Origin of the sequence: Streptomyces hamibioticus (genome assembly GCF_047946815.1) — a bacterium.
Classification (GTDB): Bacteria; Actinomycetota; Actinomycetes; order Streptomycetales; family Streptomycetaceae; genus Streptomyces.
In genome coordinates, this window is record NZ_JBKKQY010000001.1 from 2,332,092 (window position 1) to 2,558,245 (window position 226,154).

Annotated in this window: 204 protein-coding genes, 3 tRNA genes, 3 pseudogenes and 1 riboswitch (2 of these 211 cut by a window edge); of the genes and pseudogenes, 89 read left to right on the forward strand and 121 right to left on the reverse strand. The window is 71.9% G+C overall.

Annotation, left to right across the window (positions count from 1 at the left end; all coding sequences use genetic code 11):
* Window positions 1-103: the 5' portion of a hypothetical protein gene (locus tag ACLGIH_RS10275; RefSeq protein WP_416524928.1), read on the reverse strand. 503 nt of this gene lie to the left of the window's left edge; 103 of the gene's 606 nt are visible here — the first part of the coding sequence; the start codon lies at window positions 101-103; the stop codon falls past the left edge of the window.
* Between the two features lie 152 nt (window positions 104-255).
* Between ACLGIH_RS10275 and ACLGIH_RS10280 the strand changes: the two genes are divergently transcribed.
* The 3 genes from ACLGIH_RS10280 (at window position 256) to ACLGIH_RS10290 (ending at window position 4,058) form a co-directional block, all read left to right on the forward strand.
* On the forward strand, window positions 256-1,446 hold the full coding sequence (locus ACLGIH_RS10280) for a sensor histidine kinase (protein WP_416524929.1): 1,191 nt from the start codon (window positions 256-258) through the stop codon (window positions 1,444-1,446).
* Between the two features lie 3 nt (window positions 1,447-1,449).
* Entirely contained in the window at window positions 1,450-2,094 is a 645-nt protein-coding gene (locus ACLGIH_RS10285; RefSeq protein ID WP_416524930.1) for a response regulator, read from the forward strand.
* Between the two features lie 134 nt (window positions 2,095-2,228).
* Entirely contained in the window at window positions 2,229-4,058 is a 1,830-nt protein-coding gene (locus ACLGIH_RS10290; RefSeq protein ID WP_416524931.1) for a glycosyl hydrolase family 18 protein, read from the forward strand.
* A 63-nt stretch (window positions 4,059-4,121) separates the two neighbouring features.
* Here ACLGIH_RS10290 and ACLGIH_RS10295 read toward each other — a convergent pair whose 3' ends face one another.
* The 25 genes from ACLGIH_RS10295 to ACLGIH_RS10415 form a co-directional block, all read right to left on the reverse strand.
* The gene (locus ACLGIH_RS10295) at window positions 4,122-4,568 is read right to left on the reverse strand and encodes a DUF2550 domain-containing protein (RefSeq protein ID WP_416524932.1); all 447 of its coding nucleotides are present in this window, start codon (window positions 4,566-4,568) and stop codon (window positions 4,122-4,124) included.
* A 161-nt stretch (window positions 4,569-4,729) separates the two neighbouring features.
* Window positions 4,730-5,104, reverse strand: a complete 375-nt coding sequence (locus tag ACLGIH_RS10300; protein WP_266433771.1) for a F0F1 ATP synthase subunit epsilon — start codon at window positions 5,102-5,104, stop codon at window positions 4,730-4,732.
* Window positions 5,105-5,215: 111 nt separating this feature from the next.
* Window positions 5,216-6,664: a F0F1 ATP synthase subunit beta gene (gene atpD, locus ACLGIH_RS10305; RefSeq protein WP_416524933.1), complete on the reverse strand. Its 1,449-nt coding sequence runs from the start codon at window positions 6,662-6,664 to the stop codon at window positions 5,216-5,218.
* Complete coding sequence (locus tag ACLGIH_RS10310; protein ID WP_416524934.1) at window positions 6,664-7,581, reverse strand: F0F1 ATP synthase subunit gamma; 918 nt, start codon at window positions 7,579-7,581, stop codon at window positions 6,664-6,666. Before ACLGIH_RS10310 ends, atpD begins: the two co-directional genes overlap by 1 nt.
* 20 nt (window positions 7,582-7,601) lie before the next feature.
* Window positions 7,602-9,194: a F0F1 ATP synthase subunit alpha gene (gene atpA / locus ACLGIH_RS10315; RefSeq protein WP_416524935.1), complete on the reverse strand. Its 1,593-nt coding sequence runs from the start codon at window positions 9,192-9,194 to the stop codon at window positions 7,602-7,604.
* A 147-nt stretch (window positions 9,195-9,341) separates the two neighbouring features.
* Complete coding sequence (locus ACLGIH_RS10320; RefSeq protein WP_416524936.1) at window positions 9,342-10,157, reverse strand: F0F1 ATP synthase subunit delta; 816 nt, start codon at window positions 10,155-10,157, stop codon at window positions 9,342-9,344.
* A gap of 5 nt (window positions 10,158-10,162) precedes the next feature.
* Complete coding sequence (locus ACLGIH_RS10325) at window positions 10,163-10,714, reverse strand: F0F1 ATP synthase subunit B (RefSeq protein WP_416524937.1); 552 nt, start codon at window positions 10,712-10,714, stop codon at window positions 10,163-10,165.
* A gap of 41 nt (window positions 10,715-10,755) precedes the next feature.
* The gene (gene atpE, locus ACLGIH_RS10330; RefSeq protein WP_009321656.1) at window positions 10,756-10,986 is read right to left on the reverse strand and encodes an ATP synthase F0 subunit C; all 231 of its coding nucleotides are present in this window, start codon (window positions 10,984-10,986) and stop codon (window positions 10,756-10,758) included.
* Between the two features lie 79 nt (window positions 10,987-11,065).
* A complete protein-coding gene (atpB, locus tag ACLGIH_RS10335) occupies window positions 11,066-11,908 on the reverse strand; it encodes a F0F1 ATP synthase subunit A (RefSeq protein WP_416524938.1) in 843 nt (280 codons plus the stop codon).
* Window positions 11,909-12,118: 210 nt separating this feature from the next.
* Complete coding sequence (locus ACLGIH_RS10340; RefSeq protein ID WP_416524939.1) at window positions 12,119-12,553, reverse strand: Cg1360 family ATP-synthase-associated protein; 435 nt, start codon at window positions 12,551-12,553, stop codon at window positions 12,119-12,121.
* A gap of 310 nt (window positions 12,554-12,863) precedes the next feature.
* Complete coding sequence (locus tag ACLGIH_RS10345; RefSeq protein ID WP_416524940.1) at window positions 12,864-14,228, reverse strand: MraY family glycosyltransferase; 1,365 nt, start codon at window positions 14,226-14,228, stop codon at window positions 12,864-12,866.
* A 129-nt stretch (window positions 14,229-14,357) separates the two neighbouring features.
* On the reverse strand, window positions 14,358-15,602 hold the full coding sequence (locus tag ACLGIH_RS10350) for a serine hydroxymethyltransferase (protein ID WP_416524941.1): 1,245 nt from the start codon (window positions 15,600-15,602) through the stop codon (window positions 14,358-14,360).
* A 121-nt stretch (window positions 15,603-15,723) separates the two neighbouring features.
* Window positions 15,724-16,401: an arsenate reductase/protein-tyrosine-phosphatase family protein gene (locus ACLGIH_RS10355; RefSeq protein ID WP_416524942.1), complete on the reverse strand. Its 678-nt coding sequence runs from the start codon at window positions 16,399-16,401 to the stop codon at window positions 15,724-15,726.
* Complete coding sequence (locus ACLGIH_RS10360) at window positions 16,398-17,045, reverse strand: L-threonylcarbamoyladenylate synthase (RefSeq protein WP_416524943.1); 648 nt, start codon at window positions 17,043-17,045, stop codon at window positions 16,398-16,400. The genes ACLGIH_RS10355 and ACLGIH_RS10360 overlap by 4 nt, the downstream gene beginning before the upstream one ends.
* 52 nt (window positions 17,046-17,097) lie before the next feature.
* Window positions 17,098-17,943, reverse strand: a complete 846-nt coding sequence (gene prmC, locus ACLGIH_RS10365; RefSeq protein WP_416524944.1) for a peptide chain release factor N(5)-glutamine methyltransferase — start codon at window positions 17,941-17,943, stop codon at window positions 17,098-17,100.
* A 30-nt stretch (window positions 17,944-17,973) separates the two neighbouring features.
* Window positions 17,974-19,050 carry a peptide chain release factor 1 gene (gene prfA, locus ACLGIH_RS10370; RefSeq protein ID WP_416524945.1) on the reverse strand — a complete coding sequence of 359 codons (1,077 nt, stop codon included), beginning with the start codon at window positions 19,048-19,050 and terminating at the stop codon, window positions 17,974-17,976.
* Between the two features lie 109 nt (window positions 19,051-19,159).
* Window positions 19,160-19,381: a 50S ribosomal protein L31 gene (gene rpmE / locus ACLGIH_RS10375; protein ID WP_007499053.1), complete on the reverse strand. Its 222-nt coding sequence runs from the start codon at window positions 19,379-19,381 to the stop codon at window positions 19,160-19,162.
* 137 nt (window positions 19,382-19,518) lie between these two features.
* Window positions 19,519-20,658 carry an LCP family protein gene (locus ACLGIH_RS10380; protein ID WP_416524946.1) on the reverse strand — a complete coding sequence of 380 codons (1,140 nt, stop codon included), beginning with the start codon at window positions 20,656-20,658 and terminating at the stop codon, window positions 19,519-19,521.
* A gap of 387 nt (window positions 20,659-21,045) precedes the next feature.
* Window positions 21,046-23,127: a transcription termination factor Rho gene (gene rho / locus ACLGIH_RS10385; RefSeq protein WP_416524947.1), complete on the reverse strand. Its 2,082-nt coding sequence runs from the start codon at window positions 23,125-23,127 to the stop codon at window positions 21,046-21,048.
* Between the two features lie 424 nt (window positions 23,128-23,551).
* Window positions 23,552-24,469, reverse strand: coding sequence for a homoserine kinase (gene thrB / locus ACLGIH_RS10390; RefSeq protein WP_416524948.1), 918 nt, complete (start codon window positions 24,467-24,469; stop codon window positions 23,552-23,554).
* A gap of 352 nt (window positions 24,470-24,821) precedes the next feature.
* Complete coding sequence (gene thrC, locus ACLGIH_RS10395; protein ID WP_416524949.1) at window positions 24,822-25,880, reverse strand: threonine synthase; 1,059 nt, start codon at window positions 25,878-25,880, stop codon at window positions 24,822-24,824.
* Window positions 25,877-27,175 (reverse strand): homoserine dehydrogenase, encoded by a 1,299-nt coding sequence (locus ACLGIH_RS10400; RefSeq protein ID WP_416529334.1) that lies wholly within the window; start codon window positions 27,173-27,175, stop codon window positions 25,877-25,879. Before ACLGIH_RS10400 ends, thrC begins: the two co-directional genes overlap by 4 nt.
* Window positions 27,176-27,327: 152 nt before the next feature.
* Complete coding sequence (lysA, locus tag ACLGIH_RS10405; protein WP_416524950.1) at window positions 27,328-28,719, reverse strand: diaminopimelate decarboxylase; 1,392 nt, start codon at window positions 28,717-28,719, stop codon at window positions 27,328-27,330.
* A 17-nt stretch (window positions 28,720-28,736) separates the two neighbouring features.
* A complete protein-coding gene (gene nrtL / locus ACLGIH_RS10410) occupies window positions 28,737-29,969 on the reverse strand; it encodes an ArgS-related anticodon-binding protein NrtL (RefSeq protein WP_416524951.1) in 1,233 nt (410 codons plus the stop codon).
* A 178-nt stretch (window positions 29,970-30,147) separates the two neighbouring features.
* Window positions 30,148-30,633, reverse strand: coding sequence for a response regulator (locus tag ACLGIH_RS10415; RefSeq protein ID WP_416524952.1), 486 nt, complete (start codon window positions 30,631-30,633; stop codon window positions 30,148-30,150).
* Window positions 30,634-30,806: 173 nt separating this feature from the next.
* On the opposite strand from ACLGIH_RS10415, the gene ACLGIH_RS10420 reads away from it, so the two are divergent.
* Both ACLGIH_RS10420 and ACLGIH_RS10425 read left to right on the forward strand, forming a co-directional pair.
* A tRNA-Arg gene (locus ACLGIH_RS10420) sits at window positions 30,807-30,878 on the forward strand.
* Window positions 30,879-31,472: 594 nt separating this feature from the next.
* Window positions 31,473-31,757: a hypothetical protein gene (locus tag ACLGIH_RS10425; RefSeq protein ID WP_416524953.1), complete on the forward strand. Its 285-nt coding sequence runs from the start codon at window positions 31,473-31,475 to the stop codon at window positions 31,755-31,757.
* A gap of 195 nt (window positions 31,758-31,952) precedes the next feature.
* Here the strand turns inward: ACLGIH_RS10425 and ACLGIH_RS10430 are convergent, their stop codons facing one another.
* The gene (locus tag ACLGIH_RS10430; protein WP_416524954.1) at window positions 31,953-35,249 is read right to left on the reverse strand and encodes an AAA domain-containing protein; all 3,297 of its coding nucleotides are present in this window, start codon (window positions 35,247-35,249) and stop codon (window positions 31,953-31,955) included.
* A gap of 139 nt (window positions 35,250-35,388) precedes the next feature.
* On the opposite strand from ACLGIH_RS10430, the gene ACLGIH_RS10435 reads away from it, so the two are divergent.
* Both ACLGIH_RS10435 and ACLGIH_RS10440 read left to right on the forward strand, forming a co-directional pair.
* On the forward strand, window positions 35,389-35,652 hold the full coding sequence (locus ACLGIH_RS10435; RefSeq protein WP_416524955.1) for a CopG family transcriptional regulator: 264 nt from the start codon (window positions 35,389-35,391) through the stop codon (window positions 35,650-35,652).
* The gene (locus ACLGIH_RS10440) at window positions 35,649-36,071 is read left to right on the forward strand and encodes a type II toxin-antitoxin system VapC family toxin (protein ID WP_416524956.1); all 423 of its coding nucleotides are present in this window, start codon (window positions 35,649-35,651) and stop codon (window positions 36,069-36,071) included. Before ACLGIH_RS10435 ends, ACLGIH_RS10440 begins: the two co-directional genes overlap by 4 nt.
* Before the next feature lie 203 nt (window positions 36,072-36,274).
* Here ACLGIH_RS10440 and ACLGIH_RS10445 read toward each other — a convergent pair whose 3' ends face one another.
* Entirely contained in the window at window positions 36,275-36,688 is a 414-nt protein-coding gene (locus ACLGIH_RS10445) for a winged helix-turn-helix transcriptional regulator (RefSeq protein WP_416524957.1), read from the reverse strand.
* A 63-nt stretch (window positions 36,689-36,751) separates the two neighbouring features.
* Between ACLGIH_RS10445 and ACLGIH_RS10450 the strand changes: the two genes are divergently transcribed.
* Window positions 36,752-37,156, forward strand: coding sequence for a YybH family protein (locus ACLGIH_RS10450; RefSeq protein WP_416524958.1), 405 nt, complete (start codon window positions 36,752-36,754; stop codon window positions 37,154-37,156).
* Between the two features lie 139 nt (window positions 37,157-37,295).
* On the opposite strand, the gene ACLGIH_RS10455 is transcribed toward ACLGIH_RS10450, so the two are convergent.
* Entirely contained in the window at window positions 37,296-37,496 is a 201-nt protein-coding gene (locus ACLGIH_RS10455; RefSeq protein WP_416524959.1) for a hypothetical protein, read from the reverse strand.
* Between the two features lie 555 nt (window positions 37,497-38,051).
* Here ACLGIH_RS10455 and glxA point away from each other — a divergent pair.
* Window positions 38,052-40,046: a radical copper oxidase GlxA gene (gene glxA / locus ACLGIH_RS10460; RefSeq protein ID WP_416529335.1), complete on the forward strand. Its 1,995-nt coding sequence runs from the start codon at window positions 38,052-38,054 to the stop codon at window positions 40,044-40,046.
* Window positions 40,047-40,198: 152 nt separating this feature from the next.
* Window positions 40,199-41,032: a DUF4142 domain-containing protein gene (locus tag ACLGIH_RS10465; RefSeq protein ID WP_416524960.1), complete on the forward strand. Its 834-nt coding sequence runs from the start codon at window positions 40,199-40,201 to the stop codon at window positions 41,030-41,032.
* A gap of 67 nt (window positions 41,033-41,099) precedes the next feature.
* Here ACLGIH_RS10465 and ACLGIH_RS10470 read toward each other — a convergent pair whose 3' ends face one another.
* Window positions 41,100-41,633, reverse strand: coding sequence for a MarR family winged helix-turn-helix transcriptional regulator (locus tag ACLGIH_RS10470; protein WP_416524961.1), 534 nt, complete (start codon window positions 41,631-41,633; stop codon window positions 41,100-41,102).
* Window positions 41,634-42,018: 385 nt separating this feature from the next.
* Between ACLGIH_RS10470 and ACLGIH_RS10475 the strand changes: the two genes are divergently transcribed.
* From ACLGIH_RS10475 to ACLGIH_RS10495, 5 genes are all read left to right on the forward strand, one after another.
* The gene (locus ACLGIH_RS10475; RefSeq protein ID WP_416524962.1) at window positions 42,019-42,525 is read left to right on the forward strand and encodes a nitroreductase family deazaflavin-dependent oxidoreductase; all 507 of its coding nucleotides are present in this window, start codon (window positions 42,019-42,021) and stop codon (window positions 42,523-42,525) included.
* Between the two features lie 173 nt (window positions 42,526-42,698).
* Window positions 42,699-43,346: a hypothetical protein gene (locus ACLGIH_RS10480; protein ID WP_416524963.1), complete on the forward strand. Its 648-nt coding sequence runs from the start codon at window positions 42,699-42,701 to the stop codon at window positions 43,344-43,346.
* Between the two features lie 22 nt (window positions 43,347-43,368).
* Complete coding sequence (locus ACLGIH_RS10485; RefSeq protein ID WP_416524964.1) at window positions 43,369-44,028, forward strand: TetR/AcrR family transcriptional regulator; 660 nt, start codon at window positions 43,369-43,371, stop codon at window positions 44,026-44,028.
* A gap of 50 nt (window positions 44,029-44,078) precedes the next feature.
* Window positions 44,079-44,774, forward strand: coding sequence for an ABC transporter ATP-binding protein (locus ACLGIH_RS10490; protein ID WP_416524965.1), 696 nt, complete (start codon window positions 44,079-44,081; stop codon window positions 44,772-44,774).
* Complete coding sequence (locus tag ACLGIH_RS10495; RefSeq protein WP_416524966.1) at window positions 44,761-45,555, forward strand: hypothetical protein; 795 nt, start codon at window positions 44,761-44,763, stop codon at window positions 45,553-45,555. Before ACLGIH_RS10490 ends, ACLGIH_RS10495 begins: the two co-directional genes overlap by 14 nt.
* A gap of 7 nt (window positions 45,556-45,562) precedes the next feature.
* On the opposite strand, the gene ku is transcribed toward ACLGIH_RS10495, so the two are convergent.
* A complete protein-coding gene (ku, locus tag ACLGIH_RS10500; protein WP_416524967.1) occupies window positions 45,563-46,690 on the reverse strand; it encodes a non-homologous end joining protein Ku in 1,128 nt (375 codons plus the stop codon).
* Window positions 46,691-46,776: 86 nt separating this feature from the next.
* Here ku and ligD point away from each other — a divergent pair, with 86 nt between their 5' ends.
* Complete coding sequence (gene ligD / locus ACLGIH_RS10505) at window positions 46,777-47,658, forward strand: non-homologous end-joining DNA ligase (RefSeq protein ID WP_416524968.1); 882 nt, start codon at window positions 46,777-46,779, stop codon at window positions 47,656-47,658.
* A 78-nt stretch (window positions 47,659-47,736) separates the two neighbouring features.
* On the opposite strand, the gene ACLGIH_RS10510 is transcribed toward ligD, so the two are convergent.
* A complete protein-coding gene (locus ACLGIH_RS10510) occupies window positions 47,737-48,540 on the reverse strand; it encodes a nuclease-related domain-containing protein (protein WP_416524969.1) in 804 nt (267 codons plus the stop codon).
* A gap of 98 nt (window positions 48,541-48,638) precedes the next feature.
* On the opposite strand from ACLGIH_RS10510, the gene ACLGIH_RS10515 reads away from it, so the two are divergent.
* The 6 genes from ACLGIH_RS10515 (at window position 48,639) to ACLGIH_RS10540 (ending at window position 54,849) form a co-directional block, all read left to right on the forward strand.
* Window positions 48,639-49,145 carry a protein-tyrosine phosphatase family protein gene (locus ACLGIH_RS10515; protein ID WP_416524970.1) on the forward strand — a complete coding sequence of 169 codons (507 nt, stop codon included), beginning with the start codon at window positions 48,639-48,641 and terminating at the stop codon, window positions 49,143-49,145.
* A gap of 112 nt (window positions 49,146-49,257) precedes the next feature.
* Window positions 49,258-50,007: a hypothetical protein gene (locus ACLGIH_RS10520; RefSeq protein WP_416524971.1), complete on the forward strand. Its 750-nt coding sequence runs from the start codon at window positions 49,258-49,260 to the stop codon at window positions 50,005-50,007.
* The gene (locus tag ACLGIH_RS10525) at window positions 50,004-51,248 is read left to right on the forward strand and encodes an ATP-binding protein (RefSeq protein ID WP_416524972.1); all 1,245 of its coding nucleotides are present in this window, start codon (window positions 50,004-50,006) and stop codon (window positions 51,246-51,248) included. The genes ACLGIH_RS10520 and ACLGIH_RS10525 overlap by 4 nt, the downstream gene beginning before the upstream one ends.
* A 292-nt stretch (window positions 51,249-51,540) precedes the next feature.
* Complete coding sequence (locus tag ACLGIH_RS10530; protein WP_416524973.1) at window positions 51,541-51,993, forward strand: SH3 domain-containing protein; 453 nt, start codon at window positions 51,541-51,543, stop codon at window positions 51,991-51,993.
* 43 nt (window positions 51,994-52,036) lie between these two features.
* On the forward strand, window positions 52,037-53,395 hold the full coding sequence (locus ACLGIH_RS10535) for an FtsW/RodA/SpoVE family cell cycle protein (protein ID WP_416524974.1): 1,359 nt from the start codon (window positions 52,037-52,039) through the stop codon (window positions 53,393-53,395).
* Window positions 53,392-54,849 (forward strand): penicillin-binding transpeptidase domain-containing protein, encoded by a 1,458-nt coding sequence (locus tag ACLGIH_RS10540; RefSeq protein WP_416524975.1) that lies wholly within the window; start codon window positions 53,392-53,394, stop codon window positions 54,847-54,849. Before ACLGIH_RS10535 ends, ACLGIH_RS10540 begins: the two co-directional genes overlap by 4 nt.
* 23 nt (window positions 54,850-54,872) lie before the next feature.
* Here the strand turns inward: ACLGIH_RS10540 and ACLGIH_RS10545 are convergent.
* Window positions 54,873-55,049, reverse strand: a pseudogene (locus ACLGIH_RS10545) (Uma2 family endonuclease); the annotation flags it as partial.
* A gap of 102 nt (window positions 55,050-55,151) precedes the next feature.
* Entirely contained in the window at window positions 55,152-56,264 is a 1,113-nt protein-coding gene (locus ACLGIH_RS10550) for a ferritin-like domain-containing protein (protein ID WP_416524976.1), read from the reverse strand.
* A gap of 170 nt (window positions 56,265-56,434) precedes the next feature.
* Between ACLGIH_RS10550 and ACLGIH_RS10555 the strand changes: the two genes are divergently transcribed.
* The 4 genes from ACLGIH_RS10555 (at window position 56,435) to ACLGIH_RS10570 (ending at window position 59,826) form a co-directional block, all read left to right on the forward strand.
* Window positions 56,435-57,373, forward strand: coding sequence for an AurF N-oxygenase family protein (locus tag ACLGIH_RS10555; RefSeq protein ID WP_416524977.1), 939 nt, complete (start codon window positions 56,435-56,437; stop codon window positions 57,371-57,373).
* A gap of 221 nt (window positions 57,374-57,594) precedes the next feature.
* Complete coding sequence (locus tag ACLGIH_RS10560) at window positions 57,595-58,248, forward strand: TetR/AcrR family transcriptional regulator (protein WP_416524978.1); 654 nt, start codon at window positions 57,595-57,597, stop codon at window positions 58,246-58,248.
* 11 nt (window positions 58,249-58,259) lie between these two features.
* Window positions 58,260-58,559, forward strand: coding sequence for a hypothetical protein (locus ACLGIH_RS10565; protein ID WP_416524979.1), 300 nt, complete (start codon window positions 58,260-58,262; stop codon window positions 58,557-58,559).
* A gap of 103 nt (window positions 58,560-58,662) precedes the next feature.
* A complete protein-coding gene (locus ACLGIH_RS10570) occupies window positions 58,663-59,826 on the forward strand; it encodes a C40 family peptidase (protein ID WP_416524980.1) in 1,164 nt (387 codons plus the stop codon).
* On the opposite strand, the gene ACLGIH_RS10575 is transcribed toward ACLGIH_RS10570, so the two are convergent.
* From ACLGIH_RS10575 to ACLGIH_RS10595, 5 genes are read right to left on the reverse strand one after another with little or no spacing between them, the layout of a single operon-like run.
* Complete coding sequence (locus ACLGIH_RS10575; RefSeq protein WP_416524981.1) at window positions 59,790-61,052, reverse strand: styrene monooxygenase/indole monooxygenase family protein; 1,263 nt, start codon at window positions 61,050-61,052, stop codon at window positions 59,790-59,792. The genes ACLGIH_RS10570 and ACLGIH_RS10575 overlap by 37 nt on opposite strands.
* A gap of 25 nt (window positions 61,053-61,077) precedes the next feature.
* On the reverse strand, window positions 61,078-61,743 hold the full coding sequence (locus ACLGIH_RS10580; RefSeq protein WP_416524982.1) for a GTP-binding protein: 666 nt from the start codon (window positions 61,741-61,743) through the stop codon (window positions 61,078-61,080).
* Entirely contained in the window at window positions 61,724-62,143 is a 420-nt protein-coding gene (locus ACLGIH_RS10585) for a DUF742 domain-containing protein (protein WP_416524983.1), read from the reverse strand. Before ACLGIH_RS10585 ends, ACLGIH_RS10580 begins: the two co-directional genes overlap by 20 nt.
* On the reverse strand, window positions 62,140-62,643 hold the full coding sequence (locus tag ACLGIH_RS10590) for a roadblock/LC7 domain-containing protein (protein WP_416524984.1): 504 nt from the start codon (window positions 62,641-62,643) through the stop codon (window positions 62,140-62,142). Before ACLGIH_RS10590 ends, ACLGIH_RS10585 begins: the two co-directional genes overlap by 4 nt.
* Complete coding sequence (locus ACLGIH_RS10595; RefSeq protein ID WP_416524985.1) at window positions 62,640-65,636, reverse strand: sensor histidine kinase; 2,997 nt, start codon at window positions 65,634-65,636, stop codon at window positions 62,640-62,642. The genes ACLGIH_RS10590 and ACLGIH_RS10595 overlap by 4 nt, the downstream gene beginning before the upstream one ends.
* Before the next feature lie 396 nt (window positions 65,637-66,032).
* Here ACLGIH_RS10595 and ACLGIH_RS10600 point away from each other — a divergent pair, with 396 nt between their 5' ends.
* Window positions 66,033-66,824 (forward strand): protein phosphatase 2C domain-containing protein, encoded by a 792-nt coding sequence (locus tag ACLGIH_RS10600; RefSeq protein WP_416524986.1) that lies wholly within the window; start codon window positions 66,033-66,035, stop codon window positions 66,822-66,824.
* A 354-nt stretch (window positions 66,825-67,178) separates the two neighbouring features.
* On the opposite strand, the gene ACLGIH_RS10605 is transcribed toward ACLGIH_RS10600, so the two are convergent.
* Window positions 67,179-67,673 (reverse strand): MarR family winged helix-turn-helix transcriptional regulator, encoded by a 495-nt coding sequence (locus ACLGIH_RS10605; RefSeq protein WP_416524987.1) that lies wholly within the window; start codon window positions 67,671-67,673, stop codon window positions 67,179-67,181.
* A 224-nt stretch (window positions 67,674-67,897) separates the two neighbouring features.
* Between ACLGIH_RS10605 and ACLGIH_RS10610 the strand changes: the two genes are divergently transcribed.
* On the forward strand, window positions 67,898-68,719 hold the full coding sequence (locus ACLGIH_RS10610; protein ID WP_416524988.1) for a lysozyme: 822 nt from the start codon (window positions 67,898-67,900) through the stop codon (window positions 68,717-68,719).
* Window positions 68,720-68,828: 109 nt separating this feature from the next.
* On the opposite strand, the gene lon is transcribed toward ACLGIH_RS10610, so the two are convergent.
* Window positions 68,829-71,252 carry an endopeptidase La gene (gene lon, locus ACLGIH_RS10615; RefSeq protein ID WP_416524989.1) on the reverse strand — a complete coding sequence of 808 codons (2,424 nt, stop codon included), beginning with the start codon at window positions 71,250-71,252 and terminating at the stop codon, window positions 68,829-68,831.
* 239 nt (window positions 71,253-71,491) lie between these two features.
* On the opposite strand from lon, the gene ACLGIH_RS10620 reads away from it, so the two are divergent.
* The 5 genes from ACLGIH_RS10620 to ACLGIH_RS10640 all read left to right on the forward strand — a co-directional run bounded on the left by ACLGIH_RS10620 (window position 71,492) and on the right by ACLGIH_RS10640 (window position 78,702).
* Window positions 71,492-72,178 carry a spermidine synthase family protein gene (locus ACLGIH_RS10620; RefSeq protein ID WP_416524990.1) on the forward strand — a complete coding sequence of 229 codons (687 nt, stop codon included), beginning with the start codon at window positions 71,492-71,494 and terminating at the stop codon, window positions 72,176-72,178.
* 124 nt (window positions 72,179-72,302) lie between these two features.
* Window positions 72,303-73,040 carry a response regulator transcription factor gene (locus tag ACLGIH_RS10625; protein WP_416524991.1) on the forward strand — a complete coding sequence of 246 codons (738 nt, stop codon included), beginning with the start codon at window positions 72,303-72,305 and terminating at the stop codon, window positions 73,038-73,040.
* Window positions 73,037-74,146 carry a HAMP domain-containing sensor histidine kinase gene (locus tag ACLGIH_RS10630; protein ID WP_416524992.1) on the forward strand — a complete coding sequence of 370 codons (1,110 nt, stop codon included), beginning with the start codon at window positions 73,037-73,039 and terminating at the stop codon, window positions 74,144-74,146. Before ACLGIH_RS10625 ends, ACLGIH_RS10630 begins: the two co-directional genes overlap by 4 nt.
* 281 nt (window positions 74,147-74,427) lie before the next feature.
* On the forward strand, window positions 74,428-78,240 hold the full coding sequence (locus ACLGIH_RS10635; protein WP_416524993.1) for a multifunctional oxoglutarate decarboxylase/oxoglutarate dehydrogenase thiamine pyrophosphate-binding subunit/dihydrolipoyllysine-residue succinyltransferase subunit: 3,813 nt from the start codon (window positions 74,428-74,430) through the stop codon (window positions 78,238-78,240).
* A gap of 282 nt (window positions 78,241-78,522) precedes the next feature.
* A complete protein-coding gene (locus ACLGIH_RS10640) occupies window positions 78,523-78,702 on the forward strand; it encodes a DUF6104 family protein (protein ID WP_416524994.1) in 180 nt (59 codons plus the stop codon).
* A 350-nt stretch (window positions 78,703-79,052) separates the two neighbouring features.
* On the opposite strand, the gene ACLGIH_RS10645 is transcribed toward ACLGIH_RS10640, so the two are convergent.
* Entirely contained in the window at window positions 79,053-79,901 is an 849-nt protein-coding gene (locus ACLGIH_RS10645) for a hypothetical protein (protein ID WP_416524995.1), read from the reverse strand.
* Window positions 79,902-80,044: 143 nt separating this feature from the next.
* On the opposite strand from ACLGIH_RS10645, the gene ACLGIH_RS10650 reads away from it, so the two are divergent.
* Both ACLGIH_RS10650 and ACLGIH_RS10655 read left to right on the forward strand, forming a co-directional pair.
* Window positions 80,045-80,953, forward strand: a complete 909-nt coding sequence (locus tag ACLGIH_RS10650) for a DUF4097 family beta strand repeat-containing protein (RefSeq protein WP_416524996.1) — start codon at window positions 80,045-80,047, stop codon at window positions 80,951-80,953.
* A 1-nt stretch (window position 80,954) separates the two neighbouring features.
* Entirely contained in the window at window positions 80,955-82,019 is a 1,065-nt protein-coding gene (locus tag ACLGIH_RS10655) for a PadR family transcriptional regulator (protein WP_416524997.1), read from the forward strand.
* A gap of 558 nt (window positions 82,020-82,577) precedes the next feature.
* On the opposite strand, the gene ACLGIH_RS10660 is transcribed toward ACLGIH_RS10655, so the two are convergent.
* The 4 genes from ACLGIH_RS10660 to ACLGIH_RS10675 all read right to left on the reverse strand — a co-directional run bounded on the left by ACLGIH_RS10660 (window position 82,578) and on the right by ACLGIH_RS10675 (window position 86,000).
* Complete coding sequence (locus ACLGIH_RS10660; protein ID WP_416524998.1) at window positions 82,578-83,144, reverse strand: Clp protease N-terminal domain-containing protein; 567 nt, start codon at window positions 83,142-83,144, stop codon at window positions 82,578-82,580.
* Window positions 83,144-83,353: a helix-turn-helix domain-containing protein gene (locus ACLGIH_RS10665; RefSeq protein ID WP_416524999.1), complete on the reverse strand. Its 210-nt coding sequence runs from the start codon at window positions 83,351-83,353 to the stop codon at window positions 83,144-83,146. Before ACLGIH_RS10665 ends, ACLGIH_RS10660 begins: the two co-directional genes overlap by 1 nt.
* 142 nt (window positions 83,354-83,495) lie before the next feature.
* Window positions 83,496-84,461 (reverse strand): zinc-binding dehydrogenase, encoded by a 966-nt coding sequence (locus tag ACLGIH_RS10670; RefSeq protein WP_416525000.1) that lies wholly within the window; start codon window positions 84,459-84,461, stop codon window positions 83,496-83,498.
* A gap of 309 nt (window positions 84,462-84,770) precedes the next feature.
* Window positions 84,771-86,000 (reverse strand): NAD(P)-dependent malic enzyme, encoded by a 1,230-nt coding sequence (locus ACLGIH_RS10675; RefSeq protein WP_416525001.1) that lies wholly within the window; start codon window positions 85,998-86,000, stop codon window positions 84,771-84,773.
* A 477-nt stretch (window positions 86,001-86,477) separates the two neighbouring features.
* On the opposite strand from ACLGIH_RS10675, the gene ACLGIH_RS10680 reads away from it, so the two are divergent.
* The 3 genes from ACLGIH_RS10680 to ACLGIH_RS10690 are packed head-to-tail and all read left to right on the forward strand — an operon-like array spanning window position 86,478 to window position 89,362.
* Window positions 86,478-87,623 carry an ABC transporter substrate-binding protein gene (locus tag ACLGIH_RS10680; RefSeq protein ID WP_416525002.1) on the forward strand — a complete coding sequence of 382 codons (1,146 nt, stop codon included), beginning with the start codon at window positions 86,478-86,480 and terminating at the stop codon, window positions 87,621-87,623.
* A gap of 30 nt (window positions 87,624-87,653) precedes the next feature.
* Window positions 87,654-88,604 carry an amino acid ABC transporter permease gene (locus ACLGIH_RS10685; protein WP_416525003.1) on the forward strand — a complete coding sequence of 317 codons (951 nt, stop codon included), beginning with the start codon at window positions 87,654-87,656 and terminating at the stop codon, window positions 88,602-88,604.
* Window positions 88,601-89,362, forward strand: a complete 762-nt coding sequence (locus ACLGIH_RS10690) for an amino acid ABC transporter ATP-binding protein (RefSeq protein ID WP_416525004.1) — start codon at window positions 88,601-88,603, stop codon at window positions 89,360-89,362. Before ACLGIH_RS10685 ends, ACLGIH_RS10690 begins: the two co-directional genes overlap by 4 nt.
* Window positions 89,363-89,424: 62 nt before the next feature.
* Here ACLGIH_RS10690 and ACLGIH_RS10695 read toward each other — a convergent pair whose 3' ends face one another.
* A complete protein-coding gene (locus tag ACLGIH_RS10695; protein ID WP_416525005.1) occupies window positions 89,425-90,201 on the reverse strand; it encodes a class I SAM-dependent methyltransferase in 777 nt (258 codons plus the stop codon).
* Between the two features lie 99 nt (window positions 90,202-90,300).
* Between ACLGIH_RS10695 and ACLGIH_RS10700 the strand changes: the two genes are divergently transcribed.
* Entirely contained in the window at window positions 90,301-90,930 is a 630-nt protein-coding gene (locus tag ACLGIH_RS10700) for a CGNR zinc finger domain-containing protein (protein ID WP_416525006.1), read from the forward strand.
* Here ACLGIH_RS10700 and sodX read toward each other — a convergent pair.
* A complete protein-coding gene (gene sodX, locus ACLGIH_RS10705) occupies window positions 90,834-91,268 on the reverse strand; it encodes a nickel-type superoxide dismutase maturation protease (RefSeq protein ID WP_416525007.1) in 435 nt (144 codons plus the stop codon). The genes ACLGIH_RS10700 and sodX overlap by 97 nt on opposite strands.
* 145 nt (window positions 91,269-91,413) lie before the next feature.
* On the opposite strand from sodX, the gene sodN reads away from it, so the two are divergent.
* A complete protein-coding gene (sodN, locus tag ACLGIH_RS10710) occupies window positions 91,414-91,809 on the forward strand; it encodes a superoxide dismutase, Ni (protein WP_010040396.1) in 396 nt (131 codons plus the stop codon).
* A gap of 139 nt (window positions 91,810-91,948) precedes the next feature.
* On the opposite strand, the pseudogene ACLGIH_RS10715 reads toward sodN, so the two are convergent.
* The 6 genes and pseudogenes from ACLGIH_RS10715 to ACLGIH_RS10740 form a co-directional block, all read right to left on the reverse strand.
* A pseudogene (locus ACLGIH_RS10715) lies at window positions 91,949-93,252 on the reverse strand (RNA polymerase sigma factor).
* A gap of 7 nt (window positions 93,253-93,259) precedes the next feature.
* The gene (locus tag ACLGIH_RS10720; protein ID WP_416525008.1) at window positions 93,260-93,679 is read right to left on the reverse strand and encodes a YciI family protein; all 420 of its coding nucleotides are present in this window, start codon (window positions 93,677-93,679) and stop codon (window positions 93,260-93,262) included.
* 218 nt (window positions 93,680-93,897) lie between these two features.
* Entirely contained in the window at window positions 93,898-94,482 is a 585-nt protein-coding gene (locus ACLGIH_RS10725; RefSeq protein ID WP_416525009.1) for a dihydrofolate reductase family protein, read from the reverse strand.
* 168 nt (window positions 94,483-94,650) lie between these two features.
* Window positions 94,651-95,256 (reverse strand): GNAT family N-acetyltransferase, encoded by a 606-nt coding sequence (locus ACLGIH_RS10730; protein ID WP_416525010.1) that lies wholly within the window; start codon window positions 95,254-95,256, stop codon window positions 94,651-94,653.
* A 430-nt stretch (window positions 95,257-95,686) separates the two neighbouring features.
* Window positions 95,687-96,826, reverse strand: coding sequence for a family 2 encapsulin nanocompartment cargo protein polyprenyl transferase (locus ACLGIH_RS10735; RefSeq protein ID WP_416525011.1), 1,140 nt, complete (start codon window positions 96,824-96,826; stop codon window positions 95,687-95,689).
* Window positions 96,827-96,910: 84 nt separating this feature from the next.
* On the reverse strand, window positions 96,911-98,317 hold the full coding sequence (locus ACLGIH_RS10740) for a family 2B encapsulin nanocompartment shell protein (RefSeq protein ID WP_416525012.1): 1,407 nt from the start codon (window positions 98,315-98,317) through the stop codon (window positions 96,911-96,913).
* Between the two features lie 308 nt (window positions 98,318-98,625).
* On the opposite strand from ACLGIH_RS10740, the gene ACLGIH_RS10745 reads away from it, so the two are divergent.
* From ACLGIH_RS10745 to ACLGIH_RS10760, 5 genes and pseudogenes are all read left to right on the forward strand, one after another.
* Window positions 98,626-99,204, forward strand: a complete 579-nt coding sequence (locus ACLGIH_RS10745) for an N-acetylmuramoyl-L-alanine amidase (RefSeq protein ID WP_416529336.1) — start codon at window positions 98,626-98,628, stop codon at window positions 99,202-99,204.
* Between the two features lie 22 nt (window positions 99,205-99,226).
* Window positions 99,227-100,120: a 1-aminocyclopropane-1-carboxylate deaminase/D-cysteine desulfhydrase gene (locus tag ACLGIH_RS10750; RefSeq protein WP_416525013.1), complete on the forward strand. Its 894-nt coding sequence runs from the start codon at window positions 99,227-99,229 to the stop codon at window positions 100,118-100,120.
* Window positions 100,121-100,280: 160 nt separating this feature from the next.
* Window positions 100,281-100,370: pseudogene (locus tag ACLGIH_RS35055) on the forward strand (UBP-type zinc finger domain-containing protein); the annotation flags it as partial.
* Between the two features lie 297 nt (window positions 100,371-100,667).
* The gene (locus ACLGIH_RS10755; protein WP_416525014.1) at window positions 100,668-101,081 is read left to right on the forward strand and encodes an ATP-binding protein; all 414 of its coding nucleotides are present in this window, start codon (window positions 100,668-100,670) and stop codon (window positions 101,079-101,081) included.
* A gap of 17 nt (window positions 101,082-101,098) precedes the next feature.
* Window positions 101,099-102,214, forward strand: a complete 1,116-nt coding sequence (locus ACLGIH_RS10760; protein WP_416525015.1) for an RNA polymerase sigma factor SigF — start codon at window positions 101,099-101,101, stop codon at window positions 102,212-102,214.
* An 87-nt stretch (window positions 102,215-102,301) separates the two neighbouring features.
* Here ACLGIH_RS10760 and ACLGIH_RS10765 read toward each other — a convergent pair whose 3' ends face one another.
* Complete coding sequence (locus tag ACLGIH_RS10765; protein ID WP_416525016.1) at window positions 102,302-102,757, reverse strand: hypothetical protein; 456 nt, start codon at window positions 102,755-102,757, stop codon at window positions 102,302-102,304.
* 115 nt (window positions 102,758-102,872) lie between these two features.
* Here ACLGIH_RS10765 and ACLGIH_RS10770 point away from each other — a divergent pair, with 115 nt between their 5' ends.
* Window positions 102,873-103,841, forward strand: a complete 969-nt coding sequence (locus tag ACLGIH_RS10770; RefSeq protein ID WP_416525017.1) for a diacylglycerol/lipid kinase family protein — start codon at window positions 102,873-102,875, stop codon at window positions 103,839-103,841.
* Window positions 103,842-104,159: 318 nt separating this feature from the next.
* Window positions 104,160-104,417, forward strand: coding sequence for a WhiB family transcriptional regulator (locus ACLGIH_RS10775; RefSeq protein ID WP_003973730.1), 258 nt, complete (start codon window positions 104,160-104,162; stop codon window positions 104,415-104,417).
* Between the two features lie 212 nt (window positions 104,418-104,629).
* On the opposite strand, the gene ACLGIH_RS10780 is transcribed toward ACLGIH_RS10775, so the two are convergent.
* A complete protein-coding gene (locus tag ACLGIH_RS10780; RefSeq protein ID WP_416529337.1) occupies window positions 104,630-106,096 on the reverse strand; it encodes a PAS domain-containing sensor histidine kinase in 1,467 nt (488 codons plus the stop codon).
* Between the two features lie 392 nt (window positions 106,097-106,488).
* Window positions 106,489-107,121 (reverse strand): TetR/AcrR family transcriptional regulator, encoded by a 633-nt coding sequence (locus tag ACLGIH_RS10785; RefSeq protein ID WP_416525018.1) that lies wholly within the window; start codon window positions 107,119-107,121, stop codon window positions 106,489-106,491.
* 87 nt (window positions 107,122-107,208) lie between these two features.
* Here ACLGIH_RS10785 and ACLGIH_RS10790 point away from each other — a divergent pair, with 87 nt between their 5' ends.
* Both ACLGIH_RS10790 and nagB read left to right on the forward strand, forming a co-directional pair.
* Window positions 107,209-107,961 carry an SDR family oxidoreductase gene (locus tag ACLGIH_RS10790; RefSeq protein ID WP_416525019.1) on the forward strand — a complete coding sequence of 251 codons (753 nt, stop codon included), beginning with the start codon at window positions 107,209-107,211 and terminating at the stop codon, window positions 107,959-107,961.
* A gap of 252 nt (window positions 107,962-108,213) precedes the next feature.
* On the forward strand, window positions 108,214-108,999 hold the full coding sequence (nagB, locus tag ACLGIH_RS10795) for a glucosamine-6-phosphate deaminase (protein WP_416525020.1): 786 nt from the start codon (window positions 108,214-108,216) through the stop codon (window positions 108,997-108,999).
* Between the two features lie 101 nt (window positions 109,000-109,100).
* On the opposite strand, the gene ACLGIH_RS10800 is transcribed toward nagB, so the two are convergent.
* From ACLGIH_RS10800 to ACLGIH_RS10815, 4 genes are all read right to left on the reverse strand, one after another.
* Window positions 109,101-110,588, reverse strand: coding sequence for a glycoside hydrolase family 3 protein (locus ACLGIH_RS10800; RefSeq protein WP_416525021.1), 1,488 nt, complete (start codon window positions 110,586-110,588; stop codon window positions 109,101-109,103).
* 9 nt (window positions 110,589-110,597) lie between these two features.
* Entirely contained in the window at window positions 110,598-111,482 is an 885-nt protein-coding gene (locus ACLGIH_RS10805; RefSeq protein ID WP_416525022.1) for a carbohydrate ABC transporter permease, read from the reverse strand.
* Entirely contained in the window at window positions 111,479-112,471 is a 993-nt protein-coding gene (locus ACLGIH_RS10810; protein ID WP_416525023.1) for a carbohydrate ABC transporter permease, read from the reverse strand. Before ACLGIH_RS10810 ends, ACLGIH_RS10805 begins: the two co-directional genes overlap by 4 nt.
* 138 nt (window positions 112,472-112,609) lie before the next feature.
* The gene (locus tag ACLGIH_RS10815) at window positions 112,610-113,911 is read right to left on the reverse strand and encodes a sugar ABC transporter substrate-binding protein (protein ID WP_416525024.1); all 1,302 of its coding nucleotides are present in this window, start codon (window positions 113,909-113,911) and stop codon (window positions 112,610-112,612) included.
* Window positions 113,912-114,373: 462 nt separating this feature from the next.
* Between ACLGIH_RS10815 and ACLGIH_RS10820 the strand changes: the two genes are divergently transcribed.
* From ACLGIH_RS10820 to ACLGIH_RS10845, 6 genes are all read left to right on the forward strand, one after another.
* Window positions 114,374-115,147: a GntR family transcriptional regulator gene (locus ACLGIH_RS10820; RefSeq protein ID WP_416525025.1), complete on the forward strand. Its 774-nt coding sequence runs from the start codon at window positions 114,374-114,376 to the stop codon at window positions 115,145-115,147.
* A gap of 174 nt (window positions 115,148-115,321) precedes the next feature.
* A complete protein-coding gene (locus tag ACLGIH_RS10825; RefSeq protein ID WP_416525026.1) occupies window positions 115,322-115,579 on the forward strand; it encodes a DUF3311 domain-containing protein in 258 nt (85 codons plus the stop codon).
* Complete coding sequence (mctP, locus tag ACLGIH_RS10830; RefSeq protein ID WP_416525027.1) at window positions 115,576-117,186, forward strand: monocarboxylate uptake permease MctP; 1,611 nt, start codon at window positions 115,576-115,578, stop codon at window positions 117,184-117,186. Before ACLGIH_RS10825 ends, mctP begins: the two co-directional genes overlap by 4 nt.
* A gap of 140 nt (window positions 117,187-117,326) precedes the next feature.
* Complete coding sequence (locus ACLGIH_RS10835) at window positions 117,327-117,833, forward strand: GNAT family N-acetyltransferase (protein WP_416525028.1); 507 nt, start codon at window positions 117,327-117,329, stop codon at window positions 117,831-117,833.
* 77 nt (window positions 117,834-117,910) lie between these two features.
* Window positions 117,911-118,053, forward strand: a riboswitch (cobalamin riboswitch).
* 123 nt (window positions 118,054-118,176) lie between these two features.
* Window positions 118,177-120,582 (forward strand): ribonucleoside-diphosphate reductase subunit alpha, encoded by a 2,406-nt coding sequence (locus tag ACLGIH_RS10840; RefSeq protein WP_416525029.1) that lies wholly within the window; start codon window positions 118,177-118,179, stop codon window positions 120,580-120,582.
* Entirely contained in the window at window positions 120,582-121,613 is a 1,032-nt protein-coding gene (locus tag ACLGIH_RS10845) for a ribonucleotide-diphosphate reductase subunit beta (RefSeq protein WP_416525030.1), read from the forward strand. The genes ACLGIH_RS10840 and ACLGIH_RS10845 overlap by 1 nt, the downstream gene beginning before the upstream one ends.
* Here ACLGIH_RS10845 and ACLGIH_RS10850 read toward each other — a convergent pair.
* Window positions 121,526-121,780, reverse strand: a complete 255-nt coding sequence (locus tag ACLGIH_RS10850; protein ID WP_416525031.1) for a hypothetical protein — start codon at window positions 121,778-121,780, stop codon at window positions 121,526-121,528. The genes ACLGIH_RS10845 and ACLGIH_RS10850 overlap by 88 nt on opposite strands.
* A 92-nt stretch (window positions 121,781-121,872) precedes the next feature.
* Between ACLGIH_RS10850 and ACLGIH_RS10855 the strand changes: the two genes are divergently transcribed.
* Complete coding sequence (locus ACLGIH_RS10855) at window positions 121,873-122,838, forward strand: GlxA family transcriptional regulator (RefSeq protein WP_416525032.1); 966 nt, start codon at window positions 121,873-121,875, stop codon at window positions 122,836-122,838.
* A 19-nt stretch (window positions 122,839-122,857) separates the two neighbouring features.
* Here the strand turns inward: ACLGIH_RS10855 and ACLGIH_RS10860 are convergent, their stop codons facing one another.
* The 10 genes from ACLGIH_RS10860 to ACLGIH_RS10905 form a co-directional block, all read right to left on the reverse strand.
* Window positions 122,858-124,234, reverse strand: a complete 1,377-nt coding sequence (locus tag ACLGIH_RS10860) for a bifunctional albaflavenone monooxygenase/terpene synthase (protein ID WP_416525033.1) — start codon at window positions 124,232-124,234, stop codon at window positions 122,858-122,860.
* Window positions 124,231-125,316 carry an epi-isozizaene synthase gene (cyc1, locus tag ACLGIH_RS10865; protein ID WP_416525034.1) on the reverse strand — a complete coding sequence of 362 codons (1,086 nt, stop codon included), beginning with the start codon at window positions 125,314-125,316 and terminating at the stop codon, window positions 124,231-124,233. Before cyc1 ends, ACLGIH_RS10860 begins: the two co-directional genes overlap by 4 nt.
* 294 nt (window positions 125,317-125,610) lie before the next feature.
* Window positions 125,611-126,261 carry a peptide deformylase gene (def, locus tag ACLGIH_RS10870; protein ID WP_416525035.1) on the reverse strand — a complete coding sequence of 217 codons (651 nt, stop codon included), beginning with the start codon at window positions 126,259-126,261 and terminating at the stop codon, window positions 125,611-125,613.
* Between the two features lie 152 nt (window positions 126,262-126,413).
* On the reverse strand, window positions 126,414-127,394 hold the full coding sequence (locus ACLGIH_RS10875; protein WP_416525036.1) for a tetratricopeptide repeat protein: 981 nt from the start codon (window positions 127,392-127,394) through the stop codon (window positions 126,414-126,416).
* Between the two features lie 114 nt (window positions 127,395-127,508).
* Window positions 127,509-128,765, reverse strand: a complete 1,257-nt coding sequence (locus tag ACLGIH_RS10880; RefSeq protein WP_416525037.1) for an HD-GYP domain-containing protein — start codon at window positions 128,763-128,765, stop codon at window positions 127,509-127,511.
* 136 nt (window positions 128,766-128,901) lie between these two features.
* Window positions 128,902-130,227, reverse strand: a complete 1,326-nt coding sequence (locus tag ACLGIH_RS10885; RefSeq protein WP_416525038.1) for an HD-GYP domain-containing protein — start codon at window positions 130,225-130,227, stop codon at window positions 128,902-128,904.
* A gap of 139 nt (window positions 130,228-130,366) precedes the next feature.
* Window positions 130,367-130,678, reverse strand: coding sequence for a mycothiol system anti-sigma-R factor (gene rsrA, locus ACLGIH_RS10890; protein ID WP_416525039.1), 312 nt, complete (start codon window positions 130,676-130,678; stop codon window positions 130,367-130,369).
* Window positions 130,675-131,358, reverse strand: a complete 684-nt coding sequence (gene sigR / locus ACLGIH_RS10895) for an RNA polymerase sigma factor SigR (protein WP_416525040.1) — start codon at window positions 131,356-131,358, stop codon at window positions 130,675-130,677. Before sigR ends, rsrA begins: the two co-directional genes overlap by 4 nt.
* Before the next feature lie 256 nt (window positions 131,359-131,614).
* On the reverse strand, window positions 131,615-132,262 hold the full coding sequence (locus ACLGIH_RS10900) for an alpha/beta hydrolase family protein (RefSeq protein WP_416525041.1): 648 nt from the start codon (window positions 132,260-132,262) through the stop codon (window positions 131,615-131,617).
* A 1-nt stretch (window position 132,263) separates the two neighbouring features.
* Complete coding sequence (locus ACLGIH_RS10905; RefSeq protein WP_416525042.1) at window positions 132,264-133,079, reverse strand: SOS response-associated peptidase; 816 nt, start codon at window positions 133,077-133,079, stop codon at window positions 132,264-132,266.
* Between the two features lie 50 nt (window positions 133,080-133,129).
* Here ACLGIH_RS10905 and ACLGIH_RS10910 point away from each other — a divergent pair, with 50 nt between their 5' ends.
* From ACLGIH_RS10910 to ACLGIH_RS10925, 4 genes are all read left to right on the forward strand, one after another.
* The gene (locus ACLGIH_RS10910) at window positions 133,130-133,882 is read left to right on the forward strand and encodes a M50 family metallopeptidase (RefSeq protein WP_416525043.1); all 753 of its coding nucleotides are present in this window, start codon (window positions 133,130-133,132) and stop codon (window positions 133,880-133,882) included.
* Between the two features lie 126 nt (window positions 133,883-134,008).
* Window positions 134,009-135,325, forward strand: coding sequence for a 3-phosphoshikimate 1-carboxyvinyltransferase (gene aroA / locus ACLGIH_RS10915; RefSeq protein WP_416525044.1), 1,317 nt, complete (start codon window positions 134,009-134,011; stop codon window positions 135,323-135,325).
* 9 nt (window positions 135,326-135,334) lie between these two features.
* On the forward strand, window positions 135,335-136,345 hold the full coding sequence (rsgA, locus tag ACLGIH_RS10920) for a ribosome small subunit-dependent GTPase A (protein WP_416525045.1): 1,011 nt from the start codon (window positions 135,335-135,337) through the stop codon (window positions 136,343-136,345).
* 139 nt (window positions 136,346-136,484) lie between these two features.
* The gene (locus tag ACLGIH_RS10925) at window positions 136,485-136,808 is read left to right on the forward strand and encodes a DMT family transporter (RefSeq protein ID WP_416525046.1); all 324 of its coding nucleotides are present in this window, start codon (window positions 136,485-136,487) and stop codon (window positions 136,806-136,808) included.
* 12 nt (window positions 136,809-136,820) lie between these two features.
* Here the strand turns inward: ACLGIH_RS10925 and ACLGIH_RS10930 are convergent, their stop codons facing one another.
* Window positions 136,821-137,432 carry a TetR/AcrR family transcriptional regulator gene (locus ACLGIH_RS10930; protein WP_416525047.1) on the reverse strand — a complete coding sequence of 204 codons (612 nt, stop codon included), beginning with the start codon at window positions 137,430-137,432 and terminating at the stop codon, window positions 136,821-136,823.
* A gap of 142 nt (window positions 137,433-137,574) precedes the next feature.
* Between ACLGIH_RS10930 and hisN the strand changes: the two genes are divergently transcribed.
* Both hisN and ACLGIH_RS10940 read left to right on the forward strand, forming a co-directional pair.
* Window positions 137,575-138,375 carry a histidinol-phosphatase gene (hisN, locus tag ACLGIH_RS10935; protein ID WP_416525048.1) on the forward strand — a complete coding sequence of 267 codons (801 nt, stop codon included), beginning with the start codon at window positions 137,575-137,577 and terminating at the stop codon, window positions 138,373-138,375.
* 178 nt (window positions 138,376-138,553) lie between these two features.
* Window positions 138,554-138,958 (forward strand): CBS domain-containing protein, encoded by a 405-nt coding sequence (locus ACLGIH_RS10940; RefSeq protein WP_416525049.1) that lies wholly within the window; start codon window positions 138,554-138,556, stop codon window positions 138,956-138,958.
* Between the two features lie 80 nt (window positions 138,959-139,038).
* Here ACLGIH_RS10940 and ACLGIH_RS10945 read toward each other — a convergent pair whose 3' ends face one another.
* Window positions 139,039-140,490, reverse strand: a complete 1,452-nt coding sequence (locus ACLGIH_RS10945) for a catalase (protein WP_416525050.1) — start codon at window positions 140,488-140,490, stop codon at window positions 139,039-139,041.
* A 145-nt stretch (window positions 140,491-140,635) separates the two neighbouring features.
* Here ACLGIH_RS10945 and ACLGIH_RS10950 point away from each other — a divergent pair, with 145 nt between their 5' ends.
* Window positions 140,636-141,052, forward strand: coding sequence for a Fur family transcriptional regulator (locus tag ACLGIH_RS10950; protein WP_416525051.1), 417 nt, complete (start codon window positions 140,636-140,638; stop codon window positions 141,050-141,052).
* Window positions 141,053-141,192: 140 nt separating this feature from the next.
* On the opposite strand, the gene ACLGIH_RS10955 is transcribed toward ACLGIH_RS10950, so the two are convergent.
* The 4 genes from ACLGIH_RS10955 to ACLGIH_RS10970 form a co-directional block, all read right to left on the reverse strand.
* Window positions 141,193-141,266 (reverse strand) — tRNA-Met (locus tag ACLGIH_RS10955).
* Window positions 141,267-141,794: 528 nt separating this feature from the next.
* Window positions 141,795-143,693 carry a tetratricopeptide repeat protein gene (locus ACLGIH_RS10960; protein ID WP_416525052.1) on the reverse strand — a complete coding sequence of 633 codons (1,899 nt, stop codon included), beginning with the start codon at window positions 143,691-143,693 and terminating at the stop codon, window positions 141,795-141,797.
* A 229-nt stretch (window positions 143,694-143,922) separates the two neighbouring features.
* Window positions 143,923-143,996 (reverse strand) — tRNA-Met (locus ACLGIH_RS10965).
* A 53-nt stretch (window positions 143,997-144,049) separates the two neighbouring features.
* Window positions 144,050-147,028 carry a UPF0182 family membrane protein gene (locus ACLGIH_RS10970; protein ID WP_416529338.1) on the reverse strand — a complete coding sequence of 993 codons (2,979 nt, stop codon included), beginning with the start codon at window positions 147,026-147,028 and terminating at the stop codon, window positions 144,050-144,052.
* A 164-nt stretch (window positions 147,029-147,192) separates the two neighbouring features.
* Here ACLGIH_RS10970 and ACLGIH_RS10975 point away from each other — a divergent pair, with 164 nt between their 5' ends.
* Window positions 147,193-147,735 carry a PPA1309 family protein gene (locus ACLGIH_RS10975; RefSeq protein WP_416525053.1) on the forward strand — a complete coding sequence of 181 codons (543 nt, stop codon included), beginning with the start codon at window positions 147,193-147,195 and terminating at the stop codon, window positions 147,733-147,735.
* 9 nt (window positions 147,736-147,744) lie between these two features.
* On the opposite strand, the gene ACLGIH_RS10980 is transcribed toward ACLGIH_RS10975, so the two are convergent.
* The 4 genes from ACLGIH_RS10980 to ACLGIH_RS10995 form a co-directional block, all read right to left on the reverse strand.
* A complete protein-coding gene (locus ACLGIH_RS10980; protein ID WP_416525054.1) occupies window positions 147,745-148,839 on the reverse strand; it encodes a YlbL family protein in 1,095 nt (364 codons plus the stop codon).
* Window positions 148,840-148,939: 100 nt separating this feature from the next.
* On the reverse strand, window positions 148,940-149,104 hold the full coding sequence (locus tag ACLGIH_RS10985; protein WP_416525055.1) for a hypothetical protein: 165 nt from the start codon (window positions 149,102-149,104) through the stop codon (window positions 148,940-148,942).
* A 157-nt stretch (window positions 149,105-149,261) separates the two neighbouring features.
* The gene (locus ACLGIH_RS10990; RefSeq protein WP_416525056.1) at window positions 149,262-149,723 is read right to left on the reverse strand and encodes a molybdenum cofactor biosynthesis protein MoaE; all 462 of its coding nucleotides are present in this window, start codon (window positions 149,721-149,723) and stop codon (window positions 149,262-149,264) included.
* A 134-nt stretch (window positions 149,724-149,857) separates the two neighbouring features.
* Complete coding sequence (locus ACLGIH_RS10995) at window positions 149,858-150,979, reverse strand: SDR family oxidoreductase (RefSeq protein ID WP_416525057.1); 1,122 nt, start codon at window positions 150,977-150,979, stop codon at window positions 149,858-149,860.
* 193 nt (window positions 150,980-151,172) lie between these two features.
* Between ACLGIH_RS10995 and ACLGIH_RS11000 the strand changes: the two genes are divergently transcribed.
* A complete protein-coding gene (locus tag ACLGIH_RS11000; protein WP_416525058.1) occupies window positions 151,173-152,672 on the forward strand; it encodes a zinc-dependent metalloprotease in 1,500 nt (499 codons plus the stop codon).
* On the forward strand, window positions 152,669-153,187 hold the full coding sequence (locus tag ACLGIH_RS11005; RefSeq protein WP_416525059.1) for an NUDIX hydrolase: 519 nt from the start codon (window positions 152,669-152,671) through the stop codon (window positions 153,185-153,187). The genes ACLGIH_RS11000 and ACLGIH_RS11005 overlap by 4 nt, the downstream gene beginning before the upstream one ends.
* Before the next feature lie 67 nt (window positions 153,188-153,254).
* On the opposite strand, the gene ACLGIH_RS11010 is transcribed toward ACLGIH_RS11005, so the two are convergent.
* From ACLGIH_RS11010 to ACLGIH_RS11025, 4 genes are all read right to left on the reverse strand, one after another.
* Entirely contained in the window at window positions 153,255-154,010 is a 756-nt protein-coding gene (locus ACLGIH_RS11010) for an AIM24 family protein (RefSeq protein ID WP_416525060.1), read from the reverse strand.
* 16 nt (window positions 154,011-154,026) lie between these two features.
* Entirely contained in the window at window positions 154,027-154,707 is a 681-nt protein-coding gene (locus ACLGIH_RS11015; protein ID WP_416525061.1) for an AIM24 family protein, read from the reverse strand.
* A gap of 13 nt (window positions 154,708-154,720) precedes the next feature.
* Window positions 154,721-156,535 carry a TerD family protein gene (locus tag ACLGIH_RS11020; RefSeq protein ID WP_416525062.1) on the reverse strand — a complete coding sequence of 605 codons (1,815 nt, stop codon included), beginning with the start codon at window positions 156,533-156,535 and terminating at the stop codon, window positions 154,721-154,723.
* A gap of 206 nt (window positions 156,536-156,741) precedes the next feature.
* Window positions 156,742-157,338: a M48 metallopeptidase family protein gene (locus tag ACLGIH_RS11025; RefSeq protein WP_416525063.1), complete on the reverse strand. Its 597-nt coding sequence runs from the start codon at window positions 157,336-157,338 to the stop codon at window positions 156,742-156,744.
* A gap of 274 nt (window positions 157,339-157,612) precedes the next feature.
* On the opposite strand from ACLGIH_RS11025, the gene ACLGIH_RS11030 reads away from it, so the two are divergent.
* The gene (locus ACLGIH_RS11030) at window positions 157,613-158,824 is read left to right on the forward strand and encodes a TOMM precursor leader peptide-binding protein (RefSeq protein WP_416525064.1); all 1,212 of its coding nucleotides are present in this window, start codon (window positions 157,613-157,615) and stop codon (window positions 158,822-158,824) included.
* Entirely contained in the window at window positions 158,817-160,184 is a 1,368-nt protein-coding gene (locus tag ACLGIH_RS11035) for an ABC1 kinase family protein (RefSeq protein WP_416525065.1), read from the forward strand. The genes ACLGIH_RS11030 and ACLGIH_RS11035 overlap by 8 nt, the downstream gene beginning before the upstream one ends.
* Before the next feature lie 410 nt (window positions 160,185-160,594).
* Here the strand turns inward: ACLGIH_RS11035 and ACLGIH_RS11040 are convergent, their stop codons facing one another.
* The 4 genes from ACLGIH_RS11040 to ACLGIH_RS11055 all read right to left on the reverse strand — a co-directional run bounded on the left by ACLGIH_RS11040 (window position 160,595) and on the right by ACLGIH_RS11055 (window position 164,147).
* Window positions 160,595-160,918 carry a hypothetical protein gene (locus tag ACLGIH_RS11040; protein WP_416525066.1) on the reverse strand — a complete coding sequence of 108 codons (324 nt, stop codon included), beginning with the start codon at window positions 160,916-160,918 and terminating at the stop codon, window positions 160,595-160,597.
* Complete coding sequence (locus tag ACLGIH_RS11045; protein ID WP_416525067.1) at window positions 160,915-161,280, reverse strand: WhiB family transcriptional regulator; 366 nt, start codon at window positions 161,278-161,280, stop codon at window positions 160,915-160,917. Before ACLGIH_RS11045 ends, ACLGIH_RS11040 begins: the two co-directional genes overlap by 4 nt.
* 174 nt (window positions 161,281-161,454) lie before the next feature.
* Window positions 161,455-161,775, reverse strand: coding sequence for a hypothetical protein (locus ACLGIH_RS11050; protein WP_416525068.1), 321 nt, complete (start codon window positions 161,773-161,775; stop codon window positions 161,455-161,457).
* A 164-nt stretch (window positions 161,776-161,939) separates the two neighbouring features.
* Window positions 161,940-164,147 carry an ATP-dependent DNA helicase UvrD2 gene (locus ACLGIH_RS11055; protein WP_416525069.1) on the reverse strand — a complete coding sequence of 736 codons (2,208 nt, stop codon included), beginning with the start codon at window positions 164,145-164,147 and terminating at the stop codon, window positions 161,940-161,942.
* Between the two features lie 183 nt (window positions 164,148-164,330).
* Between ACLGIH_RS11055 and ACLGIH_RS11060 the strand changes: the two genes are divergently transcribed.
* The gene (locus ACLGIH_RS11060) at window positions 164,331-164,573 is read left to right on the forward strand and encodes a mycoredoxin (RefSeq protein WP_004983675.1); all 243 of its coding nucleotides are present in this window, start codon (window positions 164,331-164,333) and stop codon (window positions 164,571-164,573) included.
* A 102-nt stretch (window positions 164,574-164,675) separates the two neighbouring features.
* On the opposite strand, the gene nudC is transcribed toward ACLGIH_RS11060, so the two are convergent.
* The 5 genes from nudC to ACLGIH_RS11085 form a co-directional block, all read right to left on the reverse strand.
* Window positions 164,676-165,620, reverse strand: a complete 945-nt coding sequence (nudC, locus tag ACLGIH_RS11065) for an NAD(+) diphosphatase (RefSeq protein WP_416525070.1) — start codon at window positions 165,618-165,620, stop codon at window positions 164,676-164,678.
* A 155-nt stretch (window positions 165,621-165,775) separates the two neighbouring features.
* Window positions 165,776-167,188 (reverse strand): dipeptidase, encoded by a 1,413-nt coding sequence (locus ACLGIH_RS11070; protein WP_416525071.1) that lies wholly within the window; start codon window positions 167,186-167,188, stop codon window positions 165,776-165,778.
* A gap of 10 nt (window positions 167,189-167,198) precedes the next feature.
* Window positions 167,199-170,909 carry a UvrD-helicase domain-containing protein gene (locus ACLGIH_RS11075; RefSeq protein WP_416525072.1) on the reverse strand — a complete coding sequence of 1,237 codons (3,711 nt, stop codon included), beginning with the start codon at window positions 170,907-170,909 and terminating at the stop codon, window positions 167,199-167,201.
* Between the two features lie 443 nt (window positions 170,910-171,352).
* Window positions 171,353-174,799: an ATP-dependent helicase gene (locus tag ACLGIH_RS11080; protein ID WP_416525073.1), complete on the reverse strand. Its 3,447-nt coding sequence runs from the start codon at window positions 174,797-174,799 to the stop codon at window positions 171,353-171,355.
* A 266-nt stretch (window positions 174,800-175,065) separates the two neighbouring features.
* A complete protein-coding gene (locus tag ACLGIH_RS11085; RefSeq protein WP_416525074.1) occupies window positions 175,066-175,515 on the reverse strand; it encodes an MGMT family protein in 450 nt (149 codons plus the stop codon).
* Window positions 175,516-175,701: 186 nt separating this feature from the next.
* Between ACLGIH_RS11085 and ACLGIH_RS11090 the strand changes: the two genes are divergently transcribed.
* The 3 genes from ACLGIH_RS11090 (at window position 175,702) to ACLGIH_RS11100 (ending at window position 181,776) form a co-directional block, all read left to right on the forward strand.
* The gene (locus ACLGIH_RS11090) at window positions 175,702-178,479 is read left to right on the forward strand and encodes a lysylphosphatidylglycerol synthase transmembrane domain-containing protein (protein WP_416525075.1); all 2,778 of its coding nucleotides are present in this window, start codon (window positions 175,702-175,704) and stop codon (window positions 178,477-178,479) included.
* A 77-nt stretch (window positions 178,480-178,556) separates the two neighbouring features.
* The gene (locus ACLGIH_RS11095) at window positions 178,557-180,104 is read left to right on the forward strand and encodes an alpha/beta hydrolase (protein ID WP_416525076.1); all 1,548 of its coding nucleotides are present in this window, start codon (window positions 178,557-178,559) and stop codon (window positions 180,102-180,104) included.
* A gap of 130 nt (window positions 180,105-180,234) precedes the next feature.
* Window positions 180,235-181,776: an alpha/beta hydrolase gene (locus tag ACLGIH_RS11100; RefSeq protein ID WP_416525077.1), complete on the forward strand. Its 1,542-nt coding sequence runs from the start codon at window positions 180,235-180,237 to the stop codon at window positions 181,774-181,776.
* A 137-nt stretch (window positions 181,777-181,913) separates the two neighbouring features.
* Here the strand turns inward: ACLGIH_RS11100 and moeZ are convergent, their stop codons facing one another.
* From moeZ to ACLGIH_RS11135, 7 genes are all read right to left on the reverse strand, one after another.
* Window positions 181,914-183,092: an adenylyltransferase/sulfurtransferase MoeZ gene (gene moeZ / locus ACLGIH_RS11105; protein ID WP_416525078.1), complete on the reverse strand. Its 1,179-nt coding sequence runs from the start codon at window positions 183,090-183,092 to the stop codon at window positions 181,914-181,916.
* 63 nt (window positions 183,093-183,155) lie between these two features.
* Window positions 183,156-183,905 (reverse strand): spherulation-specific family 4 protein, encoded by a 750-nt coding sequence (locus tag ACLGIH_RS11110; RefSeq protein WP_416525079.1) that lies wholly within the window; start codon window positions 183,903-183,905, stop codon window positions 183,156-183,158.
* Window positions 183,893-184,948, reverse strand: coding sequence for an SDR family oxidoreductase (locus ACLGIH_RS11115; RefSeq protein WP_416525080.1), 1,056 nt, complete (start codon window positions 184,946-184,948; stop codon window positions 183,893-183,895). The genes ACLGIH_RS11110 and ACLGIH_RS11115 overlap by 13 nt, the downstream gene beginning before the upstream one ends.
* Before the next feature lie 415 nt (window positions 184,949-185,363).
* Window positions 185,364-186,659, reverse strand: coding sequence for a hypothetical protein (locus ACLGIH_RS11120; protein ID WP_416525081.1), 1,296 nt, complete (start codon window positions 186,657-186,659; stop codon window positions 185,364-185,366).
* Window positions 186,656-188,371: a DUF3492 domain-containing protein gene (locus ACLGIH_RS11125; RefSeq protein ID WP_416525082.1), complete on the reverse strand. Its 1,716-nt coding sequence runs from the start codon at window positions 188,369-188,371 to the stop codon at window positions 186,656-186,658. The genes ACLGIH_RS11120 and ACLGIH_RS11125 overlap by 4 nt, the downstream gene beginning before the upstream one ends.
* Window positions 188,372-188,637: 266 nt before the next feature.
* Window positions 188,638-190,500 carry a DUF3152 domain-containing protein gene (locus tag ACLGIH_RS11130; protein WP_416525083.1) on the reverse strand — a complete coding sequence of 621 codons (1,863 nt, stop codon included), beginning with the start codon at window positions 190,498-190,500 and terminating at the stop codon, window positions 188,638-188,640.
* A gap of 8 nt (window positions 190,501-190,508) precedes the next feature.
* Window positions 190,509-191,552, reverse strand: coding sequence for an alpha/beta fold hydrolase (locus tag ACLGIH_RS11135; RefSeq protein ID WP_416525084.1), 1,044 nt, complete (start codon window positions 191,550-191,552; stop codon window positions 190,509-190,511).
* Between the two features lie 256 nt (window positions 191,553-191,808).
* Between ACLGIH_RS11135 and ACLGIH_RS11140 the strand changes: the two genes are divergently transcribed.
* The 4 genes from ACLGIH_RS11140 (at window position 191,809) to ACLGIH_RS11155 (ending at window position 193,922) form a co-directional block, all read left to right on the forward strand.
* On the forward strand, window positions 191,809-192,030 hold the full coding sequence (locus tag ACLGIH_RS11140) for a hypothetical protein (protein WP_416525085.1): 222 nt from the start codon (window positions 191,809-191,811) through the stop codon (window positions 192,028-192,030).
* A 241-nt stretch (window positions 192,031-192,271) separates the two neighbouring features.
* The gene (locus ACLGIH_RS11145) at window positions 192,272-192,928 is read left to right on the forward strand and encodes a TetR/AcrR family transcriptional regulator (protein ID WP_416525086.1); all 657 of its coding nucleotides are present in this window, start codon (window positions 192,272-192,274) and stop codon (window positions 192,926-192,928) included.
* Between the two features lie 214 nt (window positions 192,929-193,142).
* Entirely contained in the window at window positions 193,143-193,370 is a 228-nt protein-coding gene (locus tag ACLGIH_RS11150; protein WP_416525087.1) for a DUF3107 domain-containing protein, read from the forward strand.
* Between the two features lie 282 nt (window positions 193,371-193,652).
* Window positions 193,653-193,922: a hypothetical protein gene (locus tag ACLGIH_RS11155; protein ID WP_416525088.1), complete on the forward strand. Its 270-nt coding sequence runs from the start codon at window positions 193,653-193,655 to the stop codon at window positions 193,920-193,922.
* 196 nt (window positions 193,923-194,118) lie between these two features.
* On the opposite strand, the gene ACLGIH_RS11160 is transcribed toward ACLGIH_RS11155, so the two are convergent.
* Complete coding sequence (locus ACLGIH_RS11160; protein WP_416525089.1) at window positions 194,119-194,859, reverse strand: ferritin-like fold-containing protein; 741 nt, start codon at window positions 194,857-194,859, stop codon at window positions 194,119-194,121.
* Window positions 194,860-195,596: 737 nt separating this feature from the next.
* Between ACLGIH_RS11160 and ACLGIH_RS11165 the strand changes: the two genes are divergently transcribed.
* On the forward strand, window positions 195,597-198,125 hold the full coding sequence (locus ACLGIH_RS11165; protein WP_416525090.1) for a DEAD/DEAH box helicase: 2,529 nt from the start codon (window positions 195,597-195,599) through the stop codon (window positions 198,123-198,125).
* A 235-nt stretch (window positions 198,126-198,360) separates the two neighbouring features.
* Window positions 198,361-199,299 (forward strand): alpha/beta fold hydrolase, encoded by a 939-nt coding sequence (locus ACLGIH_RS11170; protein ID WP_416525091.1) that lies wholly within the window; start codon window positions 198,361-198,363, stop codon window positions 199,297-199,299.
* An 18-nt stretch (window positions 199,300-199,317) separates the two neighbouring features.
* On the opposite strand, the gene ACLGIH_RS11175 is transcribed toward ACLGIH_RS11170, so the two are convergent.
* The gene (locus ACLGIH_RS11175) at window positions 199,318-200,223 is read right to left on the reverse strand and encodes an NYN domain-containing protein (protein ID WP_416529339.1); all 906 of its coding nucleotides are present in this window, start codon (window positions 200,221-200,223) and stop codon (window positions 199,318-199,320) included.
* A gap of 246 nt (window positions 200,224-200,469) precedes the next feature.
* On the opposite strand from ACLGIH_RS11175, the gene ACLGIH_RS11180 reads away from it, so the two are divergent.
* Window positions 200,470-200,622, forward strand: coding sequence for a hypothetical protein (locus tag ACLGIH_RS11180; protein WP_216724727.1), 153 nt, complete (start codon window positions 200,470-200,472; stop codon window positions 200,620-200,622).
* 77 nt (window positions 200,623-200,699) lie between these two features.
* On the opposite strand, the gene ACLGIH_RS11185 is transcribed toward ACLGIH_RS11180, so the two are convergent.
* The 4 genes from ACLGIH_RS11185 to ACLGIH_RS11200 all read right to left on the reverse strand — a co-directional run bounded on the left by ACLGIH_RS11185 (window position 200,700) and on the right by ACLGIH_RS11200 (window position 204,424).
* Complete coding sequence (locus tag ACLGIH_RS11185; RefSeq protein ID WP_416525092.1) at window positions 200,700-201,305, reverse strand: MarC family protein; 606 nt, start codon at window positions 201,303-201,305, stop codon at window positions 200,700-200,702.
* Between the two features lie 437 nt (window positions 201,306-201,742).
* Window positions 201,743-202,600, reverse strand: coding sequence for a PHP domain-containing protein (locus ACLGIH_RS11190; protein ID WP_416525093.1), 858 nt, complete (start codon window positions 202,598-202,600; stop codon window positions 201,743-201,745).
* Between the two features lie 376 nt (window positions 202,601-202,976).
* The gene (locus ACLGIH_RS11195) at window positions 202,977-203,618 is read right to left on the reverse strand and encodes a DUF6758 family protein (protein ID WP_416525094.1); all 642 of its coding nucleotides are present in this window, start codon (window positions 203,616-203,618) and stop codon (window positions 202,977-202,979) included.
* Window positions 203,619-203,827: 209 nt separating this feature from the next.
* Complete coding sequence (locus ACLGIH_RS11200; protein WP_416525095.1) at window positions 203,828-204,424, reverse strand: suppressor of fused domain protein; 597 nt, start codon at window positions 204,422-204,424, stop codon at window positions 203,828-203,830.
* A gap of 526 nt (window positions 204,425-204,950) precedes the next feature.
* On the opposite strand from ACLGIH_RS11200, the gene ACLGIH_RS11205 reads away from it, so the two are divergent.
* Both ACLGIH_RS11205 and ACLGIH_RS11210 read left to right on the forward strand, forming a co-directional pair.
* Complete coding sequence (locus ACLGIH_RS11205) at window positions 204,951-206,066, forward strand: magnesium and cobalt transport protein CorA (protein WP_416525096.1); 1,116 nt, start codon at window positions 204,951-204,953, stop codon at window positions 206,064-206,066.
* Window positions 206,067-206,089: 23 nt separating this feature from the next.
* The gene (locus ACLGIH_RS11210; protein WP_416525097.1) at window positions 206,090-206,608 is read left to right on the forward strand and encodes a hypothetical protein; all 519 of its coding nucleotides are present in this window, start codon (window positions 206,090-206,092) and stop codon (window positions 206,606-206,608) included.
* 188 nt (window positions 206,609-206,796) lie between these two features.
* On the opposite strand, the gene ACLGIH_RS11215 is transcribed toward ACLGIH_RS11210, so the two are convergent.
* Window positions 206,797-207,540, reverse strand: a complete 744-nt coding sequence (locus ACLGIH_RS11215) for a hypothetical protein (RefSeq protein WP_416525098.1) — start codon at window positions 207,538-207,540, stop codon at window positions 206,797-206,799.
* Between the two features lie 377 nt (window positions 207,541-207,917).
* On the opposite strand from ACLGIH_RS11215, the gene ACLGIH_RS11220 reads away from it, so the two are divergent.
* From ACLGIH_RS11220 to ACLGIH_RS11230, 3 genes are read left to right on the forward strand one after another with little or no spacing between them, the layout of a single operon-like run.
* On the forward strand, window positions 207,918-209,201 hold the full coding sequence (locus ACLGIH_RS11220; protein ID WP_416525099.1) for a magnesium transporter MgtE N-terminal domain-containing protein: 1,284 nt from the start codon (window positions 207,918-207,920) through the stop codon (window positions 209,199-209,201).
* Complete coding sequence (locus ACLGIH_RS11225; RefSeq protein WP_416529340.1) at window positions 209,191-209,805, forward strand: DUF1003 domain-containing protein; 615 nt, start codon at window positions 209,191-209,193, stop codon at window positions 209,803-209,805. Before ACLGIH_RS11220 ends, ACLGIH_RS11225 begins: the two co-directional genes overlap by 11 nt.
* A gap of 43 nt (window positions 209,806-209,848) precedes the next feature.
* Window positions 209,849-210,982 (forward strand): Mrp/NBP35 family ATP-binding protein, encoded by a 1,134-nt coding sequence (locus tag ACLGIH_RS11230; protein WP_416525100.1) that lies wholly within the window; start codon window positions 209,849-209,851, stop codon window positions 210,980-210,982.
* A 158-nt stretch (window positions 210,983-211,140) separates the two neighbouring features.
* Here ACLGIH_RS11230 and ACLGIH_RS11235 read toward each other — a convergent pair whose 3' ends face one another.
* From ACLGIH_RS11235 to sigE, 5 genes are all read right to left on the reverse strand, one after another.
* The gene (locus tag ACLGIH_RS11235; RefSeq protein WP_416525101.1) at window positions 211,141-211,812 is read right to left on the reverse strand and encodes a hypothetical protein; all 672 of its coding nucleotides are present in this window, start codon (window positions 211,810-211,812) and stop codon (window positions 211,141-211,143) included.
* A gap of 204 nt (window positions 211,813-212,016) precedes the next feature.
* Complete coding sequence (locus ACLGIH_RS11240; RefSeq protein ID WP_416525102.1) at window positions 212,017-212,469, reverse strand: sec-independent translocase; 453 nt, start codon at window positions 212,467-212,469, stop codon at window positions 212,017-212,019.
* A gap of 117 nt (window positions 212,470-212,586) precedes the next feature.
* Window positions 212,587-214,608 (reverse strand): trypsin-like peptidase domain-containing protein, encoded by a 2,022-nt coding sequence (locus ACLGIH_RS11245; protein ID WP_416525103.1) that lies wholly within the window; start codon window positions 214,606-214,608, stop codon window positions 212,587-212,589.
* 139 nt (window positions 214,609-214,747) lie between these two features.
* Window positions 214,748-215,740, reverse strand: a complete 993-nt coding sequence (locus ACLGIH_RS11250) for an anti-sigma factor family protein (RefSeq protein ID WP_416525104.1) — start codon at window positions 215,738-215,740, stop codon at window positions 214,748-214,750.
* Window positions 215,737-216,444: an RNA polymerase sigma factor SigE gene (sigE, locus tag ACLGIH_RS11255; RefSeq protein WP_416529341.1), complete on the reverse strand. Its 708-nt coding sequence runs from the start codon at window positions 216,442-216,444 to the stop codon at window positions 215,737-215,739. The genes ACLGIH_RS11250 and sigE overlap by 4 nt, the downstream gene beginning before the upstream one ends.
* 257 nt (window positions 216,445-216,701) lie before the next feature.
* Here sigE and ACLGIH_RS11260 point away from each other — a divergent pair, with 257 nt between their 5' ends.
* Window positions 216,702-217,400 (forward strand): O-methyltransferase, encoded by a 699-nt coding sequence (locus ACLGIH_RS11260; protein WP_416529342.1) that lies wholly within the window; start codon window positions 216,702-216,704, stop codon window positions 217,398-217,400.
* 161 nt (window positions 217,401-217,561) lie between these two features.
* Here the strand turns inward: ACLGIH_RS11260 and ACLGIH_RS11265 are convergent, their stop codons facing one another.
* Window positions 217,562-217,729, reverse strand: a complete 168-nt coding sequence (locus ACLGIH_RS11265) for a DUF3117 domain-containing protein (protein WP_003966491.1) — start codon at window positions 217,727-217,729, stop codon at window positions 217,562-217,564.
* 377 nt (window positions 217,730-218,106) lie between these two features.
* On the opposite strand from ACLGIH_RS11265, the gene chcB reads away from it, so the two are divergent.
* A complete protein-coding gene (chcB, locus tag ACLGIH_RS11270) occupies window positions 218,107-218,910 on the forward strand; it encodes a 2-cyclohexenylcarbonyl CoA isomerase (RefSeq protein WP_416525105.1) in 804 nt (267 codons plus the stop codon).
* A gap of 76 nt (window positions 218,911-218,986) precedes the next feature.
* Here the strand turns inward: chcB and ACLGIH_RS11275 are convergent, their stop codons facing one another.
* Window positions 218,987-219,583: a DNA-3-methyladenine glycosylase I gene (locus tag ACLGIH_RS11275; RefSeq protein WP_416525106.1), complete on the reverse strand. Its 597-nt coding sequence runs from the start codon at window positions 219,581-219,583 to the stop codon at window positions 218,987-218,989.
* Window positions 219,580-219,936: a DivIVA domain-containing protein gene (locus ACLGIH_RS11280; RefSeq protein WP_416525107.1), complete on the reverse strand. Its 357-nt coding sequence runs from the start codon at window positions 219,934-219,936 to the stop codon at window positions 219,580-219,582. Before ACLGIH_RS11280 ends, ACLGIH_RS11275 begins: the two co-directional genes overlap by 4 nt.
* Before the next feature lie 154 nt (window positions 219,937-220,090).
* Here ACLGIH_RS11280 and folP point away from each other — a divergent pair, with 154 nt between their 5' ends.
* Window positions 220,091-220,951 (forward strand): dihydropteroate synthase, encoded by an 861-nt coding sequence (gene folP / locus ACLGIH_RS11285; RefSeq protein ID WP_416525108.1) that lies wholly within the window; start codon window positions 220,091-220,093, stop codon window positions 220,949-220,951.
* A gap of 137 nt (window positions 220,952-221,088) precedes the next feature.
* On the opposite strand, the gene ACLGIH_RS11290 is transcribed toward folP, so the two are convergent.
* Together ACLGIH_RS11290 and dapE are read right to left on the reverse strand one after the other, a co-directional pair.
* Window positions 221,089-221,847: an LOG family protein gene (locus tag ACLGIH_RS11290; RefSeq protein WP_416525109.1), complete on the reverse strand. Its 759-nt coding sequence runs from the start codon at window positions 221,845-221,847 to the stop codon at window positions 221,089-221,091.
* A gap of 106 nt (window positions 221,848-221,953) precedes the next feature.
* Entirely contained in the window at window positions 221,954-223,033 is a 1,080-nt protein-coding gene (gene dapE / locus ACLGIH_RS11295; RefSeq protein ID WP_416525110.1) for a succinyl-diaminopimelate desuccinylase, read from the reverse strand.
* An 83-nt stretch (window positions 223,034-223,116) separates the two neighbouring features.
* On the opposite strand from dapE, the gene ACLGIH_RS11300 reads away from it, so the two are divergent.
* Window positions 223,117-224,103, forward strand: a complete 987-nt coding sequence (locus ACLGIH_RS11300; RefSeq protein ID WP_416525111.1) for a VldE C-terminal domain-containing protein — start codon at window positions 223,117-223,119, stop codon at window positions 224,101-224,103.
* A 312-nt stretch (window positions 224,104-224,415) separates the two neighbouring features.
* Window positions 224,416-224,862 carry an ATP-binding protein gene (locus ACLGIH_RS11305; protein WP_416525112.1) on the forward strand — a complete coding sequence of 149 codons (447 nt, stop codon included), beginning with the start codon at window positions 224,416-224,418 and terminating at the stop codon, window positions 224,860-224,862.
* An 82-nt stretch (window positions 224,863-224,944) separates the two neighbouring features.
* Here the strand turns inward: ACLGIH_RS11305 and ACLGIH_RS11310 are convergent, their stop codons facing one another.
* Both ACLGIH_RS11310 and fdxA read right to left on the reverse strand, forming a co-directional pair.
* Complete coding sequence (locus ACLGIH_RS11310) at window positions 224,945-226,039, reverse strand: bifunctional succinyldiaminopimelate transaminase/glutamate-prephenate aminotransferase (protein ID WP_416525113.1); 1,095 nt, start codon at window positions 226,037-226,039, stop codon at window positions 224,945-224,947.
* 99 nt (window positions 226,040-226,138) lie between these two features.
* Window positions 226,139-226,154, reverse strand: partial view of a ferredoxin gene (gene fdxA / locus ACLGIH_RS11315; protein WP_416525114.1) — the end only. 305 nt of this gene lie beyond the right edge of the window; 16 of the gene's 321 nt are visible here — the last part of the coding sequence; its start codon lies beyond the right edge, outside the window; the stop codon is at window positions 226,139-226,141.

The window sequence follows — 226,154 nt, forward strand, 5'->3', positions numbered from 1 at the left end:
CCAGCCCGGTGCGCGGCATCCTCAGCACGTAGCGGAAGGCCAGACCCGCCGCCAGCAGCACCCAGAAGCCGATCTCGCAGGCGATGATCAGGGTGACGATCACGGTTCGCTCCTCTCGGTCACCCTTTCAGGCTCCCGTGCGTAGGTGCGGGAGTCGTCGTCGCCGGTGACGAACCCCGGATACATCGAAAGATGCAGTCGGGGACCGTTCCGCGGGATCAGGCGCCGGCCGCACCCGCGGTGTTGGATGGGGCCATGGCCGTACGACTCCCCCGCCCGCACCGCTTCGACGTGTACGTCGGGGCCGCCGGGCTGCTCGGCGGGCTGCTGCTGTGGGGCATCGGCCTGGGCGTCCGGCCGGCCGGCGAGCCGATCGTGCTGTTCGACGGCCGCTGGCCGCTGCTGGTCCCGCTCGCCGTCATGGCGGGCTGCGAGGTGCTGCGCCGGGCCGCCCCGCGCACCGCGCTGCTGATCGCCACGGCCGCGCTGGCCGCGGACACCATGACGCAGGGCAGCCTGGTCACGGTGCTGATGTACACCGACGTGACGTACGCGGCCGTCCTGTACGGCCCGCCCACCTCCGCCCGCCGCATCCCGCGGATCACCGGGCTGCTCACCGTGGTCGCGACGGTGGTGCCGTTCGCGATGTGGCGGGTGCCCGAGGCCCTGCTGATCGGGGTGGCCGTCGGGATCGTGTCGTTCGCGCCCGCCTCCACCGGCCTGATCGTCCGCAGCCACCGCGAGGCCGCCGAGGCCGCCCGGCTGCGGGCCGAGCAGACGGCGCTGCTCGCCGAGATGGACCGGGTCCAGGCGGTCACCGCGGAACGCTCGCGGATGGCCCGGGAGTTGCACGACCTGGTCGCCAACCACCTCTCCGCCATCGCCATCCACTCCACGGCCGCGCTCTCCCTGGACGATCCCGGCACGACCCGGCAGGCGCTGACCGTCATCCGGGAGAACAGCGTCGAGGGGCTGGCCGAGATGCGGCGGCTGATCGGCATCCTGCGGGACGCGGGCGGCGGCACCGAACCGTCCGCCGCCCCCACCCTCGACAGCATCGGCACCCTCGTCGACACCGCCCGCGCCAACGGGCTCGACGTCACCCTGGAGGCGGCGCACGGGGAGGGGCTGCCGGCGCCGGTGGAGCTGGCCGCCTACCGGATCGTGCAGGAGTCGCTCACCAACGCGCTCAAGCACGCGGAGTCGGGTCCGGTGGCCGTGTCGCTGTCCCGCGCGGACGGCGTCCTGAAGGTGGCGGTGACCAGCCCGTACGGCGGCCGGGACGCACCGCGGGCCCCCGGCTCCGGTGCCGGGCTGGTCGGCATGCGGGAGCGGGCCGCCCTGCTGCACGGCACGTTCGAGGCCGGACCGGTCGCGGCTCCCGCCCCGGCGGACGGCAAGATCTGGGCGGTGCGCGCCGCACTGCCCCTCACCGAAGGAGACTGAGAGATGATCCGCGTGCTGGTCGCCGAGGACCAGTCCGCCGTCCGCGCCGGACTGGTGCTCATCCTGGGCAGCGCCCCCGACATCGAGGTGGTCGGGGAGGCCGCCGACGGCGAGCAGGCGGTGGCGCTGGCCCGGGAGCTGCGGCCGGACCTGGTGCTGATGGACGTCCAGATGCCGCGCCTGGACGGGGTGTCGGCGACCCGGCGGGTGGTCGGCGAGAAGCTGGCCGACGTGCTCGTGCTGACCACCTTCGACCTCGACGAGTACGTCTTCGGGGCGCTGCGGGCCGGTGCCGCCGGGTTCCTGCTGAAGAACGCGGAGGCGAGGGATCTGATCGCCGCCGTGCGCACGGTGGCGGGCGGGGAGGGCATCGTCGCCCCGGCGGTCACCCGGCGGCTGATCGCCGAGTTCGCCGCGCAGCCCGCCGCCCGGGAGCCGGCCGCCGACCCGGCCGTTCTGAAGGACCTGACCCGGCGCGAACGCGAGGTGCTGTCCTGCCTCGGCGAGGGGCTGTCCAACGCGGCGGTCGCCGAGCGGCTGGACATGGCCGAGGCGACGGTGAAGACGCACGTCAGCCGCCTGCTGGGGAAGCTGGGGCTGCGCAGCCGGGTGCAAGCGGCGGTGATGGCGCAGGAGTTGGGGATCTAGCCGAAACCGGGAAGCAGTGGTCCAGACCTATTGACCGATGGTCCAGACCTTTCTATTCTCGCGGCACTCGGGCATGAAGGCTCAGTCATGCCCACAACAACCTCCCCATAGGTTTCCCCATAAGGAGGCGCAACGTGCGCTTCAGACACAAAGCCGCGGCAGCGGTCGCGACCCTCGCCCTCCCCCTCGCCGGCCTCGTCGGCCTCGCCAGCCCCGCCCAGGCCGCCACGAGCGCGACGGCCACCTACACCAAGACCCAGGACTGGGGCTCCGGCTTCGAGGGCAAGTGGACGGTGAAGAACACCGGCACCACCACCCTCAGCTCCTGGACCGTCGAGTGGGACTTCCCCGCCGGCACCAAGGTCACCTCCGCCTGGGACGCCACGGTCACCAACTCCGGTGACCACTGGACCGCCAAGAACGTCGGCTGGAACGGCACCCTCTCGCCCGGCGCCTCGGTCTCCTTCGGCTTCAACGGCTCCGGCTCCGGCTCCCCGTCCGGCTGCAAGCTCAACGGCGGCTCCTGCGACGGCGGCTCCGTCCCCGGCGACAAGGCCCCCTCCGCGCCCGGCACCCCCACCGCCTCGAACATCACCGACACCTCGGTGAAGCTGTCCTGGTCGGCGGCGACCGACGACAAGGGCATCAAGAACTACGACGTCCTGCGCGACGGCGCCAAGGTCGCCACCGTGACCGGCACCTCGCACACGGACACCGGCCTCACCAAGGGCACCGACTACTCCTACACCGTCCAGGCCCGCGACACCGCCGACCAGACCGGCCCGGTCAGCGGCGCCGTCAAGGTCACCACCACCGGCGGCGACGGCGGCGGCGGCAACCCGGGCCCCGGCGACGAGGTCAAGCTCGGCTACTTCACCAACTGGGGCGTCTACGGGCGCAACTACCACGTGAAGAACCTGGTCACCTCCGGCTCCGCCGAGAAGATCACGCACATCAACTACGCCTTCGGCAACGTCCAGGGTGGCAAGTGCACCATCGGCGACGCCTACGCCGACTACGACAAGGCCTACACCGCCGACCAGTCCGTCGACGGCAAGGCCGACACCTGGGACCAGCCGCTGCGCGGCAACTTCAACCAGCTGCGCAAGCTGAAGGCCCAGTACCCGCACATCAAGGTGCTGTGGTCGTTCGGCGGCTGGACCTGGTCCGGCGGCTTCCCCGACGCCGTGAAGAACCCGGCCGCCTTCGCCAAGTCCTGCCACGACCTGGTGGAGGACCCGCGCTGGGCCGACGTCTTCGACGGCATCGACCTGGACTGGGAGTACCCCAACGCCTGCGGTCTGAGCTGTGACACGACCAGCGCCCCGAACGCCTTCAGCACCATGATGAAGGCGATGCGCGCCCAGTTCGGCAACGACCTGGTCACCGCGGCCGTCACCGCCGATGCCACCGACGGCGGCAAGATCGACGCCGCCGACTACGGCGCCGCCGCGCAGTACATCGACTGGTACAACGTGATGACGTACGACTTCTTCGGCGCCTGGGCGAAGAACGGCCCGACCGCTCCGCACTCGCCGCTGACCTCGTACGCCGGCATCCCGCAGCAGGGCTTCAACTCCGCCGAGGCGATCGCGAAGTTCAGGGCCAAGGGCGTCCCGGCCGCCAAGCTGCTGCTCGGCATCGGCTTCTACGGCCGCGGCTGGACCGGCGTGACCCAGTCCGCGCCCGGCGGCACCGCGACCGGCCCGGCGGCGGGCACGTACGAGCAGGGCATCGAGGACTACAAGGTCCTGAAGAACAGCTGCCCGGCCACCGGCACGATCGCCGGCACCGCGTACGCGCACTGCGGCACCAACTGGTGGTCGTACGACACCCCGGCGACCGTCAAGTCGAAGATGGACTGGGCCGAGCGGCAGGGCCTGGGCGGTGCCTTCTTCTGGGAGTTCAGCGGTGACACCGCCAACGGCGAGCTGGTGAGCGCCATCGACAGCGGTCTGAAGTAGCACCCGGCACGTCTCGAGCCCCGTTCGCCCTTCCCCGCACCGCGTCAGGGGAGGGGGACGGGGCTACGCCACGTTCACCCGCTGTCCGGGCGGGGCGGCCTCCAGCCACGCGAGGAATCCGGTCAGCGCGTCCTCGCTCATCGCCAGCTCCAGACGCGTGCCCCGGTGCAGACAGGCGAGGACCACGGAGTCGGAGAGCAGCGCCAGCTCCTCCTCGCCCTCGGGGACGCGGCGGCCGGCCACCTCGATCGCGGAGCGCTCCAGGACCCGGCGCGGGCGGGGCGAGTACGAGAAGACGCGGTACCACTCGACGCGGTCGCCGTTGTACCGGGCCACGCCGTAGGCCCACCCCTTGCCGTTGCCGTCGCCCTCCTTCGGGGCGTCCCAGCGCAGGGAGCAGTCGAAGGTGCCGCCCGAGCGCTGGATCAGCCGGCGGCGCAGACCGAAGACGAACAGTCCCACCACCACGAGGGCGACGACGATTCCGCACACAGTCAGAGCGAGGACCATCGGCACCGACCTCCTCGTCTCCTAGGTAACGGAACGGAAAAAAGTCCCACATCCGGCTCAGCCGCGACCGGGTCCGGATCACTCCGGTCCCAGCCGCGGCTGAGTCACGTCAAAGCACGGCTCCCCCAGAGCCTAACGGCCCCGGGAGCCGGCCCCATGGGTCAGCGCGCCGCCGCCGCGCGCAGTCGGACGTCCGCACGACGCTCGGCGTGGGCGTCGCCCTCCGCCTTCGCGCGCTCGAGCTCCCGCTCCGCGCGCTGGACATCGATCTCGTCCGACAGCTCGGCGATCTCGGCCAGCAGCGACAGCTTGTTGTCCGCGAACGAGATGAAACCGCCGTGCACCGCGGCGACGACCGTCCCACCGTCACTCGTACGGATGGTCACCGGGCCCGACTCCAGCACACCGAGCAGCGGCTGGTGACCGGGCATGACGCCGATGTCGCCGGACGTGGTGCGCGCGACGACCAGGGTGGCCTCGCCGGACCAGACCTCTCGGTCGGCCGCGACCAGCGCGACGTGCAGCTCAGCAGCCAAGGTGGCTCCTCGGGTCACCACCCGGCGGTTCTGCCGGGTGTTGGTTACAAGTCTAATGGGCGTGGCAGAGGGGGCGGGACGGTGCCCGCCCCCTCACCAAGAGCGCGATGCTCAGGAGACGCCCAGCTCCTTCGCGTTCTTCTTCAGGTCCTCGAGACCACCGCACATGAAGAACGCCTGCTCCGGGAAGTGGTCGTACTCACCGTCGCAGATCGCGTTGAACGCGGCGATCGACTCGTCCAGCGGCACGTCCGAGCCGTCCACACCGGTGAACTGCTTGGCGACGTGGGTGTTCTGGGACAGGAAGCGCTCCACGCGGCGGGCACGCTGGACGACCAGCTTGTCCTCCTCGCCGAGCTCGTCGATACCGAGGATCGCGATGATGTCCTGCAGGTCCTTGTACTTCTGCAGGATGTTCTTCACACGCATGGCCGCGTTGTAGTGGTCCTGCGAGATGTAGCGCGGGTCCAGGATCCGGGACGTGGAGTCCAGCGGGTCCACGGCCGGGTAGATGCCCTTCTCGGAGATCGGACGGGAGAGAACCGTCGTCGCGTCGAGGTGGGCGAAGGTGGTGGCCGGGGCCGGGTCGGTCAGGTCGTCCGCGGGGACGTAGATCGCCTGCATCGAGGTGATCGAGTGACCGCGGGTCGAGGTGATGCGCTCCTGGAGGAGACCCATCTCGTCGGCCAGGTTCGGCTGGTAGCCCACCGCGGAGGGCATGCGGCCGAGCAGGGTCGAGACCTCGGAACCGGCCTGGGTGAAGCGGAAGATGTTGTCGATGAAGAACAGCACGTCCTGCTTCTGGACGTCACGGAAGTACTCGGCCATGGTGAGGCCGGCCAGCGCGACGCGCAGACGGGTGCCCGGGGGCTCGTCCATCTGGCCGAAGACCAGGGCGGTCTTGTCGATGACGCCCGACTCGGTCATCTCGTCGATGAGGTCGTTGCCCTCACGGGTGCGCTCACCGACACCGGCGAACACCGACACACCGTCGTGGTTGTTGGCGACGCGGTAGATCATCTCCTGGATGAGCACCGTCTTGCCGACGCCGGCGCCGCCGAACAGACCGATCTTGCCGCCCTTGACGTACGGGGTCAGCAGGTCGATGACCTTGACGCCGGTCTCGAACATCTCGGTCTTCGACTCGAGCTCGTCGAAGTTCGGGGCCTTGCGGTGGATGGACCAGCGCTCGCCCGTGTGCTTCTCGTCGACGTTCAGCACCTCACCGAGGGTGTTGAACACCTTGCCCTTGGTGAAGTCGCCGACCGGGACGGTGATGCCGTCGCCGGTGTCGACGACCGGGGCCTGGCGGACCAGGCCGTCGGTGGGCTGCATGGAGATGGTGCGGACCAGGCCGTCACCCAGGTGCTGGGCGACCTCCAGGGTCAGCGTCTTCTTCTCACCCGCGTTCGCCGGGTCGGCGACCTCGACGTGCAGGGCGTTGTAGATCTCCGGCATCGCGTCGACGGGGAACTCCACGTCGACGACCGGGCCGATGACCCGCGCGACGCGGCCGGTGGCCACGCCCGCCGCAGCGGTCGGCTCAACAGTGGTGGTCATTACTTGTCACTCCCCGCGGTCGCGTCGGCCAGGGCGCTCGCGCCACCGACGATCTCGCTGATTTCCTGGGTGATTTCGGCCTGGCGGGCCGCGTTGGCAAGACGGGAGAGCGTGTTGATCAGCTCGCCCGCGTTGTCGGTGGCCGACTTCATCGCGCGCCGCGTGGCGGCGTGCTTGGAGGCGGCCGACTGAAGCAGCGCGTTGTAGATCCGGCTCTCGACGTACCGCGGCAGCAGGGCGTCGAGGACGTCCTCGGCCGACGGCTCGAAGTCGTACAGCGGAAGGATCTCGTCCTTGGCGGTCGTCTCCCCCGCGACCTCGTCGAGGCTGAGCGGCAGCAGCCGCTCACCGACCGCGGTCTGCGTCATCATCGACACGAACTCCGTGTAGACGATGTGGAGCTCGTCCACGCCGCCGTCCGCGGTGTCCGTCTCGATGGCCTCGATCAGCGGGGCCGCGACCTTCTTGGCGTCCGCGTACGAGGGCTGGTCGGTGAAGCCGCCCCACGACTCCGCGATCTTGCGCTCACGGAAGTTGTAGTGCGCCACGCCGCGCCGGCCGACGATGTAGACGACGACCTCCTTGCCCTCGCGCTCGAGCCGCTCGGTGAGCTGCTCCGCCTGCTTGATGGCATTGGAGTTGAAGGCACCGGCCAGACCGCGGTCGCTCGTCAGCAGCAGCACCGCGGACCGGGTGACCGTCTCGGCCTGGGTGGTGAGCGGGTGCCGGGTGGTGGAACCCGTGCCGACCGCCGTGACCGCCCGGGTGAGCTCGGTCGCGTACGGCGTGGAGGCCGCCACCTTGCGCTGCGCCTTGACGACGCGCGAGGCGGCGATCATCTCCATCGCCTTCGTGATCTTCTTGGTCGCGGTGACGGATCGGATGCGACGCTTGTAGACCCGGAGCTGGGCTCCCATGAGTCAGGTCCTTCCTTACGTCACTTGGCGGCAGCGGCCGGAGCGTCCTCGCCGAGCAGCTTGCCGTCGCCGGTCTCGAACTGCTTCTTGAACTCCGCGATCGCGTCGCCGACGGCCTGGAGGGTGTCGTCGGACATCTTGCCGCCCTCCCGGATGGAGGTCATGAGGCCCTGCTCCTTGCGGTGCAGGTACTCCAGGAGCTCCTTCTCGAAGCGGCGGATGTCGGAGACCGGGACGTCGTCCATCTTGCCGGTGGTGCCGGCCCAGACGGAGACGACCTGGTCCTCGGTGGCCATCGGCTGGTACTGGTCCTGCTTCAGCAGCTCGACCATGCGCTGACCGCGCTCCAGCTGCGCCTTGGACGCGGCGTCCAGGTCGGAACCGAAGGCGGCGAACGCCTCCAGCTCACGGAACTGGGCGAGGTCCACGCGCAGACGGCCGGAGACCTGCTTCATCGCCTTGTGCTGCGCGGAACCACCGACTCGGGAGACGGAGATACCGACGTTCAGCGCGGGGCGCTGACCGGCGTTGAACAGGTCCGACTCCAGGAAGCACTGGCCGTCGGTGATGGAGATGACGTTGGTCGGGATGAACGCCGAGACGTCGTTGGCCTTGGTCTCGACGATCGGCAGACCGGTCATCGAACCGGCACCCATCTCGTCGGAGAGCTTGGCGCAGCGCTCCAGCAGGCGGGAGTGCAGGTAGAAGACGTCACCCGGGTAGGCCTCGCGGCCCGGCGGGCGGCGCAGCAGCAGCGACACGGCGCGGTAGGCGTCGGCCTGCTTCGACAGGTCGTCGAAGATGATCAGGACGTGCTTGCCCTCGTACATCCACTGCTGGCCGATGGCCGAACCGGTGTACGGCGCCAGGTACTTGAAGCCGGCCGGGTCCGAGGCCGGGGCGGCGACGATGGTCGTGTACTCCAGCGCGCCGTTCTCCTCCAGCGCGCGGCGGACCGACGCGATGGTCGAGCCCTTCTGGCCGATGGCGACGTAGATGCAGCGGACCTGCTTCTTCGGGTCGCCGGTGCGCCAGTTGTCGCGCTGGTTGATGATCGTGTCGACGGCCAGGGCGGTCTTGCCGGTCTGGCGGTCACCGATGATCAGCTGACGCTGACCGCGGCCGATCGGGGTCATCGCGTCGACGGCCTTGTAGCCGGTCTCCATCGGCTCGTGCACCGACTTGCGCTGCATGACCGTGGGGGCCTGCAGCTCGAGGGCGCGACGACCCGAGGTCTCGATCTCGCCGAGACCGTCGATCGGGTTGCCGAGGGGGTCGACCACGCGGCCGAGGTAGCCCTCGCCCACCGCTACGGAGAGGACCTCGCCGGTACGGCTGACCGGCTGTCCCTCCTCGATACCGCTGAACTCACCGAGGATGACGCAGCCGATCTCGCGCTCCTCGAGGTTGAGGGCGAGACCGAGGGTGCCGTCCTCGAACTTCAGCAGTTCGTTGGCCATGGCCGAGGGCAGACCCTCGACCTTCGCGATGCCGTCGCCGGCAAGGGTGACCGTACCGACCTCCTCGCGCGAGGCCGCGTCCGGCTTGTACGACTGGACAAAGTTCTCCAGCGCGTCCCGGATCTCCTCCGGCCGGATCGTGAGCTCCGCCATCTGGGTTCCCTGCTCTCCTTGTTGGGCCCGAAGTTTCTTTGGGGGATCTGGGGGCTCCCCCCAGAAACTTTGCATCCTCTGCACGGCCCAACCAGGGCCGTAAGTACGTACTGCTTGTTCGGTTGGCGCGCGCCCGCCGCGTGACCGCTAGCCCGCCAGGCGGCGGCCGGCGTCCTCGAGGCGGTCGGCGATGGAGCCGTTGATGACCTCGTCACCGACCTGCACCCGGATCCCACCGAGGACCTCGGGGTCCACGTCCAGGTTGAGGTGCATGGGACGGCCGTAGAGCTTGGCGAGGGCAGCGCCCAGGCGCTGCTTCTGCGCGTCGCTCAGCGGCACCGCCGACGTGACGACGGCGACCATGCGGTCCCGGCGGTCGGCGGCGAGCCTGGACAGGGACTCGAGTCCCGTCTCCAGGCTACGTCCCCGCGGCACGGTCACAAGACGCGTCACCAGACGCTCGGTGACCGGCTTGGCCCTGCCGCCGAGCAGGCTGCGCAGCAGCTCGCTCTTGGCGGGGGTCCCGGCCCGGCGACTGGTCAGCGCGGCCCGCAGCTCGGTGCTGGAGGAGACGATCCGGCCGAACCGGAACAGCTCGTCCTCGACGTCGTCGAGCGTGCCGGCCTGCTGCGCGGCGGTGAGGTCGGCGGTGTTCGCCAGCTCCTCCAGCGCGTCCACCAGGTCGCGCGACTGCGACCAGCGGGAGCGCACCATGCCGCCCACCAGGTCGACGGTCGCACCGCCGACCTGGGTGCCGAGCAGACGCTGCGCCAGCTCGGCCTTGGCCTCACCGGCCTGCGCCGGGTCGGTGAGGACCCGACGCAGCGACACCTCGCGGTCGAGCAGCGCGGTGACGGCGGCCAGCTCGTCGGCGAGCGAGCCCGCGTCCACGGACGTGGAGTCCGTCAGCGCGTCGAGACGCTCACGTGCGGCTGCCAGGGCCTCGCGGCTCGCTCCGTGCATGCCACTCATCGGGCCGCCTCGGCCGTCGTCGACTTGGCGTCGAGCTCGTCGAGGAACCGGTCGATGACGCGGCTCTGCCGGGCGTGGTCCTCGAGGGACTCGCCGACCAGCTTGCCGGCCAGATCGGTGGCGAGCTTGCCGACGTCCTGGCGCAGCGCCGAGGCAGCGGCCTTGCGGTCGGCCTCGATCTGGGCGTGACCGGCGGCGATGATCTCCTCACGCTGCCGCTGGCCCTCCGCGCGCATCTCGGCGATGAGCGCGGCGCCCTGCTCCTGCGCCTCCTGGCGCAGGCGCGCGGCCTCGTGCCGGGCCTCGGCGAGCTGGGCCTTGTACTGCTCGAGGACGCTCTGGGCCTCGGTCTGCGCGGCCTCGGCCTTCTCGATACCGCCCTCGATGGCCTCGCGACGCTGTTCCAGAACCTTGTTGATGTTCGGGAGCAGCTTCTTGGCGAGGAAGCCGAAGACGATGACGAAGGCGATCAGGCCGATGACAAGCTCGGGGATCGGCGGGATGAGGGGGTTCTGCTCCTCTGCCGCGATCGTGAGCAGCTGGCTCATGGGTGTGCCTTTCGTCTAGTCGGCTGGTCGTGGATCAGCGATCAGTAGCCGTAGACGAACGGCATGACCAGACCGATCAGCGCCAGCGCCTCACAGAAGGCGAAGCCGAGGATCTGGTTGGCGCGGATCAGGCCGGCCGCCTCGGGCTGACGGGCCAGGGCCTGGGTGCCGTTACCGAAGATGATGCCGACGCCGACGCCGGGGCCGATGGCGGCGAGACCGTAACCGATGGAACCGAGGGAACCTTCGACGGCAGCAAGGGTCTGGGACATGCCAGTTCTTCCTTTTCCTTTACGGACCGGTGGGGGTTGGCCACCGGACGACTTGTTGAGGGCGGGACGGGCGCTGTGCTCAGTGGTGCTCGGCCAGCGCGCCCTGGATGTAGGTGCAGGTCAGCAGGACGAACACGTAGGCCTGCAGCGCCTGGATGAACAGCTCGAAAGCGGTCATCACCAGGACCATCACGAACGAGACGCCCGCGTAGGCGATGCCGATGCCGTTCAGCAGGTACCAGCTGGCGATGGTGAACAGCACCAGCAGGGTGTGACCGGCGAACATGTTCGCGAAGAGTCGCACCGCGTGCGTGAACGGGCGGATCAGCAGGTTCGAGAAGAGCTCGATCAGCATGGCCAGCGGCAGCACCGCACCGAGCGACTTGTCGTAGCCGGTGACGTTCTTCCAGAAGCCGACGAAACCCTGCCGCTTGAAGGTCAGCGCCACCCAGGTGACGTAGACGATCAAGGCCAGGACCAGCGGATAGGCGATGATCGAGGTGACCGGGAACTGGGCGACCGGGATGATCGACCAGAGGTTCATCATCCAGACGAAGAAGAACAGCGAGACGACCAGCGGGACGTACTTCTCGCCTTCCTTCTTGCCGATGGTCTCGTAGACGACTCCGCGCCGGATGAAGTCGTAACCGGCCTCCGCGACCATCTGGAGCTTGCCGGGTACGACCTGCGGCTTGCGGAAGGCGGCCCAGAAGAAGCCGACGATGATGATCGAGCCGAGCAGCGCCAGCAGCATCGGCTTGTTGAAGTACAGGTTGCTGTCTCCGTCGCCCCAGAGAGGCTGGAACAGGAACGAATGCAGGCCCGGGGAGACCTCGGCGAAGCCGCAGCCATCGAAGATGTGGCAGTCGGTCTCGAAGGCGAGCACCTGCGTCGGGTCAGCACTCACCGCGGGCTCCTTCATCGTGGCGCATGGGTACGGCAACCTCGTTGTGTCGGCGCGGCGCACGGCCGCGGTTCGGCACGGGACTGGTGTTACGGATGTGGGGGCGGCTGTGGGGCATCTCGCCTCGCGAATGAGCAGGCGTCAGCTCGGATGCCCGCGCCCGCGATGCCGCAGTTGGCACCGGACGATAGCAGGATCTCCCACCCGCCCTTATCCCGGCCCTACCCCTCACGACGAGTGCCCCGTCTTTCCGGGCTTGTCGCTTTTCGAGTCGGGCTCGACGTAGAGAATCTTGGCCTTCATGTGGGCGCGCGTCTGCGCGGCGATCCACACGAGGGTGCCGACGACCAATGTGATCGCGAAGGACCGGGGGTGGAACAACGTCGTGTTCTTGAACGCGGCGAGGAAGACGAACAGCAGCAGGATCTGAGCCGCGTAGAGCATCAGGCCCATCGCCTGGAACAGGTGCGGAAGCGATTTGGCGGTGCGCTGCAGTACGTAGAGACCGAGGCCCATGAAGAGGATGACCACCAGCGTCGCGACGACGGCTCCGATCGCCCCCTTACCGCCGACGACCACTGCACTGACGACGGCGGCGATCGCGCCGGCGGCAGCCGTGGGCACGGCGGCCTGGGCCAGGGTCCGGACGTCGTTGGACGGCATGGCGGCAACTCCGCTTTTCACACAGGGGGCAGGGGTGTCGTCATGGACGAGCGTAGTCCCGGGCTGAGTGGGGTCCTCACGCCGAGGAGACCGTCGCACTGCGGTCCATCGGCTATCCGGGGGGTTCTCGTGAACCGTATCACAAACTATTTGATGAGGTCTTTACCTGGCGGTGTGCCAACTGTCACACATGAGAGTGACAGTGCGCGTTTGAGCTGTTACAGCGCCGATTTGTCTGGTAATGCGGCGCTTCGCTCCCCAGGGTTGTCCCAGGAGCTTCCCACGAGTTGGCAATGCTCTCGTCAGATTCTTACCTTGGCAGCCGTGAACGGGGGCCGACTGCCGTTGCGCCGTTGACACCGGAGACGCCTGAGACCCCGGCCGGCACCGGCTCGCGGTCGTCCCGCCCGGCCTTGTCGGTCTCGGCTGCGTCCTCGGCGTCCTCGGCGGCCTCGGCCGGAACGTCCTGCGCCGCGGCCGTGGCCGCCGGCTCCGCGGAGACCGCCCGGCGACGCCGGTAGCGCGGCGGGACCAGACGTTCGGCCCAGCGCGGAGTGCGCGGCGCGAACCGCGGCAGCAGGAGCAGCACGAGCCCGACCGCGCTGAGGAAGACCACGCCGAGCACGATCCACATCGACGCCGAGTTCACGGAGTAGGCCAGCGCCCCGAAGGCGATCAGCGCCGACCAGAAGTACATGATCAGCACCGCGCGGCTGTGCGAGTGCCCGACCTCCAGCAGCCGGTGGTGCAGATGCCCCCGGTCCGCGGCGAACGGCGACTGACCGCGCCAGGTGCGCCGCACGATGGCCAGGATCAGGTCGGCGGCCGGGATGGCGATGATGGTCAGCGGCATCAGCAGCGGGATGTAGACCGGCACCATCTGGTGCACGGTGTTGCGCTCGGAGCCGGAGAACAGCTTCATCGCGTCCGGATCGACCTGCCCGGTGACCGAGATCGCGCCCGCCGCCAGCACCAGGCCGATCAGCATCGAGCCCGAGTCGCCCATGAAGATCCGCGCCGGGTGCATGTTGTGCGGCAGGAAGCCCACGCACATGCCCATCAGAATCGCGGCGAACAGCGTGGCCGGGGCGGCGGCCTCGATCCCGTACGAGTACCAGATCCGGTAGGCGTACATGAAGAACGCCGCCGAAGCGATGCACACCATGCCGGCCGCGAGACCGTCCAGGCCGTCGACGAAGTTGACCGCGTTGATGGTGATGACCACCAGCGCCACCGTCAGCAGCGTGCCCTGCCACTGGGTCAGCGCCACGTTGCCCACGCCGGGAATGGGCAGCCACAGGATCGTCAGACCCTGCACCACCATCACGCCCGCGGCGATCATCTGGGCGCCCAGCTTGATCAGGGCGTCGATCTCGAACTTGTCGTCCAGGACGCCGATCAGCCAGATCACGGCCGCTCCGGACAACAGCGCGCGCGGCTCGTTCGACCGCTCGAAGACCTCGCTGAGGTTGGTGAGGTGGTCGGCGACCAGCATGCCCGCGCACAGGCCGAAGAACATCGCGATCCCGCCGAGCCGCGGCGTCGGCTCCCGGTGCACGTCCCGGGCCCGGATCTGCGGCATCGCCCCTGCCACGATCGCGAACTTCCGCACCGGCCCGGTCAGCAGGTACGTCACCGCGGCCGTGATGCAGAGCGTCAGCAGGTATTCACGCACGGGCTTCCCCACAGGTCTCGCTGGCCATCTCAGCCCCACACCCTAGCGAGGCGCGCATACGTGTGGAGACTTCCGGGTAGCGACGATGGTTGCACGTGTGCCTGTGCACGCCAGTGCGCATACCCGGGTTCAGCCCGGATACGGCGGAAAGGCCGCGGTCAGATCCCGCACCGTCTCCCTCGCCTCGGCGGCCTCGGTATCCCCGCTGAGCACTCCGGCGAGCAGCCGCGCGATGGTGCCCATCTCCCCCTCCCCCATGCCCTGCGTGGTCACCGCCGCGGTGCCCAGGCGCAGGCCACGGGCGTCGGCGTGGGGCAGCGCGCAGCAGTCCAGGACCAGCCCGGCCGCCGCCAGCCGCCCCCGCGCGGTGCGCCCGTCGACGCCGAGCGGGGCCGGGTCGGCGGTCAGCAGATGGGTGTCCGTGCCGCCGGTGGTGACGACCAGGCCCTCGGCGGCCAGGCCCGCGGCCAGGGCCCGGGCGTTGGCGACCACCCGATGGGCGTACCCGGCGAACGCCTCGGTCGACGCCTCGCCGAAGGCGACGGCCTTGGCGGCGATGGTGTGCATCTGTGCGCCGCCCTGCGTGAACGGGAACACGGCCCGGTCGACCCGCTCGGCCAGTTCGCTCCCGCACAGGATCATGCCGCCGCGCGGACCGCGCAGCACCTTGTGCGTGGTGGCGCAGACGATGTCGGCGTACGGCACCGGACTGGGCGCGGCTCCCCCGGCGACCAGGCCGATCGGGTGGGCGGCGTCCGCGATGAGATAGGCACCGACCTCGTCGGCGACCTCGCGGAAGAAGGCGTGGTCGATGTGGCGGGGGTAGGCGATCGAGCCGCACACGATCGCCTTGGGCCGGTGCGCACGGGCCAGGGTGCGCACCTGCTCGTGGTCGATGAGCCCGGTCTCGGCGTCCACGCCGTAACCGATGAAGTCGAACCAGCGGCCGGAGAAGTTGGCGGGCGAGCCGTGGGTGAGGTGGCCGCCGTGCGGCAGGCCGAGCGCCAGGACGGTGTCGCCGGGCCGGAGCAGGGCGGCGTACGCGGCGAGCACCGCGGACGAGCCCGAGTGCGCCTGCACATTGGCGTGCTCGGCGCCGAACAGCGTCTTGGCACGCTCCACGGCGAGGCGCTCGGCGATGTCGACGAGTTCGCAGCCGCCGTGGTGCCGGGCGCCCGGGTAGCCCTCGGCGTACTTGTTGGCGAGCGGTGAGCCGAGCGCGGCCAGCACGGCCGGCGAGGTGAAGTTCTCGGCCGCGATCAGCTGGAGGGTCGTCGACTGCCGGTGGCGTTCGGCGAGCAGGATCTCGGCCAGCTCCGGGTCCTGCCTCCGCAGGACATCGGTATCGGCCTCGAGGACATGGGTGACCGACATGGTGCGCTCCGGGCATGCGTCGACGGTGACGTACGTCCCAATGTAGGCCCGGTGCGCGTTCCGCGCCGCCGTGGACGGTCATCCGGCCCCGCGCCGCCCGCCGGCGGCCCCCGACGTCCGCCTACGCCCGCGCCGCGACCCCCGTCAGCGCCGTCACCACCGGATCCAGCGCCTGGTGTATCTCGTCCCCGATCGACCGGAAGAACGTCAGCGGCGCCCCGTACGGGTCGTACACCTCGTCCGCCTCCGCCGTGGGCGCCAGCAGCCACCCGCGCAGCGCCGCCGCCGCCCGCACCAGCGCGCGCGCACGCGCGACCACGCCCTCCTCCAGCGGTGGCAGGGTCGCCGGGTCGATGGCGTTCACCAGCCGGGTGAACTCCTTCAGGGTGAAGGTCCGCAGCCCCGCCGAGTGGCCCATGGAGATGACCTGGGCCCGGTGGTCCCGGGTCGCCGTCAGCACCAGGTCCGCGCGGATCACGTGCTCGTCCAGCAGCTCGCGCCCCACGAAGCCGGAGGTGTCCGCGCCGAACTCCGCCAGCACCGTCTCGGCGTTGGCCTCCATCGGCGCGCCCTCGTGGCCCCAGGTGCCCGCGCTCTCCACGATGAGGGGGCCGCCCAGCACACCGAGCCGCTCGTGCACGAAATGCCGGGTCAGCCGCTCGGTGATGGGCGAGCGGCACACGTTGCCGGTGCTGACGTGGAGGATGCGGAAGCTGTCCCGCGGGAAGCCGAACGTGGTCGTCTCCTCGGCCGCACGTGCCCCGCTGCCTATGCCGCGCCCCGCTTCAGGGGCCGTCAATTCGCCACCTCGAGGTCGGGTACGACCTTCCGCAGCTCCTCCGCGGACAGCGCACCCGCGCGCAGCAGCACGGGCACCTCGCGGGTGACGTCCACGATGGACGACGGGACGATGCCGGGGGTGGGGCCGCCGTCGAGGTAGACGGAGACGGAGTCGCCGAGCATCGCCTGGGCGGCGTCGCAGTCCTCCGGCGCCGGGTGGCCGGTGAGGTTGGCCGACGACACCGCCATCGGGCCGACGTCGGTGAGCAGCTCGATGGCGACGGGGTGCAGCGGCATCCGCACCGCGACCGTGCCGCGGGTCTCCCCGAGGTCCCACTGGAGCGACGGCTGGTGCTTGGCGACCAGCGTGAGGGCACCCGGCCAGAAGGCGTCGACCAGCTCCCAGGCCTGCTCGGAGAAGTCGGTGACCAGCCCGTGCAGCGTGTTCGGGGAGCCGATCAGGACGGGGCTGGGCATGTTGCGGCCCCGGCCCTTGGCCTCCAGCAGGTCGCCGACGGCCTCCGCCGAGAACGCGTCGGCGCCGATGCCGTACACCGTGTCCGTGGGCAGCACCACGAGTTCGCCACGGCGCACTGCGGACGCGGCCTCGCGCAGACCGGTCACGCGGTCGGTCGCGTCGTTGGTGTCGTATCGCCGTGCCATGTCTAGCGGGCCTCCTCGTACACGTGCTGCGGGGTCGAAGTGGGGTGCGGGCTCACGGCAGCGCCTTGCGGGCGGTCGCGAACCGCGGGCGGTTGTTGAGGTCGGGGTGGTCGGCCGCGTCGGCCCAGCCCCGCTCCTCGGTGAAGATCCAGGGCACCTGGCCGCCCTGGGTGTCGGCGTGCTCGACGACGACCAGTCCGCCGGGGCGCAGCAGCCGGTGCGCGGTGCGCTCCAGGCCGCGGATCAGGTCGAGGCCGTCCTCGCCGGAGAACAGGGCCATCTGCGGGTCGTGGTCCCGGGCCTCCGGGGCGACGTACTCCCACTCGGTGAGCGGGATGTACGGCGGGTTGGAGATGACCAGGTCGACCTGGCCGTCGAGGTCCGGGAAGGCCGTCAGGGCGTCGCCCTGGCGCAGCTCGACCCTGGACCCCTCCATGTTCTTGCGGGTCCAGCGCAGGGCGTCCTCGGACAGCTCCACGGCGTACACGCGCGAGCGCGGCACCTCCTGGGCGAGGGCGAGCGCGATGGCGCCCGAGCCGGTGCACAGGTCGACGATGCAGGGCTCGACGACGTCCATGGCGCGTACGGCGTCTATGGCCCAGCCGACCACCGACTCCGTCTCCGGCCGGGGCACGAAGACGCCGGGGCCGACCTGGAGCTCCAGGTAGCGGAAGTAGGCGCGTCCGGTGATGTGCTGGAGCGGCTCTCGGGCCTCGCGGCGGGCGACGACCTCCCAGTACCGGGCGTCGAAGTCGGAGTCCTTCACGGAGTGCAGCTCCCCGCGCTTGACGCCGTGCACGAACGCGGCGAGCTCCTCCGCGTCGGTGCGCGGCGAGGGCACGCCGGCGTCGGCCAGCCGCTGGGTGGCCTGGGCCACCTCCAAGAGCAGCAGGTTCACGCTGGTCCTCCGGAAGTACTCGTACGTGAGTTACGCGGCTGCGAGCTTGGCGGCCGAGTCCGCGTCGACACAGGCCTGGATCACCGCGTCGAGGTCGCCGTCCAGAACCTGGTCCAGGTTGTACGCCTTGAAGCCGATGCGGTGGTCCGAGATGCGGTTCTCCGGGAAGTTGTACGTACGGATCTTCTCGGAGCGGTCGACGGTGCGGACCTGGCTGCGGCGGGCGTCGGCGGCCTCCCTCTCCGCCTCCTCCTGCGCCATGGCGAGCAGCCTGGAGCGCAGGATACGCAGTGCCTGCTCCTTGTTCTGCAGCTGGCTCTTCTCGTTCTGGCAGGAGGCCACGACCCCGGTCGGGATGTGCGTGATGCGCACGGCGGAGTCGGTGGTGTTGACGGACTGGCCGCCGGGGCCCGACGACCGGTAGACGTCGATGCGCAGGTCGTTGGGGTTGATCTCGACGTCGATCTCCTCGGCCTCCGGCGTGACCAGCACGCCGGCCGCGGAGGTGTGGATCCGGCCCTGGGACTCGGTGGCGGGGACGCGCTGCACGCGGTGCACGCCGCCCTCGTACTTCAGCCGCGCCCACACGCCCTGCCCGGGCTCGGTGGCGCCCTGGCCGCCCTTGGTCTTCACGGCGACCTGGACGTCCTTGTAGCCGCCCAGCTCGGACTCGGTGGCGTCGATGATCTCGGTCTTCCAGCCGATCCGCTCGGCGTACCGCAGGTACATGCGCAGCAGGTCGCCGGCGAAGAGTGCCGACTCGTCGCCGCCCGCGCCCGCCTTGATCTCGAGGATGACGTCCTTGTCGTCGCTGGGGTCGCGCGGGACGAGGAGCAGGCGCAGCTTCTCGGTCAGCTCCTCGCGCTGCTGCTCCAGCTCCTTGACCTCTGCGGCGAAGTCGGGGTCGTCGGCGGCCAGTTCGCGCGCGGTCCCGATGTCGTCGCCCGTCTGCTTCCAGGAGCGGTACGTGGCGATGATCGGGGTGAGTTCGGCGTAGCGCTTGTTCAGCTTGCGCGCGTTGGCCTGGTCGGCGTGGACCGACGGGTCGGCGAGCTTCTTCTCCAGGTCGGCGTGCTCGGCGACGAGTTCCTCGACGGCCTCGAACATCTTGGGCTCCTGTGTACTGCGGTGAAGGGGGAAGGCGAACGACCAAAAACGCCGGTCCCGGCGCGCCCCGCAGCGGGGGCGCGGCCGTGGACCGGCGGTTCGGTGCTCGCTACTTCTTGGAGCCGGCGGCCTTGCCGAAGCGGGCCTCGAAGCGGGCCACACGGCCACCGGTGTCGAGGATCTTCTGCTTGCCCGTGTAGAACGGGTGGCACTCGGAGCAGACCTCGGCCCGGACGGTGCCGGACTCGATGGTGCTGCGGGTGGTGAACGACGCGCCGCAGGTGCAGCTGACCTGCGTCTCGACGTACGCGGGGTGGATGTCGCGCTTCAAGGTGTCTCCTAGGTTTCGGGAGGGCGCCGGGTCGCAGCCGCGGGATGCGGGAGCGTGAACCGGAGCCGACGTACCAGTCTGCCAGGACTGGCGTCTTCTCCCAAAACCGGGGGCCGCGGTCATCTATTCCCCCGCCCCTACGGGGCGCTCACCACATCCTTGGCCTCACCCGTCGCCGTTCCCTCGGTGGCGCTCTCCGGGATCGGCCTGTCGTTCTTCAGGGCCGTCCAGACCTGCTGTGCCTTGGCCTCCTCCAGCAGGACCCGGTTGGGGTCCGCCGGGTCGTACACGACCGGCATCGTGATCATGTGCATGCCGGCGGGGTCGATGCCCTTCAGGCCGGTCGCGAAGGACATCAGGGAGTTCACCGAGTCGAGGTCGGAGTCGGTGGTCACCGTCTTGGTGGCGGTGTCGGCGATGTCGTACAGCTTCTTGGGGTTGCCGAGCAGGCCGATGTCCTTGACCTGGTGCACCAGGGCCTTGACGAAGGCCTGCTGGAGCTGGATCCGGCCCAGGTCAGAGCCGTCGCCGACGCCGTGCCGGGTGCGGACCAGGCCGAGGGCCTGCTCGCCGGTCAGCCGGTGGGTGCCGGCCTTCAGGTCGAGGTGGCTGTCGGGGTCCTTGATGTTCTCGGTGGTGGTCACCCGGACACCGCCGAGAACGTCGATGAGCTGCTGGAAGCCCTGGAAGTCGACCTCCAGGTAGTGGTCCATGCGCAGGCCGCTGAGGGACTCGACGGTCTTCACCGCGCACGGGGCGCCACCGGTGGAGTACGCGGAGTTGAACATCACGTCGTCGGCGGCGGGATGCTCCGTGCCGTCGGCGTCGGTGCACTCGGGCCGGTCGATGAGGGTGTCGCGGGGGATGGAGACGACGGTGGCCTTCTTGTGGCCCTGGTGGACGTGCACGATCATCGCCGTGTCGGAGCGGGCGCCGCCGTCGTCGGTGCCGCCGCCCAGCTCCTCGTTGCCGCCGGAGCGGGTGTCCGAGCCGAGGACGAGGATGTTCTCCGAGCCGTTGTCCGCCTTGGCCGGGCGGTCGGTGCCGAGCACCTGGTCGATGTCGACGCTCTTCAGGTTGCCGTTGAGCTTGAAGTACACGAAGCCGGCTCCGGTGCCGCCCAGCACCACGATGCCCGCGGCGGTCCAGGCCGCCACCAGCAGGCCCTTGCTGCGCCCGCTGCGCGGCTTGCGGCGGCGTCCCTTGCCCCGGCGGCGCGGTCCCGGGGCGGGGGACGCCCCGGGTATGCCGGGCTCCGGCGTGCTCTCGGCAGACATGTGCTCCTCGGTTCTCGTTCCGGTCGGGTACCCCCTGTGCTCGGGGTCGGGCTCGGTCGGCTCCGGCCGTTTTCGGCCGGTACCACACCATCGTCCCTCCCTGGCTCAGACGGCGGAAGTCGGGAAAGGGTTGCACGGCACCCTGTGTCCGGGTTGTGCCCCTTCGCGTACGGAACGTCATCGGTGCTGCCGGGATCACCGCGGTCACCTGCGGCTTCGGCCGTGGCCGGCACGCCGGCGGCCACGGCCCGCGACACGCGTGCGTGTGGCGAAGATCGCGACACAGGGCCGCCCCGTCACCGGTGTGACGGGGCGGCCCTGTGGTGTACGCGGCGTACGCCCTGCGCGCTGTACGTCCTGTGCGGTGTACGGCGCTGTACGCGGACGTCAGTCGCCGTTGCCCGGCGTCGGCGTCGTCTTCTGGATCTGCATCAGGAACTCGACGTTCGACTTGGTCTGCTTCATCTTGTCGAGGAGCAGCTCGATCGCCTGCTGCTGGTCGAGCGCGTGCAGCACCCGGCGCAGCTTCCAGACCACGGCCAGTTCCTCGTTGCCGAGCAGGATCTCTTCCTTGCGGGTACCGGACGCGTCGACGTCCACCGCCGGGAAGATGCGCTTGTCGGCGAGCTTCCGGTCGAGCTTGAGCTCCATGTTGCCGGTGCCCTTGAACTCCTCGAAGATCACCTCGTCCATGCGGGACCCGGTGTCCACCAGCGCGGTGGCGAGGATGGTCAGCGAACCGCCGTCCTCGATGTTGCGGGCCGCACCGAAGAAGCGCTTCGGCGGGTACAGGGCGGTCGAGTCGACACCACCGGACAGGATGCGGCCGGAGGCCGGGGCGGCGAGGTTGTACGCGCGGCCCAGGCGGGTGATCGAGTCGAGCAGGACGACCACGTCGTGCCCCAGCTCCACCAGGCGCTTGGCGCGCTCGATGGCCAGCTCGGCGACCGTGGTGTGGTCCTCGGCCGGGCGGTCGAAGGTCGAGGAGATGACCTCGCCCTTGACCGACCGCTGCATGTCGGTGACCTCTTCCGGACGCTCGTCGACGAGGACGACCATCAGGTGGCACTCGGGGTTGTTGTGGGTGATCGCGTTGGCGACCGCCTGCATGATCATGGTCTTGCCGGTCTTCGGCGGGGCCACGATCAGACCGCGCTGGCCCTTGCCGATGGGCGAGACCAGGTCGATGATGCGGGTGGTGAGGACGCCGGGGTCCGTCTCCAGGCGGAGGCGGTCCTGCGGGTACAGCGGCGTCAGCTTGTTGAACTCCGGGCGGCCGCGGCCGTGTTCGGGCGCCATGCCGTTGACGGAGTCCAGGCGCACCAGCGCGTTGAACTTCTCGCGGCGCTCGCCCTCCTTGGGCTGGCGGACCGCGCCGGTGATGTGGTCGCCCTTGCGCAGGCCGTTCTTGCGGACCTGGGCGAGCGAGACGTACACGTCGTTCGGGCCCGGCAGGTAGCCGGAGGTGCGGATGAACGCGTAGTTGTCGAGGATGTCGAGGATGCCCGCGACCGGGATCAGGACGTCGTCCTCGGTGATCTGCGGCTCGGACACCTCGTCGCGGCCACGGCGGCCACGGCGGTCGCGGTAGCGCCCGCGCCGGCCGCGCCGGCCGCCGCCGTCGTCGTCGTAGCCGTCGTCCTGGCGGCCGCCGCCCTGCTGCCGGCCCTGCTGGCCGCCGCCCTGGTTCTGCTGCTGGTCGTCGCCCTTGTTGCGGCGGTCGCGGTCCCGGCCGCGGCGGTCGCGACGGCGGCCCTCGCCGCCCTCCCCGCCGTCGGACCGGGCGTCGCCCTGGCCCTGCTGCTGGGACTGCGTCTGCTGCTGTGCGGACGCCTCGCCCTTCGGCTCGCCCTTGGCCTCGGCGGCGGCCGTCTCGGCGGCGGCCGGGCTGCCGGCGTCGGAGGTGGCACGGCGACGGCGGCGCTCGGAGGAGGCGTCGTCCGAGGCGCGCTCGGCCTCGTTCGCGCGGGCGGCGCGCCCGGCGGGCTGGCCCGGGATCTCGATCTGCTGCTGGGAACCGGCCTGCTCGGCGGGGGCCTCGGCGGCCTTGTCGGCCGTCTTCTCGGCCTTGGCGGCCTTGTCGCCCTTGGGGGCCTTCTGCGCCTTCTCGGCGGCGGCCTCGTCGCCCGTACGGGTCCGGGAGGTGGCGCGGCGCTTCGGCTTGGTCTCGGCGGCGTCGTCCGCGGACTTGGCGGGAGCTCCTCCGGTGCCGGAAGCGGCCTGGGAGCCGCCCCCGGCGGCCTGCGCCTCCTTGATGACCTCGATCAGCTGGCTCTTGCGCATGCGCGCGGTGCCCCTGATGCCGAGGCCGGATGCGACCTGTTGCAGCTCGGCCAGCACCATGCCCTCGAGGCCGGTACCGCGGCGCCGCCGGGAGCCGGCACCGGTGGCAGGCGCGGAGGCGTCCGTGGCGGGCGCTGCAGCGGTCTCCTCGACACGTGCGCCCATCAGATCGGTGGTGTCGCTCACGAAGGGTCCTTCCCTGGAGCGGACGTCGGCCTGTCTGGCTCGGCGACCGGTTGTGCTGTCCGGCTTCGGTCCTTGCTGTGTGAACCGTGCCGGGGCGGTGGTCCGCCTAAGCGGCGGAAGAGATATCTGGTGATGGTGCTTCCCCTGGCCGTGACACCCAGTGTCTGCGTCACGCGGCGTGGTCGCACCGGTTCCGGAGCTCCCCCAGAGGGGGTACCCCCGCCGGTGAACCGCTCAGTGTCGATGTGTGCCGCACTGCCCGCGTACGGCGTTCACCACACAAGGCGGTTTGGGGGGCTCCCGGAAGAATGTCTGTCCCGGACGGGGACACGAGGCACCTCGCCATGGTGGGGTCGGGTGCAGACTTGAGGTTAACACTACCGGATCCAACAAACATTCCCCCTCTCGAAATCCGGCAACCGTGTCAGGTCGCCAGTGGCAGCACGCTCGCGCCCTGCAGGTCCAGGCTCAGCCGGTTCGCCGCCCAGTCCGCGCCCGCCAGCGCCTCGACCTTGTCGGCGGTGCCCGCGTCGGCGAGCGCCATGACCGTCGGCCCGGCTCCGGAGATGACCGCGGGCACCCCGTCGCCCCGCAGCCGCTCCACGAGCGCCGCGCTCTCCGGCATGGCGGGCGCGCGGTACTCCTGGTGGAGGCGGTCCTCGGTGGCCGGCAGCAGCAGTTCGGGGCGCCGGGTCAGGGCCTCGACGAGCAGGGCGGCGCGGCCCGCGTTGACGGCGGCGTCGACGTGCGGCACGGTGCGCGGCAGCAGGCCGCGGGCCGTCTCTGTCAGTACCGGTTTTCCGGGCACGAAAACCACCGGAACGATGGAATCGGTGGGCTCCATCCTGATCGCGCGGGCGGCGCCGCCCTCCATCCAGGACAGGGTGAAGCCGCCCAGCAGGCAGGCCGCGACGTTGTCGGGGTGGCCCTCGATCTCGGTGGCCAGGTCGAGCAGCGCGGCGTCGTCGAAACGGGCCTCACCGCCTATGGTCACCGCGCGGGCGGCCACGATCCCGGCGCAGATGGCGGCGGAGGAGGAGCCGAGGCCCCGGCCGTGCGGAATGCGGTTGGCGCAGACGATCTCCAGGCCGCGCGGCTGGCCGCCGAGGGCGTCGAAGGCGGTGCGCAGGGAGCGTACGAGCAGATGCTTCTCGTCACGGGGCAGCGTCTCGCTGCCCTCCCCCGCGATGTCGATGTGCAGCCCGGAGTCGGCCACCCGGACGACCACGTCGTCGTACAAGCCCAGCGCCAGGCCCAGGGCGTCGAAGCCCGGGCCGAGATTGGCGCTGGTGGCGGGGACGCGCACCCGGACGGCGGCGGCGCGGAACGCTGGACCGGCCATCGCTCGTTGACTCTCCTTGAGCTGCGTGATGGTCGAATGACTTTCGATGAACATCCGATGACGTACGAGAACCCCGGGGTCGCCGCTCCTGCCGAACGGGCGACCGGGTCCCGCCGCTCGCCGACCGCGGTGACGACGCGGCCCACGCCCCGAGCGGAGGCATATGCGCGGGCGGGTTCGGTACAGCCTATCGAAGGAAGGTTCTGTGGCGACATAGGGCGCACAGGAGGCGCACGATGCGTGTCGTAAGCCCCCTATGCACCCCCCATGGGGAACTTCCCCAGGTAAGCGTCCTCTTACGCCTTGCATACGCCGGGCGGGCGGGCGGCGTGGCCGGGCGCCCGCCCGGGCGTCACACCAGGCCGAGCCGCTCCGCCGCGGCGGCCGCGTCGACCGGGACGGTGACCGGCTGCGGGGCGCCGGCGACGGCCCAGTCGGGGTCCTTCAGACCGTTGCCGGTGACGGTGCACACGATCCTCTGGCCCGGGTCGACCTTGCCCTGCTCGGCGGCCTTCAGCAGACCGGCGACGGAGGCCGCGGAGGCGGGCTCGACGAAGACGCCCTCCTGCGAGGCCAACAGCCGGTAGGCGCGCAGGATCTCACGGTCCGTCACCTCGTCGATGGCGCCGCCCGACTCGTCCCGCGCCGCCAGGGCGTACGACCAGGAGGCCGGGTTGCCGATGCGGATGGCGGTGGCGATGGTCGACGGGTCCTTGACGACCTCGCCGCGCACGATCGGGGCGCTGCCGGAGGCCTGGAAGCCCCACATGCGGGGCCGCCTCGTCGCGACACCGTCGGCGGCGTACTCCTGGTACCCCTTCCAGTACGCGGTGATGTTGCCCGCGTTGCCCACCGGCAGGACGTGGATGTCGGGCGCGTCGCCGAGCATGTCGACGATCTCGAAGGCGGCGGTCTTCTGCCCCTCGATGCGTACCGGGTTGACGGAATTCACCAGCGCCACGGGGTAGTTGTCGCTGAGTCCGCGGGCGAGCGTGAGGCAGTCGTCGAAGTTGCCGTCGACCTGGAGGATCTTCGCCCCGTGCACGAGCGCCTGGCCCATCTTGCCGAGCGCGATCTTGCCCTGCGGCACCAGCACGGCGGAGACCATGCCGGCCCGCACGCCGTACGCGGCGGCGGAGGCGGAGGTGTTGCCGGTGGAGGCGCAGATGACGGCCTTCGCCCCCTCCTCCTTGGCCTTGCTGATGGCCATGGTCATGCCGCGGTCCTTGAAGGACCCGGTCGGGTTCGCACCCTCCACCTTCAGGTGGACCTCGCAACCCGTGCGCTCGGAGAGCACCTGCGCGGGCACGAGGGGCGTGCCGCCCTCGCGGAGCGTCACGACCGGCGTGCTGTCGGAGACCGGCAGCCTGTCCCGGTACTCCTCGATGATTCCGCGCCACTGGTGGGTCATTGCTGGTTCTCTCCTTCAACCCGCATGATGCTGGCGACACCCCGCACGGTGTCGAGCTTGCGCAGCGCCTCGACGGTGCCGCCGAGAGCGGCGTCGGACGCGCGGTGCGTGACGACGACGAGGGACGCCTCGCCGTCCTTACCCTGCTGGCGAACCGTATCGATCGAGACTCCGTGCTCGGCGAAGACGGTCGCGACCTGGGCGAGCACGCCCGGCTTGTCGGCGACGTCGAGGCTGATGTGGTAGCGCGTGACGACGTCGCCCATCGGCGAGACGGGCAGGGCGGCGTAGGCGGACTCGCCGGGGCCGCGGGCTCCGCTGAGCCGGTTGCGGCACACGGCGACGAGGTCGCCGAGGACCGCGGAGGCGGTCGGCGAGCCGCCGGCGCCCGGGCCGTAGAACATCAGCTGCCCGGCCGCGTCCGACTCCACGAACACGGCGTTGTAGGCACCGCGGACGTTGGCCAGCGGATGGCCGAGCGGGATCATCGCCGGGTGCACCCGCGCGGTGACCGACGCCCCGTCCGCGGCCCGCTCGCAGATGGCGAGCAGCTTGATGGTGCAGCCCATCTCCCTGGCGGAGGCGAAGTCGGCGGCGGTCACCTCGGTCATGCCTTCGCGGTGGACGTCGTCGAGGCGCACGCGCGTGTGGAAGGCGATCCCGGCGAGGATGGCGGCCTTGGCGGCGGCGTCGAAGCCCTCGACGTCGGCGGTGGGGTCGGCCTCCGCGTACCCCAGGGCCGTTGCCTCGTCGAGGGCCTCCTGATAGCCGGCACCCGTCGAGTCCATCTTGTCGAGGATGAAGTTGGTGGTGCCGTTGACGATGCCGAGCACCCGGTTGACCTTGTCGCCGGCGAGGGACTCGCGCAGCGGGCGGATCAGCGGGATGGCGCCGGCGACGGCGGCCTCGTAGTAGAGGTCCTTGTCGTGCTCCTCGGCGGCGGCGTACAGGGCGGCGCCGTCCTGGGCGAGCAGTGCCTTGTTGGCGGAGACGACGGAGGCGCCGTGCTCGAAGGCGGTCGTGATCAGCGTCCGGGCGGGCTCGATGCCGCCGATGACCTCGACGACGACATCGAGGTCGCCGCGTTTGACCAGGGCGGTGGCGTCGGTGGTGACGAGGGCCGGGTCGATGCCCTCGCGCACCCTGTCGGGCCGGCGGACGGCCACCCCCGCGAGCTCCACGGGGGCCCCGATCCGGGCGGCGAGGTCGTCGGCGTGCGTCGTCATGATGCGCGCCACCTCTGAGCCGACCACTCCACAGCCCAGCAGCGCCACCTTCAGCGGACGCGTACGCATCATCCGACCTCGTTTCCTCTTACCGTCTGCGGTTGGACCAGTCTCACTCACCGGACGGGATTTTCTGCGTTTGGTCCGGATTGTGAGACGTTCATTTCATTTTCGTACGGGCGCCGGACAGGAGATCTTCCGCCGCCCGCCCTGCCGGGCGCTCATCCGACATCGAGGCGCAGCAGATCCTCCTCGGTCTCCCGGCGGACGACGACCCGCGCCTCGCCGTCCCGCACGGCGACGACGGGCGGGCGCAGCACGTGGTTGTAGTTGCTGGCCATGGACCGGCAGTACGCCCCGGTGCCGGGTACGGCGATGAGGTCACCGGGTGCCAGGTCTGCGGGCAGGAAGGCGTCCTTGACCACGATGTCGCCGCTCTCGCAGTGCTTGCCGACGACCCGGGCGAGCATCGGCTCGGCGTCGGAGGCGCGGGAGACGAGGGCGACGCTGTACTCGGCGTCGTACAGCGCGGTGCGGATGTTGTCCGACATGCCGCCGTCGACGGAGACGTAGGTGCGCAGCCCGTCGAGCGGCTTGACGGTGCCGACCTCGTAGAGCGTGAAGGCGGTGGGCCCGACGACCGCCCGCCCGGGCTCGACGGAGATGCGGGGCGTGCGGAGCTTGGCGGCCTCGCACTCCCGGGTGACGATCTCGTTCAGCGCCTTGGCGATCTCGTGCGGCTCGCGCGGGTCGTCGTCGCTGGTGTACGCGATGCCCAGGCCGCCGCCGAGGTCGATCTCGGGCAGTTCGACGCCGTGCTCGTCCCGGATCTCCTTGAGCAGTCCCACGACCCGGTGCGCGGCGACCTCGAAGCCCGACATGTCGAAGATCTGCGAGCCGATGTGGGAGTGGATCCCGATGAGCTCCAGCCCGTCCAGCCGCAGCGCCCGCCGCACGGCCTCCGCCGCCTGCCCGCCGGCCAGCGGAATCCCGAACTTCTGGTCCTCGTGCGCGGTGGCGATGAACTCGTGCGTGTGAGCTTCGACACCCACGGTGACACGGATCTGCACCCGCTGCCGCTTGCCCAGTTCCTGCGCGATGTGGGCGACGCGCACGATCTCCTGGAAGGAGTCGAGCACGATCCGCCCGACCCCGGCGCGGACGGCGCGTTCGATCTCCTCGACGGACTTGTTGTTGCCGTGGAAGGCGATGCGGTCGGCGGGCATCCCGGCGGACAGGGCGGTGGCCAGCTCGCCCCCCGAGCACACGTCGAGGTTCAGCCCCTCCTCGTCGAGCCACCGCACGACGGCCCGGGAGAGGAACGCCTTGCCGGCGTAGAAGACGTCGGCATCGCTGCCGAAGGCGGTACGCCAGGCCCGGGCCCGGGCGCGGAAGTCGGTCTCGTCGAGGACGTAGGCGGGGGTGCCGTACTCCTCGGCGAGCGTCGTGACGGGGATACCGCCGACGGTGACGACACCGTCGGCGCCGCGCGCGACGGTCTGGGCCCACACCTTGGGGTCGAGGGCGTTGAGGTCGGCGGGCGGGGCCGAGTAGTGCCCCTCGGGGAGGACATCGGCGTGCCGGGGCCCGGCGGGGTGTGCGGAACGGCTCATTTCTCCGGGTGCTCTCTTCAGAGGTGGTCTGGTGCGTCGATGCCGAGCAGGGACAGGCCGCCGGCCAGCACCGCCCCGGCGGCTTCGGCGAGCGCGAGCCGGGCACGGTGGGCGGCCGAGGGTTTCTCCGCACCGCGGGGCAGCACGGTCGGCAGGAAGGGCAGCGCGGCATCGGCGACGGCGACGAGGTGCCGGGCGAGCCGGTCGGGGGCGTGCTGGTCGGCTGCGGCGGCCAGGACGCGGGGGTGATCGGCGAGCAGCGCGAGCAGCTCCTCGGCGCCGGCCGTACGGCCCACGGGGCCGGCCTCGGGGCCGAACCCCAGATCGGCGGCGTTGCGCACAAGAGCGCGGGCACGGGCGTGGGCGTACCGGACCCGGAAGAGAGGGTTGCTCTCCCGCTGCACCAGATGCTCGTCCCCGATCCGGGGCCGGTCGTGCCCGGCGGGATGGAGCAAGGCCCAGCGGGCGGCGTCGCGGCCGAGGCGGAGGGGGGTGGCGGTGGGGGGCGGGGGGACGGGGCGGATGACGGTGGCGGGGAGCGGGCGCTGGGAGGTGGGGCGGGGGGTGCGGGAGGTGGGGCGAGGGGTGGTGTCGGGCGGGAGTGGGCATCCGGGACGCTCGGCGGCATCGACGTGGACGCCGAGGACGGCCGTCCACTCCTCCGGGGGCGGGGCCGCGCAACTGGTGCGGACGAGGGTGCCCTGGGAGCGGAGGAGGCGGGCGACGGCGTCCATGACGACGACGGCGCGGATCTCACGGGGGGCGTGCAGCTGCACGACGCGCCGGACGGCATCGGATTCGGATTCGGGGTCGGCGTCGGCGTCGGCGTCGGGGTCGGAGCCGCCGTCGGGGTCGGGGGCGGCGTCGGATTCGGATCCGCCGTCAGGGGCGGCGTCGGCGCCGGCGTCGGCGAACCCGTACCGGCTGCCGCGGCGCAGCACCTCCGCGACGAGGGCGACGGGGGCGGTGTCGTCGAGGCTGATGTTGAGGAACCCCGGCCCGGTGACGACGACGTCGGTGATGCCGTCGGTACCGGCGAGGTGAGGCCGGAGGATGTCGGCCACGTCACGGGGGGCCCGGCCGGCCGGGCGGGCGAGCTGCAGAGCCACGTTGGTGGCGTAGTCGCCACAGCCACCGGGGCCGGGCACGGTGACCGCGACCCTCTCCGGCACGCTCACGCAGAGCTGCCCCGCATCGACGGCACGCCGTACTGCGTGCAGCACGGTGCGCGAGAGCTCGACGGGGGTCACGGGACAAGCGTATGGGAGGAGGGGGGCGGGTAGGCGAACGGGTTTGACCGACGGTCCGCGATGTGGACGCCGACGGGGCCGGCAGGGAGTGGCGACGCCGCACGGAGCCGACCGCTACCCGGCCCGCTCGGGCGTGTGGCCTCGCCGCTCGGCGTGTTACCCGGCCCGCCGGGCTGTGTTACCCGGCCCGCTCGGGCTGGGCGGCCGACTCGGCCTCGCCGTCGCCCCCACGCACGCCGATGCCGCTGCCGCCGTACGCGGGAACGGCCCCGTCCTCACGCGCGGCCGCCCCCCGCTCGACCAGCCGCCGCACGACATCGACCAGCTCGGCGGGCTCGAAGGGCTTGGGAAGAAAGGCGTCGGCCCCGGCACCGATCCCGGCGTCGACCTCGTACTGCGTACAGGCACTGATAATGGCGAGCGGAAGATGACGCGTCCGCGAGTCGGCACGCAGCCGTGCGGCGGTTCTGAGCCCGTCGAGCCGGGGCATGACCACGTCGAGGGTGACGACGTCGGGCCGCACCTGATGCACGACATCCAGACATTCGGCACCATCGGCCGCGGTCACGACCTCGAAGCCCTCCAGCTCGAGGTTGACCCTGATCAACTGCCGGATGACCTTGTTGTCGTCCACAACAAGCACCCGGCCCGAGACGCCTGGCACAACTCGAGAGTAGGTCCGGACCGGCCACCGCGTCCGGGTTTTCCCCACTTCCACCCCCTGGGGGGGACGCACGCAGCCGCGCCTGACGCCCGGGCACCGGGCGACCCGCGGAAACCCGTTCATGACCACCCCGACAGAGCTGGTAGTGTTCTACCCGTCGCCGCGAGCGACACGCCCCCGTAGCTCAGGGGATAGAGCAACGGCCTCCGGAGCCGTGTGCGCAGGTTCGAATCCTGCCGGGGGCACTCCGGATCAAGCTCCTGACCAGCAGAAATGCAGGTCAGGAGCTTTTTGTAAGCCGAAGGCGCACACCCTTTCCCGTTCGATGGCAGCCGTCGGGAAATCATCTCTGACCTGGGCTTTTATGGCCACTGGCGACCGCAGCCTTCTTGGAGCTCCGTACAGGACCTTTTCTCGCGGGACATACGCGGGACCGCGAGACTCCTTCGCTGGGGCATCACCGCGTCAGCCTGCCTGCCCGCGGTCCAGGACTGCCATCAACACACGGAGCAGCAAGCCGTTGCACTTTCGAGGGCGAGCGCCAGATCGACCGGTTGACTCTCACCAGGGGCCGGAGTCCGCGTCCCCGAGATTCGGGACGACTTCGACCGGTTGCGCCGCGACCGGAACTCGGGCTGTGGTTCCACGACGCCATCGACGGGCGGCGGACGGTCGCCGAGTTCGTACCGCCCACCGATCCGGGGACAACGGCTGGCATCACGGATCCCGCCGAACTGGCCGAGCTGCGCGAGGCCTGGAAGGACACCGCCAGGGGCTCACCCGGGCCCGTACACGGCTGGCGGGCGAAGAACGACGCCGCCCGCAGGCAGCCGCGGTAGATGGAAGTCGGCCGACGCCAGGCCGTCATCCATCGCGGCCAGCGCCCCACCCCGCTCAACGAAGTGCCGGCGCGCGAAACCATCGACTCCATGCCCCGAGCGCCCGGCTGGATGGGCCGGGATCAGCTCGACCTACAGGCGGTCCGCGAGTTCACGCCGGCCACCGGGCGTGCGGACTATGTGCTGTACGTGGACGGCCGCATCGCCGGGGTCATCGAGGCCAAACGCGAGGACGACCGCCTCAGCGCCGTCGAGCGAAACGAACCGATACGGCCGGCGTACTGACGGAGCACGGGCTCGTAGTGTGGCGGGAGGCAAGGCCCTTCGCCTTCTGTTCCGCGACGACCGGCGCGGAACGACTTCGTCAACGGGCTCGACCCCGACGCCGGCTCCCGCGAGGTCTTCTCCTTCCACCGCCCGGGACGGTCGCGGCCTCGATGCGGCGCGCGGACCAGTCCCCGACCGCGCCGACCTTCGAGTTCAGCGACGACACTCCGACCCGAAGCGCACCGCCGCTTCCCACGCCCGGGAGCCCTGCCGTGCCGGGCACGCCCGGTTGAAACACCTCCAGTACCAGGAGCCGTCGCCTCGACGCCGCAGGTCCACGTCGTCTCCCTTGCACGCACCGCACCGCGGCGGTTTCGCGAAGTCCTCCGCGTGTTCGTGGGTCAGGATCTTGCGGGCGAAGTGGCCACCCTTGATAGTCAGCATCACCTCACGGGAGCGGCTCTGCGAGAGGGTGTTCAGGCTGCCCAGCAGAACCGTGTGCTCGTCGATGACGACGATCTTCTGGTGCATGACGTTGACGGAGACGACGGTGGGAACCACGGCCCGCAGCTGCTTGACCAAGTGGGACTGTTTCTTCTGTCCCGTGTCGTAGGGGTCGCGGACGAAGACCGTCACACGGACTCCTCTGCGTACCGCGTCCTCCAGCACCGGGAGCAGGCTGAGCAGGCGTTTCGCGGTCCAGGGGGACCAGATCCACAGGGAGGTGCGGGCTTCGGCCAGGCGGTCGGCGAACGACTCGTAGAAGGAGATCTCGTCGTGGACGTCGGAGACTTCCACGTGGCGCGAGAGAACGTCGGCGAGGCGGGTGCCGAACGGACCGAGAGGGAGATCAGGCCGGCCGCCTGGCGCGATGAGCTGAGTGGCGGGGACCGAGCGGGCACGCCGGTCGCGGATGAGTGCGGCGAGCATGCCCATGGCCGTCTGTTCGCCCGCGGCGAGGATGCGGCTGCGGCTTCCGAGGACGTACAGCCTGGTCTGTACGCGCGTGACGGCGACGTTGAAGAGGCGTACGCCGTTGCGGGCCCAGGTCGTCGCCTCGGGGACCCGAGTTGCCTGGGACATCCAGAGGCCGTCGCCGTAGTCGTCCTCCACGGTGTCGAAGACGACCACCGGGAACTCACGGCCCTGGAAGCGGTGTGCCGTGCCGACTTCGGCGACCTGGCCGTCTGTCGACTCGTGGTCACGGAGTGCCTCCAGGGTGGCTTCCGCCTGTACTGGGTAGGGCGTGACGACTCCGGCCGTCTCGCCGTCCTCGCGGTGCAGGTCGATCAATGCGCGCGCCAGCAGGGCGCCGGACGGCCACCATCCCTTGCGGCGGCCCGTGCGGTGGGCCTGGGCGAGGCTCTGGAGTCCGTCGGTATCGATGATCACGATTTCGGCGTCGTCGGGTGCGCGCCGCGCGGCGCGTTGTTCGACGCCGGGGCCGGGTTTCAGCACGCCGTCGTACGCGAGGGCGTTCGCGAGGCTCATGACGTCGTGGCCGAAGCGGTGCTGGACGTCCAGGACGACACAGCCGGGGTGGTTGACGGCAGCGGCCGGTGACTCGATGCCGAAGTGTTCGTAGACCTCGCGCAGGATCCAGCGGGCGACATCCGGCCGTTTCCTGGCGTCGAGTTTCGGCAGGACAGGGCCGAGCTGCATGAAGTCTCCGAGCAGAACGGCCGTGGTCTTCGCCTTGCCCACCGCGAGGAGGACTTCGGGCAGGGTCGCGGCTCCGGCCTCATCGACCAGGACGACGTCGTACTCGCCCTCGAACACCGCTCTGGTGGTGCGGAAGCGGGCGAGCGTGGTGGCCACGAGCTTCGCACCCCGGATGATCTCGCCCTGGGCGTCACGGGCGAGTTTGTCGTACTCCTCCTGAAGTTCGCGGTGGCGGCGTTCCAGGGCCGGACGGCTCTCCTGATCCGCGACGACTTGAGGCTTGAGGGCGGTCGCCAGAGCGTGACGCCTGGGATGGCCGAGGCGGTCGGCCTCCGCGACGCGGTCCTCTGCCGCTTGCGAGATGCCGAGTTCCCTGACGAGGGGATCCAGGCGGGCGGCGGTGGTCCTGTGGGTTCGTCGGGCCTGTTCCAGGTCGTTCTCCACCGTGCGCAGGGTCGCCTGCCGGAGCGTGATCTCCTGCTTGCTGAAGGGGATCCGCGCGCGGATCTCCGCCAGTCGTCCTGTGATGCCTGCCTCTTGGCGCGCCAGGACGGAACGAGCGTCCGCCGCTTTCTTCTCGGCTTCCCGGGCCGCGGTTCGTGCCGTCTCCAGACTGGCCCGCGCCGTTTCCCTGTCCCGCCTTGTCCGGCGCTTCGCGAAGCCTTTCAGCTGCTCAAGTCCGTCCAGAAACTCCTGAGCCGCAGCACGCTCGCTGTCAGCCAGAAGTGCCTTCGTCTCCAGATCGGTGACCGCTGACCGCAGTCGGGCGAGGTGTGCCTGGTGCTCGTCGTGGGACTTCCAGTCGGCTTGGGCCTGTTCCGTCGCCTTCACTGCTTCAACCGCGGCCTGGTACGCCTCTTCCAGCTGCGTGACCGTCTCTCTTGCCGCCTGGGAGTCGCGGTGCGTCTCGACGCGAGCTCTCTTCAGGGCCTCAGGTGTACGGGCGGGATCGCCGAGCCTCGTGCGGTCTGCCGCGTACGCCACCGGATCGAAGTCGGTCAGGCTGCCCTCCAGCTCTTCCAACTGACGTGCTCGCTCCCGGGCTTCGACCAATTGAGCGGCGACCGCGCGACGCCGTGCATCGGCTTCGGCCAGCCGTTCACGCACCATCAGGGTGAGACAGACGCTCGCGTCCTCCGCAACCTCTCGTAGGTGGGGCGGCCCCACTCGGACGATCTCCCCGTCTGCGTGCCGCCGCTCCTTCACTACGCCCCACAGGGCGTTGTCCACGGCGATGTTGGTGGCCGAGACCAGCAGAACCCGCTTGCCCCGCGCGATCAGATCACCGATGGCCCGCTTGAGGACCGTGGTCTTGCCGGTGCCCGGCGGGCCCCAGACCAGCCACAGGCCCTCACCCGTGCAAGCGCGGTACGCCTGCTCCTGGGCCGACAGGAGCACGCCCTGCGGCGGCCCGGTCGGTGCGAGCCGACCCGTGCCCGCCTCGCCGCGGGCCATGAGGTGAGCCAGCGGGGCGTCGGTGAGCGTGGCCATGCCCTCTCTCAACGCCTTGACAAGGAAGCCAGTGGGCTGCGGTTTCATCCACAGATGGGGGTCAACCGGGTCCGCGAACTCTGGAACGCGCACCCGCAAGGCGGTACCGTCCTTGAACACGTCGAGGACGGAGTGGCCGGCATCGACACCGCTCTCGTCGGGCCCGGCCAGTCTCAGGCTGTCGCCCTGAAGCTGATCCGTCCCGGAGTCGGAGCCACGCACGTCGACGACGTACTCACCGGGCTTTCGGCCCCGTACCGCCCGCCCCAGGGGGCGCCACCGTGGCTCCCGCGCCGGCACGCCCTCGTGGGCCACCCAGGCATCCAACGCCGAGACGACTTCTTCCTGCCAGCCCACGTTCCCCCGCTACGACCGCGCCGCCTGGATCTTGATCCGTAGTACCAGGGCAGCCCAGCGCTGACCACCACCAATCTGGCCAAGGTGAACGGCGGTCGGCTCGATACCCAGTGGTAGCATCCGAGGTAGCATGAAGAGCATGAGCGAGCCTACCCAGAAGTACTCGATCACTATGCCCCGGGACATCGCCGAAGCCGCCCGCGCCCGTAGTGGCCCCTCCGGTCTGTCCGCCTACGTCGCCGCCGCCGTCGCCCGCCAGATCGAGCGCGACAACCTCAACGAACTCATCCAGGTCGCCGAGGCACAGCACGGCCCCATCACTGATGACGAGGTGCAGGCCCTGCGCGACCAGCTCCACCAGGCACGCGCACAGCAGACCGGCGATGAGGCGAGCGCGGCGTGACAGGCTCCCCTGCCACCCCTGCCACCCCGGGCGGCACGCTGGTACTCGACAGCGAGGGGCTGGCCAAGGCCGTGCTGCGCGACCGCACAGTCACCGCCTGGCTCACCCTGGCACGCGCCGATGACCTGCGTGTGATCACGTCAGCGGCCACTCTGGTGGAAGTCGTCCACCCACGCATCAACCGCCCGGCCCTGGAGTGGACACTCTCCCGCCTCATCGTGGAGCCGGTCACCGACGCAGTCGCACGCCACGCCGCCGCCCTGCTCACCGACGCCGGCCTGCACGGCCACAAGTACGCCATCGACGCCATGCTCAGCGCGACCGCCCTTGCCGCCCCTGGGCCCGTCACCGTGCTCACCTCCGACCCGGAAGATGTCACGGCCCTATGCGGAACGCGCGCCACCGTCATCAAGGTCTGACGCCCAAAATTGGGATGAACCGAACATTTCTCCATCGCGGGAAGGTGCCCAAAGTCCCCGTCACCAGCGGAAACGCTGAGGCCGGGGTCTTCGCCTTTGTGCGGGCGTGTGCGGCTCGGAGCGGCCGTGTGCCAGGGGCCGTGGATGAGCTGTGGACGGGGTCTTGGAGCGTCGGCGCAGGTGAGACGGGCCCGTCTCGCCGATCAGTGACCTGGGCTGGTCGCACGGCTGGTCGCGGCCCTGCTGTTTCGTGGTGCGGCATGCGCCCCCCAGTCCCACAGAGCCTGGAGGACAGGGCCGAGGCGGTGTCCACTCGGGGTGAGTGCGTAGCGCACCCGCGGCGGCCAGCCCGGGCGGCGGTCGCGCTCGACGACTCCGGCCTCGGCGAGCCGTGCCAACCGGTCGGACAGCACCTTGCCGGACAGCATGGGCAGGGCCGTACGCAGTTCGCTGTAGGAGCGGTCGCCGCGCAGAAGTTCGCGAACCACCAGCGTCGTCCAGCGGCCGTTCAGTGCCGCCAGCGTGATCTCCACCGGGCACTCGGGGGTGGGGGCGGTGACGTTCGCGCGCGGGTCGTCGGGGAGTCCTGCCGGGTGACCAACCGTTCGGTGAGTCACGAGATCGCCTTCTGACGTGTGGAGCACTTCCATACTCCCGGCCCGGAAGGACGTCTGTCGATCATGCGGACCTTGGCCGATCGGCCCGAAGAGGTGCCCGCGGTGTTCGCCGAGCGGTTCAACAGCGGCGACGCCGCCGCGTTGGCGCAGGTCTACGAGGACGCGGCAGTGCTGGTCCCGCAGCCGGGAACACCGGCGGCCGGCCTGGACCTGCACGCCGCGAACGGCCGCCTGCAGAAGCTCGGAGTTCCCATCTCGGTGCGCCCGCGGCATGTGTACCGCAGCGGAGACCTGGCGCTGCTGATAGTCGACTGGGTCATCAGCGGGACCGACCTGGAGGGACAGGCCGTGCACGTCGAGGGCACTGCCACCGACATCGCCCGGCGGGGTCCGGACGGCCGTTGGCGGTATGTCATCGACAATCCCTTCGGCACCGCGCACGGCAACTCCCGACCGAGGACACCGTGAACCCAGCGCTCTGAGCGAGCGCACCCGCCCGCCCTGGCCCCCGTGCCTTCCGGGCCGGGGAAGGCGACGAGTGACGCGTGAAGGACCGCCATGGCCCCCGGATCGGGTGATCAGGGGGCCATGGCGGGTTCGCCTGTGGTCACAGGGCGGTGGCGTGGACGCCCGTTCCGGCCGCGAAGCCCTCGGTGGAAGCGTCGGTCGCGAGGTCCGCGCACACGCCCGCCGTCGACGACTCCACGAAGAGGCCGCCGGCGCCGCCGGCCGCGAGGCCGCCGGAGACGGTGTCCAGGTCGGCGTCGGAGATCTCGGCCGCTTCGATCTGGGAGGGGAGGTTCATCATGCGCTGTTCCCTTCGGAATGGATACATGGAAATGGCGGTGTTCGCCCGGCTCCCGAATGGGGAATTCGTCCCGGCGACCCGCACCACGCGGAGGATCAAAGCATGCCGGGAAAGGGGCGGCCAGCCGTCCGAGGCTCCGCCGGGACCCGGCGCGAACAGCGACTTCACAGGTGTGACGGCGTGGTGACCTGATACGCCGGATCCTTCACGTGAACCGCTGGTTCGCTGCACGCGCGACGCTTGCCGTCGTTTCACGGGAGAGACACCTCCGCGCACAGAACGCCTTATTCCGGCACGGTCGTGATTACCGTTCAGTTTTCGTATGACCCGCCGGTGAACGCTGTGCAGGTTTACTGGATCTTCGGCTCCCGAGGCGGCCGGCCCGGTTCTGCGACCCGGCCGCCGCCGTGCGCGCCTTGCGCGAAACGGGCCATTTTGCACCGTGCAAACGAGTGTGTCGCCCCCGGCCGCCCGCCCCCGCGAGGTAGTCGTCGATACGTCCGTCCGTCCGTCCGACCGTCGACCCGCCCGCCGTGGAGGCAGCCCATGCAGCACATGCCGCCGGAGCAGCCGGAGCAACCGCCGCAGCCTCAGTCGCCGAACCAGCCGTCGTCCCGGATCTCCGCGCGTCTCGGCCGCCGGAAGACCTGGTTCGGGGCGGCGGCGATCCTCGCGCTCGCGGCGGTGAACGCCCCGGCGGTCAGCGGGTTCGCCCACGACGCCTATCACCGGTGGGAGATCAGCCGGCCCGAGTACAAGGCGCGGTACGGGCACTGGTCGCTTGCCTCACTGCCGCAGAAGTACCAGCTCAACGCCATCCACGCGGTGCTGCTGCACACCGGCAAGGTGCTGCTCGTCGCCGGTTCCGGGAACGACGTGGAGCTGTTCGACGGAGGAGTCTTCAGGAGCACGCTGTGGGACCCGGCCGAGGACACCTTCAAGAAGATCGACACCCCGGCCGATCTGTTCTGCGGCGGCCATGCCCAGCTTCCCGACGGCAAGGTGCTGTTCGCCGGGGGCACCGCCCGCTACGAGGTGCTCAAGGGGGACGTCAAGCGGGCCGGCGGCGCCATGCTGGTCAAGAACGAGGACCCCGACCAGGCTCGTACCTTCCCGAAGGGAACCGTCTTCCGGTCGCCGTCGGGGGTCGAGTACCGGTCGCAGTTCGAGGTGCGGGTGCCGGCCGCGAAGAAGACCCCCACCGGGGAGGGCGGCGAGGTCGAGGTCACCGCCAGCGAGGCGCGGGTCTTCGTCGAGGCGGTCGAGGAGGGGCCGCTGGGCATCACCAACACCACCGAGCAGTACGCGATCGAGGGCCTGAAGGGCAAGGACGCCGACAACTTCTACGGCATCGCCAACAAGCTCGGGCTCGACAAGAAGGACTTCCAGGGCATCAAGTACGCCTACGAGTTCGACCCGGTGACGGAGAAGTACACCAAGGTCGACTCGATGAAGGAGGCGCGCTGGTACCCGACGCTGACCACGCTCACCGACGGGCGGGTGCTCGCCGTCTCCGGGCTGGACGACATCGGGCAGGTCGTGCCCGGGAAGAACGAGATCTACGATCCGAGGACGAAGAGGTGGTCCGCGGCGCCGACGCGGTACTTCCCCACGTATCCCTCCTTCTTCCTGATGGACAAGGGGAAGATCTTCTACTCCGGGTCCAACGCCGGTTACGGTCCCGCCGACAAGGGCCGCGAGCCCGGTCTGTGGGACCTGGCGGACAACACCTTCACGCCGGTCGGCGGGCTGAAGGACCCCGACATCCTGGAGACGTCGTCGTCCGTGCTGCTGCCGCCGGCGCAGGAGCACAAGGTGATGGTGCTCGGCGGCGGAGGCGTCGGCGAGTCCCGCGCGGCCACCTCGCGGACCGCCGTGGTCGACCTCGACGACGACCGGCCCCGGTTCGAGCCGGGGCCCCGGCTGCCGGAGAACACCCGGTACCTGAACAGCGTGATCCTGCCGGACGACACGGTGTTCACCACCGGCGGCAGCCGCGACTACCGCGGCAAGGGCGCCAGCGACATCCTCAAGTCGCAGATCTACCACCCGGAATCGAACACCTTCAGCCGGGCCGCCGACCCCACCGTCGGGCGCAACTACCACACCGAGGCCCTGCTGCTGCCGGACGGCCGGGTCGCCGTCTTCGGCTCCGACCCGCTCTTCTCGGACCGGGCCAACTCCAAGCCGGGCCACTTCGAGCAGCGCGTCGAGGTCTTCTCCCCGCCCTATCTGCACCAGGGCGACCGCCCCTCCCTGACCCGCCCCGGGCGGCCCGAGGTGGCCCACGGCGACGAGGTCACCCTCCGCTCCGACGACGCCGGGCGCATCGGCCGGGTACGCCTGATGCGGCCCGGGTCGGCCACCCATGTCACCGACTTCGACCAGCGGTCGGTCGCCATGGACATCACCCGGCGCGCCGACGGCTCGCTCACCGTCCGGGTCCCGGACGACCGGGCCCTCGTCCCGCCCGGCTGGTACATGGTCGTCGCCTCCGACCGCAGGGGCGTGCCGTCCGAGGCGGTGTGGGTGCATGTGGGCCAGTCATGAGCCGGGCATGAAGTCGAGCACGAAGTCCGGCATGTGGTCGGGCACGTAGTCGGTCATGATGTCGGGCACGAATCCGCGCGGGCGGTGATTGATCCGCCCTCCGCGTCCGTACCTCCTGGGGTAGAACCGCTCGCGTCGCCCATGGAGGCACCATGCCCATGTCCCGCAACAGGATCGGCGCGCTCGTCCTGTTCGGTGTGATGAGCCTGACCCTGACCGCCCTGGCCTTCCCGGCGATGGTCGGGCTGGAGGACAAACCCGGGGATCAGGAACGGGTCGTCGCCGCCACCCGCTGGGGACCGCTGACCGAGGCGGACCGTGACTTCGTGGTCAAGGTCCGGGCCGCCGGGCTGTGGGAGTACCCCCTGGGCGAACTGGCCATGGCGCGCGGTACGACGAAGGAGATGAAGGAGGCCGGCGAGCATCTGATCGTCGGGCACGCCGGGCTGGACGCGGCCTGCCGCGGCATCGCACCGAAGCTCGGGATCACGCTGCCGAACAAGGCCAGCCCGCAGCAGCGGGAGTTCGTGGACACGGTGAAGTCCAAGAGCGGCAAGGAGTTCGACGTCACCGCGGTCACGATCATGCGCGTGACGCACGGGCAGATCTTCCCGGCCATCGCCAACATCCGGGCCAGCACCAAGAACACCCTGGTGCGTCAGCTGGCCGACCTGGCCAACGACACCGTCCTGGACCACATCACGGTGCTGGAGAAGACCGGACTGGTCGACTACGACGAGGTCTCCTTCATGCAGACCGCCCCGGCCAAGAACCGGCGCGACTTCGTCACCCCGCCGCCGCCCCAGCCGGGCGAGCCGATGGTCGTCCTCACCCCGCGCCCGGACCTGGACGTGAACACCGGCGGCCCCACGCCGCCGCTTCCGTCGGCCACCTCGTCCCCGCCCCCGTCGGCACCGTCGGCACCGTCGGCACCGGAGCCCCCCTCGGTGTCGCCCTCGGCATCCCCGTCGGCGTCGGTGGGCTGACCCCGGGGGCGTGGGACGGTTCGCCGGGGCGCCGGAGGCAGCGCGGCGGGACTTCGAGGGGGCGGCCTCACGCCTCCGGGGGGACCGTGGCGGCCGGCCAGCCCAGCGGGTGCGCCCCGGGGTCGTCCGGCACCGGGGCGAGCGGCTCGCCGCCGGCCTCGCTGAAGGCGGTGAGCGCCTCGACGAGGGCCGCCCGCTGGGCCGGCGCGAGCCGGGCGACGACGGCCGCGATGTCGGCACGGCGGTGGGCGGTGACGTTCTCGACGGTGCTGCGGCCCTCGTCGGTGAGGCGCAGCAGGGTCTCACGGCGGTTGTCGGGGTTGGTCTGCCGGTCGGCGAGCCCGGCCGCGATCAGCCGGTCGACCATGCGCATCGCCGTCGAGGGCGCGACCTGGAGCTGCTCGGCGAGTGTGACCAGCTTGGTGGCGCCCCGGGTGGACAGCACGACCAGCATCCGGAACTGCGGCAGGGTCACCCGCTCCTCGACCGCGGCGAGCGACCGGGCCGAGATCGCCACGAGCAGCCGGGAGGCGGTCAGCACCGCACGGGTGACCGCCTCGACATCGTCCATGGCCCCGTCGGGGATCTCGTGCTCCGGCATGGGTCCTTTCTACCGCGTCCACCGCACGTCTCCCCGGGCGCGGGCTCCCGCCGCCCCTCCCGGTCGCCACCCGGCTGCAGCCTGGTCGCACCCCGGTCGCCGCCGGGTCACCGCCCGGCCGCAGCCGGGTCACCGCCCGGCCGCAGCCGGGTCACCGCCCGGCCGCAGCCGGGTCACCGCCCGGCCGCAGCCGGGTCACCGCCCGGCCGCAGCCGGGTCACCGCCCGGCCGCAGCCGGGTCACCGCCCGGTCGCAGTCGGGTCGCAGCCGGGTCACCACCCCGTCCGTGACCACAGTGGTGCAAAGGGGCCCATCGGGCCCTCCCGTGGACCTTTCGACTGTGCAAAGGTTGGCCGCCAAGGCCCCCGACCCTGGAAAGGCCACCATGGCGCGCACCGACACCACCTCCCGCCGCCCCCGGATCCCCACCGGCCTGCGGCGCCTCGTCGCACGGCTGCCGATCCTCCTCTTCCGCGCGGGACTCGGGCCGCTGCTCGGCAAACGGCTGCTGTTGCTGCACCACACCGGCCGGGTCTCCGGCCTCGACCGCCGGGTGGTGCTGGAAGTGGTGGCCCACGACCCGGACACACCGAGCTGGACCGTCGCCTCCGGTTTCGGCCCCGAGGCGGACTGGTACCGCAATCTGCGCCGGCAGCCCAAGACCGTCATCCAGTTCGGCAACCGCCACCACGCCGTCACCGCGCACTTCCTGTCACCCGACGAGGGAGCCTCGATCATGGCCGACTACGCTCGGCGGCACCCGGGGACGGCCCGCCGTCTGTGCTCCTTCATGGGGTTCGACGTCGACGACGGCGAGGCGTCGTTCCGCGAGGCGGGACGCTCCATCCCCTTCGTCGGGCTCGACGCCGCCACCGGCCGCCGGCGGACCTGACCGCGGTCGCCCCCGAGTCACTGGTGGTCTCATTTTGCGCTGTGCAATGATCGAGTGGGGGCCCGCCTGCGACCGAGTACCGTTCGGCGCCCAGGAGTGACACCGGTACGGTGATGCGGCACAGGACGGTGCGCCGGCCGCCGGCGGGCCCCCTCCCGCGAGAGGAAGGGAACGTGAGCGCTTCCGGACCCGGCGGTACGACGCCGGAGGAGCCGGACGGCACGCCGTCCGTCCCCGATGACGTCTGGCTGAAGTTCCTCACGGACAGTGAGCGCGCCATACGGGCCTCCGCGCCACGGGAACCCGCCGCGCGGGAGCGACTGGCGGACGGGGAGCCCGAGCCCGCCGTACGTCCGAAGCGTCCGGGGCATCCCGAGCATCCGGGGCGTCCGGGGCGTCCGCGCGAAGAACGCGAAGAAGCGGTGGGCGACGGCCACGGCGGCGCGACCCCCGTCGGTGAACTGTGGCAGCCGGAGGACCCGTGGACGGGCCCGTCCTGGCGCGAGCTGGACGGCCGTGCCCGGTTCCGGCGGGTGGGCCGGGTGGTCGCCACGGCGGCGGCCGTCGCCCTCGCCCTGACGGCGTGGTCCCAGCTGTCCACCGGCACGGGCACCCCCGCGGTCGTCCCCGAGGGCACCACCGTGGAGCGGGTGGAGGAGGCCCCTGCCGGGGTCCCCACCGCCGCCTCGCCGTCGCCGGACCCGGCACGGGCGACCGGGGGCCCGGAGTCCGCCGGCCCCGGCCCGCACACCTCGCCGTACGACTCCCCCTACGTCTCTCCGTACGCCTCGTCCGGCCCCTCCCCCTGGACGATGGGCTGAACAAGCGTTTAGCACGCTGTACATGCGTTCAACCCCCGAGGGCCGGAAGCACGAAGGCCGGAAGCACGAGGACCGGAAGGACCTGACCACCCAGGCCCTCATCCGCGACGAGGCGCTGAGCCTGTTCGCCGAGCACGGACCGGAGTCGGTGACGGTACGGCAGATCGCCGCGGCCGCGGGTGTCTCGCCGGGGCTCGTGGTGCACCACTTCGGCTCGAAGGACGGGCTGCGCCAGGAGGTCGACGGGCACGTCCTCGCGGTCTTCGAGGCGATGCTGGGCGAGCTGACCGGCGAGGGCGGCACGGAGCTGCTCGACCCGGGCGCCGGACCGGCCTCGCTGAGCGCGGTGTTCACCCGCCACCTCCCGCCCGACTCACCGCTGTCCGGCTATCTGCGCCGGCTGCTGCTGTCCGGCACGGACGCGGGGCGGCAGCTGTTCCGCCGCCTGTTCGACCTGAGCCGGGCGGCGCTGGCGGAGCTGGTGGCGGCCGGGCAGGCCGTGCCGGGCCGGGACCCCGAGGTGCGCGCGGCCGTGCTGCTCGCCAACGACCTGGCCCTGGTCCTGCTGCGCGACCGCATCGGCGAGGTGCTGGGCACCGACCCGCTGTCGGCCGACGGCATGGCGCGCTGGGCCCCGGAGCTGCTCAGCATCTACGCCGGCGGACTCAACGCATCCCCGTAACCGAGAGGCGTCCGAGCAGGGCGCGTCCAGGAAGGCCAGGGAGACTTCGCATGCCGACCGGATCAGCACCGCCCGCACCCCCGACACCCCCCGCGTCCCCTTCTCCCTCGTCGCCCGTGCTCAGCGCCCGCGACCTGCACAAGTCCTACGGCAGGCACCGCGTGCTGCGCGGCGCCGGCCTCACCGTCGCCCCCGGGCAGCTGGTCGGCGTCGTCGGGGAGAACGGCGCCGGCAAGCCCACCCTGCTCAAGGCACTGGCCGGCACCCTGCCCCTGGACCGCGGCGAGGTGACCCTGTCCGGGGCGCTCGGCTACTGCCCGCAGGACCCGGTGCTGGGGTCGAGCCTGACCGTGGAGCAGCACCTGGACTACTTCGCCGCCGCCCACCGCCTGCCCGACCTCGACCGCGGCCGGGAACTGATGGACCGGCTCGGTTACCAGCGCTACGCCCGGACGGTCGCCGGGGAGCTGTCCGGCGGGACCCGGCAGAAGCTGAACCTCACCCTCGCCCTCCTCCACGACCCGGACGTCCTGCTCCTCGACGAGCCGTACCAGGGCTTCGACTGGGAGACGTATCTGCGTTTCTGGGACCTGGTGGAGGATCTGCGCGCCCGCCGCAAGGCCGTCGTGGTCATCACGCACCTCGTCTTCGAGCCGGACCGCTTCGACGTCCTGGCCGACCTGAGCGAGGGCCGGCTCACCGCACGCACGACCGCAGGAGAGGAGCAGCGGCGTGTCCACGCCTGACACCTCCGCACCCCGCCCGCTGTACGGCCAGTTCCCCACCGCCCTGCGGTTCTCGGTGCGCGACCAGACCCGCAACCGGCTCGCCGGGCTGCTGCTCCTGCTGTTCGTGCCCGCCTGGTACCTGCTGATGGAGGCCCTGGCGGCGGGCGAGACGCTGGACTTCAAGCTGTACTCGACCGGCGAGGTGCTGCACGTCGACGGCGGTCACCTCACGCTCGTCTCGGCCGGGCTCAACTCCGTGACGATGATCGCCGGGTTCGTGGTCTTCGACGCCGTGCGCAAGGCGCTCGCCTTCGACCGGCGGCTGGTCTTCGCCGGCTACCGGCAGTCCACCCTCATCGGCGCCAAGACCCTCGCCGTGGCCCTGGTGGCCGGCGCGATCGCCCTGTACACCGCGCTGGCGGTGCTGGCATTCTGGCGCCCGTCGGCGGGCGGCTGGTTCGCCGTGCTCGCCGGGTTCGCGGTCATCGCGCTCACCTACGGAGCCCTCGGGCTGCTGCTCGGCGTGCTGGTCAAGCGGGACCTGGAGGGGTTCTTCCTGATCATCATGGGCGGGCTGATGGACACCTTCCTGCAGAACCCGCTGGGCAATCCGCTGGCCAACGAGCCCGTTCTGCAGTGGTTCCCGTCCTTCGGGCCGATGCAGTTCGCGGTCGGCGGCGCCTTCGCGGACTCGGCGCTGTGGGGGCACCTCGCCCTGGGGTCGGCCTGGGCGGCCGGGTTCAGCGCGGTGGGGCTGGTCATCTTCCGGGCCCGGGCCCGGGACCGGCGGCCCGGCTGAAGGCCCGTCACGCGCTGCGTCTGCGGGACGCCGTCTTCTTGGCCGGGGTCTTGGCCGGGGTCTCGGCCGGGGTCTCGGCCGGGGTCTCGGCCGAGGATTTGGCCGAGGATTTGGCCGGGGTCTTGGCGGGCGTCTTGGCGGGCGTCTTCCTGGCGGAGCCCGCGGTCTTCTTGGCGGTCGTCTTCTTCGCGGACTCCCCCGACTTCGCCGTCGACTTCTTCGTCCCGGAGGCGGTCTTCCCGGCTGCCGCCGTCTTCTTCGCCGTGGACGTCGACTTCTTCCCGGACGGCTGCTTGGGGGCGGCGCGGGAGGCCTTGCGCTGCGGCAGGGTCCGGACCTCGGCCCGAGCCGGTTCCTCGCCGCGCGACTCCCGCGCCGCGCGGACGCTGTTCTCCAGCGCCGCCATCAGGTCCAGCACCTTCCCCGGAGCCGCCGGCTCGGGCGTCTCCGGCGGGGCCTCGCCGGCCGCCTTGGCGGCGATGACCTCCTCCAGCGCCTCGCGGTACTCGTCGTGCAGGTCGTCGAGGTCGATCTCGCCGAGGGTGTCCATCAGGGCGTCGGCGAGGTCCAGCTCCTGGTCGCGGACGGTGACGTTGGTGTCGGGGGCGACGCCCTCGGGGGCGCGGACCTCGTCCGGCCACAGCAGCCCGTGCATCGCGATCGCGTCGTCCACCACCCGCAGCATGCCCAGCCGCTCCCGGCCGCGCAGCGCGAACTTGGCGATGGCGACCCGGTTGCTGCGCTTGAGGGCCTCGCGCAGCAGCGTGTACGGCTTGGCGGCGGGCGCCCCGCTCGCGGCGAGGTAGTAGGCGGAGCCCATCTGGAGCGGGTCGATGCGGTCCGCCGGGACGAAGGCCACGATCTCGATCGTCCGCGCGGTCGGGATCGGCAGGTGGGCCAGGTCCTCGTCGGTGATCGGGACGATCGTGCCGTCGGCGTCCTCGTAGCCCTTGCCGATCTCCGCCTGGGTGACCTCGCGGTCCTCCAGCTCGCAGACCTTGCGGTAGCGGATCCGGCCGCCGTCCTCCGTGTGGATCTGGCGGAAGGAGATCGAGTGGCTCTCGGTCGCGTTCACCAGTTTGATCGGGATGCTGACCAGGCCGAACGAGATGGCGCCGTTCCAGATGGATCGCACGTGCAGCACCTTTCCGGTCGGTCGGGCAGTTCATCACGGTTGTCGCGGTTCCGTGTGATTCGCGAGTTTCGTGGGATTCTCATCGTATGGCGCCTATCACGGAGGTGGAGGGGCGGCGGGTGGCCCTCAGCAACCTGGAGAAGGTGCTGTATCCCGCGACCGGTTTCACCAAGGCCGAGGTCCTGCACTACTACGCGACGATCGCCGACGTCCTGCTGCCCCACCTGCGGGACCGGCCGGTGTCCTTCCTGCGGTATCCGGACGGGCCGGACGGCCAGGTGTTCTTCACCAAGAACGTGCCGCCGGGTACGCCCGACTGGGTCACCACGGCCGAGGTGCCGAGGTCGGAGGGGCCGGCCCGGATGGTGCTGGTGCAGGATCTGCCCAGCCTGATGTGGGCGGCCAACCTGGTGACCGAGTTCCACACCCACCAGTGGGTCGCCGCCGACCCCGGCGAGGCCGACCGGCTGGTGTTCGACCTCGACCCGGGGCCGCCCGCCACCGTCGTGCACTGCTGCGAGGTGGCCCTCTGGCTGCGCGAGCGGCTGGCGGCGGACGGGATCGAGGCGTACGCCAAGACGTCCGGCGCGAAGGGGCTGCATCTGCTGGCCGCGGTGCGCGGGTCGTCGTCCGAGCGGGTCACGGAGTACGCGAAGGGGCTGGCGGTGGAGGCGGAGCGGGTCATGCCGCGACTGGTGGTGCACCGGATGACGCGGAGTCTCAGGCCGGGGAAGGTGTTCGTCGACTGGAGCCAGAACGCGGCCCGCAAGACGACGGCCACGCCCTACACGCTGCGGGCCCGGGCGGAGCCTGCCGTGTCGGCGCCGGTGACCTGGGAGGAGGTGGCCGAGTGCGGGTCGCCCGGACGGCTGGTCTTCCGTGCGGGGGATCTCGGACCGCGGGTCCAGGACTACGGGGATCTGCTGGCGCCGCTGTTCGACCGGGGGGCTGCCGGGCGGCTCCCGTAGCCCGGGGCTGCCGCCCCCGGACCCCGCCGCGGCCCGGACGGGCTCGTCCCCGGACGCGGGACGGGCCGCCGGCGGCCGTCAGAGTCGTGTCCAGGCCCTCCTGTCGCGGGCCATCGCGTGCAGCGCCTCCACATCCGCCGGTTTCAGGACGCCGCCCAAGCGGGCCAGGCCGCCCAGCTCGCCGTCGGTGAGGACGCGGACCCGGCGCGGCGGGGCCGTGACGGTGACGGCCGCCGGGCCGACCAGGGCCAGCACGGGGTGGACCTCAGCGGTCAGGGCGTGGCAGGCCCGGTCGGCGTCGGCGCGGACCCGGCGCAGCAGCGGCTGCGGCTCGCGGCGGCCCAGTGCGACCAGCGGGTCGGTGATCCGGACGCGGGCCTTGCGGGCGTGGAGCGCGTGGACGGCGAACAGGCCGCCGGGCCCGATCACCAGGTGGTGGACGCGGTCGCCGCCCGGCAGCGGGATCGAGTGCAGGGTGTGCCAGCCCGCGCCGTCGAGCCGGTCCAGGGCCTGCCCCACCGCCTGCTCGGCGGTGAGCGCCCGGCGGCGCGGGTCGGGGCGGAGGCGGTGCGCCGGGCCGGGATCGCGGTCCAGGGCGATCAGGAGTGCCTCGCCGGGCCGGTTGGGGGCCAGGTCGTCGTCCGGGTGGAGGGACAGCCGGGCCAGCTCCGCAGGGGTGGGGGCCGGGGGCGGGCCCACGGTCACGGGGCCGGTGAGGAAGGGTCCCAGCGCGTCCAGTACGTCGTCCCTGCGGTCGTCCCTGAGCAGGTTGACCCGGGCGCTCTCCCGGTCGTACCAGGCGATGTTCCCGCCGTCGGCGTGGCAGACGTACAGCCGCTCCCCGCCGTGCCGCCAGGTCGGTATGACGCGCAGTCCGCTCATGCACCATCACCCCAGACCATGGGAACAGGCGGGGTGCTCCCGGGGCAAGAACCCGGCTACCTTTGACAGGGTTGGGACGGGACGACGGGAGGGCGCCGTTGCGTACCCGCGGAAGACAGTCGGACGTGCCGGCTCCGGACAGTCCGTGGAGTGAGATCGTGCCCCGGCTCTGGATGGGCGGGCACGAGGTCCGCAGGCCGTCGGGGCAGGTGGAGCGCGTGGTGGTGCGGGACGAGTTCGATCTCGTCCAGTCCCTGCTGCGGCTGCCCGGCCACGGGCCGGTGCCGGATGTGGAGCACCACGTCTGGCCGATCCCCGACGGGCCGCTGGACGGGACCCAGCTGGCGGGGGTGTTCCGGCTCGCGGAGGCCACGTGCCAGGCGCTGGACGAGGGCCGCAGGGTCCTCGTCCGCTGTTACCACGGGTACAACCGTTCGGGTCTGGTCGTCGCCCACGCGCTGATCCGCCGGGGCGGCACGGCCGAGGATGCGGTCCGGCTGATCCGGGCCCGCCGCTCGCCGTGGGCGCTGCACAACGACCTGTTCGTGGAGTATCTGCGGGCCGGACTGCCGACCGTCCGGCTGCTGGAGGAGCTGGCCGAGTAGCCGGCGGCGGCCGCCCGTGCGCCTCTGCCCGGGCACACGGACCCGTTTTCACAAAAAGGACTTCCGTACGAATAGGGTGTACGGGCCCCGACCAGCGAACCGCAGGAGTGCCGTGCCCCCCAGCCGTCGCAGGCGCGCCGTCCGGCGCACCGCCGCCGTCGCCCTGCTCTGGGCGTCCGCGGCCGGCTGCGACGACGCCGGCGAACTGCGCGACGCGGGGGCGACGCCGACCGCGATCAGTCCGGCCCGGTTGTGGCCCGACCTGCCGGCGGCGTCCAGCCCGGCGTGGGATTTCGACGAGGCCGAGACCGAGGCCGTCAAGGGCGTCACAGTGCCGGGCGACGACATCCGCGAGGTCGCTCCGGCGGCGGTCGTACGCGCCGAGATCGCGGCGCATCCGGACGACTACTCCGGGGCCGAGGCGCCGTACCGGGAGACGGCCCGGCGGATGGACGACTGCGGCCCCGACGGCGACCGCGACCGGTGCCCGCTGCTCAAGCCGTACTACCGGGATCTGACCGGTGACGGGCGCGCCGACCTGACGCTGGGCTTCCGGCTGCCGCCCACCAACCAGACGGCCGTGCGCGTCTACACCGTCATCGATCACCGCCTCGTGCAGGTGATGTCGAACAACGACGCCGTCAGCGGGGTGGAGCTGACCGGGCGGTCGGTGATCATCCGCTCGCCGTCCGAGGTCGCGGGCTACGAATACCGGTTGCAGTGGACCTGGGACGCCGACGAGCGCGCGATGCTCCTCACCCACGACGAGATGCTGCGCACCGACGACCGCGAGCGCGCCGGGCACCCCTCGGCGCCGCCCTCACCGTCGTCGTCGCCCTCGCCCTCGGCGAGCCGTCGATGAGGCTCGCCATGCCCCGGTGGGCCGGCACGCTGGCCGTGAAGGCCGCCGTCTTCATCACCGTCATGTGCTGCGCCCTCGCCGCGCTGCTGGGCGTGCTGGTGCACGTCTCGGTGACCCGCCAGACGGCCGACCAGGCCCGGGACCGCGCCCTGTCGCGGCTGACGGAGGCGACGAAGGCGTACGAGGCCGGGGACACGCTCGCCCCGTGGGCCGGGATCGACCCGCCGGGTCTGCCCCCGCCCCTGCGGGCACGGGCGCTGGACGGGCAGCGGGCGACGATGGTCGCCGACCACTCCGGGCGGCCCACGATGTGGGCGGCCGGGCCCGCCGACGGCAGCCGGGCCCTCGCGGTCGAGGTGGACTACTCGCAGAGCAAGCGCACCATCGACGGCCTGGACCGGGCGATCGTCTGGTCGTCCGCGCTGGCCATCGGGGTGACGCTGCTGGTGGGTGCGTTCGCGGTGACCCGGGTGACCGGACGGCTGCACACCACCGCCCGGGTGGCCCGGCGGATCAGCGCCGGCGACCTGGACGCGCGCGTGGACGACCCACGGACGCGGGACGCGGCGCGTCCGCAGGACGAGGTGGCCGCGGTCGCCGCCGCGCTGGACTCCATGGCGGGCTCGCTCCAGGGCAAGCTGGAGGCCGAGCAGCGGTTCACCGCGGACGTGGCGCACGAGCTGCGCACCCCGCTGACCGGCCTGCACGCGGCGGCCGAGCTGCTGCCACCGGGCCGGCCGACGGAGCTGGTCCGGGACCGGGTCGCCGCGCTGCGCACGCTCACCGAGGACCTGCTGGAGATCTCCCGCCTGGACGCCGGGCGGGAGCGGCTGGAGGCGGACAGCGAGGAGCTGGGCGCGCTGGCCCGGCGGGTGGTGCGGGCCTCCGGCACCGACACGCGCGTGGACGTCGTCCGGGACGCCCGGGTGGAGACCGACCGGCGGCGGCTGGAACGGGTGCTGGGCAATCTGGTCGGCAACGCGCACCGGCACGGGCGGGCGCCGGTGGTGCTGACCGTGGACGGGCCGCGGGTCACCGTGCGGGACCACGGGGACGGCTATCCGGAGTACCTCCTCGCGCACGGGCCGCAGCGGTTCCGCACGGAGAGCGGTTCGAAGGGGCACGGGCTCGGGCTGACGATCGCGCTGGGCCAGGCGGAGGTGCTCGGTGCGCGGCTGGAGTTCGGCAATGCGCCGGATGGCGGGGCGGTGGCCACGCTGACGCTGCCGCGGCGGTCCTGACGCGTCGGACAGACGGGCTTCTCTCGCCCCCGCCGCCCCTACCCGTCCCGTCCCCTGGGAGCTGCCGTCCCCGGACCCCCGCTTCGGCCTGAACGGCCTCGTCCTCAAGCGTCGGACGGGCTGGTCAGTCAGCCCCTCCGGCGTTCGAGGAGCGGGGGTCCGGGGGCGGCGGGGCGAAGCAAGGCGTGGGGTCCCGCCCCGATGGCGCAGTGCGACGGGCGTGGGTCCGGGAGCGCTCCTAATGTGGCGATCAGTCACCTTTGACTTCTTCGCCCCCCATGGAGGTAATCCCATGTCCCTGCGCTCCTCCTTCACCCGCCGCGTCGCCATAGCTGCCGCCGCCGGCGCGCTCGCCGGTGCGGCCGCCGTCACCCCGGCCGCCGCGAGCGACGACTGGGGCGACGACCCGGGCGTCAGCAGCTTCGGCGGCGGCGACGGTTCCTTCGGCGCAGGCGGCTTCGGTGGCGGCCGCGGCGGCGACGGGGCCGGCGGCGACGGCCGGCACGACCAGGGGCAGTACAAGGGCGTCGTCACCGCCCGCACCCTCGCCCTGCGCAGCGCGCCGAACCGCGGCTCCCAGGTCATCCGCTACGCCCACCGGGGCGAGGTGGTGCACATCTACTGCAAGACTCCGGGACAGAAGGTGAAGGGCAATCCGCTCTGGTACCTGCTCACGGACGGCACCTGGGCATGGGGCGCCGCCCGTTACATCGACAACATCGGCCCCGCGCCGCGCTGGTGCTGATGCCGAAGACTCACACAACGCACCAATTGGGTAAGTTCCGGACATGACGAAGGCCGGAACCGGATTCACCGTGGCCGCGGCGGACGCCCCCGCCCCCGTGGCCCGCCTGCCCCGGCGCCGTGGCGTCGAGCTGGCCCTGATCGTCGTGGCCGTCCTGCTCTCGGTGTTCGGCTACTGCAACGTGGGCCTGGCCCAGCACGGCACGGTCCCGCCCGGCGCCGCCGGTTACGGCGCCGGGCTCGGCGTGCTGGCGCTGCTCGCGCATCTCGCGGTGCGGCTGCGCGCCCCGTACGCCGATCCCCTGCTGCTGCCGATCGGCGTGCTGCTCAACGGCCTCGGCCTGGTGCTGATCTACCGGCTGGACCTGGAGACGCCCGGCGACCGGGCCGCCCCGACCCAGCTGGTGTGGTCGACGCTGGGCATCGCGCTGTTCATCGGGGTGGTCCTGATCCTGCGCGACCATCGCTTCCTCCAGCGCTACACCTACGTCTGCGTGGTCATCGCGCTGGTCCTGCTCACGCTGCCGATCCTGTTCCCGGCCGTGAACGGCGCCCGCATCTGGATCCGGATCGCCGGGTTCTCCATCCAGCCGGGCGAGTTCGCCAAGGTGCTGCTGGCGGTGTTCTTCGCCGCGTACCTGGCCGCCAACCGCAGCGCGCTGGCGTACGCCGGCCGCCGGGTGTGGCGGCTGCAGCTGCCCACCGGCCGGGTGCTCGGTCCGATCGTCGCCGTGTGGCTGGTCAGCGTCGGTGTCCTGATCCTGGAGCGGGACCTGGGCACCTCGCTGCTGTTCTTCGGCCTGTTCGTGGTCATGCTGTACGTCGCCACCGGCCGCACCGGATGGATCGCCGTCGGCCTGCTGCTGGCCGCCCTGGGCGCGGTCGCCGTGGGCTGGCTGGAGCCGCACGTGCACTCCCGGGTGGAGGACTGGCTGCACCCGTTCGCGACGATCGAGGCGGGCCGGGGCCCGAACCAGCTGGCCCAGTCGCTGTTCGCGTTCGCGGCGGGCGGCATGACCGGCACCGGACTCGGTCTCGGCCACTCGGTCCTCATCGGCTTCGCCACCAAGTCGGACTTCATCCTGGCCACCGCCGGAGAGGAGCTGGGCTTCGCCGGGCTGACCGCCATCTTCCTGCTGTACGCCCTGCTGGTGGAACGCGGCTACCGGGCGGGCCTCGTGCTGCGCGACCCCTTCGGGCGGCTGCTCGCGGTCGGGCTCGCCTCGATCGTGGCGCTGCAGGTGTTCGTGATCGCGGGCGGGGTGACCGGCCTGATCCCGCTGACCGGCATGGCGATGCCGTTCCTGGCGCAGGGCGGCTCCTCGGTGGTCACCAACTGGGCGATCGTGGCCCTGCTGATCCGGGTCAGCGACTCGGCGCGCAGACAGGCGACGGCCTCGTGACCCGGAACATCCGGCACGCCGGGCTCTTCTCCCTGCTGCTGCTCGTCGCGCTGATCGTGAACGCCGCACGCGTGCAGCTGGTCCGCGCCCCCGAGTACGACGCCAACCCCGCCAACCGGCGTCCGGACATCGCCCGTTACCAGCAGCCGCGCGGCGACATCCTGGTCGGCGGAGAGCCGGTCACCGGTTCCCGGGACACCGGGGAGCATCTGCGTTTCGAACGGACGTACCAGGACGGGCCGATGTACGCGCCGATCACCGGCTTCGCCTCGCAGGAGTACGGGACGACGCTGCTGGAGCACATCGAGGACGGGGTGCTGTCCGGCTCCGACCCGATGCTCGCGCCGCTGCCGCTGTGGAACGACGTCACGCGCGCCCGCAACCCCGGCGGCGACGTGGTGACCACGATCGACCCGGCGGCGCAGCGGGCGGCCTACGAGGGGCTGGGCCGGCGCAAGGGCGCGGTGGCCGCGGTCGAGCCGTCGACCGGGCGGATCCTGGCGCTGGTGTCCACACCGTCGTACGACCCCGGGGAGCTGTCCGGGAACGGCACGGCCGCCAACCGGATCTGGCAGCAGCTGAACGAGGACCCGGACAAGCCGATGCTCAACCGGGCGGTACGGCGGGCCTATCCGCCGGGGTCGACGTTCAAGGTGGTCACCGCCGCGGCGGCGCTGGACTCGGGAGTGGTCCGGGACGTGGACGCGCGGACCGACTCCCCCGATCCGTACCCGCTGCCCGGCACCCGGACGCGGCTGACCAACGCCTCCGACGGGTGCGAGGACGCCTCGCTGCGGGAGGCGTTCGAGTGGTCCTGCAACACGGTGTTCGCCAAGCTCGGCGTGGACGTGGGGGTCGAGGACATGGCGGCCACGGCGCGGGCGTTCGGTTTCAACGACGGCGGTCTGCGCATCCCGTTCGCGGTGTCCCGCTCCACCTTCGACACCTCGGTGGACAAGGCGCAGCTCGCGCTGTCCTCGATCGGGCAGTACAACACGCGGGCCACCCCGCTGCAGATGGCGATGGTCGCGGCGGCCGTGGCGGGCGGGGGGCAGGTGCGGACGCCGTACCTGGTGGAGCGGACCACCCGGGCGGGCGGCAGCACGGTGGCGGCGGCCGGGTCCCGGCCCGTGCGGCAGGCGATGCTCCCGTCGACGGCGGCCCGGCTGAAGGAGCTGATGACGGACGTGGTCTCCAACGGCACCGGCGCGAAGGCCGCGATCCCCGGCGCCGTGGTCGGCGGCAAGACCGGCACGGCCCAGCACGGCGTGGGCAACTCCGGGATGCCGTACGCCTGGTTCGTCTCCTGGGCGCAGAGCAGGGGGGAGCCGATGCCCGAGGTGGCGGTCGCGGTGGTGGTGGAGGACGCGGCGGCCGACCGGGCGGACATCACCGGCGGCGGGCTGGCGGCGCCGGTCGCGCGAGGGGTGATGGAGGCGGTGCTCGGCCGGTGAGACGTGGCCGGACGGCGGCCGGGTCAGCGGCGGCGGTCGATGGCGGTGAGGTCGATGTCGACCGGGAAGGGGACGGTGAGCTTGAGGCGGTTGTGGAAGATGCCGGTCAGGGCGTAGACCTGGGTGGCGGGGTCGAGTTCATAGACGTAGACGACCGGAAGGCCCTCGTTCTCCTCGACGCGCCAGTCGTCGTCCAGCCCGTACTCGCGTGCGGCGCTCATGATCGCTCCCATGTGCCGGAGTCTGCCTGGCACGGTCAGCGCACCCGGGTGAATATGCCGGTTCGCCCGACGACCGGGTGATCAGTCCGCTTCGCGTCGACCCGCCTCGATCGCCTGCGTCACCTCCGCCACCCGCTCCTTCTCCTCCGCCGCGAAGCGCTCGGCGTCCAGCTTTTCGGCGATCTCCTCGTCCTGGGTCATCAGCAGGTCCAGGCTGGAGTCGCCGAGGTCGAAGACGCCCATGTCGACGTAGGCCTTCTGGAGCCGCTCGCCCCACAGGCCGATGTCCTTGACGCAGGGGACGATGCGGCTGAAGAGCAGCTTGCGGAACAGGGCGAGGTACTGGGAGCGCTGGGTGATCTGCTCCGCCTCGGCGCGCGGGATGCCGAAGTTCTCCATGACCTCGACCCCGCGCAGCCGGTCGCGCATGAGGTAGCAGCCCTCGATGACGAACTCCTCGCGTTCGCGCAGTTCGGCGTCGGAGAGCTGCTTGTAGTAGTCCCTGAGCGCCATCCGGCCGAAGGCGACGTGCCGGGCCTCGTCCTGCATGACGTACGCCAGGATCTGCTTCGGCAACGGCTTCTTCGTCGTGTCCCTGATCATGCCGAAGGCCGCCAGGGCGAGGCCCTCGATCAGCACCTGCATGCCGAGGTAGGGCATGTCCCAGCGGCTGTCCCGGAGGGTGTCCCCCAGCAGTGACTGGAGGTTGTCGTTGACCGGGTACAGCAGGCCGATCTTCTCGTGCAGGAAGCGGCCGTAGATCTCGGCGTGCCGGGCCTCGTCCATCACCTGGGTCGCCGAGTAGAACTTGGCGTCCAGGTCGGGGGCGGACTCCACGATCCGGGCCGCGCACACCATCGCGCCCTGTTCGCCGTGCAGGAACTGGCTGAACTGCCAGGAGGCGTAGTGCCGGCGCAGCTCGCCCTTGTCCTTGTCGGTGAGCTTGTCCCAGTACTTGGTGCCGTAGAGGGACATCGCCTCCTCCGGCGTGCCGAGCGGGTCGTGCGGGTCGACCTCGATGTCCCAGTCGATGCGCGTCTGCCCGTCCCACTGCTTGTCCTTGCCCTTCTGGTAGAGGGCGAGCAGACGGTCGCGGCCGGCGTCGTACTCCCAGCTGAAGCGGGCCGCGCCGGAGGCGGGCACCTGCCAGTGGGAATCATCCGGATCCGTGGCGTAGAGGTCAGAGCTCGGCATGTTCCGCAGGCTCACACGGGCCGCACGCGCGGTCAACAAGTCTCGTCCAGGGGATTGACGGGCTTACTGACACGCAGTCTTATAAGACAGGACGAGTGACTCGCGGGTAACACGACGCGGTCGACGGACGCATGCCCGGACGCAATCCCGTACGACGAGGTGGGACAGCCATGACGACCCTGACGGAAGCCGACGCGCTCGACGGCCTGCGCGACGCGCTCGGCCTGCTCAAGGACCGGGAGCAGGTGGCCGAGCGGCTGCTCGACTCTTCCGCCAAGCACTCCTTCGACCCGGACAAGGAACTGGACTGGGACGCGCCGTTCGAGGACGGCAAGTGGTTCTGGCCGCCGGAGCTGGTGTCGCTGTACGACACCCCGATGTGGAAGCGGATGAGCGAGGAGCAGCGCATCCTGCTCTCCCGGCACGAGGCCGCGGCGCTCGCCTCGCTCGGCATCTGGTTCGAACTGATCCTGATGCAGCTGCTGGTGCGGCACATCTACGACAAGGCGGCGACGAGCGCGCACGTGCGGTACGCGCTGACCGAGATCGAGGACGAGTGCCGGCACTCCAAGATGTTCGCCCGGGTGATCACCCGGGGCGGCACCCCGTGGTACCCCGTCAGCCCGGTCCACCAGCACCTGGGCCGGCTGTTCAAGACCATATCCACCACGCCCGGCTCCTTCACGGCCACGCTGCTGGGCGAGGAGGTGCTGGACTGGATGCAGCGGCTGACCTTCCCCGACGAGCGGGTGCAGCCGCTGATCCGGGGCGTCACGCGCATCCACGTGGTGGAGGAGGCCCGCCATGTGCGGTACGCCCGTGAGGAGCTGCGCCGCCAGATGGTGACCGCCCCGAAGTGGTCGCAGGAGTTCACCCGCGTCACCTCCGGCGAGTTCGCCCGCGTCTTCTCGGTCGCCTTCATCAACCCCGAGGTCTACACGAACGTGGGACTGGACAAGCGGGAGGCCATGGCCCAGGTGAAGGCCAGCGCCCACCGCCGCGAGGTCATGCAGACCGGCGCGAAGCGGCTGACGGACTTCCTGGACGACATCGGGGTGCTGCGGGGCGTCGGACGCAAGCTGTGGAGGTCGTCGGGCCTGCTGGCGTAGCCGAGGGCCGTCCCGGTTGCCGGCCATGCCCGTGACCGCGGACGACGCCGGTGGCCGGCCATGCCCGGGACCGCCGTCGACGCCGGTGGCCGGAGACGATCCGGTGACCGCGGACGAGCCCGTCGGCCGCGGTCGGTCGTGGCGGCGAACGGCACTTTTCGGACGCGGCCCCCCAACCCGCCGTACCGAGCCCCGGAAGCGGAGCGGTTACGCTGCGTTTCATGACCCCGCAGGCCCCCACCCCCGCCTACCGACGGCTCAGCGTCGAGGAGCGCCGCAGTCAGCTCCTCGACGCCGCGCTCGCCCTCTTCGCGCACCGGCCACCGGAGGAGGTCTCGCTGGACGACGTGGCGGAGCAGGCGGGTGTCTCGCGGCCCCTGGTGTACCGGTACTTCCCCGGCGGCAAGCAGCAGCTGTACGAGGCCGCCCTGCACTCGGCCGCCGACGAGCTGCAACAGTGCTTCGACGAGCCCCGCCAGGGGCCCCTGCTGGTCCGGCTGACCCGCGCCCTGGACCGCTACCTCACCTTCGTCGACCAGCACGACACCGGCTTCAGCGCCCTGCTGCGCGGCGGCAGCGTCGCCGAGACCTCCCGGACCACGGCCATCGTGGACGACGTGCGCCGGACCGCCGCCGAGCACATCATGAGCCACCTGGAGGTCGCCGACCCCGGCCCCCGGCTGCGCATGACCGTGCGGATGTGGATCACGGCGGTGGAGGCGGCCTCGCTGATCTGGCTGGACGAGGGCAAGCAGCCGCCCGCCGAGGAGCTGCGGGACTGGCTGGTGGAGCAGTTCGTCGCCGTGCTGTCGGTCACGGCCCGGCGCGACCCGCAGACCGAAGCGCTGGTCGAGGTCCTCGCGGCGGATACCTGACACTGGTTGCCGTGAAGAGCGAGGACACCCCCTTCGAGGGCGGGCCGATGGACGGCCGGGTACTGCCCGTGCTGGTCGGCATGACCGGCCACCCGCCCAAGACCTACCGCATCCCCGTCCCCGACCCGGCCGGCGGGCCGCCCACGGTGCTCGTCTACCGGCGGGTGCCCCGCGACCCGCGCCGGGCGGTCGGGCTCGCCCGCTGGAAGTACCGGTACGACCCCGAGGGCGCCGCCCGCGCCCGGCTGCGCTGGCCCTGGTCGAAGCCAGACGCCACGCCGGGCGGCAAGCCGGACGACGCCGACGGGTGACCCCGTTGCGCCGAACCGCGCACACCCGGCGCGCGGAACCGGAGCACACGTCTGATGCTCGCCGTGCGGGGCGGACGAGCCGCCCCGCGCCGGAGGTGATGACGTGTCAGGAAGGCTTCTACGTCTGGTCTGTACGGCCGCGGTGGCGGCCGGGATCGTCCTCGCGCCCCAGCCCGCCGGGGCCGACCCCGCCACCGGCCCCGGAACCGGCGAGCGGTCCGTAGCCGATCTGCTGACGGACCTTCAGCGGCTGTACCGGGAGACCGAGAAGGCCACCGAGGCCTACAACTCCACCGAGGAGAAGCTGAAGAAGCAGCGCGCCGAGACCGAGCGGCTCGACGCCGAGCTGGCCCGGGCCCGGTTGTCCCTGCACGACGGCCGCCGGGCCGCGGGGCGGCTGGCCCGGCAGCAGTACCAGAGCCGCAGCGACCTCTCCCCCTACCTGCGGCTGCTGCTGGCCCGCGACCCGCAGCGCGCCCTCGACCAGGGCCATGTGATCGGCCGGCTGGCGCGCGAGCGGGCCGAGACGGTGGGCCGGCTGGCCGGCAGCGAGAAGAAGGCCGAGGAGCTGGCCCGCAAGGCCCGCAAGGCGCTGGACGACCAACTCGCGCTGGCCGAGCGCCACAAGAAGGAACGGGACGACGTCCGCGAGCGGCTGCGGGACGTCGAGGAACTGCTCGCCTCGCTCAGCCCCGAGCAGCTGGCCGCCGTCGCCGCGCTGGAGAAGGACGGGATCGCCGAGGCCCAGGAACGGTTCATGGCCTCCGGCGCGCTCGGCGAGGACGACGCCAAGCCCTCCGCCGAGGGCGGCCGGGCGGTGCGCCACGCCGTGCGGCAGATCGGCAAGCCCTACGAGTGGGGCGCCGAGGGACCCGAGGCCTACGACTGCTCGGGGCTGACCTCCGAGGCCTGGGGGCACGCCGGGACACCGATCCCGCGCACCAGCCAGGAGCAGTGGGCCCGGCTGGAGCGGGTGCCGCTGGACCGGCTGCGCCCCGGCGACCTGGTGGTCTACTTCCCCGAGGCCACCCATGTGGCGATGTACCTCGGCGACGGCATGGTCGTGCAGGCGCCCCGCCCCGGCGCCGAGGTGAAGGTGTCGCCGATCGCGGCCAACCCGGTCCTCGGCGCCGTACGGCCCGACCCCGGCGGGGAGCCCGTGGCCCACTACACGCCGCCGAGGCTCCCCGAGGGGGCGACGGACGGATCCGACGAGGGGTACGGCTCGGCCTACGCGCCCGACGCGCCCGAGACCTCCATCAGGTAGGCCTCGGTCCTGGCCGGGTCGTAGAAGAAGTTCTCGAAGTCGGCCGGGTCGTTGAAGCCGTTGGCGAACCGGTCGGCGACCGGCTGGAGCTGTCCGGCGGCGCCGATCAGGTTCAGCACGTGCTCCGGCGGCGGGGCCAGCATGGTGTTCGTCCACTTGGTGACGTGCTGGGCCGTCTCCCAGTAGCGGTCGAAGGTCCGCTGCATCCACTCCTCGTCGAACGGCTTGTCGCCGTGCTCCAGGATCGAGGCGAGGTAGGAGGCCGCGCACTTGGCGGCGGAGTTGGAGCCCTGCCCGGTGATCGGGTCGTTGGCCACGACCACGTCGGCGACGCCGAGCACCAGGCCGCCGCCCGGGAGGCGGCCGATGGGGTTGCGGACGGTGGGGGCGTAGCGGCCGGCGAGGGTGCCGCCGGCGTCGGTCAGCTCGACCTTGGTGGCCCGCGCGTACTCCCAGGGGAGGAACTTCTCCATGAGTTCCAGGGTCAGGGAGAGGTGCTCCGCCGGGTCCTTGACGTCCTTGAAGACGTCCAGCGGGCCGCCGGGTATGCCCTCCCAGAACAGGATGTCGGCACGGCCCGAGGTGGTGAGGGTCGGCATGATGAACATCTCGCCGACGCCCGGGACCAGGTTGCAGCGGACCGCTTCGGTGTCCGGGTGCTCCGGGCGCGGACCGAGCCCGTGCACGTAGGCGACGGCGAGGGCGCGCTGCGGCTCGCTGTACGGGGACCGCTCCGGGTCGCGGGCGAACATCTGCACCAGCTCGCCCTTGCCCGCCGAGACGAGGACGAGGTCGTACGTGCGGGAGAAGTAGTCGAGGTCGCCGACCGCGGCTCCGTGGATGACCAGCTGGCCGCCGCGCTGGGCGAAGGTCTCCATCCAGCCGGCCATCTTCACCCGCTGGTCGACGGACTGCGCGTACCCGTCGAGGCTGCCCAGCCAGTCGATCGCCCGCTGGGTCGGGCCCGGGTCGTGCGAGCCGGGAGCGGCGACCGAGACACCGAGCCCCTCGATCTTCGGGGCCTGGGACTCCCAGAAGTTGAGCTGGAGGTCGCGCTCGTGCTGGAGGGCGGTGTGGAACATGCACTGCGTCGACATGACCCGGCCCGTGCGGATCTCGTCCGCGGTCCGGTTGGACATCAGGGTGACCTCGTACCCCTGCGACTGGAGGCCGAGGGCGAGCTGGAGACCGGACTGGCCGGCTCCGACGACGAGTATCTTCCGCATGCGGGTGCTGACTCCTAGGTCGGGTCTACTCAGGTGTTTCGTCGAGCGCGTGGCCGACGAGAGCCAGGAGGGTCTCGATCACGGAGATCCGGCGGCGCGCGTCCATGATCATTACAGGTATGTGCTTCGGGATCGTCAACGCCTCCCGCACGTCCTCCGGCTCGTACAGCTCGCTGCCGTCGAAGTGGTTCACCGCCACGACGTACGGCAGTCCGCAGCTCTCGAAGTAGTCCAGGGCCGGGAAGCAGTCCTTCAGCCGGCGGGTGTCGGCCATGACGACGGCGCCGATCGCGCCGCGCACCAGGTCGTCCCACATGAACCAGAACCGCTGCTGGCCCGGCGTGCCGAACAGGTAGAGCACCAGGTCGTCGTCGAGCGTGATGCGGCCGAAGTCCATGGCCACGGTGGTGGTGAGCTTGCCCGGCGTGGCGGTGAGGTCGTCGGTCTCCTCACTGGCCTCGGTCATCAGCGCCTCGGTCTGCAGAGGCGTGATCTCCGAGACGGAGGTGACCAGCGTGGTCTTGCCGACACCGAAGCCGCCCGCCACCACGATCTTCGTCGCGATCGGGGCGCGGGTGCGGTCCGCCTGCCAGGGCTGTGACGGCTCGTCGGGCTCGACGAACGGGGATCCGCCGTGGGAGGCGGCGTAGGAGGCGGCGTAGGAGGCGGCGTCAGAGACGACGGAGTCCACTCAGCACCCTTTCCAGCAGAGCGCGGTCCGGACGGCCCGTGCCATGGCCGGTTCCGGTTCCGTATACACGGATCTTTCCCTGGTCCGCGAGGTCGCTGAGGAGCACCCGGACCACGCCGAGCGGCATCTTCAGCAGCGCGGCGATCTCGGCCACCGTACGCATCCGGCGGCACAGCTCGACGATGGCCCGCATCTCCGGCATCACCCGGCTCAGCGGTGCACTCGTCAGTTCCCTGCGCTCCTCGGCGGCCTCGATCGCGGTCGTCGCCGCCACGAACGTCTCCACCAGGAGCACATGGCCGAAGCGGGTCCGGCCGCCGGTGAGCGAGTACGGGCGCACCCGGGCGGGTTTGCGCTCCGCACCGCGCACCGGAAGGGTCTTCCTGGAACTACTGCTCATCGGGCACTCCCCGTCGGCTGGGACTCCAGTGACCTACGGAGCTCGCTGCGGAGTTCCGGGGTCAGCACATGGCCGGCCCGGCCCACGAACAGCGCCATGTGGTACGCCACGACGCTCATGTCGCAGTCCGCGGAGCCGTGCACGCCGAGCAGCGAGCCATCGCTGATCGACATCACGAACAGGCTGCCCTCGTCCATCGCGACCATGGTGTGCTTCACGGCGCCGGAGTCCATGAGCTTGGCGGCGCCGATGGTCAGGCTGCCGATGCCGGAGACGATGGTGGCGAGGTCGGCGGCGGAGCCGCGCGGGCCGGTAGGCCGCTCTCCCTGCGCCCGGCGGGCGGCGTCGGTGCTCCCCGGGTCCGAGCTGAGCAGCAGCAGGCCGTCGGAGGAGACCACCGCGACCGAGAGGATGCCGGGCACCTCCTCGACGAGGTTGGTCAGCAGCCAGTGCAGATTGCGGGCTTCACTGCTCAGTCCGAAGGTACTGGGCGCGGTCAACTGCTTGCCTCCTCGACAGTGCCCCCCGTGGCTTCTTCGGTTGTGCCTGTGGTCGTACCGGTCGTCGTACCGGTCGCCGTGCCGGTCGACGTGCCTGCCGCGGCGTCCGGCGTGCGGTGCTCGGCCGTGCGTTCGGCGATCTCCGCCTCGACGTCCCGCCGGACGGCCTCCGCCCCCCGGTGGAAGCCGCCCAGGCGGCGGCGCAGTGCCTCGGCGTCGACGGACCCCGTGCGGGCGCGGGGCACCGCCGAGGGCGTGCTGATCTTCGGTGTGCGCTTGGGCAGCCCCTTGTCGGTGACCAGCTCCTCGGGTTCGTCGGGCACGCGGGCGTGCGCGGGCTCGGTCTCGGGCTCGGGCTCGGGCCGGGGCTCGGGCTCGGGCCGGGGCTCGGGCTCGGCGCCGGTGGCGGTTTCCGGGCCGGTTTCCGGTCCGGTCTCGGGTCCGGCTTGCGACTCGGGCGACCGGGCCTGGGCCGGGATGAGCAGCTCCATGGTGGTCTCGGAGGGGCTCTCCGGCTTCGGCTCCGGCTTGGGCTCGGGTTCGAGCCCGGGTTCGGGCTTCTCAGCCGCCGGCCGCGAAGGTGCACCGGCCTCGGTGGCGGGAAACTCGGTGGCGGTGGCTTCGCCGGCGTGGGCCTCGGTGGTGGAGGCCTCGACGGCAGGAGTGCCGGCGGCAGGGGATTCGACGGCAGGGGCGTCGGTGGCGCGTTGCTCCGCCGCCTCCGACCGCCGTACCGCACGCTCCGCCAGCGACACCAGGGGATCGTCCCCGGTCGACCGCCCGTGCAGGACGTTGGAGTTGGCCTCGGCGTCGGCGCCCGGCAGGGAGAAGGTCCCGGTGCCTTCGGACATCGGCGCCGACGGGGCGACGGCGGCCGGTGGCGCCGCGGCGAGCAGCGTCTTCGGAAGCACCACGACGGCGGCGATCCCGCCCTGCTTCTGCTCGCGCAGCTGCACGCGCGCGCCGTGCCGGTGGGCGAGCCGGGCCACGACGTACAGGCCGAGCCCGAGCCCGTCCTCGCCCTCCTGGTCGTACGGTGCCTCCGGGTCGACGTCGGCGAGCCGGGCGTTGAGCCGCTCCAGCCGCTCGCCCGCCATGCCGATGCCCTCGTCCTGGACGGAGAGCATGACCTCGCCGTTCTCCAGCAGCCAGCCGGAGACCTCGACGGGCAGGTCGGGCGGGGAGAAGGAGGTGGCGTTCTCCATCAGCTCGGCCAGCAGGTGGGAGAGGTCGTCGGCGGCGAAGCCGGCGATGTGCGCGTGCGGCGGCAGGGCGGCGATGCGCACACGCTCGTACCGCTCGATCTCGCTGACCGCCGCGCGCACGACGTCGACCAGCGGCACCGGTCCGGCGCTGTGCTGGACGTGCTCGGTGCCGGCGAGGACCAGGAGGTTCTCGCTGTGCCGGCGCATGACGGTGGCGAAGTGGTCGAGCTTGAACAGGGTGGACAGGCGGTCCGGGTCCTGCTCGCGCTCCTCCAGGCTCTCGATCACGGCGAGCTGACGCTCCACCAGGCCGAGGGTGCGCAGCGCGAGGTTGACGAAGGTGCCGCCGATGCTCTTGCGCAGCACCTTCAGCTGGGCGGCGGACTCGGCGAGTTCGTCGCGCAGTTCCTCGCGGGCGTCGGCCATCTTCTGCCGCTGGGCGACCAGGTGCTTGCGGTCGGCCTCCAGCGTGGTGACGCGCTCGGCCAGGGCGACGGCCTGCGCGTGCAGGGCGTTGACGGAACGCACGGCCTCGGCGAACTCGTCGTTGCGGCCGGTGAAGGAGACGGGCTCCTCCGCCGCCGGGTTCTCCGCCCGGGCCAGCCGGGCCGAGCCCCGGCGCAGCACCGACAGGGGGCGGGTGAGGGTGCGGGCCATGGCGGTGGCGATGCCGACGGCGAGCAGCATCAGGGCGCCGAGGACGGCGACGCGGATCTCCAGCGCGGTGACGTCGTCGTCGCGCAGCTGCTCCAGCGTCCCGGTGCGGCGCTCGTAGAGGGCGGACTCCGCGCCGCGCATGGCCTCGATGCGGGCGGAGAGCGCGGCGTCCAGCCTCTTGACGCTGGTCTCCAGGTCGTCGTCGGAGAGGGTGGGCTGGTCGGTGAGGCCGGCGAGGTACTTCTCGGCGGAATTGACCTCCGGTCCGGTGACCGTCGCGTCGTAGCTCTCCCGTGCCGGCTCGGGAGCGGTGTCGCGGAAGCCGGCGAGGGCGGCGTCGGAGCGCACGCGGGCCTGCTGCGCCGCGGCGGCGAGGGCGTCGCGCTGCTCGGCGTCGGCGTCCGAGGAGGTGCCGGCCTCGGTCGGCAGGCCGGTGATCGGGTCGATGACGGTCTGCGTGGTGCGCGGCACGTTGAGCGCCGCGAGCAGCAGACCGCGGGTGGCCGCCGCCTGCTGGACGGCGGTGTCCAGCTCGGCGAGGGCGTGGGCGCCGGAGCCCGCCCGGGGCGGCATCCGTTCGGCCAGCCGCTCGGCGAGAGCGTGGAGTTCGGCGATGGTCTCGGAGTACGCCTGGTGCGCCTCCAGCGCGGTGCTCTTGCCGGTCAGCGCGGCGCGGCGCAGGGCGGCGATCGCGTCGAGGTCCTCGCGCAGGGCAGGGGGCGTGTCCGTGTCGGCGCGCAGCTCCTCGACCTGCCGGTCCACGCGGGCGCTGCGCTGCTCCGAGGGCGCCTTGGACTCGGGGCGGCCGGCGGCGATGTAGGGGGTGACCTCGTCGCGCTCGTCGGCCAGGGAGTGCGCGAGCGTCAGCGCGCCCTGGGTCTGCTCGGCCAGCGTGACCAGGTCCTGGGAGTCGTGCAGTTGTTCCGAGGCGGCGATCACCGAGGGTGCGCCGGCCCCGGCGATGGCGGCGGCCACGACCGCGACGGCGACGATGAGGCGGTTGCGCACATGCGTCGGGCGGCCCCTGCCGACGGGAGTGCCGGGGGCTTCGGGGGTGCCGGGAGCGCCCCCCGCGGGAGCCTTCTGCTTGCCTGTGCGACGAGGCCGCGTCTTCTGCACCGGTGCTCGCATTCCTGAACTCGTGTACCCGTGGGCCCGGGTGCCGCTCCGTCAACCGACCGGCTGCGTACACCCTCCCCCAAGCTCTCGGCAGGAGCGGGGCGGCCCCCCACCGGTCCCCGACCCTCCCAGTGCCGGTGGGCAGTGCACACGCATCGCCTGACCCGCCACTCGAAGGAGTGAACATCGGACGGGAGTTGGGGAGCAAGTTCCCCTGGCGCACGCGGCGGGCCCCGGCGGCGTGCCGGTTGGACGTCTGCGGCGGGCGGTGGCAGTATTTGCCGCCGCGCGTTCCCGGAGTGCAGCATTCCACCCCAAATCCGGCGGCTGACCTGCACGGCTGCGAGGATCACGCGATGGTTGCCGACCTTTTGCGGTCCCTGTGAAGGGGTCGTGCAGACTGGCCCGATGCGTACGGAACTCATCTCACGACCGGGTGACGCCGAGTGGCCCAACGAGGACTTCGCGAGCGTCGGGCTTCCGGCCTCCGGGCAGGGCGGTTCGCTCGTCGTGCTGGACGGGGTGACGCCGCCGAGGGACGGGACCGGCTGCCTGCATACCGTCCCCTGGTTCACCGCGCGCCTCGGCGGTGCGCTGACCGAACTGACCGTTTCACTCCCGGATGTTCCCCTCGCCGACGCCCTCTCCCGCGCCATCGCGCGTACCGCCGAGGCACACGCCGCAACCTGTGAGCTTTCTCACCCTCGAACCCCTCAGGCGACGGTCGTCCTGGCGCGCTGGTCCCCGCGGGCGGTGGAGTACCTGGTCCTGTCCGACTCGGCCCTGCTGGTGGAGTCCCCCGACGGCACGGTGACGGCCGTCCTCGACGACCGGCTGGCCCGGCTGCCCCGCTCGGCCCTGGCCACGGACGCGGTGATCGACGCGACCCTGCGCAACAAGGAGGGCGGCTTCTTCACGGCCGCCGCCGACCCGGCGGTCGTGTCCCGGGCGGTGACGGGGGAGCTGCCGCGCGAGGAGGTGCGGTCGCTGCTCGCCCTGACGGACGGGGCGGCGCGCTGGGTGGAGCGGTTCGGGGAGGGCGACTGGGCGGACTGCCTCGGCCTCGTACGCAAGGAGGGTGCGGAGGCGCTGGTGGACCGGGTACGGGATCTGGAACGCGCGGACGCGGACGCGGGCCGGCCCCTCCTGGAACGGAGCAAGACCCACGACGACGCGACGGCGGTCTACGCGGAACTGTGAGCCGCCCTCCCGTGGACCGGCCTCCGGGCCGAGCGGGAACCCGGGGGGCCGCCCGGAGGCCGAGCGGGAACTCGGGGGGCCACCCCGAGGCCGAGCAGGAGCCGAAGCCGCGCTCCGGGCCGAGCAGGAGCCGGAGCCGCACTCCGGGCCGAGCAGGGACCCGGAGTCCCGCCCCATGGCCGAGCACGGGCGCCGACCGCTCTCGGCCGCGTCGGCCGCTCCGAGCGCTGCGGCCTCCGGGTGCGCGCCGGCTTTCCGCACCGCGTCGGCCGGCCCGAGCCCGCCGGACCCGCGGAACGCGTCGGCCGGCCCGAGCCCGGGCGGACCCTCGGGCCGCGTCGGCCCGGGCCCGGTCTACTTCTCCATCCCCCGGTTCAGCTCGTGCAGCAGCCGTGCCAGTTCCGCCACCGCCTTCGGGTCCCAGTCGGCGAGTCGGCGGGCGTAGCGGGCGCGGCGGGCCTCGCGCACCCGGCTGACCCGGTCGTGGCCCTCCTGGGTGAGGGTGATCAGCCAGGCGCGGCCGTCGGCGGGGTCGGGCTCGCGGGTGACGAGCCCGAGTTCCTCCAGGGCCCGCAGCTGGCGGGACATCGTCGCCTTGCCGACGCCGACGAAGGCGGCGAGTTCCGTGGCCCGCTGGCGACCGCACTCCCCCAGCCGGACCAGCAGCCCGTACGCCGACGACTCCAGATCCGGATGGACCTCCCGGGCCATCTCGCCCTGGTTGGCCCGGGCACGGCGCAGCAGCACCGTCAACTCACGTTCCAGCGCCAGGAATTCGGGCTGGTCCACACCACTTGCGGACAGCTCGGGTTCGGCCTCCCGTCCGCCGCCGTTTCCCTCTTCGTGCACGTCAGCCCCTGCCTCGGTTTTCCGATCCCTGAAAGTTTCCGCCACCCGCCGTCATCGCCGCAGCTCGGCAAGTATTTCGCAGGCTTAGACCAACGGCAGCTCCCGGCCCCTCTTCCCAGCGGCTTGTCTACGTGCGTAGCTTCTTGAGCAGGCAAGTACTGGCATGCCCACGACATCAATGTCGTTTCCCCTGCTCTCCCCCACGAAGCCTTCGGAGGCACGTCATGCCCGTGCACAGATCCGGCTCCATCCGCTTACGCACCCTCGCGGCGGCCGTCGCGGTGCTGCTCGCCGCCCTGGCCCTCACCCTCCCCGGCTCCGCCCGGGCCGCCGACGTCCCGCCCCGCGGCTCCGCCCACATGGGCATGGGCGTCCTGGAGCACGACGGGCAGCACGGCACGCCCGTCCCCGGCGACGCCACCCAGACCGAGGGGGTGGACGTCTCCGGCCACCAGGGCAACGTCGCCTGGTCCTCCCTGTGGAGCAGCGGGGTCAAGTGGGCCTACGTCAAGGCCACCGAGGGGACGTACTACCGCAATCCCTACTTCGCCCAGCAGTACAACGGCTCCTACAACGTCGGCATGATCCGCGGCGCCTACCACTTCGCCACCCCGGACACCACCAGCGGCGCCGCCCAGGCCCACTACTTCGTCGACCACGGCGGCGGCTGGTCCCGCGACGGCAAGACGCTGCCCGGCGCCCTGGACATCGAGTGGAACCCGTACGGCGCCGCCTGCTACGGCAAGACCCAGAGCCAGATGGTCTCCTGGATCCGCGACTTCCTGAACACCTACAAGGCCCGCACCGGCCGGGACGCCGTGATCTACACGGCCACCAGCTGGTGGACCCAGTGCACCGGCAACTACGGCGGCTTCGCGGCGAACAACCCGCTGTGGATCGCCCGGTACGCCTCGTCGGTGGGCACGCTCCCGGCCGGCTGGCCCTACTACACGATGTGGCAGTACACCTCGTCCGGTCCGATCGTGGGCGACCACAACCGGTTCAACGGGGCGCTGGACCGGGTCCGCGCGCTGGCCAACGGCTGACCCGCCGCCCGCCCGCCGCACCCGCACGGGAAGGCCCGGGCCTCCCTCACGGGACCCGGGCCTTCCCTCGTCCGGCCGCGCGGGCCGGGCCCGCTGACGGCCACAGCCGTCACGCAGCGACCGGGACCTGCTGCTCCGCCCCGTTCACGGCCGGGGACAGGGCCAGCTCCAGGACCTGGCGGACGTCGGTCACGGGGTGGACGTCGAGCTTGTCCAGCACCTCGGCCGGGACGTCGTCCAGGTCGGGCTCGTTGCGCTTGGGGATGACCACCGTGGTGATGCCCGCCCGGTGCGCCGCGAGCAGCTTCTGCTTCACCCCGCCGATCGGCAGCACCCGGCCGGTCAGCGAGACCTCACCGGTCATCGCCACGTCGGTGCGGACCAGCCGGCCGGACAGCAGCGAGGCGAGGGCCGTGGTCATGGTGATGCCGGCGCTCGGGCCGTCCTTGGGGACCGCGCCCGCCGGGAAGTGGATGTGCACGCCCCGGTCCTTCAGATCGGCCACCGGCAGTTCCAGTTCGGCTCCGTGGCTGCGCAGGAAGCTCAACGCGATCTGCGCCGACTCCTTCATCACGTCCCCGAGCTGGCCGGTGAGCGTCAGGCCGGCCGCCCCGGTCTCCGGGTCGGCGAGGGAGGCCTCGACGTACAGCACGTCACCGCCCGCGCCCGTCACCGCCAGGCCGGTGGCCACGCCCGGCACGGAGGTGCGGCGCTCGGCCGGGTCCTGGGCGGACTCGGGCACGTGGTGCGGCCGGCCGATCAGCGCGCGCAGGTCGGCGTCGGTGACGGTGAACGGCAGCTCCCGCTCGCCCAGTTCGCTCTGGGCCGCGACCTTGCGCAGCAGCCGGGCGACGGACCGCTCCAGATTGCGCACCCCGGCCTCGCGCGTGTACTCGCCGGCCAGCTTGCGCAGGGCGCCCTCGTCGACGGTGACCTCGTCCTTGTCCAGGCCCGCCCGCTCCAGCTGGCGCGGCACCAGGTGGTCCCGGGCGATGACGATCTTCTCGTCCTCGGTGTAGCCGTCGAGCCGGACCAGCTCCATGCGGTCGCGCAGGGCCTCCGGGATGGCCTCCAGGACGTTGGCGGTGGCGAGGAAGACGACGTCGCTCAGGTCGAGCTCCACCTCCAGGTAGTGGTCCCGGAAGGTGTGGTTCTGCGCGGGGTCCAGGACCTCCAGCAGCGCCGCGGCCGGGTCGCCCCGGAAGTCCGAGCCGACCTTGTCGATCTCGTCCAGCAGAACGACCGGGTTCATCGATCCGGCCTCCTTGACGGCGCGCACGATCCGGCCGGGCAGCGCGCCGACGTACGTACGCCGGTGGCCGCGGATCTCGGCCTCGTCGCGGACGCCGCCGAGGGCGACCCGGACGAACTTGCGGCCCATCGCGTGGGCGACGGACTCGCCGAGCGAGGTCTTGCCGACGCCGGGCGGGCCGACCAGGGCGAGCACGGCGCCGCCCCGACGGCCGCCGACGACGCCCAGGCCGCGGTCGGTGCGCCGCTTGCGGACCGCCAGGTACTCGGTGATCCGCTCCTTGACGTCGTCCAGGCCCGCGTGCTCGGCATCCAGGACGGCCTTGGCGCCCTGGATGTCGTAGGCGTCCTCGGTGCGCTCGTTCCACGGCAGTTCGAGGACGGTGTCGAGCCAGGTGCGGATCCAGGAGCCCTCCGGCGACTGGTCGGAGGCGCGCTCCAGCTTGTCGACCTCCTTCAGGGCGGCCTCGCGGACCTTCTCGGGGAGATCGGCCGCCTCGACGCGGGCGCGGTAGTCGTCGGACTCCTCGCCCTCCTTCTCCCCGTTCAGCTCCCGCAGTTCCTTGCGGACGGCTTCGAGCTGACGGCGCAGCAGGAACTCCCGCTGCTGCTTGTCGACGCCTTCCTGGACGTCCTTGGCGATGGTCTCGGCGACGTCCTGCTCGGCGAGGTGGTCGCGCAGCTGGCGGGTGGCGAGCCGCAGGCGGGCGACCGGGTCGGTGGTCTCCAGCAGCTCGACCTTCTGGTCGGTGGTCAGGAACGGCGAGTAGCCGGAGTTGTCGGCGAGCGCGGAGACGTCGTCGATGGCCTGGACGCGGTCGACGACCTGCCAGGCGCCGCGCTTGCGGAGCCAGGCGGTGGCGAGCGCCTTGTACTCCTTCACCAGTTCGGCGACCTGGCCGGGCAGCGGATCGGGCCCGCTCTCGTCGATCCGCGTGCCCTCGACCCACAGCGCGGCGCCGGGCCCAGTGGTGCCGGCGCCGATCCGCACGCGGCCGCGGCCACGGATGAGGGCACCCGGGTCGCCGTCGGCCAGCCGGCCCACCTGCTCGACGGTGCCCAGCACGCCGGTCTTCGCGTACGTGCCGTCGATGCGGGGCACGAGCAGCACCCGGGGCTTGCCGGGCTCGGACCGGGCGGCGGCCTGGGCGGCCTCCACCGCGGCGCGGACCTCGGAGTCGCTCAGGTCCAGCGGGACCACCATCCCGGGCAGCACGACCTCGTCGTCGAGCGGCAGCACGGGCAGGGTGAGCGGTGTGAACTCCGTGGACTCAGCAGCCATGATCTCCCCTTCGGCAGTCAAGTTGAGTTATGCCGACTCAATGCTTGGGGAGCGCCGATTGTTCCCCCGACCCTGTTCGCTCTGGGCGATCACCACTGCCGGGCGGGACAACGGGACAGCGGGACAGCGGGACAACGGGACAGCGGGACAACGGTGGCCGGTGCCGGCGAAACCCCGGAGCGCCCTCCGGAGTTCGCGGTTCCGTCAACAAATCGTCAGTGGAGTGCCAGGATGACGGAATGTCCCTCACGTACGACATCCCCGAAGTCCTGGACCGTCGTGAAGGCCCCTACGGCGAGGTCGTGCTGCGCCGGCACGGCGGTCTGCTGCAGATCATCGCCAACGGCTGCTTCCTGATGGACACCTCCGACGGCCGCTCCGAGCGCCGGCTCGTCGACGCGGCACTCACCGCGCTGGACACCGCCGGCGGGCGCCCGGCGCCGCGCCTGCTGATCGGCGGCCTGGGCGTCGGGTTCTCGCTGGCGCATGCAGCCGCGAATTCCCGCTGGGGCCGCATCACGGTCGTCGAGCGGGAACGGGCCGTCGTCGACTGGCACCGCGCGGGCCCCCTGTCCGAGCTGACCCGCCAGGCCCTGGCCGACCCGCGCACGGAGGTCGTCGAGGCGGACCTGACCGAGTACGTCAATGAGACATCCGCCACGTACGACGCCCTGTGCCTCGACATCGACAACGGCCCCGGCTGGACCGTCACCGAGGGCAACGGCGTGCTGTACGCACCGGCCGGACTGGCCGCCTGCGCACGGGTCTTGAGCCCGGGCGGCGTGCTCGCCGTGTGGTCGGCGCAGCCCTCTCCGGAATTCGAAGAAACCTTGCGTAATGCCGGGTTCCAGCGGGTGCGTACCGAAGAGATCCCCGTTGCCCGGGGCGTTCCGGACGTCGTGCATCTCGGCGTCGGACCTGGATAGCAAAGGCCCGGTGAGTCCCCGTACGCTGCTGCCCTGACGCGGTCATTCAAGCGTCAATCGCAGTCATGCGCACACGAGGGATCACCCCACTGATCCCGGCACGGCACACCTTCAGGGGCGGGCGATGGAGCAGACACAGACCTCCCACAACGGCACGGCGGCGACCCCGGGCGCGCAGCGCCGGGTGCTCGTGGTCGAGGACGACCAGACGATCGTCGACGCCATCGCGACCCGCCTGCGCGCCGAGGGATTCCTGGTGCAAACGGCGGGTGACGGCCCGGCCGCCGTCGACACGGCCGAGGCCTGGCAGCCCGACCTGCTGATCCTCGACATCATGCTGCCCGGCTTCGACGGCCTGGAGGTCTGCCGTCGGGTGCAGGCCGCCCGCCCGGTGCCGGTGCTGATGCTCACCGCCCGCGACGACGAGACGGACATGCTGGTCGGCCTCGGCGTCGGCGCCGACGACTACATGACCAAACCGTTCTCCATGCGGGAGCTGGCCGCACGGGTGCACGTGCTGCTGCGTCGCGTGGAGCGGGCCGCGCTGGCCGCCACGACCCCGCGCAGCGGCATCCTGCGCCTCGGCGAACTGGAGATCGACCACGCCCAGCGCCGGGTACGGGTGCGCAGCGAGGACGTGCACCTCACGCCCACCGAGTTCGACCTGCTGGTGTGCCTGGCGAACACCCCGCGCGCGGTGCTCTCGCGCGAGCAGCTGCTGGCCGAGGTGTGGGACTGGGCGGACGCCTCCGGGACCCGGACCGTCGACAGCCACATCAAGGCGCTGCGCCGGAAGATCGGCGCCGAGCGGATCCGTACGGTGCACGGCGTGGGCTACGCGCTGGAGACGCCGACGCCATGAGCCAGGGGCGGCAGGCCGCACGGAGGAGCCCCGGGGATCCCTGGGGCGGCGTACGCCCGTTCTCGATCAAGACCAAGCTGGGCGCCCTGGTCGTCACCTCGGTGCTGATCACCACCGGCCTGTCGGTGATCGCGGTGCACACCAAGACCGAGCTGCGCTTCATCACGGTCTTCTCGATGATCGCCACGCTGCTGATCACGCAGTTCGTGGCGCACTCGCTGACCGCGCCGCTGGACGAGATGAACGCGGTGGCCCGGTCGATCTCGCACGGCGACTACACCCGCCGGGTGCGCGAGAACCGCCGTGACGAGCTGGGCGACCTCGCCGTCACCATCAACCGCATGGCCGACGACCTGGAGGCCCAGGACCGCCAGCGCAAGGAGCTGGTGGCCAACGTCTCGCACGAACTGCGCACCCCCATCGCGGGCCTGCGCGCGGTGCTGGAGAACATCGTCGACGGGGTGACCGAGGCCGACCCGGAGACCATGCGGACGGCGCTGAGCCAGACCGAGCGGCTCGGCCGGCTGGTGGAGACCCTGCTGGACCTCTCGCGCCTCGACAACGGCGTCGTACCGCTGCGCAAGCGGCGCTTCGAGGTGTGGCCGTACCTGTCCGGGGTGCTGAAGGAGGCCAACATGGTCGCCTCGGCCCGTGCGGGCATCGCCTCCGGCTCCGGCAGCCACACCCGCACCGACGTCCATCTGCACCTCGACGTCACCCCGCCGGAGCTGACCGCGCACGCCGACCCCGAGCGCATCCACCAGGTGGTCGCCAACCTCATCGACAACGCGGTCAAGCACAGCCCGCCGCACGGCCGGGTGACCGTCCGGGCGCGGCGCGGGTCCCTGCCGGAGTCGCTGGAGCTGGAGGTCCTGGACGAGGGCCCCGGCATCCCCCGGTCCGAGTGGCACCGGGTGTTCGAGCGGTTCAACCGGGGGTCGGTCAACCGGCCGCACGGTCCGGGCAGCGACGGCGGTACGGGGCTGGGCCTGGCGATCGCCCGGTGGGCGGTGGATCTCCACGGCGGCCGGATCGGAGTGGCCGAATCCGAGCGCGGTTGCCGGATTCTTGTCACCCTTCCGGGTCAGCGTTCTGTGCCAAGTTGACGTAAAGTTCGAAGCGGAGCCTCAAGATCCACCGGCGTCCGCGCTGGCGGACACGTGTGATCAGGCACAGGCCCGCGCGGACCCCGCGCCGGGTGCGGGTACCCCCTTCCCTGCTGACCCAGAACCTCGCTTGTTTCCCGCCATTTCCGAGCCCGAAACACGCGCTGAGATGTGACTTACGCGACGATGAACGGGCCCGGCCTGACCTTCCCGGCCTTGGAGGCGTAGCCTTTATTCCCGCTGTCCATCACCTTGTGAAGCGGAAGAGGGCGGTTGCCGCCGTGTCGCCACAGTCCCCCAGTAACTCGAGCATCTCGACCGACACCGACCAAGCGGGCAAGAACCCCGCGGCCGCGTTCGGTCCCAACGAGTGGCTCGTCGACGAGATCTATCAGCAGTACCTCCAGGACCCCAATTCGGTGGACCGAGCCTGGTGGGACTTCTTCGCCGACTACAAGCCCGGGGCGGCCGCCGCCCAGGCTGCGTCGGGGACAGCGGCCACGGGGGCCGCGGAGACCACCGGCACTGCACGGTCCGCCCCGGCGGCCGAGCCGGCCCCCGCGCCGGCGGCTCAGCCGGCCGCCGCGCCGAAGCCCGCCGCACAGGCCCCGGCCGCCAAGCCCGCCCAGACGGCTCCCGCCGCCCCGCAGGCGAAGCCCGCCGCCAAGGCGCAGCCGAAGGCCGCGCCCGCCAAGGACGCCGGCAAGGACGCCGCGGAGCCCGCCGAGGGCCCCGATCTGGTCACGCTGCGCGGTCCCGCCGCCGCCGTCGCGAAGAACATGGACGCCTCGCTGGAGATGCCGACGGCCACGTCCGTCCGCGCGGTCCCGGTGAAGCTGCTGTTCGACAACCGCATCGTCATCAACAACCACCTCAAGCGCGCCCGCGGCGGGAAGATCTCCTTCACGCACATCATCGGGTACGCGATGGTGCAGGCGATCAAGGCGATGCCGTCGATGAACTGGTCGTACCAGATCAAGGACGGCAAGCCGACCCTGGTCAAGCCCGACCACGTCAACCTCGGCCTCGCCATCGACCTGGTCAAGCCGAACGGCGACCGGCAGCTGGTCGTCGCGGCGATCAAGAAGGCCGAGACGCTGAACTTCTTCGAGTTCTGGCAGGCCTACGAGGACATCGTCCGTCGCGCCCGCGACAACAAGCTGACGATGGACGACTTCACCGGCGTCACGGTCTCCCTGACCAACCCCGGCGGCCTCGGCACCGTCCACTCGGTCCCGCGCCTGATGCCGGGCCAGTCGGTGATCATGGGCGTCGGCTCCATGGACTACCCGGCCGAGTTCCAGGGCACCTCCCAGGACACCCTGAACAAGCTGGGCATCTCCAAGGTCATGACGCTGACGTCGACCTACGACCACCGCGTCATCCAGGGCGCCGCGTCCGGCGAGTTCCTGCGCCAGGTCGCCAACCTCCTGCTCGGCGAGAACGACTTCTACGACGAGATCTTCGAGGCCCTGCGCATCCCCTACGAGCCGGTCCGCTGGCTCAAGGACATCGACGCCAGCCACGACGACGACGTCACGAAGGCCGCCCGCGTCTTCGAGCTGATCCACTCATACCGGGTCCGCGGCCACGTCATGGCCGACACCGACCCGCTGGAGTACCAGCAGCGCAAGCACCCCGACCTGGACATCACCGAGCACGGGCTCACCCTGTGGGACCTGGAGCGCGAGTTCGCCGTCGGCGGCTTCGCCGGCAAGTCGATGATGAAGCTGCGCGACATCCTGGGCGTGCTGCGCGACTCGTACTGCCGCACCACCGGCATCGAGTTCATGCACATCCAGGACCCCAAGCAGCGCAAGTGGATCCAGGACCGGGTGGAGCGCCCGCACTCCAAGCCGGAGCGCGAGGAGCAGCTGCGCATCCTGCGCCGGCTGAACGCCGCCGAGGCGTTCGAGACGTTCCTCCAGACCAAGTACGTCGGCCAGAAGCGGTTCTCCCTGGAGGGCGGCGAGTCCGTCATCCCGCTGCTGGACGCGGTCCTGGACTCGGCCGCCGAGTCCCGCCTGGACGAGGTCGTCGTCGGCATGGCCCACCGCGGCCGGCTGAACGTCCTCGCCAACATCGTCGGCAAGTCGTACGCGCAGATCTTCCGCGAGTTCGAGGGCAACCTCGACCCGAAGTCGATGCACGGCTCCGGTGACGTGAAGTACCACCTGGGCGCCGAGGGCACCTTCACCGGCCTGGACGGCGAGCAGATCAAGGTCTCGCTGGTCGCCAACCCCTCGCACCTGGAGGCGGTCGACCCAGTCCTGGAGGGCGTCGCCCGCGCCAAGCAGGACATCATCAACAAGGGCGGCACGGACTTCACCGTCCTGCCGGTGGCGATCCACGGCGACGCGGCCTTCGCCGGCCAGGGCGTGGTGGCCGAGACCCTGAACATGTCGCAGCTGCGCGGCTACCGCACCGGCGGCACGGTCCACATCGTCATCAACAACCAGGTCGGCTTCACGGCCGCGCCGGAGTCCTCGCGTTCGTCGATGTACGCCACGGACGTGGCGCGGATGATCGAGGCCCCGATCTTCCACGTCAACGGCGACGACCCGGAGGCCTGCGTCCGCGTGGCGCGGCTGGCCTTCGAGTTCCGCCAGGCCTTCAACAAGGACGTGGTGATCGACCTCATCTGCTACCGCCGCCGCGGTCACAACGAGTCGGACAACCCGGCCTTCACCCAGCCGCTGATGTACGACCTGATCGACAAGAAGCGCTCGGTGCGCAAGCTGTACACCGAGTCCCTCATCGGTCGCGGCGACATCACCCTGGAAGAGGCCGAGCAGGCGCTGCAGGACTACCAGGGCCAGCTGGAGAAGGTCTTCACCGAGGTCCGCGAGGCCACCTCGCAGCCGTCGGCCGTGGAGCCCTCCGAACCGCAGGCGGAGTTCCCGGTCGCCGTGAACACCGCGGTGACCACGGAGGTCGTCAAGCGGATCGCCGAGTCCCAGGTCAACATCCCCGACCACATCACCATCCACCCGCGCCTGCTGCCGCAGCTCCAGCGCCGGGCGGCCATGGTCGAGGACGACACGATCGACTGGGGCATGGGCGAGACCCTCGCCGTCGGTTCCCTGCTGCTGGAGGGCGTCCCGGTCCGCCTGGCCGGCCAGGACTCCCAGCGCGGCACCTTCGGCCAGCGGCACGCGGTCGTCATCGACCGGGAGACCGGCGACGAGTTCACGCCGCTGCTGCACCTGTCCGAGGACCAGGCCCGGTACAACGTCTACAACTCCCTGCTCTCCGAGTACGCGGCGATGGGCTTCGAGTACGGCTACTCGCTGGCCCGTCCGAACGCACTGGTGATGTGGGAGGCGCAGTTCGGCGACTTCGTCAACGGCGCGCAGACGGTCGTGGACGAGTTCATCTCGTCGGCGGAGCAGAAGTGGGCCCAGACCTCCGGTGTGGTCCTGCTCCTCCCGCACGGCTACGAGGGCCAGGGCCCGGACCACTCCTCGGCCCGCCCGGAGCGCTTCCTCCAGCTGTGCGCGCAGAACAACATGACGGTCGCGATGCCGACCCTGCCGTCGAACTACTTCCACCTCCTGCGCTGGCAGGTGCACAACCCGCACCACAAGCCGCTGGTCGTCTTCACCCCGAAGTCGATGCTGCGTCTGAAGGCGGCGGCGTCGAAGGCGGAGGAGTTCACCACGGGCCAGTTCCGCCCGGTCATCGGCGACGACTCGGTCGACCCGGCCGCGGTCAAGAAGGTCGTCTTCTGCGCCGGCAAGGTCTACTACGACCTGGAGGCCGAGCGGAAGAAGCGCGGCGTGACGGACACGGCGATCATCCGCATCGAGCGTCTGTACCCGCTGCCGGGTGCCGAGCTCCAGGCGGAGATCGGCAAGTACCCGAACGCCGAGAAGTACCTGTGGGCCCAGGAGGAGCCGGCGAACCAGGGTGCCTGGCCGTTCATCGCGCTCAACCTGATCGACCACCTGGACCTGGCGGTCGGCGCCGACGTGCCGCACGGCGAGCGCCTGCGCCGCATCTCGCGTCCGCACAGCTCGTCCCCGGCCGTCGGTTCCGCCAAGCGGCACCAGGCGGAGCAGGAGCAGCTGGTGCGTGAGGTGTTCGAGGCGTGAGCCGCTGAACAACCCCTGACGGGCGAGGGCCCGGTTCCGGAGAACTCCGGGGCCGGGCCCTCCGGCTGCGCGGCCGGAGCGGCCGGACGGCCGGGGTTCGAGTCCCGGTACGGGCGCCGGCGCCGCAGGATCGCCCCGGTCTGTGGGGGCAGGTGCCGAACAGGCCTCACCCACGTCGGTCGCAGGCGACCCCACCGGCCGCACGGTCCGGCCGGGGCGGCGCACCGCCTACCCTGGAGGGGTAGATCCGTGGGCTCGTCCCGTCCGCATCAGGAGCAAGAGTTGTACTTCACCGACCGTGGCATCGAGGAACTGGAGAAGCGGCGCGGCGAGGAGGGGATCACCTTCGAGTGGCTCGCCGAGCAGCTGCGGACCTTCGTCGACCTCAACCCGGACTTCGAGGTGCCGGTGGAGCGCCTGGCGACGTGGCTGGCGCGACTGGACGACGAGGACGACGAGTAGGCCGGCGGGTTTGCAGGGCTCCGGAGGAGCTGTCGGCGCTCCGGGGGCTGTCGTCTGCCGAGGGCTGCGGAGGAACTGTCGAGGCTCCGGGGGGCGGGGCTGTCGTCCGCCGAGGGCTCCGAGGGCCCGTCATGGGCCCCGTCGCGGGTGGGAGCGGGTCACGGTCCCGGAAGTCGGCCGGCTCCCCCGCACATGCGCCGGGAACCGCGACCGCCTCGGGTCAAGGGCGGGCCCCGCCGACGGGCGCTAGATGCCCGGTCGTGCCCGGGCAGGGGGGCACCCGCGCGTGTGAGTCGTCCGGTCACGGCGCGCACGCCCGGACGTGCGAAGTCGCCCGGTCAGGGCTCCGGTCAGGCGCTACGCGCACGCGCACGCGTGATGTCGTACGTGAGCCCGAGCGCGCCGTGGGCCAGGAGGAGCAGGCCCGCCGCGACCCAGCCGCCGCTGCGGCGTCGTGCGCCGAAGGCGGTGAGCGGCAGGCCCGCCGCCACCTGGGCCAGCGCCAGGGCCCGCGCCCTCGGACCGCCCGCGCCGGGCAGCCAGGGGCCGACGCGGCCGCCCCCGACCGCGTCGAGCTGCGCACGGACCGCCTCACGCCCCGCCGGCCGCTCGACCTGCCGGACGTCGCGCGCGCCATGGACGGCCGCACGGAGCCGGTCGGCGGGTTCGCCGGGGGCGAGCCCCCCGGGAAGGGTGAGGCCCGCACGCGTGAGGACCGCCAGCAGGCCGCGCAGGCGGGCGCGGGCGTCGGACCCGGCGTCGGCCCGGGTGAGGCGGTCGAGGTCCTGGACGTCCAGGACCGGGTCCAGCCCCAGACGGGCCGCGAAGGTCCGCATCGCCTCGGCCTCGCCGGCCGGGGTGCCGTTCGCCAGCCACACGTAGCCGACGGATCGGCGGAAGCCGGCGGCGAGGGTGAATCCGGCCCAGTCGGCGTCCCACCACAGGGCGAGCACCGGCCAGGGGGCGCCGACGGCGAGCGCCGCGGCCCACCCGGAGAGCACGCGGTCGACCGGTTCCCGGCCGTCCCGCCAGGGCCCGTCCTCCGGCACGAGCACGCTCCACTCCTCGCCGGCCGGGGCGAGGAGCATCGGCGCGCGCAGCAGCGGGGCCACGGGCGCGACGGAGTCCGGCTCCGCCCGGCACAGCAGCAGGGCGCCGGCGGCGGCCGGGCCGCCACGCGGAAGCTCATCCGTCGGCATGGTCACAAACTAGGCCAATCCGCCCGTCAGCACGGATCGGTGATCACCAGAACGGGTGTCTTGACTTTCGAAGGGCGCGATATATCGTGATTGGAGCAGGACGCGATATGGCGCGTTGAGCGTTGGTCCAGGAGGTCTGCACGATGTCCCAGTGGTCCGTCACAGAGGCCAGGAAGCTCACCTTCGACGACCCCGTGAGCACCCTCCAGGTACGCATCGTCAACGGAACGGTGAACGTGGTGGGCACGGACGAGGGTTCCGCCCGCCTGGAGGTCTCCGAGATCGAGGGCCCGCCACTGACCGTCACCCAGCAGGGCGGCACCCTCACGGTGGCCTACGAGGACCTGCCCTGGAAGGGCTTCCTCAAGTGGCTGGACCACAAGGGCTGGCGCCGCAGCGCGGTGGTCTCCCTGGCCGTCCCGGCGGGCACCCGCGTGGAGGTGGGCGTCGTCAGCGCCGCGGCCGTCGTCTCCGGGATCGAGGGGGGCACGGAGGTCAGGGGCGTCTCGGGGGACACCACCCTGGTGGGCCTCGCGGGCCCGGTGCGCGCGGACACGGTCTCCGGGAGCGTGGAGGCCCAGGCCCTCGCCGGTGACCTTCGCTTCAACTCCGTCTCCGGGGACCTGACGGTCGTGGAGGCCGGCTCCTCCGTCCGGGCCGACTCGGTGAGCGGTTCGATGATCGTCGACCTCGACCCGGCCGGCCGGCCCACCGACATCGGCCTGACCAGCGTCTCGGGCGAGATCGCCATCCGGCTGCCGCACCCACCCGACGCCCGGGTGGAGGCGAACACCGCGAGCGGCACGGTCTCCAGTGCCTTCGAGGACCTCCGGGTCACCGGGCAGTGGGGTGCCAAGCGGATCACCGGCCGGCTCGGCGCGGGCAACGGCCGGCTGAAGGCGACCACGGTCTCCGGTTCGATCGCCCTGCTGCGCCGCCCACCGGCGGAGGAGGGGCCGTGGGACGACTCGGGGGACAATTCCGTTGCCGGCCGGGACCAGGGCGCCGCGGGCGCCCCGGCCGACGGTCCGACCGACAAGAAGGTGCTCTGACATGCCTCCCGTCTTCGCCCACGGCCGCCTCCGCCTCTACCTCCTCAAGCTGCTGGACGAGGCCCCGCGCCACGGCTACGAGGTGATCCGCCTACTCGAAGAGCGCTTCCAGGGCCTGTACGCGCCCTCGGCGGGCACGGTCTACCCGCGTCTGGCCAAGCTGGAGGCCGAAGGGCTGGTCACCCACACCACCGAGGGCGGCCGCAAGGTGTACTCCATCACGGACGCCGGCCGCGCCGAACTGGCCGACAGAAGCGGTGAGCTGGCCGACCTGGAGCTGGAGATCCGGGAGTCGGTCGCCGAGCTGGCCGCCGAGATCCGGGCCGATGTGCGGGGCGCGGCGGGCGACCTGCGCCGGGAGATGCGGGCGGCGGCCTCCGAGGCCCGCCGGGGTGCGGGGTCCGAGGCGCACGAGGAACCGGGCGGTGGCCGTGTCTCCGGGGACTTCGGCGACATCGGCGACATCGGCGAGAAGGAGGCGTGGCGCATCGCCAAGGAGGAGATGCGCCGCGTCAAGCAGGAGTGGAAGGAGCAGGCCCGGCGCGCCAAGGACGAGAGCCGGCGGGCCCGCGAGGAGGCCCAGCGGGCGCGGCACCAGGCCAAGGAGGCGCAGGAGCGGGCCCGGGCCCAGGCCCAGGAGGAGGTGCAGCGCATCGCCCGGCGGGTCCAGGAGCAGGTACAGGACCATTTCACCCGCGGCGACTGGCCGACGGGCCTGCGCGAGGGTCTGGCGGAACTGGCCAGGGAATTCGGCGAGTTCGGCAAGGATTTCGGCGGCAACCGCGCCGGAAGGGCCGCCGACGCCCCGGTCGCCCGCCCGGAGTACTCCGACACCCCCGAGGACTTCCCGGCCGGCTACGCACCGTCCTGGGCGCAGGAGAACGCCGCCGACTCCACCGGCGACCCGGCCCGCGACCTGGATCGCCTGCTGGACCGCTTCCGGGACGACATCCGCGACGCGGCCCGGGACCACGGCGTCACCTCCGACCAACTCCGTGACGCCCGCCGCCACCTGTCCACGGCGGCGGCCCACATCGGAGCGATCCTGCGCGCCCCCAGGCCCTGACCCGGCCACCGGCACCACCGGCGAACGCGCCTCGGCGTCCGGCGCGGCGGCCACCCGCGCCGACGGCCGGCGTCGCAGCCGACGACCGGAGCCGGGCGTCGCCCCACCCTGCGACGTCCACCCACCCCGGGGCGCCACCGCGCACGGCGGCGTGACCGCGTGCGCCTGGCGGAGGTGGCACCGCGCGTCAGCGCACCACGCGACCGGGCAACCCGGCAACCCGGCGACCGGGCAACCGGGCAACCGGGCAACCGGCGGCGATGCAACCAACACCCGCCTCACGCCACCGTGACCGACGTGGCCGGCCAAGCCCCGCACCCGGGTCACGCCCAGGCACCCGGGCGACCACGGCGACGTACCCAGCACCCCGGCCACCGCACCGCAACCGGCACCCCGCCCACCGGCGGTGACCGGCACCCGCACCCCACGGCATGACGCCCCACACCACCCCACGGCACCGCACCGCACACACCCGCCCACCGCGCCGCACCGCGCCCCAGCCCCCCGCAGCCCGACCGGCGAGGTCGGTCAGGGTGCCGGGCCCGCCGCGCCGCCGGGTCATCCCGCCTTGGCCTCCCCGCCACCGCCCAGCACCCTGGTCAGCGACTCGTGGGTCACCCCGCGGTCGGCGAGGACCTCCGCGGGCACGCCGGGGCGGACGGTCAGGGCGAGCAGGATGTGCTCGTCACCGATGTGCCGGTCACGGCGGGCGACGGCGACCCGCAGGGCCTTCTCCAGGACGTCCTTCGCATCGGACCCGAAGCCGGTCCGGCCCGACCACCAGCCCTTGTCCTGCCGGTCGCCGGACATCGCCCCCACGCCGTGCACCTCCTCGGCCCGGGCGACGACCTCCGCGACGTCGATCCCCAGCCCGGCGAGGGCATCGGCCTCGGCCTGCGACAGCCCGGCCCGCCGCCGTGCCTCCGCCAGCGCCTGCCGCACCGCCGCCTCCCCCTCACCGGAGACGCCCAGCGCGGCCAGCGCGAACGAGGCACGGCTGCCCTCCCGATCCAGCAGAGCCAGCAGCAGATGCCCCGCCTCCACGGTCCGCGCCCCTGCGCCCTCGGCAAGTTCGACGGCCCCCTTCACCACCGCACGGGCGTCCTTCGTGAACCGCTCGAACATCAATGCCTCCCGTACTTCTTGTGCACGGCCTGCCTGCTCACTCCGAGTTCCGTGGCGATCTCCTGCCACGACCAGCCCTGCCGGCGCGCGCTGCGCACCTGCACCGCCTCCAGCTGCTCCAGCAGCCTCCGCAGCGCGGCCACGGCCCGCAGCCCGACCCTCGGATCGCGATCACCGGCACGCGCGGCGAGATCCGTTGCTTCACTCATGATGTCAACATAGGTTGACACACCGGCCGACGTCAACCGCAGTTGACAACCAACGTGCTTGCGCGGCGGGCGCGGCCAGGACGGAGAACGGCGGGCCGGGGCAGCACGCCCCGGCCCGCCGTCGTACGACGCGAGAGGAACCTCAGGATGTGGTGAGCACGATCTTGCCGAACTGGTCCCCCGCCGCCATCCGCTCGAAGCCCTCACGGGCCCGGTCCAGCGGCAGCACCTCGTCGATCACCGGGCGGACACCGGTGGCCGCGCAGAACGACAGCAGATCCTCCAGCTCGTCCTTGGTGCCCATCGTGGAGCCGACGACCTTCAGCTCCAGGAAGAAGATCCGGGTCAGCTCGGCGTGCGAGGGCCGGTCGCCACTCGTCGCACCGGAGATGACGAGCGTGCCCCCGGGCCGCAGCGACTTCACCGAGTGCGACCAGGTCGCCGCCCCCACGGTCTCGATGACCGCGTCGACCCGCTGCGGCAGCCGCGCACCCGGCTCCACGGCCTCCACGGCGCCCAGCTCCAGGGCACGCTTCCGCTTGGCCTCGTCCCGGCTGGTGGCGAAGACCCGCAGCCCGGCGGCCTTGCCCAGCACGATGGCGGCCGTGGCCACGCCACCGCCGGCCCCCTGCACCAGCACCGAGTCGCCCGGCCGCACCCCGGCGTTGGTGAACAGCATCCGGTACGCCGTCAGCCAGGCGGTCGGCAGACAGGCGGCCTCCTCGAAGGAGAGTTCCCTGGGCTTGGGCAGGATGTTCCAGGTCGGCACGGCGACCTGCTCGGCGAACGTGCCCGGATAGCGCTCGGTGAGGATCGAGCGCGGTTCCTTGGGCCCGACCCCGTGCCCGCTCTGGCCGATCACGGAGTGCAGGACGACCTCGTTGCCGTCCTCGTCGACGCCCGCGGCGTCGCAGCCGAGGATCATCGGCAGCCGGTCCTCCGGGAGACCGACGCCGCGCAGTGACCACAGGTCGTGATGGTTGAGGGAGGCGGCCCTGACGTCGACGACGCTCCAGCCGGGCCGGGCTTCGGGAGCGGGAAGCTCTCCCGACTCCAGGCCGGAGAGCGGCTGGTCGCGGTCGATTCGGGCGGCGTAGACAGCGAACATGACCTTGACGATAGGGTCCGCGCCGCCCGACCGAAACCGCATGGCCCTGTGACACACGCCCTCTTGCCAGGCGCGCCGCGACCGAGTCGGGCCTACGACACCTTGCCGACCCCGCCCGGCCCACCCGGCTCCACGGCACCTTCCCGGACGTACGGCGCTTGCCAGACCTACGGCACCTCGCCAGACGTACAGCCGGCGCCCCGCCGGACGCACGACGCCCCGCCGGACGCACGACGCCCCGCCGGACGCACGCGAACGGTCCCGCCCACCCGGGACGGGACCGTTCGCGAGATCTCACCGCGCGTCAGCTCACCGGCGCGCGACGCCCTCCGCCCGGGCGGCCGCCGCGACCGCCGCCGTGACGGCCGGCGCGACCCGCTCGTCGAACGGGGACGGGATGACGTAGTCCGCCGCGAGGTCGTCGCCCACGACGGAGGCCAGCGCCTCGGCCGCCGCGAGCTTCATGCCCTCGGTGATCCGGGACGCCCGCACCTGGAGCGCCCCGGCGAAGATCCCGGGGAACGCCAGCACGTTGTTGATCTGGTTGGGGAAGTCCGACCGCCCCGTGGCGACCACGGCCGCGTACTTGTGCGCGACCTCCGGGTGCACCTCGGGGTTGGGGTTGGCCATGGCGAACACGAAGGCGCCGTCGGCCATCGAGGCCACCGCCTCCTCCGGCACCGTCCCGCCGGAGACGCCGATGAAGACGTCGGCGCCCGACAGGGCCGCTTCCAGCGAACCGGACAGCCCGCCCTTGTTGGTGAACTCCGCCAGCTCCCGCTTCACCGGGGTCAGGTCGTCCCGGTCGGCCGACACGATGCCCTTGCGGTCGGCCACCGCCACGTCGCCGATACCGGCCTCCACGAGCATCTTCGCGATGGCGACGCCGGCCGCGCCCGCGCCCGAGATCACCGCCCGCAGCTCGCCCAGTGCCCGCCCGCTCAGCCGCGCCGCGTTGCGCAGCGCCGCCAGCGTCACGACCGCCGTGCCGTGCTGGTCGTCGTGGAAGACCGGGATGTCGAGGCGCTCCTGGAGCTTGCGCTCGATCTCGAAGCACCGGGGTGCCGAGATGTCCTCCAGGTTCACGCCGCCGAAGGACGGCGCGAGCCGCACCACGGTCTCCACGATCTCGTCGACGTCCGTGCAGGCGAGCGCGATCGGGACCGCGTCCACACCGCCGAACTGCTTGAACAGAATCGCCTTGCCTTCCATGACCGGAAGGGAGGCCTCGGGCCCGATGTCCCCGAGCCCCAGCACGGCCGTACCGTCCGTCACGACGGCCACGACGGAGGACTTCCACGTGTAGTCGTGCACGAGCTCCGGCTGCTCGGCGATCGCGCTGCACACTTGCGCGACGCCGGGCGTGTACGCCAGGGACAGGTCGTCCTTGTCGCGGACCGGCACCGTGGCCTGCACGGCCATTTTGCCGCCGCGGTGCAGCGCGAACGCGGGCTCGATGGAATCGAGGGGTTCGCCCCCCGACTCCCGCGTAGTACCGGCGTCGCTGCCGCTGCGAGGATTGACGATCTCCGCTGCCACTTCGTTGTACCCCTTAAGTGTTCATGGTTTGAGGGTTTTTTGTTCCACTCCTGGTGAGGCGTGGGCGGGACCGCGCAAGGCCCAGGTCACTGATGCGTACGGGCCTGTACGCGACGGGCGCGCCGCACACGCGCCCTGAGCCCCGGATGAGGGGTGTAAAGAACCTTCTTACCGGACGGACACCCCCTGCGACGAGTCCATTCGGCGCAAGCTCACATTCCGGACCGCGAACGCCGCATGCCGGTGACATGCCTCATAGTCCAGCCTCCGGACAACTTCCCAGCGCCCTCTTGACAACGGCTCGTGCCACGCGGGAAGAGAGTGCCCATACAGGCCCATGACGCCCGTATCCGGTGATGCACCGAAGATCTTCCGGCCGGAAGCGCTGATTCCCGTAAAGGTTCGGTCGTGATGTACCGACCTGGTCCGGTTCGGGGGGTGACCCGTTATCCGATTTTGACATGGCAAGCCCCCTGAATGCCCCAGTCCGAATGGCAAGATGCCGTAATCACACGAGGTCGCGACACTCGAAGGTGTGTGCTCACACCGGCTGTCGTGTGCTCTCGTCGACGGCCGCCCCGCGCTCCCGTCGACCAGGCATCCGCCGAGACCGTTCGGCGGGCGCCCCGTCCCATCGGCTCCACCCTTCCGCCGGAGGAACCCACCATGACCGCAAGCTCCACCCGTCGTACGACCGCCGCGCACTCCCGGCCAGCAGCGGTCGGTGCGATCGCGGTCGCAGGCGCTCTGCTGCTCACCGGATGCGGCGACCAGACCGAGAGCAGCGGCTCGGGCAGCGACACCCGGACGAGCGAGGCCCCGCTGGCCGACAAGCTCCCCCAGTCGATCCGCGACGCGGGCGTCATCAAGGTCGGTTCCGACATCGCGTACGCGCCGGTCGAGTTCAAGGACAGCTCCGGGAAGGTGGTCGGCATCGACCCCGACCTCGCGGCCGCCATGGGCAAGCAGCTCGGTGTGACGTTCGAGTTCAAGAACGGCACCTTCGACACCCTGATCACCGGTCTGCGCTCCAAGCGGTACGACATCGCCATGTCCGCGATGACCGACACCAAGGACCGCCAGGAGGGCATCGACTCCGAGACCGGCAAGAAGGTCGGCCAGGGCGTCGACTTCGTTGACTACTTCACCGCCGGTGTCTCGATCTACACCAAGAAGGGCGACGACCAGGGCATCAAGACCTGGAAGGACCTGTGCGGCAAGAAGGTCGTACTGCAGCGCGGCACGGTCTCCGAGGACCTGGCCAAGGCCGAGGCCAAGAAGTGCCCGAAGGGCAAGAAGCTCTCCATCGAGGCCTTCGACAACGACCAGCAGGCCCAGACCCGCCTGCGCGCGGGCGGTGCCGACGCCGGCTCCTCCGACTTCCCGGTCGCGGCGTACGCGGTGAAGACCTCCGGCGGCGGCAAGGACTTCCAGCTCGTCGGCGAGCAGGTCGAGGCCGCTCCGTACGGCATCGCCGTCGCCAAGGACAACACCAAGCTGCGGGACGCCCTCAAGGCCGCGCTGGACGCGGTCATCGCCAACGGCGAGTACAAGAAGATCCTGGACAAGTGGGGCGTGGCGGAAGGTGCCGTCACGGAGGCCACCATCAACGGCGGCAAGTGACCGCTCCGCGGGCACTGAAAGGCAAGTTCCGTGACTGTTGACATCGACAAGACGGAGGGCGGCCCGGACGGCACGCCGCCCTCCGGGCCGGAGGCCATCAAGGCCATCCCGGTCCGGCACTACGGGCGGTACGTTTCCGCCACTCTCACGATCGCGCTGGTGGCGGCCGTCGTCTACGCGTTCTCCCAGGGCAAGATCAACTGGGACGCCATCCCGGACTACTTCTTCGACGACCGGATCCTGTCCGGCGTGGGCCGGACCCTTCTGATCACCGTCCTGGCCATGGCGATCGGCGTCGTCGGCGGCATCCTGCTCGCCGTCATGCGGCTGTCGAAGAACCCGGTGACCTCGTCCATCGCGTGGTTCTACATCTGGTTCTTCCGCGGCACACCGGTCCTGGTGCAGCTGATCGTCTGGTTCAACCTGGGCCTGGTCTTCGAGTACATCAACCTCGGACCCGTCTACCGCGACGAGTGGTCCGACTTCATGACGCCGTTCCTGACGGCACTGCTCGGCCTGGGCCTCAACGAGGCCGCGTACATGGCGGAGATCTGCCGGGCCGGTCTGCTCGCGGTCGACGAGGGCCAGACCGAGGCGGCACACGCGCTGGGCATGAGTCACACCAAGACGCTGCGCCGGATCGTCGTCCCGCAGGCGATGCGCGTGATCGTGCCGCCGACGGGCAACGAGGTCGTCAACATGCTGAAGACGACCTCGCTGGTGTCGATCGTCCAGTACCCCGAGCTGTTCCGCGCCGCCCAGGACATCGGCCAGACCTCCGGCGCCCCGGCCGAGATGCTGTTCCTGGCGGCGGCCTGGTACCTGCTGCTGACCTCGGTCTTCAGCGTGGGCCAGTACTACCTGGAGCGTCACTACGCCCGCGGTTCGAGCCGGAGCCTGCCGGCGACCCCGCTGCAGAAGGTCAAGGCGAACCTGCTGTCCCTGTCGACCCGCCGCAGCACAGGAGGTGACGCCGCATGACCGCCATGGTGAAGGCCGAGGGCGTCCACAAGTCGTTCGGCCACGTAGAGGTCCTCAAGGGCATCGACCTGGAGGTGAAGACCGGCGAGGTGTTCTGCCTCATCGGCCCCTCCGGTTCCGGCAAGTCGACCTTCCTGCGGTGCATCAACCACCTGGAGAAGATCAACGCCGGGCGGCTGTACGTCGACGGCGAGCTGGTCGGCTACCGGCAGAAGGGCGACAAGCTCTACGAGCTGAAGGACAGGGAGGTCGCCCGCAAGCGCCGGGACATCGGCATGGTCTTCCAGCGCTTCAACCTGTTCCCGCACATGACGGCCGCGGAGAACGTCATGGAGGCGCCGACCCAGGTCAAGGGCAAGAGCAGGGCGGAGGCCCGGGAGCGCGCGATGCAGCTTCTGGAGCGCGTGGGCCTCGGCGACAAGGCGGGCAACTACCCCTCGCAGCTCTCCGGCGGCCAGCAGCAGCGCGTCGCCATCGCCCGGGCCCTCGCCATGGACCCGAAGCTGATGCTGTTCGACGAGCCGACCTCGGCGCTCGACCCGGAGCTGGTCGGCGACGTCCTGGACGTCATGCGCGACCTCGCCGAGTCCGGCATGACGATGGTCGTCGTCACCCACGAGATGGGCTTCGCCCGCGAGGTCGGTGACAGCCTGGTCTTCATGGACGGCGGCGTGGTGGTCGAGTCGGGCAACCCGCGCGACGTCCTGACCGACCCGCAGCACGACCGGACTAAGGCGTTCCTGTCCAAGGTGCTCTGAGCCGGGCACCGGCACGGGGGAAGGGGCGGTACGGCATGCCCGTACCGCCCCTTCCCCTTGGCTCACTTCAGCGCCAGCAGCAGCGTGTCCGACGGTGAGCACCACACCGGACGCGCCTCGCCGAAGCCCTTTTCCCGCAGTACGCGCGCGTGCCACCGGGCGGAGGGCATGTCGCCGTCGGCGTGGTCGCCGTAGATCTCGAAGCGCCGGGCCGTGGGCCCGGCGAGCACCGGGTCCTTGGCGGCGAGCTGCCACCACTCGGACCAGTCGAGGGCGCCGTCCCGCCGGGCGGCCTCCATGCGCGCGTGCCGCCGGGCGCGCTCGGCCGCGTTGATCCGCGGCGTCGTCTCGTCGATCATGTGGTCCGCGTTCATGAAGACACCGCCGTCGCGGACGACCTCCGCGACCCGACCGTAGAGGGCCGCGAGGGGTTCGGCGTGCAACCAGTGCAGGGCCGTGGCGGTCAGCACGGCGTCGTAGGAGTCGTACGGCAGCTTCGCCGTCCAGTCGGGGTCCTTGAGGTCGGCGGTGACCAGGGTGACCCGCTCGTCGCCCGCGAAGGTGCCCTCGGCGATGGCGAGGAGCGCCGGGTCGAGGTCGATCCCGGTGCTGGTGGCCTCCGGGAACCGCGCGAGCAGCCGGGCCGTGATGGTCCCGGTGCCGCACGCCAGGTCGAGCACCCGGGGGGCCGGGCCGACCAGGGCCTCGACCATGTCGAGCATGATCCGGAAGCGTTCCTCGCGGTCCGGCATGTACCACTCCTGCTGCCGGTCCCAGCTCTGCTGCCAGGCCTGCCAGTCGGTACCGGCCCCGGTACCGGTGACGTCCGCGTCCGTCATCTAGCCCCTCCCTCATCCACGTACGTAATACCCTGGAAGCGCGGTCAGTCATTACCCGACCGCACGCACGACCATAGAGTCTCTCCGTAAGGACTACAAGTGGAACTGGCCTATTACTCGGATTACGCCGTGCGTCTCGTCAACACCGAGGAACCGGCCCGGGGCAAGGACGCCCTGACGACGATCGACTCCGTCCGCGAGCTGTTCGGCGCCAACCAGTCGGCGGCCCGGCGCGCCACCGACGCGGACGTGACCCGGTTCCGCTCGGTCCGGGGCCGGCTGCGCGCGGTCTTCGAGGCGGCGGACACCGGCGACGAGACGCTCGCGGTGGACCTGCTGAACTCCCTGCTGCTGGAGTTCCCGGTGAGCCCGCAGATCTCCGGCCACGACACCCGCGACGACGACGGCCGCCCCCTGTGGCACATGCATCTGGCGGACCACCCGTCGAACGCGACCGCCGGCTACGCGGCCATCGCGGCGATGGGCCTGGCCTTCCACCTGACGGAGTACGGCGTGGACCGCCTGGGCCTGTGCGAGGCGGCGCCCTGCCGCAACGCCTACCTGGACACCTCGACCAACCGCTCCCGGCGCTACTGCTCCGACCGCTGCGCCACCCGCGCCAACGTGGCGGCCTACCGCGCCCGCAAGCGCCTGGAGGCGGACCGTACGGCGGGCACCGGGCGGACGGCCGACAGCGCCCAGCGGACCAGCGCGAACGGCGAGCGCTGAGCCGTCGGCCGCGGCCGGTACCGCAGCCGGGCCCGGCCGAGCACGAACTCCTCCGGCACCACCCCGTAGTCGGTGCTGTCGCCGCCCGCGTACCGGTTGTCGCCGAGCACCCACCAGCCCGCCCCGCGGCGCTCCACGGCCCGCTTGACCACGAGCAGGTCCTGCTGGAAGGGATGCCGCAGCACCACCACGTCCCCCGGCCTGATCCGGGCTCCCCAGTGCACCAGGAGCAGGTCCCCGTGGTGGAGCGTGGGCACCATGGACGGCCCGGTCACCTCGGCCGGCCCGAAGGGCAGCGCCCCCCTCGCGCGCTCGGTCTCCTGCGACAGCTCCGGCATCACCCGATACCTCCCCGGTCTTTCCTCCACCAGTCTCAGTCTCACCCCGGACTTTTGTCCTAAGCCCATGGGGGCACCCGCGAAAACGGGCCTCCCAGGGAGTAATGTCCCCCCTGAGAAGACGATCACGAGGAAGGATTGCTGCATGCTTTCCCGCCTGTTTGCCCCCAAGGTCAAGGTCAGCGCGCACTGCGACCTGCCCTGCGGCGTGTACGACCCTGCCCAGGCCCGCATCGAGGCGGAGTCGGTCAAGGCCATCCAGGAGAAGATGGCCGGGAACGACGACCCGCACTTCCAGGCGCGCGCCACGACCATCAAGGAGCAGCGCGCCGAGCTGGCCAAGCACCACGTGTCGGTGCTGTGGAGCGACTACTTCAAGCCGCCGCACTTCGAGAAGTACCCGGAGCTGCACCAGCTGGTCAACGACACCCTGAAGGCCCTGTCGGCCGCCAAGGGTTCCACCGACCCGGCCACCGGCCAGAAGGCGCTGGACTACATCGCCCAGATCGACAAGATCTTCTGGGAGACCAAGAAGGCCTGACGATCCGTCGGCCTCCGCAGGTCGGCGATCGGTGCACCATCGCGGGCCCACGGGTATTCCCGAAGGGGCCCGGCCGTCACCCGGCCGGGCCCCTTCGCCGTACCCGGTCCGGCCGACCCGCCGACCGCCGGGTGCCGCGTCACGACCCCGCCGGCCGCCGGACGCCGCGCCACTGCCCGGGATCCGGCAGCCGCGCGGCCCGCGCCCGCAGGTAGCGGCGCTCCGGCAGGCTCTGGGTCGCCGCGGCGGCCGGCGCGTAGGCGGCGCGGGCGGCGTCGTGGGCGCCCAGGCGCTCCAGGAGGTGGCCCCGCACCGCGTCCACCCGGTGCGCCGCCTCGCCCAGTTCGTCCGCCAGGCCCGGCAGTTGCGCCAGTCCGGCCTCCGGGCCGTGCACCATCGCGACGGCCACCGCCCGGTTCAGCCGCTCGCCCGGGCCCGGGACCAGCTCCACGAGCACGTCGTACAGGCCGAGGATCTCCCGCCAGTCCGTCGCCCCGGCGGACGGTGCCTCGTCGTCCACGGCGGTGATCGCCGCGCGCAGCTGATAGGGGCCCGGGCGGCCCCGGGACAGGGCGCGGGTGAGGATGGCGACGCCCTCCTCGGCCGCGTCCCGGCCCCAGCGGTCGCGGTCCTGTTCGTCGAGGGGGACGAGGTCGCCGTGCGGACCGGTGCGCGCGGCGCGGCGGGCGTCGGTGAGCAGCATCAGCGCCAGCAGGCCGGCCACCTCGCCGTCGTCGGGAAGCAGCCGGTGCACCTGCCGGGCCAGCCGGATCGCCTCGCCGGCCAGATCTTGGCGCTGCAGGCTCGCTCCGGACGTCGCCGTGTAGCCCTCGTTGAAGATCAGGTACAGCACGTGCAGGACGGCGGGCAGCCGCTCGGCCCAGTCGTCCGGGCGGCCGAAGCGCACGCCCCGCACCTTCCGCTTGGCCCGGCTGATCCGCTGGGCCATGGTCGCCTCGGGAACCAGGTGCGCGCGGGTGATCTCGGCCGTGGTCAGGCCACCGACCGCACGCAGGGTGAGTGCGATGCGCGCGGGCGGGGGAAGCTCCGGGTGGCAGCACAGGAAGAGCAGGGAGAGGGTGTCGTCCTCGTGCGGCGCCCGGTCGTCCAGGTCGTCGGGCGGAGGGGCGGTGAGCGCCCCCTGGGCACCCCAGGGGCCCGGCACATGGCCCCAGCGGGGCGTGAGCGCCGCCGCCCGCTCCTCCCGTGACCGCCGTGCCTCCTCGGCGCGCAGGGCGTCGGTCAGACGCCGCGAGGCGACCCGGATCGGCCGGCCGCGCGGGGTGTCCGGGACGCCGGCCGAGGGCCACCGCCCGGCCGCGGCGAGCAGTGCCTCACGGCGTCCTCGGCGGCGTCGAAGTGGCCGTACCGCCGGACCAGCGCGCCGAGGACCTGCGGCGCGCCACGGCGCAGCAGGTCCTCGATCTCGGCCGGGCGGGGCACGGGCGGGTCAGCCACCGATGTCGCCGGAGCCGTCGTCGATGGGCCGGATCACCACCGGGTAGTCGGGCGCGCCCGCGGGCTGCGGGCACTGCGCGATCCGCTCGGCGATCTCCGTGACCCGCTCCAGGCTCGCGCAGTCCAGGACCCAGTAGCCGGCCAGCAGTTCCTTGGTCTCGCCGTAGGGCCCGTCGGTGACGACCGTCGAGCCGTCCTCGCCGCGCTGCACGAACCGGGTCCGCGCGGGCTCGACGAGGCCCTGCCCGTCGATCATCTCGCCGGTCTCGGCGAGGTCGTCGTTGAGGGCGCTCATGAAGGCGTACATCGCCTGGACGTCCTCCTTGCTCCAGGCCGGCGACTGCGGGGAGCCCTTGCCCTGCATGGCCTCGTAGTCCGCCTGGCTGCCCTGCACCATGACCAGGTACTTCATGAGTCCGCTCCTTCGGCTCTCACCACCCCTCGCGGGCGGTTCTCACAGGGGACGTCGGAGCCGGCCCCGCTCCCTCGACACGGTGCGCCCGATCGGGCCGGGAAATCTTCCGCGGTGGTCTCACGTGGCGGACGTGGCGGCGCTCGGCGGGCGCGGGCGGGTCGCCGCGCGCCGTGGTTCCCCGCCGCCCACGGACTCAGCGTAGGGCGGATGTCGGTTCAGCGCTTCCTGCTGTACGTCCGCACCAGCATGCCGTTGCCGAAGGTCCGCACCGACTCCAGGGCGAATTCCGAGGCCGCGAAGCCGGAGCCGAACATCGGCATGCCGGACCCCAGCACCAGCGGGTAGGTCTTGATGACGAGTTCGTCGATCTCGTCGAACAGCTCGCCGGCGACGGTCGCCCCGCCGCACAGGTAGATGTCGTACTCGCTGTCCTCCGCCTTGAGCGCGCGGACCCTGCCGACCAGGTCCGTGGAGATGATCTCGACGTTCGGGTCCGGCGACGTGGTGAGCGTGCGGGAGGCCACGTACTCGCGCAGATGGGCGTAGGGGCTGGTGATGCCCTCCTTCAGCGCCAGGTCGTAGCTGGCCCGGCCCTGGATGATCGTGTCGAAGCGCTTGTTCGGCAGGTCGTCGATGCCGAGGGGGCGGCGGCCGTGGGTCGGCAGGGTCTCCGGGTGCTCCTCCTTGAGGAATCCGAGGATCTCCTCGTCGGAGAACCTCAGCATGGCGGACGCGTCACCGTCCGGTGCGCCGATGAAGCCGTCGATGGAACAGGCGATGAAGTAGCTGAGCTCGCGCAAGCGGTCCTCGTTTCGTCAGGAAAGGGCACTCGGGCAGGGACGGGCAACCGCGACCGGGCCCGCCCTGTTCCACGTCACTTATAGTGCTTCACTCGTAGTGGTTACAAGCCGATTCCGTCGCGGGAGCTGCCCGAGCGCCAAAGTGAGAGGGAGGGTTCCGCCTGCGGCTCAGCGCGCCGGACGGCGCGGCTCGCGCCACATCGGCCACATCGCAGGGCCGTCCGGCAACTCCAGGGCCCGGCCCGTGAACGCGAAGCCGAGGCGTTCGTACAGTCGGCGGCTGCGGGCGTTGCTCGCCTCCAGGTAGGCGGGGAGCCCCTCGCGGTCACAGCGGTCGAGGGCCGACTCGATGAGGGCGGTGCCGAGCCCCTCGCCCTGCCGTCCCGGCGCCACTCCGATCATCCACAGATACGTGTGGGCCCGGCCGGAGGGATGGATGCCGGCCGTCAGCCGGCCGATCAGCTCCACCCGCTCATTGTCCGGATCGACGGCCTCGCGCACCTGGGCGAAGCCGTCGTCGCCCTCGCCCCCGTGGGCGCCGGCGGGCACGGACAGCCACAGCGCGCAGGCCGAACCGTCCTCGGTGAGGTCGATGCGCCCCTCGGCGAGCACGGCGTCGGTGAAGGCGGCCATGAGCCTGTGGTGGGTCGTGCGCCGGTGCTCCTCGCCGGGAAACACCCAGCCGCTCACCGGGTCGTCCTGGAAGGCCGCGTCCAGCAGCCGGACCACCAGGTCGCGGTCGGCCTCCCCCGCGGTCCGTATCGCCACGCCCATGTCCGCCTCCGCATCAACCGGCCCTGTCCGTCTGGCCGTTGAAGCCTATCCGCCGCCTGGCGGGTGAACGGGGCGGAAGTCCGGCGGGAGCAGAAGACGGGCCCCGCACACCGTGGGGAAGTGCGGGGCCCGCCGTACCGGAGCCGAGGGCGGTGCGGCCGTACGGTGTCAGGTCCGTACGGCCCTGTCGTGGCTCCGGAGTCCGCTGGGCGGCCGTCGGGACCGGTGGCGGCGGCCGGGCACCGGGCCGCCGGGGCTACCGCCGGTCTCCGGCCATCGGCCGCCGGTCGTCGGGCGTTGGTCGGTCTGTCGGGGCTGGCGGTCGTCGGGACCGCCGGTGGTCGGGGCTGGCGGTCATCCGGACCGCCGGACCGCTGCCCCGTCGAGGCCGCCGGTCACCGGTCCGCCCGTCACCGGGGTCCGTGGGCCGTCAGGTGCTGCGCCGGGTCACGAACTCGGCCAGCGCCAGCAGGCCGCCGGCCGCCTCGGGGGCGGGCACCGCACGGGCCAGTTCCTGCATCGCCCGGGCCATTCGGTCGGCGGCCTGGGCCTGGGCCCAGTCCCGGCCCCCCGCCCGCTCCACGGCCAGCGCGGTGTTCTCCAGGTCCTCCTCGTCCTTGTCGTACGGTCGCGTGTACAGCTCGGCGAGTTCGGCGGCGGCCAGGGTGCCCGAGGCGAGCGCGGCGACCACCGGGAGCGACTTCTTGCGGGCGGCCAGGTCCGCACCGACCGGCTTGCCGGTGCGGCTCGGATCGCCCCATATGCCGATGATGTCGTCGATGAGCTGAAAGGCGAGCCCCGCCTCGCGGCCGAACGCGTCCAGGGCGTCCACGTCCTCGTCCGCCGCACCCGCGTACAGCGCGCCCAGGGCGCAGGCACAGCCCAGCAGCGCGCCGGTCTTGGCCTCGGCCATGGCGAGCGTCTCCTCGAGGGTGACCTCGGCCGGTCCGCGCCGTTCCATGGCCGTGTCCGCCTGCTGCCCGGCACACAGCTCCACCACGCAGTCCGCGAGCCGGGTGGCCGCCGCCGGGGACGCCGGGTGCGGGTCCCCGGTGAGCAGCCGCAGGGCCAGCGCCTGGAGGGCGTCGCCCGCGAGGATGGCGTCGGCGTCGCCGAACACGGTCCACGCGGTGGGACGGTGGCGGCGGGTGGTGTCGCGGTCCATCACATCGTCGTGCAGCAAGGTGAAGTTGTGGACCAGCTCCACCGCCGCTGCCGCCCGCACGGCCTCGGCGCGGGCCCCCGGCCCGCCGAGCGCGGCGGCCGAGGCGAGGACGAGCGCGGGACGGATCGCCTTGCCCGCGCTGCCCGTCGCCGGTGTGCCGTCCACGTGCTGCCAGCCGAAGTGGTACTGCGCGATCCTGCTCAGGGCACCGGGCAGCGACGCGATCGCGGTCCGCAGCTGGGGATCGACTGCGGCCCGCGCCTGCCGCAGCAGCACCTCCGCCTCGGGCCCGTCGGATGCGCCCGCCTCCGGTCCGTGGTCCTTCTGCGTGCCGATGGGCCCGCGCCTCTCCGGTGCTCCGGTGGTGCGCGGCGGCTCGGTGGTGCACTGCCGGGTCTCCGTCATGGATTCACCTCGCCCATGGGGCCACCTCCGTACCCGGGGTGTACCCGCCCGGACGGACGGGGACACGGCGTGCGGAAGGAAGGGTCACCGCCAGCGGCCGATCTCGACGTTCTCCAGGACGCCGAGCGCGTCCGGCACGAGGACGGCCGCCGAGTAGTAGGCCGTCACCAGGTACTTGATGATGGCCTGTTCGTTGATGCCCATGAAGCGCACCGACAGGCTCGGCTCGATCTCGTCCGGGATGCCGGTGGCCCGCAGACCGATGACGCCCTGGTCGCCCTCGCCGGTACGCATCGCGATGATCGAGGACGTACGGGCGTCGGTGACCGGGATCTTGTTGCACGGGAAGATCGGCACGCCCCGCCAGGTGGGGATGCGGTTGCCGGCGATGTCGATCGTCTCCGGGACGAGTCCCCGCTTGTTGAGCTCACGGCCGAAGGCGGCGATCGCGCGCGGGTGGGCGAGGAAGAGCTTGGTGCCGCGCCGCCTGCTGAGCAGCTCGTCCATGTCGTCCGGGCCCGGCACACCGTCGTGCGGCTGGATGCGCTGGTCGTACTCGCAGTTGTGCAGCAGGCCGAACTCGCGGTTGTTGATGAGCTCGTGCTCCTGGCGCTCCTTCAGCGCCTCGACGGTCAGCCGGATCTGCTGCTCCGTCTGGTTCATCGGCTGGTTGTACAGGTCGGCCACGCGCGTGTGGATGCGCAGGACGGTCTGGGCGACGCTCAGTTCGTACTCGCGCGGCTTGGCCTCGTAGTCGACGAACGTGTGCGGGATGTCCGGCTCGCCGCTGTGGCCGGCGGCGAGGTCGATCTCCTTCTCGCCGTGCTTGTTGGTGCGCTGTTCGGGCACCGAGCGCCGCTCCTCGAGGTGCTCGCGCAGGGTGTCCGAGCGCTCGGCGACCTGGTCGAGCTCCTGGCGGGGCAGCACGAGCACGGTGCAGGCGGTAATCGTGCGAGCGGTGTACTCCCAGATCGCGTCCCCGTCGAGCAGTGCCTCGGCCCCGAAGTAGGAGCCGTCGGCCAGGATTCCGAGGGACTCGTCCTCTCCGTAGGGACCGGTGCCGACCTTCTCCACCCTGCCGTGCGCCAGCAGGTAGACCGCGTCGGACCGGCTGCCGAACGAGGTGATGACCTCACCGGGGCCGAACTCCCGCTGCTCGCAGCGCCGGGCGAGCTCCGAGAGCACCTCCTCGTCCTCGTACGACCGCAGCGCCGGCAGCTCGCCCAGCTCCGCGGGGACCACCTCGACCTGGTCGCCGGTCTTGACGAATGTCAGCCGCCCGTCGCCCACGGCGAAGGTCAGACGCCGGTTCACCCGGTAGGTGCCGCCTTGGATGTCCACCCAGGGCAGCATGCGCAGCAGCCAGCGGGAGCTGATCTCCTGCATCTGAGGAACGGACTTGGTCGTGGTGGCCAGGTTCCGCGCGGCCGCCGTGCCGAGGCTCTGCTGCGGCCTGGTCTGCTCGGTGCGGACCTCTTCGCCTACCGACATAAGGAATTGCCCTCCCGGTCATGCCGGACGCATCTGCACCCGGCATCGATGTGCACGGACCAGCCTTCCTCACCGAGGGTGTTGGTGCTATTACCCGAAAGAGCGGGAATGGATCACCGGCCGCCGGGGCACACATGGGGCCCCGTTCAACCGGCGTGCGCCGTCCGGAACTTCGGACGATGTCCGGATCGGCTCGCACACGGACCGAACGAGTAGTAGGCCGCGCTCCGCTTCGGTATAGCCACCGTACGAGCGCGCCGCGCCGGGCGGCGGCCGTGTCACGAAGGAGCGGGTCCATGGCGACACCCATGTCCGCGAGCAGTTTCCTCAAAGCGCTGAAGGCGGAGGGCCTGACCGTCGTCGAGGTCGGCGGCTGGCGGACCCACAACCGGAACCACAAGGGCCCGTGGGGCCCGGTTCACGGCGTGATGATCCACCACACCGTGACCAAGGGCAGCGCCCGGACCGTCGAGATCTGCCGGAAGGGCTACGAGGGGCTGCCCGGCCCGCTGTGCCACGGCGTGATCACCAAGGACGGGCGGGTCCACCTCGTCGGATACGGGAGGGCCAACCACGCCGGCCTGGGCGACGACGACGTGTTACGCGCGGTGATCGCGGAGAAGGGGCTGCCGCCGGACAACGAGGCGAACACCGACGGCAACCGTTACTTCTACGGCTTCGAGTGCGAGAACCTCGGCGACGGCAGGGACCCCTGGCCCGCCGCCCAGCTGGAGGCCGTCGAGAGAGCCGCCGCCGCGGTCTGCCGCCGTCACGGCTGGAACGAGCGCTCCGTCATCGGCCACCTGGAGTGGCAGCCGGGAAAGGTGGACCCCAGGGGGTTCACGATGGCGTCGATGCGGGCCCGGATCCGGGACCGGCTGAAGTGAGCGGGTGTCCGACAATGGTGCGGTGACCGGCCCGGACGCCCTGCAGCCCCGTTTGCCGTCGCCCGTGCGGGAGGTACGGGACGACCGGTTCGACGGCCGGGGTGTCCGTCTGCTCCTCAAGCGCGACGATCTCGTCCACCCGGAGCTGGTGGGCAACAAGTGGCGCAAGCTCGTACCGAATCTCGCGGCGGCGGGCGGCCGGCCGGTCGTCACCTTCGGCGGCGCCTACTCCAACCACCTGCGCGCCACCGCCGCCGCGGGCCGGCTCCTGGGTGTGCCGACGGTCGGCGTGGTGCGCGGCCACGAGCTGGCGGACCGGCCGCTGAACCCGTCCCTGGCCCGGTGCGCCGCCGACGGGATGCGGCTGCACTTCGTCGACAGATCGACGTACCGGCGCAAGGCCGAGCCCGGCACCCTGGCCGCGATCCTGCGCGCGTGCGACGCGCGGGACGCCTGCGTCGTCCCCGAGGGCGGCAGCAACGCCGCCGCGGTGCGCGGCTGCCGGGCCCTCGGCGAGGAACTGCGCGACCGGGCCGACGTGGCCGCCGTCGCCTGCGGCACCGGCGGGACGCTCGCCGGGCTGGCGGCCGGCCTCTCCCCCGGCCAGCGGGCACTCGGCGTCGCCGTGCTCAAGGGCGGCTTCCTGTCCGGTGACGTACGGCGGCTCCAGGAGGAGGCCTTCGGCTCGCCGCGGGGCGACTGGCAGGTGGTCGACCGCTTCCACTGCGGCGGCTACGGGCGCCTCCCGCCCGGGCTGGACGCCTTCGCCGCCGACTTCGAACGCCGCCACGGGCTGGCCGTGGAGCGCCTCTACGTGGCCAAGCTGCTGCACGGCCTGCTCGTCCTGACGGAAGAGGGCGCCTTCCCGCGCGGGACGACGCTGGCCGCGGTGATCACGGGCCGCCCCTTCCCCTGACCTCCCCGGGGCGAGCGGCCGGCGCCGGTCACCTCCCGGGACGGCCGCCGGCAGGTGTCGGCCACGGACTCGCCGGTGACGGGGCCGCCCTGGCCGAGGCGCTCCCGCCCGCCTCCTTATTCCGCGCGGCCTTGCGCACACCCGTCGTAACCTGGCCATCATGAAACAGTGCACGCACGCCGACGCGCTGCCGCACCCGGAACCCTCCCCCCTGACCGACACCTGTCCGGGGTGTCCGACCGGGGGCACCGAACTGGCGCCGGTGCTTCGTGGACCACGTACTCGTGTGACCGCGATCCAGGACGGTTCGACCGTCTGACGTCTGGGTACGTCAATCCGGCGCGCGCTCCTCCGATTTGAGCCCGCCCGACCCCTAGCCACTGTGCGTGTTCATGTGTTTACTATGAGTGACAGCAAGGGGTTGGGGTCTCGGGGACAGGAAAGTTCGGAGCGCGATAACGTCACGGCTGAACCACGTATCGCGTCACCGCGTTACCCGAGGGACGACCCTCGGCCCTGAAACGCTTGTACCACCTTGGAGGTGAGGGTGTCCCAGATCGCAGGCGAGCCCGCGACCCAGGACTTCGTGGAAGTCCGGCTGCCGGCTGCGGGTGCCTACCTGTCGGTGCTGCGTACGGCGACGGCCGGCCTCGCGGCCCGTTTGGACTTCACCCTCGACGAGATCGAGGACCTGCGCATCGCAGTGGACGAGGCGTGCGCGATCCTGCTCCAGCAGGCCGTGCCGGGCTCGGTCCTCAGCTGCGTCTTCCGACTCGTCGACGACTCGCTCGAGGTCACCGTCTCGGCGCCGACCACGGACGGTCACGCCCCTTCGCGGGACACCTTCGCCTGGACCGTCCTGTCCGCCCTCGCGGGCAAGGTCTCCTCCGCCGTGGACGAGGACAAAACCGTTTCGATCAGCCTCTACAAACAACGCGGCGCGGGACCCGGGCCGCAGTGAGGAACGGGGACGGGCCGGTGCGTGACGAAGAGCGCGGCACACAGGAGCTGCCGGCCGAGGGCACACGTTCGCCGAGCGGCGCCCGACGCATGGCGGACGGCATCGACGCCATCCCGGAGCAGGCCCGCCCGCACCCCGAGGACGCCGCCACCGAGGCGGGCGTCCCGGACGGCGGACAGCGGGGCGGAGACGTGGACGGGGGCGGTGCCGTGCAGAACACGCCTGCGGACGGGCGGACCGGGATCACCCGCGTCCGGCCCGACCGAGCGGAGGCGAGGGCTCCGGAAAGGGCTACGGGCGGGACGATGAGCGAGCACGAGCGACACTCCGAGGACGACGCGCCCCGCGCGCGGAGCGTTCCCGGTACGCATCACGACCCGCAGGACCGCAGCGGGGCACGTGCCAGGTTCGCCGAGCTGCGCGGGCTGGAGAAGGACAGCCCGGAATACGCGGAGCTGCGCAACCAGCTGGTCCGCATGCACCTGCCGCTCGTGGAACACCTCGCACGCCGCTTCCGCAACCGCGGCGAGCCCCTGGACGACCTCACCCAGGTCGCCACCATCGGGCTGATCAAGTCGGTCGACCGCTTCGACCCGGACCGCGGCGTGGAGTTCTCCACCTACGCGACCCCGACGGTCGTCGGCGAGATCAAGCGGCACTTCCGCGACAAGGGCTGGGCGGTGCGCGTCCCGCGCCGGCTGCAGGAGCTGCGCCTCGCCCTGACGACGGCCACGGCGGAGCTGTCCCAGCTGCACGGCCGCTCCCCCACGGTCCACGAACTCGCCGAGAAGCTGGCGATCTCCGAGGAGGAGGTCCTGGAGGGCCTGGAGTCGGCCAACGCGTACTCCACGCTGTCCCTGGACGTGCCCGACACCGACGACGAGTCCCCGGCGGTCGCCGACACCCTCGGCGCCGAGGACGAGGCGCTGGAGGGCGTGGAGTACCGCGAATCGCTCAAGCCGCTGCTGGAGGACCTGCCGCCCCGGGAGAAGCGGATCCTGCTGCTGCGCTTCTTCGGCAACATGACCCAGTCGCAGATCGCCCAGGAGGTCGGCATCTCCCAGATGCACGTGTCACGTCTGCTGGCGCGCACACTGGCGCAGCTGCGCGAGAAGCTGCTGGTCGAGGAGTAGGCCGGTGGCCGAGGAGCAGGCACTGCCCCTCGGGGCGGCGAGCCGACGCCCCCGGACGGCCCGGGGGACCCGGCCGGGCCCCGTGCGCTACTTCCGCGCGCTGCCCGGCCCCCGGATGTCGAGCGCCCTGGTGGTCTCGGGGTTCACCAGCAGGACGAGCGCCGTGACGGCCACGACGCCGAGCACGATCCCGGCCGGGATGGCGATACTGTCGGCCTGGAGCAGGTTGTAGGCCACGGGCAGTGCCAGGATCTGCGTGATCACGGCGGGCCCCCGGCTCCAGCCGCGCCGGGCCAGCAGCCCGCGGGCGGCGAGCAGCGGCAGCAGGGCGAGGACGATCAGGGTGACGCCGCCGGTGACGGCCTGCGTCCGGTCGTCCGGGTTCCCCGTGAGCCCCGCCACGAGCATCCACGCGCCGCCGACGACGAGCGCGAGACCCTCCAGCGCGGCGAGGGCGGCGGCCGCGGTCAGCCGGCCGGGGCGGGGACCCGCCTCTTCGGCGGAGACGGCGGCTTCTGGGGTGGGGGTCTGCTCACTGCTCACCCCTGAAGGGTAGCCCGCGCGCTCCGGGCGCCCGGGTCGCGCCTCACGCGCCCGTCCTTACCCGATCCACACCTCGGTCTGGGCCCGGTACCGCCCAGTAGGTACCCTGCAACGCATGCGTGCACTTCTCGTGGTCAATCCGGCGGCAACCACCACGAGTGCGCGTACGCGCGACGTGCTGATCCATGCGCTCGCCAGTGAGATGAAGCTGGAGGCGGTGACCACCGAGTACCGCGGGCACGCGCGCGACCTGGGCCGGCACGCGGCGCTGAGCGACGACATCGATCTGGTCGTGGCCCTCGGCGGCGACGGCACGGTCAACGAGGTCGTCAACGGCCTGCTGCACGCCGGCCCCGCGCCCGAGCACCTGCCCGGCCTCGCGGTGGTCCCCGGCGGTTCCACCAACGTCTTCGCCCGCGCCCTGGGCCTGCCCAACCACGCGGTGGAGGCCACCGGCGCCCTGCTGGACGCGCTGCGTGAGGGCCGTGAGCGCACCGTCGGGCTGGGTCTGACCTCCGGCACGCCGGGCTCGGAGGACGAGGCGGTGCCGGCCCGCTGGTTCACCTTCAACGCCGGTCTCGGCTTCGACGCCGGTGTGGTCGGCCGGGTCGAGCAGCACCGCGAACGCGGGAAGAAGTCGACGCACGCCCTGTACGTGCGGCAGGTGGTGCGCCAACTGATCGGCGAGCCGCATCGCAGGAGCGGGACGATCACCCTGGAGCGGGCCGGCGAGGAACCCGTCACCGATCTGGTGCTGTCCATAGTCGCGAACACCTCCCCGTGGACGTTCCTGGGCAATCGCCCGATCTACGCGTCGCCCGAGGCCTCGTTCGACACCGGACTCGACGTCTTCGGCCTGCGCCGCCTGTCCACGGCCGCGGTTGCCCGGTATGGCACCCAGTTGCTCACTTCGTCCCCCGAGCGCGGCCCGCGGGGCAGGCATGCCCTCTCGCTGCACGATCTGACCGAGTTCACCTTGCATTCGAAGGTGCCACTGCCGCTTCAGATGGACGGTGACCACCTGGGGCTGCGTCGGAGCGTGACGTTCACAGGCGTACGCCGTGCACTGCGTGTGATTGTGTGAGCGGAACAGGCGAAAGTCCTTTCACTCGAACGTTTAGGCCAGGGTCCACCCCATGGAAGTACGGCTGTGACCTACTCGACACCGATGAATCAAAAAAAATCTTCCGGAAGGGGTTGTATCCGCCGCTGAGGTTTGCGAGTCTCTACGTGGCGATCGGGACGGCCCGCAACATCGGCCCCCACAGATCACCGGAACCCCTCTTCAAATCACAGGACCACGCCAGGGAACCTGGCGGTAGGCCCTTCCCTTGTTGAGGGATTCGTGAAAGCGTTCACATTCACAAGCACCCTGCAGTAACACCAAGGAGAGGTAGCAGCCATGGACTGGCGTCACCGCGCCGTTTGCCGCGAGGAAGACCCCGAGCTCTTCTTCCCCATCGGCAACACCGGTCCTGCGCTGCTGCAGATCGAGGAAGCCAAGGCCGTCTGCCGTCGCTGCCCGGTTATGGAGCAGTGTCTGCAGTGGGCGCTCGAGTCCGGCCAGGACTCCGGCGTCTGGGGTGGTCTCAGCGAGGACGAGCGCCGCGCCATGAAGCGCCGCGCCGCCCGCAACCGGGCCCGTCAGGCCTCCGCCTGACACACCCGCCCCGCAACAGCCTGAGCTTGGCGGCGCGTGTGCCTTGCGGCATTACTTCGTAGACAGCGAGTGCGCACACCCCGCCCCCGAGCCGCAGCGCGCAGTACCCCCAACGCGCAGCTTGAAGCAGCGAGCACTGGCCCCGGATCGACGGTGATCCGGGGCTTATTGCTGTCCGCGTGCCGGCCGTCGGCGACGGACGGCGACCGGCCCTACTTCTGCGGCGGAACCGGGATGTCCAGGATGACGCGGGTGCCGCGCTCGGGAGCCGGGACCATGTCGAAGGTGCCGCCCAGCTCCCCCTCGACCAGGGTGCGGACGATCTGCAGCCCGAGGTTTCCGGCGCGGTGCGGGTCGAAGCCCTCGGGCAGGCCCACGCCGTCGTCCTGGACCGTGACCAGCAGGCGGGCCTCCTTCGACGTCCCCCCACGGAGTGCGGAGACCTCGACCGTGCCGGTGTCGCCCTCGCGGAAACCGTGCTCCAGGGCGTTCTGCAGCACCTCGGTCAGCACCATCGACAGGGGGGTGGCCACCTCGGCGTCCAGGATGCCGAAGCGACCGGTGCGCCGGCCGTTGACCTTGCCCGGTGAGATCTCGGCGACCATCGCCAGGACCCGGTCGGCGATCTCGTCGAACTCCACCCGCTCGTCGAGGTTCTGAGACAGCGTCTCGTGCACGATCGCGATCGACCCGACCCGGCGCACGGCCTCCTCCAGCGCTTCCCGCCCGCGGTCGGACCCGATGCGGCGGGCCTGGAGGCGGAGCAGGGCGGCCACCGTCTGGAGGTTGTTCTTCACCCGGTGGTGGATCTCCCGGATGGTGGCGTCCTTGGTGAGCAACTCGCGTTCACGGCGGCGCAGTTCCGTGACGTCCCGCAGCAGCACCAGGGAGCCGATGCGGGTTCCCTTCGGCTTGAGCGGGATGGCGCGGAACTGGATCACGCCGTCGTTGGCCTCGATCTCGAATTCGCGCGGCGCCCATCCGCTGGCCACCTTGGCCAGCGCCTCGTCCACCGGGCCGCGGCTCGGGGCGAGTTCGGCGGTGACCGTGCCCAGGTGGTGGCCGACCAGGTCGGCGGCCAGGCCCATGCGGTGGTAGGCGGACAGCGCGTTCGGGGAGGCGTACTGCACGATGCCGTCCGCGTCCACCCGGATCAGTCCGTCGCCGACGCGGGGCGAGGCGTCCATGTCGAGCTGCTGGTTCTCGAACGGGAATGCGCCGGCCGCGATCATCTGTGCGAGGTCGGAGGCGCTCTGCAGGTACGTCAGCTCGAGGCGGCTCGGGGTGCGCACGGTGAGCAGGTTGGTGTTACGGGCGATCACGCCGAGGACGCGGCCCTGCCGCCGGACGGGGATGGACTCGACGCGGACCGGGACTTCCTCGCGCCACTCCGGGTCGCCCTCGCGCACGATCCGGCCCTCGTCCAGCGCCGCGTCCAGCATGGGGCGCCGGCCACGCGGGACGAGGTGGCCGACCATGTCGTCCTGGTAGGAGGTGGGGCCGGTGTTCGGGCGCATCTGGGCCACCGAGACGTACCGGGTGCCGTCGCGGGTGGGGACCCACAGGACGAGGTCGGCGAAGGAGAGGTCGGAGAGGAGCTGCCACTCCGAGACCAGCAGATGGAGCCACTCGAGGTCGGAGTCGTCGAGGGCGGTGTGCTGGCGGACCAGTTCGTTCATGGAGGGCACGTGGCCGAGCGTACCTGGCGGTTCGCAGGGCGATCGGAATCGGCCGTGCACGCCTGGGTACCGGCCCCGGAAACACCCGCGGGCCGCGGCGCCTGAGAGGGACCCTCAACCCTCTCGGCACCGCAGCCCGGAGCAATATCGGCCGTGGGGTGTGCGGTCCCGGTCGGCCGAAGGTCGAGGAGCCGGGGCAGTCAGGGCAGAGAGCTCCGGATCCTCGGTCCGCCCTCCTGTGCGGGGAAGGCGGAAGCCTGACATTCACCTTGCGGTGCCCATTGTGGACTAGACCACTGTCCGTGTCCATGCGCTGGAGCGTGTTTGCCCTTGTCACGCTCCGGCGGCTCTTCGGACGTCCGGGCACCCGGCAGAAGCCTAACCCTGTTGGCTCATGAGCGGGGCCACACGGCGAGGGCAATTTCGGCGAGCGCCTCCAGCTCCGCCCGGCTCGCTCCGTCGCGCGCCTGCTGTGACATGCCCTGGATCACCGCCCCGGTGTGCCGGGCGAGCGCGGCGGCGTCGGTGTCCGCCGGCAGCACTCCCGCGGCGACATCGGCCCTGATACGGCGCTCGAACGCCACGATGTTGGCGTTGCGCCGCTCGCGCAGGGACTGCTCGACCTCCGGGGTGGAGCAGTTGGCACCCGCGTGGATGACGAGGCAGCCGTGCGGGCGGCCGGGGGCCGTGTACTCGACGGCCGCCTCGCGCAGCATCCGCTCGATCGCCGCCCGCGCGGTCGGCTCCTCGGCCAGGGCACGGTCGCCGAAGGAGCCGTACTGCGCGCCGTAGACCCGGACGACCTCCTCGAACAGGGAGCGCTTGTCGCCGAAGGCGGCATAGAGGCTGGGTGCGCCGATGTCCATGACGCGGGTCAGGTCGGAGACGGATGTGGCCTCGTAGCCGTGCTCCCAGAAGGCCATCAGGGCCTTCTCCAGGGCCGTCGCCCGGTCGAAGGAGCGGGGCCTGCCGCGGGGACGCGGCGGACGGTCGGCCTTGCTGTCGCTGCTCACCATGGAGTGCATTTTATAGCGGGCACTAGAGAAAGGTCTGGGCACTGGTGTACGGTCATTTCTGTAGCGACCGCTAGATAAATCGAAGGGGGCGCCGGTATGGGCGTGCTGACGGGCAGGACGGCTCTCGTCACGGGGGCGAGCAGGGGCATCGGACGGGGCATCGCCGAGCGGCTGGGGCGCGACGGCGCGCGGGTCGCGGTGCACTACGGCAGGAACGAGACGGCGGCGAAGGAGACGGTGGCCGCCATCGAGGCGGCGGGCGGGTCGGCGTTCACGATCGGCGCCGAACTGGGCGTGCCGGGCGATGCCGAGGCGCTGTGGGCCCGGTTCGACCGCCACGCGGACGGGCTGGACATCCTGGTGAACAACGCGGGCATCGGCAGCACCAGCCCGATCGGGGAGATAGCGGAAGAGGAGTACGACCGGGTCTTCGCGGTGAACGTGAAGGCACCCTTCTTCCTCCTCAAGCACGGTCTGGGCCGGCTGCGCGACGGCGGCCGGGTCATCAACGTCTCCTCGGGCCTCGCCCGCACCGCGGTGATGCCGGACACCGTGGCGTACGCGATGACGAAGGGCGCGCTGGACGTGCTCTCCCGCGACCTGTCCAAGGTGCTGGGCGCCCGGGGCATCACGGTGAACTCGGTGGCTCCCGGTGTCATCGACACGGACAACACGGCCGAGCTGCTGCACGGCAGCCCGGACGGCTGGGCCAAGGCGGCGGCACTGTCCGCGCTGGGCGGGGTGGGCAGCCCGGCCGAGGTGGCCGACGTGGTGGCGTTCCTGGCCTCGGACGCCGGCCGGTGGGTCACGGGGAGCTGGGTGGACGCGACGGGGGGTTCGCTCACGTAGCCGCCGCGGCCACGACGGGCACCACCGCCACGGCCATGGCGGGCGCGAACCGCCTCCGCCATGGCGGGCGCGAACCGTCTCCGCGGTGGGCGCGAACCGCCTCCCCGGTGGCGGGGCCATCCGTCGCCGCGGTGGCGGGGCGGCGGCCCGGCCGGAAACCTGGGACGAGAGACACCCCTCTGTTAGATTGGTCTAAACCACACAGCCCTTCCGGGTGTCCTCGAGTCCCCTTCTTCAGAACGGCAGGCCAGCGTGGAAGTTGTCATCGTCCCGGACGCCAAGGCGGGCGGCGAGCTGATCGCCGAGGCCATGGCCCAGCTGCTCAGGCGCAAGCCGGACGCCCTGCTCGGGGTGGCCACGGGCTCGACGCCGCTGCCCGTGTACGAGGCGCTCACGGCCGAGGTGCGCTCGGGTGCCGTGGACACCTCGGCGGCGCGGATCGCCCAGCTCGACGAGTACGTGGGCCTGCCGGCCGAGCATCCGGAGTCCTACCGCTCGGTGCTCCGGCGCGAGGTGCTGGAACCGCTCGGGATCGGCATGGACGCGTTCATGGGGCCGGACGGCACGGCCGCGGACGTCCAGGCGGCGTGCGAGGCGTACGACAGGGCGCTGGCCGAGGCCGGCGGGGTGGACCTCCAGCTGCTCGGGATCGGGACCGACGGGCACATCGGGTTCAACGAGCCCTGCTCCTCGCTGGCCTCCCGGACGCGGATCAAGACGCTGACGGAGCAGACCCGGGTGGACAACGCGCGCTTCTTCGACGGTGACATCGAGCAGGTGCCGCATCACGTGATCACGCAGGGCATCGGCACGATCCTGGAGGCCCGGCACCTGGTGCTGCTCGCCACCGGCGAAGGCAAGGCGGACGCGGTGGCGGCGACGGTGGAGGGGCCGGTCGCGGCGGTGTGCCCCGCCTCGGCGCTCCAGCTCCACCCGCACGCCACGGTCGTGGTCGACGAGGCCGCCGCGTCCAAGCTGAAGCTGGCCGACTACTTCCGGCACACCTACGCCAACAAGCCGGAGTGGCAGGGCATCTGACCCGCACGCCCCCATGGCACAGGCGCCGGCCCTCCTCCCCGGGGAAGGGCCGGCGCCTGCGTCGTACCGGGAGCGAGCTACGCGCCCGCACCGACGGCGAGCTACGCGCCCGCGATGACCTCCGCCGCCGCACGGCCGCAGACGCGGGCCGCGCCGTGGGTGGCCAGGTGCAGGGCGCCGCGGCGCTCGGCCTGGGGCACGCCCATCTCGACGACGACGGTGTCGGGGCGGGCCTTGAGCAGGGTGTCGAGGGCCGCCGCCATCCAGGGATGGCGGTGCTCGTCGCGGACGACGGCCACGATGCGGCGCGGCCCGGCCGCCTCCAGCACCTCGTGCCCGGCGTCGGCGCCGGTGAAGCCGCCGGTCTCGGTGCCGGGCAGCAGCCGGGCGAGCTCGGCGGCGACGCCCCAGGGGGTCTCGTCGCCGACCGCGATGTTCGCGACCGGGGTGAGGGAGGCGACGTAGGGCGCTTCGGTGAGCGGGGTGAAGGAGGCCGTGCCGGTGACCTCCAGGGCGCGGCGGGCCGCGCGCAGGCCGACCTCGTGAGCGGCGCCGGGCGCCGTGCCGGCCGGGGCGGTGGCCCCGGTCCACCGGGCCAGCCGGCGGATGCGTTCCGCCGCGTCCGCGAGCCGCTCCTCGGGCAGCTCCCCCGCGCGCACCGCCGCGACCAGGGCGTCGCGCAGCCGGCGCACGATCTCCTCGTCGGCGAGGCCGCCGCCCACGCAGATCGCGTCGGCACCCGCCGCGACGGCCAGGACGCTGCCGCGCTCGATGCCGTACGTGCCGGCGATGGCCTGCATCTCCATGCCGTCGGTGACGATCAGACCGTCGTAGCCGAGTTCGCCGCGGAGCAGTCCGGTGAGGATGCGGCGGGAGAGGGTGGCCGGGCGGTCCGGGTCCAGGGCCGGGACCAGGATGTGGGCACTCATCACCGCGCGCGCCCCGGCGGCGATCGCCGCGCGGAACGGGGCGAGGTCGCGCTCGGTCAGCACGGACGCGTCCGCGTCGATGCGCGGCAGCGCGAGGTGGGAGTCGACGGCCGTGTCCCCGTGGCCGGGGAAGTGCTTGGCGCAGGCCGCCACGCCCGCCGACTGCAGGCCGGTGACGTAGGCGGCGGTGTGCCGGGCGGCCAGAGCGGGGTCGGCTCCGAAGGACCGTACGCCGATCACCGGGTTGTCCGGGTTGGCGTTGACGTCGGCCGACGGGGCCCAGTTGAAGTTCACCCCGCAGGCCATCAGGCGGCGGCCGAGTTCGGCCGCCACCTGCTCGGTCAGCTCCACGTCGTCCACCGCGCCGAGCGCGTGGTTGCCGGGGAAGGAGGAACCGGTGCGCACCTCGAGCCGGGTGACGTCACCGCCCTCCTCGTCGATCGCGACCAGTACGTCGTCGCGTTCGGCGCGCAGCTGCGCGGTCAGGGTGGCCAGCTGCTCGGGCGAGGCGATGTTCCGGCCGAACAGGCCGACGGAGGCCAGGCCCTCACCGAGGCGGCGCAGCAGCCAGTCGGGGGCGGTGGTGCCGGTGAAGCCCGGCTGGAGAACCGTCAGCGCGTCGCGCGTGAGGGTGTCGGTACCACTGGCGAGTGTCGTCATCGGGTGGCGTTATCCCTTCACGGCGCCGGAGGTGAGGCCGGCGGCCATCTTCTTCTGGACGATCATGAAGAAAGCGACGACCGGTATGGCGATCAGTGTCGAAGCGGCCATCAGGGCGCCGTAGTCGGTTCCGCGGTCGGTGGTGAAGTTCATGAGCCAGACGTTGAGTGTGTACTTGTCGTTGTCCTGCAGCACGATGTAGGCGAGCAGGTACTCGTTCCACGCGTTGATCAGGGAGAAGATCGACGCCGCCGCCAGACCGGGGGCGAGCAGCGGGAAGATCACCCGCCAGAAGGCGCCCATGCGGGAGCAGCCGTCCACCATCGCCGCCTCTTCCAGCTCCTTGGGAATGTTCACGACGAACCCCCGGATCATCCAGGTCGCGAACGGCAGCGTGGAGACGAGGTAGATGATGATGACGCCCCAGTACTCGTTGATCGCGCCCAGGTCGTTCAACTGGATGTAGAGGGGGATGAGCATGGTGGTCGGCGGCAGCAACTGCACCAGAAGCAGCACGATCATGAAGACCTTGCGGCCGGCGAACCGGAAGCGCCCGATGGCGAAGGCCGCGATCGTGGAAAGGATCATCGCGCCGACGACAGCGGTCACGCAGATGATGAGGCTGGACTGGATCGCGGTGCCGAAGTTGGGCGCGTCGATCGCCCGGGAGAAGTTGTCCAGGGTGAGGGACGACGGCCACAGCGTCTGGTCGTAGGACCGGATCTCGTGGTTGGGGCGCAGAGCGCTGATCACCAGCCAGTAGACCGGGAAGGCCATCACCACGAAGGCGACGATTCCGACGGCGTTGTAGAGGTGCCGGCTGCGCTTCTTGCGGTCGGGCCGGTAGGCGGGCGCCGTCGCGCCCGGCACGGTGGTGGCGGTCGTGTTGCTCACTCGACCTCTCCGATCTTGAGCAGCTGGCGCAGGTAGTAGACGGCCACGCCGGACAGGAGGAGCACGGTGATCAGCGCGATGGCGGCGCCCTGGCTGAAGGAGTTGGACTCGAAGGCCTTCTCGTAGGAGTAGAGGCCGAGCAGGTTGTACTCGGGCTCCGGCTTGTTGCCGCGCATCAGGAAGATCTGGCCGAAGACGTTGAAGTCCCAGATGACCGAGAGGGTGGCCACCATCTGGAAGACGGGCTTGATCACCGGCCAGGTCACGTAGCGGAAGACCCCGGCGCGCCCGGCACCGTCGAGCTTCGCGGCCTCCTCCAGTTCGGCCGGCACCTGGGTGAGCGCGGCGTACAGGGTGACGGCGACGAACGGCACCGCGCCCCACACCACCACGGCGCCGATCATCAGGAAGCCCTGCTTGGGGTCGAGCCACCAGTTGTGGCCCTGGAAGTCCAGGCCGAAGTACTCGGTGAGCACCATGTTGGCGACGCCGTAGTCGGAGTCGGCGAACCAGCGGAAGATCGAGGTGGCGACCAGCAGCGGCAGCGACCAGGCCGCGATCAGCGCGCCCGTCAGCAGCAGGCGCACGGTCTTGGTCATGCGCTGCATGGAGTGCGCGAGGAACAGCCCGACGGCCATCGTGGCCACGACGCACACGACCATGAACACGATGGTGCGCCACAGGACGTCGTAGAACTCCCCGTCGCCGAGGATGTTGGCGAACTGCTCGAAGCCGACCCACTCGGCGGCCTCGCCCGTCCACAGTTCCCGCCGGCCGACGTCCTGGAAGGACATGATGACGGTTTTGGTCAGCGGCCAGGCGAACACCGCGGCGAGGGCCACGACAGCCGGAGCGATCAGCAGGTAGGGCAGCAGCGGCCCGTTGGTCCACCGGCTCCGCCGAGGTGTGGACGGTGCCGGGCCGTCACCGTCGCGCGCCCGCGGTGCGGACGCCTCCGGCTCGGCTGCTTTGATGTCGGCGGCACTCACTGTGCTGGCCTTCCGTTCGAAGGAACTGCGTCTGGGCGGTGGCCGACGCGCCCCGTGCGGCCGGCACACCCAACCGGCCTTGCCCGGCCGAACGGCCGGACAAGGCACCGGAGGTCAACGAGAGTGGGGGCCGGCGGATCAGGCGGTCTCGTTGATCAGCGAGTTGATCTCCGCGTCCGCCGCCTTCGTGGCCTCGGCGACCGACTTGCCCTTGAGGATGTCGAGCAGCATCGTCTCGAGGGTCTCCTTCTTCTCGATCGCGGCCCAGCCGGGGGCGATCGGGGTGAACCAGGCGTCGGGGACCGCGTTGGCGATCGGAGCCGTCTCGGGCTTGGCCTTCAGCGGCTCCAGCTGCTTGGTGTTGTTGGGCAGGATGTCCTTCTCGGCCAGCGCGGCCTGGGACTTCTCGCTGGTGAACATCGAGATCCAGTCCTGCGCCAGGTCCTGCTGGTCGGACTTGGAGATGGTGGCCAGGTCGGAGCCGCCGATGAAGGAGGGCAGGGTCTTGCCCTCCGGGCCGGGCATGCCCGCGACGGCGATCTTGCCTTCCAGCTTCGGGTTGCCGTTCGTCTTCGAGTCGACGACGCTGCCGGCCTCCCAGCCGTTGCCGTAGATCAGGGCCGTCTTCTCGTTGGCCATGACGTTGGCGTGGTCCTGCTCGTCCTTGGTCTGGTCGCCGTTGTTGTACTTCTTGACCAGGTCGACGAAGTGCTGGATGCCCTTCTGCGCCTCCGGGGTGGACAGGGAGGCCTTCCACTCCTTGCCGCCCTCGTCGTAGGTGGCGATCTGGCCGCCGTACGCCGCGACGTAGGACATGGCGGCGTACCAGTAGCGGCCCGGCAGGTACAGCGGGGAGAAGGCGTTGTCCTTCTTGTACTTGTCCTGGACCTTGTCGAGCGCCTTGAACAGGCCGGCCTCGGTGGTGGGCAGTTCCTCCGAGCCGGTGCCGGCCTTGAACATGTCCTTGTTGTAGATGGCGACGCGCGCACCGGCGTAGTACGGGACGCAGTAGAGCTTGCCCTCGTAGGTGCAGGTGTCCTTCAGACCCTCGATCCAGGTGTCCGAGTTGTCGTACTTCTTCGGGTCGACCTCGCCGAGGGCACCGTTGAGGATGTAGGTCATCGTCTCGGTGTTGCCCAGCTCGACCACGTCGGGGAACTTGTCGCCGGACAGAGCGGCGTCGAGCTTCTTGGTCTTGTCGGCCCACTGCTGGTACTGGACGTTGACCTTGACGCCGGGGTACTTCTTGTTGAAGTCGGCGTTGGCCTGCTTGACCAGCTCCGGCCAGCTGCTCTGGGCGTCCACCATGAGCCAGACGGTGAGTTCGCCCTTGCGGTCCTTCGGGTCCTGCCCGGACGCCTCGTCGCCGGATCCCCCGCACGCCGCGATGGAGACCATCATGCCCGCGATACCGATCGCGGCTATCAGCTTGCGCTTCACGCCACCCTCCTCAGGGATGCCACAAACCCCCCTGCCTCCCCGCGGTGTGCGTCGACGCGTAAACCGCCTCTGGGGCCGGGACCTGGACCAATGGTGTAGACCAGTACGGGGAGCTTGGCCCAGACCAATAGGGCTGTCAAGGGTGTTCAACCACGCTCCAGGCCTCCGTGATGTGACCGAGATATGCAGGGACCTTTCATTCCGCAAGCGACCAAACGGACGGAGTGCCGCCGGGTGTACCACCGGTGCCGCGGGACCCGGTGGACCGGACCTGTTCGCGCGGACCACCGGGGCCGCCCGGCGCGGTGGACTAGACCAACGGGAGCACCGCAGGTATACAGAAGGGATCACGGAGCGTGCGGAGAACCCAGCGAAGACCCCGTACGATGCCGTGCCACGATGTGAGCCGTGGCCGATGGCGGATGTCGGTCGGTTCGGCACCCGGAGCCGGGAAGGCAGAGCATGAGCACCGACGTCAGCAGTGCGGAGAACGAGGGTGGGACGACCGTCCGTACCGCGCGCGTGCCCAAGTACTACCGACTGAAGAAGCATCTGCTCGACATGACGCAGACGCAGGCACCGGGCACCCCCGTCCCGCCCGAGCGCACGCTGGCCGCCGAGTTCGACACCTCGCGCACGACGGTGCGCCAGGCCCTCCAGGAACTGGTCGTCGAGGGACGGCTGGAGCGCATCCAGGGCAAGGGCACCTTCGTCGCCAAACCCAAGGTGTCCCAGGCCCTGCAACTCACCTCGTACACCGAGGACATGCGCGCCCAGGGCCTCGAACCCACCTCGCAGCTGCTCGACATCGGCTACATCACCGCCGACGACCGGCTCGCCGGGCTGCTGGACATCACCACCGGCGGCCGGGTGCTGCGCATCGAACGGCTGCGCATGGCCAACGGCGAGCCGATGGCCATCGAGACCACGCATCTGAGCGCCAAGCGCTTCCCCGCACTGCGCCGCAGCCTGGCCAAGTACACCTCCCTGTACACCGCGCTCGCCGAGGTGTACGACGTCCATCTCGCCGAGGCCGAGGAGACCATCGAGACCTCGCTGGCGACCCCGCGCGAGGCGGGGCTGCTCGGCACCGACGTCGGCCTGCCGATGCTGATGCTCTCCCGGCACTCGCTGGACCGGGAGGGCCGGCCGGTGGAGTGGGTGCGCTCGGTGTACCGGGGCGACCGCTACAAGTTCGTCGCCCGGCTCAAGCGCCCGCAGGAGGAACGCCCCTGAAGGGCGCCCCGGATGTCCGGCAGCAGCCACCGCCGGGCCTCATGCGGAGGGCTCCGTAGAGAGCCTGTGGAAAGCGGTACCGATATGCGGACGAGGGGTTCCGCTGTCATGACGCCGTCACCTACATTGCCTGCTCATCGCACCAGGTGATCAGTGAGGGGACGGAGCCGCCAGATGTCACAAGCCTCAAAGGCGAACAGAGAGCCGGTGGTGACGCCGATGCGCGTCGTGATCGGCCTCTGCCTCGCCGCACCGTTCGTCGCCATGCTGTGGGTCGGTTCGTACGCCAAGGCCGACCCGGAGTTCATCGGCATCCCGTTCTTCTACTGGTACCAGATGGCGTGGGTGGTCATCTCCACCGCGCTGACGATGGTCGCGTACCAGCTCTGGCAGCGTGACCAGCGCGCCCGCCGGGGAGGTGGGCAGCGGTGAACGACGGCGTGAACGGCGTCGCACTCGGCGTCTTCGTCTTCTTCTTCCTGCTCGTCACGGTCCTGGGCTTCCTGGCCGCGCGCTGGCGCAAGGCCGAGAACGAGCACAGCCTCGACGAATGGGGCCTAGGCGGCCGCTCGTTCGGCACCTGGATCACCTGGTTCCTGCTCGGCGGCGACCTCTACACGGCGTACACCTTCGTCGCCGTCCCGGCCGCGATCTACGCGGCGGGCGCGGCCGGCTTCTTCGCGGTGCCGTACACCATCCTGGTCTACCCGCTGATCTTCACCTTCCTGCCCCGCCTGTGGTCGGTCTCGCACAAGCACGGCTACGTGACGACCTCCGACTTCGTGCGCGGCCGGTTCGGCTCGAAGGGCCTGTCGCTGGCGGTGGCCCTGACCGGCATCCTGGCGACCATGCCGTACATCGCGCTCCAGCTGGTCGGCATCCAGGCCGTGCTGGACGTGATGGGCATCGGCGGCGGCGAGGACACCAACTGGTTCATCAAGGACCTGCCGCTGCTGATCGCCTTCGGCGTGCTCGCGGCGTACACCTACTCGTCGGGGCTGCGCGCCCCCGCCCTGATCGCGTTCGTCAAGGACACGCTGATCTACATAGTGATCGCGGTGGCCATCATCTACATCCCGATCAAACTGGGCGGGTTCGACGACATCTTCGCCTCGGCCGAGGACAAGTTCACCGAGAGCGGCAAGGGCAGCCTGGTGCCGCCCGAGGCCGGCCAGTGGACGTACGCGACCCTGGCCCTGGGCTCGGCGCTCGCGCTGTTCATGTACCCGCACTCGATCACCGCGACGCTGTCCTCGCGCAGCCGTGAGGTGATCCGGCGCAACACCACGATCCTGCCGCTGTACTCGCTGATGCTGGGCATGCTCGCGCTGCTGGGCTTCATGGCGATCGCGGCCGGGGTGACGGTGGAGAACGGCCAGCTGGCGATCCCGCAGCTGTTCGAGAACATGTTCCCGGCCTGGTTCGCGGGCGTGGCCTTCGCGGCGATCGGCATCGGCGCGCTGGTCCCGGCGGCGATCATGTCCATCGCGGCGGCGAACCTCTTCACCCGCAACATCTACAAGGACTTCATCAAGCCGGACGCCACGCCCAAGGAGGAGACCCGGGTCTCCAAGCTGGTCTCACTGCTCGTGAAGGTGGGCGCGCTGGTCTTCGTCCTCGGCATGGACAAGACGGTGGCCATCAACTTCCAGCTGCTCGGCGGCATCTGGATCCTGCAGACCTTCCCGGCCCTGGTCGGCGGCCTGTTCACCCGCTGGTTCCACCGCTGGGCGCTGCTCGCCGGCTGGGCCGTCGGCATGGTCTACGGCACGCTCGCCGCGTACGGCGTCTCGACGCCGACGCAGAAGCACTTCGGCGGCTCCTCCAAGGAGATCCCGGGCATCGGCGAGATCGGGTACATCGGCCTCACGGCCTTCGTGCTGAACGTCGTCGTCACGGTGGTGCTGACGCTGGTCCTGCGGGCCGTCAAGGCCCCGGACGGGGTGGACGAGACCAAGCCCGAGGACTACACGGCGGACGCCGGGGACCCGGGCGTGCAGGTCGAGCTGCCGCCGGCCACCGCGGGGTCCTCACACTGAGGTCCTCGCGCTGGGGTCGCCGTTCGTCCGCCGCTCGGTTGCGGCCGAGCGCGCCCACGCGGCGGAGCCGCACATCGACGCACGGGCCGTCGGAGAAATCCGGCGGCCCGTTGTCGTACCGGTCGGGCAGACTCGGGGCCATGGACATCGTCATCCGGCGGGCGGACCCCGCCGAGTACCGCGCTCTCGGCGAGATCACCGCGCAGGCCTATCTCCAGGACGGGCTGCTGGACTTCGGGGAGAGCGACGCCTACCTCGGTGAACTGAGGGACGTGGCGAAGCGGGCCGCGGCGGCCGAGGTGCTGGTCGCCGTGGACGGCGAGGAGCTGCTGGGCGGGGTCACCTTCGTGCCGTCCGGCGGTCCGATGGCCGACATCGCCGGGCCGGGCGAGGCGGAGATACGGATGCTGGCCGTGGCCCGGGCGGCCCGTGGCCGGGGCGCCGGGGAGGCCCTCGTCCGTGCCTGCGTCGACCGGGCGCGGGCCGTGGAGGGCTGCGTGCGGATCGTGCTGTCGAGCCAGCGCACCATGCACGCCGCGCACCGGGTCTACGGTCGTCTGGGCTTCGCCCGCACGCCCGAGCGGGACTGGAATCCGCTCCCGCAGATCGACGACATCACGCTGATCACCTACGAGCTGACGCTCTGACACCACCGGCGGCAGCGCCGGACGCCCCACCCAGGACACAACATCTGGGGGTGCCACCGGAACCCGGCACAAGATGTATGCTCATGCTCGCTGTCGCCGCAGGGGAATCCGGTGCGAATCCGGAACTGTCCCGCAACGGTGTACTTGCGTGTGTCCATACGCGTGCCGTGTGCCCATACGCCTGTTCAGTCCGAGGACCTGCCGACAGTGCGCCCGGCCGTCCGGTCCGGGTGCCCTGACGTCCGGGCCTCGTGGAATGGGCCGGTGGACGCGACGCCGCGCGCGCTCGTGAGCTGCCCCCTGCCCTCCACAAGGCCCAGTGCCGAGCGAGGGAGTGCTCCACGTGACCATCGCGCCAGCCGACCCGGCTTCAGCGACCCCGGTGACCGCTTCGGCGTCCCCGGTGACGGCTTCGCCGACGCCGGTGACCGAGGAACCCGACGGGCCCGGTGCCGCGCTGCTGCGGACCCTGACCGAGCTGACCGCCGACCTCCCCGACGCCGACCCCGGCCGGGTCGCCGCCGCCGCGCTGCGCGGCCGGTCCGCCCACGCGGACGAGTCCGAGCTGCGTGAGCTGGCCACCGAGGCCGCGGCCGGCCTGATCTCGGAGGACCCGGTCTACTCCCGGCTGGCCGCCCGGCTGCTGACCATCGGCATCCGCGCCGAGGCCGCTTCCCAGGGCGTGGTGACGTTCACCGACTCCGTCGCCGTCGGCCACCGCGAGGGCCTGATCGCCGACCGCACCGCCGCGTTCGTCCGGCTGCACGCCGCGCGCCTGGACGCCCTGGTCGACCCGGCGGCCGACGACCGGTTCGGCTACTTCGGGCTGCGCACGCTGCACAGCCGCTATCTGCTCCGGCACCCGGTCACGCGCAAGGTCGTCGAGACGCCCCAGCACTTCCTGCTGCGCGTCGCGGCCGGCCTCGCCGAGGACGACTCCGCCCACTCGGTGGACGAGGTCGCCGCGCTCTACGGCCTGATGAGCCGCCTGGACTACCTCCCCTCCTCCCCCACCCTCTTCAACTCCGGCACCCGGCACCCCCAGATGTCGTCCTGCTACCTCCTGGACTCCCCCGAGGACCAGCTGGACTCCATCTACGAGCGCTACCACCAGGTCGCCCGCCTCTCCAAGCACGCCGGCGGCATCGGCCTGTCCTACTCCCGCATCCGCAGCCGCGGTTCGCTGATCCGCGGCACCAACGGGCACTCCAACGGCATCGTCCCGTTCCTGAAGACCCTCGACGCCTCGGTCGCCGCCGTGAACCAGGGCGGCCGGCGCAAGGGTGCCGCCGCGGTCTACCTGGAGACCTGGCACTCCGACATCGAGGAGTTCCTGGAACTGCGCGACAACACCGGCGAGGACGCCCGGCGCACCCACAACCTCAACCTCGCGCACTGGGTCCCGGACGAGTTCATGCGCCGGGTCGCCGCCGACGAGCAGTGGTCGCTGTTCTCCCCGTCGGACGTGCCCGAGCTGGTGGACCTGTGGGGCGAGGCGTTCGACGCCGCCTACCGCGAGGCGGAGCGCAAGGGGCTGGCGAAGAAGACGCTGCCCGCCCGGGAGCTGTACGGCCGGATGATGCGCGCCCTCGCGCAGACCGGCAACGGCTGGATGACCTTCAAGGACGCCGCCAACCGCACCGCCAACCAGACGGCGGAGCCTGGCCACGTCATCCACTCCTCCAACCTCTGCACGGAGATCCTGGAGGTCACCAGCGACGACGAGACCGCGGTCTGCAACCTGGGCTCGGTCAACCTCGGCGCGTTCGTCGACCCGGCCGCCGGGGACATCGACTGGGAACGGCTGGACGCCACCGTCCGCACCGCCGTCACCTTCCTGGACCGCGTGGTCGACATCAACTACTACCCGACCGAGCAGGCCGGCCGCTCCAACGCCAGGTGGCGCCCGGTGGGCCTCGGCGCCATGGGCCTCCAGGACGTCTTCTTCCGGCTGCGGCTGCCCTTCGACTCGCCGGAGGCCAAGGCGCTGTCCACCCGGATCGCCGAGCGGATCATGCTCGCCGCCTACGAGGCGTCCGCCGGCCTCGCCGAGCGCAACGGCCCGCTGCCGGCCTGGGACCGGACCCGCACCGCGCGGGGCGTGCTGCACCCCGACCACTACGACGTGGAACTGACCTGGCCGGAGCGCTGGGACGCGCTGCGCGAGCGGATCGCCGCCGTCGGCATGCGCAACTCCCTGCTGCTGGCCATCGCGCCCACCGCCACGATCGCCTCGATCGCCGGCGCCTACGAGTGCATCGAGCCGCAGGTGTCCAACCTGTTCAAGCGCGAGACGCTGTCGGGAGAGTTCCTCCAGGTCAACTCCTACCTGGTGGACGACCTCAAGCGGCTCGGCGTCTGGGACGCCCGCACCCGGGAGGCGCTGCGCGAGGCCAACGGCTCGGTGCAGGAGTTCACCTGGATCCCCGAGGACGTGCGCAGGCTGTACCGCACGGCGTGGGAGATCCCGCAGCGCGGCCTGATCGACATGGCCGCCGCGCGTACGGCGTTCCTGGACCAGGCCCAGTCGCTGAACCTGTTCCTGGAGACGCCGACCATCGGCAAGCTCTCCTCGATGTACGCCTACGCCTGGAAGTCCGGGCTGAAGACGACGTACTACCTGCGCTCCCGCCCGGCGACCCGCATCGCCCGCGCGGCCCGCGCCACCGTCCCCGCCCAGGCGGCCCCGGACCCCGAGGCGGTCGCCTGCTCCCTGGAAAACCCCGAGTCCTGCGAGGCCTGCCAGTGATGACCACCGAGACCCCCGCCGCCCCCACGCGGAAGCACCTGCTCGACCCCGGCTTCGAACTCACCCTGCGCCCCATGCGCTACCCGGACTTCTACGAGCGCTACCGGGACGCCATCAAGAACACCTGGACCGTGGAGGAGGTCGACCTCCACTCGGACGTCGCCGACCTGGCGAAGCTCAGCCCCGAGGAGCAGCACCTCATCGGGCGCCTCGTCGCCTTCTTCGCGACGGGCGACTCGATCGTCGCGAACAACCTGGTGCTGACCCTCTACAAGCACATCAACTCCCCCGAGGCGCGGCTGTACCTGAGCCGTCAGCTGTTCGAGGAGGCCGTGCACGTCCAGTTCTATCTGACACTGCTCGACACCTACCTCCCCGACCCGGACGACCGGACCGCCGCCTTCGCGGCCGTGGAGAACATCCCGTCGATCCGCGAGAAGGCCGGGTTCTGCTTCACGTGGATGGACTCGGTGGAGGAGATCGACCGGCTGGAGACCCGGTCCGACCGGCGCCGCTTCCTGCTGAACCTCATCTGCTTCGCGGCGTGCATCGAGGGCCTGTTCTTCTACGGCGCCTTCGCCTACGTCTACTGGTTCCGCAGCCGGGGCCTGCTGCACGGCCTGGCCACCGGCACCAACTGGGTGTTCCGCGACGAGACGATGCACATGTCCTTCGCCTTCGACGTGGTCGACACCGTGCGCAAGGAGGAGCCGGAACTGTTCGACGACCAGCTCCGGCAGCAGGTCACCGACATGCTGAGGGAGGCCGTCGAGGCCGAGCTGCAGTTCGCGCGCGACCTGTGCGGTGACGGCCTCCCGGGCATGAACACCGACTCGATGCGGCAGTACCTGGAGTGCGTCGCCGACCAGCGCCTGACGCGCCTCGGCTTCGCCCCGGTGTACGGCTCCGAGAACCCCTTCTCCTTCATGGAGCTCCAGGGCGTTCAGGAGCTGACCAACTTCTTCGAACGGCGTCCCTCGGCGTACCAGGTGGCGGTGGAGGGCACCGTCGACCTGGACGAGGAGTTCTGAGGCCGCCGCATCTCCTCTCCCTCCCGGTCGTCCCTCCGGGCCTCCCTGAGCTGACGGTCGATGCGCCGGTCGCGCGCGATGCCGATCACCGAGGGGAGGACCAGAAGGACGAGGAGTCCGAAGGTCACGAGCATTCCGATCAGGGCTTCGATCTGGTTTCCGGTCATGACACCACTGTCGCGCCGGATACTCCTTACCGGGAGTGGCAGGACTGCCGTAACACCTCGATTTCCTGCCACTTGCGAGGCACACTGGCGGCATGCTGAAAAACGTGGCCACCGTCCTGCTGGACGGGGTGCATCCCTTCGAACTCGGGGTCGTCTGCGAGGTCTTCGGCATCGACCGCAGCGAGGACGGACTGCCGGTCTACGACTTCGCCGTGGTCTCGGCGGAGGGCCCGGCGCTGGGCACCCACGTCGGCGGGCTGACCGTCTCCACGCCGTACGGCCTGGACCGGCTGGAGGAGGCCGACCTGATCACCGTGCCGGCCGGGAACGACTACGCCCGCCGGGAGTACCCGTCCGAGCTGCTGGACGCCCTGCGCCGGGCCGTGGACCGCGGGGCGCGCGTGCTCAGCGTGTGCTCCGGGGTCTTCGTGCTGGGCGCCGCCGGTCTGCTGGACGGGCGGCGCTGCGCGGCCCACTGGCACCACGCGAGCGAGCTGGCCCGGCAGTACCCGCGGGTCAGGGTCGAGGCGGACGTGCTCTACGTGGACGAGGACCCGGTGATCACCTCGGCCGGCACGGCCGCCGGGATCGACGCCTGTCTGCACCTGGTCCGCAAGGAGCAGGGCACCGAGGTCGCCAACAAGATCGCCCGGCGGATGGTCGTACCGCCGCACCGGGACGGCGGGCAGGCGCAGTACATCGAGCGGCCGCTGCCGCGCTCCTCCTGCGACACCGTGGGCGAGGTGCTGGCCTGGATGGAGCAGAACCTCGACCAGGAGGTCACGGTCGAGCAGCTGGCCGAGCGCGCCCACATGTCCCCGCGCACCTTCGCCCGCCGCTTCCAGCAGGAGACGGGCACGACTCCGTACCGCTGGCTGCTGCGCCAGCGGGTGCTGCTGGCGCAGCAGCTGCTGGAGGCGACGGACGAGACGATGGACACCATCGCCTGGCGCACGGGTTTCGGCACGGCGGCGGCGCTGCGGCACCAGTTCCTCCGGACGCTGGGCACCACCCCGCACGCCTACCGGCGCACGTTCAGGGGCCCGCAGGCCGCCTGACCGCGCGCCGGGGGGCCGGTCAGCGCGGCAGGGCCCGCAGCAGCAGGCGGCGGGGGCGCAGCGTGATGCCGATGCGGGGCCGGGGATCGGAGCCGGGTGCCTGCTCGAACCGGTAGTTCGCCGCGATCGCCGCGGTGATCAGCGTCAGCTCCGCCATCGAGAAGTGGTCGCTCGGGCACTTGCGGTTGCCGACGCTGAACGGGCTCATCGCGTACTTGGGCACCTCCTTGGCCCGCCCCGGCAGCCAGCGGTCGGGGTCGAACTCCTCGTGCCGGTCATAGGACCTCCGGTCCCGCTGGATGGCGTACGGGCTGTAAATGACGTCCGCTCCTTCCGGAATGCGGAATCCGCCCAGCTCGACCTCCCGCACCGTGCGGCGCGTCAGTATCCAGACCGCCGGATACAGCCGCATCGTCTCGACGACCACATTCGCGGTGTACGTCAGCTTCCGGACGTCCTCGAATGCGACCGGACGGTCGCCGACAACCGCTTTCACCTCGTCGCGGATCTTGTCCCCGAGTTCCGGGTGCTCGGTGAGAACCAGGAGGAGGGACATGATCACGGAACCGACGGTTTCACTTCCGGGAGTGAGTATGGCGATGACCTGATCGTGGATCTCCTGTTCCCCGATGGGCTCGCCATTCTCGTCCGTCGCGTCCAGCAAAGCCGTCAGCAAATCGTCCGGCTTTTGACCGCTTGCCCGTCGGTCGGCGATGATCTCGTCCACCAGGAGGTGCAAATCGGCCAGTGCCCGGTTGAATTCGCGGTTGGCCGGAAGCGGCACCTTATAAAGCGGTCCGAGCGGGACGACCATGCGCTGGTACATGCCGCTGAAGAGGGTGGCGAGCGCGGTGCATATGCGCTCGGCGCGGGCGTCCATGTAGCTGCCGCGCATCAGACAGCGCGCGGCGACCCGGACGGCCACCCGGAACGACTCGGCGGTGACGTCCAGCACCTGCCCGGAGCGCCAGCGCTCCACCAGCGCGTCGGCCTCCTCGGCCATGATCGGCCCGTACGCGGGGATGGCGTCCAGCCGGAAGGCGGGCTGGATGGTGCGCCGCTGACGCCGGTGCAGCGCGCCGTTGGCGGTGGCCACGCCCTCCTTGCCGAGCAGGTCCTCCAGGGACTCCCAGAGCGGGCCGGCGATGATGTAGTCGGGGCTCAGCGCCAGCTCCCCGGTGAGGGACGGCGTGGTGACGGCGTACACCGTCTTCGGGCCGAGCTTGAGCCGGACGACGTCCCCGTGGTCGCGCAGCTGGGACATGAAGGCCAGCGGGTCGCGGACCAGCTTCCAGCCGTGGCCGAGCAGCGGGACGCCGCCGCCCGCCACGGGGGGTTCGCGCAGTGCACCCGTCCGGCCGTCCCGGGTCTCGGGGTGTGCGGACTCGACGGTCATTTCTCACCTGCCGCTTCGTTGTTGACGTACGGGGGCGTGGATCGGTCGTCCCAGGCGTCGACCATGTACCGGCCGGACTCGTGGTGGAACCAGTAGACGGAACTGAACCAGTTCCGCATATTGCCCACGCATGTTCGCACCGCGACGCACAGTTCTTTTCCTCGCACCGTTCCGTCGGCGAGTTCGCCGGCGAGCCGTAAGGCGTCCCGTTCGGCGACGAGGAATTCGGATATACATTCCTCGACGCGTCGCCGGATTTCCACGATCGCCTCTTCGAGGGTCAGCCCCTCATGAGTGATGAGACTGATTCCCAGATTGTGCACCTCGTCGCCCGCTATCTCCTTCGGCAGCGAACAGAGGTCGTTGTACCAGGCGGCGAATTCCTGGCTCAGCAGCGCGGCCCGCCGGTATGCCGGGTGTTTCCGCACGGAGTCCGGGAGTTCGCACCCCGCGCTCGGCTCCAGCAGGTCGGTCCATATCCAGTGCGCGAACGTGAGCCGGCGCAGTTCCAGGTACTCCTGCACACCCGGGACGATGCCGTGGCTGCGGTTGTGGAACTCACGGTCGTACGCCTCGATCACCGCGTGGAAGTGCCGGGCGAAGCGGGCGTTCCAGGTGGCCGGCAGGAACGAGTACAGCCGGCGCACGCTGTCGGCCAGCCCCGCGACCAGGGTGTCCTCGTGGTGCAGGTGGTCCTCGGGGGAGTCGAGGGCCGTGTGCAGCCGGTCCCGCAGCCGCCGCCAGGCCACGGGCCGGCCGTGCACGATGTCGCGGTCGTGCCGGTCGTCCCAGACGAAGAACCAGGCGCTGTAGTCCGCTATCGCCTGGAGCACCTCGTCGGGGGCGCCCAGGTAGTAGCCGGCCATGAGGTCCGTGTAGCACAGGCCATCGGCATATTCCTCCACCTTGTCCGCCGGCATCAGCCGCTTTTCGAGCAGCCAGTTACGGGTCTTCTCCTGGAGCCTTGGCCAATAGGCGTGGAGCTGCCGGGGAAACGCTGCCTCGATCAACGGCAGACGGAGCGACGGTGGTACTGCGATCGCCGTCGGTGTCGCTGTGGTGCCGTGTGAGAAACCATGCACGAACAAACCCCTCTCAGCCGCCGATGGCGCACCCCTCCCGCTGAGCGGGGCGTGCGCCGTTGCGTATCCCCGCACTCCCATTCAGCACCACAACTGACCGTTCTGGGAATGGATTTGCTCCATTCACTACCCCGAGGTGCCGGGATTCTCCTGTTGTGTGACAGGTTTCCGATCACCAAGGGAGCAGTGGGGATCGAACGTGCGACGGACAGACGAACGACGTCCGTTCGGGAGACCCGAACGGACGCCGTGGGCAAGGGGGTTGGTGAGGCGGAAGCGGACCCGGTGGTGTCGTCAGTCGTTGGCGACCACGGGGTAGCGCGGTTCGTTCTCGGCCATCTGCCGCAGCGCGTCCTTGCGTTCGCGCTTGGAGAGGCGGTCGATGTACAGGTACCCGTAGAGGTGGTCCGTCTCGTGCTGCAAACACCGTGCGAAGTAGCCGGTGCCGCGCACCTTGATCGGGTTGCCCTTCTCGTCCTGCCCGGTCACCTCGGCGTAGTCGGGCCGGGCCAGCGACACGTAGGCGGTGGGCACGGACAGGCAGCCCTCGTTGCTGTCGTCCAGGCGCCGCCGGTCCGCGGGGAGTTCGACCAGCTTGGGGTTGCAGACCACGCCGACGTGCCGGACGCCCTCGTCATCGGGGCAGTCGTAGACGAAGACCTTCAGGTCGACGCCGATCTGGTTGGCGGCCAGGCCCACGCCCTCGGCGGTGCGCTGGCTGGCGAACATGTCGGCGACCAGCTGCTGGAACTCGTCGCCGAAGTCGGTGACGTCCTTGCACTCCTTGTGCAGCACCGGGTTGCCGACCACCGTGATCGGCCGGGAGGTGCCGCGCTCACGCCACGCGGTCTCGCGCTCCTCGCAGTCCTCCGTGTCGATGACGTACCCCTCGTCGTCCACCGGGAGCACGCCCGCGTTCTGCTGATCGGTGTCCTGCTGCGCCATGACCGACGTACGCCTCTCTGAATGAAACCGGGGGTGGATGTTGGATACAGGGTACGTGGAGCCGCGCCCCGGAAGGGCCCGGGACCGTGTCCCGGGCGGCTCCGCCGCAGGGGCGCGGCCGGGCGCATCGGACCCGCGGCCGGCTCACGCGATCAGCAGACCTCTTCCAGATCCCGCCAGTCGCGGGAATCCGGGCTGTCCGCCACCCACCCGTCCAGCAACCCCCGTACCAGGGAAGCCGGCGCGGCAACCCCGCACTCCCGCTCCGGCACCCACAGCTGCCCGTCGGTCCGGTGGCCGAGCGGCCCGGGATGCCCGGGCTCGCTGTGGTCGTGCGGGTCGAGGTGCTCGCCGTCGCCCTCGTCCGACGGCATCCGGGACTCCGAGCACATCCGGCACAGCAGCCGCACGGACGACGACCAGTCCTCGGCCGCGAAGCCCGCGTCGGCGGCCAGCTGCTCCAGGGCGTCCCGGTCGTCCTCGGTGGCGGCCTCCAGCAGCACCACCCAGGTGGGCACGGGCGACGGCGCCCACAGCTCGATCTCGTCGAAGACGGGGTAGGCGTGCCCGGCCGCGGTGGTCCGCTCGCCGTGCGGCACCCCGTCGTGCAGGACGACCTCGCCCCAGCGCCGCCCCGAGGACGGCAGCGGGATCGACAGCACCTCGATCCGGGCGGGGTCCAGCCGCCGCCCCCACACCACTTCGGCCTCGCCCTCGGGGGACAGCCGTACGGCCGCGCTGCCCAGCTCCATGCCGCCCGGCTCACCGGATTCCGTGGCGCCGCCGGGCATCCGCAGCCCGTACGCCTGCCAGGCCCGCCGGGCCAGCGGCCAGTCCTGCAGGGCGGTCGCGGCGATGCCGACGTTCCACCAGTCGGGCGCCCCGGTGTCCCGGTCGAGCAGCGCGACGGCCCGCAGACCGGCCGTACGCGCCTGCTCCCAGTCGTGCCGGAACTTGTGCAGCAGCGCCAGGTTGAACCACGACTCCGACAGCCAGGGCTCCAGATCGGCGGCCCGCGTCAGCAGTGCCCCCGCGTCCTCGTAGCGACCGTCGCCGATCAGCGTGAACGCACGGTCGGTGGCCTGCCGCCAGGAGGCGGAGGGCCGGTGCCGTCCCTTGCCGAAGATCCTCACGATTCCCGCCTGCCAGTTCCGTGGAGTGGGCTGGCTGTGCCTTTCTGCGCCCCCGGACACCCTCTCCTGCGCATCAAACCACGTACGACTGGAGGGGCGCTCATTACCCATGGGTTACCCAACCACACGGGAGGTAAGACAGCCCCGGGACAGCACCCGGGCCAGGGATTCCACGACGTCGGGAGCGTAGTCGCCGGCGGTGCCCAGCCGCAGCTCCTCCAGTACGGCGAGGGCCCCGCCGGGCCCGGCGTCCCGCGCCTTCTCCTCGTAGGCGTTCACCGCCCGCACGATCCGGGCGGCGACCGGCTGCTCGTGGTAGGGGTCGGCCTGCCGCTCGACGACCACCGCCACGGCGGGGTCGACACCGGTCTGGCGCACGACGGCACCGCCGAGCAGCGCGATCCGGCGCTGTTCGGCGGCGGGCAGGCCGGCGGTGGCACCCGCCGGGACCGGGTCGACCAGGCTGAGCTGCCCGATGTCGTGCATCAGGGCGGCGTACTCCAGCACGGTCAGCTCGGGCCCGGACAGTCCCAGGTCCCGCCCGACGGCCCCGCTCAGCGCGGCGACCCGGCGGGCGTGCCCGGTCGGCGTGTACCCGGCTATCTCGGTGGCCCGGGCCAGCGAGGCGATGGTCTGCCGGTAGGTGGCGCGGACGGCCGCGTAGCGCCGGTAGGACAGTTGGGTGAGCAGCAGGGGCACGGAGAAGACGGGCAGCGCCCACAGCCCCACGACGGCCACCGCGAGCGCCATCACCGCGCCGGTGGCGCACACCGCGGAGGTGATCCCGCCCATGCTCCGCAGTTCCTCGCGCAGCAGCGGGCCGAACGGCCAGCCGGTGCGGGCGTGCGCGGGCGCCGCGGCCAGCACGGCGTCGCACAGGGCGGTCAGGGTGAGCAGGACGAGCAGCAGCAGGGCGTAGGCGTGGCCGTCCAGGTCGCGGAAGGCGCCGGCGTTGAACAGCGGCTGGAAGCACACGGCGGCGAAGGCGACGGTGAGCACCCGGCGCGCGAGGCGGTCGAGGTGGTCGAGGCCGGTCCCGGGGCCCCGCGCGATGTGCGGCACGCTGCCGAGCAGCGAGGCGGCGAGCACGACGGTGACGGTCTGGGTGACGCCGTGCTCGGTGGGCTGCCCGGCGTTCTCCCCCAGCAGGGCGTACGACAGCGCCCCGGCGGTCCCGAGCGGCGCGTCCTCCCGCACCTCGGCGCCGGGGCGGCGGATCAGCTCGCCGAGCGCGATCAGCGCGCCGAAGGCCAGGGCGACGGGCCGCTCGGCGAGTCCGGTCCACAGCACCCAGACGAAGCAGACCAGTGCGACGCCGCCCGCGCCGGTGTGGATCAGCAACGGGACGACCGGGGACCGCGACGACGTCATGGCGCGCTCCGTCCGGCGCCGTCCCTCCGTCCGCCGCACGGCACGCGGGGACGGCCCTGCGTGCACGACGTCCTCGCGGCCCGTCCGGGACCCCGGTGTGCCCGTTCGGCCGCCGCGAAGGGCGGCCGGCGAGACGTCATGACACCCCCCTTCCCACACTGTCCCGCCGCCCGGTGGCGGGTCTGGTGGACGGCACGACCGGGCCGGACTCCGCGCCGTCGGCCGTCACCTTCGGGTGCCAGCCGTACCTGTCCAGCGAGCGCACCAGGGCCGCGACCATCCGCGGGTCGAACTGGGCGCCCGCGCACCGCTTCAGCTCCGCCACGGCCGCCGCGACGGGCCGGGCCCTGCGGTAGGAGCGGGTGGAGGTCATCGCGTCGAAGGCGTCGGCGACGGCGACCACCCGGGCGGACTCCGGGATCTGGCTGCCGACCAGGCCGTAGGGGTAGCCGCTGCCGTCCAGCCGTTCGTGGTGGTGCAGCACGGCGGCCCGGGCCTCGCCGAGGAAGCGGATGCCGCGCACCATCTCGTGCCCGTACTCGGGGTGCAGCTCGATCACCCGCCGCTCGTCCGCGGTGAGCGGCCCGTCCTTGCGCAGCAGCCGGGTGGGCACCCCGAGCTTGCCCACGTCGTGCAGGATCCCGGCGAAGCGGAGCACCTCCACCCGCTCGTCGTCCATGCCCAGCTCACGGGCGATCATCATGGACGCCTGGCCGACCCGCTCGCTGTGCCCGCGGGTGTACCCGTCCTTGATGTCGACGGCCTGCACCAGCGCGCGGATCGTCGCCTGGTGCGCGGCCTGCTCCCGGTTGTACTGGGCGAACGCCCACCAGGCCACGCACATCGGCAGCAGCACCAGCAGGGCGGCGACGGGCCCGTACGGGCTGCGCCACAGCACGGCCATCATCAGCCCGGCGAGCCCGTGCACGGCGATCGGGGCGAGCGAACGCCCGAGCAGTCCCCGCCACGCCCGGCGTACCGGCACTCGCTCCGCCAACGCCAGGATGCCGCCGTCGAGGACGGTCAGCACCAGGCAGAAGGCCAGCACCGCGGCCCCGGCCGGCAGCAGCGCGTACGGGAAGTCGGGTGCCACCACGGCGTCCCGCCCACCGAGTTCCCAGTGCACCCGGGCCGCGGCCCACACGGCGAGCGCGAGCTGCGCGGCCCGCCAGGTCCGGCGCAGCGCCGACGCCCCTTGCGTCACGGGGGAGAGCAGCGCCGCCGGCAGCGGGACGAGCGCGGCGGCCGGCGCCGGCAGCAGAAACGCCCCGGCGAGCAGGACGGGGTAGCAGGTCCCGGCGCAGCGCCGACGGGCGGCGTGCTCGCACCCGGCGTACACCACGGCGAGCAGCAGCACCGCCCACCAGGGCGTGTGCACCGCCGACAGGGGGGACAGGCAGATCAGGGCGGCGACGGCCACACCGGCGACGTAGACACGCGCCCGTGGCGGTACCGCCTCCATGTGCCCTCCCCGGCCAGGTCCGTCAGGCTCGGAGCCTAGGGAGGCGGGGGAGGCAGGCGGGCCGATAACCCGCGGATTAGCACGTTCGAGTGATGCGCGAGGGGTCTGTCCGCGAGGGGTCTGTCTCCGCGAGGGGGAGCTACGACTCCTGCGGCGTCGCCGGGGACGCCGTGACGTCGTGCTCGGGCACGGTCTGTCCGGAGCGGATCAGGTCGATCCGCCCCATGACCTTGGCCCGCAGGTCGCCCGGTACGTCGTCATGGCCGCAGCAGCGCTTGACCAGCTTCTTCACGGCCTGCTCCAGGCCGTACTTCTCCAGGCACGGCGAGCATTCCTCGAAGTGGTGCTGGAACTTCTCGCGATCGACGTCCGGCATCTCACTGTCGAGGAACTCGTACAGATGGTCCAGGACCTCACTGCAGTCCGTCTCGTGCGGCTCTCCGCAGCTCATGAGCCCGAGCCTTTCGCTTCGTTCGACTCTCCGGCGCCGGCCGGGACCAGTCCCCGCTCGCGGGCATAGTCCTCGAGCATGCCGCGCAGCTGACGGCGGCCCCGGTGCAGCCGGGACATCACCGTACCGATGGGTGTCCCCATGATGTCCGCGATCTCCTTGTACGCAAAGCCCTCGACGTCGGCCAGGTACACGGCGATGCGGAACTCCTCGGGGATCGCCTGGAGCGCTTCCTTCACGTCCGAGTCGGGCAGGTGGTCGAGCGCCTGCGACTCCGCGGAGCGCAGACCCGTCGACATGTGCGACTCGGCGCGGGCGAGCTGCCAGTCCTCGATCTCCTCGGCCGCGCTGCGCTGCGGTTCGCGCTGCTTCTTGCGGTAGGAGTTGATGAAGGTGTTGGTGAGGATCCGGTACAGCCACGCCTTGAGGTTGGTGCCTTCGCGGAACTGGTGGAACGACGCGTACGCCTTGGCGTAGGTCTCCTGCACCAGGTCCTCGGCGTCGGCGGGGTTGCGCGTCATGCGCAAGGCCGCCGAGTACATCTGGTCGAGGAACTCGAGCGCGTCCCGCTCGAAGCGCGCGCTGCGCTCCGCGGTCGTCTCCGCACTCGTGCCCCGGCCCTCGGGCTGCTCCGCCTGGCCGTTCTCGGTCCCTGCGTCGGTACCGGTGACCGGACCCACCTCCTCAAGAGTCTGCTCAGGACCGGTGGCGGTCCCGCCAGAATCGGAGGATAGACGACGATCCGGTCCGCCCGCCGCCCGAATAGGAGCGGTCTTGGCCGCGTGCAGCACCGTCCAGTCCAGGTCAGTGCGGCTGCTGCGGCTCGGGCAGTAGATCGAACCCATGCGGCGGACTCCCTCTCCCACGGCGTCGGTGCTGAGTTTCAGCAACGTACGCACGCCACAACGCCACACGGTTCCGGGTCATTCCCGGCGTTCACCCGAGTGACCCGGCCCACGCCACGACGGCGTCGGTGATCACCGCCAGCGCCTCGTCCTGCCCGATCGGGGCTCGTTTCGGCACGGCGAAGCCGTGGTCGCCGTGCGCCACCTCGACCAGTTCGTACGCGCCCTCAGGGAACTCCTCCGGCTTGCCGAAGGGGTCGTTGCCGCCCTGGACGACGAGGGTGGGCACGCCGGTTCCGAGCAGTTCCCCGGCGCGGGACTTCTCGGGCCTGCCCGGCGGGTGGAGCGGGAAGCTCAGGGCGAGGACGGCGTGGGCGCCCAGCTCGCCGGCCGTGCGGCAGGCGACGCGGGCGCCGGCGCTGCGGCCCGCGGAGACCACCGGCAGACCGGGGCCGGCCAGCGCGGGCCAGACGCCCCGCCAGCCGGTGTCCAGGGTCTTCGGCGCGGGCGCCAGCTTCTTGCCGGCCACCCGCCAGGGCTGCTCGACCAGGGCGACGGTCACGCCGTGGGCGGGCAGCGCCCGTGCGATCGCCCGGAGGTCGCGGGCCTCGATGCCGCCGCCGGCGCCGTGGCTCGCGGCCAGGACGAGCCGGGGCCCGCGCGCCGGGTGCCAGGTGATGCGGGCACTGCCCGCCTCCGTCTCGACGACCTCTGTTGTCACGTCCGTCACGTCAGTCACATCAGAAGAGTGTGCCCTCTTCCGGTGCCTCCAGCTCCTTCAGCAGCTCGGGCCCGTTGTTGCGGACGTTGCTGACGGCCGTGGCCACGGGGTACGCCCGCATCAGCCCGGCGGGCGGCGGCGCCAGCAGCGGCATCAGGTCGTCGACGTCCGTGCGCGCCGGGTCCAGCCACGCGTCCCACCGGTCCGGGGTCAGCATCAGCGGCATCCGGGGGTGGATGTCGGCCAGCGCCCCCGGCCCCTCGGCGGGGGCGACCGCGAGCGGGGTCCGCTCGGCGTCCGTGGTGATCACCGAGCAGGTCGCCCACCAGGCCTGCGGGTGGTCGTCGGGCAGTGTCCTGTCCCGCCAGAACTCGTACAGCCCGGCCATCGCGAACACCGACCCGTCGGCCGGCGTCACGAAGTACGGCTGCTTGCGCGGTCGCTTCCGGCGGCCCTCGACCTCCAGGTCCCGCTCCTGCGTGCCGGTGACCCACTCGTAGTAGCCGTCGGCGGGCAGGATGCAGCGCCGGGTGGCGAAGGCACGGCGGTACGACGGCTTCTCGTGCACCGTCTCCGCGCGCGCGTTGATCATGCGGGCGGCGCCCTCGGGCGTCTTGGCCCAGGAGGGGACCAGGCCCCACTTCAGCTTCCGCAGCTGACGAACCGGGCGCGGACCGGGCGCGTCCTTCAGGGGGCGGTCCAGTACGGCGTGGACCTCTTTGGTGGGGGCCACGTTGTAGTCGGGCTCCAGGGTCTCCTCGGGCTCCCACTTCTCGATCTCAAAGATTCCTGCGAGATCCTCGGGCCCACGACTGGCTGCATACCGTCCGCACATACGTGCAACACTGCCAGACTCCGCGCCAACGGGAGGGGCCCGCACCACACATGGACAGCTCACACCTGGGCGGCCCGCACCTGGGCAGCACCGCATCCGCGTCACTCGCCTCCGTGTGGGACGAGATCACCGGCACCCAGCCCGACCCCGACCTGTGGGTGGTCATCGCGACCCTGGTCGCGGCGCTCGCGGTCGTCGTGCCGCACCTGCCGTGGCGCATGGCGCGCAACGCCATCACCATCGCCCACGAAGGCGGTCACGGGCTCGTGGCGCTGCTCACCGGGCGCACGCTGACCGGTATCCGCCTGCACTCCGACACCAGCGGGCTGACCGTCAGCCGCGGCAAGCCGTACGGCCTGGGCATGATCCTGACGGCGACGGCCGGCTACACCGCTCCCCCGCTGCTCGGCCTCGGCGGCGCCGGGCTGCTCGGGTCCGGACGCATCACGCTGCTGCTGTGGCTGGCGACGGCGTTGCTGGTGGCCCTGCTGGTGATGATCCGCAACGCCTACGGCGCACTGACGGTGATCGTCACCGGCGGCACCTTCCTGCTGGTGTCGTGGCTGGCCGGGCCGCAGGTGCAGGCGGCGTTCGCCTACGCGGTGGTGTGGTTCCTGCTGCTCGGCGGGGTGCGCCCGGCGTTCGAGCTGCAGGTGAAGCGGGCCCGGGGTGGCGCCGGGGACTCGGACGCGGACCAGCTGGCGCGGCTGACCCACGCGCCGGCGGGGGTGTGGCTCTTCCTGTTCCACGCGGTGTCGCTGTGCTCGCTGATCGGCGGGGGGCGCTGGCTGCTGGAGGTGTGAGCCGCGCCCTGCGGGATCCCGACGGCCGCGCATATATGCAGGGCACATGCCCGTGTCGCCGTTTCGGCCGGGTTTCGCCACATTTGATCAAGATCTCCGGTCGTGTTCAGCCACTAAAGTGGGGCCATGGCCTCGAACCCCGCAGACACCGCCCTCTGGCCCGCCCCGCACGCGAGCGGAGCCGTCGACGCGACGGTCCACGTGCCGGGGTCCAAATCGGTGACCAACCGCGCCCTGGTGCTGGCCGCCCTCGCCTCCGAGCCCGGCTGGCTGCGCCGCCCGCTGCGCTCCCGCGACACCCTGCTGATGGCCGGCGCCCTGCGGGAGCTGGGCATCGGCATCGAGGAGGGCGTCGGCCCCGACGGCACCGGCGAGTTCTGGCGGGTGATCCCGGCCGGCCTGCGCGGCCCGGCCACGGTCGACGTCGGCAACGCCGGCACGGTGATGCGGTTCCTGCCCCCGGTCGCCGCGCTGGCCGACGGGCCCGTCCGGTTCGACGGCGACCCCCGGTCGTACGAGCGCCCGCTGCACGGCGTGATCGACGCCCTGCGCGCGCTCGGCGCCCGGATCGACGACGACGGGCGCGGCGCGCTGCCGATGACCGTGCACGGCGGCGGTGCCCTGGACGGCGGTCCGGTGGAGGTCGACGCCTCCTCGTCGTCGCAGTTCGTCTCCGCACTGCTGCTGTCCGGCCCGCGCTTCAACCAGGGCGTCGAGGTCCGGCACACCGGCGCCACACTGCCGTCGATGCCGCACATCCGGATGACCGTCGACATGCTGCGCTCGGTCGGCGCCCAGGTCGACACCCCCGAGTCGGGCGGCGAGCCCAACGTGTGGCGGGTGACGCCGGGCGCGCTGCTCGGCCGGGACCTGACGATCGAGCCGGACCTGTCCAACGCCCAGCCGTTCCTGGCGGCGGCCCTGGTGACCGGCGGCAAGGTGGTCATCCCCGACTGGCCGGCCCGCACCACTCAGCCCGGTGACCGGCTGCGCGAGATCTTCACCGAGATGGGCGGTTCCTGCCAACTGACCGACTACGGGTTGGTCTTCACCGGATCGGGTGCCGTGCACGGCATCGACGTGGACCTCGGCGAGGTCGGCGAGCTGACCCCGGGCATCGCGGCCGTCGCCGCCCTGGCGGACTCCCCCTCGACACTGCGCGGGGTGGCGCATCTGCGCCTGCACGAGACGGACCGGCTGGCCGCGCTCACCAAGGAGATCAACGAACTCGGCGGCGATGTCACCGAGACCGCCGACGGCCTGCATATCCGCCCGCGCCGGCTGCACGGCGGCATCTTCCACACGTACGAGGACCACCGCATGGCGACGGCCGGCGCGATCATCGGCCTCGCGGTCGACGGGGTGCAGATCGAGAACGTGGCGACCACGGCGAAGACGCTGCCCGACTTCCCCGAGCTGTGGACCGGGATGCTCGGGGCATAGGGGTTCGTCATGCGCCGCTACGGCAAGCACACCGACGAGGACGACATCCGCTCCCGGCCCAACCGCAAGGGCAACCGGCCCCGGACGCACATCCGGCCCAAGCACGAGGACGCCGCCGAGGGCATGGTCCTCACCGTCGACCGGGGCCGGCTGACCTGCCTCGTCGAGGACCGGGTGGTCATGGCGATGAAGGCCCGGGAACTGGGCCGCAAGGCGGCGGTCGTGGGCGACCGGGTGGCGCTGGTCGGCGACCTGTCCGGCAGGAAGGACACGCTCGCGCGGATCGTCCGCATCGAGGAGCGCACGTCGGTGCTGCGCCGCACGGCGGACGACGACGACCCCTTCGAGCGCGTCGTCGTGGCCAACGCCGACCAGCTGGCGATCGTCACGGCGCTGGCCGATCCCGAGCCGCGCCCGCGCCTGATCGACCGCTGCCTGGTCGCGGCGTTCGACGGCGGCCTGGACCCGCTGCTGGTGCTGACCAAGTCGGACCTGGCCCCGCCGGACGAACTGCTGGAGCTGTACGGCGCGTTGGACATCCCGTACGTCGTCACCAGCCGCGAGGAACTGGGCCGCGGCGACGGGGCCGACTGGGTGCGCGAGCATCTGGGCGGCAAGGTCACCGCCTTCGTCGGCCACTCCGGCGTGGGCAAGACGACCCTCGTCAACGCCCTGGTGTCCGAGGAGCGGCGGCGTACGACGGGACACGTCAACGCGGTCACGGGCCGTGGCCGGCACACCACCACCTCGGCGCTCGCGCTGCCGCTCGGGCCCGCCGAGGGCTGGGTGGTCGACACCCCCGGCGTACGGTCGTTCGGGCTGGCCCACGTCGACCCGTCGCGCGTGATCCACGCCTTTCCCGACCTGGAGCCCGGCACGGCGGACTGCCCGCGCGCGTGCAGTCACGACGAGCCCGACTGCGCGCTGGACGCCTGGGTGGCCGAGGGCCACGCCGACCCGGCCCGCCTGTACTCGCTGCGCCGGCTGCTGGCGTCGCGGGAACCGAAGGAAGGCGACTGAAGGAAGGCGACCGACCTCCGGGTTGTTTGCCGTGACAGGAGACCGGTAAGTGCATAATCGCACCAAGCCGGATCCACGCCCGAGCAAAGCCTGACGAAGCGGTCGCGGTCACGGTACGGGGACTACGGGAGGACGACACATGGCGTGGCTGCTGGTCGTAGTGGCCGGGTTGCTCGAAGCCGGTTTCGCCGTGTCTTTGAAGCTCTCGCACGGCTTCACCCGGCTCTGGCCGACGATCGCCTTCGCCGCCTTCGCACTGGGCAGCTTCGGCCTGCTGACCCTCGCCCTGAAGCGGCTCGACGTCGGCCCCGCCTACGCGGTGTGGACCGGCATCGGCGCCGCGGGCACCGCGATCTACGGCATGGTGTTCCTCGGCGACCTGGTGTCGGCGCTGAAGATCGTCTCGATCAGCCTGGTGATCATCGGTGTGATCGGCCTGCAGTTGTCGGGCTCGGCGCACTGACCCGTGCGCCCGCTACGGCGTCGACTGCCGGGGCAGGGCGGTGCGGACGAGGCCGGCGACGCCGTCCTCGCCCGGCGGGGCGGCGACGCAGGACAGCGCGAGACGAACCGCGAGTTCGCAGGTGCGGGCCAGTTCGGCGCGGTCCGGCCGGGAGGTGCCGGGTCCGGACAGCACGGACACGGCGCGGTCGCGGACGAGGACCACGAGATCGCCGGGCGAGGGCAGCGGGCCGTCCGCCCGGCACTGCGCCGGGACGACGGAGGAGGACGGCACGGCGGTCGGCGCCGGTGCGGGCAGCCGTTCGCTCCAGCAGCCGGTGAGCAGGGCGCGCACCAGCGCGTTCTCGCGGGCGGCCGACGTCGTCCACTCCGCGGCCGCGGTGAGCCGCTCACGGGCGTCGCCGGTCCCGGCGAGCGCGCGGTCGACGCCGGCGAGATAGCCGTCCGCCTCTCGGCGCACGAGTGCCCGCGCGAGCCCCTCCTTGCTGCCGAACTCGTTGTAGAGGGTCTGCCGGGACACCCCGGCCGACGCGGCGACGTCCACCATCCGCACGGCCGACCACGGCCGGCGCGCCAGCGCCGTGTACGCGGCGTCGAGCAGGGATTCCCGCGCTGCAGGCATCATCGCCTCCCTCGGGGCGAGCGGCTCTGGGCACAGGTTTGACGCGCGCGGGGGCACTGTCAAGGGTTCGCGGGACCGGGCGTGGGGCAACGCCGGGCGAGGCCCGCGGTAGCTCCGTACCGATCCCGGCAGATACGGTGACGGCATGCCGGACTACCTCGACGACCTCCGCCTCGCCCACGTCCTCGCGGACGCCGCCGACGCGGCGACGATGGACCGCTTCAAGGCCCTCGACCTCAAGGTCGAGACGAAGCCGGACATGACCCCGGTCAGCGAGGCCGACAAGGCGGCCGAGGAACTCATCCGCGGTCACCTCGCCCGCGCCCGCCCGCGCGACGCGGTCCTCGGCGAGGAGTACGGCGTCGAGGGCACCGGCCCCCGCCGCTGGGTGATCGACCCGATCGACGGCACCAAGAACTACGTCCGCGGCGTGCCCGTCTGGGCCACGCTGATCGCCCTGATGGAAGCGGCGGAGGGCGGCTACCAGCCGGTCGTCGGCGTGGTCTCGGCGCCCGCCCTGGGGCGCCGCTGGTGGGCCGCGAAGGGCAACGGCGCCTTCAGCGGCCGCAGCCTGACCTCGGCCGGCCGGCTCCAGGTCTCGCGGGTCTCCCGGCTCTCCGACGCCTCCTTCGCGTACTCCTCGCTCAGCGGCTGGGAGGAACAGGGCAGGCTGGACGGTTTCCTGGACCTGACCCGCGAGGTGTGGCGCACGCGCGCGTACGGCGACTTCTGGCCGTACATGATGGTCGCCGAGGGCGCGGTCGACATCTGCGCCGAGCCGGAGCTGTCCCTGTGGGACATGGCCGCGAACGCGATCGTCGTGACCGAGGCCGGCGGCAGCTTCACCGGCCTCGACGGCCGCCCCGGCCCGCACAGCGGCAACGCGGCGGCGTCGAACGGCCTGCTCCACGACGAGCTGCTCGGCTACCTCAACCAGCGGTACTGAGGCCCGCGGCGGGCGCGGCCGGGCGCGTACGGGCGACGCGGGGCGCGCGGCGGCGGCAAGTTGGCGCCGAGCGCCCTCTTGTTGACCCCCGCTTTACCTGCAACTCTGAGAGTCCCCCCACTTGTGAACTTGTGAATCCATGAACTAGCTCATGGATTCGTAGGAGGTGGCTCTCTTCATGCTCGTCCGTGACGCCATGAGTACGGTCGTCCTCACCATCGGCCCCGATCACACCCTCCGCCAGGCCGCCGCGCTGATGTCCGCCCGACGGGTCGGCGCGGCCATCGTGTACGACCCCGACGCCGGCGGCATCGGCATCCTCACCGAACGCGACATCCTCGACTCCGTCGGCACGGGCCAGGACCCCGACGCCGAACGCACCCACGCCCACACCACCAACGACGTCGTGTTCGCCGCGCCGACCTGGACCCTGGAGGAGGCGGCCAGGGCCATGGCACACGGCGGCTTCCGCCACCTGGTCGTGCTCGACCACGGCGAACCGGCCGGCATCGTCTCGGTCCGCGACATCATCCGCTGCTGGGCACCCGTGCGGCAGCGGGCCGCTCTGCAGGTCCCGGCCTGACCCGGAGACGCGAAAGCGGGCCGGACCCCGCGAAGGGAGTCCGGCCCGCCGCCACGACAAGCGGTCCAGCGCTGGATGTGTCAGCCGCGAAGGGCCTGGACCGCGGCCTCCAGCCGCTTGCCGTAGTCACCGTCCGCCTGGCGGAAGTTGTTGATCGCGCGCTCGACGATGTCCTCGCGCGAGACCTGCGAGAGGGCGCCCGCCAGGTTGTTGACCAGGCGCTCCTTCTCGTCCTCCGACATCAGGCGGTAGAGGTTGCCGGCCTGCACGAAGTCGTTGTCCTCGGCGTGCGAGGGCGCCTCGTGGTCACCGGTGAGGCCGGCGACCGCGACCGGCTGCCACAGCGGCCTGTCCGTCTGGAACGGGCCGCCGAAGCTGTTCGGCTCGTAGTTCTTCGCACCCTTGTGGCGGCCGTCGTACAGGTAGCCGTCACGGGAGTTGGTGCGCGCCTCGGTGGCGTGCGGGCGGTTCACCGGCAGGTGGTCGGCGTTGATGCCGACGCGGTAGCGGTGGGCGTCGCCGTACGCGAAGAGACGGCCCTGGAGCATCTTGTCCGGGGACGGACCGATGCCGGGGACGAAGTGGGCCGGGGAGAAGATCGACTGCTCGACCTCGGCGAAGACGTTCTCCGGGTTGCGGTTGAGCTCCAGCTTGCCGATCTCGATCACCGGGTAGTCCGCGTGCGGCCAGACCTTGGTCAGGTCGAACGGGTTGAAGCGGTAGGTGGCCGCCTCGGCCACCGGCATGATCTGGACGCCGACGGTCCAGGTCGGGTACTCGCCGCGCTCGATGGCCTGGCGCAGGTCGCGCTGGTGGGAGTCGGGGTCCTCACCGGCGAGCCTGGCGGCCTCCTCGGCGGTCAGGTTCTTGATGCCCTGGTCCGTTTTGAAGTGGTACTTGACCCAGAAGGCCTCGCCGGCCTCGTTGTTCCACTGGAAGGTGTGCGAGCCGAAGCCGTCCATGTGGCGGTACGAGGCGGGGATGCCGCGGTCGCCGAACAGCCAGGTCACCTGGTGCGTGGACTCCGGCGACAGGCTCCAGAAGTCCCAGACGTTGTCCGCCTCCTGGCTGCCCGTGTAGGGGTCGCGCTTCTGGGTGTGGATGAAGTCCGGGAACTTGATGGCGTCCTTGATGAAGAACACCGGGGTGTTGTTGCCGACGAGGTCGTAGTTCCCCTCCTCGGTGTAGAACTTCAGCGCGAAGCCGCGCGGGTCGCGGACCGCGTCCGCCGCACCCAGGTTGCCGGCCACGGTCGAGAAGCGGAGGAAGACCTCGGTCTGCTTGCCGACCTCGGAGAGGAACTTGGCACGCGTGTACTTGGTGACATCGGCGGTGACCGTGAAGGTGCCGTAGGCACCCGCGCCACGGGCGTGCACGACACGCTCCGGAATGCGCTCGCGGTTGAAGTGGGCCAGCTTCTCCAGAAGCAGCTGGTCCTGGACGAGCACCGGGCCACCGACGCCCGCGGTCTCGCTGTTCTGGTTGTCGGCTACCGGGGCACCGGCCTCCGTAGTGAGCGGTCCCTGAGTCACGTACGCCTCCTGCGTCATTACTGACGAATCCTGTCCCTTGGCTAATGCCGGTCTCGATCCTACAATAGACAATGTCTAAGTCAAGCAAGACTCCAATTTCACACCCGTTCGGGACCTGGTCCCCCTTGCTGCTAGGCTGGCTGCTATGAGCGACCTTCTGGAACGACTGCGCGGACGTGGGTGGCGCATGACCGCACAGCGGCGTGTCGTGGCCGAGGTCCTCGACGGCGAACACGTCCACCTGACAGCCGACGAGGTGCACGCCCGGGCCGTGGCCAAGCTGCCCGAGATCTCGCGCGCGACCGTGTACAACACCCTGGGTGAGCTGGTCTCCCTCGGCGAGGTGCTCGAGGTGGCCACCGACAAGCGCGCCAAGCGGTACGACCCCAACGCCCACCGGCCGCACCACCACCTGGTCTGCGCCCAGTGCGGCTCGATCCGGGACGTCCACCCGATCGGCAACCCGCTGGCCGACCTCCCCGACTCGGAACGCTTCGGCTTCACGGTCTCGGACGTCGAGGTCACCTACCGCGGCCTCTGCCCGAACTGCACGACGGCGTAAGCGCGTACGCACCGAAAGCCCCGGCACCGTGTGGTGCCGGGGCTTGCTGTTGCGCGCTCTCACGTGCCGTCGTCATCGCCGTCGTCGCCCGAACGCACCGAGGGCCGGAACCCTTTCGGATTCCGGCCCTCGGCCTTCAGTAGCGGGGACAGGATTTGAACCTGCGACCTCTGGGTTATGAGCCCAGCGAGCTACCGAGCTGCTCCACCCCGCGGCGATGAATGCAACGTTACGTCAAGACCACGGACAAAGGCAAATCACCCTCGCCCAGCCACACCGCAGGGCAACACACGCGCACCCGCCCGCCCCCTCGCCCCCCCAACCGCGCGCGACCGCACCCCAGGGCAACCCGCGCGACCGCACCCCGCCCAACCGCGGGCAGTCGCGCCGCGGGACGGCGCGGGTGGGCACGACCGGAGCCGACCCCCACTCAACCGCGAGCAGTCGGGCCACAAGGCGGCGACACCAAACCGCGAGCAGCCGCAGCGCCGGCGGCAGCAGCACGCATGGGCGCGCGACCGTCACCCCGCCCGACCGCACCCAGCCGCTCCGCAGGGCAGCACGCGCGCGACCGCCGCCCCGCCCGACTGCGCGCAGTCGGGCCGCAGGGCGGCACGGGTGGGCGCGGCCGGTGCCCCGTCACGCCGGGCTGCGCAGCCGAGCCCTCAGCCGCGGCGCCGGGCAACCGGAACGCCGCCCAAGCCCCCGCACACGTCACGCGACACAGGTCACGCGACACACGTCACGCCGACAGTTCCTCCCGCAGCGCGTCCCGCAACCGCGCCGCCCGCTCCGCCACCTCCGCCGGGCCCGACGACACCGCGAGATCGGCCCATCGCTGCCCCTCCGCCAACTCCCCCCGCCGCGCATACACCAGCGCCAGCCGCAGCGCCGCCCGTCCGTGCCCGGCATCCGCGGCCCGCCGCCACCACACCACGGCCTCCGGCTCGCTCCCCTCCCGGGCCAGCAGCAGCCCGAGGTTGAACGCCCCGTTGCGGGACCCGGCCTCCGCCGCCTCCCGGTACCATCGCGCCGCCTCCACGACGTCCCCCCGCGCCGCGGCCAGCATGCCGACCCGCACCTGGGCCCGCCGGTGGCCCTGCGAGGCCGCCCGCTCGTACCACTCCTCGCACTCGGTCCGCTCGTGCGCCGGCTCGCCCAGTTCGTGCGCGGGCGTCGGCGGCCGGCGCGCGTCCAGCAGCGTGGCCAGCCGGAACGCGGCCTCGGCGCTGCCGCCCCCCGCCGCGCAGCGCAGGTGCCGCTCCGCCCCCTGCTCGTCCCCGTCCCGCAGTCGCGCCATCCCGACCTGCAGCGCCGCCTCCGTGTGCCCGGCGGCAGCCGCCCGCTCGTACCACCGCAGCGCGGCCCGCTCCTCCCCGCGCCCGGCGTACAGGATGCCAAGGTTGAACGCGGCGTCGACACTGCCGGCCTCCGCGGCCTTGGAGAACCACGGCTCGGCCCCGGTCCGGTCCCCGCCCTGGAGCAGCAGGACGGCCAGCGCGTTCGCGGCCTCCCGGTGCCCCGCGTACGCCGCCCGCCGGTACCACTGCTCGGCCTGCGCGGTGCGCCCCTGCTCGGCGCAGAGCAGCCCGAGGTTGTACGCGCCGTTGTCGTCCCCGGCGTCCATCGCCGCCCGGTACCACCGCTCGGCGGTCTGGGTCTCGCCGCGCTCGGCGTGCAGTGCGCCCAGCGCGTTCGCCGCGTTGCCGTCCCCGTCCTGCGCGGCGCGCAGCCACCACACGGCGGCGCTCTCCTGGTCCCCGGCGTCCCGCAGCAAGAAGCCCAGCGCGCACGCGGCCCGCGGCTCGCCGTCCTTGGCGGACGTCAGGTACCAGCGCCCGGCCTCCTTCAGCTCCCCGCGCCGCTCCAGGATCGCCCCGAGGTGCAGCGCGGCCCGCCGGTGGCCGCGCGCGGCGGCCTGCCGGTACCACTGCTCGGCCTCTCCGGCCGCCTCAGTCGCCTCGGCCGCCTCGGCCACGAAGCGGACGGGCGCCCCAGCGGACGCGACACCGTTGTCAGCACCGGACTCCCGCGCCGCCCTCCGGTCCAGCGCCCGCGCCAGCCGGTACGCGGCCTCCCGGTGCCCGCGCTCGGCCGCGGCCCGCATCCACCGCTCGGTCCCGGCGTCACCGCGGTGCTCCAGCAGATCGGCGAGCGCGTAGGCGCCCAGGGCGTGGCCCTGCTCGGCGGACTGGCGCAGCCAGTACTCGGCGGCCGGCTCGTCCCCGCGCTCACGGAAGTGCCGCCCCAGCGCGTGCGCGGCCGCGGCGGACCCGGCGACAGCCGCGATCCGCCACCATCCGGCGGCCTCGTCGGCGTACCCGCGCTGGTGCAGAAGGACCCCGAGGTTGTTGGCGGCGGCACGGTCACCGGCCGCGGTGGCGGCCCGCAGGTGGGGTTCGGCTCCGTCGAGATCGCCACGGCGCAGCAGCATGGCCCCGAGAACGCTCATCGCCTCGATGTCACCGGCTTCGGCGGCGAGTCTCTGCCGCACCTCCTCGGCCACCTCGTCGGCGGCCTCACCGGCCTCGTCCCCGATCTCTTCGGGACCGACCTCTTCGGGAGCGGCCTCTTCGGGACCGGAAGGCTGCACAAATCGCTCTGTCTCGAACAGAGTTGCCATGTCCCCCATAACGTCCATCGTCGCACCACCCGCAACCCGGGTACACCTGGTATACCGCAGCCAGTGAGGTCACTTCAGCGTTTTGTCGACATGCCCACAGAGAGACAAGTCAAACACGGATCGCCCCAACTCCCCCGTCGGCACGGCCGTTACCGGTATCGGCACATGCGTTCACACACGCCGAAGGCCCGGATCCCTGTCAGGATCCGGGCCTTCGGTGTCGCACGCGTCAAGCGCCCGACTTCAGTAGCGGGGACAGGATTTGAACCTGCGACCTCTGGGTTATGAGCCCAGCGAGCTACCGAGCTGCTCCACCCCGCGCCGTTGTGATCACTACAGTATCACGGCGCGGGACGGGCCGGTGACCAGCGGTCTCAGCCGCCGCCCGAGCCTTCGCCGGGGCTCTCACCGGGGCTCTTGTCGGGAGACGGACTCGGGCTCGCCTTGTCGTCTCCGCCGCTGTCCCCGTTCTTGGCGCCTCCGTCCTGGTCGGCCTTGGCCTGGGCCTCCTCGGCCCGCCGCAGCGCGTCCTCCAGGTCCTTCTGCGCCTCGCCGTACTTGGTCCAGTCGTTGTCCTTCAGGGCCTGCTGGCCGGCTTCGAAGGCCTTCTGGGCGTCCTCCAGTGCCTCCTGGACCGTCGCGTCGCCGGACGTGGGCGGCGGCGGGGTGGTCGTGTCGTCACCCTCCTCCGGTGGTTCGGTGGCGGGGCCCTCGGCTCCGAAGACCTTGTTGAGGGCCTCCTCCAGCGTGTCCTCGAACGCGGTGTTGCCGCCGTAGGAGACCAGCACCTTGCGCAGCAGCGGGTACTTGAGGCCACCACCGCGGACGTAGACCGGCTCCACGTACAGCAGCCCGCCGTCCAGCGGCACCGTCAGCAGGTTGCCGTACTCGACCTCCGAGTCACCGCCTCTCAGCAGCCTGATGGCCTCGGCGATGTCCTGCTCGGAGTTGAACTGGCTCTGGACCTGCTTGGGCCCGTTGACGGTCGTGCTCGTCGGCAGCTTCAGGATTCTGATCTTGCCGTAGCCCTCCGTGCCCGCCTCGGCGTCGACCGCCATGAACGCACTGAGGTTGTCACGCCCGTTGGGCGTGAACGTCGTCGTCAGCGAGAAGGCCTGTTCCTTCTGGTCGGGCATCTTCATGCTGAGGTAGTACGGCGGGACCGCGTCACCCGACTTGTTGGTCGGGTCGTCCGGCACCTGCCAGACCTCGCTGCCGCTGAGGAACGTCTCCGCGTCCTTGACGTGGTAGCGGGTGAGCAGCTCGCGCTGGACCTTGAACAGGTCCTGCGGGTACCGCAGATGGGCCATCAGATCGCCCGAGATCTCGCTCTTGGGCTGGACCGTGTCCGGGAAGGCCTTCATCCAGGTCTTCAGGACGGGGTCCTGGGTGTCCCACTGGTAGAGCTTGACCTCGCCGGTGTACGCGTCGACCGTGGCCTTCACCGAGTTGCGGATGTAGTTGACCCGGTTCTCCTGGGCCACCACGGCGCGCTGGTCGTTGGTCGCCGTGAGCGAGTCGGCGGTCGTGTCGCCGAGCGTCGTACGGGAGGCGTACGGGTAGCCGTTCGTCGTCGTGTAGGCGTCGACGATCCACTGGATCCGCTTGTTCACCACCGCCGGGTAGGCGTCGCCGTCGATGGTCAGCCACGGGGCGACCGCCTCGACGCGCTCCTTCGGCGTGCGCTTGTAGAGGATCTTCGACCCCTCGCCGATGGCTCCGGAGTACAGGATCTGCGGCTCGCCGAACGCCGCCGCGTACGCGGCCCGGTTGACCGGGCTGGACAGGTCCACCCCGCCGTCACCGTCGTACCTGAAGGTCTTCTCGCCGTCGTCGTCGGAGTAGTCGATCTCCTTCTGGGGACCGCCGACGATGGAGTAGGTGGTGGTCTTCTCGCCGTAGTAGACCCGCTGCTGGTAATCGCCGAGGTTGCCCTTGGACGGCAGGTCGGACTCGGTGAACACGGGGCGTCCCCGGGAGTCGACCTCGGTGCCCTTGGCGGCCACCACGCCGTAGCCGTGGGTGTAGCGGAAGTGGGTGTTGATCCAGTTCTTCTTGTCGACACCCGCGAGGTTCAGCTCGCGCAGACCGATGACGGTGTCCTGGTCCTTGCCGTCCTCGGTATAGCGGTCGACGTCCAGGTTGTTCGGGAAGGCGTAGTACTTCCGCATCTGCTGGAGCTGCTGGAAGGTCGGCGAGATGATGTTCGGGTCCATGATCCGGATGCTGGCCGCGTCGCGGACGTCGTCCCGCAGCGTGGTCAGGTCCTCGGTCTTGGTCTCGCCCTCGTAGTCGGAGACCTGGGTGCCGCCGATGCCGTACGCCTCACGCGTCGCCTTGAGGTTCTTCTCGACGTACGGCGCCTCCTTGGCCTGCTCGTTCGGCTGGACCTGGAACTTCTGCACCAGCGCCGGGTACAGACCGCCGATGAGGATCGCCGACAGCACCATCAGGCCGAGGCCGATCACGGGCAGCTGCCAGGTGCGCCGCCAGATGGTGGCGAAGAACAGCAGCGCGCAGATGACGGCGATGCAGAACAGGATGGTCTTGGCCGGCAGGTAGGCGTTGGCGTCGACGTACCTCAGACCCGTCCAGTTGTCGGTGGCCTTGAAGTCGCTGGACTTCACCGCGAGGCCGTACCGGTCCAGCCAGTAGGCGACCGCCTTCAGGGCGACGAAGATGCCGATGAGCACCGAGAGGTGCCCGGTGGCCGCACCCGTGGCGCGCGCGCCCGGGCTGGTGATGCGCAGCCCGCCGTAGAGGTAGTGGGTGAGCGCGGCGGCGATCACGGAGAGGATCACGGCCGCGAAGCCGAAGCCGAGCAGGAACCGGTACCAGGGCAGGTCGAAGGCGTAGAAGGCCACGTCGAGCTGGAACTGCGGGTCCTTCTGGCCGAACGGCACGCCGTTGACCCACATCAGCCAGGTCCGCCACTGCCCCGCCGCCGAGGCACCGGCGATCAGGCCGACCAGGGCGGTGATGCCGAGCAGCAGCCACTTCTTGTACGGGGCGATGCCCATCCGATAGCGGTCGAGACTCTGCTGCTCCATGGACATGGCGCTCAGCGGCGGGCGCAACCGGTGGGCCAGCCAGATGTTGAACCCGACCGCGAGCGCCATCAGCAGGCCGAAGACGAAGAAGAGACCGATCTTCGTCCACAGGGTCGTCGTGAACACCGACGAGTAGTGGACCGACCGGTACCAGAGCCAGTCCGTCCAGAAGCCCGCGAACATGGTGAACACCATGCCGAGGACTGCCAGGACACCCAAAGTGAGAAGCAGTGTCCGGACCCGCCGGGACGGGCGGCCCACTCTGATCCGTGGCCCTGTCGGGCCTCCGCCGCGGTCCGGCATCTGGAAAGCCAAGGTGCGCCCCTCGAAGTCGCTGTCAAAACCGTCAGGCCCTCGGTTACGCGGGCCGTCCGTGCGCCCCCGTGATCGTGGGCCCACACATATGCAACTTACTCATCGTTTACTCGGTTCCCGATTCCGGCCCGGAACGAGGCAGGATTGTGACCATGTCCAACACCCCCATGGCAGCCAACCCGCTCACCCGCGCCGTGCTCGAGATCGACGAGTACGTCTCCGGCCTCGGCTGGGACCAGCCCGCACGCCTCTTCGCCCTCGTCGACACCGCACGCCTGCGGGCCGAGCAGCCCACGCTCGCCGACCGGCTCGGGCTCCAGGACGCTGAGGAGTCCTCGGGCCTCACCCCGATCGAGCAGGACGAGATTTCAACGGACCGGCCGCTGGACGAGTTCCTGGGCACCATCGCCTGGCCGGACGCGGTGGTCGGCTGCGCCCTCAGCGTGGAGCGTCTGATGCTGCCGCCGTCCGCCGAGGCGCAGGTGCCGGAGGGGCTGGACGGGGAGAAGCTGACGGCGTGGGTGGCGGAGCACCCGGAACGGCAGGAGGTCCGGATGACGGTCGCGGTGCTGCGGGACGGCGCCCGCGAGTCGGCGCTGCGGCTGCGGGAGAAGGACTCCCCCACCGAGGTGCTCACCGGTTCCGACCTGGTGCCGGGCCTGGCCCAGGCCCTGGCGGCGACGTTCGCGGAGTAGCTCCGCCGGTCACCCGGCGGCGCACTGCGGCAGGTCGGCGGTGTCGCCGGACCGGATGTCCGCCAGCGCGTCGAGGGCGTCGTCGATGGTGCCCACCTTGACCAGGGTGAGCCCGTCGGGGACGTCCTTGACGGCGGCCTCGCAGTTCTCGGCGGGCGTCAGGAAGTACTCGGCGCCCTTGTCGCGCGCGCCGACGGTCTTCATCTCGATGCCGCCGATCGGGCCGACCTTGCCGGCGTCGTCGATGGTGCCGGTGCCGGCGACGAACGAACCGCCCGTGAGGCTGCCCGGGGTGAGCTTGTCGTAGATGCCGAGCGCGAACATCAGCCCGGCGCTCGGGCCGCCGACGTCGGCGAGCTGGATGTCGATGGTGAACGGGAAGGTGTGGTCGGTGCCGGCCGCGATCCCGACGATGGCGCGCTTCTCCCCGGCGTCGTCGGAGGCCGTGGTGGTGATCGTGACCTTCTCCGTCGCGGTCGGCGTCCGCCGCTCCTTCTCCGCGGCGGCCTGCTCCTCGGCGGGCACGATGGTGAAGACGACGTTCTCGCCGGGCTCGTGCTTGGTGACCAGTTCCGCCACGTCGGTGGGTTTCCTGACCGCCGTGCCGTCGACGGCCTTGATCACGTCGCCCGCGTGCAGCTTGCCCTCGGACGGCGAGTCCTTGACGACGGTGGAGACCACCACCCAGGTCTTCACCGGGATGTCCAGCTCCTTCAGGGCGGCGACCTTGGCGCTCTCCTGGGACTGGCTGAACTCCTCGGCGTTCTCCTGGGTGGACTCCTCCTCGGTCTTGCCGTTCGGGTAGAGGGTGTCGTGCGGCACGACCTTGTTGTCGTGAGCCAGCCAGCCGTAGACGGCCTCGACGAGGTTCATCCGGTAGTCGGCGCTGGTGACCCGGACGGTGGTCATGTTGAGGTGACCGCTCGTCTCGTACGTCTTGCGCCCGGAGATCTGCAGTACCGGCTCGCCGTCGTGGTCACCGAGTGTGTTCACCGTCGGCCCCGGGGACATCTCCGAGTACGGCACGGGGATGAACACTCCCGCGCACAGAAGCGCGATCAGCATCAGGGTGGAGGCGAGCATCGTCGCAGTGCGGCGTGGCATGCCTCGACAGTACGGGACGTGCCTGTCGGAGCACTGTCAGGGCGGACCGGGTGACGCCGACCGGGTCGGGCACTTCCGGCTCGCTCACCACCGCTTCGGGTCAGGTGCGGGAGTGGGACTTCTCCATGGCCTCGCGGAACCGGGCGTACCCGTCCAGCTCGGGACCGTCGCTCCGTACCCTGCGGGTCCGGTTGGCCCAACTGCCCCACAGGCTCGCGCCGATGACAGCCACGAGCGGAATCAGCAACCAGGCGAGCGCCGCCATGCCGACCTCCCAACCCCTTGAGCGTCCGCGACTGACTGATCAGCAGATTAACCATCCGCAGTGACAACGCTCACGCCGGGGGTGCGGTTACGCAACCGGAGGTGCGGCAGAAGGGTCCGGTGGCGGCGGGGACTTGCGGCCCCGGGTGCACGGGCTCTCAGCAGGCGCCCACCCACTCCTCGGTGCCGTCGGAGAACCTCTGGTGCTTCCAGATGGGCACCTCGTGCTTGAGGTCGTCGATCAGCTTCCGGCAGGCCTCGAAGGCCTCGCCCCGGTGCGGGCAGGCCACGGCGACGACGACGGCGAGATCCCCGACCTGGAGGTCACCCACCCGGTGGACGGCCGCCAGCGCCCGGACCGGGTACTCCGCGACGACCTTCTCCGCGATCCGCCGCATCTCGGCCTCGGCACCGGGGTGGCACGAGTACCCGAGCTCGTCGACGTCCGCACCCTGGTCGTGGTTGCGCACGGTCCCCACGAACAGGGCGATCCCGCCGGCCGCCGCGTCCCCGACGGCCTGGAAGACCTCGTCCACGGAGAGGGGCGTCTCGCGGATCCCGATCAGCTTGATCGGCTGCTGCGCGGCGTGCTCACCGGGGTGATCGTTCATGGGTGCCATACGTCCATCGTGCCCCACGGCACGGACAACGCGGAATAGCGCTATCGCCCGGTACGCGCGCGTGCCGGTTCGGAGGCTCCTACAGGGCCGGCCCCCCGTACGTTCGGCACCGGGCGACCGCCGGAGCCGGCCCCTCAGATCCGCCGTCGCGCCTTCCGGGCCCGGCGCACCACGGCGGCGGCGCCGAGCAGGGCCACCGTCGCGCCCGCGGCGCCCGCCGCCGTCGCGTCCTTGCGGCCGAGCCGCCGGCTGGCGACCGTGTGCCGCCCGGCGACCTCCTCCAGGAGCTCGGCGAGCACTTCCTCGTTGGTGTACGCGGGCCGCCACCCGGCGTCGTGCAGCCGGCTGCCGCTGACCACCCAGGGGTACATCGTGTACGCCAGGTCCCCCGCCGGGGACGGCGTCAGCCCGATCCGGTGCAGCCTGGCCGCCGCCCCCAGGGCGACCGCCGAGGGCAGCTCCATCCGCCGGATGCCGCTGAGCTCCTCGACCTCCTCCTGCTCCAGCCAGCCGTCGCAGCCGACGGCCAGTTCGCCCTCGACCTTCTCCAGGACGGCGTACTCCAGCGCGCTGCACAGGTCCTCGACGTGGCAGAACTGCCAGGCGGGCCGCGATCCGGCCGCCACGAGGAGCCGGGGGGACTCGAAGTACCTGGTCAGCGCGGTGTCCGTGCCACCGACGAGCACGGCGGGGCGCACCACGGTCACGTTGAGGCCCGGGTGGGCGCGCGGCGCCCGGCGCGCGAGGCGCTCGATCTCCAGCAGGTCGCCGACGCCGGTGGCCTCGGCCGTGGCGCGCAGCTCGGCGTCCTCCGACAGCGGCAGCTCGTTGTCCGGCAGCGCCCCGTAGACCATCGAGGACGTGCACAGCACGACCCGGTGGACGCCGGCCGCCGCGGCGGCGGTCAGGACTGTCTGGGTCCCCCGGACGTTGTAAGCCGTCCGGGCGGCCGCCTCGGTCTCGAGATCGAGGTCGAGCGCGAGGTGCACCACCACGTCGGCGCCGCGCAGCTTGTCGGCGATGGCCGGGTCCCGTACGTCCAGGATGTGCCACTGCGCCTCGGCGCACTCGCCGCGCCGCTCGTCGATCGCGACGACCTGCTTGACCTCCTCCGACTCGGCCAGCCGCTCGGTGAGCAGCGCTCCGACACCGGTCGCGGCACCGGTGACCGCGACGACGGGTCCGCGCGGCGCGGGGCCGGCGGAACTGGTTGACTGGTTTCGCGCTGCGCGAACCTGCGGATCTGGGGAACTCACCGGGCGTCTCCAGCGGTTGTCTTCTGTACGAGCGCGAGCGACGCGTACGTACCAGGTGGCATCCATCCTGCCGCAGGCCGCCAGTCTGCGAAGCACCGAGGCCCGAACCGCCCATGGTGTCTACGCTGGGTGGTGATGTCGGGCAGCCGTGCCGCCGGAAAGAGACCGGTGGCCCTACCAGCCGAGGAACCCCGTGAGTGACACCCCATTCGGATTCGGCCTTCCGCCGGAGGAGCCGGACGACGGCGACGAGGGCAAGAAGAAGGACCAGCAGAGCGGTGGTGGTCAGGGACCTGCCAACCCGTTCGGTTTCGGCAGCATGCCCGGAGCCGGAGGCCTCGGTGGCCCGGGCAGTCCAGGTGCCGACAACCCGTTCGCTGCCATGTTCGGTTCGCTGAACCCCAGCGACCTGGGCGCCGCGTTCCAGCAGCTGGGCCAGATGCTCTCCTACGAGGGCGGCCCGGTGAACTGGGACATGGCCAAGCAGATCGCCCGCCAGACCGTCTCGCAGGGCGCCCCGGACGGCTCCAAGGACGCCAGCGTCGGCCCCGCCGAGCGCAGCGCCGTCCAGGAGGCCGTCCGCCTCGCCGACCTCTGGCTCGACGACGCGACGGCCCTGCCCTCGGGCTCGGGCTCCGCGGTGGCGTGGAGCCGCGCGGAGTGGGTCGAGGCGACCCTGCCCGCCTGGCAGGAGCTGGTCGACCCGGTCGCCGAGCGCGTCGGCACCGCCATGGGCGACGTGCTGCCGGAGGAGATGCAGGCCATGGCCGGCCCGCTGATCGGCATGATGCGTTCCATGGGCGGCGCCATGTTCGGCACGCAGATCGGCCAGGCCGTCGGCGTGCTCGCCGGTGAGGTCGTCGGCTCCTCCGACATCGGCCTGCCGCTCGGCCCGGCCGGCAAGGCCGCGCTGCTGCCGGCGAACGTCGAGCGGTTCGGCAAGGACCTGGGCGTCCCGCAGGAGGAGGTGCGGCTGTACCTCGCCCTGCGTGAGGCCGCCCACCAGCGCCTGTTCGCGCACGTGCCGTGGCTGCGCTCGCACCTGTTCGGTGCGGTCGACGGCTACGCGCGCGGCATCAAGGTCGACACGGCCAAGCTGGAGGATGTGGTCGGCCAGTTCGACCCGCAGAATCCGGAGCAGCTTCAGGAGGCTCTCCAGCAGGGCATGTTCCAGCCGGAGGACACCCCGGAGCAGAAGGCTGCCCTGGCCCGGCTGGAGACGGCCCTGGCGCTGGTCGAGGGCTGGGTGGACGCGGTGGTGCACGCCGCCGCCAAGCCGCGCCTGTCGTCCGCCGACGCGCTGCGTGAGACGCTGCGTCGCCGCCGCGCCTCGGGCGGTCCGGCTGAGCAGACCTTCGCCACGCTGATCGGCCTGGAGCTGCGCCCGCGCCGGCTGCGCGACGCCTCGCGCCTGTGGGCGTCCGTGACGGACGCACGCGGTGTGGACGGCCGGGATGCCCTGTGGTCCCACCCGGACATGCTGCCGAACGCCACCGACCTCGACGACCCGGACGGGTTCGTGCACCGCGAGCAGATGGACTTCTCCGAGCTGGACAAGATGCTCGGCGAGGCCGCGGGCAAGCCCGGCCTGAAGAAGGACAAGGACACGGACACGGACGAGGGCGAGGGCGAGGGCACAGACAAGGGGACAGAGAAGGGCGAGGGCGAGAGTAAGGGCGACGACGCCGAGTGAGCCTCCACGACGAGGCCGTCCTGGTCCTGAAGGACTATGCGGGCCAGGACGAGCTGCGCCAGACCTATCTCGACCACCTGGCTGCCCACCCGGACGGCATGTGGAAGGCCTGTACGGACGGCCACATCACGGCCAGCGCCCTGGTGGTCGACCCGTCGCGCGACTGCGTCCTGCTGACCCTGCACAGGAAGATGCGGATGTGGCTCCAGATGGGCGGCCACTGCGAACCCGGGGATCGGACGCTGGCGGCCGCCGCCCTGCGCGAGGCGACCGAGGAGTCCGGTGTCGAGGGCCTGAGCCTGCTGCCCGGCGGCCCGGTGCGGCTGGACCGGCACCACACTCCCTGCGCCTGGCACCTCGACGTCCAGTACGCGGCCGTGGCCCCGCCGGGGGCCGTCGAGGCGATCAGCGACGAGTCCCTGGACCTGCGCTGGTTCGGCTACGGCGAGGTCGCGGAGGTGGCCGACGAATCGGTGCTGCGTCTGCTGGAGGCCACCCGCGCCAGGCTGCCCTGAGCCTCGGGAGTGTGTAAGGGGCGTCCACCGGGATGGCCGCCCCTTACGTCTGCTTCCCGGACGGCGGTCAGCTCCAGACGTTGCCCTGGTTCTGCCCCCGCGCCCCCTGCTGGCCCATGCCGTACTGAGCGGCAAGACCCGAGCCGACCTGGGCGTTCTGCGGCGGCAGCAGCTCGCTGGGCTGGACGAGGGCGTAGCCGCTGCCCATGAAGCTCAGCTCCCAGCCCTCGCCGGTACCGCCGCGGCGCCGCCACACCCCGGAGGAGTGGGTCTGGGCCTGCATCTGCACCCGCAGCCCGGTGGACCAGGCGACGATCGCGTCGGCGTCGCAGTTGACGTACTTGTCGGGCGTCACCTGCATCAGCAGCGGCATGCCCGAGGTCATCAGCGCGACCTTGCCGCGACCGGTGATGTTGAGCTGGTACTTCCCGGAGCCGGAGATGCCGTAGAGGCTGTCGACGGCGATGACCTCGTGGTGCAGGGAGGAGTCCATCGCGAGCACGTAGCTGCTGTCGACGGTGAGGCCCTCCTGCTCGACGTCCATGAGGTGGACGTGCTGCTTGAGGTTGGCGAAGTAGACCGTGCCCTGCCCGTGGCAGCGCATCAGGTCCAGGCCCTCGCCGGTGTGCGCACGCGCGCGTGACTGCTCGTTGCTCTGGTACTCCGCGTCGAACTCGACGAGGCCCTGGTAGGCGACCATCGCGCCCTTGCGGGCGAGGATGTCGTCATGGCCCTCCAGGGCGACGCGCAGCATCTGCTTGTTCTGCAGGCTCCAGCGTTCCTGGGTCTGCTGGTCGTTGTAGGCGAAAAGCGGGCTCTGCATGGTGTTTCTGCTCCCCTCAGCCCCGGGCCCGGAGACGGTCGGTGCTGTCCTCGCTGGGCTGGACGACGACGATGCCCTGACCGGAGAAGGCCATCTGGTAGGCCTCGCCGCTGCCGCGGCCGATCAGCGACTGCGCCTTGAAACTGCGCTTGCCCTTCACCTTGAGGTTCGGGGACCAGGCGACGAGCGCGTCCGGGTCGACGTACGTCTCGTCCTCGCCGCCACCGCAGTCGACGACGATCGGCTTGCCCCGGGAGGTCAGCGCGACCCATCCCTGACCGGAGATCCGGGTGTTCCACAGGCCCTGCCCGGCGAACTTCGCCAGGCCCTTGACCCGCTCCACACCCCAGGACAGATGGGCGTCGAAGGCCAGCAGGTTGGTGGCGTTGACGGAGATGCCGTCGCCGTTGAGGTTGATCACGACGACGTTGGCGCCGTAGTCGGCCAGGTAGAGCAGGCCGTCGCCGGAGCACTTCATCAGGGGCGCGCCCTCGCCGGTGAGCCAGTCCTTGGCGATCTGGCGCACGGCGGGCGGGTTGGGCTCGTACTGGATGAATCCTTCGTAGGCGACCATCGAGCCCACGCGCGCGAGGATGTCGTTCCCGGTTTGCATGGCGACCTTCAGCATGTGGTTGCCGTGGTTCTCCATGCGGGCGGTGACGGGTGCGGGGGCGTAGCCCGCGAGCGGCTGGTTCATGTCGGGCTCTCCCTCAGATCTCGTACGGCTGGACGACGATGAAGTTGCCGGGCGCTCCCCGGAACTGGAGGTTGACGCTCTCGCCGGTGTCGCCCGCGTAGGAGTTCCGGCGCATCCGTACCTGGCTGGAGACGACCACCTGAGCCGCTGCCGACCAGGCCACCACCGCGTTGCAGTCGGCGAAGGTGGTGGGGGTGACCGGGAGCACCACGGGCGTGCCGTGCGTCTTCACGACGATCGTGCCGGTGCCCTGGAACTGCATCGTGAACAGCGCGCCGCCGGGGATGCCGTGGCCCTCGATGCGGCGGACCTCGTAGGTGAGGCTCTCGTCGAAGGCGAGGACGTTCTCCGCGGAGACGCACACGGCGTCGCCCTGGAGTTCGATGGGGTGCAGCATCGTGGAGTCCTCGGCGAGGAAGACCTGCCCCTTGCCGGTGCAGCGCATCAGCTGCATCTCCTGGCCGGTGGCGTTGCCGACGACCCGGCCGGCGAATCCGGCGCCCTTGTAGCTGAAGTCGACCTTGCCCTGGTAGAGCACCATGCTGCCCTGGCGGGCCAGCACGGGCTGGTCTCCGACGCCGAGGTCGACGCGGATGAGCTTGCGGTTCTGCTGGGTCCAGCGCCGGCCGGTGGGCGTCTCGCGGTACTGCTCCAGCGCCGCGGCGACGCCGGGGCCCTGCGGTATGCCCTGAGGCGCGCCGTAGGGGGCGGCCTGCTGGCCGGGGGGCTGATGCCCGTACGGCGGCTGCTGGCCGTAGCCCGGGGGCGGGGTCGGGGTCGGGGTCGGGGGCGGCGTCGGGGTCGGGGTCGGGGTCGGGGTCGGCTGACCGTAACCGGGTGGCGGGGGCGGTGCCTGGGGCGTGTGCGGTGGCTGCGGCGCGTGCGGTGCCTGGGGCTGGGCGTAGCCGGGAGGCAGGGGGGCGGTCTGGCCGGGGACCTGCCCGTGCGGCGGCGGCTGCTGGCCGGGGTGGCCCGGCCCGCCGTACGGCGCGGGCGCCGGGGCGGGCGGTGGCGCCGGGGAGCCGCCTGGCGGGGTGCTCATCGGCGCGACGACGGTCGGCGCGGCGTGCATATGGGGATCGGGCGCCGGGGCGGGCGGTGGAGTGGCGCCCGGCGGAGGGGCGAATCCCTGTGCGGCGGGCTGCGGCGCGGGAGCCGGGGTCGGAGCGGGGGCGGGCGGGGCGGGTGCGGGCTCCGGCATGCCGGGCACGCCGAACGCCGGGGGTGCGGCGGCCTGGGCGGGCGGGGCGAAGCCCGGGGTCGCACCGGCCTGCGGTTGCTGCGGCGCGGACGGCTCCTCCTCGGCCACCTCGCCGCCGAAGTTCTTCAGCAGCGCGTCCAGGCCGCCGTCGAACCCCTGGCCGACGGCGGCGAACCGCCACACGTCCTTCAGGTAGAAGTCGCCCAGCATCACGGCGCGCTCGGTGGAGAACTCCGACCCGCTGAAGGGGTAGCGGGCCACCTCCTCGCCGCCCGCGACGATCCGGATGTACCCGGGGCCGACCTGAGACATCTGGCCGGCGCCGTCGATCGTCGCCGTGAAGGACAGCTTCTGGATCTGCGGCGGGATGCGGTCCAGCGTGACCCGGAAGGACTCCGTGTCGCCCGCCTGGGCGCCCAGGAGCTGGATGGCCTCCTCAGGGGACTTCGGCTGGTTGTAGAAGATGAAGTACCGGTCGTCCGAGAGCCGTTCGTCGGCGTCCAGACCGAAGCAGCTGATGTCGAAGGTCAGCCCGGTGCCGGCGATCTGCACGCCCACGTACAGATCCGTGCCCGCCGTGAGGTCACTGATCCTGGCCTTGTGGCCGCGTTGGAATTCCCTGACCATGCGTACGACCGTCCCCCATCCCGAATACGAGTGCGTCGCGCCAAGCTAACGGCAATCGCGGACACCGGAACAAGCCGGTGCAGACCCTGTGGACGAACTCAGTACAGACCCGGTACACAACCCTCGCGCGGTTGTGGCGGACGCCGCCGGACGGCCGGGCCGGGCCCGCCGCTCCCCTGCTCCCGGGTGTTCCCGGCCGTCCCCGGCTACTCCCGGCGCGCGTCGGGCACGTGCGGCAACCGGTCGGCGGCGACCACGCCCTCGAGATAGCCGCGCGCCCGCTCGGTCCGTGGGTAGGCCTCCAGCAGCCGCCAGAAACGGGGGCCGTGGCCGGGCACGAGGAGATGCGCCAGCTCGTGCAGGAGGACGTAGTCGATCACGTACTCGGGCATGCCCTGCAAGCGGTGCGACAGGCGGATGCTGCCCTCGGCCGGCGTGCACGATCCCCAGCGCGTGTTCTGATTGGTGACCCAGCGGACCGAGTTCGGCCGGGCGCGCCCCTCGAAGTACTGCGCGGACAGCCGCTGCGCGCGTTCGGCCAGCTCGGCGTCGCCGAGGAGCCGTTTGCTCTCCTGGGCGGCCAGCTTGTCGAGCATGACGTTCACCCAGCGTCGCTCCTCCGCCTCGGACATCCGGGCGGGGATCAGCACGACGGTGCGATCGCCCTCGCGGTACGCGGAGACCGTCCTGCGGCGACGGGTGCTCCTGCGGACCTCGATCGCGCTCGCCGCCGGACCGCTCGGCGGCGGACTTGTCGGCTTGCGCTGGGGGGTTCCGGCGCGGTGCAGTGGGTCGGCGGACACGCCGCCGACGTTACCGGCTGCACACGGGGAAGTCCCGACTCGGGGACGGTTCGATGCGGCGGCCCCACCAAGCGTCCGATTCGTAGGACTGCCACACCGTCGGACACGGGAGGCCGGCCGGTACGACGAGTACGACGAATATCCCCGGCCTGTGGACAACCTTCGGCGCCGGTCGGTGCGACCGGGCATGCTGGCTCGTGGCGGCACGGATGCGACCGACCGGGCCGTCACCGGGGAGCTTCCCCGGTGAGTTCCAGACGTACGGGGGCCTGTCATGCATCCGATGGTGAAACCCGCGCTCCGGCGCGGCTGGCGCGACCTCAATACCGTGCAGTTCGGAATGACCCCGGCGCATGCGCTCACGCTGGGGCCGGTGGACACGGCGACGGGAAGCTTCCTGGACCTGCTCAACGGCACCCGCGGACCCGCGCTCCTGCGCGAGGAAGGGCGCCGCATGGACCTGCCCGACGGCCATGTCGACCGGCTGGTGGAGCGGCTGGCCCGGGCGGGGCTCCTCGACGATCCGCACGGCGGCGGGCCCGACGCCGCCGCGCTCCGCCGCAAGCGGGAGGTTCTCGACCGCCTCCGCCCGGACCTGGCCTCGCTCTCCCTGACGACCACCGAACCGGGCGACGCGCTCCGACGCCTGGCGGCCCGCCGCGCCCTGCGCGTGCAGGTGCGGGGCGCGGGCAGGGTCGGCGCGGTCCTGGCTTCCCTGCTCTCGGGTGCGGGCGTCGGTGAGGTCGACGTGCGCGATATCGGATGTGTCGAGCCGTGGGACGTCGCCCCGGGCGGGCTGCCCGCCCAGGCCCTCGGCGACCGCAGGGCCGAGGCTGCCCGCCGGGCGGTGCGCCGGGCGGCCCCTGACCGCCCGCGCCGCGGCCCCGGCACGCCGGCCGAGGACGGCGACCCCGGCTTCTCCCTGGTCGTCCTCGCCCCGCGGGACGACGTCGCCGTGCACGCCCCCGACCCCGCGTCCGCCGAGCCGCTCATGGCCTCCGGGACACCTCATCTGTACGCCGGAGTGGTGGAGGGAACCGGCATCGTCGGTCCTCTGGTCCTGCCCGGCGAGACGGGCTGCGCCGGCTGTCTGCATCAGGACCGCACCGACCGGGACCCGGTCTGGCCCCGTCTGGTGGCACAGTGGAGTTCGGGCGCCCAGCGCCGGGTAGGCCCGTGCGACCTGGCACTGGCCACAACCGTCGCCGGGCTGGCGGCCACGCACGCGCTCGCCTTCCTGGACGGCCACGCGCCCTCCAGCGCCGGCGCGCGCTGGGAGGCCTCGCTGCCCCATCTGAACTGGCATGCGCGGCCGGTACCGGCTCATCCCGCATGCCCGTGCGCGGCGGCGGAGAAAGGTAAGCAGGAACACACCTCCATGGACGGGGAGCGGCGCGAGACAATGGCGGAGCAACCGGCGTCGGCAGACGAACGCTGTAAGGCAGGCGCGGCGCGGCCGGCTGGGACTTGGAGGGCGCATGTCTGATCTTCCCCGGAAGGCGGTCACCCGGACCGCCAAGCTCGCCGCGCTCCCGCTCGGCTTCGCCGGGCGGGCGACCTGGGGACTGGGCAAGCGGATCGTCGGCGAGTCCGCGGAGCTCGTCGGCCAGCAGTTGCAGCAGCGCACCGCCGAGCAGCTGTTCAAGGTGCTCGGCGAGCTCAAGGGCGGTGCGATGAAGTTCGGGCAGGCCCTGTCCGTCTTCGAGTCGGCACTGCCGGAGGAGATCGCCGGACCCTATCGGGCAGCGCTGACGAAGCTGCAGGAGGCGGCGCCGCCGATGCCGACCCGGACGGTGCACGCCGTACTCGGGGAACGGCTGGGCGAGGACTGGCACGAGCTGTTCCTGGAGTTCGAGGACAAGCCCGCCGCGGCGGCCTCGATCGGCCAGGTGCACCGGGGCGTGTGGCACGACGGCCGTGAGGTGGCGGTCAAGGTGCAGTACCCGGGCGCCGGGGAGGCCCTCCTGTCCGACCTGAACCAGCTGAGCCGCTTCGCCCGCCTGTTGGGTCCGCTGGTCCCGGGACTGGACGTCAAGCCGCTGATCGAGGAACTGCGGGACCGGGTGTCGGAGGAGCTGGACTACGGCCTGGAGGCACAGGCTCAGCGGGAGCACGCGGCGGAGTTCGCCCACGACCCGGACATCGTCGTGCCCGACGTGGTCCACCAGTGCGAACAGGTGCTGATCACGGAGTGGATCGACGGCATCCCGCTGTCCGAGATCATCTCCGACGGCACCGAGGAGCAGCGCGACCGGTCCGGCCAGCTCCTGGCCCACTTCCTGTTCTCCGGCCCGGCCCGCACCGGCCTGCTGCACGCCGACCCGCATCCGGGCAACTTCCGCCTGCTCCCCGGGGGCCCCGCCGGGGAGGACGACTGGCGGCTGGGAGTACTGGACTTCGGCACGGTCGACCGGCTCCCGGGCGGTCTGCCGCTTCCCATCGGCGAGTCGCTGCGGATGACCCTCGACGGGGAGGCCGAGGCCGTCTACGAACTGCTCTGTGCGGAGGGCTTCGTCAAGGAGTCGATAGACCTCGAACCCGACGCCGTCCTGGACTACCTGCTGCCGATCATCGAACCGGCGAGGGTCGAGGAGTTCACCTTCACCCGCAGCTGGATGCGCAGCCAGGCGGCCCGGATCGGGGACATCCGCTCCCCCGCCTACCAGCTGGGCAAGCAGCTGAACCTGCCGCCGGCGTATCTGCTGATCCACCGGGTGACGCTGAGCACGATCGGTGTCCTGTGCCAGCTGGGAGCCACGGTGCGCCTGCGACAGGAGTTGGAGGAGTGGCTTCCGGGCTTCGAGCCGGACGCCGAGGACGAGGAGCCGCCGGCCGCGGAGGCGTAGGCCGGCCGGACCGCCACGACCTACCACCAAGCGGAATCGAGGCGTCCTTCGATCGATCTGAGATGTTCCCGCGAGCAGGCTCGGCAGAAGTAGCGACGGACCCCCTGCTCCACCGAACAGCTCCAGGTGGGCTGCGGTGCCTCCGCGGTGGCGCCGCAGCGGGCGCACTCGATCGACGAGGGCTCACCACCGCCGGCTTCGGCGGCTTCGCGGGCGTGACCGCCGGTGCCGCCGTCACCGTTTCCGTTGCCGTCGCGTTCGCCGGGTCGACTCGTCATCCGGCGACGATAGCGCCGGGCCGGGTGACAGGTCGGAACGCACCGCGGGGCCGGTCCGTATCCGACGGACCGGCCCCCGCGGGGAGAGCTTCGCCTCCCGTGCCGGGAGGCCACCGCTTCGAGTGGTGGCTGCTACTGCATGACGGCCATGGCGAGCGCGCGCCGGGCGCGCAGCGAGGCGCGCTCGGCCCGGCGCTGCATCCGGCGGGCGGTCACCAGGCGCACGGCCCGGCGTTCCTGCTCGGCCTCATACAGTCGGTCGTGCATTTGCGCACGAGCCAGGGCTTCTGGGATGAGTTGCATCTCTCGGGTCCTGTTCTGGCGCGAGTCGTTCGCGCCGCTGATGGTGAAGTCTTCGGTTGCGGAGCCTGCGGGCTCGTGGGTGGACGGCTTCATCGGGGCCTGCTTCGTGGGGTCGTGCGTGATGGGGCGGTCGATCGTTCCTGCGGTGTTCATGCCGTAACCGGGTTCTTGCGCGGGCGGCCACGGGGCCGCTTCCGGGCGACGACAACACCCTGGACGAACAGCTCGCCACCCCAGACGCCCCAGGGCTCACGCCGCTCCTTGGCGCCGGCGAGGCAGGCCTCCATCAGCGGGCAGGTGCGGCACAGGGACTTGGCGTACTCGACGTCCGCCGGCGACTCCGCGAAGAAGACCTCGGGGTCGTACGAACGGCACGGGACGGGCACGCCCAGGTTCTCGATGGCGTCGTCGAGCGCGGTGAGCGCGGTCAGGGGAGTCAAGGAGTCCTCCGTGGGGACGGGCTTGGGGATCGTGTCGGAAGGCGGTACGGACGGGGCGTGCGCTTCGAGTTGCACGGGTCGTCTTCCTCGTCTGGTCGTTCCGGCCGGTTGGCCGGGGGGCGGCTGGTACCGGGTTCTTTTCTTGTCCCGAGGCCCCTTCGCTCCGTCATCCACGTTCGTGGACAAACAGAAGGGCCGCGGATCCCGGATGGGGTTCCGCGGCCCTGAAGGCGCCGGCCTGATCGGCGATCAGGCTGGATCACTCCAGGGTTCTGGCCCACGGAAGGCCCACATCAGGTGGTGCTGCGTCGTCTGCTTCCGGAATCCGGCACCGGTCGCCGCAAAGGCATAGGCCTGCGCCTGTGCCGCTACTGCTGCCGCTTCCAGTGCCTTGGTCGGTCGCTCATTGCGCCCGCGGACGGGAAGGCTCGCGGGGGCAAGAGAGGACGCCGGACGCACGGCACAAATGCCGGACAGACCGGTGCCCGGGTTGGAGGCGCCGAGCATGCACAGGGAGACGGTCGAACGATCGGTCATTTTCACGGTGGCGCTGGTGTTGATGCTGATCACTGGACTCGCCTCCTCTCGGCGTCTCGGGGGACTGGGGTGAACCAGTCCACGGATATGCAAGTACAACACGGGGTCACGGCCTCCGGGAAGGCCGCTGTTCCCGTGCCCAAGAACCTATGGGGATTCCTGGGGCATGCGCAAACTATTTTTTCGACGAGTTCGTATCAGCCGTCCTCGTCAACTCCGCTGACGGGTCTGCCTGCACAGATGGCCAGGACGTCGGCTCCGTAGCGGTTGAGCTTGCGCGCGCCGACCCCGGGGATGCGGGCCAGCTCGTGGTCGTCCTCCGGGACGGACTCGGCGATCGCCATCAGCGTCTTGTCGGTGAAGACGCAGAAGGCGGGCTGCCCGCTGCGCCGCGCCTGGGCCTCGCGCCACTCGCGCAGCCGCTCGTAGACGCCCTCGTCCATGTCCGAGGGGCAGTCCTCGCAGCGCATCAGCTTCATCTCACCGGCGTCGGTGAGAGTGCGGCCGCAGACCCGGCAGCGGGCGGGGGTGCGCTGTCTGCGTCGCGGGGCGGCGACCGAGGAGGCCGAGCCGCCGCGCGCGAAACCGCGCTCGACGCCTCCGGGACCGCCCGCGGCCGGACGGCCCGCCGCGGTGCCGGAGCCGGGGCGCAGTCCGTCGAGGAAGCGGCTGGGCTTGCGGTTGGGGCGGCTGCCGGGCGAACGGGCCAGCGCCCAGGACAGGTGCAGCCGTTCGCGTGCGCGGGTGACGCCGACGTAGAGGAGTCGGCGTTCTTCCTCGATCTGCTCGTCCGTCTTTGCGTAGGTGATCGGCATCATGCCCTCGGCGACGCCGACCAGGAACACGACGTCCCACTCCAGGCCCTTGGCCGAGTGCAGGGAAGCGAGGGTGACGCCCTGCACGGTGGGGGCGTGCTGGGCGCTGGCCCGCTCGTCGAGCTCGGCGACCAGGTCGCTCAGGGTGGCGCCGGGTCTGGCGGCGGCGAAGTCCTGGGCGAGGTTCACCAGCGCGGCCAGCGACTCCCAGCGCTCCCGGACGGCACCGGACCCGGCCGGGGGCTGCGGCGTCCAGCCCTCTCCCGACAGCACGGCACGGACCTGGGAGGGCAGGTCGACGGCGTCGTCCAGGAGGGAGTCGTTGCCGCCGAAGCGGGCCGCGCCGCGCAGCGCGACACCGGCTTTGCGCACTTCGGGGCGGTCGAAGAAGCGCTCGGCGCCCCGAAGCTGGTAGGGCACCCCGACGTCGGCGAGGGCCTGTTCGTAGGTCTCGGACTGCGCGTTGGTGCGGAACAGGATCGCGATCTCGGCGGCCGGGACGCCGGAGTCGATGAGGTCGCGGACGCGGTGGGCCGCTCCCTCGGCCTCGGCGGGCTCGTCGGGATACTCGGTGTAGTCGGGCTCCTGGCCCGCGGGGCGCTGGGAGATCAACTCGAGCCGGTGGTCCGCGGCCCGGCCGCGGGCCTGGGCGAGCAGGCCGTTGGCGAGGCGGACGACCTGCGGGGTGGAGCGGTAGTCGCGGACCAGCTTCACCACGGTGGCCCCGGGGTGGCGGACACGGAAGTCGAGCAGGTGGTCGGGGGTTGCACCGGTGAACGAGTAGATCGTCTGGCTGGCGTCCCCGACCACGCAGAGGTCGTCGCGGTCGCCGAGCCACAGCTCCAGCAGGCGCTGCTGGAGGGGGCTGACGTCCTGGTACTCGTCGACCACGAAGTGCTGGTACTGGGCGCGGACCTGCTCGGCGACGTCCTGCCGGTCCTGGAGGACGGCGACGGTCAGCAGCAGTACGTCCTCGAAATCGATGACGCCGCGCCCGCGCTTGAGGTCCTCGTAGGCGGAGTAGAGCTGGGCGATCTCGGCGGGACCGCGAGGGGTCTCACGGCCGGCCTTGGCCGCCGCGAGGGCGTAATCGGCGGGGACGGTCTGGGTGACCTTGGACCACTCGATCTCGGCGGTGACGTCGCGCAGCTCGCCCCGGTCGAGGCGGACCCGGCAGGCTGCCGCCGCGTCGGCGACGAGCTGGATCTTGCGATCGACGAGCCGGGGCATGGAACCGCCGATCACTTTCGGCCAGAAGTACTGGAGCTGCCGCAGGGCCGCCGAGTGGAAGGTGCGGGCCTGCACGCCGGCGGCACCGAGCTGGCGGAGCCGGCCGCGCATCTCGCCGGCGGCGCGGTTGGTGAAGGTGACGGCGAGCACGCTGGAGGGCTGGAGGATTCCGGCGCGCACCCCGTAGGCGATGCGGTGGGTGATCGCACGGGTCTTGCCGGTGCCCGCGCCCGCCAGCACACACACCGGACCACGCAGGGCGGTGGCGACCTCGCGCTGCTCGGGGTCGAGCCCTTCGAGCACCGCGTCGGCCGAGTCCGGTACCTGCGGGAAGAGGGTGGAATGCGTTGCTGCTGTCACACCGCCATGCTGCCAGGTCGGCGGAGACGGGTGCGCAGGTTGTCCACAGGCGGGGTCTGATGGTCGTACCGATGCGGCAGGCGCGGGAGCGGCGGGGGCGCCCGTGGGAATGGCGGGACTCTCGCGTACGTTCCCTGTCTGCGAGCACACACCTCCCCGAGCCGCCGAAGGAGCGCGAAAGACATGCCGGGCACTGTGACGATGTACAGCACCACGTGGTGCGGCTACTGCCGTCGGCTGAAGAGCCAGATGGACCGCGAGGGCATCGCGTACACCGAGATCAACATCGAGCAGGACCCGGAATCCGCCGCGTTCGTCGAGAAGGCGAATGGCGGAAACCAGACGGTTCCGACCGTCCTCTTCCCCGACGGCTCGACGCTGACGAACCCGTCGCTGGCGCAGGTGAAGCAGAAGATCGGCGCCTGATCGGTGCGCTGGCCGAAGGGGTGGCCGTCCCGGTGCGGGGCGGCCACCCCTTCGTCGTGTCTCGGGCTCGTCGGTTCCGTCGTGTCTCGAGCTCGTCGCGCCTCAGACGAGACTCCGCGTCGGCAGCGGCTTGCCGTACCACATCTCGATCAGGCGGGCGGCGATGGAGATGCCGTAGGGCGGCAGTACCTCGCCCGCCTCGAACGCCGCGGTCAGTTCGTCGCGGGAGAACCAGCGGGCCTCGTGGATCTCGTCGCCGTCGACCGTGATGTCGGTGGAGGTGGCCCGGGCCATGAAGCCCAGCATGAGGCTGGACGGGAAGGGCCAGGGCTGGCTGGCGACGTACTCGACCTGGCCGACGGTGATGCCGGCCTCTTCATAGGCCTCGCGGCGCACCGACTGCTCGATGGACTCACCGGGCTCGACGAAGCCGGCCAGCGTGGAGAAGCGGCCCTCGGGCCAGTGGACCTGGCGGCCGAGCAGGATGCGGTCCTGCTGGTCGGTGACGGCCATGATCACGGCCGGGTCGGTGCGCGGGTAGTGCTCGGCGCCGCAGGCGGGGCACCGGCGGATGTGGCCGGCGGCGGCGATGACCGTGCGCTCGCCGCAGCGGGAGCAGAAGCGGTGGGTGCGCTGCCAGTTCTCCAGCCCCACCGCGTGCACCATCAGCCCCGCGTCGCGCGGCGACAGCAGCAACCCGGCCTCACGCAGGCCCGCCGGGCGCGCGGACTGGTCCATGCGGCCGGGCAGCGAGTCCTTCTGGAGGGCGAAGTAGCTCACGCCGTCCTCGTCGATGCCCAGGAAGTAGCGGTGTGCCTCGGTGAGGGGGGCCTCGAAGGAGGGGGTCATGACGAGTTCGGTGCGCCCGTCGGGCGTCTCGTCGATGAGGACCTGGCCGCCGGAGACCACGAAACAGCGCGTGGACGGGTGGCTCCATGCCGCCGCGAGCCAGGCTTCGTCGAGCCGGTGGTGGGCGGCCCGGTCGATGCCGCTCGGGGCGGTGAGTGAGACGGGGCGGTCGGCGGTGTGGTCGGTCCAGGTGGTCACGGGTGCTTCCAACTCCCCCGGTGCAGCGGTTGTTTCGGCGGGCGGTTCAGCGGGTCGTACGGCGGGTGGTGACCGGGTCCGGGAGGGCTCGGCGGCGCGGGCGGCCTTTCCGGCGTGCCCCGCGCGGGTTGCCGGTCCGGGTGGCCCGGCGGGGCTCAGGGCGCATGACGCCAGTGCTCGGCCAGGTCGCCCCACAGGTACGCGGATGCCTCCACCCCCTTGAGGAGCAGGTCGAGCTCGACCTTCTCGTTAGGAGCGTGCCAGCCGTCGGAGGGGACGGAGATGCCCAGGAAGAGCACCGGTGCGCCGAGCACCTCCTGGAGGTCGGCGGCCGGTCCCGAGCCGCCCTCGCGGGTGAAGCGGACGGGTTGGCCGAAGGCGCGGCCCATGGCGCGGACCACGGACTGCAGCGCCGGGTGGCCGAGCGGTGTCAGGCACGGGCGCGTCGCGGCACCGAAGGTGATCTCGCAGCGGATGCCGTCGGGTACCTGACCGGCGGCCCACTCACGGACGGCCTTCTCGACCCGCTCCGGGTCCTGCCCCGCGACCAGCCGGAAGGAGAGCTTGACCATCGCCGAGGACGGGACGATCGTCTTGTTGCCGGGGCCCTGGTAGCCGCCGCCGATGCCGTTGACCTCGGCGGTGGGGCGGGCCCACACACGCTCCAGGGTGGTGTAGCCGTCCTCTCCGTGGACGGCGTGCGACCTGGCGGCGCGCAGCCACTGCCGCTCGTCGAAGGGGAGCTGGGCGAAGAGCGCGCGTTCTTCGTCGGTGAGTTCGATCACACCGTCGTAGAAGCCGGGTATCGCCACGCGCGCGTGCTCGTCGTGCAGGGCGGCGACCAGGCGGGCGGCGGCCGTGGCCGGGTTGGGCACCGCGCCGCCGAAGGAGCCGGAGTGGATGTCCTGGTCGGGGCCGTGCAGCCGGATCTCGCACTCGGCGAGGCCGCGCATGCCGGTGCACACCGTGGGGGTGTCCTCGGACCACATGCCGGTGTCGGAGACGATCACGGCGTCGGCGGCGAGCCGTTCGGCGTGCTGCTCGACCAGGGCCTGGAAGTGCGGTGAGCCGGACTCCTCCTCGCCCTCGATCAGCAGCTTGAGGGTGACGGCCGGGGCGGTGCGGCCGGTGGCGGCGAGGTGGGCGCGGACGCCGAGCGTGTGGAAGAACACCTGCCCCTTGTCGTCGGCCGCACCGCGGGCGTAGAGACGGCCGTCGCGGACGACGGGCTCGAAGGGCTCGCTGTCCCAGCCGTCCTCCCGGGCGGCGGGCTGGACGTCGTGGTGCCCGTAGACGAGGACCGTGGGGGCACTGGGGTCGGCGGCGGGCCACTCGGCGTAGACGGCCGGGGCGCCCGGCGTCTCCCAGACCTCGGCGGTCGGGAAGCCGGTCGCGGTGAGCCTGGCGGCGAGCCACTCGGCACTGCGGCGTACGTCGGGCGCGTGGTCGGGCTGGGCCGACACGGAAGGGATGCGCAGCCACTCGGCGAGGTCGTCGAGGAAGGCGGCGCGGTGCTGCGCGACGTACGCGCGGACGGCGCTGACGGCACTGTCAACGGGCTTGCTCATGGTCACGAGCCTATCGGGCCGCGCCGACACCCCGATCGTGCGGTTCGTCACCGTACGCCCCGTCCCGCAGCAGACGCTCCAGCGCGGCGCGGTCCGGCAGGTCCGTGGGGCGTACCACCTCGCCGCTGCGCACGTACAGGAACGCGGCCGACACCGACTCCGGCGGCACACCCTGCTGCTCGGCCCAGGCCACGCGGTACACCGCCAGCTGGAGGGGGTCGGCGGTGGGGGCGCGGTTGGTCTTCCAGTCGACGATCTCGTACGTCGCCGTGGCGCCGTCGCCCTCCTTGTAGACGGCGTCGATACGGCCCCGTACGACGCGGCCGGCGATCGAGAGCTGGAAGGGCGCCTCGACGCGGTAGGGCGTGCGGTGGGCGTACTCGGTGCGCTCGAAGGCGTCCTTGAGGGCCTCCAGGTCGCGCTCGTCGGCGATCTCGGCGTCGCTGCCGGGCAGCTCCTCGGGCTCCAGCATGGGCAGCGTCAGGGCTTCGAAGCGGGCCTCGACCCAGGCGTGGAAACGGGTGCCGCGGCGGGCGGCGGGCTGCGGCGGGCGGGGCATGGGGCGGGCCAGCTCCTGGGCGAGGCCGTCGGGGTCGGCGGCCAGGCGCAGCAGCTGGGAGGCGGTCAGGGACACGGGCAGCGGCACCTCGGTGACGCTGCCGCGGGCACGCAGGAGTTCCCCGGTGAGGGCGTCGAGGTCGCGATCCCAGGAGGCGACGGTGCGGGCTTCCTCCGGGGTGAGGGGAGTGTCCTTGTCCGGTACGGGGGCGGCCCGGTCCGGCGCGAGTGCCTGGTCTTGTGCGGGGGCCCGGTCTTGCGCGGAGGCCCGGTCTTGTGCGGGGGGCTGGTCTTGCGCGGGGGGCTGGTCCGGTGCCGGGGCATGGTCCGGCGTGGGGGCATGGTCCGGTTCGGGAACGCGCGGGTGGGGGCGCGGGGCGTCGGGGCCGGTCGCCTGCTCCGGGGCCGCCGCCTGGTGCGGGACGGTCGGACGGGCCGTGGTCCAGGAGTCCCAGCCGGCCGGGTCCTCCGGGGAAACAGGTGCGTCCCCGGCGGGGAGATCGTCGAGGAAGGGGTCCTCCTCAAGGGGAGGCTCGCCGTCGAGGGGGTCGCGGACGGGGTCGTCGTGGAACGCCTCGTCGTCCTCGGGTGGCGGTGGCCAGTCCGGGTCCTCGTACGTGTCCGGGTCGGGTACGGCGGCGGGGTGGGCGTCCTGCTGGGAGGCGAGGGCCTCCAGGTGGGCCAGGACCGTGTCGGCGGCGGCCCGGCGCCGGGCGAGGGCGGCCGGGTCGAGGGGCAGCGGCCAGGCGTGGTCGGCGGCCGCCTCGCTCAGGGCCGGGTTCTCCTCGTCCTCGGCCGGTTCGTCCGCCCAGGCCTCGATCTCGCCGTGGCCGGCGGCGCAGTGGTCGTACAGGGCCCGGAGGAAGTCGGACGGCCCGCGCGGCCTCTTCTGGGAGGGGCCCCACCAGTGGCCGGAGCCCAGGAGCAGCGACCGGGGCCGGGTGAAGGTGACGTAGCCGAGGCGGAGCTCCTCGGTGTGCTGGTGCTCCTTCATGGCCTCGTGGAAGGCCTTGAGGCCGCGGGAGTCCCAGGAGATGACGTCGGGCAGGGTGGCGGCGTCACCGCGCAGCTCGTGCGGCAGCACCTTGCCCTGGGCGGTCCACTTCTCGCGGCCCTGGCCGCTGGGGAACGTGCCGGTGACCAGTCCGGGCACGGCGACGACGTCCCACTCCAGGCCCTTGGACTTGTGCGCGGTCAGTACCTTGACGGTGTTCTCGCCGCCGGGGAGAGCATTGTCCAGCCCTTTCTCGTACTGGGCGGCGGTGCGCAGGAACCCGAGGAAGGCGAGCAGGGTGGCCTCGTTGTCGCTCGCGGCGAAGGAGGCGGCGACGTCGAGGAAGTTCGACAGGGTCTCGCGGCGGCGGGCGGCCAGGGCGTGCGGGGACGCCGACAGCTCGACCTCCAGGCCGGTGACGGCGAGGACGCGGTGCAGGACGTCCATCAGCGGATCGGACAGGGACCGGCGCAGCTCGCGCAGCTCGGTGGCCAGGCGCGCGAACCTCACGCGCGCGTCCGGCGAGAAGGGGAGCCCGTCGTCGTCCCCCGCGCCGTCCAGGGGCGTTTCCAGGAAGGTGTCGAGGGCGTCCGCGAGCGATATCACCTCGGACGGGTCGACGCCTTCGACGGCCGCGGCGAGCCGGCGGTCGGGGTCGTCCTCTCCGTCCACGCGCGCGTGGGTGACGAGCAGCCGGGCGCGGCGGCCCAGCAGGGCCAGGTCGCGTGGCCCGATGCGCCAGCGCGGTCCGGTCAGCAGCCGGACCAGGGCGGCGTTGGCGCCGGGGTCCTGGAGGACCTCGCAGACGGCGACCAGGTCGGCCACCTCGGGCAGGTGCAGCAGCCCGGACAGGCCCACGACCTCCACGGGGACGTCGCGGGCGACCAGTGCGCCCTGGATCTCGGCGAAGTCGGTCGCCGTGCGGCACAGGACGGCGATCTCGCCGGGGGCGGTGCCGGTGCGGACGAGGTGGGCGACGGAGTCGGCGATCCAGTCGATCTCCTCGGCGTGGGTGCGCAGCAGGGCACAGCGGACCGTGCCGTCGCGCTCGGCGCCGGGGGCCGGGCGGAGCGCCTCCACACCCGCGTGCATGGCGCGCAGCGGCTCGGCGAGGCCGTTGGCGAGGTCGAGGAGGCGGCCGCCGCTGCGGCGGTTCTCGCTGAGCGCCTGGCGGGTGGCGGGGCGGCCGTCGGCGTGCGCGAAGTGCTCGGGGAAGTCGTCGAGGTTGGCGACGGAGGCGCCGCGCCAGCCGTAGATCGCCTGGCAGGGGTCGCCGACGGCGGTGACGGGGTGGCCGGTTCCGTCGCCGAACAGGCCCGCCAGGAGGATGCGCTGGGCGACGGAGGTGTCCTGGTACTCGTCGAGCAGGACCACGCGGAACTCGTCACGCAGGATGCGCCCCACTTCGGGGAGTGCGGCCAGCCGTGCGGACAGGGCGATCTGGTCGCCGAAGTCGAGCAGATCGCGTTCGCGCTTGGCGGCGCGGTAGCGGATCACCAGGTCGGCGAGTTCGCGGCGGGCGGAGGCGGCCTCGGGGACCTTGCGGAGGTCGGCGTTGGTGAGCTTGGCACCTTCGAGGGTGCGCAGGAGGCCGGTGTCCCACGCACGCAGGTCCTCCGGCCGTACGAGGTGTTCGGCCAGCTCGGCGTCGAGGGTGAGCAGGTCCCCGACCAGGTCGGGGAAGGAGCGGGTGAGGGCCGGGTAGGGGCCGGGTGCTTCCCGCAGTACGCGCGCGGCGAGCTGGTAGCGGGTGGCATCGGCGAGCAGGCGGGACGTGGGTTCGAGGCCGATGCGCAGGCCGTGGTCGGTCAGCAGGCGGCCGGCGAAGGCGTGGTACGTCGAGATCACCGGTTCGCCCGGAGGATGGTCCGGGTCGATGACGTCCGGGTCGGTGACGCCGGCCTTGATCAGCGCCTTGCGGACCCGTTCGGCCAGTTCACCGGCGGCCTTGTTGGTGAAGGTCAGGCCGAGGACCTGTTCCGGCGCGACCTGGCCGGTGCCGACCAGCCAGACGACGCGTGCCGCCATGACCGTGGTCTTGCCGGACCCGGCTCCGGCCACGATCACCTGCGGGGCGGGCGGCGCGGTGATGCAGGCCGTCTGCTCCGGGGTGAACGGGATCCCGAGGAGCTCCTTGAGCTGCTCGGGGTCGGTGATACGAGCGGGCACGTCAGAGAGGCTAGCGGCGGGCACTGACAGCGGATGCCGGACCGACCCGGCGGGCCGGAAGAAGCGCAGGTCGGCACGGTGGGTGCGATGTGTCACGCCGGTCACGGGTCACGATCACGCCGACCGCGTCAGCTCAGCCCGTCGCGGGGCCGCCCCAGGGGCGCACCTGCTCAGCCGGGCACGGACCACACCGGGCCGCACCGACCCAGCCACGCACGGACCACACCTGGCCGCACCAACCCAACTGGGCACGGACCACACCTGGCCGCACCAACCCAACTGGGCACGGACCACACCTGGCCGCACCAACCCAACCACGCACGGACCACACCTGGCCGCGCCAACCCAGCCGGGCCCGGACCACACCTGGCCGTACCGGCTCACCCCGGTCACAGGCCCTGCCCGGCCGCGTCGGTCGCAGGTGGCGTCGGGGCCGGCTCGGCTCACTCGACCACGTGCCGTCCCTCGGGCCGTGCGCTGCAGGACGCCCGGAACGCGCAGTGCGTGCAGTGCTGGCCGGTGGTCGGGGCGAAGCGCTCGTCGAGGACCTTGCCGGCGGCTGTGGCCAGCAGGTCGCCGACCCACTCCCCCGCTGCCCCCTCCAGAGCATCCTGCGCCTGGACCTTGGGCAGCGTCTCGCCGCCGTCCCGCTTGGCCGCGCCCTGACGGAGCTGGACCAGCTCGGCGCCGCCCGGTGCTGGGCGAGCCCCGTCGAAGGCCTCGTCGACGGCGCCCTCGCGGACGGCGAGCTGGTAGACCGCGAGCTGGGGATGGCGATCCACCTCCTTGGAGCTGGGCGCCTGCTTGCCGGTCTTGAAGTCGACGACGTACGCGCGGCCCTCGCCGTCGGCCTCGACCCGGTCCATCTGGCCGCGGATGCGGACCTCGTAGTCGCCCGCCGCGATGGTCACGTCGAAATCGTGTTCGCTGGCCACCGGTGTCCGTCCGGTGCGGTCCATGACGTGCCACTTCAGGAAGCGCTCGAGCGCCACGCGCGCGTTGGCCTTCTCCTGCTCGGACTTCCACGGCGCGTCGAAGGCGAGCGCGTTCCACACCGAGTCCAGGCGCTCCATGAGGACGGCGAGGTCGGCCGGGGTGCGCCCGGAGGCGACCTCGTCGGCGAGGACGTGCACCACGTTGCCGAAACCCTGCGCGGCGGTGGCGGGCGCGTCGGCCTTCACCTCGCGGCCGAGGAACCACTGCAGCGCGCAGGTGTTGGCGAGCTGGTCCAGAGCGCTGCCGGAGAGTACGACGGGCTGGTCGCGGTCGCGCAGCGGCACCTTGGACTCGGTCGGCTCGAACATGCCCCACCAGCGGTAGGGGTGGGCTGATGGCACCAGCGGGCGGCCGTCCTCGTCGGTGAGGGCGGCGAGGCGGGCCAGGCGGCGGGCGGCGGCCTCCCGCAGGGCGTCGGAGACGCGCGGGTCGACCGTCGTGGCACGCAGCTCGGCGACGAGCGCCGCCACGGACAGGGGGCGGCGTGGGCGGCCCGTGACGTCCTTCGGTTCGACGCCGAGTTCGGTGAGGAACCGGGAGGGCTGGTCGCCGTCGTCGGCCGGTGCCTTCACGGCGGTCACGACGAGACGTTCACGCGCGCGAGTGGCGGCCACGTAGAACAGGCGGCGTTCCTCCGCGAGCAGCGCGCCGGGCGTGAGGGGTTCGGCGAGTCCGTCACGGCCGATCCGGTCGGCCTCCAGCAGGGAGCCGCGCCGGCGCAGGTCCGGCCAGAGACCTTCCTGGACACCCGCGACGACCACCAGCCGCCATTCCAGTCCCTTGGCGCGGTGCGCGGTCATCAGGCGGACGGCGTCGGGGCGGACGGCGCGGCGGGTGAGGGTGTCGGCGGCGATGTCCTCGGCCTCGATCTCCTCCAGGAAGTTCAGGGCGCCCCGGCCGCCGGTGCGCTCCTCCGCCCGCGCGGCGGTCGCGAACAGCGCGCACACGGCGTCGAGGTCCCGGTCGGCGTTGCGTCCCGCGGCGCCGCCGCGCCGGGCGGCCCGTTCCAGGCGGGTGGGCCACGGCGTGCCCTCCCACAGGTCCCACAGTGCCTCCTCGGCGGTGCCGCCGCCGGCGAGGCGCTCGCGGGCCTTGCGGAGCAGCGCGCCGAGTCGCTGAGCACCGCGGGCGTACCCGGGGTCGTGCACGGCCAGCCGCTCCGGTTCGGCCAGCGCCCGCGCGAGCAGTTCGTCCGAGGGCGGCGGCAACGCGTTGCCCGCGGCCCGCTCCTCCTCGCGCAGCGCCCTGCCGAGGCGGCGCAGGTCGGCGGCGTCCATGCCGGCGAGGGGCGAGGTGAGCAGAGTGAGGGCGGTTTCGGTGTCGAGCCAGCACGGCTCCGGCCCCTCGGGCCCGTCACCGGGCTCCGTCCCGCCCTGGGAAGCATCCTCCACCCTGCCCGGCGAAGCGCCCCCGCCAGGCGAAGCACCTTCGCCCGGCGAAGCACCCTCATCCTGCAAAGCACCCTCGTCCTGCGCAGCCTCCTCCGCGCCGACCGTCGCCGCTGCCGCCGCAGCCACCGCGCGCAGTGCCGTCAGCAGCGGGGCGACCGCCGGTTCGTGGCGCAGCGGGAGGTCGTCGCCGTCGATGTCCAGGGGAACGCCGGCGGCGGTGAGGGCGCGGCGGACCACCGGGATGGTGCGGGAGCCGGCGCGCACCAGGACGGCCATCTCGCTCCAGGGGACGCCGTCCTCCAGATGGGCCCGGCGCAGGATGTCGGCGATGTTGTCCAGTTCGGTGCCGGGCGTCGGGTACGTGTACACCTCGACGCGGCCCCCTTCCCGTACCGGGGTGAGATCCCGGTGCGCGCGTGCCTTGCCGGCGGGGAGGCGGGGCAGCGGCATGCGCTGAGTCAGCAGGCGGGTGGCGGCCAGCAGACCGGCCCCGGAGCGGCGGGAGGTCCGCAGCACCTCGACGGGCGCCGGGCGGCCGTCCGCGCGCGGGAAGGCGTGCGGGAAGTCGAGGATGCCGTTCACGTCCGCGCCGCGGAAGGCGTAGATCGACTGGTCGGGGTCCCCGAACGCGACGAGGGTCCGGCCGCCGCCGGCCAGGGCGTGCAGCAGCCGTACCTGGGCCGGGTCGGTGTCCTGGTACTCGTCGACGTACACGGCGTCGTACTGCGCGGCAAGGCGGTCGGCGACCTCGGGACGGCCGGCGAGGAGCACCGCGCGGTGGACCAGTTCCGCGTAGTCGAGCACGCCCTGGAGGTCGAGCACGTCGAGGTACTCGGCGAGGAACGCGGCCGCGGCACGCCAGTCGGGGCGGCCGATGCGTCGGGCGAAGGCCTCCAGGGCCTGCGGGCCGAGGCCCAGCTCGCGGCTGCGGGCGAGGACCGCGCGGACCTCGTCGGCGAAGCCGCGGGTGGTCAGGCACGCGCGCAGGTCGTCGGGCCAGCGCACGTGGGCGAGCCCGAGCCGCTCCAGGTCGGCCTGGCCGGCGAGCAGCTCCCGCACGGTCACGTCCTGCTCGGGGCCGGACAGCAGCCGCAGTGGCTCCACGAACAGGTCGCTGTCCTGGTGGGCGCGGACGAGGGCGTAACCGAACGAGTGGAACGTGGTCGCCCGTGGAGCGTGCGCCGCCCCTATGCGCAGTGCCATGCGGTCCCGCAGCTCGACGGCCGCCTTGCGGCTGAAGGTGAGCACCAGGATCCGCGCGGGGTCGCCGCCCCGGGCGATCCGGGCGGCCACGGACTCGACGAGGGTGGTGGTCTTTCCGGTGCCCGGGCCTGCGAGAACGAGCAGCGGGCCGGTGGGGTGGTCAACCACGGCGCGCTGGGCGGCGTCCAGATGAGGGGGATCCACTCGCGTGGGCGGGGTACGGACCAGACGGTAGGCGCCACGGGTCCCCTGTCGCACTCGGTGGTGCGACGGGTGCCTGGTGGAGGAAGAGGAGCTCACGTGGTTCGCCGGTCCTGGTGGGTGTGCTGGTGGAACGACCGCCCTGCGTGGTTGGCGGTGGCCGCGGGGTGAGGGGGACACGTGCAGCCGACGCTACGCCGACGGAGCGGACGGAAGCAGGGCTTCCGCTTCTTCCCTCCGGACGCTCCTGGCACCTGAGCCCCTCGCACCACGAACGTACGCCATGCCAAAGCGGTGCCCGTTCTGTCCCGGTTCCCTCAAACGGATCACGGGCCACACAACGAGCCGTCCGATGCCGGAAGCTGTCAGGTGTGACCCTGCGCGTGCTCGCCGCCGTCCCACCGCGCTCGTCTCATGTCGAGTCGCGGCAGGTGGCCCTCCGCAGCCCTGCCCGCATCCTTCAGGGGCGTACCCTCCGCCCTGTACTGCTGGAGCGCCTCCAGTTCGTGCCCCGGCAGCAGACGGCCGTCCGCGCGGACGACGCGCCACCACGGGACACCCCCGCCGTAGAGGGACATCACCCGGCCGACCTGCCGGGGGCCGCCCTCGCCGAGCCACTCGGCCACGTCCCCATACGTCATGACGCGGCCGGGCGGGATCAGCTCGGTGACGTCCAGGACCCGCTCGGCGTACTCCGGCAGCGCGTCGGCGTCCCCGTGATCCGGACGGACATCGCCCCCACGCACCGGAAGGGTTTCGTCCGGATGTTCCGGATGCTCCGGACGGGCGCCGCCCGGCAGAATCTGCTCGCTCATCCGCCTCATCCTGCCGCACCGCACCGACAGTGCGACGCACTCGCGGCGGTCCGCACGCCTCGCCCCCGCGCGGGGGTTCGGGCAGACTGTGCGGCCCCGCTTGTCCACCCTGATGCCCGCGAGTGTCGGTGCGGCATGCCACCATCGTGCGGGCGGTGACCAGTGATACGAGAGCGCGAAGAGACGATGAAGCAGCAGGGTGTGCAGCCCGGGGGCTCCGGGGACCCGGAGGGCACCTCTGAGGCTTCGACGCGCCCTGGGGCCGCCCACCCGGCCGGCGAAACGTCCGACAAGACGGATATCCGACCCGAGGGGTACGGCAGCGGAGGAAGCACCACACCGGGCGCCGACCACTCCGAGACCGCGCACATCGACGAAGTGGAAGGCGACGAACCGCTCCTTCCCGCGCGCGTGCACCGCCCGTCCGACCTCATGCGGCTCCTGGTGGGCCTGCTCGGCGTGGTGGTCCTGCTCGGGATCGCCGCGTTCGCGCACGGCACCACCTCGGGCCTCGAACAGGACATCAACAAGGGCACGGGTCAGGCGCCCGACCTGTTCATCAAGATCGCCGGTCTGGCGTCCAGCATCGCGATCCTCCTGGTACCGGTCGCCTTCGCGATCGAGCGGCTGATCAAACGGGACGGGTTGCGGATCGCCGACGGCGTGCTCGCCGCTGTCCTCGCCCACGGAGTGACCCTCGCCACCGACCTGTGGGTCGCCAAAGCCGCCCCCGGCTCCATCCAGGAGGCGCTCACCCAGCCCTCCCCCGGTGACGTCAACGCCCTCACCGACCCGGTGCACGGCTACCTGGCGCCGGTGATCGCCTACATGACCGCGGTCGGCATGTCCCGCAGACCCCGGTGGCGCGCGGTGCTGTGGATCGTGCTGCTCCTCGACGCCTTCTCGATGCTCGTCACCGGCTACACGACGCCGTTCTCGATCATCCTGACGGTGCTGATCGGCTGGACCGTGGCGTACGGCACGTTGTACGCGGTCGGCTCGCCCAACGTGCGCCCCACGGGGCGGACGCTGATGGGGGGCCTGCGGACGGTCGGTTTCCGACCGGTCAGCGCCTCCCGCGAAGAGGCCCCGTCGGACACGGCGGAGATCGGCGACCGCGGCCGACGCTACTTCGTGACGCTGGAGAACGGCCCACCGCTGGACGTGACGGTGGTCGACCGGGAACAGCAGGCGCAGGGCTTCTTCTACCGCGCGTGGCGCAACCTCACCCTGCGCGGCTTCGCCACCCGCAGCAGCATCCAGTCCCTGCGCCAGGCGCTGGAGCAGGAGGCGCTGCTCGCCTACGCGGCGATCGCGGCCGGTGCCAACGCCCCGAAGCTGATCGCGACCTCGGAGCTGGGCCCCGACGCGGTGATGCTGGTCTACGAGCACACCGGCGGGCGGAGCCTCGACTCGCTGGCGGACGAGGAGATCACCGACGATCTGCTGCGCGACACCTGGCAGCAGGTGCGGGCGCTGCAGTCTCGGCGCATCGCCCACCGCAGGCTGGTCGGCGACGCGATTCTGGTGGATCGTTCCGGCACGGTGAGCATCACCGACCTGCGCACCGGCGAGATCGCCGCCGGTGATCTGCTGCTGCGCATGGACATCTCCCAGCTCCTGGTGACGCTCGGCCTGCGGGTGGGCGCCGAGCGAGCGGTGGCCTCGGCGGTGAGCGTGCTCGGGCCCGACGCCGTGGCGGACTGCCTGCCGATGCTGCAGCCCATCGCGCTCAGCCGCTCCACGCGCGCGACACTGCGCAAACTGGGCCGGGAGCGCGCCCAGCGCCAGCGGGAGGCGGTCCTGGAGGCGTCCCGGCAGGCCAAGCAGGCCCGGCTGGAGGCGGCCGGGGAAGAAGCCGGCCCGGTCGCCGACAAGCCCGACAAGAAGGCCGTACGGGCGGAGGCCCGGGCCGAGAAGCGGGCCATCGACGAGGCTCTGGACGGGGCGCGCGAGGAGGACCTGCTCACCCAGATCCGGCACGAGGTGCTGCGCATCAGGCCGCAGGCGCTCATCGAGCCGGCCCGCCTGGAGCGGATCCGGCCGCGCACCCTGATCAGCTTCATCGCCGGTGCGATCGGCGCGTACTTCCTGCTGACCCAGCTCACGCACATCGAGTTCGGGCCGCTGATCGCGAACGCCGAGTGGGGCTGGGTGGCCGCGGCGGCGCTGTTCTCGGCGGCGAGCTACTTCGCGGCGGCCCTGGCGCTGCTGGGGTTCGTGCCCGAGCGGGTGCCGTTCCTGCGCACCGTGGCCGCCCAGGTCGCCGGGTCGTTCGTGAAGATCGTCGCCCCGGCGGCGATCGGCGGCGTCGCCCTGAACACGCGCTTCCTGCAGCGCGCGGGGGTGCGGCCGGGGCTCGCGGTGGCGAGTGTCGGCGCGTCGCAGTTGTTCGGGCTCGGCGCCCACATCATCATGCTGCTGGCCTTCGGCTACCTGACGGGCATCGAGAAGACGCCCTCGCTGTCGCCGTCCCGGACGGTCATCGCGGGCCTGCTGACGGTGGCCGTGCTCGTCCTGGTGGTCACCTCGGTGCCGTTCCTGCGGAAATTCGTCGTCACGCGCGTGCGGTCGCTTTTCGCCGGCGTCGTGCCGCGCATGCTCGACGTGCTGCAGCGGCCGCAGAAGCTGATCACCGGCATCGGCGGCATGCTGCTGCTGACCGCCTGCTTCGTGATGTGCCTGGACGCCTCGGTCCGGGCGTTCGGCGACGAGACCACGTCGATAAGCCTCGCCAGTGTCGCCGTCGTCTTCCTCGCCGGCAACGCGCTGGGCTCCGCGGCACCGACACCGGGTGGTGTGGGCGCGGTGGAGGCGACCCTGACCGTCGGTCTGATCGCCGTCGGCCTCCCCAGCGAGGTGGCCGCCCCGGCCGTACTGCTGTACCGGCTGCTGACGCTGTGGCTGCCGGTACTGCCGGGGTGGCTGGCCTTCAACCACCTGACGAGGAAGGAAGCGCTGTAGCGGGCCTGGAGCGGTCGGGTCGCTCGTACGGGCTCGCGCCCCGGGCGGCCCGCGCCACACGGGCGCACGATGGGGGTATGCCGAAACCTTCCCGGCTGGGCGCCGCCGCCCTCACCGCCACCGCCGTACTGCTCTCCGCCTCGCTGGCGGGGTGCAGCGACGACTCCGGCGACGAGGAGGACCTGACCGGGCAGCAGCTCAGCTGGAAGGACTGTCCGGCACCGTCCGAGGCCCAGGGCGGCGGACCGGCCCCCACTCCGCTGCCCGACGGCGAAGAGTGGCAGTGCGCCACGATGAAGGCCCCCCTCGACTGGGACGACCCCGAGGGCGACACCATCGGCATCGAGCTGATCCGCGCGCGGGCGAGCGGTGAGGACAGCCGCCGGATCGGCTCGCTCATCTTCAACTTCGGCGGCCCGGGCGGCTCGGGCGTCACCACCCTGCCCGCGTTCGGCCAGGACTACGAGAAGCTGCGCACCCGCTACGACCTGGTCAGCTTCGACCCGCGCGGAGTCGGCCGCAGCGCGCCGGTGCACTGTCTGAGCGACAAGCAGCTCGACATCTACTTCCAGCAGGACGCCACGCCGGACGACGCCGCCGAACGCACCGAGCTGGTCGACGACACCGAGGAGTTCAACTCCGCCTGCGAGGAGAACTCGGCACGGATCCTGCCGCACGTGCGCACCACCGACGCGGCCCGCGACATGGACCTGATGCGACAGGTGCTCGGCGACGACAAGCTGCACTACTTCGGCATCTCCTACGGCACCGAACTCGGGGGCGTCTACGCCCACCTGTTCCCGAAGAACGTGGGGCGCGCCGTCTTCGACGCCGTCGTCGACCCGACTCAGACGCCGGAGGAGGGCTCCCTCGGGCAGGCGAAGGGGTTCCAGCGGGCGCTCGACAACTACGCGGAGCACTGCACCTCCCAGGTGGAGGACTGCCCGGTCGGCGACAGCGCCCAGGACGTCAAGGACCGCATCGCCCGGCTGCTGCGCGACCTCGACCGCAGCCCGATCCCCGGCATCTTCCCCCGCGAACTCACCCAGACCGCCGCGACCAGCGGCATCGCGCAGGCGCTGTACTCGCAGGACTTCTGGGAGTACCTCACCGAGGGTCTGGAGCAGGCGTACGGCGGCGAGGGACAGATCCTCATGGCACTGTCGGACGCGCTCAACGGCCGCAACGAGAACGGCGAGTACAGCAACATCGCCGCGGCCAACGTCGCCATCAACTGCGCCGACGACAAACCGCGCTACGACCCCGCACACGTGGAGCGGCAGCTGCCCGAGTTCCGCGCCGCCTCCCCCGTGTTCGGCGACTACCTCGCCTGGTCCCTGCTCAGCTGCACCGACTGGCCGGTGGCTGGCGCCGCCGACCACCCCGACGTCAGTGCGCCAGGAGCGCCGCCGATCCTGGTGATCGGCAACACCGGCGACCCGGCCACGCCCTATGAGGGCGCGCGGCGGATGGTGCGGGCACTGGGCGAAGGCGTCGGCGTCGAGCTGACGTACCGGGGTCAGGGGCACGGCGCCTACGACAGCAAGAACAGGTGCGTGCAGGACGCGGTGCACGGCTATCTGCTCGACGGGCGGGTGCCGGCGACCGGAACGGTCTGCTCCTGAAACCCGAGTCCGGGTGAATCAGCAGGTCAGAACGTTATCCACAGGCCGCAGCGGCTGACTCCCGGTCCGCCTACCATGGCATGACCGCCATCCGCCGCACGGTGCGGACGGCCTGCGAGGGGGAGTGCACATGGCGCGTTTCGTACGGTGGACGGCTCTGACGGCCGCCGCCGCACTGCTGACGGCGGGCTGCAGCGGGGGCTCGTCCGGCGAGGACAAGGACACCGACGACACCGGGGCCGCCCGGCCGCCGGCCGCCGCGCCCTCGGGAGTCCCGTCCTCACTGACCGAGCAGAAGCTCGACTGGAGCCGCTGCAAGGGCACGGAGGACTCTCCCGCGCCCGGTGGCGACTGGCGGTGCGCCACGCTCAAGGTGCCGCTGGACTGGACGAAGCCGGAGGGCGAGACGATCGGCCTGGCGCTGATCAGGTCCAAGGCCCGCGGCGACCAGCGGATCGGCTCACTGCTGTTCAACTTCGGCGGCCCCGGCGGCTCGGGCGTGTCCATGATGCCGTCGTACGGCGACGTCGTCTCGTCGCTGCACGAGCGGTACGACCTGGTCAGCTGGGACCCGCGCGGAGTCGCCGCCAGCGAAGGCATCCGCTGCCGCAGCGACCGGGAGATCCAGGCCGCCGAGTCGGTGGACGCCACGCCGGACACGACGGCCGAGGAGCGGGCGTATCTGGAGGACGCGGCCGACTTCGGCCAGGACTGCGAGCGGTCGGCCGGAAAGCTGATGGCGCACGTGTCGACCACGGACACGGCCCGCGACATGGACCTGATGCGCCATGTGCTGGGCGACAAGGCCATGCACTACTTCGGCATCTCCTACGGCACCGAACTCGGCGGTGTCTACGCCCACCTGTTCCCGGAGAACGTGGGGCGGATGGTCCTGGACGCGGTCGTCGACCCGACCGCCGACACCTTCGGCCACGCGGAGAACCAGGCCAGGGGCTTCCAGCGCGCACTCGACGAGTATCTGAAGTCGACCGGGCAGGACCCGGCGCGGGGATCACGGAAGATCGCCGACCTGCTGAAGCGGCTCGACGCGGAACCGCTGCCGACGTCGTCCGGGGAGCGGAAGCTGACGCAGACGCTGGCGCTCACCGGAATCGTGCTGCCGCTGTACAGCAAGAGCAGCTGGCCCGCGCTGACCAGCGCGCTGGAGGCGGCCGAGGAGGGCGACGGCACGGAACTGCTGGCGCTCGCCGACGGCTACAACGAGCGGGACCCGTCGGGGAACTACGGCACGACGACGCACTCCCAGCGGGTCATATCGTGCCTGGACGCCAAGCAGCGGCCGACCCTGGAGGAGACCAAGAAGCTGCTGCCGAAGTTCGAGAAGATCTCGCCCGTGTTCGGTGCCTTCCTGGGGTGGGACACGGCCGGCTGGTGCCGCGACTGGCCGGTGGCCGGTCAGCACGAGACACCGGAGGTGAGCGCGCCCGGCGCGGACCCGCTGCTGGTGGTCGGCAACACCGGCGACCCGGCCACCCCCTACGAGGGCGCGCGCAGGATGGCGGACGAGCTGGGCGAGGGCGTCGGTGTGATGCTGACCTGGAAGGGCCAGGGACACGGCGCGTACGGCAGCGGGAGCGACTGTGTCGACTCCACGGTCGACGCCTATCTGCTGAAGGGAACGGTGCCCGAGGACGGCAAGGTCTGCTCGTAGCGCCCCTGTCGACGACGGCGGCACCGCCCGTGACGACGGCGGGGGCCTCGGGCACCTGCGGTGCCCGAAACCCCCGCCGTCCGGAGACCGGGGTGCGGGCCGGAGCCGATCGCGGCTCCGGACACCGGCGGCACGGTTCAGTACACGGGCTTGTCCGGCTCGATCTGGTTGACCCAGCCGATCACGCCGCCGCCCACGTGGACGGCGTCCGCGAAGCCGGCGGACTTGAGGACCGCGAGGACTTCCGCACTGCGGACACCCGTCTTGCAATGCAAGACGATCTTCTTGTCCTGCGGGAGGTCCTCCAGGGCAGCGCCCATGAGGAACTCGTTCTTCGGGATCAGCCGGGCGCCCGGAATGGAGACGATCTCGTACTCGTTCGGCTCGCGGACGTCGATGATGTCGATGCTCTCGCCGTCGTCGATCCACTCCTTGAGCTGCTTGGGAGTGATCGTGGCGTCGGCCGCCGCCGCCTGGGCCTCCTCGGACACGACGCCGCAGAAGGCCTCGTAGTCGATGAGCTCGGTGACGGTGGGGTTCTCGCCGCAGACCGCGCAGTCGGGGTCCTTGCGGACCTTCACCTGGCGGTACTGCATCTCCAGGGCGTCGTAGATCATCAGGCGGCCGACCAGCGGCTCGCCGATGCCGGCGAGGAGCTTGATGGCCTCGTTGACCTGGATGGAGCCGATGGACGCGCACAGCACACCGAGCACGCCGCCCTCGGCGCAGGAGGGGACCATGCCGGGCGGCGGGGGCTCCGGGTAGAGGCAGCGGTAGCAGGGACCGTGCTCGGACCAGAAGACGGAGGCCTGGCCGTCGAAGCGGTAGATCGAACCCCAGACGTACGGCTTGTTCAGCAGCACGCAGGCGTCGTTGACCAGGTAGCGGGTCGCGAAGTTGTCCGTGCCGTCGACGATCAGGTCGTACTGGCTGAAGATCTCCATCACGTTGTCGGCCTCGAGCCGCTCCTCGTGAAGGATCACGTTCGTGTACGGGTTGATGCCCTTGACGGAGTCGCGGGCGGACTCGGCCTTGGAGCGGCCGATGTCGGACTGGCTGTGGATGATCTGGCGCTGCAGGTTCGACTCGTCGACCTCGTCGAACTCCACGATGCCGAGGGTGCCGACGCCCGCGGCGGCGAGGTACATCAGCGCCGGCGAGCCCAGGCCGCCGGCGCCCACACAGAGCACCTTGGCGTTCTTCAGCCGCTTCTGCCCGTCCATCCCCACGTCGGGGATGATCAGGTGGCGGGAGTACCTGCGGACCTCGTCTACGGTGAGCTCGGCGGCCGGCTCGACCAGGGGTGGCAGCGACACGGGGACTCCGTTGGTCGGTCAATCATTACGGTTGTTCTCCCCGTAACACTGCCATGCGCTTTTTCATTCCGAGACACCCGTCCCGACACGCGAGACGATGTCGTCCCAGTAGCCGGGCATGGTGTCCCAGGGGTCGGCGCGGCCGCCGCGGTCCGTGCGGTCGGTGAAGTAGATCGTCGCGGCGCCCTGCCAGCGGGCGATGCGCAGCGCCTCCTCCAGGTGCGGTCCGGGCACGCCGTGGACGAAGTGGCAGAAGCGCTCGGGCGGGTGGTCCGCGGTCCACTCGGCCACCTGGGACCAGCGGTAGTCGCTCCAGGGGCCGGAGAAGGTGACCAGTTGGTCGGCGGCCTCCAGGTAGCCGGGGTACGGATGGGTGCCGTGGCCGAGGACGATGTGGGCGTCGTCACGGATCATCCGCAGGGTGGTGACCGTGCGGCGGACCTCGGAGAGCGAGACCTGGTCGGCGGGGCACCGGTCGAGCAGGAAGCCGTCGGTGCGGTACCAGTCCTGGTACCGGTGCGCGTCGGAGACCAGTTCGCCGAAGGTGCGGGCGCCGTACGCGGCGTCGAGCCGTCCGAGGACGCGGATGCCCGCGTTGCGCAGACGGCCGGCCGCCTCCAGGCAGTGCGGGTCGGGCTGGGCGCCGGGGCCGTCGGCGACGTCGAGGACGACCCAGTGCAGGGGCGTGCCGGGACGGGCGAGTTCCGCCCACTCGGCCGGGGCCAGGAGGGGGTGGGCCAGGCCGGGGACGCCGAGGCGGGTACGGACGTCGGTGCTCGCGGTGCCTGCTGTGGTGCTGGTCAGATACGGCATGCCGCCTCCATCCAGATGTCGGCGAGGGACTCTTCGAGGTTGATCCGGGGCCGCCAGCCGAGGCGGTCGCGCGCGGTGCGCACGTCGGCCTGCTGCCAGCTGCCGCAGCCGTCGGGGTACGGGTACGCGACCGGGGGCACGTGATCGGCGTCCGGGCGCACGTGGCCCTCGGTCCGCAGGTGGCCGTCGGAGCGCAGGTGGCCGTCGGAGCGCAGGTGGCTCTCGGCTCGCAGACCCAGGGCCTCGGTGCGGGGGTGGCCGATGGGCGCCCGCAGCGGGCTGCCGTGCGGGCCGTCGAGTTCGTGCAGGGCACCGCCGTAGCCGGCCACGCGCGCGAGGGTGGCGGCGGCGTCGCGGAGGCGGACGGCACGTCCGGAGCCGATGTTGATGACGCCCTGCGCCGCGGAGAGGGAGGCCGCGTGGACGGCCCGCGCCACGTCGCGGACGTCCACGAAGTCCCGCTGGACGCCGAGGCCGCCGAGCCGGAGTTCGCCGTCGCCGGACTGCATGGCGCGGCGCATGGCCTCGGCGAGGCGGCCCAGCGGGGAGCCGGCCGGGGTGCCGGGGCCGGCGGGCGAGAAGACGCGCAGGACGACGGCGTCCAGTCCGGAGCCGAGGACCAGTTCCGTCGCGGCGAGCTTGCTGACGCCGTAGGGACCGCCGGGGCGGGGTACGGCGTCCTCCGCGGTGGAGGAGCCGGGCTGGCTGGGGCCGTACTCCGAGCCGCAGCCGATGTGCACCAGCCGGGCTCCGCAGCCGCTGCGGCGCAGGGCCTCGCAGACGGTGGCGACGGCGACGGTGTTGTGCCGGGTCAGTTCCCGGGCGCCGCCTCGCGTGGTGCCGGCGCAGTTGACCACGACGCCGGGGTGGACGGCGTCGAGGAACCGGGTGAGGGCGCCGGGGCTGCCGCTGGCGAGGTCGAAGCGGACGTCGGCGTCATCGCCACGCCCGAGCGCGGTGAGCTGGACGGCCGGGTCGGCGAGCAGGCGGTCGGCGACGAAGCGGCCGATGTAGCCGTTGGCTCCGATCAGCAGGACTCTCATCGGGCGGCTCCCGGGGCCGAGGCGTCGGGTCGGGAGGTGGTCATGTGAGGTTCTCCTTCAGAGGGGGGCAGGGGGTGGCAGGGGGGCAGGGAGGCACGAGCGCGCCTGCGGCGGCCTGCCGGGGGTAGTCCGAGATGCACGGTGATCACAGGTCCGGCCGTCGCCGGTGCGGCCGTCGCCGGTGCGGTGGTCACGGATGCGGTCGCCACGGAGGCGGCCGTCACGGAGGCGGTCGCCACCAGTGCGGTGATCGCGGAGGCGGTCACCACGGATGCGGTCGCCACCGGTGCGGTGATCGCGGAGGCGGCCGTCACGGATACGGCCGTCACGGATACGGCCGTCACGGATACGCCCTTCGCGGAGACGGTTGTCGCCGGTGCCGTGATCGCGGAGGCGGTCGTCAGGGGTGCGGGCGTCACGGGTGCTCCGTCGGTGCGTGGGCCGAGGCGCTCGTCAGGCGGCGGACGGCGTGCAGGAGGAGGGCCAGTGCTCCGGCCCCGCACGCCGCGGTCGGGACGGCGCCGGCGCCCCACGCGCTGACGAGGGCCTGGACGGGCACGGCCAGGGAGCCGCAGCCGGGAAGGCGCCCGGCGAAGAGGCTGGCCAGGGCGGTTGCCTCGACCGTCGCCGCGGCGGTGAGCACGAGCGCCGGGGCGTGGGTGAAGCCGTGGACGGTGAGGAGGCGGGCGAGCAGGAGCAGGGCGCCCAGGGTGAGGACCTGGGGGTGGGCGGCGGGCTCGCCCAGGGCCGCGCCGGTGACGGAGAGGAGGGCCGTCAGGGCGGCGAGGAACAGGGTGAACGTGCCGAGCAGCAGGGGACGCGCGGACGCCGAGAAGTCCTGCAGGCCGCGGCTGGTCGCCAGCCTGCGGCGGACCCGTCCGGTGAACAGGTGGGCGCTCCAGGCGGCGGGTGCGCAGGCCAGGGCGAGGGCCGCCATCGAGGCGGTCGCGACCGGCCAGTGGCCGTCCGCCGCGCCCGTGGGCAAGTGGTCGGGGCCCCCGCGGAGGGCCGCACGGAGCAGTCCGTCGCCGAGCAGGGCGTAGCCGAGAAGCCAGCAGACCGTCCAGGTGGTGTTGCCGTCCGGCCGGGCGCGGCCGGTGCTCAGCGGACCGCGGCGGAGCGCCGCGCGGACGGCCAGGGTCACGGCGAGCGTGCCGACGACGGCCACGATCAGGCGGGACCGGCCGTCGGTGAGGCGCAGGCCGGCGACCGCGGCGGCGCAGAGCACGCCGGGGAGCAGGGTGAGGACGACCCACGCGGCGTGCGGCCGGGGCGTCGGCGGGGCGGGGGCCGGACCCTGCGGCACGGTGTCGCCGTCGCGCGGGACGCGGGCGAACATCTCCTCGGCGAGGGAGAAGACGTCCCGGTGCCGGAAGCGGGCGGCGGTCCGGTCGGTGACGCCGTGCGCCTCCAGGCCGGCAGCGATCTCCAGGGGGTCCACGGCCCGTTCGCACAGCTCGCGGTGCCGGTGCATCAGGGCCTTGACGGGGTCGGCGCCGCCGCGGCGGGCGACGGGCGTGCCCGCGCCGTGTCTCGCGTCCGGCCCGCCGAGCGCCGCGCCGGGCCCGGCGTCCGGGCTCCGGGGAGCCGAGAACTGCCCGGCGTCCGGCTCGCCCGCCCCGCTCGGCGTCAGGCACGCGCGAGACCGTTCGTCCCAGGCGCCGGGGCTGCCCGGGGTCTCGGGGCGGTCCAGTTCGCCCAGGCCGCTCATCGCGCCCCCTCGGTGGCGGGGACCGGTCTCGTGGCCCGGACCGGGGCATCCGCCACCCAGCCGGGACCGCCACGGGTGACGACCATGGCCGGAGCGGGGTCGGTCCAGCGACCGGGCATCTGGGCCTCGGCAGGTGCGGCGAACGGCAGGGGATCGCCGGTGTCGTCGAGGACGACGCGGTGGACCGGGCTACGGGAAAGGATCTCCAGGTAAATGCCGTGAAATGCCGCGATGTTCTGCTCGACGGTGAACAGTTCGAGTGCACGGGCGCGAGCGGCGGCACCGAGGCGCGCACGACGCTCTGGGTCGCGCAGCAGCGTCACGCACGCCTCTGCGAGCGCCCGCGGATTGCGCGGCGGTACGACGAGTCCGGTGCCGCCGATCACCTCCACCACCGCCCCGACATCCGTGGACACCGTCGCGCGTCCGCAGAACATCGCCTCGACCAGGCCGACCGGGAAGCCCTCGACGACGCTGGAGAGCACGACGACGGCGCCGGAGGCGTAGGCGTCGGCGGGGGACGGGAGGTCAGGGCCGCCGATCTCCTCGAAGGACACGGGGTTGTCCCCGACGGCGTGCGGTCCCACGGCCTCGTCGGGGAAGAGCTGTGCGGCCAGGCCCCGGCAGTGGGCGAGGTAGGCCGCGCCCTCGGGCCCGGACGCGGCGCCGACGATACGCAGGCGTGCCCGCGGCTCGTCCTTGCGGACCTCGGCGAAGGCGTGCAGCAGGGATACGAGGTCCTTGGCGGGTTCCACCCGGCCGACCCACACGAGGGTGCCGGGGTCCGCATCGTCCGGCGCCTCGCCCACCTCGGTGAACGGTGCCGCGTCCATCCCCGGGTAGACCGTGCGCAGCTTGTCGCGGCCGGCTCCGCAGCGCTCCTGCCAGCGGCGGGCGTGGGTGTTGCCGGGTGTGATCACGGCGGCCCGCCGGTAGGTCTCGGCGGCGAGCAGGCCGTGGAAGGCGGCGAGCAGGGCCCGTACGGCCGGGGCGGATTCCGGGGCGGTCAGATAGTGCGTCCGCAGCTGGACCCCGTACTCGGTGATCAGCAGCGGTACGCCGAAGAAGTGCCGGGCGAGCAGGCCGGGCAGGGCGGCTGGGCCGCCGGAGGCCGCGTGGCACAGGTCCACCGCACCGAGACCGTCGCCCTCGTACCAGTCGAGGGACAGGGGGCGCAGGGTGCGTGCCAGGTGTGCGGTGGCGGCGAGCAGCTCGGGGACGCGCGCCTCGCGCGCCGGGCGCTGGGCGCCGGGCGCGCGACAGGCGCGTTCAAGGGCGCGCACGGCGGCCTCGGAGCGCAGTGCGCGCTCCAGGCCGCCCTCGCCCTGGGCCAGCTCCGCAAGGCCGTAGAGGGCACTGGCGAAACGGTCCGCCTCGCCATCGGACCAGTCCTCGGACGCGCCTGCGGGGCGCCCGGAACGGGCCGTGCAGACAGCGGTCACCAGATCGCCGTAGTGCTCGGCGAAGCGTCGGCGCGCACGCCGTCCGTACACCACCCCGTCGTCCTCCGCCGCCCACAGCGGTGCCGTGCGCACCCGGCTGACGTGCGGCGGCAGCGGAACCCAGCCCTCGTCCTCCTGGCACTCACTGCGGCTGAGCGCGTAGACGTCGAACTCGTGCCGCCCGAGCCCGCGCACGAGCCGGTCGCACCAGAGCCCGGCGTCACCGCCCACATACGGATAGCCACCCTCGGTAAGCAGTCCGATGCGCACGCGTGCACCCCCGATCTCCCGTATGGAGAGCCGCCGTTGGTCCCGGCGGCTCACAGCGGGACGAACGTAAGCGGACGAGGCGGTGGTGCGATGGACGGTTGTCCGTCGCACCACCAAAAGGGGTGAACGGTCGTAACTTTCCCGTGCGGGTCGCGTTCGATCGCGCTAGGAGATCAAGCTGTCACCGAGCGTAGCGCTCCGGCCAACTCCACCGGTGCCGGTTCGGCTCCCTCCACGCCGGTCCGGCCCACCGACGCCCGGTCGGATCAACTGCCGGGGTAGGGCCACGGGTTGGGCAGGCAGTCGATGCCGTCGTGGTCGACGAACTTGGTCTGCTGCTGCATGACCGGGGCCAGCTCGCCGTCCTTGTCGCAGGTCACGTGGTTGAAGCCGATGCGATGGCCGATCTCGTGGTTGATCAGCATCTGGCGGTACCCGTGGATGTCGTCGCCGAACGGCTCCGCCCCCTGCGCCCACCGATAGGCGTTGATCATCACGCGCTCGGTCGCGGCCGAGTCGCAGGACACGTTGTCCACGGTGGTGTCCAGGCCGGACTTCGCGCACCAGACGGCGGTCGTGCCGGGGCTCGCCAGCGTGATCACGAAGTCGGGCCGGCCGGAGTGGATCCGCTCGAACGTGCGGGCGCCCTTGTGGGCCCAGCTCCGCTCGTCGTTCAGCGTCCTGTGCACGGCCTCGGCGAACAGCGCGCCGTCGAGGCCGAGCCCCTGCTCGACGTCCACGCGGTAGGTGAACTTCTGCCCCGTCCCCGGCCCCTTGGCGATACCGGGGATCGCGTCGAACTTCCCCGGCCCCTCCAGCGCCTCGTCGAGCGGGTACGTCTTCTCCATCTTCTGCTCGTACGTCAGCGGGTCCACCGCACCGGGTGCGGACGGGGTCGGCCGTTCGTCCGTGCGCGAGGCGGGGCCGCGGGAGTCGCGCGCCTGGTCGGTGGCGGACTGCGACCGTACGTCCTCGCCCTGGCGCCCGTCGGTGACCTGCCCCGCCACGACGACCGCCAGCACGGTGGTGACGGCGGCGGCCGCGATGCCGGTGAAGGTGCGGCCCTTGCCGCCCTTGGCGGACGCGGGGGCGCCGGTGGGCGGCGCGTCGCCGGGGTCGCTGCCGCGCGGAGCGGGGACCGTCTCGGCGGTCCAGTCGGTGACCGAGGCGTAGGGTCCGGACGGCTCGTACGGATCTGCCGGGCCGGACGGACCGTACGAAGGCGTCCGGGGCCCGTCCGGCATGCGGGGCGTGCTGGGTGTGCGGGGCGGCGTACGGGCCGCGAAGACGTCGTCGTCCGCCTCCATCGCGTTCAACTCGTCGAAGGCGTCGAGGTACTCCTGCCGCGGACCACCGGGACCATTGGGGCCACCGAAGCCACTGGGGCCACTGGGGCCACCGAAGCCACTGGGGTCGCCGGGGCCGCCGAAGCCGCCCGGTCCCGGCTGGCCCACCGGGCCCCTCGGCCCGTTCGGACCCGGCGGTGCCTGCCGCTGCCGCGGGAACGGCGCCGTACGGCCCGGCGCCTGGCCTCCCCTCAACTCACCCCAGCCGCCCCCGGCTTCGCGCTGCTCGGGATGACCGCCGCGCACCTGCCGCACCCCGTGCGGGGGCGTACCGTCCGGGAACCCGGGATCGCCGTGTGCGGGCGTGCCGTCAGGCAGCCGCGGAAACCCGTGTGCCGGCGTTCCGTCGGAGAAGCGCGGCACGCCCTGCGCCGGCGTACCGTCCGGAAGACGCGGGACACCGTGCGCCGGTGTGCCGTCCGGAAAGCGCGGCACGCCCTGCGCCGGCGTACCGTCCGGAAGACGCGGGACACCGTGCGCCGGTGTGCCGTCGGGAAAGCGCGGCACGCCCTGCGCCGGCGTCCCATCGGAAAGGCGCGGCATGCCCTGCGCCGGCGTACCGTCCGGAAAGCGCGGGCCGCCCTGCCCGGGCGTGCCGTCCGGGAACGGCCGGTCGGTGTACCCGCCCGTGCCGCGCCCCGGCGCTCCGTACCCCGGTGCCGCACCCGTGGGCGCCCCCCGCTGCTCCCCCGGCGGCGCTGCGGGTGCCCGTCGGCGGCCCTGCCCCGGTGCCGCGTCGTCGCCGGTCTTGGGAGCCGGTCCGCGGCGGCTGTGGCGTCCCACGTCGCGCCTCAGCCTCCTGTGGTCTCGTTGGCGCCGCTGTCGTCCACGGTTCCGCCCCCAGGGTCGTCACGGTCGTCGCGCTCTTCACCGACCGCCGACTCACCTGTGTCCGCGAGCAGGTCCCGGAACGCCGTGGCCACGGTCTCCGGATACTCCATCATGGCCACGTGTCCCGCGTCGGGCAGGGTCACCAGCCGCGAGTCGCGGAAGGCGCGAGCCGCCCGCTGGGCCATGCGGTAGCCGATGAGCTTGTCCCGGCCACCGTAGACCAGCAGCGTCGGCGCGAGAACCCGCTCGGCCTGACGCCACAGCCCGTGCTGGCCGCCGACGGTGTAGGCGCTGACGATGCCGCGCGCGGAGCGGGCCATCGCGTCCCAGAAGTACGGCAGTCGCAGCCGCCGCTCCATCTCCTCCACGGCGTTCCGGAACGCCTCCGGGCTCACCCGCGCGGGGTCGCCGTAGCACAGCCCCATGACGCCGCGGACCCGCTGCTCCGCCGTCCAGTCCCGGGACATCCGGGTGAACAGCCGGGCCACACCGGGCAGCGCGAGCAGTCCCGTCGGTACGGCACCGCGCTGCACCCGGATCTCCGGCAGCGCGGGCGACACCAGGGTCAGCGTCCGCACCAGGTCGGGCCGCACCGCGGCGATGCGGGTCGTGACGGCACCACCGAGCGAGTTGCCGACCAGGTGCACCGGGCCGCGCCCGGCGGCGTCCAGGTAGCGGATCACCGCGCGCGCGGTGCCGCTGATCGAGTAGTCGCCGTCGTCCGGCGGCGGTGAATCGCCGAAGCCCGGCAGATCGACGGCCTCGCCGTCGACGACGTCCTCCAGCATCGGCATCAGCGCCGACCAGTTCTGGGAGGAACCGCCGAGCCCGTGCACGAACAACGCGGGCGGCAGCCCCTCGCGGGCCGGCGGCCTGGACCGCACCGTCAGCGTGACGCCGGGCAGCCGGACCGACCTGAGCCGCTCGCCTTCGGCGACCCGGACGGCTGCGACCTTCGGCAGCACGTTGGCGGGCGGCACGGACGGCAGCTCGGTCGAAGACATGCGGCAATGTTACGAGACGATCACACAGGGGTTCATGTGTTCGCCCTCACACGCCTCGGTCCCGTCGGCGCCCTCGCTCCCCTCCGCCCGCTCCCACCCTGCCCGCCCGCACCGCCGTGCATGGCGGGCCCGGTGTGGGTACTGCTCTCGACGCGGACCACATGGCGTCCGCATCGGGTGTCTCCTACGCTCGTACAAAGGGCACCCGCGTGTGGCCCCTGCATTTTTCAGGGACGTTCGTAGAAGGGAGCCCGATATGGCCGTCGACCCCACCGATCCCGAGACCTTCGAGGACGAGACTCAGGAGGCCCAGGAGTTCGACGTGGAGGCACCGGACGCCGATGCCGCCGAGCAGCAGGCGCCCGTCGCGCCGGACCGCGACGAACCACTGACCCGCCTGGACCCCGACCGGGCCAACGAGGCCGACCTGGCGGAGCAGGCACGGGTGGTCTCCCTCGACGAGGACGACTACCGCTGACCGCCGGCGGCCGAGGAACGGCCGAGGAACGACTGTCGAACGGCGGCAGGGCGGGCGCGCACGCCGCCGAACAGGGAAGAGGCCGATTTCTGCCCGGACTGCCCCTTTTTGAAACCACTCGCGTGGCTTTCGTCACCGTCCGGTCCGTGAAATTCTGCGCTCGTACCGCGCACACCACGGTTACCGAAAAGTACGATGGCGACGCGGCGCACACCGCACATGGACGACTTTGGGAGGCGGCGTGACAGCCATCGAGCAGACAGAGGCGGTACGCCCGCGGGGCACCCGCCTGCCCCGTCGTGCCCGACGGAACCAGCTGCTGGGCGCCGCGCAGGAAGTGTTCGTGGCACAGGGCTACCACGCGGCCGCGATGGACGACATCGCCGAGCGCGCAGGCGTCAGCAAGCCGGTGCTCTACCAGCACTTCCCCGGCAAGCTCGACCTCTACCTCGCGCTGCTGGACCAGCACTGCGAGTCACTGATCCAGTCGGTACGGAACGCGCTCGCGTCGACGACGGACAACAAGCAGCGCGTCCGGGCGACCATGGACGCCTACTTCGCGTACGTCGAGGACGACGGCGGCGCCTTCCGCCTGGTCTTCGAGTCGGACCTGACGAACGAGCCCGCCGTGCGCGAGCGCGTCGACAAGGTCACGAACGAGTGTGCGGAGGCGATCTGCGACGTCATCGCCGAGGACACCGGCCTCTCCCGCGCCGAGTCGATGCTGCTGGCCTCGGGCCTGGGCGGGCTCGCCCAGGTGGTGGCCCGGTCCTGGCTGCACAGCGACCGCAGCGTGCCGCGCGACCAGGCGGTGCAGCTGCTGACCTCGCTGGCCTGGCGGGGCATCGCCGGTTTCCCGCTGCACGGCAGCGACCAGCAGCACGAACAGCAGCACTGAGCGACGGCGCTGAGCAGCGGCGCTGAGCAGCGGCGCTGAGCGGCCCCGGGCGAACCCCGCCGGTCCCCCGTCGGCCGTCACCCTCCGTTGTTCCCGTCGGCTGTTCGCTCTTGGCGTGCTGGCGCGGAGCGTGCACGTCCCCTCACCGGGCTAATGTGTGCTGCGTACGGCGCGGAAGGTCGCGCACTTCACTGACCGTCGGAGGGACATAGCCGTGGAGGTCAAGATCGGCGTGCAGCACGCGCCCCGCGAGATCGTTCTGGAGAGCGGTCAGAGCGCCGAGGAGGTCGAGCGCGCGGTGGCCGAGGCGCTGGCCGGCAAGGCGCAGCTGCTGAGCCTCGTGGACGAACACGGCCGCAAGGTCCTCGTCCCGGCGGACCGCCTCGCGTACGTAGAGATCGGTGAGCCGTCTCCGCGCAAGGTGGGCTTCGGCGCGCTCTAGCGAGCATTCGGCGCGCTCTGCGAGCAGCGGACGGTAGCAGGGCCCGGCGGTCGCGGACCGCCGGGCCCTGCCGTCTGCCGGCCGCCCTGCCGACGTCCCACCGGTGTTCTGCCGACGTCGTGCCGGTGTCATACCGACGTCGGGCCGGTGCCTTTTCCCCTCCGCGTCCGGTGCGCGGACGGAGCACGAGCCACCCCCCGGAGGATGATTGCATTCCGCAGGTCAGGGGTAAGACGGCTACGACTGTTTCGGGCAGGCCGGCCATGTGGGAGGGACCCCGACATGATCTTGGAAGCGCTCAGCGCCGCGTTCCTCGGCCTCGCCCTGGCATGGGCCGCCGCCCTCCGCCTGCCGCATCGTCTCCCTGACCGTGTTCTCGTCCTGCCGACGGGTGTCGCCGGTGCCCTCTTCGGGGCGTTCGTCACGCACACGGCTCTGGACGCGGGGGGCCTGCTGCCGGTCCTGCTGGGTGCGGGGGTCGTCGCCGCCGCCTCGCTGTCGCTGCTGCTGCGCCCCGCGGGAAGACTCCGCGGCCGCTCGGCAACCGTCTGACCGGCCGCCTCCACCGCCGTCCGCCCCGGTCCGACCGGCACCGGGCCGACGGCCCCCAGGCCGATGACCCCCGGGCCGATGACCCCCGGGCCGACGGAACGGGTCCGGCAGGGACCCGCTCCCGGCGGAACGCTCCGCACGACGGGCCGGACGACACGTAGAGACACGCTCGCGCAGGACGCGTGGTCCCCGTGGGTCAGGCCGCCAGGCCCAGCGCCGCCATCCGCTTCGTGTGCGCCTCCGTGATGCGGGAGAACATCTTGCCGACCTCCGCGAGGTCGAAGCCGTCCGCGACGCCGCCCACCAGCATCGTCGACAGCGCGTCCCGGTCGGCGACCACCCGCTGGGACTGCGACAGGGCCTCACCCATGAGCCGCCGCGCCCACAGCGCGAGGCGCCCGCCCACACGCGGGTCCGCCTCGATCGCCGCGCGCACCTTCTCCACGGCGAACCCGGCGTGCCCCGTGTCGTCGAGCACGGCCAGCACCAGGTCCCGGGTGTCGGAGTCGAGGCGGGCGGCGACCTCGCGGTAGAAGTCGCTGGCGATCGAGTCGCCGACGTAGGCCTTGACGAGCCCTTCCAGCCAGTCCGAGGGGGCCGTCTGCTTGTGGAAGCCCGCGAACGCCTCGACGAACGGCTCCATCGCGGCCGTCGGCTCCTCGCCGATCTCGGCGAGCCGGTCACGCAGCCGCTCGAAGTGATGGAACTCCGCCGAGGCCATCTTCGCCAGCTCCGCCTTGTCCGCGAGCGTCGGCGCCAGCTTGGCGTCCTCCGCGAGCCGCTCGAACGCCGCCAGCTCGCCGTACGCCAGTGCACCGAGCAGGTCCACGACCGCGGCGCGGTACTGCGGGTCGGCGGAGGCCGTCGCCCAGTCCCGGGCGGCGACTCCAGTGGGCTCGGCGGCGGTGTCGTTGCCAGGCTTGTCAGAGCTCGTCATGCAGCGCACAATAGCCCGCCCGCCGCCGGACGGAAGTCCCCGGTCGGCCCTTGGCGGCCTCCCGGCCGTCTCCCCCGGCCGCCCCCCTGGCCGTCCCCTTGGCCGTCCCCTTGGCCGACTGCCGGAGGGTCCCCCGGACGACCGCCGGTGGCCCCCCGGCCGACGGCCAGGCGGGCCCTGGTCGACCGCCGGCCGTGTCCCGGTCGTATCCCGGTCGTCGACGGGTCGTCGGCCGCTCCGCCGCTGGTCGTGCCGCGGCCGCGGCACGACTCGCGTCCCCCGCCGCAGTGGTGTGACGACGGCTACATGACCAAATCGGCCATCGCATGTGCGCGAATCCGGGGTATGGTGGTAATGCGCCTGCCGAGTATGTGACGTACGGGTACGTGACATCTTCGTCGGGCCGCACGCATGAGGATGCCCGGTCGGTGGCCCGATCGGCTCCGACCCGACAGCCCTCCGTTCCGTACGGCACAGTCGCGTACGGAAGGCGGAGGGACACCTCAGCGGTACGAGCGCTAGAGCGTCGGCAGTGGTCCCGTGTCCTACGGCACCGCCGTAAGGCAGCCAGCCGTCGTCCCCGGCACGGTCCGTACACGACCCCCGCGCTCGCCTCGCGCCGCGCACACAGAAGAGGCAGCACCCTGACTACGACGTTCCGATCCCTCGGGATCCTCCCCGAGACCGCCGAGGCCCTGGAGGCCGTCGGCATCATCACTCCCTTCCCCATCCAGGAGATGACGCTCCCCGTGGCCCTGTCGGGCACGGACGTCATCGGCCAGGCCAAGACCGGCACCGGCAAGACGCTCGGCTTCGGCCTCCCGCTCCTCGAGTGCGTCACCGTCCCCGCCGACGTGGAGGCGGGCCGCGCCGAGCCTGAGGCGCTCACCGACGCCCCGCAGGCACTCGTCGTCGTCCCGACGCGCGAGCTGTGCACGCAGGTCACCAACGACCTGCTGACCGCGGGCAAGGTGCGCAACGTACGGGTCATGGCGATCTACGGTGGCCGGGCCTACGAGCCGCAGGTCGAGGCCCTGAAGAAGGGCGTCGACGTGGTCGTCGGCACCCCGGGCCGACTGCTGGACCTGGCCGGCCAGAAGAAGCTGAACCTGAAGCACGTCAAGTGCCTGGTCCTCGACGAGGCCGACGAGATGCTCGACCTGGGCTTCCTGCCCGACGTCGAGAAGATCATCGGCATGCTGCCGGTGAAGCGCCAGACCATGCTGTTCTCGGCGACCATGCCGGGCGCCGTGATCGGGCTGGCCCGTCGCTACATGTCGCAGCCCACCCACATCCGCGCCACCGCGCCGGACGACGAGGGCGCGACGGTGGCGAACATCAAGCAGTTCGTCTACCGCGCGCACTCCATGGACAAGCCGGAGATGGTCGCCCGCATCCTCCAGGCTGAGACCCGCGGACTGGCGATGATCTTCTGCCGTACGAAGCGGACGGCCGCGGACATCGCCGAGCAGCTCCAGCGCCGCGGGTTCGCCTCCGGCGCGGTCCACGGCGACCTCGGCCAGGGCGCCCGCGAGCAGGCGCTGCGCGCCTTCCGCAACGGCAAGGTGGACGTGCTGGTCTGCACCGACGTCGCCGCCCGCGGCATCGACGTCGAGGGCGTGACGCACGTCATCAACTACCAGACGCCGGAGGACGAGAAGACGTACCTGCACCGCGTGGGCCGTACGGGCCGGGCGGGCGCGAAGGGTACGGCGATCACGCTGGTCGACTGGGACGACATCCCGCGCTGGCAGCTGATCAACAAGGCGCTGGAGCTGGGCCTCAACGACCCGGTGGAGACGTACTCCACCTCCCCGCACCTCTACGCCGAGCTGGGCATCCCGGAGGGCATCAAGGGTGTCCTGCCGCGCTCGGAGCGCACCCGCGCCGGCCTGGCGGCGGAGGAACTGGAGGATCTGGGCGAGCCGGGCGGCCGGGCCGGTCGCGGACGCGGCGGCCGTGACGGCCGTGACAGCCGGGGCGACCGTGACGGCCGTGACAGCCGGGGCGACCGTGACGAGGCCCGTTCCGCCGAGCGGGAGCGTCCGGCCCGTACGCCGCGTCGCCGCCGCCGTACGCGCGGCGGGGCACCGCTGGACGCGGCGTCCCCCGCGGACACCGCGAGCGGGACCCCGTCGACCGGTGCGGCCGTAACCGACGGCCGGGAGGCGGACGGCGCTCAGGCCGGCCCGCGCACCCTGCGCCGTCGGCGCCGCACCCGTGGCGGAGCGCAGGCCGCGGCGCCGGAGGCCGCGCAGACGGCGGAAGCGGCCGTGGCGACCGCCGAGGGGACGACTCCCGAGGCCGCCGTGGCCGCCGTGGCCGTCGAGGCCGTCGAGCTTCCGGCGCAGCCGCGCCGCCGCCGCACCCGCAAGTCGGCAGAGGCACCGGCGACCACGGCCGAGCGGGCCGAGTCGCCCGAGCCGACCGCGCCGGAGACCCCCGAGGCTCCGGTGACCGCAGAGGCCCCGGTGACCGCCGTCGCCGAGGACGCGCCCGCCGCCAAGCCGCGCCGCCGTACCCGTAAGGCGACGGCCGCTGCCGAGACGGCGGTCGGCACGGCCGAGGGGACGACCGAGTCCGCCCCGGAGGCGACGGAGCCGAAGCCGCGCCGCACGCGCAAGACCGCGGCCAAGGCGGATACCGCCGCCGACACCGCCGAGGGCGCGGAGACGAAGCCGAGGACGCGCCGCACCCGCAAGACCGCGGCGCCGGTCGAATCCGCCGACTCCGCCGAGACGGCTCCGGAGGCGGAGGCCGCCGAGGCCAAACCCAAGGCGCGCCGTACCCGCAAGGCCACCGCCTCGGCCGAGGCCGCCCCGGCCGGCATCCCGGCCCAGACGGCCGAGGAGCCGGAGGGCACCGAGGCCAAGCCGCGGCGCACCCGGAAGGCGGCCGCCACGGCCAAGACCGCCACCGACACCGCGGAGGGCACCGAGGCGAAGCCGAAGACCCGCCGCACCCGCAAGACGGCCGAAGCCGCCCCGGCGACGGAGGCACCGGAAGCGGAGGCGGCCAAGCCGCGGCGCACCCGGAAGGCCGCCGCCACGGCCAAGACCGCCACCGAGACCGCGGAAGGCACCGAGGCGAAGCCGAAGACCCGCCGCACCCGCAAGACGGCCGAAGCCGCCCCGGCGACGGAGGCACCGGAAGCCGCGACGGCCGGCATCCCGGCCCAGACCGCGCAGGAGAGCGAGCCGGCCGCAGCCGCGCCGAGGCGCCGCACGCGCAAGGCAACCGCCACCGTGGAGGCCACGGAGGCCTGACCTGCCGCGCCCGTCGACCGTCGGCCCGGTACCGCACCCGCGGTACCGGGCCGACGGCGTTCCCGGCACCCGTCGCCCCGCCTCCCCGGACCGATCACCCCTCCGTACCGTCGGCCGGTGGCCGGTGGCCCATGGGCGATGGGCGATGGGCGATGGGCGATGGGCGATAGGCGGTGGGTGGTGGGCGGAAACCGTGGCTGCTGCCCCGCATCGGTCCGCCCGATACCCTCGGCCCGTGAGCCAGAACGCCGCCTTCGCCCCGCCCCCGCACGCGCGCGTCTACCGGCTGCGGACCGCGCGCGGGGAGTTCGCCGTCGTCGACTCGCCCGTGGCCGAAGGCGTCGACCCGAGGGGTGTCGTGCTGATGCTGCCCGGCTTCACGGGCAGCAAGGAGGACTTCACGCTGCTGCACGAACCGCTCGCGGCGCGCGGATACCGTACCGTCGCCGTGGACGGACGGGGCCAGTACGAGTCCGACGGGCCCGCGGACGACGAGTCCGCCTACGCCCAGCCGGAACTGGCGCAGGACGTGCTCGCACAAGTGGCGGCCCTCGGCACCCGGTCCCTCGCCACCCGCTCTCCCCTGCATCTCCTCGGGCACTCGCTCGGCGGTCAGATCGCCCGCGCGACCGTTCTCCTGGACCACTCCCCCTTCCGTTCCCTCACCCTGATGTCCTCGGGCCCGGCACAGATCTCGGTCTCGCAGCAGCAGCGCGTGAAGCTGCTGCGGGACGCGCTGGCCGTGATGTCGATGGACGAGGTCTGGGACGCGATCCAGGCCATGGGGCCGCCCGAGGAGGTCGGTGGGCCCGCCCGCGGCCTCGCCGACGAGGAGCGGCTGCGCCGCCGCTGGCTGGGCACCAGGCCGGCGCAACTCGTCGCCACGGGGCGGCAATTGTGCACCGAACCGGACCGGGTCGCCGAACTGGCCGCCGTACCGCTGCCGTTCCACGTACTGTCGGGGGAACGCGACGACACCTGGCCGGTGCCGCTCCTGGACGACATGGCCGTACGGCTGAACGCGCGCCGGACCGTGATCCCCGGCGCCGAGCACTCCCCCAACACCGACCAGCCCCTGGCCACGGCCGCCGCCCTCGCGGACTTCTGGGACACCGTCCCCCGCGGAACCACCGACGCCGGCACCAGCCCCGGCCCCGGCCCCGGCACGTCCTAGTACCGCATCAGCACCGCGTCAGTACCGCGTCTGCACGTACTCCCAGAACCCGTCCCGCAGGGCCCGGCGCAGGTCCGCCTGGCCGCGGAGGGAGTACTGGAGCAGGCCCTCCGCCTCCACCAGGAGGTCCTGGTCGACCGAGCCGGGGAGGTACGGGTGGCCGGGGAGCAGTTCCGCCAGGGAGTCGCGGCCCCGGGCGGCCAGCCACTTCGCCGCGATCTGGGAGCCCACGAAACGGACGTCCTCGCGGGTCGGCCGGGCGGTGCCCGCCGTGTCGTAGAGCGGGGCCGTGCGCCGGGAGACGTAGGGCTTGAAGAACTCCAGGTCGAAGGTGCGCTGGCTGTCGACCTCCCAGAGGAGGGGATCCGCCTGGTTGCGGCCCTCGGGTGCCTCGACGCCCCAGAGGTGGACGCGGGCCCCGTAGCCCTGGGCCGCCTCGACCGCCGAGACCAGGTCCTCGTCGCCGCCGAGCAGGGCCGCGTCGCTGATGGCGCGGTACCGGGCGAGGGACTCCAGGTCGGAGCGGATCAGGGAGTCGACGCCCTTCTGCTGGTTGTTGGCGTTGAGGTTGCCGAGGCGGACCTTGACGTCCGGCAGCTCGGCGATGGACTGCTGCTCCGCGGTGTGGATGCGGCGCCTGGCGCCGTCGTACCAGTAGACCCGCAGCAGCCTGCTGTCCGCGAAGATCGTCCGGGCGCGGTCGATGAGCGCCTCGATCAGTCCCTCGGCGTCCAGGTCGAAGGCGCGGCGGTCCTCGGTCCCGGCCACCAGTCGGCCCGCCGCCGCGTACAGGTATCCGGCGTCGACGAAGATCGCATGGGTGGAGGGCGTCTTCGCCACCTCGGCGAGCATGCGCTCGAGCAGCGCGTTGGTGCGGTCGATGCGGGCGTTCAGGGACCCGAGGTCGTCGTTCATTGCCTCCATTGTCCCGGCGGTCACGCTGTGAACACAACCGGTCCCGGTCGGTCCGGTTCCGGTGGAGAGCGGTCACCCTTACCGCTCAGTAGTTAGCCGTTCGAAAAATTTCCTTAGCGTAGGGAATGTTCGTAACACGGGGGGCGTTGACCAGGTGTAGCCGCTGAGGGACGCGGGGCATCGGTGCTCCGCGTGACGCCCGCGGCGCTTCCAGTAGTTCTCCTCAGGAGGATGACCAGACGAAGGGAGAGGCCCATGCGCTTCGAAGTCATGCGACTCGACGACGTCGACGGCACGCCCGTGGACACCACCGTTGTGGACGCCGCCTCTGTCAACCGCATCGTTCAGCAGGCCGCCGCCATCGGGCAGCGCCTGTGGATCCGCCCCGCCGACACCTCGGCCTCGTAAGGCGCGGAAACTCTGCATACGCCCGGAGCCCCGGTACGCATCGTCGTACCGGGGCTCCGCTCATGCGCGCGCCGTCGTCAGGCGCCCTGAATCACCTGCGTCACCCCGTTGATGATCTGCTGCACGGCGATCGCGGACAGCATCATGCCCGCGAGGCGGGTCACCAGGACCACGCCGCCGTCCTTGATGACCCGGATGATCAACAGGGAGTACCGCATCACCAGCCACAGCACGACGTGGATGGCGAAGATCGCCGACCACACCGACACCTGCGTGGTGACGCTGTCGGCCTTCTCCACGGCGAGGATGACCGACACGATCGCCCCGGGACCGGCCAGCAGCGGCATGCCCAGCGGTACGAGGGCGACGTTGACGTCCTTGGTCTGCTTCGGCTCGTCCGTCTTGCCGGTGAGCAGGTCCAGCGCGATCAGCAGGAGCAGCAGCCCGCCCGCGATCATCAGCGCGGGCACGGACACATGCAGGTAGTTCAGGATCTGGTGGCCGAGCAGGCCGAACACGGTGATCACGCCACCGGCCACACAGACGGCCTGGAGGGCCATCCGCCGCTGGGCCTTGGCCGGGCGACCGGCGGTGAGCGCGAGGAAGATCGGGGTGATCCCCGGGGGATCCATGATCACGAAAAGGGTCAGGAAGAGGGAACCGAAGACGGCGATGTCGAACATGGGTGAGCTACTGGCCTTGCAGGAGAAGGGGAGTGTGAGCGGTGCTGAGGTGCACGGTGGAAGGACGCGGTGGAAATGCGCGAGAGAGGTCGCCGCGGGGTCCGGCCCGTGACCGCGGCCCCGGACGCGGCCCGAGCCCGGGCCTCGCGGCACGGCCGCCGTCACGGGCCTCGGAACACGGGACGGTCACGGTCACGTGCCTCCGCACCCGGAAGGCGGGGAGCACGGGCCTCCTGGACCCTGACGCGTGAGCACAGACCCGAGCCCTTGGCGTGGGAGCACGGCCCTGCCCGGGTGAGGGGCACGGGCGTGTGCCCGGACATGGGGAGCGCGAGGCTCTCACAGGCCGCCGGGGCACGGGCCCCGAACTCCGCCGGGGGCGCAGACCGAGACTTGGCCGGGGGCGCGGGCCCCGGACTCCGCCGGGGCGCGGAGGCCTAGACTCCGCCGGCCCCCGGCACGGGGAACGCGCCGAACGCCCGTCGCGTGATCTCCCCGTAGACCTCGGGGTCCGTCGTGTACTCGCCGAGCGAGCAGGTCTTCCGGCTGCCGTGGTAGTCGCTGGACCCGGTCACCAGCAGCCCGAGCTCCTTCGCCAGCCCGCGCAGCCGCGCCCGCGTGTTCGCGTCGTGGTCCATGTGGTCGACCTCGATGCCGTCGAGCCCGGCCGCGGCCATCTCGGCGATCGCGGACTCGGGCACCGTGCGCCCCCGCTTGGCGGCGGCCGGGTGGGCGAAGACGGCGACCCCGCCCGCGCCCTTGATCAGCCGGATCACCTCGAACGGGTCGGTCTCGTGCTTCTCCACGTAGGCCCGGCCGCCGTCGGCCAGCCAGTCCTGGGTGAAGGCGTCCCCCACGGTCGGTACGACACCGAGTTCGACGAGCGCGGTGGCGACGTGCGGCCGCCCCACCGACCCGTGGCCGGCGATCCGCTCGACCTGCTCCCAGGTGACCGGCACGCCCAGGGCGTTCAGCTTGGCGACCATGCCCTTGGCCCGCGGCACCCGGTCGTCCCGGACCAGCTCGCGCTCGGCGAGCAGGGCGGGCTCCTCGGGATCGAAGAGGTAGGCCAGCATGTGCATGCTGATGCCGTCGAACCGGCAGGACAGCTCGGCGCCGGTGACCAGCGTGAGCCCCTCCGGCAGGGCGGCGACCGCCTCGGCGTACCCGCGGGTGGTGTCGTGGTCGGTCAGCCCGACGACGTCCAGACCGGCCGCGGCGGCGTTCCGCACCAGCTCGGCCGGGGTGTCCGTGCCGTCGGACGCGGTGGAGTGGGTGTGCAGATCGATGCGCACGACGCTGACTCCAAGCGGGTGACGTGGCGGACGGGGACGCTCCAGCATAACGGGAAGCGAGACGCCCTCTGTCACACCCGCAACGACCCGGCGCCCCCTACAACCGCGTCCGGGACCCGCTCACCCTGGAGACGGAGCCGCACATCGGCACGACCGCCCCGCCCCCGCCCACCTGCGCCCTTCCCCGCACGGCGCCACGGCTTGAGCGAGCGCAGCACCGGCTTGGGCGACCGCAGCGGCACGGCTTGAGCGAGCACAGCCCTGTGGCCCGACCAAGCACGGCGCCACGGCCCGACCAAGCACGGCGCCACGGCCCGACCAAGCACGGCGCCACGGCCCGACCAAGCACGGCGCCACGGCTTGAGCAAGCGCGGCGCTACGGCTTGAGCAAGCGCGGCGACAACGCCCCGCACGGCACCAGCTCCACCTCGGCGCCGGCTTCGCGCAGGTCGGTCAGCACCAGTTCGTCGTACATCAGCAGCCCCGACTGCTCCGGCCACACCACCGCCCACAGCCACATGCCGAGCGCCTCGCCCGCGAAGACCGCACGGTCGGCCGGGGCGCCGGAGACATGCCAGAGCGGGGTCGGGCGGCCCGCGGCCAGGACCTTGGCCTGGGCCGGCTTCTCCACGTCCAGATACGGACCCGGGTCCGGGGCGTCGATGCCCGCGTACCGCGCGCCGAGGCCCACGCCGAGCTCCTCGGCGACCAGGATCAGCTCACCGATGCCGCCGAGCGGGCCGGGGCCCGAGCAGGCCACCGCCGTGGCCCGGCCGCCTGTGCGATCGTCGCCGGCGCAGGTCACGCCCGTGAACAGCCAGCCGACCGGCAGCGGCCACGGCATCCACACCGGCACCTGCGTGCGGTGCACCACGACGTCGAGAGCCTCGACGCTGGGCGGAACCACGGGCTGCAGCGGATGCACCGTGCCGTGCACGTCGCACTGCCAGGAATCGGCGAAGAGGCCGGGAGCCCTGACCCGGCCACCACACTTCGGGCAACTGGGTTCGCCCCTCATAGAGCCCCACGGTCCTACCCCTGCACCGCCACGTCAAGGACGATCACCCATCCGGACGGAACGACTGCCCGGCGGGAACCAGATGCCGATTGCATTACTTAGGCGCACTAAGTCACTACGCTCCGAGGTGCGCCGCCGCGCACGATGTCCCGGCCCTCGTCAACTGCTCGGTTCTCACCCGCCGTTGGTGAGATCCGTCACGCCGGCGGTCAGTCCAGCGGCACGGATCCGCGGGACGGGTCCCTGAGGTCCGTGCCGTGCGTCAGCCAGCGCTCCTGGAGGGCCTGCGCGCCGTGCACCCGCTTCCAGGCCGCCTCGTTCGGCGTCATCGGCAGCAGCGGCAGGAACCGGACGGGGTCCAGCGGCTCCGGCAGCTCCAGGTCCTCCACCAGGCCGCCGGGCTCGGCGACCAGGACGGAGGTGAACGGGGCGCCCGGCCACAGCGGCTCCCCGACGTCCAGGGAGGCGCCGGGGGCCACGACCACGCCCTCGACCTGCGGGGAGGCGGCGAGGACGGCGAGCGGGCGGAGCGCCTTGTCGGTGTCGGCGAGCCCGGCGCGGACCGACAGGACCAGCTCGGCGCGCGGGCCCTTGACCGGGTCCGCGAGCACCGCCGCGGGGTCCGCCATGGGCTGGGCGGACATGCCGAGCGTGGCGTACCGGACGATGTCGCCCTCCGGGCCGTCGCCGGTGAAGCGCAGCACCTCGATGCGGTCGGTGCCGAGGAAGGTGACCGCCGCGCGCGCGTCCGGTTCGCCCAGCGCGGTGCACAACCGGGCCTCGACCAGAGGAAGAACATCAGCCATGCGGCGAGCATAGAACTCGTCAGGACCAGGCAAAGCGGCGCCTTGACACGCCGAGCGGCTGATACTCTGGCCCGGCGGTTCGGGGCAGCACACGGGGACGTGAACCCCAGGGCCCCGCCGCAGTGAACACTCCCCTACGGGGAACCCCTCTAAACGAGGGGAAGGATCATCCCTCACGAGGGACCGGCCGGAGGAGGTGGGGCTGTCATGGACCGAAGTCGACCGTGCAGTACCGCCCGCTCTTCCGGCCGCTGACGCAGCCGCTCCGGCCCCGCCGGCTGCCGCCGCCGTCACTTGCGCGCCTTGTCGCACGGAAGAGCACATCGTCGTCTGTTCGACCTGCCTGATGCACCCGGCTCAGCCCGGCCTGCGTCGACAGCTGACTCAAGTGCGAAACCCGCCACCGCGACGGTGCGGTGCTCCCCGCTTTGTGGACGCGCCATCCCTCCGCACGCCGGACGTCCCCATTCCGGGTAGTTCCACCCGTCGTCGGCGCCTTTCGCTGCCCGATGCGAAGGAGCCTGCCATGTCGATGATCCGTGACCTGCGCGCCGCCGTCCGTCCGTCCCGCGTCTCGCTGCGCAAGGACGGCGGCGCGTACGACGCCACCCGCGACCCGGCGACCGCCTCGGCCGTCGTCGACTGCGCCGTTTACCGGGACGGCCGCCGCGTCGAGACCGAGGCCCCGCTGAGCCCGCACGAGGCGATGCGCCGGGTACGCCGTGACGGCGGGTTCGTGTGGATCGGTCTGCACGAGCCGACCGAGGACGAATTCGCCGGTATCGCCCGTGAGTTCGGGCTGCACCCGCTGGCGGTGGAGGACGCGGTGCAGGCCCACCAGCGACCGAAGCTGGAGCGCTACGACGACTCCCTCTTCACCGTCTTCAAGACCATCCACTACGTCGACCACGACCGGCTCACCGCCAACAGCGAAGTCGTCGAGTCCGGCGAGGTGATGTGCTTCACCGGGCGGGACTTCTTCATCACCGTCCGGCACGGCGGGCAGGGCTCGCTGCGGGCGCTGCGGCACCGGCTCCAGGACGACCCCGAGCTGCTGTCCCGGGGCCCGTCGGCGGTGCTGCACGCCATCGCCGACCACGTCGTCGACGGCTACATCGCGGTCGCCGACGCGGTGCAGGACGACATCGACGAGGTCGAGACCGAGGTGTTCTCGCCCGGCCGCAAGGGCACCCCGCGGGGTACGGACGCCGGGCGGATCTACCAACTCAAGCGAGAGGTGCTGGAGTTCAAGCGGGCGGTCTCCCCGCTGATGCGTCCCATGCAGCTGCTCAGCGAGCGGCCGATGCGGCTGATCGACCCGGACATCCAGAAGTACTTCCGGGACGTCGCCGACCACCTCGCCCGGGTGCAGGAGCAGGTCGTCGGCTTCGACGAGCTGTTGAACTCCATCCTCCAGGCCAACCTCGCCCAGGCGTCCGTCGCGCAGAACGAGGACATGCGCAAGATCACCTCGTGGGCGGCGATCATCGCCGTACCGACGATGGTGTGCGGCGTGTACGGGATGAACTTCGACCACATGCCCGAGCTGAAGTGGCGCTACGGCTACCCGCTGGTCCTCAGCATCACGGTGGCCATCTGCTTCGGCATCCACCGCACGCTCAAGCGCAACGGCTGGCTGTGAGCGGGGCTCGTTAGGCTGGGCCCATGACAAGTGAGCTGCTCGACCGGGCCCTCGTCGAGGAGGCCACGAAGAAGTCCGGGCTGATCTGGGTCCAGGGGCCCGGGAGTCCCGCCCGCCCCCTGTGGCACGTCTGGCACGAGGGCGCGGCCTGCGTCGTCGGCGACGGGCCGGGCGAGCAGCCGCTGCCCGGGCTGGCCGACGGGGCCATGGCCGAAGTGACCGTGCGCAGCAAGGACAAGGGCGGGCGGCTCGTCTCCTGGACGGCGCGGATCGTGGAGCTGGCCTCCGGCTCCGAGGCGTGGCAGGCGGCGGTGGCAGAGCTGAAGGGCAAGCGGCTCAACGCCTCCGACGGCGAGGCCGTACCGGACCGCTGGGCCCGTCAGTGCCGGGTGCTGCGCCTGGAACCGACCGGTGCGACGGCCCCGCTGCCGGACGGCCCGCTGGCCGAACCCCCGCTGCCGACGCCGGCGACGACCCGCGAACCGATCCCGGCGGGCCTGCCACGCCTGCTGCTGAAGCGGGGACGCCGGGGACGCCGGTAGACCGCCGCCGGCCCGGCGGCGGTCCGGCGGCGGTCCGGCGGCGGATCGGGGCCGCGTCGTGGGCCCGGATGTCTTCCGGACCGGTCCGCCCGGCCCGGTCCACCCAGCCGGTTCACCCCGCCGGGGCGGTGGCCGGCAGGGCCGGGCGTCGTGGGCCGGGGCCCGACCGGGACGGTCGGGCTGGACGGTCAGGACGTCGGGAGTTGCTTGCCGTAGTCCAGGGTGTCGTCCTCCGCCGGCTCCTGGAGGGGGAAGTCCTGCCCCCAGTCCGAGAAGCTGATCGTGCCGGCCTTGCCCGCCCGGACCAGCCGCACCGGGTAGGGCTTGCCCTCCAAGGACACGTCGAGGGAGCCGCCGGCGCCCTGATCGCCGCTGATCCGGATGGTCCGGACGCCGGCCTGCCGGTGGCGGCCGTCGGTCTCCACCGTGCCGTGCAGGGTCAGCAGACCGTCGAGGAGCACGTCCTTGTCGGCGAACCCGATGAACTTCTTGTACGAGGGGTCGCCCTGCGGCACCGTCACGTACTTGCCGCCGAGCTTCTCGGCCGCCGCCGCGTCCGCGTTGCCGCCGTCGCTGCTCCAGAACTCCGCGTCCGCCTTGAGGAAGAGCTGCTCCCCGATCCGCAGCAGCCGGAACGTCCTCCCCCCGGCGGTGACCGACCCGGTGCCGCCGTCCGGCTTCAGCCGCATGTCGAGCTTGTACGTGCGCCCGCTGGTGACCACCGTGCCGGACAGCCGTACCGCGGGGGCGGACTCGGCGGCCGTACGCGTCCTGGCCTGGATCTTGTCGGCGGGGAGCTTGCCGACCCCGTTGGTGCCCGCGTCCGGGTCCTCGCCGCCGCATCCCGTCAGCCCCGTGCCCGCGACGGCGAGGGCGCACACCGCACCCGCCAGAGCGGCCCTGCGGGTTCGGCGCCGGGGAATCACAGTCACAGGTGGGCTGCCTTTCTGAACACGGCTGACACGGCTGACGCGGCTCACGGGCTCACGCGGCTCACTGGCCGACGTGGACCGCAGGGGCCACAGGACCAACTCGATCACAGGGATCACACGGATCACACGGCCGACCGGGCCGACCGGGACCCGCCCGGGGGCCGACACGGCGTACCGCAGCGTACCGGGGTCCCGTACGGCGAACGGAGGCAGTCCGTCCGGACCGGCCGCCGGAGCGGGCCCGTTGCGGACGGGCTAGCCTGAAGGCCGTCCGAGCGGGCAATTCGGAAAAGAGACACCGCACGACACAGCTCTTACGAACGCCGACGATCTCTGACCGATCTCTGACGACCCTCTGACGAAAAGGAGCCGCCGGCATGGCAGCGGGCGCACCCCGGATCTTCGTCTCGCACCTCTCGGGCGTCGCCGTCTTCGACCCCAACGGCGACCAGGTGGGCCGCGTGCGTGACCTGGTCGTCATGCTCCGCGTCGGGCAGAAGCCCCCTCGGCTGCTCGGCCTGGTCGTCGAACTCGCCACCCGCCGCCGCATCTTCCTGCCGATGACCCGGGTCACCGGCATCCAGTCCGGCCAGGTCCTGTCCACCGGCGTGCTCAACGTCCGGCGCTTCGAGCAGCGGCCCACCGAGCGCCTCGTCTTCGGCGAGCTGCTGGACCGGCGGGTCACGCTCACCGAGACCGGCGAGGAGGTCACCGTCCTCGACCTGTCGGTGCACCAGCTGCCGACCCGCCGGGACTGGGAGATCGACCGCGTCTTCGTCCGGAAGGGGAAGAAGGGCGGCGCCTTCCGGCGCAGCAAGGGCGAGGCGCTCACCGTGGAGTGGACGGCGGTCACGGGGTTCTCGCTGGAGGAGCACGGGCAGGGCGCGGAGAGCCTGCTCGCCACCTTCGAGCAGCTGCGCCCCGCCGACCTGGCCAACGTCCTGCACCACCTGTCCGCCAAGCGCCGCGCCGAGGTCGCCGCCGCCCTGGACGACGACCGCCTGGCCGACGTGCTGGAGGAGCTGCCGGAGGACGACCAGATCGAGATCCTCGGCAAGCTGGCGGAGGAGCGGGCCGCCGACGTCCTGGAGGCGATGGACCCCGACGACGCGGCCGACCTGCTCGGCGAGCTGCCGGAGGCGGACAAGGAGCGGCTGCTGAGCCTGATGAAGCCGGCCGACGCGGCCGACATGCGGCGGCTGATGGCGTACGAGGAGCACACGGCCGGCGGTCTGATGACGACCGAGCCGATCGTGCTCAGGCCGGACGCCACCGTCGCCGACGCCCTCGCCCGCGTCCGCAACCCCGACCTGTCCCCCGCGCTCGCCGCCCAGGTCTACGTCTGCCGGCCGCCCGACGAGACGCCGACCGGCAAGTACCTCGGCACCGTCCACTTCCAGCGGCTGCTGCGCGATCCGCCGTACACGCTGGTCGGGTCGATCATCGACGACGACCTGCAACCGCTGGAGCCGGAGGCGGAGCTGCCCGTGGTCGCCGGGTTCTTCGCCACGTACGACATGGTGGCGGCGCCCGTCGTCGACGAGTCCGGGTCGCTGCTGGGGGCGGTGACCGTGGACGACGTACTCGACCACGTGCTGCCGCAGGACTGGCGGGGAACGGAGTTCCACCTGGAGGAGGGGGCGGGTGTCCATGACGCCTGAGCGCGAGACCGTCCGCGAACGCACGCCGGCCGGGGCGACCGCGAGCACCCGGCACCGGCCGCGGCTGGACCAGCCGCGTCCGCCGCGCCGCCGGTTCCTGCCGGAGTACGACCCGGACGCGTTCGGACGGATGTCCGAGCGGATCGCGCGCTTCATCGGCACCGGACGGTTCCTCGTCTGGATGACCGTGGTGATCATCGTGTGGGTGCTGTGGAACGTGAGCGCCCCCGCCGATCTGCGGTTCGACGAGTACCCGTTCATCTTCCTGACGCTGGCGCTGTCGCTCCAGGCCTCCTACGCCGCCCCGCTGATCCTGCTCGCGCAGAACCGGCAGGACGACCGGGACCGGGTCAATCTGGAACAGGACCGCAAGCAGAACGAGCGGTCGATCGCCGACACCGAGTACCTGACCCGCGAGATCGCCGCCCTGCGCATGGGCCTGGGCGAGGTCGCGACCCGGGACTGGATCCGCTCCGAGCTTCAGGACATGGTCAAGGAGCTGGAGGAGCTGCAGAACGGCCACCGCCCCGAGGCGGACACAGTTCCGGCAGTTCGGACATTCAAGACGGAACGGCCGCAGGGACGTGACGCAGAAGACCGCTGACGGCCTTACCGGGGGCCGTGCCGGTCGCCGTACCATCGTCCTTATGGTTACGGAAGACGCGGTGCGCGAGGCACTGTCGACGGTGAACGACCCCGAGATCAACCGCCCCATCACCGAACTCGGGATGGTCAAGTCGGTCGAGATCGGCGCGGACGGGGCGGTCGCGGTCGCCGTGTACCTGACCGTCTCCGGCTGTCCCATGCGGGACACCATCACGCAGCGCGTGTCCGAGGCCGTCTCGCGGCTCGAGGGCGTCACCCGCGTCGACGTCGAGCTGGACGTGATGAGCGACGAGCAGCGCCGTGAGCTGGCCACCGCCCTGCGCGGCGGGCAGACCGAGCGCGAGGTCCCGTTCGCCAAGCCGGGCAACCTCACCCGGGTCTACGCGGTCGCCTCCGGCAAGGGCGGCGTCGGCAAGTCGTCCGTCACCGTGAACCTGGCCGCGGCGATGGCGGCGGACGGCCTGAAGGTCGGCGTCGTCGACGCCGACATCTACGGCCACAGCGTGCCACGCATGCTGGGCGCGGACGGTCGTCCCACCCAGGTGGAGAACATGATCATGCCGCCGTCCGCCAACGGCGTGAAGGTCATCTCCATCGGCATGTTCACGCCGGGCAACGCGCCGGTGGTCTGGCGCGGCCCGATGCTGCACCGCGCCCTCCAGCAGTTCCTGGCGGACGTGTACTGGGGCGACCTCGACGTCCTCCTCCTCGACCTGCCGCCCGGCACGGGCGACATCGCGATCTCCGTCGCGCAGCTGGTCCCGAACGCCGAGATCCTCGTCGTGACGACGCCCCAGCAGGCCGCGGCCGAAGTGGCCGAGCGGGCAGGCGCGATCGCCGTGCAGACCCACCAGAAGATCGTCGGCGTGGTCGAGAACATGTCCGGCCTGCCCTGCCCGCACTGCGGCGAGATGGTCGACGTCTTCGGCACCGGCGGCGGCCAGGTGGTCGCCGACGGCCTGACCCGCACGACCGGCGCCTCCGTGCCGGTCCTCGGCGCCATCCCCATCGACGTCCGCCTCCGCGAGGGCGGCGACGAGGGCAAGCCGGTGGTCCTCACCGACCCGGACTCCCCGGCGGGCTCGGCTCTGCGCGCGATCGCCGGGAAGCTGGGGGGCCGGCAGCGGGGCCTGTCGGGTCTGTCCCTGGGGATCACTCCCAAGAACAAGTTCTAGGCCACCGGCCTCAAGGGGCGCGGGGCCGCACCGGTACGCGGCCGCGCCGCGCGGGCGCGACCGGCCGCGGAAGACCCGCAGCCGCCCCTCGTCCCGAACGCCGGCCACGCCCCGAACGCCGGCCACGAAGGGCGCCGCACCCGCGCGGCGCCCTTCGGTCATGCGTACGCGGCGACGTCCTTCACCACGGCGAAGCCCAGCCCGTACGCGCTCATGCCCCTGCCGTACGCGCCGAGGTGCACTCCCTGCTGCGTGGTCCCGGCGAGGACCCACCCGAACTCGGACTCCCGGTAGTGGAACGACGTCGGCACCCCGTCCACCGGCAGGGACAGCGTCGACCAGTCGGCCCCGTCCAGGTCGTCCGCCAGGACCCACGCCGTCTCGGTCTGCTGCTCCAGCCAGTCGTCGCGCAGCGCGTGGTCCATCTGGCCCGGCCAGGTGAAGGACAGCAGCCCCACACCGGCCAGCCAGGCCGCCGAGGAGACCGATGTGGCCTCCAGCAGCCCCGTGCCGTCGGCGCTGCGCCGGTCGGGGTTGGCCGCGACGGTCACGACGACCGCGAACTTCTCCTTGGCGTCCTGCTCGTCACCGGAGGTGTGCTCGTTGCGCACCGACGGTTCGTCGCCGTGCCCGATCGAGCCGTGTTCCACCGTGCCGTCGGCCGCCGTGCCGACCTGCATCAGCCAGCGCGGCCCCGTGAAGGCCTCGTCGAGGCCGTACCAGGGGAAGGGCGCACGCAGGTAGGCGTCGACCGTACGCCGGGCGGAGGGGAGCTGCTGTCCGCCCTCCGCGGCCGGCGCCTGCGCGACTGCCCCGCTCGTCGTCTCCATATGCCGGACGCCTCCTCGCTCTCGTCGGGCCGGTACGGCCCGCCCCCCTTCGGGCGACGCTGCTGGTTCACGTACGGCCCGCACAACAACTCGGCAGCATAGCCACACCACTGAGAGCAACCGCGAAACCGCCCGGCGCGTGGGTCGCGTGAGCGTCGTGTTCAGGCCGTGTGCGACCGCCGTACCGCCGTCCGGACCAAGACCTCAGGTGGCGTCGGCGTCGAAGGGCGGGCGGTTGTCGACGGCAGCCGGCTCGGGCTTCTTGACCATGTCCACACGGCCGCCCGCGGCCCCGGACGAGGAGGAGGCACCGGAGGACGCCGAAATCTCGGAGTCGCGGGCGTGCACCGCGTCGGCGACCTCGGACATCTCCTTCTTCAGGTCGAAGCCGTTGCGGATCTCCTTGAGCCCCAGGTCGTCGTTGTCCAGCTGCTTGCGGATGAACGTCTTGGGATTGAGGTCCTCGAACTCGAAGTCCTTGAACTCCGGTCCCAGCTCCTGCCGGATGTCCTGCTTGGCGCTGTCGGAGAACTCCCGGATCTTCCGGATCGTGCGGGAGACGTCCTGGATGACCTTGGGGAGCTTGTCCGGACCGAAGACGAGCACGGCGAGAACGACGAGCGTCACCAGCTCGAGTGCGCCTATGTCATTGAACACCTGAAGCTCCTTGGGATGTCCGGGCCGCCTCCACGGTACCCGCCGATCCCGCCGGACCGGTACGGTCCGGCGGCCGCCGGGTGCGTGTATACGGTCGCTTTCCGGATTGTTTGCCGTTCAGTCGCCGTGCGAGGAGCCGAGCACCAGGGAGACCGTCCGCTCCTCGCCATCGCGCTCCAGGGTCAGCTCCAGGCGGTCGCCGGGGCGGTGGGCGCGGGTCTTGACGATCAGTTCCTCACCCGAGTGGACGCGCCGGCCGTCGACGGCGGTGATCACGTCGCCCGCCTCGATGCCGGCCTTGTCACCGGGGCCGCCCTCGACGACCGGAGGGCCGCCGTCGCTGCCCTTGGTGCCGACGCGGGCGCCGTCGCCGCTGTAGCCCATGTCGAGCGTGATGCCGATGACCGGGTGGGTCGCCCGACCGGTGTTGATCAGCTCCTCGGCCACGCGCTTGCCCTGGTTGATGGGGATGGCGAAGCCCAGTCCTATCGAACCGGCCTGTCCGCCGCCCGCGTCGCCACCGCTGCCGGCGGAACGGATGGCCGAGTTGATACCCACGACCCGGCCCCGGGAGTCGAGGAGGGGCCCGCCGGAGTTGCCGGGGTTGATGGGCGCGTCGGTCTGCAGGGCGTCGACGTACGACACGTCGCTGCCGTCTCCCTTCCCGCCGCCCGCCGTGATGGGCCGCTCCTTGGCGCTGATGATGCCGGAGGTCACCGTGCCCGCCAGGTCGAAGGGGGCGCCGATGGCGACGACCGGGTCGCCGACCTGGACGTTCTCCGAGTTGCCGAGCGGCATCGGGGTGAGGCCGCGGACGCCGCTCACCTTCACGACGGCGAGGTCGTAGCCGCTGTCGCGGCCGACGAGGGTCGCCTCGGCCGTGTCGCCGCTGTGGAAGGTCACGGAGATCTCGCCGTTGGCGCCGGCGGGCTCCACGACGTGGTTGTTGGTGAGGATGTGGCCGCGGTCGTCGAGCACGAATCCGGTGCCGGTGCCCCCGGAGCCGCCGCCGCTCACATGCAGGGTCACCACGCTGGGCAGCGCCTTGGCCGCGATCCCCGCGACGCTGTCCGGGTCCCGCCCGGCCGGCTCCTTCCCGGCCTGCGGCAGCTCCACGGTCCCGACGCCGCCGTTGCGCTCCAGGTACGCCCCCACGATGCCGCCGCCCACGCCGGACAGGACGGCGAGCAGTGCGGCACCGACGACGAGGGCCTTCCGCGCCCGTCGACGCCGCTGCTCCCGCGTCGGGACGGCGGCGCCGTTCTGCTGGAACGGCCCGGCGGTGCCCGCACCGGCGGCGGCCTGCGCCCAGGGGTCGTAGCGGCGCCAGGGGTCGGCGCCGTCGGGGGACGACGGCCGGTCACCGGAAACCGGCCCCGCCTGCCCGGACGCCGGCCCACCGGAAACGAACGGTGTCCCGGGGCCCCCGGCGGCACCGGGGGCGGCAGCCACCGCGGGAGCCGCCGCACCATGGCCGGGAGCCACACCCTGGCCGGGAACCTCCGCGCCCGGCCCGGGGCCCGTCACGCCGTGGCCGGAAGCCGCCACACCCGGCCCGAGGGCCGCCGGCGGGGCCGCCGTGCCGTGCGCGGAAGCCGCCGCGCCCTGCGCGGGAACCACCGTGTCGCTCCCCGGAGCCGCCGCCGAGGCGGGCATGGCGTGCACCGGGGCCGCGACGCCGTGCGCCGGAGTCGTCGCCGGGTGCTGGACCGGCGGGGCGGGGGCCCACGGGCCCGGCTCGCCGTACGGTGGCGTGCTGTAGAGGTCGGGTTCGTGCAGCGGCCGGGGACGCGCGTCGCCCGGCGTCACCGGCCGGTCCAGCTCGTAGTCGCCGTCTCCGTCCGCCCCCGGGGCCGCCGCGGCGCCTGCGTCGGCGCCTGCGTCCCTGTCCTCGGCGTGTCCGTCTCCGGCGCCCCTGTCCGCCTCACCGTCCCCGGCCGGCCCGGTGCTCCCCGCGCCGCCCGCGGCGTCACCGTGGGCGACGCGCGGACGGGCCAGCTCGAAGTCGCCGTCCGCCGTGTCCCCGCGCTCGGGCGCCTGTGCCCGCTGCTCCGCCGCCTCTTCGGGCGGCGTCCCATCGGCGTCCTGCGGACGCGGACGGCTCCACCACTTCGCCTTCGTGGGCTTCCCCTCGTTCATGCTCTCCCCACAGCTGGCCGCGGCTCGGCTCGTCGGCGTGACCGCAGATCGTCGACTGCGCGCCCGGCTGCCTCTCCGCCTGCCCTGGGCGCCACCGGAGGATTCAATCAGGTCCGCGCGCCCCTGCGCAGATCTCCGGTCACGGCACCGGGCGGGAGGAAGCCGAGGCGGCCGCCGCGGGCAAGGACGCGGACGCCGTGGGCGAGGCGGCCGGGGACGCGGTCGGCACGGGCGCGGCGAGCAGGCCGGGGGGCTGGACCTCGAGCGGACGTATCAGCGGGGACAGCACGGCGGCGCCGGCCATCACCGGCGGGGTCGGCTTGGGGCCGACCGGCCGGTTCCCGCCCGCCGGCGGCGACGGCAGTCCCGGCAGCAGCGGCGCGGACACGGAGGTCGGCGCCACCGGGGTGTCGCCCATCGCCCGCTGACCGAGGCCCTGCCCGAGCAACGGCGCGGCCGAGCGGCGGCGCTGCGACTCGGGGACCGCGGCCGCTCCCGCGCCCTGCGTACGCATCGGCGTGACGTTGCTGCCGGAGCCACCGCGCGCCTCCGTGGTGGTGTCCGGCGTGCCGAGGGTGACGCCGCCCAGCGCGACCGCGGCCAGCGACACCGCCCCGGCCGCGACGAACGCGAACCGCAGGCCCCGCGAGGACGGCCGCTCGGAGTCCTGCCGGCCGACGTCGTGGATCCGGAAGCCGCGGTGCTGCGCGGCGGGCGGCAGCACCGGGGAGTGCGGACGGGACGGGACGTAACCGAACTCGAAGCGCTCGCCCCGCTTGGTCCCGAACACCCCCGTGTCCCCGAACCGGCCGCCGGGTCCGGACAGCCCGGACAGTCCGCCGGGGCCTCCCCCGTCGAACGGCGGACCGCCGTCGGTGTCGGTGCCCGCGGGAAGCCCCTGGAGGCGGGCCAGGAAACTCTCGGACGGGGCCGGCGGAGCCGTCTCCGCGAAGACGTTCTTCAACCGGCGCTGTGCGTCGACCTCCGCCTTGCACTTCGGGCAGGTCGCCACGTGCGCCAGCACGCGCTCACGCGCGTCATGACCGAGCTCACCGTCCACCAGTGCGGACAGTCGGTCTCCCAGATGCTGCTCTGCGAGGTGTCCCTCGGACTTCGGCCGTGATCCGCTCACGCGCTCGCGCCCCCTCCTCCCAGTGCGGGAACGCGGGCCACGAAGGAGCGGCGCTCGGCGCGCGCCTCGGGCGAGCGGTGCGCGAGGGCCTTGCGCAGCTGGGAGCGGCCCCGGTGGATCCGGGAGCGGACCGTGCCGAGCTTGACGCCGAGGGTCGCGGCGATCTCCTCGTACGACAGCCCCTCGATGTCGCACAGGACGACGGCGGCGCGGAACTCGGGGGCGAGGGTGTCCAGGGCCTGCTGGACGTCCGCGTCGAAGTGCGCGTCGTTGAAGACCTGCTGCGGGCTGGGCTCCTTGCTGGGCAGTCGCTCGGCCGCGTCCTCGCCGAGCGCGTCGAAGCGGATGCGCTGCTTGCGGCGCACCATGTCCAGGAAGAGGTTGGTGGTGATGCGGTGCAGCCAGCCCTCGAAGGTGCCCGGCGTGTAGGTGGACAGGGAGCGGAAGACGCGGACGAAGACCTCCTGGGTGAGGTCCTCGGCGTCGTGCTGGTTGCCCGTGAGCCGGTAGGCGAGGCGATACACCCGGCCGCTGTGCGTGCTGACGATCTCCTCCCAGGTGGGCGGAGTCCACGCCTGCCCGTCCGCGTCGGTGGAGAAGGTCGCGGTCCGGTCCTGGCTGGCGGCGCCGGCGGCGTGGCTGTGGTCAGCAGTGTCGTTCACGGATTTCGGCCTGCCCGCCGATCCGAGGAAGCGCCGCAGCACTCCTCCGCGATCCACAGGCGCAGCCGCACCTCCCCTTTTGGCTCCGGTGGTGTCCAGTGGAGCCCCTACCATAGCCACCTCGCCCGTTAGCTCCGGATAAGCGGTTTTACGAGAATTTGACGTGGGCTGCCACGGCTCGTACGGCTGCGTCAGCACTTGCTCGCCGTCCTGGTCCATCCGCTGCCCCCCGTCGCGGCGCCGCCGCCCGGCCGTCTGTGTCTTCTCCGGTCTCCCTGCCCCTTTGAACGACCGGTCCCATCTGCAGGTTCCCGACGGCAACGGATACAGTCACGCCGAGGCAACCACGGGGACAGGAGAGGGTCATTACCGCCAACCGGCAGACGAGCTGGGCGTTCGCCGACGCCTATGTCGCCGAGGACGACGCGCTGCGCTGGGCCCGCGACCGGGCCCACGAGGCGGGCCTGCGCTCGGTGACGCCCGGCACGGGCGCCGCGCTCGGACTGCTCGCCGCCGCCGTGGACGCCAAGGCGGTCGCGGAGATCGGGACGGGGTGCGGCGTCTCCGGGATCCATCTGCTGCGCGGCATGCGGCCGGACGGGGTGCTGACCACGGTCGACCCGGAGCCGGAGCACCAGCAGTTCGCCCGTCAGGCGTTCCGCGCCGCGGGCTTCGCCAGCAACCGGGCCCGCTTCATCCCCGGCCGCGCCCTGGAGGTCCTGCCCCGGCTCGCGGACGCCGGCTACGACCTCGTCTTCTGCGACGGCGACCGGCAGGAGTACCAGGACTATCTCGCTGAATCGTTGCGTCTGCTGCGCTCCGGGGGCCTCGTCGTCTTCGAGGGCGTCTTCGCCCATGGCCGCACGGTCGACTCCGGACCGCAGCCGACCGAGGTGCTGCGGCTGCGGGAGCTGCTGCGGGCGGTGCGGGAGAGCCAGGAACTGGTGCCCTCGCTGCTGCCGGTGGGCGACGGGCTGCTGTGCGCGGTGAAGCGGTAGCCGGTCGCGGTCTTCGGGCAGCCGGGTGCTCGGGCATGGCATCTGCGGGTCTTTTGGGCACCCGGACACCTGGGCACCCGGGTATGGGTATTCCGGAAAGTCAGTCGCCCCGGTGCCGCGTGCGGCACCGGGGCGACTGAACGGGTATGGTCCCTTGCGCGTCAGCCGACGACCTTCTTGAGGGCGTCGCCGAGCGCGTCGGCCTCGTCAGGGGTCAGCTCGACGACGAGTCGACCGCCGCCTTCGAGCGGAACGCGCATGACGATGCCCCGCCCCTCCTTGGTCACCTCGAGCGGGCCATCGCCCGTCCGCGGCTTCATGGCCGCCATGCTCGTTCCCCTTCCTGATACCAGCTCATCGCCTAAGCCGACGGCCCACCAAGGGCACGCGCGCCCGTCAAAGGCACGCGACACCGGCATCGAACACATTGCTTCCAGGCCATTATCCCGCATCGCAGGACCCGATGACCAACATCGGTCGGCATCGCTTGGGCAACGCACGCGAGCAAAACCACTCAATTCGGCGATGGGACTGCAATACTGCGCGCCCTCACCCACTTCCGCCGAATGGACCCGGACCGGAATTCTTTGACGCAGGTCACATTCCCGGGGCGAGCCGTGGCCGGTGATCTCCGTCATGCTGTCCTGCAGACACCGGACGTACCCGTCGGTACGTCCGTACGACCGCGACGCGGAGGGGATACGCCATGGCCGACACCGTGCTCTACGAGGTGAGCGACGGGCTCGCGACGATCACGCTGAACCGCCCCGAGGCGATGAACGCGCTGAACATCGAGACCAAGGTCGCCCTCCGGGACGCGGTGCGCTCCGCCGCGGACGACGCCGCGGTGCGCGCGGTGCTGCTGACCGCCGCCGGGGACCGGGCGTTCTGCGTGGGCCAGGACCTCAAGGAGCACATCGGGCTGCTCGCCGCCGACCGGGAGGCGGGCTCGGGGCAGACGATGAGCACGGTGCGGGAGCACTACAACCCGATCGTGCGGGCGCTGGCGGAGGCGGCCAAGCCGGTGGTCGCCGCCGTGAACGGGGTGGCGGCCGGGGCGGGCTTCGGGTTCGCGCTGGCGGCGGACTACCGGATCGTCGCGGACACGGCCGCCTTCAACACGTCGTTCGCGGGCGTCGCCCTCACCGCCGACTCCGGCGTCTCCTGGACGCTGCCGCGGGTCGTCGGCCCGGGCCGCGCCACCGACCTGCTGCTGTTCCCGCGCAGCATCAAGGCGCAGGAGGCCTACGACCTGGGGATCGCCAACCGCGTCGTACCGGCGGGTGAACTGCGTGCCGAGGCCGAGCAGGTGGCGCGGGCGCTGGCCGAGGGGCCGACGGTGGCGTACGCGGCGATCAAGGAGGCCGTCGCCCACGGGCTGACGCACTCCCTGGCCGAGACGCTGGAGAAGGAGGACGAGCTGCAGTCACGGGCCGGGTCCTCCGAAGACCACGCGATCGCCGTGCGGGCCTTCGTCAACAAGGAGAAGCCGAAGTATCTGGGCCGGTGAGCAGGTGACCGTCGGCCGAAGCGGGGTCCCGGGGCTGCCGCCCCGGGACCCCGCTTCGGCCGGGACGGCCTCGTCCTCAGACGCCGGACGGGCCGGACCTGCTGACGCAAGCTTCCAGGTGATCGTCCACCAGCCCGCACGCCTGCATCAGGGCGTACGCCGTCGTCGGGCCCACGAAGCGCAGGCCGCGCTTCTTCAGGGCCTTGGACAGGGCGGTCGACTCCGGTGTGACGGCCGGGACGTCGGCGAGGGTCCGGGGGACCGGACGGGCGGCCGGGTCGGGGGCGTGCGACCAGATGAGGGCGTCCAGTTCGCCCGGGACCCACTGAGCCAGCACGCGCGCGTTGGCGAGCGTGGCGTCGATCTTGGCGCGGTTGCGGATGATGCCGGTGTCGGCGAGCAGGCGCTCGCGGTCCTCGTCGGTGAAGGCCGCCACCTCGGCGATCTCGAAACCGGCGAAGGCGGCACGGAAGCCGGGGCGGCGGCGCAGGATGGTGATCCAGGAGAGCCCGGACTGGAAGGCCTCCAGGCTGAGCCGCTCGTACAGGGCGTCGTCGCCGTGGACCGGGCGGCCCCACTCCTCGTCGTGGTACGTCACGTAGTCCGCGGTGGACAGGGCCCAGGGGCAGCGCAGAGCACCGTCCGGGCCGGCGACGGCGGCACCGGCGCTCACTGCTGCTCCTCCTGATCGCGCTGCTCCGCGGGGACGGCGTGGTGGGCGGCGGCCCGGGCGCCCGCCAGCGCGGACTCCAGGTCGGCGATGCGGGCGTCGCGCTCGGCGAGTTCGGCACCGAGCCGGCCCAGGGCGTCGTCGACGTCCGCCATGCGGTAGCCCCGGGCGGTGAGCGGGAAGCGGAGGCCCTCCACGTCGGCGCGGCTCAGCGGGCGGTCCGCGGGCAGCGGGTCCGCCGGCCGCTCGGGGGCGGCCTCGGGCAGCGGTCCGCTCTCGCCGCCCGCCACCACGGCGAGGGTCACCGCGGCGACCACGACGGCGAGCGCGACGACCAGGAACAGGAACATAACCATCGCGGAGCCCCCACGGTCGGACGACGAGTCTGATGTGTCGGCTCCGATCGTGCCATGCGAGTCTGACAGTCGGCGCCGCAGGCGCCGGAAGCACGGGCCGCGGGCAGGCGACGCGGCACACCGTCGGACGAGAAACGAGAAGGGGTCACAGGGGATGCTCAGGCTGGGCAGGCGCGAATTCGAGGCGCACGAGCCGGTGATCATGGCGATCGTGAACCGGACCCCGGACTCCTTCTACGACCAGGGGGCCACCTTCCACGACGAGCCGGCGCTCGCGCGCGTGGAGCAGGCGATCGCCGAGGGCGCCGCGATCATCGACATCGGCGGTGTGAAGGCCGGGCCCGGCGAGGAGGTGAGCGCCCAGGAGGAGGCGCGGCGCACGGTCGGTTTCGTCGCCGAGGTGCGGCGGCGCTTCCCGGACGTCGTGATCAGCGTGGACACCTGGCGGCACGAGGTCGGCCAGGCCGTCTGCGAGGCGGGCGCGGACCTGCTGAACGACGCGTGGGGCGGCGTCGACCCCAAGCTGGCGGAGGTCGCCGGGCGGTACGGCGTGGGGCTGGTGTGCACCCACGCGGGAGGCGCTCAGCCGCGGACGCGCCCGTACCGGACGGCGTACGACGACGTCATGGCGGACATCCTGCAGGTGACCCTGGGGCTGGCCGAACGGGCGGTGGCGCTGGGCGTGCCGCGGGAGTCGGTGCTGATCGACCCCGGGCACGACTTCGGCAAGAACACCCGGCACAGCCTGGAGGCGACGCGGCGGCTGGGGGAGATGGCGGACACGGGGTGGCCGGTCCTGGTCTCGCTGTCCAACAAGGACTTCGTCGGGGAGACGCTGGACAAGCCGGTGAAGGAGCGGTTGCTGGGGACGCTGGCGACGACGGCGGTGTCGGCGTGGCTGGGCGCGCAGGTGTACCGGGTGCACGAGGTGGCGGAGACGCGGCAGGTGCTGGACATGGTGGCGTCGATCGCGGGGCACCGGGCGCCGGCGGTGGCCCGGCGGGGGCTGGCGTAGTTCTCTCGCCCCCGCCCTCTCCCGGAGGGAACCCCGCCCTCCCCCGGAGTGGCCCCCACCGTCCCCGGGGGCTGCGCCCCCGGACCGCCCTTTCGGCCCGGACGGCCTCGTCCTCGAGCGCCGGACGGGCCGGCCTGCTACCGGCCCGCTTCCTTCGACACCAGGGCGACCGCCTCGTCCACGTCGTCGGTCACGTGGAACAGCAGGAGGTCCTTCTCGGCGGCCTTGCCCTGGCGGATCACCGTGTTGCGGAGCCAGTCCACCAGTCCGCCCCAGTACTCGGTGCCGAACAGGACGATGGGGAAGCGGGTCACCTTCTGGGTCTGGACCAGGGTGAGGGCCTCGAAGAGTTCGTCCAGGGTGCCGAGGCCGCCGGGCAGGACGACGAAGCCCTGGGCGTACTTGACGAACATCATCTTCCGGACGAAGAAGTAGCGGAAGTTCAGGCCGATGTCGACGTAGGGGTTCAGCCCCTGCTCGAAGGGCAGCTCGATGCCCAGGCCGACGGAGATGCCGCTCGCCTCGCAGGCGCCCTTGTTGGCCGCCTCCATGGCGCCCGGACCGCCGCCCGTGATCACCGCGAAGCCGGCCTCCACCAGGCCCCGGCCCAGGCGCACGCCCGCTTCGTAGTCCGCCGAGTCGACGGGTGTGCGCGCCGAGCCGAAGACGCTGATCGCGGGCGGCAGTTCCGCGAGGGTGCCGAAGCCCTCGATGAACTCCGACTGGATCCGCAGCACCCGCCAGGGGTCGGTGTGCACCCAGTCGGTGGGGGCGCGCTCGTCCAGCAGTCGCTGGTCCGTGGTGCTCCCCTCGACCTGGCTCCGTCTGCGGAGGACCGGGCCCAGGCGCTTCTCCTCCGGTGGCTGCTGCTTGCCCTCGGGGTTGCCGGTGGCCATGTGCGCTCCCTCCGTCTGCGGTCGTTCCACCTCAGCGTAGATCTACGCGGGTTTCGTACGAGGGACCTCAGCATGTCCGCCATGAAGCGCCGTAAACACGGCCGCGTCACGCGGTCAGCCAGGACCTCAGCCGCTCCTCCCCCGCCAGGACCTTGGCCACCTCGACGCGCTCGTCGCGCTTGTGGGCCAAGTGCGGGTTGCCGGGCCCGTAGTTGACCGCCGGGATGCCGAGCGCCGAGAAGCGGGAGACGTCCGTCCAGCCGTACTTCGGCTGCGGGGTGCCGCCGACCGCCTCGATGAAGGCCGCGGCGGCCGGGTGGGACAGGCCGGGCAGCGCGCCGCCGCTGTGGTCGTCCACCACGAACTCCGTCACCCCGCAGTCCGCGAACACCTCGCGGACGTGGGCGATCGCCTCCTCCTCGGTGCGGTCGGGCGCGTAGCGGAAGTTGACCGTCACGACGCACTCGTCGGGGATCACGTTGCCGGCGACACCCCCGGAGATGCCCACCGCGTTCAGGCCCTCGCGGTACTCCAGGCCGTCGATCACCGGGTACCGGGGCTCGTACGACGCCAGGCGGGCCAGGATCGGGGCCGCCGCGTGGATCGCGTTGGAGCCCATCCAGCTCCGCGCCGAGTGCGCCCGCTCCCCGGCGGTCTTCAACTGCACCCGCAGGGTGCCCTGGCAGCCGCCCTCCACCTGCCCGTCCGACGGTTCGAGGAGGACGGCGAAGTCGCCCTCCAGCCACTCCGGGTGCGCCTCGGCGACGTGCCGGAGGCCGTTCAGCTCGGCGGCGACCTCCTCGTTGTCGTAGAAGACGAAGGTCAGGTCGCGGTTGGGCGCGGGGACGGTCGCCGCGATGCGCAGCTGTACGGCGACGCCCGCCTTCATGTCGCAGGTGCCGCAGCCCCACAGCACCCCGTCCTCGTCCAGCCGCGACGGGACGTTGTCCGCGATCGGGACGGTGTCGATGTGACCGGCGAGGACGACCCGCTGCGCGCGGCCCAGCTCGGTGCGGGCCACGACGTTGTTGCCGTACCGGTCGACCGTCAGATGGGGCAGGGCGCGCAGGGCGGTCTCGATCGCGTCCGCGAGCGGCTTCTCCGTACCGCTGACGGAAGGGAAGTCGACGAGCCGGGCGGTGAGCTGCGCGGCGTCCAGCGTGAGGTCCAGGGGGGTGTCGGCCATGGCGTCGACCCTAACCCGCCCCCTCCGCGCGCACTGTCCACACCCGGCACGGCTTCCCCGGTGCTCTCCAGTACCTTGTACGCGTGCTACAGCCGTCCCCCAACCGCAAACGCCGGGGCCGCCTCCTCCGTTCCGGGGCGGCCTTCGTGGTCCTGCTCGCGGTCGCCGGTTACCTCGCGGTGCAGTACGTCACCGGAGGCACGGGCGCGCCGGGCTGCAAGGTCGTCTCCGCCGAGGACGACGGGGCGACGTACGAGTTCGAGCCGGAGCAGGCGGTGAACGCGGCGACGATCACCGCCGTGGGCACCGCGCGCAACCTGCCCGAGCGGGCGGTGACGATCGCGCTCGCGACCGCGCTCCAGGAGTCGGCCCTGCGCAACATCGACTACGGCGACCGCGACTCGCTCGGTCTGTTCCAGCAGCGGCCCTCGCAGGGCTGGGGCACACCGGAGGAGATCATGGATCCGGCGTACGCGGCCGGGAAGTTCTACGACCACCTGGTCGAGGTCCCCGGCTACACCCGGCTGCCGCTGACGGTCGCCGCCCAGCGCGTGCAGCGCAGCGGCTTCCCGCAGGCGTACGCCAAGCACGAGCCGGACGCCACACTGCTCGCCGCCGCCCTGACCGGACGCTCGGCGGCCACGCTGACCTGCGCGGGGCGCCCCGCCGCCACCCGGGCCAAGGGACCGGGCGCGGTGCGCGCGGCCCTGGTGCGGGACTTCGGGGACGATGTGCTCCAGCCGGTCGGTGCCGAGGTGGACGGACCGGCGCCGACGGCGCCGACGGGGGCCGGCGACGGCTCCGACGAGCGGACCGTGACGCTGCCGGTGCCCGACGGGACGGACGCGGCCTCCGAGCGGGAGGCCCGGCGCCGCGGCTGGCAGCTGGCGCACTGGGCGGTGGCCAACGCCTCCACGCTGCACATCGAACGGGTGTCGTACGCCGGACGGGAGTGGACCGCCGGGAACACCGGGAGCCGGTGGCAGCCGGCGGACGTCCCGGGCGCCCGGGACGGCGCCCAGGGGGCGGAACAAGGCACCGGGCCGGTCCGGATCGTCACGGCACGGTAGGCCGGGCGTTCACCCCTCCGGGTTACTCGCGCGGCGCGCGGGCGACGAGGTGCGCAGGTTTTCGTGACGTCACCCTCGAATGTGCCAAAACCCTTGGGAACAAAGGGCCGTAGGGGTTCAGCGGACTTTCCGACCGGTTCCTGTTTGCCCGTTTTTCTGTGCAACCGATAATGCGACGCATTGCCAACTCTTTACGTTGTGCCGCCGCAACCTTCGCGGACTTCGAGCGGTAGTCACTGCGTCCGAGCCCGGTCGGTCAACCACCGGGCGCGATCGGACACCTGAAGATTCACTCCCCGTCGAAGGAGCATCATGTCCCTCCCCCTGACCCGTCGGATCGCCCGTGCCGCGCTGCTCGTCGCTGCGGGAGCGGCCGCCGGGGTCGGTGCGGCCGGCTCCGCCAGCGCGGCGCCGGAGCTGCCGGCCACCCCGAACCTCGGTGGGCTGACCGCCCTGGACGGGGCGAACGTCGGCAACACCGTGGACGCCGCGGCGCAGAACGTCACCGAGACCGCGGGTGACACCGGCAGCAAGGCCGTCAAGAAGGCGGTGCCGACCGCGGGCAAGACCGGTGGCTCGGTCGTCAAGAAGGCGACGCCCGCGGCGCAGAAGGCCGCCGGGGACGCGGCGGGCTCCGCCGGGGACATCGTCGGTGACACCACGCAGACGGCCACGAAGGGGGGGCTGCCGACCGACTCCGTGAGCAAGGGGCTGCCCGGCGCCGGCACGCTGCCGGTGCAGGGGCTGCCGCTCGGCTGAGCACCTGGCTGCTGCCGCTGACGGGGCCCGGGGATTTCCCCGGGCCCCGTTCACGTCTGCCCACGGCCGGGCCGGCGGGGCGCTACGACAGGCGCTCGACCGCCGCTCGGACGCGCTCGTCCGTCGCCGTGAGGGCCACCCGTACGAAGCGCTCGCCCGCCGGGCCGTAGAAGTCGCCCGGGGCCACCAGGATGCCGCGGTCCGCCAGGTGGGCCACCGTGTCCCAGCAGGACTCGTCCCTCGTGGCCCAGAGGTAGAGGCCGGCCTCGCTGTGCTCGATGCGGAAGCCGTGGGCGAGCAGGACCTCGCGCAGGGCCGTGCGGCGGGCCGTGTAGCGCTCGCGCTGGACCCGGACGTGCTCGTCGTCGCCGAGGGCCGCCACCACGGCCGCCTGGGTGGGCGCCGAGGTCATCATGCCGCCGTGCTTGCGGATCTGCAGCAGCGGGCCGAGGACCGCCGGGTCGCCGGCCAGGAAGGCCGCGCGGTAGCCCGCGAGGTTGGAGCGCTTGGAGAGGGAGTGGACGGCGAGCAGGCCGTCGTGGGAGCCGCCGCTGACGTCCGGGTGGAGCACCGAGACCGGGTCGGCCTCCCAGCCCAGCTCCAGGTAGCACTCGTCGGAGACGACCAGGACGCCGTGCTCGCGGGCCCAGGCCACGATCCGGGTCAGGTCGGACTTCGGCAGCACCCGGCCCGTCGGGTTCGACGGGGAGTTGAGCCAGAGCAGCTTCAGGTTCGCCGGGTCCAGCTCGGTCGGGTCGTCGTACGCCTCGTACTCCGCGCGGGCCAGCCGGGCGCCGACCTCGTACGTCGGGTAGGCCAGCCGCGGGAAGGCCACCTTGTCGCCGGGGCCGAGGCCCAGCTGGGTCGGCAGCCAGGCGACGAGTTCCTTGGAGCCGACGATCGGCAGCACGTGGCGGTGGGTGACGTCCCGGGCGCCGAGGCGGCGCTCCAGCCAGCCCGTGATCGCGTCGCGCAGCGCCGGGGTGCCCCAGACCGTCGGATAGCCCGGGGAGTCCGCCGCGTCGATCAGGGCCTTCTGGATCAGCTCGGGGACCGGGTCGACCGGCGTGCCGACCGACAGGTCGACGATGCCGTCCGGGTGCGCGGCGGCCGTCTTCTTGTAGGGCTCCAGCTTGTCCCAGGGGAAGGTGGGCAGCCGGTCGGAGACTGCGGACACGGGTACTCGCTCACTTTCTGGTACGGCAAACGCCTCGGTCCCGTACGGCTCAAGGGCGTACGGGACCGAGGCGGCGCGGTGTGCGGGCCGCTGACGGAATCAGTCGCCCTGCGGC

Bases quoted from the DNA above. Each gene is read 5' to 3' on its own strand.
- ACLGIH_RS10280 (WP_416524929.1), top strand. From the start codon at position 256: ATGGCCGTACGACTCCCCCGCCCGCACCGCTTCGACGTGTACGTCGGG.
- ACLGIH_RS10285 (WP_416524930.1), top strand. From the start codon at position 1,450: ATGATCCGCGTGCTGGTCGCCGAGGACCAGTCCGCCGTCCGCGCCGGA.
- ACLGIH_RS10295 (WP_416524932.1), bottom strand. From the start codon at position 4,568: ATGGTCCTCGCTCTGACTGTGTGCGGAATCGTCGTCGCCCTCGTGGTG.
- atpD (WP_416524933.1), bottom strand. From the start codon at position 6,664: ATGACCACCACTGTTGAGCCGACCGCTGCGGCGGGCGTGGCCACCGGC.
- ACLGIH_RS10310 (WP_416524934.1), bottom strand. From the start codon at position 7,581: ATGGGAGCCCAGCTCCGGGTCTACAAGCGTCGCATCCGATCCGTCACC.
- atpA (WP_416524935.1), bottom strand. From the start codon at position 9,194: ATGGCGGAGCTCACGATCCGGCCGGAGGAGATCCGGGACGCGCTGGAG.
- ACLGIH_RS10320 (WP_416524936.1), bottom strand. From the start codon at position 10,157: ATGCACGGAGCGAGCCGCGAGGCCCTGGCAGCCGCACGTGAGCGTCTC.
- ACLGIH_RS10325 (WP_416524937.1), bottom strand. From the start codon at position 10,714: ATGAGCCAGCTGCTCACGATCGCGGCAGAGGAGCAGAACCCCCTCATC.
- atpE (WP_009321656.1), bottom strand. From the start codon at position 10,986: ATGTCCCAGACCCTTGCTGCCGTCGAAGGTTCCCTCGGTTCCATCGGT.
- atpB (WP_416524938.1), bottom strand. From the start codon at position 11,908: ATGAAGGAGCCCGCGGTGAGTGCTGACCCGACGCAGGTGCTCGCCTTC.
- ACLGIH_RS10340 (WP_416524939.1), bottom strand. From the start codon at position 12,553: ATGCCGTCCAACGACGTCCGGACCCTGGCCCAGGCCGCCGTGCCCACG.
- ACLGIH_RS10350 (WP_416524941.1), bottom strand. From the start codon at position 15,602: ATGTCGGTCACCCATGTCCTCGAGGCCGATACCGATGTCCTGCGGAGG.
- ACLGIH_RS10360 (WP_416524943.1), bottom strand. From the start codon at position 17,045: ATGGCACGGCGATACGACACCAACGACGCGACCGACCGCGTGACCGGT.
- prfA (WP_416524945.1), bottom strand. From the start codon at position 19,050: ATGTTCGAGGCCGTCGAGGAACTCGTCGCCGAGCACGCCGACCTGGAG.
- ACLGIH_RS10380 (WP_416524946.1), bottom strand. From the start codon at position 20,658: ATGTCTGCCGAGAGCACGCCGGAGCCCGGCATACCCGGGGCGTCCCCC.
- thrB (WP_416524948.1), bottom strand. From the start codon at position 24,469: ATGGCCGGTCCAGCGTTCCGCGCCGCCGCCGTCCGGGTGCGCGTCCCC.
- thrC (WP_416524949.1), bottom strand. From the start codon at position 25,880: ATGACCCACCAGTGGCGCGGAATCATCGAGGAGTACCGGGACAGGCTG.
- ACLGIH_RS10400 (WP_416529334.1), bottom strand. From the start codon at position 27,175: ATGCGTACGCGTCCGCTGAAGGTGGCGCTGCTGGGCTGTGGAGTGGTC.
- lysA (WP_416524950.1), bottom strand. From the start codon at position 28,719: ATGAGCCGTTCCGCACACCCCGCCGGGCCCCGGCACGCCGATGTCCTC.
- ACLGIH_RS10425 (WP_416524953.1), top strand. From the start codon at position 31,473: ATGGAAGTCGGCCGACGCCAGGCCGTCATCCATCGCGGCCAGCGCCCC.
- ACLGIH_RS10435 (WP_416524955.1), top strand. From the start codon at position 35,389: ATGAGCGAGCCTACCCAGAAGTACTCGATCACTATGCCCCGGGACATC.
- ACLGIH_RS10450 (WP_416524958.1), top strand. From the start codon at position 36,752: ATGCGGACCTTGGCCGATCGGCCCGAAGAGGTGCCCGCGGTGTTCGCC.
- ACLGIH_RS10455 (WP_416524959.1), bottom strand. From the start codon at position 37,496: ATGATGAACCTCCCCTCCCAGATCGAAGCGGCCGAGATCTCCGACGCC.
- glxA (WP_416529335.1), top strand. From the start codon at position 38,052: ATGCCGCCGGAGCAGCCGGAGCAACCGCCGCAGCCTCAGTCGCCGAAC.
- ACLGIH_RS10465 (WP_416524960.1), top strand. From the start codon at position 40,199: ATGCCCATGTCCCGCAACAGGATCGGCGCGCTCGTCCTGTTCGGTGTG.
- ACLGIH_RS10470 (WP_416524961.1), bottom strand. From the start codon at position 41,633: ATGCCGGAGCACGAGATCCCCGACGGGGCCATGGACGATGTCGAGGCG.
- ACLGIH_RS10475 (WP_416524962.1), top strand. From the start codon at position 42,019: ATGGCGCGCACCGACACCACCTCCCGCCGCCCCCGGATCCCCACCGGC.
- ACLGIH_RS10485 (WP_416524964.1), top strand. From the start codon at position 43,369: ATGCGTTCAACCCCCGAGGGCCGGAAGCACGAAGGCCGGAAGCACGAG.
- ACLGIH_RS10490 (WP_416524965.1), top strand. From the start codon at position 44,079: ATGCCGACCGGATCAGCACCGCCCGCACCCCCGACACCCCCCGCGTCC.
- ligD (WP_416524968.1), top strand. From the start codon at position 46,777: ATGGCGCCTATCACGGAGGTGGAGGGGCGGCGGGTGGCCCTCAGCAAC.
- ACLGIH_RS10510 (WP_416524969.1), bottom strand. From the start codon at position 48,540: ATGAGCGGACTGCGCGTCATACCGACCTGGCGGCACGGCGGGGAGCGG.
- ACLGIH_RS10525 (WP_416524972.1), top strand. From the start codon at position 50,004: ATGAGGCTCGCCATGCCCCGGTGGGCCGGCACGCTGGCCGTGAAGGCC.
- ACLGIH_RS10530 (WP_416524973.1), top strand. From the start codon at position 51,541: ATGTCCCTGCGCTCCTCCTTCACCCGCCGCGTCGCCATAGCTGCCGCC.
- ACLGIH_RS10535 (WP_416524974.1), top strand. From the start codon at position 52,037: ATGACGAAGGCCGGAACCGGATTCACCGTGGCCGCGGCGGACGCCCCC.
- ACLGIH_RS10550 (WP_416524976.1), bottom strand. From the start codon at position 56,264: ATGCCGAGCTCTGACCTCTACGCCACGGATCCGGATGATTCCCACTGG.
- ACLGIH_RS10555 (WP_416524977.1), top strand. From the start codon at position 56,435: ATGACGACCCTGACGGAAGCCGACGCGCTCGACGGCCTGCGCGACGCG.
- ACLGIH_RS10560 (WP_416524978.1), top strand. From the start codon at position 57,595: ATGACCCCGCAGGCCCCCACCCCCGCCTACCGACGGCTCAGCGTCGAG.
- ACLGIH_RS10575 (WP_416524981.1), bottom strand. From the start codon at position 61,052: ATGCGGAAGATACTCGTCGTCGGAGCCGGCCAGTCCGGTCTCCAGCTC.
- ACLGIH_RS10585 (WP_416524983.1), bottom strand. From the start codon at position 62,143: ATGAGCAGTAGTTCCAGGAAGACCCTTCCGGTGCGCGGTGCGGAGCGC.
- ACLGIH_RS10595 (WP_416524985.1), bottom strand. From the start codon at position 65,636: ATGCGAGCACCGGTGCAGAAGACGCGGCCTCGTCGCACAGGCAAGCAG.
- ACLGIH_RS10600 (WP_416524986.1), top strand. From the start codon at position 66,033: ATGCGTACGGAACTCATCTCACGACCGGGTGACGCCGAGTGGCCCAAC.
- ACLGIH_RS10610 (WP_416524988.1), top strand. From the start codon at position 67,898: ATGCCCGTGCACAGATCCGGCTCCATCCGCTTACGCACCCTCGCGGCG.
- lon (WP_416524989.1), bottom strand. From the start codon at position 71,252: ATGGCTGCTGAGTCCACGGAGTTCACACCGCTCACCCTGCCCGTGCTG.
- ACLGIH_RS10620 (WP_416524990.1), top strand. From the start codon at position 71,492: ATGTCCCTCACGTACGACATCCCCGAAGTCCTGGACCGTCGTGAAGGC.
- ACLGIH_RS10625 (WP_416524991.1), top strand. From the start codon at position 72,303: ATGGAGCAGACACAGACCTCCCACAACGGCACGGCGGCGACCCCGGGC.
- ACLGIH_RS10630 (WP_416524992.1), top strand. From the start codon at position 73,037: ATGAGCCAGGGGCGGCAGGCCGCACGGAGGAGCCCCGGGGATCCCTGG.
- ACLGIH_RS10645 (WP_416524995.1), bottom strand. From the start codon at position 79,901: ATGCCGACGGATGAGCTTCCGCGTGGCGGCCCGGCCGCCGCCGGCGCC.
- ACLGIH_RS10650 (WP_416524996.1), top strand. From the start codon at position 80,045: ATGTCCCAGTGGTCCGTCACAGAGGCCAGGAAGCTCACCTTCGACGAC.
- ACLGIH_RS10655 (WP_416524997.1), top strand. From the start codon at position 80,955: ATGCCTCCCGTCTTCGCCCACGGCCGCCTCCGCCTCTACCTCCTCAAG.
- ACLGIH_RS10660 (WP_416524998.1), bottom strand. From the start codon at position 83,144: ATGTTCGAGCGGTTCACGAAGGACGCCCGTGCGGTGGTGAAGGGGGCC.
- ACLGIH_RS10665 (WP_416524999.1), bottom strand. From the start codon at position 83,353: ATGAGTGAAGCAACGGATCTCGCCGCGCGTGCCGGTGATCGCGATCCG.
- ACLGIH_RS10670 (WP_416525000.1), bottom strand. From the start codon at position 84,461: ATGTTCGCTGTCTACGCCGCCCGAATCGACCGCGACCAGCCGCTCTCC.
- ACLGIH_RS10680 (WP_416525002.1), top strand. From the start codon at position 86,478: ATGCCCCAGTCCGAATGGCAAGATGCCGTAATCACACGAGGTCGCGAC.
- ACLGIH_RS10690 (WP_416525004.1), top strand. From the start codon at position 88,601: ATGACCGCCATGGTGAAGGCCGAGGGCGTCCACAAGTCGTTCGGCCAC.
- ACLGIH_RS10695 (WP_416525005.1), bottom strand. From the start codon at position 90,201: ATGACGGACGCGGACGTCACCGGTACCGGGGCCGGTACCGACTGGCAG.
- sodX (WP_416525007.1), bottom strand. From the start codon at position 91,268: ATGCCGGAGCTGTCGCAGGAGACCGAGCGCGCGAGGGGGGCGCTGCCC.
- sodN (WP_010040396.1), top strand. From the start codon at position 91,414: ATGCTTTCCCGCCTGTTTGCCCCCAAGGTCAAGGTCAGCGCGCACTGC.
- ACLGIH_RS10720 (WP_416525008.1), bottom strand. From the start codon at position 93,679: ATGAAGTACCTGGTCATGGTGCAGGGCAGCCAGGCGGACTACGAGGCC.
- ACLGIH_RS10730 (WP_416525010.1), bottom strand. From the start codon at position 95,256: ATGGGCGTGGCGATACGGACCGCGGGGGAGGCCGACCGCGACCTGGTG.
- ACLGIH_RS10735 (WP_416525011.1), bottom strand. From the start codon at position 96,826: ATGACGGAGACCCGGCAGTGCACCACCGAGCCGCCGCGCACCACCGGA.
- ACLGIH_RS10740 (WP_416525012.1), bottom strand. From the start codon at position 98,317: ATGTCGGTAGGCGAAGAGGTCCGCACCGAGCAGACCAGGCCGCAGCAG.
- ACLGIH_RS10745 (WP_416529336.1), top strand. From the start codon at position 98,626: ATGTCCGCGAGCAGTTTCCTCAAAGCGCTGAAGGCGGAGGGCCTGACC.
- ACLGIH_RS10770 (WP_416525017.1), top strand. From the start codon at position 102,873: ATGCGTGCACTTCTCGTGGTCAATCCGGCGGCAACCACCACGAGTGCG.
- ACLGIH_RS10775 (WP_003973730.1), top strand. From the start codon at position 104,160: ATGGACTGGCGTCACCGCGCCGTTTGCCGCGAGGAAGACCCCGAGCTC.
- ACLGIH_RS10780 (WP_416529337.1), bottom strand. From the start codon at position 106,096: ATGAACGAACTGGTCCGCCAGCACACCGCCCTCGACGACTCCGACCTC.
- ACLGIH_RS10785 (WP_416525018.1), bottom strand. From the start codon at position 107,121: ATGCACTCCATGGTGAGCAGCGACAGCAAGGCCGACCGTCCGCCGCGT.
- ACLGIH_RS10790 (WP_416525019.1), top strand. From the start codon at position 107,209: ATGGGCGTGCTGACGGGCAGGACGGCTCTCGTCACGGGGGCGAGCAGG.
- ACLGIH_RS10800 (WP_416525021.1), bottom strand. From the start codon at position 110,588: ATGACGACACTCGCCAGTGGTACCGACACCCTCACGCGCGACGCGCTG.
- ACLGIH_RS10820 (WP_416525025.1), top strand. From the start codon at position 114,374: ATGAGCACCGACGTCAGCAGTGCGGAGAACGAGGGTGGGACGACCGTC.
- ACLGIH_RS10825 (WP_416525026.1), top strand. From the start codon at position 115,322: ATGTCACAAGCCTCAAAGGCGAACAGAGAGCCGGTGGTGACGCCGATG.
- ACLGIH_RS10835 (WP_416525028.1), top strand. From the start codon at position 117,327: ATGGACATCGTCATCCGGCGGGCGGACCCCGCCGAGTACCGCGCTCTC.
- ACLGIH_RS10845 (WP_416525030.1), top strand. From the start codon at position 120,582: ATGACCACCGAGACCCCCGCCGCCCCCACGCGGAAGCACCTGCTCGAC.
- ACLGIH_RS10850 (WP_416525031.1), bottom strand. From the start codon at position 121,780: ATGACCGGAAACCAGATCGAAGCCCTGATCGGAATGCTCGTGACCTTC.
- ACLGIH_RS10855 (WP_416525032.1), top strand. From the start codon at position 121,873: ATGCTGAAAAACGTGGCCACCGTCCTGCTGGACGGGGTGCATCCCTTC.
- ACLGIH_RS10860 (WP_416525033.1), bottom strand. From the start codon at position 124,234: ATGACCGTCGAGTCCGCACACCCCGAGACCCGGGACGGCCGGACGGGT.
- def (WP_416525035.1), bottom strand. From the start codon at position 126,261: ATGGCGCAGCAGGACACCGATCAGCAGAACGCGGGCGTGCTCCCGGTG.
- ACLGIH_RS10880 (WP_416525037.1), bottom strand. From the start codon at position 128,765: ATGACGTCGTCGCGGTCCCCGGTCGTCCCGTTGCTGATCCACACCGGC.
- ACLGIH_RS10885 (WP_416525038.1), bottom strand. From the start codon at position 130,227: ATGGAGGCGGTACCGCCACGGGCGCGTGTCTACGTCGCCGGTGTGGCC.
- rsrA (WP_416525039.1), bottom strand. From the start codon at position 130,678: ATGAGCTGCGGAGAGCCGCACGAGACGGACTGCAGTGAGGTCCTGGAC.
- ACLGIH_RS10905 (WP_416525042.1), bottom strand. From the start codon at position 133,079: ATGTGCGGACGGTATGCAGCCAGTCGTGGGCCCGAGGATCTCGCAGGA.
- ACLGIH_RS10910 (WP_416525043.1), top strand. From the start codon at position 133,130: ATGGACAGCTCACACCTGGGCGGCCCGCACCTGGGCAGCACCGCATCC.
- aroA (WP_416525044.1), top strand. From the start codon at position 134,009: ATGGCCTCGAACCCCGCAGACACCGCCCTCTGGCCCGCCCCGCACGCG.
- rsgA (WP_416525045.1), top strand. From the start codon at position 135,335: ATGCGCCGCTACGGCAAGCACACCGACGAGGACGACATCCGCTCCCGG.
- ACLGIH_RS10925 (WP_416525046.1), top strand. From the start codon at position 136,485: ATGGCGTGGCTGCTGGTCGTAGTGGCCGGGTTGCTCGAAGCCGGTTTC.
- ACLGIH_RS10930 (WP_416525047.1), bottom strand. From the start codon at position 137,432: ATGATGCCTGCAGCGCGGGAATCCCTGCTCGACGCCGCGTACACGGCG.
- hisN (WP_416525048.1), top strand. From the start codon at position 137,575: ATGCCGGACTACCTCGACGACCTCCGCCTCGCCCACGTCCTCGCGGAC.
- ACLGIH_RS10940 (WP_416525049.1), top strand. From the start codon at position 138,554: ATGCTCGTCCGTGACGCCATGAGTACGGTCGTCCTCACCATCGGCCCC.
- ACLGIH_RS10950 (WP_416525051.1), top strand. From the start codon at position 140,636: ATGAGCGACCTTCTGGAACGACTGCGCGGACGTGGGTGGCGCATGACC.
- ACLGIH_RS10960 (WP_416525052.1), bottom strand. From the start codon at position 143,693: ATGGACGTTATGGGGGACATGGCAACTCTGTTCGAGACAGAGCGATTT.
- ACLGIH_RS10970 (WP_416529338.1), bottom strand. From the start codon at position 147,028: ATGCCGGACCGCGGCGGAGGCCCGACAGGGCCACGGATCAGAGTGGGC.
- ACLGIH_RS10975 (WP_416525053.1), top strand. From the start codon at position 147,193: ATGTCCAACACCCCCATGGCAGCCAACCCGCTCACCCGCGCCGTGCTC.
- ACLGIH_RS10980 (WP_416525054.1), bottom strand. From the start codon at position 148,839: ATGCCACGCCGCACTGCGACGATGCTCGCCTCCACCCTGATGCTGATC.
- ACLGIH_RS10985 (WP_416525055.1), bottom strand. From the start codon at position 149,104: ATGGCGGCGCTCGCCTGGTTGCTGATTCCGCTCGTGGCTGTCATCGGC.
- ACLGIH_RS10990 (WP_416525056.1), bottom strand. From the start codon at position 149,723: ATGGCACCCATGAACGATCACCCCGGTGAGCACGCCGCGCAGCAGCCG.
- ACLGIH_RS11010 (WP_416525060.1), bottom strand. From the start codon at position 154,010: ATGCAGAGCCCGCTTTTCGCCTACAACGACCAGCAGACCCAGGAACGC.
- ACLGIH_RS11015 (WP_416525061.1), bottom strand. From the start codon at position 154,707: ATGAACCAGCCGCTCGCGGGCTACGCCCCCGCACCCGTCACCGCCCGC.
- ACLGIH_RS11020 (WP_416525062.1), bottom strand. From the start codon at position 156,535: ATGGTCAGGGAATTCCAACGCGGCCACAAGGCCAGGATCAGTGACCTC.
- ACLGIH_RS11030 (WP_416525064.1), top strand. From the start codon at position 157,613: ATGCATCCGATGGTGAAACCCGCGCTCCGGCGCGGCTGGCGCGACCTC.
- ACLGIH_RS11035 (WP_416525065.1), top strand. From the start codon at position 158,817: ATGTCTGATCTTCCCCGGAAGGCGGTCACCCGGACCGCCAAGCTCGCC.
- ACLGIH_RS11040 (WP_416525066.1), bottom strand. From the start codon at position 160,918: ATGAACACCGCAGGAACGATCGACCGCCCCATCACGCACGACCCCACG.
- ACLGIH_RS11060 (WP_004983675.1), top strand. From the start codon at position 164,331: ATGCCGGGCACTGTGACGATGTACAGCACCACGTGGTGCGGCTACTGC.
- ACLGIH_RS11070 (WP_416525071.1), bottom strand. From the start codon at position 167,188: ATGAGCAAGCCCGTTGACAGTGCCGTCAGCGCCGTCCGCGCGTACGTC.
- ACLGIH_RS11085 (WP_416525074.1), bottom strand. From the start codon at position 175,515: ATGAGCGAGCAGATTCTGCCGGGCGGCGCCCGTCCGGAGCATCCGGAA.
- ACLGIH_RS11090 (WP_416525075.1), top strand. From the start codon at position 175,702: ATGAAGCAGCAGGGTGTGCAGCCCGGGGGCTCCGGGGACCCGGAGGGC.
- ACLGIH_RS11095 (WP_416525076.1), top strand. From the start codon at position 178,557: ATGCCGAAACCTTCCCGGCTGGGCGCCGCCGCCCTCACCGCCACCGCC.
- ACLGIH_RS11100 (WP_416525077.1), top strand. From the start codon at position 180,235: ATGGCGCGTTTCGTACGGTGGACGGCTCTGACGGCCGCCGCCGCACTG.
- ACLGIH_RS11110 (WP_416525079.1), bottom strand. From the start codon at position 183,905: ATGCCGTATCTGACCAGCACCACAGCAGGCACCGCGAGCACCGACGTC.
- ACLGIH_RS11115 (WP_416525080.1), bottom strand. From the start codon at position 184,948: ATGAGAGTCCTGCTGATCGGAGCCAACGGCTACATCGGCCGCTTCGTC.
- ACLGIH_RS11120 (WP_416525081.1), bottom strand. From the start codon at position 186,659: ATGAGCGGCCTGGGCGAACTGGACCGCCCCGAGACCCCGGGCAGCCCC.
- ACLGIH_RS11135 (WP_416525084.1), bottom strand. From the start codon at position 191,552: ATGTCTTCGACCGAGCTGCCGTCCGTGCCGCCCGCCAACGTGCTGCCG.
- ACLGIH_RS11140 (WP_416525085.1), top strand. From the start codon at position 191,809: ATGGCCGTCGACCCCACCGATCCCGAGACCTTCGAGGACGAGACTCAG.
- ACLGIH_RS11155 (WP_416525088.1), top strand. From the start codon at position 193,653: ATGATCTTGGAAGCGCTCAGCGCCGCGTTCCTCGGCCTCGCCCTGGCA.
- ACLGIH_RS11160 (WP_416525089.1), bottom strand. From the start codon at position 194,859: ATGACGAGCTCTGACAAGCCTGGCAACGACACCGCCGCCGAGCCCACT.
- ACLGIH_RS11165 (WP_416525090.1), top strand. From the start codon at position 195,597: ATGACGCTCCCCGTGGCCCTGTCGGGCACGGACGTCATCGGCCAGGCC.
- ACLGIH_RS11175 (WP_416529339.1), bottom strand. From the start codon at position 200,223: ATGGAGGCAATGAACGACGACCTCGGGTCCCTGAACGCCCGCATCGAC.
- ACLGIH_RS11180 (WP_216724727.1), top strand. From the start codon at position 200,470: ATGCGCTTCGAAGTCATGCGACTCGACGACGTCGACGGCACGCCCGTG.
- ACLGIH_RS11185 (WP_416525092.1), bottom strand. From the start codon at position 201,305: ATGTTCGACATCGCCGTCTTCGGTTCCCTCTTCCTGACCCTTTTCGTG.
- ACLGIH_RS11195 (WP_416525094.1), bottom strand. From the start codon at position 203,618: ATGAGGGGCGAACCCAGTTGCCCGAAGTGTGGTGGCCGGGTCAGGGCT.
- ACLGIH_RS11200 (WP_416525095.1), bottom strand. From the start codon at position 204,424: ATGGCTGATGTTCTTCCTCTGGTCGAGGCCCGGTTGTGCACCGCGCTG.
- ACLGIH_RS11205 (WP_416525096.1), top strand. From the start codon at position 204,951: ATGTCGATGATCCGTGACCTGCGCGCCGCCGTCCGTCCGTCCCGCGTC.
- ACLGIH_RS11210 (WP_416525097.1), top strand. From the start codon at position 206,090: ATGACAAGTGAGCTGCTCGACCGGGCCCTCGTCGAGGAGGCCACGAAG.
- ACLGIH_RS11220 (WP_416525099.1), top strand. From the start codon at position 207,918: ATGGCAGCGGGCGCACCCCGGATCTTCGTCTCGCACCTCTCGGGCGTC.
- ACLGIH_RS11225 (WP_416529340.1), top strand. From the start codon at position 209,191: ATGACGCCTGAGCGCGAGACCGTCCGCGAACGCACGCCGGCCGGGGCG.
- ACLGIH_RS11230 (WP_416525100.1), top strand. From the start codon at position 209,849: ATGGTTACGGAAGACGCGGTGCGCGAGGCACTGTCGACGGTGAACGAC.
- ACLGIH_RS11235 (WP_416525101.1), bottom strand. From the start codon at position 211,812: ATGGAGACGACGAGCGGGGCAGTCGCGCAGGCGCCGGCCGCGGAGGGC.
- ACLGIH_RS11245 (WP_416525103.1), bottom strand. From the start codon at position 214,608: ATGAACGAGGGGAAGCCCACGAAGGCGAAGTGGTGGAGCCGTCCGCGT.
- ACLGIH_RS11265 (WP_003966491.1), bottom strand. From the start codon at position 217,729: ATGGCGGCCATGAAGCCGCGGACGGGCGATGGCCCGCTCGAGGTGACC.
- chcB (WP_416525105.1), top strand. From the start codon at position 218,107: ATGGCCGACACCGTGCTCTACGAGGTGAGCGACGGGCTCGCGACGATC.
- ACLGIH_RS11280 (WP_416525107.1), bottom strand. From the start codon at position 219,936: ATGGTTATGTTCCTGTTCCTGGTCGTCGCGCTCGCCGTCGTGGTCGCC.
- folP (WP_416525108.1), top strand. From the start codon at position 220,091: ATGCTCAGGCTGGGCAGGCGCGAATTCGAGGCGCACGAGCCGGTGATC.
- ACLGIH_RS11290 (WP_416525109.1), bottom strand. From the start codon at position 221,847: ATGGCCACCGGCAACCCCGAGGGCAAGCAGCAGCCACCGGAGGAGAAG.
- dapE (WP_416525110.1), bottom strand. From the start codon at position 223,033: ATGGCCGACACCCCCCTGGACCTCACGCTGGACGCCGCGCAGCTCACC.
- ACLGIH_RS11305 (WP_416525112.1), top strand. From the start codon at position 224,416: ATGTCCCTCCCCCTGACCCGTCGGATCGCCCGTGCCGCGCTGCTCGTC.